This window comes from Falsiroseomonas frigidaquae (genome assembly GCF_012163145.1).
Lineage (GTDB): Bacteria > Pseudomonadota > Alphaproteobacteria > Acetobacterales > Acetobacteraceae > Falsiroseomonas > Falsiroseomonas frigidaquae.
Genome location: NZ_JAAVTX010000002.1, coordinates 503,268 through 730,916, shown reverse-complemented (window position 1 = coordinate 730,916; position 227,649 = coordinate 503,268). Strand labels below are relative to the sequence as shown.

The following is a 227,649-nucleotide window of genomic DNA, read 5'->3' as shown; positions in this document are numbered from 1 at the left end:
GACATGCCCGCGGTGCCCTTCGCGGAACGCCAGCGCCTGGCGGAAGCGGAGGACCGGATGCTGGAGACGCTCCGCGCCCGCGTCGGCACGCTGGACCCCGCCAGCGAGATGGGCCGCCAGGGTCGCATCCTGCTCGGCAATGCCGAACGGTCCCGTGGCCGCATGGCAGAGGCCGCGACCGCCTACCGCGCCGCGCTGGCCGCACGCTTCGACCCGGAACTGGCCGGTGACCTGGCGGAGCTGGAGATCGAGCGCGGCGAGACCGAAGCCGCCAGCGCGCTGATCGCCCGCGCGCTCGGGTCCTCCCCGCAGGAACCGCGGCTGCGCTTCCTGTCCGGCCTGGCGGAGGCGCGCGCCGGTCGCGCCGAGAACGCCCGCCGCATCTGGCAATCGTTGCTGGCCGAGGCGCCGCCGGAAGCACCCTGGCGCCCGGTGGTGGAGCGGCAGTTGCAGACCTTGCCCTGAGAGGTCAGCGCAAAAAGTCGCGAAACCCGTCCTGCAGCGCCTGGCTCCGCCCTTCCCGCGTCACCTCCCATAGCGGGTTGTCCACGGCGAGCCTGGCGCCGCCATCGCGCGTCACGCCGCGCACCACCACCGGCGCCACCGCGCGGGTCTCGATGCCGAACAGGTCGAGCGGGATGCGGATGAAGATGCCACGGTCGAAGCTGCCCTCGCCGAACTGGCTGAAGGGCACGTCGGTCAGCGTGGCGAAGCCGCCGATCTCGATGCCGCTGGCGAAGCGGCGCGAGAGCTCGACCGTCGCCCCCCAATCCCCGGCCAGGTATCGCCCGGCCCGGACCACGCCCTGCAGATTGTGCCAGGGCAGGTCGGCATAGGCTGAGACATGCCCGGTGGTCACATGATAGCCGAGCACGCCGAGCTGCTGGTCGTAATCCCGCTGCGCCACCTGCGCGACATCCACGCCGAGCGCCCAGGGCCGGTCATGCGGCCGCCACAGCACCTCCGCGGACACGCCCGCGAACATCGGCTCCAGATAACCCGCGGTGACGCGGCCGAAGAGATCCGGCCCCAGCCCCCAGATGCCTTCGCCATACAGTGCCGGGATCGCCGTCTCCCCCTCCCGCGCATAGCGCGCGGCTTCGCTGCGCACGCGCGGCAGCAGGCTGTCCGAGGGCGGCGCGCCCGCCAGGTTACCGGCCAGGGCGCGGGAGAGGCTGCCGGCCACGGCGAATCCCTGCCCGATCTCCCAGCGCGCCCCCAGCACGGCCGCGGCCTGCCAGCGCAGCGTGCGGGACGGATCGCCGAGCAGCACCGAAAGCCGCGGCTCCGCGCCCCAGGCGAAGCCGGACCCGCCGCCCATCAGCCCGAAGCGATCGGCGCCGGCCGGCTCCAGCGTGCTGGCGAAGAACAGCTCCTCCGCACTGCCATCGCCACGGCTCGCCGCCTCCATCGCGCGGCGCGGCAGGGTCAGGCGGGCCACCTCCACCCCCGCCTGGCGCCAGGACAGGCGCAGCCTCTCGAACCCCCGTGGCAGATGCGGCTGCACCGCGCGCAGAACCCGTCCCGCAGCCCCCGCCAGCCGGCGTTGGCGGCCGCCCGCCACAGCAATCCGCGCCTCGGCGCCCGCGATCTCCACCGCCACCGGGCGAAAGCCGGCCCGGCGCAAGGCCTCCCGCATCGCAGCCTCGGGTGCCGGGGGCGAAACAGGGCGCGCGCCGAGCGCCGGCAGCGCCGCCCGCTCCGGCACCCGGTCGGGGTCGAAGCGGGCGGACAGCCGAAACAGCAAATCCGTGCCATGCACCCAGTCCAGCCCGGCATCCAGCCAGCCATTCGACCAGTGCAGCCCGTAATTCAGCCGGCTCCGCGCCTCGCCGCGCAACCCCGTGGTCCGCGCCGGCCAGCCGCCACGCTCATCGCGCAGCGCATCGCCCGAATACTCGACCTTGGCGCGCAGGCCCTCGATGCCGCCGAACGGGGTCCAAAGCTCCGGCAGCGAATACTCCAGCCCGCCGAACACCGCCGCCTGCTCGCCCCGGAAGAAGGGGAAGGTGTTGATCGAGCCACCCTCTCCCACATCCCGCGGCCGATCCTCGAAACGCGGCGACAGGCTGGTCAGCGGATTGCCGAGATCATCCCCGGTGCCCAGCCGTCCCCAGCCGATGCCCAGCGTCGCATCCCAATTCCCGAAGCGCTTGGACGCCACGACATACTCGCCGGAATACAGCCCGGTGCCGATGAAATCCTGCAGCCCCACAGCCACCGCCGGCACCCAATCCGACTCCGTCAATAGCCGCAGCTTCACATCGAAGGACCGGTCCGTGGTCATCCCCGCGCCACTCGTCCCATCAAGCCGCTCCGCCAGCCGGAAACTCGTCTCCAGCCACGGCAGGGCCTGCCAGTTCAGGAAGTGAAAGCGCCGCTGATGCCGCAGGGACGACCCGGCCTCCACCACCCCATCCGGCCGGAACCGCGCATTCCGCATCTCGATCAGTCCAACGCCGCCATAGCTGGACCCCGTCCCCGGCACCTCCTGCGCCACGGCGGTAGCGGGCAGGAACAGCGTGAGGGCGAGGGCGGCGCGGCGTGATTTGCAGGAGGGACGCTGTCCCCCCTGCACCCCCCTGCCAAGGGTCAATGGACCCTTGGAACCCCTTGATTCATGAGCAGGACGGGAGAGGGGGCTCGCGGTCGCGCTGGACCGGCGGGCGCTCCGGCCCCCTCTCCCGTCCTGCTCAAAGGTCCTGTGGTCCAGGAGGCCACTGCCTCCTGGTGGGGGGTGCAGGGGGGCAAAGCCCCTCCTGCGAAGCCACCCGCGCAGACCCTTCTTCCTCAACGCAGCTCCCGCGCGATCACGGCCAAGGCGGCGGAGGAGATGGTGACCTGGCTCAGCACCTGGGTCAGGTCGCGGATGAAGCCCCAGGTTTCGTAGGGGGAGGGGTCCTGGGGCACGACGACCAGGCTGCCGGGGGGGATGGGTGGGCCGCCGGCCTGCCAGCCCGAAAGTCCCGCCGGGGCGGCCTGGCCGTTCGGCAGCACGACGAAGGCGCGGGCGCTGTCGGCGAAGCGCTGGGCGCCGCCGGCGGCGCGGGCGTAGTCGCTGGCGCGCCAGCCGGATCGGAATTGCAGGCTGCCCGGGTTCAGCACGGCGCCGACAACCGTCACCTCGTTGGGGCGTTTCGGAATGACGATCAGGTCGCCCGGTTCCAGCAGCACGTCGCGTTCCGGGTGGGCGGCGAGTTGCACCGGGTCGGCCTCCACCACCATGCGTCCGGCGGCCTGCGCCTGGCGCAGCGAGGCGGCGAGTTCGCGCCCGGCGGTGATGGCGCTGCCGACATCCACCCCCTGCGCGCGCCCGCCGGCCACCGCCTGCCCGGCGGCCACCTGGACCAGGGAGGTTTCCAGGTCGCGCGCCGTCCGCGCAAAACCTTCCTGCTGGCGGCGGCGTACGCTGTCCCGGGTGAAGACGGCGCCGTAGGGGTAGGCCTGGGGTGTCAGCCCGCCGGCGCGGGCCAGCAATTCGGACAGGCGCTCGCCACGGCGGATGTCGTAGCTGCCGGGGCGGAGTGCCTCGCCGGCCAGCACCACGGGGCCGCTTTCGCGGTCCGAGAAGCCGCGCGGCACGCGCAGCACGTCGCGCGGTGAAAGCCGCACGGCGCGGAAATTGCGGGATCGCAGGTCCAGCAGCAGGCGGGACAGCGGCTGCGCGCCGGATTGGTCGGTGGGCTCGCGGGCCAACTCCACGGCGGACAGGTCGGCGCCATCGGTGGCGCCGCCGGCGGCGGCCAGCAGCAGGTCCAGCCCGGTGTCGTCCAGCAGCGGGAACAGGCCGGGCTGGCGTACCTCGCCGCTCAGCAGCACCGCGGAATCCAGCAGGAAGCCCAGCAGCTGCGGATAGTCGAGGAATACCTGCGGGCAGCCCGGCGCGCCGATATCCGGGAAGCCGGCGCCGCGGGCGTGGGCGAAGCGGGCGGGGGCGCTGCGGGTGGCGATGGCGAGCTGGGTCAGCGCCGGGCAGGCGTCCTCGCCCGGCGCCTCCCCACGCAGCGCCCGCTGCACCGGCGGGCTTGCGAGCCAGGCGATGTCGCTGTTGCCGAGCACGATCACCTCGTCGCCCTCGGCCAGCGCAAGGTCGCTGGTGCCTTGCAGGGTGCGGGACAGGTCGAAGGGGATGAAGCTGCGGCTGCGCGTGACCGGGTCCAGCCGCAGGATGACGGACAGCCGCGGATAGGGGTCCGGCCGCACCAGCCTGGCGTCGCTCAGCAGTGATCGCAGCGTGGCGCCGCCGCGGCCGACGGCGCGGGTGACGGGGGCGGAGACGTGGCCGGCGAGGCGAAGCTGGTTCGCCACCACATCGGCGCCGGGTTGCACCAGCACGCTGTCGCCGCGGCGCACGGCATCGCGCGGCCCGATCTCTGCGAAGCTGCGGCCGCCACCGGCCTGGGTGCCCTGCACCAGGAAGCGGTTGCCGGCCGGGCGCAGCGGGTCGCCGGCCAGGCGCAGCAGGGTGGCGAGCGGCGCGCTGGTGGCGCGGGCGGGCAGTTCGTAGATGCCCGGGCGCGTCACCTCCCCGGCCACGGCGACGACGCTGCCGAGCGGCGGCACGATGATGCGCTCGCCTTCGCGCAGCGCCAGATCCACCTCCGCCCCTTCGCCGGTGATCACGGCGTAGAGGTCGATGATGCGGCGGCCGCGGGGGCCTTCGACGCGGATGGCGCGCAGGCTGCCGGTGCGGCGCGGCCCGCCGGCCTGCATCAGAGCATCGAGCACGGAGGACAGCGCGGTGACCGTCTGCATGCCCGGCCGCTGCACCTCGCCGGCCACGAAGATGGCGATCTGCCGCACCTGGCCGATCGAGAGGAATATCTCGGTGCCCGGCATGTCCCGCGCCACGCGGGCCTCGAGGTCGGCGCGCAGCGCGCCCAGGGTGCGGCCGGCGGCCGGGATCGGTGGCAGGTCCGGGGTCAGGATGGTGCCGTCGCGCTGCACCCGCAGGTTCAGCGTGGCGCGGGTGCGGCCGCGCAGCGCCAGCACCAGCTCATCCTCCCGGCCGATGAGGTAGTCCTCCGGCAGGGCGCCGGATTGGCTCGGGGCGCGGCTGGTGCTGGTGAAGCTGTCATAGCCGAATTGCCGCAGGGCCAGGCCGAGGCGTTCGGCGAAGAAGGCCTCGGTGTGGGACGGCGCCTCGCTGGCCGGTGGTGCGGCGGCGGCCGGGGCGGTGGGGAAGGCGGGCGCGCTGGGTGCGGGCAGCGGGCCGGGTGAGACCGGACCGCCCGAAACCGGGCTGCGCCCGGTGGCGGCGTCGCGCATGCGCTGCAGGATTTCCTGCTGCGCCGCCAGCGGCAGGGTCGGCACCGGGAGCCCGCCGGGCAGCAGGGAGGGCAGGGCAGGCGGCGCCAGCGTCGCGCCTTCCGAACCCTGGCCGGAGAACTGCGCATGCGCCGGGGCGCCGGCCGCCAGCAGGGCCCCCAGCAGGCCCCCAGCCAAGCCGTGCCGGCAGCGAAATATCAACTCCAGGATGAATTGCATTTTCATTGTTCAGCCTGTGTGTAGCATAAGCATGTGATTCATGTCTGACCAACTCCCATTCACTCCTGAACAGGACGCCTGGGTTGCAACCGCGGCGGATCGTCTCCGTCGTGCCGCGGGCAGGCTCGGCTGGTTGTGGTTCAAGGCGGATGTCGCCTGGCGGCTGGGCGCCCGGCCGGTCGGGCTGATGCTGCTGCACCGCGCCAGCCTTGCCGCTGGCCTGCCGCAGCGCCGCCTGGCGGTCGGCGCGGTTCCGGCCGGCCATTTCCTGCCCCGCACCGCCGCCCCGGCGCCGGCCCTTCCGGCCGGGATGGCAGGCCGTCTGCGGGCCGCCGTCGCCACCCTGCCGGCGAGGCCCGACTGGCATGGCGGGTACGACCCTGCCGCCCCCGCGCTCGGGCTGGACCTGTTCGCCGGCGGCGACATCCGCCCGGTGTGGGAGGCGAGCCGCCTCGGCGGGCTGCTGCTGCTGGCCCAGGCGGCGCGGATCGACCCCCGCGGCGGCCATCTGGCGCAGGCGGAGGCGATGCTGGCGTCCTGGTGTGCCGCCAATCCCGCCTTCCGTGGCCCGGCCTGGGCCTGTGGCCAGGAAGCCGCGCTGCGGGCGCTGTCGCTGGCCCTGGCACTCGCATTGCTGGATGCGGACCGGGATCCGCCGCCGGCCGCGCGCGGCCTGCTGGCGCTCTGCGAGCAGCGCATCGCTGCGACGCCGGCCTATGCCGCGGCGCAGGACAACAACCACGCCATCTCCGAGCCTGCCGGCGCCTTCGCCTGCGCCCTGCTGCGGCGCGATGCCGCCGCCGCCGGTCGGGCCGCACGGCATCTCTCGGCAGCCGTGGCGCGGCTGGTGGCGCCGGATGGCGGCTTCGCCCAGGTCTCGGCCGGCTATGCGCGGCTGGCGCTGGATGTGCTGTCGATCGCCGAATGGCTGCGCCGGCGGCATGGCGCGCCGGATTTTCCCGCGCCTCTCGCCGACCGCGCCGCGGCGCTGGCAGGCTGGCTGCACCGGGTGGTGGCGGCGGCGGATGGCAGCGGCCCGGCGCTGGGGGTGGAGGATGACTCCGCCTTCGCCGATCTCGGCCTGCACGGGCCGGCCGATGCGCGCGGCAGCGTCGAACGGGCGGCGCGGATCTTCGCAGGGGCCGGCGCCGATCTGCCGGAGGAGGCGGGCTGCGTTTGGCTTGGCCTGCCCACACCCGCGTCGCGGCTGCCGCGCCCGGCCCGCTGGCGGGCATCCGGCAGCCAGGGCTGGGCGGCGGCCGGCGCCACCGGCCTGCTGCGGACCGGGCCTTTGAGGACGGGGACTCTGAAACCGGGGCCGCTGCGTTTCCGCCCCTCGCAGCCGGATCTGCTGCATTTCACCCTGCGCGACGGGCCCCGCGCGGTGCTGCGCGATGGCGGCACCGGCGCCTACAACCCGGCCGCGCCCTGGTGGTGGCAGGCGCTGGCCAGCGGCGCCGCACATAACGCCGTGCTGTTCGACGGGGCCGAGCCGATGCCGCGCCTCGGCCGCTTCCTGTTCGCCCGCTGGCCGAGGCTGCGTGACCTGCCGGATGGCGCGGCGCGGCGGGATGCGGCGGGGCATCGCCATGCGCGCCGCGTGCAGGTGCGGGGGCGCGTCTGGAGCGTGACGGATGAACTGGCCGGCCGCTTCCACATTGCCACCCTGCGCTGGCGCCTGCCTGCGGGGGATTGGCGGCTGTGCGGCCCGGTTGCCGAGGCCGGCCGCCTGCAGCTCCGGGTCGAGAGCGACGCCGCCCCCGCGGCGCTGTCCCTGGCGCTGGAGCGTGGCTGGCACAGCCCCGCCTATGGCGTCATCGCGCCCTGCCCGGTGCTGCGCGTCACCGCGCGCGCCCCGGTCACCCGGCTGGTGACGTGGATCCGGCTGCCGGAAAGGGAGGAGGCGTGATGCCGCTGGAGGTGCTGATCCTCCGGCTCTGGCGGCTGCGGCTGCGGGTGGCGCTGGTGGCCCTGCTGCTGTCCGGCGCCGGCGCCGGCACGCTGTTCGCCCTGCCGCGCAGCTTCGTGGCGGAGGCCGTGGTGGCGCCGTCGGAGACGACGGGCATCGCCACCTCCTCCCTTCTCTCGGCCTCGCCTGCCTTCTCCGGCCTGCTGGACCCGCGGCCGAGCGGCAACTTCGCCATCTACCTGGGCGCGCTGCGCTCCGCCGAGGCGGCGATGCGGCTGGTGGAGGCGACGCCGCTGCTGGCGCTGCTGAACGAACGGCGCGCCGCCGGGCCGGCCGGGGCGCTGCGCCGGGCGCTGGGCCTGCGGATGGAAATGGACCTGGACGATGCGCGCAACTGGCTGGCCCGCAACCTGGCGGTGACGCAGACGCTGGGCTCGGTGACCTGGACGCTGTCGCTGGCGCATCCGGATCGGGACCAGGCGCTGGACGCGCTGCGCCATCTGCATGCCTTCGCCGAGGCCAAGGTCCGCGCCGACCTGGAGGACATGGCCCGCCGCCGGGTGGTGGCGCTGGAGGCGCGGCTGGTGCGGGAACAGGACCTGTATATCCGCCAGTCGCTGTACGAGATGCTGGCGCAGCAGCAGCGCGTCGGCCTGGTGGTGGCGGCGGATGAGGCGGTGGCGGCGCGGCTGGTTTCCGCACCGCTAGTGGAACAGCGCGCCTCCCTGCCCAACCGGCCATTGCTGCTGCTGCTGTTGCTGGTGACGGCGCCGCTGGCCGCGCTGGCGGTGGTCGCCGCCGGCATCCTGCTGGCCCGGCCGCTGCCGGATGGCCCGGCGATGCCGCACCAAGCCTACCGCATGGAGCCGGCGGAATGAGTGGCTGGCTGCTCGCCTGGCTTGCCGGCGCGCTGGCCGGGGTGCTGCAGATGGCCGGCGCGCTGAAGACCACACCGGCGCTGGCGGCGCTGCCCTTCGATCTCACGCTGTTCAGCCTGGTGCCGCTGCTGCCGTTGCTGGCGCTGCTGCTGGTGACCCGGCGCTGGCAGGTGGCGCCCGCCTTGGCGCTGCCGCTGGCCGCCGCGGCGCTGCTGTGGCTGTGGCTGGTGGTGGCGGGAAGCTGGTCCGCCTCCCGCCTCATCCTGACGCAGAAGCTGCCGGAGCTGGCCCTGGCGGCGCCCGCCATGCTGGCCGCCGGGCTGCTGGTGGGGGCGGAGCCGGTGGCGCGCGCCGCGCTGTGCCGGGTGACGCTGGGCATCGGCCTGCTGCTCGGCGGGCTGGTCGGCTGGTCCGCCCTGGCCGGCTGGCAGGCGCTGGACCTGGAGCAGACGCGGCTGCATCACCAATTGGCCGGCCTCGCCTTGGCCAGTGCCGCGGCGCTGGCGGCGCTGGCGGCGGTGGAGGCGCGGGGCCTGCTGCGGTTGGCCTGGCTGGCGGCGGTCGCGGGCCTCGGCGCCGCCGCGCTGCTGCCGGGCGGGCGCACGGCGCTGGCGGCGCTGGTGCTCGGCGTGGCGTTGGCGCCGGCGCTGCGGCTCGGGCGGCGCGGCGGGCTTGCCTGGCTGCTGGCGGTGCTGGCGGCGCTGGCGCTGGCGAGCGTCTGGCTGCTGCGCCACCCCGACCTGGCCGAGGGGCTTCGCACGCTGGAACGGCTGACCGCGGAACCCGCGGGGCTGGAGGCTCGGCAGGGCCTGTGGCAGGCGGCTTTGGGCTGGGCCGGGCTGGCGGCGCCCTGGGGCCTCGGCACCGGCGGCTTCACCATCGCGGCCGGCCATGGCGAATGGCGCGGCCTGTACCCGCACAACCATGCGCTGGAGGCGCTGGCGGAGGGCGGGCTGCCCGGGCTGGTGCTGTGGCTCGGCGCCTTCGGCGGCGCGGCGCTGGCCATGGCGGCGCTGGCCCCGGGCGTGGCGCCGGCGCGGCTGGCGCGGATCGCGGCGCTGGTGCTGCCGGTGGCGATGACCATCATGGTGTCCACCGACCTCGGCAACCGCATGGCGTGGTTCGCCCTTGGCCTCGCGCTCAGCCTCGGCCTGACGCTGCGCGCCCCGCCAGAAGCGGGGTTGCAGGATGTATGAGCGGTTCGGCAAGCGCTTGCTGGACGTGGTGGGCGCGCTGCTGCTGCTGGGACTGCTGGCGCCGGTCTTCCTGGCCGTGGCAGTGGCGGTCCGGCTGCGGCTCGGCTGGCCGGTGCTGTTCGTGCAGCCGCGTGCCGGGCGGGGCGGGCAGCCCTTCACCCTGCTGAAGTTCCGATCGATGGCGCCCGGTCCGGCCCCGGACGCCGAAAGGCTGACCCGCTTCGGCCAGGTCCTGCGGGCGAGCGGGCTGGATGAGCTGCCGCAGCTGGTGAACGTGCTGCGCGGGGAGATGAGCCTGGTCGGGCCGCGGCCACTGCCGCTGTCCTACCTGGCGCATTATTCCGCCCGCCAGGCGCTGGGGTTGCGGGTGCGGCCGGGGCTGGTCGGGCCGGGCGTGGCGGCCGGGCGCAACGCCGTCGCCTGGCCGCAAAGGCTGGAGCTGGGGGCCGAATATGCCGCCGCCCCGCTGCGGCTGCACCGTGACCTGTGGCTGGCGCTGCGCAGCCTGCTGGTGCTGCTGCGTGGCCAGGGGGCGACGGCGCCGGGGCATGCGACGATGCCTGCCTTTGCCGCACTGCCGGACGGCCCGCGCCGGCAGGGCGAGTAGGTCCCCGGCACGGTTGCATTCTTCGGGCAGCTTTCAGGGAATGCTTGATCTTACGTTAACGAATCAACCATGATGACATCCGTCGTGCATCAAATTCTATTTACTGGTTCATCATGGCATTCCCCCAGGCCTTTCCCGCCGCCGCCGCCGTGCTGCCCTTCCCGGGCCGCCAGGCGGCGCTGCGGCTGGCGCTGTCCCCGCCGCATCTGGCAGGCACCGAGATCGAGGCTCTGCGCGCCACGCTGGAATCCGGCTGGCTCGCCCCCGCCGGTCCCGCGCCGGTGGCCTTCGAGGCGGCGCTCGGCCGCACCACCGGCTTCGCCGCCAGCCTTGCCACCACCTCCGGCACCGCGGCGCTGCACCTGGGCTACCGCGTCCTGGGCGTGCAGCCAGAGGATGAGGTCTGGGCGCCGGCGCTGACCTTCGTCGCCACCGTGGCGCCGGCGGTGCAGATGGGCGCGGTGCCACGCTTCCTGGACGTGACGCCGGATGGCTGGGGCATGGACCCGGCCCTGCTGGCGGAGGAACTGGCCGCGGCGGCGCGGCGCGGCAGGCTGCCGCGGGTGGTGGTGCCGGTGGACCTGTACGGCCAGTGCTGCGACCTCGACGCCATCATCGCCGCCTGCGACCGCTGGGGCGTGCCGGTGATGTGCGACAGTGCCGCCGCGATGGGCGCGCAGCAGCGCGGCGGCCGGCATGCCGGGCGGGGCGCGCGGCTGGCGGTGTTCTCCTTCAACGGCAACAAGATCATAACCGCCGGCGGCGGCGGCGCCCTGGCCAGCGACGACCCGGCCCTGATCGCCCGCGCCCGGCACCTGGCCGGCCAGGCCCGCGAAGCCTGGCCGCATTACGAGCATGAGACCACCGGCTACGCCTACGGCATCTCCTCCGTCCTCGCCGCCATCGGCCTGGCGCAGTTGCCGGCGCTGGAAGCGCGGGTGCTGCGCCGCCGGGCGATCTTCGCCACCTATGCCGAGGCGCTGGCCGACCTGCCCGGCCTCGGCTTCATCGCCGAGCCGGCCTGGGGCCGCGCCAATCGCTGGCTGACCGTGCTGCGGGTGGACCCCGCCGGCTTCGGCGCGGACCGGGAGCATCTGCGCCGGGCGCTGGATGCGGCGGGCGTCGAAAGCCGCCCGGCCTGGAAGCCGCTGCACCTGCAGCCGGCCTTCCGGGACGCGCCGCAGACCGGCGGCGGCGTCGCCGCGGCGCTGTTCGAGACCGGGCTCTGCCTGCCCTCCGGCAGTGGCATGGCGCCAGCGGACCAGGACCGGGTGATCCAAGTGGTGCGCCACCATGCGCGACGCTGAAGATCGCCACCTGTCCGGCGACGGCCGCGGGGCCGGGCCGGGAACGGGTGCGGAGCCTGGGACGCGGCGAGCATTGGGCGGCGGGCCGGCCGGGCTTCGGATCCTGTACCTGCACCAGCATTTCTCCACCCCCAACGGCACCACCGCCACCCGCGCCTGGCACCATGCCGGCGCGCTGGCCGCCGCCGGGCATGCCGTGACGCTCGCCTGCGGCCGCTACGACGGCGCCGCCACCGGCCTCGACGGCCCCTTCCGCCGCGGCCGGCGCCAGGGCCGGATCGCTGGCTTCGAGGTGGTGGAATTCGACATACGCTGCGGCAACAGCCAGGGGCTTCTGGCCCGCACCGGCGCCTTCCTGCGCTTCGCTGCCGGCGCCAGCCGGCTGGCGCTGGGTACGGCCTGGGACATGATCATCGCCTCCTCCACCCCGCTGACGGTGGTGATCCCGGCGCTGCTGGCGCATCGGCTGCGCGGCACGCCCTTCATCTTCGAGATCCGCGACCCCTGGCCCGAACTGCCGGAGGCGCTGTCCCGCCGCAGCGGGCAACTGCCACTTCCTGGCCGGGAGGCACCGCCGCGCGGCGGGGTGGTGCCGCGGCCCGTGCTGCGGCTGATGGGCCTGCTGGCCGATGCCGCCTGCCGCCACGCCGCTGCCGTGGTGGCGCTGACCGAGGGCATGGCGCGCGTCGCGCTGGAGCGCGGCACGGAGCCGGACCGGCTGCGGGTGCTGCCGCAGGGCGCCGACCTGGTGCTGTTCCACCCGGGCATCGCGCCCTGGCGCCCGCCCGGCATCTCGGTGCAGGAATCGATGGCGGTCTATGCCGGCGCGCATGGCAGGGCGAATGGCCTGCACCAGCTGCTCGACGCCGCCGCGCGGCTGCGGCGCACCGGCCTGCACCTGGTGCTGGTGGGGGAGGGTGCCGAAAAGCCGGCGCTGATGGCCCGCGCCGCGGCGGAACAGCTTCCCGTCACCTTCCTGGAGCCAATGCCGAAGGCGCATCTCGCCCGGCTGCTGGCGGCGGCCGAGATCGGCCTGCTGTGCCTGGCCCCGGTGCCGGAATTCGCCGAATGGACGGCGCCGAACAAGCTGGCGGAGGGGCTGGCTTCCGGCCTGCCGATGGTCACCAACGTGCCCGGCCGCGCGGCGCGGCTGCTGGCCGAGGGGGGCTGCGGCCTGGCCGTGCCGGCGGGCGATGCGGATGCGCTGGCGGCGGCGCTGCTGGCTCTGGCGACCGACCCGCCGCGGCGCCAGGCCATGGCCCGCGCCGCGCGCATCGTGGCGGAGCGGCAGTTCGACCAGCGGCGGATCGCCGCGCGGCTGGTGGCGGTGGTGGAGGCGGTGGCCGGCCACGCGCCGCGCCGGGCGACGCCACGGCGCGACCGCGCGCAGGCGGGATGAGCCAGTTGTGATGACCGGGCCCGGGCCGCCCCTGCTGCTGATGCTGTCGGCGGCGCATCCCGCCACGGATGTGCGGATCGTGGCCAAGGAAGGCGCGGCGCTGGCCGCCGCCGGCTTCCGGCTGCGCCACCTGGCGCCAAGCTCGGCACCCGCTTTGGCCGGCGCCGTGCCCGAGAGCCTGCACGGGGTGGCGCTGGAGACCTTCGCCGGGCCGCGCCGCTGGGCCGGCCGGCTGTGCGGCATCCCCGCCCTGGCGCGCCGGGCGGCCGCGCTGCGGCCGGCCGTGATCCACGCGCATGAGCCGGATAGCTGGCTCGCCGCGCTGCTGGCGGCACGGCGCTGCGGCGCGCGGGTGGTGCTGGATGTGCACGAGCACTACCCCTCCCGCCTCGACCCCGCGCTGCCGGCGGCGCTGCGGCCGCTGCTGGCGCCGCTGGCCCGCGCGGCGATGCGGCTGGCCTGCCGGGCGATGGCGGCGCGGGCGGATGCGGTGGTGCTGGCGAAGGATGGGCTGGCGGCGGATTTCGCCGGCGCGCGGCGCTGCATCGCGGTGCGGAACTACGCCAACCCGGTGCAGGTCACGCCGCGCCGTCACGCCGCCGGGCCGCCGATCCTGCTGCATCTGGGCGCGCTGGGCGCCAGCCGCGGCGCGCTGCTGCTGCCGGCGCTGCTGGCGCGGCTGCCCGGTGCGCGGCTGCGGCTGGTCGGCCGCTTCACCGATGGCAGCGAGACCGAATTCTGGTCCCGTGCCCGGGCGCTCGGCGTCGCCGGGCGGATCGAGGCGCTGGGCTGGATGGAGCGGGAGGCGGCGCTGCGGGTGGCGGCGGCATGCGACATCGGCCTGGTGCTGTTCCAGCCCGGGCTGGAAAACCACCGCCTGGCGCTGCCGCACAAGCTGTTCGACTGCATGCTGGCGGGCCTGCCGGTGATCGTGCCTGATTTCGCCGAGGAGGTCCGCGCGGTGGTGCGGGAGGCCGATTGCGGCCTGGTGGTGGATGTGGCGGAGGTGCCGCGCCTTGCCGAGGCCGTGCGCGCGCTGGCCGATCCGGCGCTGCGGGCCAGGCTCGGCGCGCGTGGCCGGCGGGCGGCGCTAGGGCGCTTCGGCTGGGCGGCGGAGGCGGCGCGGCTGGTACGACTGTATCACGGGCTGCTGGCGGCGCCGGCGGCCGGGGCTTCACCGGCCGGCCCGGCGCGGCCGGCAGCGGGCGCCTTCCGGACCAGCCAGCGATAGACGCCGGCGGCGTTCAGCACCAGCAGCACCAGGTTGGTCAGACCGAGCTGGCTTTCCTGTTCCAGTTGCGCGGCGCCCAGCCAGCAGGCGGACCCAGTGGCCAGCACGGCGAAGCCCCAGCCGGTGGCGCGGCGGCCGAGATCGGCCGCGGTCATGCCGGCACCGCAGATGGTGCAGCCCGTCGCCATCCATTTGAGGATTTCCGCCAACCCCATCTTCACGCGCCCGCCTGCCGGTTGAGCGGGCCCAACGCGGGGCGGGGCGGGGCGTTGCGCCCGAGGCGCGGTCAGCCCTTTCGCCGAAGGCGCGCTCAGCCCCCCTGGGCCGGAGGCAGTCAACCCGTCCGCTGGAGGCGCGCTCAGCCCTTGCGCTGGAGGCGCGCTCAGCCCTTGCGCTGGAGGCGCGCTCAGCCCTTGCGCTGGAGGCGCGCTCAGCCCCTGCGCCGGAGGCGGCTCAGCCGGTGACGGCGTAGCCCTCTGCCGTCACCAGCGCGGCCAGTTCGGCGCGGTCCAGGCTGGTCTCGGCGCGGACCAGCCCGCCGGGCAGGTCCACCTGCACCCGCGCCTGCGGGTCGCGCGCCTGGATCGCCTGGGTCACTGCGCGCACGCAGTGACCGCAGGTCATCCCGGCAACCTTCAATTCCTCGGTCACTCCCGTATGCCCTCCAGCTCCGCGATGATCGGGCAATCCGGCCGGTCGTCGCCGTTGCAATGCTGCGCCAGGTGGCGAAGGCTGTCAGCCACCGCCTGCAGCGAGGCCGCCTTGCTCTCCAGCGCCGCCACATGGTCCAGCGCCATCTGCTTCACATCGGCGCTGGCCCGCGACCGGTCGCGCCACAGCGCCAGCAGCCGGCGGATATCCTCCAGCGGGAAGGCGAGGTCCCGCGCATGGCGGATGAAGCGCAGCACCGCCACGTCCTGCGGGCCGTAGCTGCGATAGCCGTTCGGCCGGCGCGTCGCCTCGATGAGACCGATCGCCTCATAGTGGCGGATCATCTTTGCCGAGACGCCGGAGCCGGCGGCGGCCTCGCCGATATTCATCCCCTGGTTCACGCGCGGGAGGCCTGTGCCCCTGGCTTTGCCGGCCGCCAGCGGGACAGCAGCAGCGCGTTGGTCAGGACCGAGACCGAGGACAGCGCCATCGCCGCCCCCGCCAAGGGCGGCGACAGCAGCCCGGCCGCCGCCAATGGGATGCCGAGCAGGTTGTATGCGAAGGCCCATGCCAAATTCTCCTGCAGCTTGCGGTAGGTTCGACGGGTGATGTCGAGGGCCGCCGGCACCAGCGCCGGGTCCCCCCGCATCAGGGTGATTCCGGCCGCCGCCATGGCGACATCGGTGCCGGTGCCCATGGCGATGCCGAGATCGGCGGCGGCCAGGGCCGGTGCGTCGTTCACGCCATCGCCGACCATGGCGACGCGGGCGCCGTCGCGGCGCCAGGCCTCGATGGCCTCCAGCTTGTGCTGCGGCAGCACCTCGGATTCGACCCGGGTGATGCCGAGCGCACGGGCGGCGGCCTGCGCGGCGGCGGGGCTGTCGCCGGACAGCATGGCGACCTCCACCTTCAGGTCGCGCAACGCCTGCACGGCGCCGGCGGCCTGCGGCTTCAGCGCATCCTCGAAGGCCAGCAGGCCGAGCACCTGGCCAGCCTGGGGCGCCAGCAGCCAGGCGAGGCTGCGCCCGGCGGTGGCCTCGGCACGGCCCCATTCGGCCAGCTCCCGCGCCTCCAGCCCGGATTCGGCCAGCATGCGGGGCGAGCCGAGCACCAGGCGCTGGCCCTCAACCATCGCCTCCACGCCGCGCCCGGGCAGGGCGCGGAAGCCGGTGACGGCGGGGATGACGCCTGCCTCCTGGCGTTGCGCGGCCAGCACGGCACGGGCGAGAGGATGTTCGGAGCCGGCCTGCAAGGCGGCGGCCAGGTTCAGCAGCTTGTGCCTCTCCATGCCCTTCGCGGGGTGCAGGGCGGCCAGGCGCGGCTGGCCCTCGGTCAGCGTGCCCGTCTTGTCGAAGGCGACCAGCGTGATGCTCTGGCCGCGCTCGATCGCCTCCGCATCGCGAACCAGGATGCCGGCGCGGGCGGCTGCCCCGGTGCCGGCCATGATGGCGGCCGGCGTGGCCAGGCCGAGCGCGCAGGGGCAGGCGATGACCAGCACCGCCACCGCATGCAGCAGCGCCGCCTCCACCCCCGCGCCCGCCAGCAGCCAGTAGCCCAGCGTGCCGGCGGCGATCAGGATGACGACGGGCACGAAGACCGCCGCCACCCGGTCCACCAGCTTCTGCACCGGGGCGCGGCTGGCCTGGGCGGCGGAGACGAGCGCGGCGACGCGGGCCAGCGTGGTATCGCCGCCCACCGCCGTGGCGCGCAGCACCAGGCGGCCATCCAGCACCAGTGTACCGGTGGACAGCTTCGCACCGGGCGCCTTTTCCACCGGGCGGCTTTCGCCGGTCAGCGCGCTTTCATCGACGCCGGCCTCGCCCTGTTCCACCGTGCCGTCCACCGGCACGCTTTCCCCCGGGCGCAGCACCACCACGTCGCCTACCACCAGGGATGCCGCCGGTACCTCGCGCTCCGTGCCATCCTCGGCCAGCAGGCGGGCGGTGCGGGGGCGCAGGTCGAGCAGGGCGCGCAGCGCGGCGCCGGTGCCGCGGCGGGCGCGGGCTTCCAGGTGCTTGCCGAGCATCACGAACAGGATGACGACGACCGCCGCCTCGAAGTACAGCATGTCCCCTTGGGCGTGACTGTGCCCGCCGCCATGCTGCAGCAGCAGCACCAGGGACAGGCCGAAGGCGGCGGAGGTGCCGATGGCGACCAGCAGGTCCATGTTGCCGGTGCCGGCGCGCAGTGCCGCCCAGCCGGCGCGGTAGAAGCGGGCGCCGAACCAGAACTGCATGGGCAGGGCCAGCGCGAGCTGGACCCAGCCATTCGGCATCCAGTCCTGGCCCAGCCCCATGCCCACCATGCCGGCCAGGAAGGGCGCCGCCAGCAGCGCCGCCACCAGCAGGTCGCGCCGCTGGGCGGAGAGCTTCGCGGTCGCCGCCGCTTCCTCCGCCGCGCCATCCTCCGGCGTCGCGGCAAGGCGGTAGCCGGCGCGGGCCAGCGCGGCGGCCAGCACGCTGTCCTCCACCGGCAGCAGCAGCCGCAGCGTCGCCTGTTCCGAGGCGAGGTTGACCGAGGCGGAGGCCACCCCCGGCACCGCGGCCAGCGCCCGCTCGACGCGGCCGGCACAGCTGGCGCAGGTCATGCCCTCCACCCCGATGCGGCGCTGCGTCTCCGGCACCACATAGCCGGCGCGCTGCACCGCGGCGGCCAGCGCCTCCACCGGCGCGCTGCCCTGCACCTGCGCCCGTTCGGAGGCCAGGTTCACGCGGGCCTCCACCGTGCCGGGCACGGCGAGCAGCGCACGTTCCACACGCCCGGCGCAGCTCGCGCAGGTCATCCCCTCGATCGGCAGGGACAGGCGGGGAAGGGTCTGAGGCGAGGCCTCGGGCATCTGGGGCTGGTGTTCCATTCAGCGAAGATGGTGTTTCCCAGTATGGGAAGGTCAAGACCCGGCGGGATGATCGCCGGAGCACGCCGCAAGGATGCCGGCCCGCGGTGGCGGCTTCATTGATCCAGCGCAGGTTTGTGACATCGGTTGACGACGCGCGGTGCCGGGGCGACACCGTTGCGCCATGCCCCAAAGACTGCGCGTCGCCCTTCTCCTGGCCTGGCTGCTGCCGGTGCTCGGCCCCACCCCGGCCCCGGCCCAGAGCCCGGCCGCAGCTCCGGCGCAGGATTGGCCGGTGCGCATCGTCAACCGCACCGGCCAGCCAGCCACCGCCCTGCACGCGGTGCGCAGCGGCCGGACGGATTGGGGCGGCAACCTGCTGAACCGCGGCCCGCTGCCGAACAACGCCGCCTTCGCCATGCGCCCGAACGCCGCCGCCGGCTGCCGGTTCGATGTGCGCCTGGTGCTGGCCGATGGGCGGGAGGCCCTGGCACGCAACCAGGACATCTGCGCCACGCCGCGGGTCGAGCTGTACACCGCCGTGGCCGCCGCGCCGCCGGGCATCATCACCACGCCCACGCCAGTCCCCGGCGTGGCGCAGGCGCGGCCGAATGCCCAGGCGCGGCGGGTTTCCACCGGGACCGGCTTCGTCGTGGCGCCGGACCGGGTGCTGACCAACCAGCATGTGGTCGATGGCTGCGACCGCATCCTGGCGCGCACGCCGGATGGCCGCTGGCTGGCCGCCGTGCCGCCGGCGCAGGTGGACCGGGCGCTGGACCTATCCATCCTCCACATTCCGGGCAATCCCGGCCCGGCGCTGTCCTTCCGCGCCGGCCCGGCCGTGCGGCGTGGGGAGGGCGTGGTCGCCTACGGCTTCCCGCTCAGCGGCCTGCTCTCCGCCGACCCGAAGCTGACCCGCGGCGAGATCAACGCGCTGGGCGGGCTGCGCAACGACCAGAACACCTATCAGATCAGCGCGGAGGTGCAGCCCGGCAATTCCGGCGGTCCGCTGCTGGACATGCAGGGCCATGTGGTCGGCGTGGTGGTGGCGAAGCTGGACAGCCGCCGCGTGCAGAACGTGGACAATGTGAACTTCGCCGTGAAGGGGGAGGCAGCCCAGGCCTTCCTGCGCCGCGCCGGCCACGCCTTCCAGGCCGCGCAGAGCAGCGGCGCCGATCGCAGCGCGGCGGATGTCGGCGACATCGCCAACCGCTCGACGGTGCTGCTGCGGTGTGAAAGGTAGCGCGCAACCCACGGCCCGCCCGGCGGTTACACCGGGGCAGCCAGCAGAAGAGGGAACCCCTGGGATGCGCGCTTCCCGCACCACGCCCATCCTGTTCGTCGCGGCGGCCCTGCTGCTGCCGGCCGCCGCCCGGGCGCAGGAAGGCACCACGCCCGGCGCCGGCGCGCCCTTCTCGGTGGGCGATGCCTATACCTCCGGCGCCGGTGAATTCACCGTCGAGGGCGTCTTCGGCTATGAGCGCGCGCGGGGCGGACGGGAGGATTTCCGGCCGGCACCGACGCTGAAATACGGGCTGAATGACCGGCTCGAACTCAGCCTCGGCACCGATTACGGCTTCGGCAATGGTTCCGGCGTGAACCAGGGCAGCATCGGCCCGGCGCTGACGGCGCGGCTGGCGGACCAGGAGGGCCTGCTGCCGACGGTGTCGCTCAGCCTCGGCGCCACCGTGCCCTACGGGCCGGGCCATGGCGGCACCGGCACCAGCCTGGTCGCGGCGACCACCTGGGTCACCGGCGAGGGTCCCGGCAGCTGGGGGCTGCACCTGAACGCCGGCTTCCTGGCCACGCTGGACCCGGAGCCGGGTGAGCGCCGCACGGGCTGGCTGGCCGGCGCCGCCGTCAGCCATGTGGTGAACCCGGAGACTGTGCTGGTCGCCGCCTATTCGCAGCAGACGCAGGACGAGGGCGATCGCGACTTCAGCCTGGTGGAAGCCGGCTTCATCCGCAGCATCAGCGATTCCACCAGCGTCGGCCTGACGGCCGGCGCCGGGCTGAACCGCGATTCACCCCGCCTGCGCCTGGCCGCCTATCTCAGCTACAGCTTCGCCACCGGCCGATAGTCAGCCGAAGGTCGCCGCGCGGATCGAAGGGTCGATATAGCGCGCGATGTCGGTCAGTTCCTTCTGCGGCTGCGCGTATTTGCTGCGCAGGCGCAGCACCGTGCGCAGCCCGGCCTCGTCGATCCGCAGGTCGCGGAAGATGCCGCGTTCCGGATCCAGCAGCGCCGTGGCGGCGCGGGCGGCGACCGGCGGCGGCATATTGGCCCGCGCGGTGAGGATGCCCGCCGCCTCGGCGCGGTTGGCATCGAGCCACACCAGGCTTTCGCGGAAACCACGCGTGAAGCCGATGAGCTGGTCCCGCTTCGCCGCCAGCGTGCCGCGCCGCGCGGCGGCGACGATGCCCTGGTAGGCGCCGACCGCATCCCGCCCACGGGCCAGGCGCCGGAAGCCGCGGGCCTCCGCCGCGAGATCCAGCGGCGTGTTCAGCAGGGTGGCCGCCTGCTTGCCCTCCAGCAGCGCCGCCAGCCGTTGCGCGCCGCCGCCGACGGCGACCCATTCCACCTGGTCGGCGATGCCGGCCTGGCCCAGCACTTCGCGCAGCACGAAGGCGAAGCCGGTCGTCATGGCGTCCACCGACACCACCTTGCCCCGCAGCGCCGCGAGATCCGGCACATCCGCCGCCGCCATGACGGAGAGCATGCCGTCATCGACGCCGAAGAAGGCGGTGAAGTCGGATGGACCCGGCAGCCGCGCCTCGCCCTGGCCCTCGTTGTAGGCGACGATGTTGTCGACCGAAGTCAGCGCCAGGTCGTACTTCCCCGAATAGAGGTCGGACGCCATGGCGCGCGAATTCGGCGTCAGCTCCAGCGCCACCTCCAGCCCATGCCGGGCGAAGATGCCCTGCTGCTGGCCGGCCCAGATCGCCAGGTTGGAGGCGCCGGCGAAGGCCACCACGTTCAGCTTCGCCAGCGCTTGCGCCTGTGCTTGCGTCTGCGTCTGGGCGGCGCCGGCCGCCAGGGCTGCGGCCAGGGTCATCGCGCTTCTCCGTGTGATGCGGGGCATGGCGCGTTCAGTCCGCGAACTGGCCGGCGGCCTGCAGGATCGGGCGCCAGCGCTCGATCTCGGCGGCCAGGTGGGCGCGATGCACCTCGCCATTCTGGCGCGAGACGGGCTCCGGCGGGCTGCCGAGGCCGGTCATGCGCTCGACCACCCGCGGATCGGCGAGCGCGAAGCGCAGCGCGGCGTTCAGCCGGTCCTGCACCGGCTTCGGCGTGCCGGCCGGCGCGTAGAGGCCGTGCCAGATCGCGACCTCGAAGCCCGGCAGGCCGCCCTGGACGGCGGTGGGCACGCCGGGAACGGCGGGCAGCGGCGCGGGCGTGGTGACGGCCAGCGCCTTGATCTGGCCAGCCTGGATGAAGGGAATCGCGCTGGTGGTCTGGTCGCAATAGATGTCGAGGCGATTGGCCATCAGCTCCGGATAGATCGGGCCCGATCCGGCGAAGGACACGGTGGTGAAGCGCGTGCCGAGGCTGGCCTGCAGCAGCGTGCCGCAGAGCTGGCTGGCGGAGCCGAGGCCGGCATTGCCGAGGTTGATGCGCTCCCCGCCCTCGCGGATCAGGCGGATCATCTCGCCGAAATTGGCGGCGGGGAAATCGGGGCGGGTCAGCCAGACCATCGGGGTGGCGGTGACCAGGCCCAGCATCTCGAAGGCGGTCAGCGGGTTGTAGGGCAGGCGGCGATACAGCGTCGGCGCGGTGGACATGCCGATATTGTGCAGCAGGATGGTGTGGCCATCCGGCCGCGCCTGGGCCACGCGGTTCACGCCGATGGTGCCGCCGGCGCCGCCGACATTCTGCGCCACGACATTGACGCCGAGGTCGCGCGACATCGCTTCCGCCAGCATGCGGCCGACCGCATCGGTGGGGCCGCCAGGGGCGAAGGGGATGACGAGGGTGATGGGCTGGCCGCCGGGCCAGGCGGATTGCGCGCGGGCGGTGCCGGCGAGCAGCGCGGGGGTGGCGAGGGCTGCGCCGAGCAGGCTTCGGCGGGTGGTCTGGATGGTCATCTTCCTGGATTCTCCCTTGGACGTCATGGGGTGGCCGGTTTTCCGGCCTGGTTTGTCTTGATCCTCCGCCGCCCCCTCACCCGGACCCTCTCCCCCTGTCGGCGGAGAGGGCTGCGCAGGCTTGGCGCGATGCGCCAGGCCGACGCGGGTGAGGCGGGCTGCGCCGTCTCTCGCGGCCTCAGCGACCGCCGCCGATATCCACCAGCGTGCCGGTCATGTAGGCGGCGCCGGGCGAGAGCAGGAAAGCGACCAGGCTCGCCACCTCCTCCGGCTCGCCGGGCCGTCCGAGTGCGATGGCCGAGGTCATCGCCTTCAGCCGGTCGGCGCCGGCGCGCGCCTCGTGGCTTTCGGTGCGGATCACGCCCGGCCGCACGCAGCAGACCCGGATGCCGAGTTTCCCCACCTCATTGGCGAGGCCCGCGGTGAACCCATCCACCGCGCCCTTCGCCGCCGCGTACATCACGCGCCCCGGCTGCCCGCCGAGCACGGAGGCGCGCGAGCCGATATTGACGATGACGCCGCCCTGGCCGCCGCGATCCGTCGCCATGCGCCGCACCGCCGCGGAGGAACAGAAGACGGTGGTGCGCAGGTTGCCGTCCATCATGCGGTCGTAGTCGGCGGCGGTGATCTCGGCGATCCTCGCCTCCGCGCTGCCGCCGGCATTGTTCACCAGGCCCTTGATGGGACCGATGGCATCGGCGGCGGCGAACAGCGCCTCGATGCCCGCCTCGGACTGCACATCCGCCTGCACCGCCTGCGCGCGGCCGCCGGCGCCGGTGATGGCCGCGACGGTGGCCTCGGCCGAGGCCGCATCGCGGGTAAAATTCACCACCACGTTCCAGCCATCCGCTGCCGCGGCGCGGGCAATGGCCGCGCCGATGCCGCGACCGGCGCCCGTGACGACCAGGACCCCGTGGTCCAGACGCGGCCGGTGCAGCCCTTCGCGCCCTTCGGCGCTGCGGTCATCGGACGCGGTGTCCGCCTGCGGCCGATTCAGCCCTTCGCGCCCTTCGGCGCTGCGGTCATCGGACGCGGTCACCGCGACCAGCCGCCGACCTGCGATAGTTCCGCGCGGGCTTCCGCCGCGGTCATCGGCTCCGCGCCGAACTCGCGCAGGATGCGGACGGCGCGCTCGACGAGGACGGTGTTGCTGACCGCCAGCTCCCCCTTGTTCAGGTAGATGTTGTCCTCCAGCCCGACGCGCACATGGCCGCCCAGCAGCCAGGCCTGCGCCAGCATGGGGAATTCCATGCGGCCGATGGCGAAGGCCGCCCAGGGGCTGCCGGGGGGGATGATGGACTTCGCGTAGTTCAGCGTCGCCGGATCCCAGTCGAAGCCGTAGCGGATGCCCATGCAGACCTGGAACAGGCAGGGGCCCTTCAGCACGCCATCCGCCATCAGCTTCTTCGCCAGGCCGATATCGCCGCTATCGAAGACCTCGAGCTCCGGGATGGTGCCGACGGAATAGATCAGCTCCGCCATCCGCGTGATCGACCAGGGCGCGTTGATCACCACGGCGCTACCGGACCACATGGTGTTCAGGTCGAGCGTCGCGATCTCCGGCTTCAGCGCGACGATATGCGCAACGCGCTCATCCGGCGGCAGCAGGGTGGAGCCGGCGGCGGCCTCGCGCGGATTGTCCAGCGAAGGCACGTAGCGGCCGCCCGGGCCGGTGGTCAGGTTGATCACCACATCGGTGCCCGATGCGCGGATGCGGTCCATCACCTCCCGGTACAGGTCGATGGACATTGAGGGCTTGCCGGTCGCCGGGTCGCGCACATGGATGTGGGCGACGGCGGCACCGGCCTTGGCGGCCTCGATCGCGGCGTTGGCGATCTGCTCCGGCGTGATCGGCAGGTGCGGCGTCTGTTCCGGCGTGGTGATGTTGCCGGTGACGGCGCAGGTCAGGATGTATTTGCGGCGCATCTTGCTATTCCTTCGCCGGGCCGAAGGCGGGCTTGCCGCGGGTGATGTCGAGGAAACGGGTGACGCTGACCGTCTCGAACAGCCCGTTCTGCGCGAAGGGGTCGCCGGCGGCGAAGGCTTCCGCCGCCGCACGGTCCGGCACGTCGACGATGAACACGGACCCGATCCGCGCCTCCCCGTCATCGGCCACCATCGGGCCGGCCAACTTGATGTCGACCGGGCTGGCCTTCAGGTAGGCGCGGTGCGCGTCGTAATGCGCCTCGCGGATCGCGGCGCCATCGGCGACCTGGGTGCAATGGATCAGGAACAACATTTCAGGCGGCATCCTCTCTTGGAATGCGGAATTCGTAGCTGAGTTTGGCCGGCTTGCCTGCCGCCTTCGGCGCATCCCAGTCCGTCACCAGGCTCGCCTTCACGCCGAACACCGCATCGTCATGCAGGTACGGGTCGCCATCCTTGAAGATGTGGGTGATCAGGTCCCGGTAGCCGGGCTTCTTGATCCAGAAATGCACATGCGTCGGCCGCATCGGGCTGCGGCCCATCGAGGCCAGCACACGCCCCACCGGCCCGTCATGCGGCACCGGGTAGCTGGCAGGCATCACGGTGGGGAAGGCGAGCAGACCGTCCGGGCCGGTGACGAAGCGGCCACGCATGTTGTGTTCGTCGCCGAGCTGGCTGTCGTAGAAGCCATCCGGCGAGGTGTGCCACACATCCACCTGCGCGCCTTCCAGCGGCTGGCCGGCCTCGTCCAGGATGCGCACCTCGACCTCCAGCGGTTCGCCAGCCACGCCGGGCGACATGTTCTGCCCGTTCTGCAGCACCGGCGGATTCTCGCGGTGGAAGGGGCCGAGCACGGTGGTCTCGCTGACGCTGGCATGGGTGCGATGCGCGATCGCGTCCACCAGCATGGAGACGCCGAGGATGTCGGACAGCAGGATCACCTCCTGCCGCTTGTCGTCGCACCAGCGGCCGAGCTCGGTGACGAAGCCGACCCCCTGTTCCCATTCCTCCGGCGTCAGCTCCACCTCCCGCACGAAGTCATGCAGGTGGGTGACGAGGGCGGTCATGATCTGGCGCATGCGCGGGCTGGCTTCGGGCGAGATGCGCCCCAGCACCGCCTCGGTGAGATTCTCGCTGGTATAGGTGACGTGGCCTTCGGGCATGGTGCGTTTCCCTCTTAATCGCCCATGGTCAGCACGACGCGACCGCGGGTGCCGCGGGCGACGGCAGCATAGGCCTCGGCGCCACGCGCCAACGGGTAGGATTCGACGATGGCGGGGGGCGGATAGGCGCCGGATTCGAAGCCCGTGCGCAGCGCTTCCATCATCGGCGCGCAGGCGGCGGCGGAGCGCTTCAGACTGTCCACGCCCAGCAGGCGGCATTCGCGGCGATAGAACGGGATCAGCTCGAACTTCACCTGCTCACCCGGCGTGCCGGCGATGACGATCATGCGCCCGCCGAAGGCGAGTGCCGCCAGCGCCGCCTCGGTCAGCGCGGGCTTGCCGACGCAGTCATACACCACATCCACGCCGCGCCCGCCGGTGGCGGCGGCGATCTGGGCGGCCACGTCATCCCGGTTCACATCGATGAAGCTCTGGGTTGCATGCCGGGCCGGGCTGTCCGCCGGCGCCTCGCCGCGCACTGCCGCGATCACGCTGCAGCCGCGCGCCGCGCCGATGCCACAGGCCGCACCGCCGACGCCGCCGGTGGCGCCCAGCACCAGCAGCGTCTCGCCGGGCTGCAGCTGCGCGTAGTCCAGGCCGATCCAGGCGGTGACGTAGTTCACGCCGACCGCGCCGGCCTGTGCGAAGCTGAGATTGGCCGGCTTGCGCGCCAGCGCCGCCACCGGCAGGTGCAGGAAGCGCGCATGGCTGCCGTCCCGCGTGAAGCCGATATCGCCGCCGGTGCCCCAGACTTCCGCGCCGCACCATTCGGCCGGCCCCTCCACCACCACCCCGGCGAAATCCCGGCCGGGGGTGCGCGGCGGCACGGTCTGGCGCATGCGGCCGGCGACGTTCTTCACATCCGAAGGGTTCACGGAGGCCGCATGCACCCGCACCAGGGCCTCCGCCGTGCCGGGGCTGGCCACCGCCACATCCTGGCACGCCAGCACCTCCGGCCCACCGAAGGCGGCGAAGCGCAAGGCGGGGGCGTGCTTCAGCTTCTGCGCGGCCGGCGCCTGACCCGCATTCGGGGGGGCATCGTTCATGGCGGGTCGAATCCTCCGTTGACGGATCGGTAGGCTTCGCCGCGGAAAGGGTCAAGAAAAATCTGCAATCGATTGCAGCGCCCGCTAAGCGACCGGTTGCGCTATAGCGGCGCCGATGCAGCCACCCGCCCCATCGCCCCTGCGGGGCGTCCCATCGCCCCTGCGGGCCACCATTGCCGATGTCGCCCGCGAAGCCGGCGTGCATGCCTCCACCGTCTCCCGCGCCCTGAACCCGGCCACCCGCGGCATGGTGACGGAGGCGGTGGCCCAGCGCGTGACGGAGGTGGCGGACCGCCTGGGCTGGCGGCCCTCCGCGGTCGCCGCCGGGCTGCGCACGCGCAAGTCGCGCACCATCGGCATCCTGGTGCCGGACCTGATCAACCCGATCTTCCCGCCCATCCTGCATGCGGTGGAAACCGTGCTGGCGACGCAGGGCTACGTCACGCTGGTGGCGAACACGGATAACGACGCGGCGCGCGAATCGCTGCTGATCGAGCGCATGGCGACGCATCTGGTGGATGGGCTGATCCTGGCCTCCGCCGCCGCGGGGACCGATGCGCTGTCGCTCTGTGCCCGCTTCGGCATCCCGGCGGTGCTGATCAACCGGCGCATGCCGGAAGGCGCGGGCTGCGCCGCCGTCTCCGCCGTCACCAATGACGACATCCACGGCATCGGCCTGGCGGTGGACCACCTGGTGGCGCTCGGGCACCGGCGGATCGCGCATCTGGCCGGGCCGCAGGGCGTCTCCACCGCGCGGGACCGCCGCACCGGATTCCTCGACCGGATGCGCCATCACGGGCTGGAGCCGGCGGAAATCACCACCGCGGCGGCCTATACGCGGGAGGCAGGGCGCGCGGCGATGGCGGCGCTGCTGCAGGGGCCAGCGGGTACCGGGCCATCTGGTAACGAGCCGGGCTGCACCGCGGTGGCGGTGGCGAACGACATGCTCTGCCTCGGCGTCTATGATGCGATGGAGGCGGCGGGGCGGCGCGTGGCGGCGGACATCTCCGTCACCGGCTTCAACGACATGCCCTTCGTCGATCGCATCCACCCGGCGCTGACCACCATCCGCATCCAGCACGACGCCATGGGCCGCCAGGCCGCCTGCATCCTGCTGGCGGAAATGGCCGAGCCGGGCCTGGCGCGGCAAAGCATTCGGCTGGTGCCGGAACTGGTCGTCCGCGCCTCCACCGCACCACCCGCAAAGGCCCCCTGATGCCGCTGATCGTCGCCCAGGTTTCGGATGCCCATCTCGGGCCCCGCACCACCGTGTTCCAGGCCAATATGGCGCGCATCGAGCAGGTGCTGCACGCAGCCCCGCCGCAGGCGCTGGTGGCCAGCGGCGACCTGTCGCTGGATGGCGCGGACCGCGATGCGGATCTGTCCTTCGCCGCGAGTGCCTTCCGCCGCATGGCCGGTGCCGCTCCGTTGCTGGCGATTCCGGGCAACCACGATGTCGGCAGCGACCCGCGCACTATGCCGACCCAGCCGGTGGATGCCGGCCGCCTGGCGCGCTGGCAGGCGCAGTTCGGCGCCGATCGCTTCCTGCAGGACCTGGACGGGCCGGGCGGCGAGGCCTGGCGGCTGATCGGCCTCAACACGGAAATCATGGGCACCGGCCTGGCGCAGGAGGCCGAGCAGGCCGCTTGGCTGGGGCAGGCGCTGTCCGGCCTCGGCCGCCGCCGCATCGCCGCCTTCCTGCACAAGCCGGTCTTCGTGAACGGGCCGGACGACGCCTTCGACTACTGGTCCGTACCGCCGGAGGCGCGTCCGGCGCTGGCGCCGCTGCTGCACCACCCCGCGCTGCGGCTCGTCGCCTCCGGCCATCTGCATCTGCACCGCATGGAGCGGCGGGGGGAGGTGGCCTATGCCTGGGCGCCCCCGGCCTCCTTCATCTGCGAGCCGGAGATCCAGCCGGGCCTGCCCGGCGACCGCGTCGGCGGCTTCCTGCGCCATACGCTGCATGCCGACCATGTCGAGACCGAACTGGTAGGCCCCGCAGGGCTGCGCGCGCCATTCCTGGAGGAGGTGCGGGCGGAGACCTACCCTCGCCTCGGTTGACTTCGGTTGTGTTTCGCGCTCCGGTTGCACAACCCAGAGTTGGTTTTCCGTTAATTCGGTGATCGTTAGGATCAAGGAACTTTCACCCGACGGGGCGCCATGTCGCAGGCTCAAAGGCCGCGGTCCGAATTCCTGGGTCTGCACGACCCCTATGCCGACACCCCGGCCGGGCCACCGGCGCCGCGCCCGCCGCCGGGCCCGCTGGTGACGCGGGAGAAGGCGGGGGAGCTGGTGCGGGCCGGGGGCGCGCTGGCCGCCCTGTTCGTGCTGATCGCGGTGGTCATCACCGCGCTGGGCTGATCAGCCCTTCGGCTTCTCGCGCTTCTGGTTCTCGCCGGGCAGGGCGATGCCGGTAAGCGCCTGCCACACCCGGATGACGAAGCCATCATCGGCGCGTCCATGGCCCATGGCGCTGGCGGCGGTGAACAATTGCTGCGCCTGGCTGGCCAGCGGCACCGGATGGTCCAGCCCGCGCGCCATCTGCGCCACCAGGCCGAGATCCTTCACGAAGATGTCCACGGCGCTGCGCGGGGCGTCGTCGCCCTCCAGCACGCGGGCCATGCGGTTCTCGAACATCCAGCTGTTGCCGGCGGCGCTGGTCACCACGTCGTAGAGCTTCTGCGGGTCCGCCCCGGCGCGGATGCCGAGCGACATCGCCTCCGCCGCCACGGCGATATGCACGCCGGCCAGAAGCTGGTGCACCACCTTCACCGTCGCGCCGATGCCGGGCGCCTCGCCCAGCTCCCACACCTTGGTCGCCACCGCATCCAGCACCGGCTTCGCCTTTGCGAAGGCGGCGGGGCTGCCGGAGGCCATGACCGTCATCTCTCCGGTCGCGGCCTTGGCCGCACCACCAGAGACGGGGGCATCGAGGTAGAGGAAGCCCGCCGCCTCGGCTCGCGCCGCCAGCCGGCGGGCGTCATCCGGGCCCATGGTGGCGGAGGCGATGATGACGGCGCCGGGCGCCAGGCGCTTCGTGCAGCCGGCGGGGCCGAACAGCGCGGCTTCGGTCTGCGCGGCGTTCACCACCAGCAGCAGCACGGCCTGTGTCCCGGGTGCGATTGCATCCGCGCTGGCGGCGACCTGCCCGCCGGCACCGGCAAAACTGTCGCGCGCGGTTTCCGAGAAATCGCAGCCCGTCACGGCCAGACCTGCCCGCAGGCAGGACAGCGCCGCCCCCATGCCCATGGCCCCGAGGCCGATCACCGCCACCTGCATCGTCATCTCTCCCTGATCGCGCAAGGCTGGCGGGCGGCGGCGTTCAGCGCAAGACGAGGACCAGGATCTGCACCAGGGCGGAGACCACCAGCAGGACCAGGACGATTTTCGACAGGGTGGAGATGGGCGGCATCAGCCGGAGATGATCGCGCGCAGCAGGGCCTTCAAGGCGGGGGCGGCTTCCGCGTGGCGGGCCAGCAGCGCGGCCTCATGCGCGCGAGCCTCGGCCACCAGGGAATCGGCGAGTGCGGCGCCGGTAGAAGTCAGGGCGATGCGGGTCTGGCGGCCCTGGCGGGTGCGGGCGAGCAAGCCATCGGCAGCCATCCGGTCCAGCAGCTTGGACATGGTCGGCTGCTGCATCAGGCAGGTCTTGCCCAACTGCCCGACCGTCGCGCCCGCCGCCGCGCCATGCAGCGTTGCCAGCACCCGCCAGACCGGCACGGCAACCCCGCGCGCCTTCAGCCGCGCATGGAAATCGGCCGAGGCGGCGTGCGAGGCCTGGGCCAGCAGGGCGAGGAGATAATCCTCGACGAAGCGGGGCGGGGTGGTCACGCGGTGAACATATGACTTTTCATGTGTCGGCGCCACCGCTAGCGTGAGCCCCAGCCAGGGAGGGCAGCGGATTGCGCGATGACCGGATCGAGCCGCAATGGATCGAGGCCTTCGAGGCGGTGCTGCGGCTCTGCGCGGCGCAGCCGGGGGAGACGGTGTGCCTGCTGTCCGAGAGCCAGTCGCGGCGGCTGAACATCGACCTGGCGGAGCTTGCGGCGCATCGCCTGGGCTGCCGGCCCTTCCGGCTGGAGGTGCCGACGCCGCGGCAGACGGCGCCGGTGCCGGTGCGGTCCACCGGCGCGTCGCGCGCCTTGGCGGGGCATCCCTCCGTGCTGGCGGCGCTCGGCGCTTCCTCCCTCATCCTGGATCTGACGCGGGAGGGGCTGCTGCATGCGCCGGAGCTGAAGGGAATCCTCGCCAGTGGCGCGCGGGTGCTGATGGTCAGCGACGAGCATCCGGATGTGCTGGAACGCCTGGTGCCGCGCGCGGAGGATGCGGCGCCGGTGAAGGCCGCCGTGAAGCGGCTGCGCGCGGCGCGGGAGATGCGCGTGACCAGCGCGGCGGGCACCGACCTGACCGTGGCGATGGCGGGGGCCACCACCGCCGGCGTCTGGGGTTTCACGGACCGGCCGGGCACCATCGCGCATTGGCCGGGCGGCGTGGTGGTGTCCTTCCCTGCCGCCGGCAGCGTCGCCGGCACGCTGGTGCTGGCGCCGGGCGACGCCAACCTGACCTTCAAGCGCTACATCGAGCAGCCCGTGCGGCTGACCTTGCGCGACGACCATGTGGTGGCGGTGGAAGGCGAGGGCGTCGATGCGCGCCTGATGCGCGACTACCTGGCCGCCTGGGGCGACCCCGGCGCCTATGCCGTCAGCCATGTCGGCTGGGGCATGAACCGCCGCGCGCGGCGCGAGGGCCTGCTGTTCCACGACAGGGGCGACCTGAACGGCACGGAGCTGCGTGCCTCGGCGGGGAATTTCCTGTTCTCGACGGGCGCGAATGAATTCGCCGGCCGCTTCACCGAGGGCCATTTCGACATCCCCGTTTTCGGCTGCACCATCGCCCTGGATGGCGAGGTGGTGGTCCGCGAAGGAGACTTGCTGGCATGACCACCATCCTGCTGCACGGTATCGGCGGCCCGTCCTGGGACGGCATGATCCCGGGCGCGATCGACTGGCCGATGCCCGGCTTCTGCGGCACCGCGCCGCTGCCCGAGATGACCTTCCCGGCGCTGGCGGATTCGCTGCGCGATGCGCTGGATGCGCGCGGGCTGGACCGCGTGACGCTGGTCGGCCATTCGATGGGCGGCATGCTGGCGCAGGAATTCGTCGCGCGCTGTCCGGAGCGGGTGGCGAAGCTGGTGCTCTACGGCACCACGCCCGCCTTCGGCGGCCGCGACCCGTCCTTCGCCGAGCAGTTCCTGGCCGCGCGCCTTGGCCCGCTGGAGGGACGCTCGATGCAGGATGCGGCGCCGGATCTGATGGCCGGGATGCTCGCCGACAGCGCGCCGCCGGATGCGCTTCCGCGGGCCCTGGCCGCGATGCGCGCCATCCCGGAGGAGGTGTATCGCGCTACCTTGCGCTGCCTCACCACCTTCGACCGCCGCGCCGACATGGCGCGCATCGCCGTGCCCACGCTCCTGATCGCCGGCGAGCGCGACCAGGCGGCGCCGCTGAAGACCATGCAGCGCATGGCGGAGGCGATTCCGGGCGCGCGGATCGTCGTGGTGCCGGGCGCCGGGCACCTGATCCATCTGGAAGCGCCCGAGCCTTTCCGGGCCGCGCTGCTGCCCTTCCTGAAGGCGTGACACCCATGGATGCGCCGATCTTCGACCCCAAGGCCTTCCGGCTGACGTCCTTCGAGGCCGAATTGACCGCCCGCGCCCGCGATTTCGGCGCCCGCGTGCTGGCGCCGCGCGCCGCGCGATGGGATCGCGACGCGACCTTCCCGATCGACAACTACCGCGACATGCATCGCGAAGGCCTTTTGGGCATCTGCATCCCGGCGGAGGAAGGCGGGCTCGGCGCCGATTTCCGCGCCTATTGCATGACCGCGGCGGAGCTTGGGCGGTACTGCGGTGCCACGGCGCTGACCTGGAACATGCATGTCTGTTCCACGCTCTGGACCGGCGCGCTGACCGAAGACCTGGAGATGGACGAGGCCACGCGCGCGGAACACCGCCGCCGCCGCCGCCTGCACTACGACACCATCCTGCGCGACGGAAAGATCTTCTCGCAGCCCTTCTCGGAGGGCGGCGCGGCGGCGGCGGGGGCTGCGGCCTTCGGCACCACGGCGGTGCGCGTGCCTGGCGGGTTTCGGATCAACGGCAAGAAGATTTTCGCGAGTCTCGCCGGCCATGCGGATACCTACGGCATCCTCTGCACGGAAATGCTGCCGGGCGAGAAGGCGTCGCGAAAGAACACGCTGTATCTCGGCGTGCCGGCGGATGCGCCGGGCGTCACCGTGACGGGGGAATGGGACCCGCTGGGCATGCGCGGCACCGTCTCCCGCACCCTGATCTTCGAGGATGTCTTCGTGGCGGAGGATGCGGCGCTGATGCCGCCGGGCCTTTATTTCCAGGCGGCGATGCGCTGGCCGCACATGTTCCTGACGCTCTCGCCCACCTATATGGGGCTGGCGCAGGCGGGTTATGATTTCTGCGTGCGCTACCTGCGCGGCGAACAGCCCGGCACGCCGCCGGTGAAGCGCCGCATGTACCCCACCAAGCAGATCGCCGTGGCGCAGATGCGCGTGATGCTGGAACAGACCAAGGCGCTGTGGTTCCAGGCCATCACGGAGGCCGGGCCCGATCCCTCCAAGGAGCAGATGCTGCGGGCGCTGGCCGCGCAGCATACGGTGATGGAGAACGCCCAGGCCATCGCCAGCCTCGCCATCCGCACCTGCGGCGGCCAGGCGATGCTGAAATCCCTGCCGCTGGAACGCATCTTTCGCGACAGCCGCTGCGGTGCGCTGATGCTGCCCTGGACGGCGGAACTCTGCATCGACCGCATCGGCCGCGACGCGCTGTATGAGAAGGGCGAGACGGACCAGTGAAAGACTGGCTCGCCGCGCATCCGCCCGGCCGCATCGCGCTGCGCTTCGGCGATGCGGCGCTGACCTATGGTGAACTGCACGCGCAGGCGCGCGCCATGGCGGCGGCGCTGGCGGCGCGCGGCGTGCGGCATGGGGATCGCGTGGGCTTCCTCGGCCAGAACCATCCGTCGCAGATCGTCGCGCTCTTCGCCTGCGCCCGGCTCGGCGCGCTGCTGCTGCCGCTGAACTGGCGCCTGGCTGCGCCGGAATGGCGCTTCATCCTGGACGATGCCGGCGTGCGGCTGCTGTTGGCGACGCCCGAAATGCTCCCGGCCGTGCCGGACCAGGCGGTGGATGTCACCACCCTCACCGCTTCCGGCGACGCGCCGGATGAGGGCGCGGAGCATGACCCGGTGCTGCTGGTCTATACCAGCGGCACCACCGGCCGGCCGAAGGGCGCGGTGCTGGACCAGTGCGCGCTGCGCCACAATGCCCTGAGCGCGCAGCACGCCTTCGAGCTGACGCAGGCCGACCGCGTGCTGACCGTGCTGCCGCTGTTCCATGTCGGCGGCCTCAATATCCAGACCACGCCGGCGCTGATGGCGGGTGCGGAGGTGCTGCTGCATCCGCGCTTCGATGCGGAGGCCTTCTTCGACGACGTCGCGCGCCACCGCCCGACCCTCACCTTGCTGGTGCCCGCGGTGATGCAGGCCCTGGTCAGCCATCCGCGCTGGGCCTCGGCCGATCTTTCGAGCCTGCGCGCCATCGGCGCCGGCTCCTCCGACGTGCCGCTTCCGCTGATCGAGGCGTTTCATACTCGGAAAATTCCCGTGCAGCAGGTCTATGGCGCGACCGAAACCTGCCCCATCGCCATCCTCCAGGACCGCGCGGAGGCGCTGGCCGCCCCCGGCTCGCTCGGCCGTCCCGCTTTGCATGCGGAAGCCCGCATCGCCGGCGGCGCGGCCGAGGGCGAGATCCAGATCCGCGGCCCGGCCACGCTGCGCCGCTACTGGCCGGATGTACCGGCGCTGGATGCGGAAGGCTGGTTCGCCACCGGCGATGTCGGGCGCCTCGACCCGCAGGGGCGCTGGTGGTTCACCGACCGGCTGAAGCACGTGATCATCTCGGGCGGGGAGAACATCTACCCGGCGGAGGTCGAGCGCCTGTTGCGCAGCGCGCCCGGCATCGCGGAAGGCGCCATCATCGGCCGCCCCGATCCGCGCTGGGGGGAGGTGCCGGTCGCCGTCGTCGTCCCGGCCGAGGGCTTCGACGCGGCCCGCGTGCTGGCGCATTTCGAGGGCCAGATCGCCCGCTTCAAGATTCCCCGCGCCGTGGTCACCGTGCCCGCCCTGCCGCGCACCGCGCTCGGCAAGGTCGAGGTCGCAAAGCTGCGCAGCCTGCTGGCCTGAACCGCGAAACCGGGCATGATCGGGATAGCCGGCCCGAGGAAACGCCCCGCATGATGCGCCTGAACGCCTTCGACATGGCGACCCCCGGCCATATCCAGCAGGGAATGTGGCGCCATCCGCGCGACACCGCCGCGAACTACCGAAACCTGGAGCACTGGACCGGCCTCGCCCGGCTGCTGGAGCGCGGGCTGTTCGACGGGTTGTTCCTGGCCGATGTGCTCGGCATCTATGATGTCCATGGCGGCAGCCCGGATGCGGCCTTGCGCGGCGGCGTGCAGGTGCCGCTGCTGGACCCGGTGCTGTTGGTGCCGGCCATGGCGGCGGTCACGCAGCACCTCGGCTTTGGCGTCACCTGCAACCTGGCCTATGAACCGCCCTACCTGTTTGCCCGGCGGATGAGCACGCTGGACCACCTGACCGGCGGCCGCATCGGCTGGAACATCGTGACCGGCTACCTCGACAGCGCCGCCCGCGCGCTGGGCCATGCCGAGCAGATGCGGCACGATGACCGCTATGACCTGGCCGATGAATACATGCAGGCGGTCTATGCGCTGTGGGAGGGAAGCTGGGCCGAGGATGCCGTGAAGCGCGACCGCCAGGGCGGCATCTTCACCGACGCATCCCGCGTGCGCCGCATCCACCATGCCGGCCCGCAATACCACATCGATGCGATCCACCTGGCCGAACCCTCGCCGCAGCGCACCCCCGTGCTGTACCAGGCCGGCGCCAGCGAGCGCGGCCGCCGCTTCGCCGGCACCCATGCCGAATGCGTTTTCGTGAACGGCACCAACCCTGCCGTGGTCGCGCGGCTGGTCGCGCAGCTGCGCGCCGCCGCCGCGCCGCGCCCCATCCAGGTCTTCGCCGGCGCCACCGTAGTGGTCGGCCGGACCGAGGCCGAGGCGCGCGACCTGCTCGCGGATTACGCGTCCTGGGCGAGTGCGGAGGGCTGCCTCGCCCATGCCTCCGCCTCGCTCGGCATCGATTTGAAGAAGTTCGGCATGGATGAGCCGGTGCGGGCCGGCGAAAGCCAGGCGATCCGCTCCAATGTCGAGGCGATGGCCAAGGTCGCCGGGCCGGACTGGACGCCGCGCATGCTGCTGGCGCAATCGGTGCTCGGCAGCCGCCAGCCGCCGATCGTGGGCGATCCCGTGCAGGTGGCGGATGCGCTGGCCGGCTGGATGCAGGCGGCGGATGTGGATGGCTTCAACCTGTCCCGCACCGTGATGCCGGAATGCCTGGAAAGCTTCGTCGCGCTGGTGGTGCCGGTGCTGCAGGAACGCGGGTTGTACAAGACCGCCTACACCCCCGGCACCTACCGCGAGAAACTGTTCGGCGCCGGCAGGCTGCTGCCGGAGGGCCACCCGGCCGCGCGCCACCGCTGGGCATGAAACGCCGGAACATCGCGCTGATCACCCTGGCGCAGGTGCTGGCGCTGTCACTGTGGTTCTCCTCCACCGCCGCAGGCCCGGCCATGCTGCTGGAGGCACCGGCGCGCGGGCATGTCTACCAGGCGCTGCTGACCAGCGCGGTGCAGGCCGGCTTCGTGCTCGGCACGCTGGTCAGCGCCGCGCTGGCGCTGCCGGATCGCTTCGACCCACGCCGCGTCTTCGCCCTCGCGGCACTGCTGGGCGCCACGGCGAATGGCGCCATCCTGCTGCTGCCGCCGGGGGCGGAGGCGGTGATCGCGGCGCGCTTCGCGACCGGCATGGCGCTCGCCGGGGTCTATCCGGTGGGGATGAAGCTGGCGGCCGGCTGGGCGGACCGGGGCGATATGGGGCTGGTGGTGGGGCTGCTGGTGGGCGGGCTGACGCTCGGTTCCGCCGCGCCGCATCTGGTCTCGGCCTTGGGCGGCGTGGCCTGGCGGCCGGTGCTGGCGGTGGCGTCGGGCACGGCGGTTGCGGCGGCGCTGCTGGTGGGGCTGGTGCGGCTCGGTCCGCGCCATGCGCCGGCACCGCCCTTCCGACCGGAAGCGGCGCTCGGGCTGTTCCGCAACCGGGGCACGCGGCTCGCGACGCTCGGCTATCTCGGGCACATGTGGGAGCTCTATGCGATGTGGGCCTGGGTCGGCCTGTATTTCGCCGCCAGCTTCGCCGCCTGGCGCGGCGATGCGCCAAGGCCGACGGAGGCCGCGCTGGCCACCTTCGCCGTCATCGCCGTTGGGGCGCTGGGCTCGGTTGCCGCCGGGCTGGCGGCGGACCGCATCGGGCGGGTGCGGGTGACGGTCGCGGCCATGGCGGTCTCGGGCGCCTGCTGCCTGCTGGCGGGGCCGTTCTTCGGGCTGCATCCGGCGCTGGTGATGCTGCTCGGCCTGGTCTGGGGCGTGGCGGTGGTGGCGGATTCGGCACAGTTCTCCGCCAGCGTGGCGGAGCTGTCGGAGCCGGGGCTGACCGGCACCATGCTGACGGTGCAGACCAGCCTGGGCTTCGCGCTGACCCTGGTGACGATCCACCTGATGCCGCCCATGGTGCAGGCGCTGGGCTGGGGTGGCGCCTTCGCCGTGCTGGCGCTGGGGCCGGCGCTGGGGTGTCTCGCCATGCTGCGCCTCGGTCGCAGCGCCGATGCGGCGCGGCTGGCGGGTGGACGGGGATAAAGGGGGACACAGGTCATGACGCTGCTGATCCGCAACACCACCATCGTCACCGGCGATGCGGCCGGCACCATCCATTACGGCGCGGCGCTCGCCGTCCAGGGCAACCGCATCGCCGCCATCGGCCCGGATGCGGAGATCGCGGCGCGCTTCCCCGAGGCGGAGGAGGTCGATGGCAGCGGCCGCGTGGTCTTCCCGGGCTTCGCCAATATCCACACCCATCTCGGTATGACGCTGGCGCGCGGCGTCTTCGAGGATCTGTCGCCGCCACATAACCCGCCCTTCTGCGGCGGCCTCTCGCCGATTCCGCTGCCCGTGCTGTCCCCGTCCGAACAGGCGGTGATGTGCCAATTGGGTGCGCTGGAGGCGATCCGCTCCGGCACCACCGCGCTGCTCGAGGATGCCTCCGGCATCGAGGATTATGCGCCGCAGATGGTGGAGACCGGCCTGCGCATGGTGTTGGCGGAGCGCTGCTGGGACCGTGCGGGTGCCGGCATCGGCGACCCTGCCGAGTTCCGCCAGGACCCGGCGCTGGGTGAGGCCGGGCTGGCGCGGATGGAGGCATTGCACCGCCGCTGGCACGGCGCCGGTGCGGGCCGCATCCAGGTCGGCATCGCCGCCTGGGCGCCGGACATGTGCTCGCCGGAGCTGCTTCGGGCGGTGGAAGCCCTGCGCCAGAGACTGGATGTGGTCTGCACCATCCACCTCAACCAGATCTGGGGGGAGGTCGCGGCGGTGCAGGCGCATCGCGGCATGCTGCCGAGCGAATACCTCGACAGCATCGGCTTCCTGAACGACCGGCTGGTCGCCGCGCATTGCCGCTGCATGGCGCCGCTGGAGGAGAAGATCCTCGGCCGGCACAAGGTGCATGTCGCCTTCAACGCCGCCATCGCCGCCCGGCGCGGCCTCAGCCCGCGGGTGTGCGAGCTGGAGCAGGCCGGCTGCAATATCGGCATGGGTACCGACAACATGGCGGAGGACATGGTGGAGGTGATGCGCACCGGCCTGTTCATGGAACGCATCCGCCGCCAGGACGGCCGCAGCCCGACGCCGGAGGAGGCGCTGCGCTGGGCGACCCGCAACGGCTACCGCGCCATGGGCGTGGCGGATGGCGGCTGGCTGGCGGAGGGCAACCTGGCGGACCTGGTCATGCTGCGGACCGGCCGCGCTCATCTGGCGCCCTTCCTGCGCGCGGTCGCGGTCTTCGTGCATCAGGGCCAGGCTGCGGATATCGACGATGTCATGGTCGATGGCGCCTGGGTGATGCGCGACCGTGTGGTGCTGACGATGGATGAGGCGCGCGTGGTGCGGGAGGCGGAGGAAATCGCCGGGCGGGCCTGGGCGCGGCTCTTCGCGGAGAATCCCGGGATCGCGGTGCCGCCGGGTTTCCGGCCGCTTTAGCGGGGCGCGGCCAGCTCCTCGGGTGTCGCCGCGATGCCGCGCGCGCGCAGCCAGGCGGAGGCGCGCGGGTCGGCGGTCAGCACACACAGCGGCACGGCCAGGATCATGCCCGCGGTGAAGGGCAGCGCCAGCGCCAAGGCGGGCCAGGACAGGCCGGCGAAGGCGGCGGTCAGCAGCAGGCCAACGACGGTGTGCGGCCAGAGCAGCCGCGTGGCGTCGCGCCAGGACACGCCACGATCGGCGCGGTTCTGCGGCAGCCAGCCGGGCTTCGCGCCGAAGGGTAGCAGGGCCAGGAAGATCGCCTTGTTGAGGTTCGACAGCGGCTCGAACAGCTGCATGAAGACCAGCTCCGCCAGCGCGCCGCGGGCGAAGGCGGCGCGGCCGCCATAGGTGGCGGCGGCACGGCGCTGGATCAGCACCTGCGCATAGCCGGCCAGCTTCGGCGCGAAGTAGCACAGCCAATGCGCCAGCACGGCGAGCGCCAGCGCCCCCATCGGCGTGCCCGCGCCGCCGCCGCCCAGCCCGTTCGCCGCGGCGAGGATCAGCGCCAGCACATAAAGCGGCGCGCCGAGGAACAGCAGGATCGCCTGCGCCAGCTGCAGCCGGCCGAGCCAGGTCATCCCCGGCAGGCGGAACAGATGAAAGTACTGCATGTTGCCCGCGCCCCAGCGTTCATCGCGGCCCAAAAATTCGGGCAAAGCGGGCGGGTTGGACTCCAGGCTGCCATCCTCCGCCGGCAGGCAGCGCACGGCCCAGCCGGCGGATTGCAGCCGCACGGATTCCACCATGTCGTGGCTCAGGATCCGGCTGCCATCGGGCAGCGCCTCCAGCTTCGCATGGTCGCGGAAGGGGGCGACACGGAGGATCGCGTTGTGGCCCCAATAGGGGCCGGCATCCATCTGCCACCAGGCCTGTCCGGTGGCCCAGGCGCGCATGCCGGCGCGCATGCCGAACTGGAACAGGCGCGGGAAGGCGGCCGTCGCCGGGCGGCCGACGATGAGCTGCTGCACGATGGCGAGCCGCGGATCTGCCTCCATCACCGCGACCAGGCGCAGCACGGCGGCGGGGGTCATCACGCTGTCGGCGTCCAGCGTCAGGAAGAAGGCCTCGTCGGTCAGATGATGGTCCAGCGCGTCCATCACATTGCCGGCCTTGTAGCCGGTGTTTTGGGCGCGGCGGCGGTAGCGGGCGGTGGGGTGGGCGGCGAGGAATGCCTGCACCGCAGTTTCCTCGTCAGCGACGGCCTGCGGGTCCTGCGTGTCAGACAGCAGCCAGAGGCGAAAACGGTCCCTGGCACCCGCCTGGTCCAGCCCCTGCAGCAGCACGGCGAGTGGCGGCAGGACCTGGGACAGGTCCTCGTTCCGCAGGCAGACGAACAGGGCGGTGAGGGCGCCGGGCGGGCCGGGCTTGGCGCGGGCCAGGGCGGGCAGCACGGCGGCGGGCGGGTTCGGCGCGCGCAGCAGTATCACCAGCCCCGCCAGCGCATTGGCCGCCGACAGCGCCGCCCAGGGTGTGGTCAGCCCGATGCAGGCCAGGATCGCCCATTCCAGCGGGGCCATACCGCCAGGCAGCAGGGCCCGCAGCAGCAAGACCAGCAGCAAAACGGCGATCGCCGCGACCAGCAGGGCGAACAGGGATCGGCGGAGCAGGGGCGATTCGGGCGGCATCGTCGGAGCCATGCCGCCGGATGATGGCGCCGTTACGGCGACAGCGGCATGCCCGCCTGCGCCAGCCGCAAGGCTGCCACGGCAAATGCCGCCCAGGCTGCCGTCACGGCCGCAACCGGCCAGCTCGTCGCGCGGGTCAGCAGCCAGAAGCCCGGCACCGCCTGCATGGCGTGGACGGCAAGGAAATGCGCCACGCGCAGATCGCCGCCATCGCGCGACCAGTAGAAGGGCGGGAAGCCGGGCGTACCGCTGCCGCCGACCAGCGGGCTGCCGGTGCCGGCAATGGCATAGCCGGTAACGCCGCCCAGCACCCCGGCCACCACCAGCCCGAGGCCCACGGCCAGGCGCCAGCCGCGCGGCTGAACCGTATCGCCGCGAACCAGCACCAGCAGCCCGAGCAGCGCCGCCAGCGCCACCAGCACCGTCGCCCCCAGCCCCATCAGCGCGAACATCACCTGCCCGAAGGGGTCGCTCGCAAAATGGCTCGGCAGGCCGGCGGCGGCGCGCCAGGTGATCCAGCCCTGCTCGAAGGCCGCCGCGCCCAGCGTGCCCCACAGTACCAGCCCGGCCAGCGCCCCGCGCCGCGCCGCCGGCGCCAGCACGCCCCAGGCCCAGGCGAGGGTCCAGAACCAGGGGATGAAGGAGGCGGCGAATTTCGCCGGCTTGGTCCAGACGGAGACGCCATAAATCTGCCGCCCATCCACCGCCATCGCCGCCAGGCTGAAGGCCAGGCAGCCGACCGCCACCCATCCGGCCCAGGCGAGCAGGTTCTGGCGCCGGTGCAGCTCCGCGATCAGCGCCCTCATCGCCGCACCAGGCGCAGGCCGAGGAACAGCAGCAGGCCCGCCGGCCCGGCCAGGAAGGTGGGCGGCAGGCAGAGGCGGATCAGCCAGGGGTTCACCCCCTCCGCCGTGCCGCGCCGGCAGATCCAGGCGCCGATGAACAGGTCGAAGGCCAGGTAATGCACCCAGCCCGCCAGCAGGTGGCCCGGGTCGCGGAACAGCGCCGCGACCTCCGCCAGCGACCCGAAGCCGCCCTCCGCGCTGCCCCAATGCCAGGCCAGCAGCAGGGTGTAGAGCGCGGCCAGCAGCGCCGGGATTGCCAACCCGGCCAGCAGCCAGTTCGCCCAGCGCCGCCCCGGCGCCGCAAGAAGGGCGAGCCAGCCGGCCATGGCCAGGATGCCGGCGGCGGAAAAGATGGTCTCGAGCGTCATGTGTCACGCCTCAACTTGCCAATGGTCAGTTTTTCGCAACCCAATCTGACCATTGTCAAGTTCGATTCGCGGGGGCAGAGTCGGGCCATGTCGGTCACCCCGAAAACCCGCGGCCGCCACCATCACGGCGACCTCCGCCGCGCCCTGCTGGATGCGGTGGCGGAGATCGTGCGGGAGGTGGGGCCGGAAGCGGTGTCGCTCCGCGAATGCGCCCGCCGGGCCGGCGTCTCCCACTCCGCCGCCACGCCGCATTTCGGCGACAAGCGCGGCCTGATGACCGCCTTCGCCACGGAGAAGGCGCTGCGCCTGCGCGCCGCGATGGAGGCCGCGCTGGCTGCCCTGCCGGCCGATGCCAGCCCGGCCGAGCGCCTGGCCGCCACCGGGCGCGGCTACATGGCCTTCGCCCGGGACAACCCGGCGCATTTCCGCCTGATGTTCCGCACCGACCTCATCGACCCGACGGACCCGACCTGGGCCGAGGCCTCCCGCCGGTCGCGTGAGCCGCTGGACGCAGCCATGCACGCCGTTGCGCCGGACGCCGGGGATCGCGCGCTGCGGGCCCGGCTGGCGCTGGCCTGGGCCGGCGTGCATGGCTTCTGCATCCTACGGGCGGAGGCGCCGCGCAGCGACCTGTGGCACCCGGAGCCGCGCGGGACGGAGGTGGCGGAGGACCTGCTCGCGCTGATCGTCACCGCCTGTGAACCGCAGCCGGGGTGAGAGCCTGACCGATAAGGTCGACGGCTGACGGCCAGCGCGGGCAAGCCGCACTCGACCGACCCGCCGATCTCATGGGTCAGGCTCCGGGCCGGGGAAACCTGCGCCGCCTGTGACGTTGGCATCGCAACCGGTTCGGAGCCGCCGCGATGCCCCAATCCCGCCCCATGCTGCTGCCGCGCCTGATGGCAGCCTTCCTTCTGCTGTCCGGCCTGGGCCTGGCCGGGGGCGGCGCCTGGCTGGTGCTGCTCGGTGGGTCCTGGTTCTACCTGCTGGCAGGGCTGGCGATGCTGGCTTCCGGCATCCTGCTGTGGCGCGGGCGCGACGCGGCGCTGCTGGTCTTTGGGCTGCTGCTGGCGGTCACGCTCGCCTGGGCGATCTGGGAGACGGGGCTGGACTGGTGGGCGCTGGCGCCACGCGGCGGCCTGCTGGTGGTGCTGGCGCTGCTGCTGCTGACGCCCTGGATCACCCGCCCGCTCGGCACCAGCCCGCTGCGCGGCGGCGGCGCGGTGCTGAGCCTGGCGGTGCTGGCCAGCATCGTCACCGCGCCCATCGCCATGCTGCGCGACCCCCATGCCATCGAGGGTGCGCTGCCGACCCGCCGCCTCGCAGTGGCGGATCAGGGCATCCCGGATGGGGAATGGCACGCCTATGGCCGCACCGGCCTGGCCCAGCGCTTCTCGCCACTGGACCAGATCACGCCCGCCAATGTGGCGCGGCTGGAGGTGGCCTGGCAGTACCGCACCGGCGACATGCGCGGCCAGCCGGGGGAACCGCAGGAGACCACCTTCCAGGTCACGCCGCTGAAGATCGAAAACCGCCTGTTCCTCTGCACGCCGCACCAGGCGGTGATCGCGCTGGATGCGACGACGGGCGGCGAGATCTGGCGCTACGAACCCACCATCCTGAACGACCTGGCCCTGCAGCACCTGACCTGCCGCGGCCTCGGCTGGCTGCCGGCGCCAGAGTCCGGTGCCGCGCCGCCCGCGCCGCTGGACCCGGCCCGCGTGGCGGCGGCCCGCGAAGCCGTGCCCGGCCTGCCCGTCGCGGCCGAGGGCGCGACGACGGTGGAATGCGGGGCGCGGCTGTACATGCCGACGGCCGATGGCCGCGTCATCGCGCTCGATCCCGAGACTGGCGCCGTGTGCAGCAACTTCGGCGACGGCACAGGGCAGATCAACCTCTGGGCCAACATGCCCAACGTCCGGCCGGGCGGCTACTACTCCACCTCCCCGCCCGTGGTCGCCAATGGCGTGCTGGTGGTGGGCGGCACGGTACTCGACAACGTCTCCACCAGCGAACAATCGGGCGTCATCCGCGGCTATGATGCGCGCAGCGGCGCGCTGCTGTGGAACTGGGATTCGGGCGCGCCGGACAACACCGCGCCGATCGCGCCGGATGCCACCTACACGCCCAACTCCCCCAATGCCTGGTCGATCCTCAGCGTCGATGCCGCGCTCGGCCTGGTCTATGTGCCGCTGGGCAACCAGCCGCCGGACCAGTTCGGCGGCAACCGCAGCCCGGCGGTGGAGCGCTTCTCCTCCGCCGTGGTGGCGCTGGACCTAGCGGATGGCAGCCTGCGCTGGGCCTTCCAGACCGTGCACCACGACCTGTGGGACTACGACGTCCCCTCCCAGCCCACGCTGATCGACCTGACGGTGGAGGGCCAGACCGTGCCCGCCTTGGTGCAGCCGACCAAGCAGGGCGAGCTGTACGTGCTGGACCGCCGCACCGGCGAAGCCATCCTGCCGATCCGCGAGGTGCCCGCCCCGCAGGGCGCCGCGCCGGGCGACACCACCGCACCCACCCAGCCCGTCTCCGCCCTGTCCTTCGACCCGCCGATGCTGCGCGGGCGGGACATGTGGGGGGCCACGCTGTTCGACCAGCTCGCCTGCCGCATCCAGCTGCGCCGGCTGCGATATGAGGGCCGCTACACGCCGCCCTCGCTGCAGGGCTCCATCGTCTATCCGGGCAATTTCGGCGTCTTCAACTGGGGCGGCATTGCCGTGGACCCGGAACGGCAGATCGCCTTCACCACGCCAGCCTACCTCGCCTTCGTCTCCCGCCTCGTCCCGCGCGAGGATGCCACCACGCTGTATGTCCAGGGCGAGAACCGCCCCCCAGGCAGCCTGCCCGCGCTGAACGAGAATTTCGGCGCGCCCTACGCCGTCCAGCTCTACCCCTTCCTGTCGCCCATCGGCCTGCCCTGCCAGCGCCCGCCCTGGGGCTATGTGGCCGGCGCGGACCTCACCACCGGCCAGATCGCCTGGCAGCACCGCAACGGCACCGTGCGCGACCTGTCCCCCGTGCCGCTGCCCTTCCGCATGGGCGTGCCCGACCTCGGCGGGCCGATCCTGACCCGCGGCGGCGTCGCCTTCATGTCCGGCACGCTCGACAACTACGTGCGCGGCTACGACGCCACCACCGGCGCACAACTCTGGGAACACCGCCTGCCCGCCGGCGGCCAAGCCACCCCCATGACCTACACCGGCACCGACAACCGCCAATACCTGCTGGTCATCGCCGGCGGCCACGGCTCCCTCGGCACCACCGCCGGCGACCACGTCATCGCCTACGCCCTGCCAGGGGGGTGAGAGGCGAGGGTCTGTGCGGGTTGTTCGCAGGGAGGGCGCTGCCCTCCCTGCACCCTCCCGCAAAGGGCTTTGGCCCTTTGAACCCATGAATCATAAGCGGAGAAGCGGAGGGGGCCGAAGCGACCGCTTGTGCAGCGGTACCGCCGGCCCCCTCCGCTTCTCCGCTTAAAGTCCTCGCGGTCCAGGGGCCCGAGGCCCCTGGCAGGGGGTGCAGGGGGACAGCGTCCCCCTGCCATCACCAGCGCAACCCGTCCGCCTCACGCCCCCCGGCGGCGCCAGGCTGTGTACAGGTGGGGGCCGAGCAGGGCGGTCAGGGCGAGCAGCAGCAGGATCAGGCTGACGGGGCGGGTGAAGAACACGGTCCAGTCGCCTTGGCTGATGGTCATGGCCTGGCGCATGGCCTGTTCGGCCATCGGGCCGAGGATCATGCCGATGACGACGGGTGCGACCGGGAAGTCGAAGCGGCGCATGAACATGGCGATGATGCCGATGCCGTAGAGCAGCATCAGGTCGATGATGGAGTTGCTGATGCCGTAGGTGCCGATGGTCGCGAAGACCAGGATGCCGGCGTAGAGTTGCGGCGGCGGGATCTTCAGGATGCGCGCCCACAGCCCGACCAGGGGCAGGTTCAGCACCACCAGCATGACGTTGGCGATGAACAGGCTGGCGATCAGGGTCCAGACCAGGTCCGGCTGGCTGGTGAACAGCAGCGGCCCGGGCTGGATGCCGTAGGACTGGAAGGCGGAGAGCATGATGGCGGCGGTGGCGCTGGTCGGCAGGCCGAGTGTCAGCATCGGCACCAGCACGCCGGCGGCTGCGGCGTTGTTCGCGGCTTCGGGGCCGGCCACGCCTTCGATGGCGCCGGTCGTGCCGAATTCCGCGGCGTGTTCAGGCTTCACCAGCTTCCGTTCCAGGAAGTAGCTCAGCATGGTCGGCATCTCGGACCCGCCGGCCGGCATCACGCCGAAGGGAAAGCCGAGCCCGGCGCCGCGCACCCAGGGCCAGAAGGACCGCTTCCAGTCGCTGCGCGTCATCATGATGCGCCCGACATCGCGCACCTCGACCGGGCCTTCGACATGGCGCCAGGCCAGGTACAGCGTCTCCCCCACCGCGAATAGCGCGACGGCGACCAGCACCACGTTCACGCCGTCCAGCAATTCCGGCACGCCGAAGGTCAGGCGCGGCTGGCCGGTCTGCAGATCCACGCCGACCAGCCCCAGCAGCAGCCCGAAGCCGAGGCTGGCCAGCCCGCGCAGGGCTGATCCGCCGAGCACGGCGGAGACGGTGACGAAGCACAGCACCATCAGCATGAAGTACTCGGCCGGGCCGAGCATCAGCGCGTATTCGACGACGATCGGCCCGATGAAGGCGATGCCCAGCGTGCCCACCGTGCCGGCAATGAAGCTGCCGATGGCGGAGGTGGCGAGTGCCGGCCCGGCGCGGCCGTTCTTCGCCATCTTCGCCCCTTCGAGGGCGGTGATGATGGACCCCGATTCGCCCGGCGTGTTCAGCAGGATGGAGGTGGTCGATCCGCCATACATCGCGCCGTAGAAGATGCCGCAGAACAGGATGAAGGCGCCGGTAGCGGAGACGCTGAAGGTGATCGGCAGCAGCAGCGCGATGGTCAGCGCCGGGCCGATGCCGGGCAGCACGCCGATGGCGGTGCCGAGGAAGCAGCCGAGCAGCGCCCAGCCCAGGTTGGACAGCGTCAGCGCATGGCCGAAGCCAAGGATCAGCCCGTCGATCGCCCCCATCAGAAGGGGGCTCCGAAGACCAGGGATTCCACCATGCCCGCGCCGATGTTCACGCCGAGCCCCTTCACGAAAAGCCCGTAGGCGGACAGCGACACGATGAAGGCGATGACCAGGTTGCGCAGCAGGGCGCGCGACCCGAAGGCGGCCGCCACCAGCACGAATTGCGCGGTGGCGGCGATGGTGAAGCCGAAAGGCTCGATCAGCACGAGGTTGGCCAGCAGTGCCGCCAGCAGCAGGCCGAGCGCGCGCGGGTTGATCGGCGGGGCGTCGCGCAGTTCCTCGATGTTCGCGGACCAGCCGCCGCGCAGCGCCGTCGCCACCAGCCCGGCGCCGATCAGCACCAGGAAGCCGGAGACGAGGTAGGGCACGAGCTGCGGCCCGACCTGCGCGTAGATCGGCGAGGCCGGGATGACGGCGGTCTGCCAGAGCGCCAGCAGGCCGAGTGCAAGCACGAACAGCGCCGCGGCCAGGTCGGGACCGGTGCCGGAGCGTCCGGTCCCGGCTTGGCGTCGGTTCATGCTCAGCTGGCCAGGCCGATGTCGCGCAGCACCTGCTCGGTCTCGTTGTGGTCGCGCAGCAGGAACTGCGCGAAGGCATCCCCGACCAGGAAGGCATCGTCCCAGCCGCGGGTGGTCACGATCTCGCGCCAGGCCGGCGTGGCGTGCACCGCGGAGACATAATCGACCAGCGCCTGGCGCTGCGTGGCATTGATGCCGGGGGCGCCGAACAGGCCGCGCCAATTGCCCATCACGATGTCGATGCCGCTTTCCTTCAGCGTCGGCACGCCATCCAGGCTGCGCGTCTCGCCGGTGGTGGCCAGCGCCCGCATGCGGCCGGCCTTCACCTGCTCGGCGAATTCCGAGACGCCGGAAATCCCGGCCTTGACCTGCGCGCCGAGGATCGCCGCCTGGGCGGGGCCGCCGCCGGCGAAGGCCACGTAGCTGGCTTCCCGCGCATTGCGGCCGAGTGACTTCAGCATCAGGCCCAGGATGATGTGGTCGATGCCGCCGGCGCTGCCGCCCGCCACCGCGACGCCGCCCGGATTGGCCTTCAGCGCATCCGTCAGGTCCGACAGCTTCTGGAACTCGCTGCTGGCCGGCACCACGATGATGCCGGGCTCCGAGGTCATGCGCGCGATCGGCACCACGTCGCGGATGCTGACCGGGGTGCGGTTGGTGATGCCGGCGCCGACCATGACGGCGCCGCCCACCATCAGGGCATTGGGGCGGCCGCGGCGCTGGCTGATGAAGCGCGGCAGGCCGACCATGCCGCCGGCACCGCCGACATTCTCGAACTGGAAGCTGCCGACCAGGCCGGCGGCGCGGGAGGCCTGCTCCAGCGCCCGGCCCAGCCCATCCCAGCCGCCACCAGGGCCGGCGGGGACGAAGACGAACATGCTGTCGAAGCGCTGCTGCGCCACGGCGGAGCGGCTGGAGAGCCCGGCCGCGGCAAGGCCGGCGGTCGCGGCGATCAGGGTGCGGCGGCTTGTCATGTTTCCTCCGGTGGACACGGTTCCCGCATACCTTAATCAGCCGTTGACGGCTCCGGAAGGGCGGCGTGGCCGGCCGGGGCCGGAGGTCATGAAACCTTTCCCATTCGTCACGCGTCCTGCCTGAGCAGGGAGGCCCGCCAGATGCCCGAACCGAACACCGCCCCATCCACGCAGGACCAGCCGACGCTGGCGCGGGCGATCGGGCCGTTCCAGCTTTTCGCCTATACGCTGGGCGGCATGCTGGGGGCCGGGATCTATGGCCTGGTGGGGCGGGCGGCGGGCAATCTGGGCAATGCCGTCTGGCTCGGCTTCCTGGTGGCGATGGTCGCCGCCCTGCTGACCGGCCTGTCCTATGCCTCACTCGGCAGCCGCTACCCGCAGGCGGGCGGGGCGGCCAATATCACCCAGCGCGCCTTCGCCCGGCCGCTGCTGACCTGGGTGGTGGGGCTGGCGGTGATGGCCTCCGGCCTCACCTCCGTCGCCACGCAATCCCGCGTGGTGGCGGAAAACCTGCTGCGGCTGGCGGGGCTGGAGGGGGTGCCGGCGATCGCGCTGTCGCTCGGCTTCCTGCTGCTGGTCTGCGGCATCGTGCTGCGCGGCATCCGCGAAAGCATGTGGGTCAACATCCTGTGCACGGCGGTGGAGGCGGCGGGGCTGCTGCTGGTGATCGCGGTGGGCATTCCCTACTGGGGCGGCGTCGACCTGTGGGAGACGCCGAGCCCGGATGGCATCGGCATCTCCTTCCTGATGACCGGCGCCATCCTGACCTTCTTCGCCTTCATCGGCTTCGAGGACACGATCAACGTGGCGGAGGAGGCGCGCGACCCGCGCCGGACCCTGCCGATCGGCATCGTCACCGCCATGCTGGCGGCGACGGTGCTGTACATCGCGGTCGCCATCACCGCGGTGTCCGTGGTGCCGTGGCGGGAACTGGCCGAGGCGCCCGGCCCGCTGGCGGAGGTGATGGCCCGCGCCGCGCCCTGGGTGCCAGGCTGGGGCTATGTCGCCATCACCATCTTCGCGGTCGCGAACACCGCGCTGCTGAACTACGTCACCGCCTCCCGCCTGTTGTACGGCATGGCGCGGCAGGGGCTGCTGCCGAAGACGCTGGCCCGCGTGCATGCCAAGCGGCGCACGCCGCATATGGCGATCCTGGCGCTGCTGCCGGTGCTGGTGGCGCTGGTGCTGGCCGGCAATATCGGCGAGCTGGCCTCCGCGACCGTGCTGCTGCTGCTGGCGGTGTTCACCGTGGTGAATGTGGCGCTGCTGGTGCTGCAGCGCCGGAAGGGGGAGGCGAAGGGCGGCTTCGAGGTGCCCTGGCCGGTGCCGGCCGCCGGCGCCCTGGTCTGCGCCGTGCTGCTGGTGAACCGGCTGGTCAGCACGGATTGGCGGGCGCCGGCCCTGGCCGCCGGGCTGATCGTGCTGATCCTGCTCGGCTATGCGCTATTGCGGCCACGGGTGACGGAGGAAGCGACGCGGATCGAAACAGGCTGAAGCGGGCGTCCCTTGCGTGGCGCCGCGCGGCTCCGCATTCTTTGCGTCTCACTCAGGGGTCGGATCTTCATGCGCGGTGTTCGGGCCTGCCGGCCGCTGCTGGCCGGGATCTTGCTTCTCGCGCTCGGCCTGGTGCGGCCGGCCCTCGCGCAGCCATCCGAGTCGCCCGCCAACCCGGCTCAGGGCAACCCGGCTCAGGGCAACCAGGCACCCAACCGGCAGGTGACGGTGCAGAATGAAACCGACCTGGCCCTGAACTTCCTGTACCTGTTTCCGCCCGGCGCCACGGATCGCGGCCCGGACCGGCTGGGGGATGCGGTGGTGGCGCCCGGCAGCAGCTTCCGCGCCCGGCTCGGCCGGCAGGCGCGCTGCACCTTCGATGTGGTGGCGATCTGGCAGGATGGGCGGGAGGAAGCCCGCAGCGCCGTCAACATCTGCCGCAGCCCGCGCCTGGTCTTCGGCGATCCCACCATGCCGACGCTGGAAGCCGCCATCGCCAATCGCAGCCCGGTGCTGCTGCGCGAACTCTATGCCAGCACCAATGGCGCGGAGGGCTGGGGGCCGGACCGGCTCGGCCCCGAGGTGATTGAGCCGGGCGGCGGCTTCCGCCTGCGCATCCGCACGCGCGACTGCGTCTTCGACCTGCGCGCCATCTTCGCCGATGAGCGGGAGGAGGTGCGGAGCCGGCTCGACCTCTGCGCCGAGCGCGGCGTCGCCTTCGACCGCAGCGCCATCCCGCAGCCGGTCCCGCGCAGCCTGGTGCTGGTCAACCGCCACCTGGCGACGGTGCAGGAGGTTTATGTCTCCTCCAGCACGGATGCCGATTGGGGGCCGGAGCGCCTGGGCACCACCACCCTGCTGCCGGTGGGGGAGGAGGCGACGGTGACGCTGGAAGGGACCTGCCAGGCCGATATCCGCATCGTCTTCCCGAATGGCGGCGCGGAGGAGCGGCGGGAGGTCGATCTCTGCGCCACGCAGCGTATCCTGCTGGCGCCGGGCTGGGTGCTGGGGGCGGAGCAGGAGGCGACACCGGCCGTACCGCAGGCGACACCCGCCGTGCCAGCCGATCCGGAACGGCCGGGCGACGAACCGCAGGCGACGGACCCTGTCGCCGTGAAGCTCCGCAATGGCGGTGAGGTGCCGATCATCGAGATCCATGTCGCCCCGCCCGGGGAGCCGCGTGGCGAGGACCGGCTCGGCGCCGATGTGCTCGGGGTGGGAGAGGCGCTGGAGCTGGAAGCGCCCGATGGCGATGCCTGCATCGCCGACCTGGTGGCGCTGTTCCGTGATGGGCGGGAGGTGACCCGCGCCGGGGTGGATCTCTGCCAGGGCGAGGAGATCGAGATCCGATGAGCCGATTCCGCGCCTGGCTGCGGCCCCTGGCCGCCTGCCTGCTGCTGGCCTCGGCCGCCCATTCGCAACCTGCCCCTACGCAACCTGCACCGATGCAACCCGCGGCAGCCGGGTCCGGCGGCACGAGCGTGCCCGAGGCGCTGCGCGGCGCCTGGTTCGCCGGCACCTGCGCCGACCCCGAGGCGATGCTGCTGCTGACCGCCCGTGCCGCCGCGCGGCTGGAGGCGGAGGCCCCGGCCCGGCTGTTCCGCTTCCGCCGGATGCGCGACCAGGATGGCTGGGTGATCGGCACCGCCGGCGGCCCCGAGGCGCCGCGCCTGATGCTGCGCCCCGTGGCGTCGGGACCGCTGCCGCCGGGACCGGTGGCGCCGGGACTTCAGGCGCCGGGGCCGGAGACGCCTGGGCTGGAGAGCGTGGAGCCGGAGGCCAAGCTGCGGGAGGACCGGCTGCCTGGCGACAGCCCGCTGACCAGCTGGCAGCGCTGCCCCGCGCCGCCGGTGGCCCTGGCCGCCCTGCATGGCGAGGGTGCCGCCTTCCTGGCGGCGCTGGAGCATCTGGAGGAGGGCTGCGGCAGCGGCACGCCCGGCGCCTGCGCCGCGGCCATCGTGGCGCAGGCCGATGTCAGTGGCGACCGGCTGCTGTCGGTGGCCGAACTCGCCCGGCTGCTGCGCGGCGCCGCCTGGGTCGCCGCGGTGCAGGAAGGTGCGACGCAGGACATGATCGCGGCGGCGGTGGGGGCAGGCGGGCTGGCCGGCATCCTCTCCGCCCGGCTGCTGATGGAAAGCCTGGACTATGATGGCGATGGCCGGATCGCGGCGGCGGAACTGGCGCAGGACCGTGCTGCCTTCGCCACCGCCCGTGGCACGGCGGCGGGAAGGCCGCTGCGGATGGATGGCGTGGCGGAGGGCGCGGGCATGCTGCGCGGCCTGATGGAGGGGCTGGCCAACTGGCGCTGAGGCGGCCGGCTACTCGGCCTCCTCCTTCTCCTCCCGGCGCGTGATGACGAGCACGGTCGGCGCGCCGTACCGCAGATCCCATTCGGCAAGGCGCGGCGCGGCATCATTCGCCGGCAGCGCGGTCAGCGGCGGCGCGGCGACGGGCGGCAGCACCACCACGGGTGGCTCCACAACCGGCGGCTGGATCACCACCGGCGGCACCACGACCGGCGGAACCACCACCGGCGGCACCACCACCGGCGGATCCACGATGGGCGGCGCGCCACTGCAGGTGCTGGCAGCCATGACGCAATTGTTGAACAGGTAGCCGGACCCGGCGGCCGGCAGGGCGACGAATTGCGCCGCCGCTTCGCCGCCCACGCCGCCCAGCGTGCCGAGGATGAAGGCCGATCCGCCCTGGCCCAGCACGCCGAGCCGTCCGGCATCCAGCACGCCGAGCACCGCGGCACCGTCCAGCAGCAGGAAGACCGGCGCATCCCCTGCCGCCAGGTCGAACACCGCGGCCCCGGCCGGCGCCGCCTGCACCGGGCCGAAGCTGGCGAGCTGCGTCGCCTGCTGCACCGGCGCCAGCCCGGGCCGGTCCGCCACCAGCCCCGCCGGCAGCGCGGCCAGCCCGGCGGCGCGGCTGTCCAGGATCAGCACCGGCCGCAGCGCGGCGTCACGGGCCAGCAGGCGGCTGCCGGCGCCGGCGGCGAAACCCTGCGGGCTGGCCAGCAGGACGCCGCGATCCGCCTCCAGCACCGCGCCATCCAGCCGGATCGGCCCGGCGGCGCGCAGCACCACGTCGGCGCCGCTCGCGGTGCCGGCGAGCGCCAGGCCGCCCCCGGCCAGCAGGCCGAGCGTGCCTTGGGCGCGGGCGCCCAGCAGCAGCGGCACCGCATTGCCCGCACCCTCCAGCGCGATGGTCCCGCTGGCCGAGAGGCTCAGGCCTAGGCTGCCGATGCCAAGCCCGGCGCCATTCGCCGCCTGGGTGATATCCCCGGCCAGCGCCGCCAGCCTGGCCCCGCCCGCCTGGACGGGGGCGGCGAAATGCAGCGCGGCGGCGGACAGCGACAGGACGCCGGTCACGTCCAGCGCCTCCTCCGCCGCCAGGGCGGTGCTGCTGGCCAGCGTCAGCGCGCCGAGCTGGCCGCCGATGCGGCTGATGGCATGAATCTGGCCGAACTGCGCGGCGCCCGGCGTGTCCAGCCGCAGCAGGCCTGCCGACAGCAGCGCGCCGGGGCTGTCCTGGATGCCGGTCTCGGCCCGCAGGTAGATGGTGCCGGCGGCAATCGGCGCGGTCAGCCGCAGCGGCGCGGCGCCTTCCTGCGCCAGGGCAAAGCCACCCGCCGCGCCCCCGGCGCCGAGTGCCGCCACGCGGTTGCCCTGCCCATCAAGCAGTACCTGCCCGGCCATCGCGCGGGCGGACAGGATGGTGGCGGAAACCCCGGCGCCGCGCAGCGTCTGGGTGATGTCGCCCGCCGTCGCCTCCAGCTGCGCGGTGTCGGCGGCGACCGGGGCCAGGATGCCGAGCGAGGCGGCGGACAGGCTCAGCGCGCCCGGCGCCTCCAGCGCATCCGTCACCTGCAAGGCGCCGTCCACCGCCAGGGCCAGGCTGCCGGCACGGCCGCCCACCGCCTGCACCGCATGGCCGGGGCCATCCAGCCGCACCGGGCCATTCGTCTCCAGCCGCAGCGCCGCGCCGCGCAGCGTGCCGCCGGCCACGTCCGTCAGCCCGCTTTCGGTGCGGAAGGACAGGTTCGGCGCGGCGACCGGGCCGGCCAGGCGCAGCGCCAGCGTGCCTTCCTGCGCCACGGCGAAATCCCCCGCAGCGCCGCTGGCGCCGAGGGCTGCGAAGCTGTTGCCGGCGCCCTGCAGGGCAACGCTGCCGAAGAGGGACCGCACCAGCAGCACGGGCGCCGCCAGCCCCGCACCCGTGGCGGCCTGCCCGATATTGTCGAAGGCGAGCAGCGACAGCGTGCCCCCGGCCGAGACCTGCCCCTCCAGCGACAGAACCCCACTGGTCGCCAGTGAGAAATCGCCCGAGGCGCGGCTGGTGCCGAGGGCGGCGAAGGCATTGCCCGGCTCCGTCAGCGCCACCGTGCCGGCGCTGGCGCGCAGTTGCGCGGCGGAAAGCCGGGCGCCGAGGGTCTGTGTCACGCGGCCGCCAGCGGTGAGGTCGAGCACCCCGCCGGTCGCCAGCGACTCCGCCAGCAGCAGGTCGCCCGTGGTCCGCAGCGCGAAGCCGCCCGGGGCGGTGATGGCGCCGAGCTCCTCGATGCGGTTGGTCGCGGCGGCCAGCGCGACGCTGCCACCCGCGGTGATCTCCAGCCGCGGCGCGACCACCCCGCTGGCTGCCGCCGCATCCTGCCCGAAGCTGCCGCCGAATTGCAGCATGACCCGTCCGGCTCGAAGGCCCGCCGCCGGGTCCGCCGCCGCATCGCCAGTGCCGCGGAAGGTGAAGTCCCCGAGCGCGGCGCCGCCAAGCAGCGTCGTGGTGTTCTCGGCATCGGCCAGCCGCACCTGCCCGGCCGGCGCCTCCGCCAGCAGCCTGGTCGCGGTGAGGCGGGCTGCGGCGATCTGGCCGATGTCGCCGGACAGTGCCCGCAGCGTGGCGCTGCCGGCGGAGACCGGCGCCTCCAGCGACAGGCCGGCCGCCTGCAGCGCCAGCGCACCCCCCACGGCCAGCGCCCCCCGCAGCGCCAGCGCATCCGTCACGGCCAGTCGGAAATCCCCGGTGGCGCCGCCGGCGCCGAGCACGCCGAAGCGATGCCCGCCGCCTTCCACCACCACGCTGGCGCCCTGCACCGACAGCCGGTCCGTGATCAGCGCCGACCCCGCCCCGGCCAACAGCGCGCCGCCCGCCGCCAGCGTCACCTCCGGCGCCACCACGCTGCTTTGCACCGTGAGCGCGCCGGAGGTGGTCAGGCGGAAGGCGCCGTCGCTGCGGACCGGGCCGAGCGTGGCGACGGCATTCGCTGGATCGTCCAGCGTGACCGCCCCGGCCGCATCCAGCGCCAGGCGCAGCGTGGTCAGCCTGCCGCCCTGGTCCTGCGCCAGCCCGCCGCCGAGGCGCAGTTCCACATCGGGCGCGCTCAGCGGCGCGGCCAGCAGCAGGGCGCCGGTGGTGGCAAGGCGCAGCCCGCCACCGGCCTCGCCCCCGGCCTCGCCATAGATCTCGGCGATCTGGTTCTGCGTCCCGTCCAGCCGCACGGCGCCGTCCGGCACCAGCAGATGCAGGGTATCCGCGACGATGCGGGAGGTGCCGGACTGGACCAGCCCGCCCTGTTCCAGGGTCAGCGACAGCAGCCCGGCGCTGGCATTGCCCACCACTTCCAGCGCCATGTCGTTCACCAGGGACAGGCCGCGCGGGGTGAAGGCGTCGCCGAGCCGCGCGATGCGGTTGCCCTCGCCCTGCAGTCGCACCTCGCCAAGCGCCGAATCGAGCCGCAGCAGCCCGGCGGTGACGGCGGCGCCAGCGGGCTGCTGGGTGGTGCCGCGCAGGGCGAACAGGTCCAGCCCGCCACGGGCCGAGACCGGCGCGAACAGGCCGAGGCTCTGCGGCGTGGACAGGGCGATGTCGGCCGCGGCCAAGGGACCGTCGATCGACATGTCCAGCAGGCTATGCAGGTCGAACCGCGTGGCCGCGCTGCCGCCGGCAATGGCGCGGATCTTGTTGGCCGCGGCCAGCATCTGCACCGCGCCGCCGCTGCTGCGGGCTTCCAGCGTGCCGACATCCAGCGCCGCGCCGGTTGCCGCCTGGGTGATGTCGCCGGCCGAAAGCAGGATCAGATCCCCGGTCACGGTGACGGGGCGCAGGATCTGGATGCCCTGGCCGGGGCTGGCGGTGGGATTGGTCGTCTCCAGCGTCAGCGGCCCGATATCCTTGAAGACCGCGGCCTCGACCCGAATGCTCTGCTCTGCCTGAAGCGTCAGCGCACCGGTGACGGCGGCGATGGTGGCGGCGGTGATCTCGGCGGGTTCGGTGGCGCCCGACAGCGCCTCCACCACGCGGAGCGTCAGCGGGTCCACCAGCACCCGGCCGGTGGCGCCGGCCTCCAGCAGCCCATCCAGGGCCAATGCGTTGCGGGAGGAAACCTCGATGGCGCCGCCTTCCGCCCGGATCGCGCCGCGCATCTCGGTGCGCTCCGCCGCATGGACGATCACAGTGCCGCCGGGCGCGTCGATGCGGGCGCCGGGGTCCATCACGGTGCGGGCGGCGAGGCGGGCGGGCGCACCGATGCGGCTTTCCGCCCCGGCGCCGAGCGTGACCCGCCCGCCGGGCGCGGTGATGCGCGAGGTGGCGGTGGCGTGGACCGTGCCGCTGGCGGTGGCCTCGATCAAATGGCCGGCCAGCGCGCCGTCGATCCGCAGGCCGCCTCCCTCGGCCCGCAGCGCCACCTGGGCCGCGCGGGTGCTGCCGCCGGCGCGCACCAGGGTCTCCAGCACGCCGGAGGCGGCGCGGGCGGTCAGCAGCACGCTGCCGCCCTCGGCCTCGATCGTGCCGGCCTGCGTCACCAGCGCGATCGCGCCGGAGGGGGCGCCGGAGGGCGCACCGGAGGGGGCGCCGGAGGGGGACGTTACGACCTGGCGCGTCACATCCAGCGCCAGCAGGCCATCGCCGGCCAGGTCCAGCGTGAAGGCCTCCCCGCCCGCCAGGGCGACGCGGCCGAGGCGCGCGCGGATGCTGCCGGAATTCGCCACCTGCGGCCCGACCAGCGCGGCCAGGCCCTGCTGCGCCACCGTGATGCTGCCGCGATTCTCGACACGGGCGCCGGGGCGGGGGGCGCCGTCGAACAGCATCCGCCCCTGCTGGAAATTCTGGTTGGTGATGTCGGAGGTGGTGGCGATCAGCGCCGCCACATCGACCTGCGCGCCCTGGTGGAACAGCACGCCGGCCGGATTGACCAGCGCCACCCCGCCATTGGAGGTGACGCGCCCGGCAATGGCGGAGGGGTCGCCGCCCACCACGCGGTTCAAGGACCAGGAGGTCGCGGCTGGCTGGCGGATATCGACCTGATGGTTCGCGCCGACATCGAAGCGCTGCCATTCGATCACCGAGCGGTCGCTGCCCTGCTGCACCTGGGTGCGGCTCGCGGTCTGGCTGATGCTGGCCTGGCCGGCGACCACCGCGCCGCCGATAGGGCGCGCATCCTGCGCTGCGGCCAGCGTCGGCGCGGCCAGGGCGGCGAGAAGGAGGGTGGGGCGGCGCATGGCGGCCGCATCCTGCGTCCGGCTCATGCAATCGGAAAGCGAATATTTCGCCCACGATACACGCGGCCTGCCCACCGCCGGCGAATTGCCTGCGACGCCTGCGCGGGACAGGATGCGGCGCAACGGAGGAAGCCCACAGACCATGGATGTGTTCGAGGCCCTGGCCACGCGCCGCAGCCTGCGCGGCTTCCGGCCGGACCCGGTTCCGCGCGAGACCCTGGAGCATATCCTGGCCGCCGCCGCCCGCGCCCCCTCCGGCTCCAACATCCAGCCCTGGCGGGTGCGGGTGACGCAGGGCGCGGAGAAGGCGCGCCTGACGGCGGAGGTGCATGCCGCCAATGCCGCCGGCATCCAGGTGGCGCGGGAGTATCACTACTATCCCCGCAGCTGGCGCGAGCCCTACCTGGCGCGGCGCCGCAAGGTGGGCTTCGGCCTTTATGAGATGGCCGGGGTGGCGCGCGGCGATGCGGCGGCGGCCGAGGCGCAGCGCGCCCGCAACTTCGATTTCTTCGGCGCCCCGGTCGGCCTGTTCTTCACCATCGACCGCGACCTGGAGCAGGGGTCCTGGCTGGATTTCGGCATGTTCCTGCAATCCATCATGCTCGCCGCGCGCGGCCTGGGCCTGGATACCTGCCCCCAGGCCGCCTGGTGCGACCGGCATGACGTGGTGCGCCGGGTGCTGGGGCTGCCGGATGACCAGGTGCTGGTCTGCGGCATGTCGCTCGGCTTCGAGGACCCGGGCGAACCCGCCAACCGGCTGGTGACCGAACGTGCGCCGCTTGCCGATTTCGTCACCTTCGGGCCCGAGGCGTGACACCCGATCCGGCGGAGGCGGTACTCGACAGCCGGCAGAGCTGGATCCGGCTGGCGGCGATCGTCGGCCTGGCGACGCTCGGCGGCGCCGGCATGTGGTCCGTGGTGGTGGTGCTGCCCTATGTGCAGGCGGAATTCGGCGCGACCCGGGCCGAGGCGTCGCTGCCCTACACGCTGACCATGATCGGCTTCGCCACCGGCGGCATCCTGATGGGCAGGCTGGCGGATCGCTTCGGCATCATGGTGCCGGTGCTGTTCGGCACGGTGATGCTGGCCGCCGGCTATGTGCTGGCCGCCATGGCGCCCACGCTGCTGGCCTTCGCGCTGGCCCAGGGCGTGTTGATCGGGGCGCTGGGGTCATCGGCTGCCTTCGGGCCGCTGATGGCGGATGCGTCGCTGTGGTTCCGCAGGCGACGCGGCATCGCGGTGGCGCTGGCGGCGTCGGGCAACTATCTGGCCGGCACCGTCTGGCCGCCGATCCTGCAGGGGCTGATCGTGGCGCAGGGCTGGCGCACGGCGCATCTGCTGGTGGGAATCGGCCTGCTGGCCACCATGCTGCCGCTGGCCCTGCTTTTGCGCGCGCGGGCTCCGGTCCTGCGTGTCGCGCCGGTGGTTGCGGGCGCGCCGCCGCCGGCGACGGCACGGCCGCTGGGGATGAGCCCCAACAGCCTGACGGCGCTGCTCTGCATCGCGGGCGTGGGCTGCTGCGTCGCCATGGCGATGCCGCAGGTGCATATCGTCGCCTATTGCGGCGACCTCGGCTACGGCGTGGCGCGGGGGACGGAGATGCTGTCCCTGATGCTGGCCTGCGGCATCGTCTCCCGCATCGTGTCGGGCCTCATCGCGGACCGGATCGGCGGGCTGGCGACGCTGCTGCTGGGCTCCGTGCTGCAGGCGGTGGCCCTGGCCTTCTACCTGTTCTTCGACAGCCTGGTGTCGCTGTACCTGATCTCCGCCCTGTTCGGCCTGTTCCAGGGCGGCATCGTGCCGAGCTACGCGGTGATCGTGCGGGAGTATTTCCCGGCGCGGCAGGCCGGCACGCGGGTCGGCATCGTGCTGATGGCGACCCTGCTCGGCATGGCGCTCGGTGGCTGGCTGTCCGGCGTGGTGTTCGACTGGACCGGCACCTACGCCATGGCCTTCCTGAACGGCATGGCCTGGAACGCGATGAACGTGGCGATCGTCGCCTGGCTGCTGTGGCGGTCGCGCTACCTGCGCCGCGCCGCATCCACGCTCCACGGTCCCGCGCCGGCCGCGGCGAGGTAGAGGAAGACGAAGCAGAACAGGATGGCCGCGTCGCCGCCATTGTTCACCGGGTAGGTGTCGCGCGGCGCATGGCCGATGAAATAGGCGAAGGCCATGGTGCCGGAGGCGAGGAAGGCGGCCGGGCGGGTGAACAGGCCGAGGGCGATCAGCGTGCCGGTGATCAGCTCGATCACGCCGGCGAACCAGCCGAGCGACATCGCGGCCGGTGCGCCGCCTCCCATCGGGAAGCCCAGCAGCTTCTGCGTGCCATGGGCGAGGAACAGCAGCCCGGCCATGATCCGCAGGACGGAGAGCAGTTGCGGCGCGTAGGGAGCAAAGCGCGTCGTCGGCATTGTTTACGATCCCGGTGTGAGTTCGTGCTGCAACGCACACCCCACCGGAACGGTGGCGCGCGCACACGCAGCCGTGATGTGGGAATTCAGGCGGTGGGCAGGCGGGTTCCGACCAGCACGTCCCGCGTCACCAGGCCGGCAAGCCGCGCGGCGTCCCAGCCCTCGGTGCCGGCGGGGCGGGTGGGCAGCACCATCCAGCGGTAGTCGGCCGTGCTGTCGACCACGCGGATCTGCGTCCCCTCCGGCAGGGTGGTGCCCCATTCGGCCAGCACGCCGCGCGGGTCCCGCACCGCCCGCGCCCGGTAGGCGGCGGATTTGTACCAGTGCGGCGGGTAGCCGAGCACGGCGCGCGGGTAGCAGGAGCACAGGGTGCAGACCACCAGGTGGTGCAGCCCCGGCGCATCGGCCAGCACGCCGAGCGGCGGTGCGCCGGCCATGGACACGCCCATCTCCTCCGCCGCCTGGCTGCCATCCCGCAGCATCAGCGCGTGGTAGTCGGCGTCGGTCCAGGCGCGGGCCACCATGGCGGCGCCGATGCGCGGGTCGGCGCGGTCGGTGCGGGCGATCTGCTCCGCGATCTGGTCTTCGGTGACCAGGCCTGACGCGGCGAGCGCGGCCGTGAAGCGTTCCAGCAGCGCGACGCTTTCGGGGCTCGGGGCGTGTGCCATCAGGCGGCGGGCTCCAGCCAGTGCTCGTACAGCTCGACCAGCACCGTGTCGCCGGGCTGGCCCTCGTTCCACAATCCCTGCTGGTCGAAGCGCACATGATACAGCGGGATGGTGGCGGCCGGGCGGGCGAAGGCCAGGTCCTCCGGATTGCGGAAGGCGCCGAGCGGCCGTTCCACCACGCCTTCCTGGCCGCGCAGGTAATGCGGCGTGCGGATGTGGCAGGGGCCGCGGGTTTCCGGGTAGTCCGCCTTCACGCGGATGCGGGTGCCCGAGGGGAATTGGGGGGCGAAGCTGGTCATGGCTGCAAATCCTTGCCCAGAAGATCGTCCCGCTGCACCACGCCCTTCTCGACCATCAGGCCGGAGATCGAGCGCAGCCAGCGTTCGTAGTAGCCGAGCGAATGGTATTCGGCCTCCGGGATGGCCTCCACCCCGCGGCGCAGCTCATCCACGCTCATCAGCCCGCGCTGGGCGAGCAGCTGGCGCAGCGCATCGACGCGCTTGCCGAAGGCGTCCGGCGGCGCCTCGTCATCCGGCTCCACCGGGGTGCAGCGGAAGCGGGGCGCGCCGCCGATATCGTGCGTGGCGGGATCAGGGGAAGGGGCGTCTTCGGGCATCGGGGAAGCCTATTTGATCTCCTCCTCGAGTCCCACTCCCCAAAGCTCCGTCCTGCGCAGGAATCCGCGATGGCCGGCGACCTGCAGCTCGCACCAGGGCGCGCCGGTCTCGCATTCGCGGATGCGGGCGATGACGCCGGGGCGGATGCGGGCAACGGCCGTCGCGGCATCCTCCGGCCGGCGGCGCAGCGTCGCCTCCTGCGCGGTGGCAGGGCGCACCAGCACGGTGCGGCGGCCGGCGAGGGTGGAGGAATGCACCCAGCCTTCCGCCCCATCCGCATCGCGGATGCGGCGCCAGAGCTGGAACTCGCCGATGATCTGCACCGGCAGGTCGCGGCGCTGGAAGGTCCATTCGATCGGGTAGCTGGTGGAGGGACCGACCCGCATGTTGACCTCATCCGAGCGCAGCGCGGCGTAGCGCGGCAAGGCGAGGCCGGTGACGGAGCCGGTGCTGGGAACCGAAGGTGGTGGCGTCGGACGGCCCGGTTCCGCCGCGCGGCTGGCGGCGGCGGCCGCGACGGCAGCGGCCCCAGCTCCGGCTCCGGCCCCGGCGGCTGCCGCGGCGGGGCGGCGGCTGGGCGGTGGTGTCGGCCGGCCGACCGTCGGCGGCGCGGCCGTGGCGCGGCTGGGGGAGGGCGAAGCAGCCCGAGGTGGCGCGGCGCGGGAAGGTTGCGCCGGCGCCTGGGCGCGTGCCGGCGCCTGTGTCCGCGACGGGGTCGGGCGCGGCGCCGCCTGCCGCTGCGCCGGCGTGGCCGGGCGGCTGGGCGGCAGGGTCAGCGAACGGGGTTGCTCCGACGGCACCAGCCGGGGCGCCGCCTGGTTGGCGGGCCGTGGCGGCGGCAGGCTGCCCTGGGTGGGCGCCAGGCTGGACTGCGCCGCCGCGCCCTGGCCGAGGGCCAACAGCGCAAGCAGAGCGGGACCGAAAAGAGCGAGGCGGAAAGGAACCATGCCCGATCCCTCCCCCATTCCGCCGTGTCGGGTCAAGCGCCTACAAGGTAGCGATCTGCCCGCTGCCAACGGCGCCAAGGAAGGTCACCACCCCCGCCACCTCCACCCCTGGCGCCAGCGCCGCGGCGTGCAGCCCTTCAGCCTTCAGCCCGGCCTCGCAGGCGATGCGGCGGATGCCCAGTTCGGCGGCGGCCTCCAGCAGCTCGGCCAGGGTGGCGACGCCGCGTTCGGCCAGCAGCGCCTCCCGCGCATCCGCCAGCAGGGGGCAGGGGTCGAGGAACAGGCGGCAGCCGGCATTGCTGGCGAAGACCACCACATCCCGCCCCACCGCCGCGGCGCCGGTGGCCAGCACCAGGGCGTAGTGCGCGCGGTCATGCGCACCGGACAGCAGCAGGATGCCGAGCGGCTGGCTCACACCGCGCAGGCCGGCGCGGCGGGGGCGGCGTGCGCGGACAGGTCGTGGATGCTGGGATGGTCGCCGCAGAGCGGGCAGCCGGGGTCCCGCCGCAGCTTCACGGTCCGGAACCGCATATCCAGCGCATCCCACAGCAACAGGCGGCCGGACAGGCTCTCGCCGATGCCGAGGATGTGTTTCAGCACCTCCGTCGCCTGCAGCGTGCCCATCACGCCGGTCACGGCGCCCAGCACCCCGGCCTCGGAACAGGTCGGCACCAGCCCCTCGGGCGGCGGTTCCGGGTGCAGGCAGCGATGGCAGGGGTGCGGCGCGCCCTCATGCCCGCGGAAGACCGAAAGCTGGCCCTCGAAGCGCAGCACGGCGGCGGAGACCAGCGGGCGGCCGAGCAGGTGGCAGGCATCGCCGAGCAGGAAGCGCGTGGCGAAGTTATCCGTGCCGTCGCAGACCAGGTCGTAATTGCCGATATTCGCCCAGGCCCAGCCGGCATCGAGCCGCCGGGCATGCACCTCCACCCGGGTTTCCGGGTTGAGCGCCGCGATGGTCTCGGCGGCGCTCTCGGCTTTGTTGCGACCGATGCGGGCGGTGTCATGCGCCACCTGGCGCTGCAGGTTGGACAATTCCAGCCGGTCGTCGTCGATCAGCCCGAGGGTTCCCACGCCGGCGGCGGCAAGGTACAGCGCCAGCGGCGAGCCAAGGCCGCCGGCGCCGACCAGCAAAACCCGCGCCGCGCGCAGCTTCGCCTGGCCGATCGCGCCCACCTCCTCCAGCAGGATGTGGCGCGAGTAGCGGCGGATTTCCGCCTCGGAAAAATCGAGGTCCATTTCAGGGTCCATCCGCCGGATATGGGCGTGCCGCGCATCGTGATGCAAGGCGCGCCCGGCACCCTGGTTCACTGCGGGTTCATGCCTGTGGTGGCATGCGGCCCAGGGCAGCCGGGATGGGAGTGTGCAGGAGCGTGAAGCGTCTGATGCGGTGGCTGGCCTGCCTGGTGTTCGGAATGCTGATGGCCGGTCGGGCCTGGGCCTGCCCGGACCTGCTGCTGGGCGACAGCCTGGCGCTCGGCATGGCCCCGCATGCCCGCGCCGCCGGCTTCCAGGTGATCGCGCAGAATGGTGCCGGCCTGCCCTGGCTGCGCCAGCAGGCGCCACGCTGCGCCAGCCGCCTGGTGCTGGTCTTCGGCACCAATGACCTGCGCGGCCTCGCCCCCGAAGCGGCGGAGGATTATCCGCGCCAGATCGCCGCGATCATGGAACGCTGGCCGGCCGAGCGCATCATCTGGGCCACCCCCGGCTGCTTCGCCCGCGACCAGGCGCTGGAGGCCGCCAGCCGGCTGCTGGACCGGGCGCTGCTGAACAGCCAGGATCGCGCCGATGCGGCGCTGGCGCATCTGCCGGCGCTGCATCGCGGCCGCGTCTCCCGCTGCGACTACCCGACGGCGGATGGCGTCCACCCCACCGCGGCGGGCTATCGCGCCTGGTGGCAGGGGCTGCAGGGCGTGATGGCTCAGCGCCCGGTGCCGAGCGCGGCGGTGACCGTCTCCACCCAGTCCGGGATGCCGAGCGCGGCCATGGCGCTGTCCCAGGATTCCGCCACCGCGATCAGGGTCTCGGTCCCCGGCGCCAGCGGCAGCCCATAGGCCGCATCGACGATGGCGCCGGATCGCCCGGCGGCAAGGACCAGCAAAGCGAGGCCCACCACCCAGGCCGTGGCGCCGGCCGTGCGCGTGGCGCTGCGCGGGGAGAAATCATCCGCTGCGGCGTCGGGCTGGGCTTCGAGCCAGGGTTGGCGCATCGCGAATCCGCCTCAGAACTGGAAGTAGATGAAGGGCGCCACGCCCTCCGGCGCCGCCAGGATGATGGCGAGCATCGCCAGGCCGAAGACCAGGCCAAGCAGCGGCGCCGGCAACGGTCGCAGAGCATCCTCCAGCCGCTGGCGCAGGTCCGGCGGGGCGAAATGCAGGCCGAGGCCGAGCGCGATGATCGCCAGTAGCCGAGGCGTCCAGGCGGTATCCTGCACCAGCTCGGGCGCCCCGCCCCAGACCCCCTGCGCCAGCGCCGCGACCGTCGCCAGGTCCGGCGCGCGGAACAGCACGAAGGCGGCGACCACGATGTGGAAGGTGATGGCCCAGCGCAGCACCCGCCCGGCCGGCGAGGCCGGCACCGCGCGCCCGCCGAGTGCGCGTTCCACCACCAGCGCCAGCCCGTGCAGCAGCCCCCACAGCACGAAGGTCCAGGCGGCGCCGTGCCAGATGCCGCCCAGCAGCATGGTCAGCAGCAGGTTGCGCCGGGTGCGGCCTTCGCTGCCCCGGCTGCCGCCGAGCGGCTTGAACAGATAGTCCCGCAGCCAGGTGGAGAGCGAGATGTGCCAGCGCCGCCAGAACTCCGACAGCGTCAGGGCGCGGAAGGGCTGGTCGAAATTCTTGGTGAAATGATAGCCGAGCAGCGCCGCCAGCCCGATCGCCATGTCCGAATAGCCGGAGAAATCCAGCCAGATCTGGATGGTATAGCCATAACAGGCCAGCAGGATGTCGGCCGCGCCCCAGGCGCCGGGGTCGCGGAACACCGGGTCCACCAACCCGGTCGCCAGCTCATTCGCCAGCAGCATCTTCTTGGCCAGCCCGCCCAGGATCAGCAGCCCGCCCATCACCACCGGCACCCGCATGCGATCCGGCGCGGCCTGGAGCTGCGGCAGGAAGCGCCCGGCGCGGACGATGGGGCCGGCCGCCAGATGCGGGAAGAAGGTCAGGTACACCAGCACCTTCAGCGGCGAGCCTTCGGCCCGCGCATCGCCGCGATGCACATCCACCATGTAGGAGATGGCCTGGAACACGTAGAAGGAGATGCCGACCGGCAGCAGGATCTCCGGCACCGGCAGCGGCGGCAGGCCGAGCGCGACGGCGATGGGCGAAGCCTCCCGCAGCAGGAAGCCGGTGTATTTGAACCAGCCGAGCCACAGCAGCACCACGGCCACGCCCAGCCACAGCAGGCCGCGCCCGCGTCCTTGGCCGACGCCGCGCCCGATCGCCCAGGTCCATAGCCCGACCCCCAGCAGGGCGGCGCAGAAGGGCAGGCTGAAGGCGGCGTAGAACACCAGATTGGCGGCCAGCAGGAAGGGCAGCACCAGGGCCGGCAGGTGCCGCACCAGCAGCCAATGGCCGGCGAAGACCATGGCGAAGAAGATCGCGAACAGGCCAGTCGGAAACAGCATCGCCCGGCTTCAGGCGCCGGCAGGGCCGAGGCCTGCGCCGCGCAGCAGATGCGCGTGCAGCCGATCCGCCGTCAGGCGATAGCCATCCACGGTGAAATGCACCAGGTCCGGCCGCATCAGCGGCGGGTTGGCGTGGAGCAGGCGCGGCAGGCGGCAGGGGTCCTGGGTGACCTCCGCCGACCAGTCGAAGAAGCCCACCCTCTCACTGGCCGCGACCCGGCGCTGCGCGGCGCGCACCGCCTGCAGGGCCGGCAGCGGCGTCACCGGGCAGGCGCCACGGCCACGCCGGATCGGGCGGCCCGCATCCGGCACGCCCATCAGCATAATGCCGCTGCGCGGGCTGGCGGCGCGCAGCGTGGCGATCCGGCGCGACAGGGCCAGGCCGTAGGCGGCGGCGTCGAAATCCCGGTCCGTGGATTCATTGGTGCCGTATTCCAGGATGATCAGCGCCGGCGGCGCCACCGCCAGCTCCCGCGCCAGGATCGCGGGGCTGCGGTTGTCCAGCGTGGCAAGGGTGGCGCCGTTGATGCCGAAGGCCTCCACCAGCACGCCATTGCCGCGCCGGTCGATGCCCCAGCCCAGCAGATCCACCTGGCCATCGCCGACCAGCTCCACCGCCACCTCCCGGCTGCCGGGGGCGAGGTCCAGGCGGATCAGCCGCGTGGTCGGGCTGGCGGTGCGGGTGGCGCGCGGCAGGCCGGCGATGCCGGGTGCGAGCACGCGGAAGCTGCCGCTGTCCGGACCGCAATGCAGCACCAGGTGCAGCCTGTCGAAGCCGCGCGGATCGCTCGCGCGAAGGTTGATCCGGTCGCCGGCGCGGTAGCCGGACAGGCGGTAGCCGGACAGGCCGAAGGGGCCGGGCGTGGCGGCGCGCAGCGCATGGGCGACGGACCATTCGCCCTCCTGCTCCAGCGTGATGCCGGCGGGCAGGAAGCCGCGCTGCGCCCGGCCGGGCGGCATGCGGCCCGGGCCGATGGCGCCGAAGCGGCCCTGCAGATGGTCCCGCAGCCGCTCCGCCAGGCGCGGGAAGGCGATGTGGCTGTCGCCCATCAGCAGCACCAGCGCGCGGCCCTGGGCACCGCCCTGCAAGGCGCGCAGCGCGCTGCCCAGCGGCGCCAGCGGATCGTCGCCGGGGGTGGCGGGCAGCAATGCCTCGAATTCCGCATCGGGGGCGGGCAGCAGCCCTTCGGCCCGCAGCGCCGCCTCGGCGGCCGGGGTGGTGGTGGTGGCAGGCTCGCTGCGGCAGCCGGCCAGCAGGCCGGAGAATGCCAGGGTGGAAATGAGGCCGCGTCGTTTCAACATGCTGCGGCCACCGTCCTTATCCTGTTCATCGACGACTGCTAGTGTGCCGCAAATCCTCGTGCATGCGGAGCCTCGGATGCGGTCGCGTCGCAGCCTTATTTCCACCGGGCCTTCCACTGGGTTCCGCGACGGGCCTTCGCGCCGCATGGTGCTGGCCGGTCTGGCTGGTGCGCTGGGCTGGCCGGCCGCGACCCACGCCGCGCCGCAGGGCGAAGCGCCGGAGGCCGGGCCGGCCGAGCCGGCGCCGCTGCCCGAGCGGCTGAACCTGCTGTTCCTGGGCGATTCGCTGGCGCAGGGCCTGTTCCTGTCGCTCAACCCCGTGCTGCGCCGCCGGCCGACGCCGCGCGTCATCAACGGCACGCTGCACGCCACCGGCGTGACCCGTACCGATGAACATGACTGGACCGCGGTGACCCGGGACCTGGTGGCGCTGCACCAGCCGCAGCTCGCGGTGTTCTGGGTCGGCGCCAATGATTTCCGCCCGCTGGTGGTGCGGGAGGAGCGGGCCCGATACCGCTTCGGCACCGCCGGCTACGCCGAACACTACACCCGCCGGGTGACGGAGATGGTGCACCACGCCACCCAATCCGGCGCCCGCGCCGTCTGGCTCGGCCTGCCAAACATGCGGGAGGCGCAGTTCGCCGGCGCGGCGCGGCAGCTCAACACCATCCAGCAGGCGGCGGCGGAGGCGGCGGGCGCCATCTGGGTGGATACCTGGGAGGCGACCAGCGATGCCGAGGGCCGCTTCCTGCCCGCCGTGCCAATGCCGGCGACGACGCGGGTGTTCCGTGCCGAGGACGGCGTGCATTTCACCGGCTGGGGCTACCTGCGGATCGGCGCCCTGCTGTTCGACGCGGCGGCGGAGCATTTCCCGGACCTCGCCCCGGGGCTGGGCCGGCTGACCGAGGCCTGATACCAAATCCCACTGATGGAAACCTGCGCCCGCCGAAGGCGGGCGAGCGGCCGCTCACCCGCCCTTGGCGTGCGCAGGTTCCCGTCGAGGGGATTTGGCATGGTCAGGTTTCGGCGCAGCCGAAGCGCAGCAGGTGCCGTGCGGGTCGATCAGGTGGAATTCGTGCATGCCCCAGGGGCGCAGCGCGAAGGGTGACAGGCGGGCACGCCGCGCGCCGCGAATTCCGCATGCAGCGCCGGCACCTGGCCGCCGCGGATGGTGCAGGCGGTATGCTCGGCATCGACGCGGCGCGTCGTGAGCCAGAAATGCAGCTCCATCGCCTGCCGCTTCACGATGGCATAGTCGCCATGGCTTTCCCCTTTGAAGCCGAGCTGGTCGCGGTAGAATTCCAGCGTCTCCGCCAGGTCCAGCGAGGCGAGGATGGGGATGCAGCGGGCCGGGTCGGGCGTCACGCCGGCTGCCAGTCGCGCCAGAAGCCCTGCGGCGCCGGGCGTTCCGGGCGCGGGCGCTCGGCCTCCGGCGTGCCGACATAGATCCAGCCGAGCAGCCGGTCCGTCTCGGCGAAGCCCAGCGCCGCCTTGATCGACAAGTCCTGCAGGGCCGGGGAGGACAGCCAGCAGCAGCCGAAGCCCATCGCATCCAGCGCATTGATGAAGTTCATGATGCCGGCGGCGGCGGTGGCTTCCTGCTCCCAGGCCGGGATCTTCGGATGGGCGCGGATGGCGGCGCCGGCGGCGACCAGCAGCGGGGACCGCAACGGCTTCAGCCGCTCCAGCTCCAGCCGCGCCTCCGGCGTATCCGGCGCGCGGGCCTGCATGGCCTGGGCCAGCAGATCGCCGAACTTCGCGCGGTCCTCGCCCTGGATGCCGACGAAGCGCCAGGGGCGGAGCCAGCCATGGTCCGGTGCGCGGGCGGCCGCGGCAACCGCCAGCGACAGCGCCGCCGCATCCGGCGCCGGGTCGTGCAACTGGCGGGGCGGGACGGAGGCGCGGGCCAGCAGGGCACGCACGGCCTCGTTCACGGGGGCCTCGGCGAGCGGGAAGGGGGCTTCGGGCATGGTCGTCCTGCGACAGGGTACGACCTAGATGATGCGAATCGTTCGCAATTACAAGCTTTGGAATGTGACGCCGCCAAGGGGGAGCGATGCTCCCCTTGGCTGGCCGGTCAGCCGAAGATGTCGGCCGGGCTGTCCTTCCGCAGGCTCTCGCCCAGTTCCCGGCCCATCGCCGCCGCATCGGCCGGCGCGCCCCACAGCTTGCGCTTCAGCAGGAAGGACCCGTCGGCGCGGGCCACCAGGCCGGTCAGGTGCAGCGACCCGTCCGGGCGCAGCTGGCCGTGGCCGCCGATCGGCGTGCGGCAGGACCCGTCCAGCGAGCCGAGCAGCGCGCGTTCGGCGGCGCTGACGCAGGCGGCGTCGCGGTCCTCGATGGCGGAAAGCAGTTCCCGCAGCTCCGCGTCATCGGCGCGGACGGTGACGCCGACGATGCCCTGGCAGGCGGCGGGCACCATGGTTTCCGCATCCAGCACCACCGCGGCCTCGTGCTCCATCTCCATGCGCTTCAGGCCGGCGATGGCGAGCAGCGAGGCCTGCGGCCCGCCTTCCGCCCGCACCTTGGCCAGGCGCATCTGCACATTGCCGCGGATGATCTCCACCTGGAGGTCGGGCCGGGCATGCAGCAGCTGGCTCTGCCGGCGGATCGAGGCGGTGCCGATCAGCGCGCCCTGCGGCAGGCAGCCATAGGGGTCGTCGGAGGCGGCGCCGGGGCAGGTCGGGCCGAGCACGATGGCGTCCCGGCTATCCTCCCGCTTCAGGGCGCAGGCCAGCACGATGCCGGGCGGCAGCTCGGTCTCCAGGTCCTTCATGCTGTGAACGGCGAAGTCGATCCGCCCGTCCAGCAGCGCCTCATGGATTTCCTTGGCGAACAGGCCCTTGCCGCCGATATCGGCCAGCCGCCGGTCCTGCACCTTGTCGCCGGATGTGGCGATGATGCATTCCTCGAAGGCCTTCACCTCCCGCAGCAGGGGGCAGACCTTGGTGATCAGGCCGAGGAAATGCCGCGTCTGCCACAGTGCAAGCGGCGACCCGCGGGTGCCCACCTTCAGCGGCAGGGTGCGCGTGGATTGCCGGTGCTGCGGCGAATGGCCATGGATGGCGCCACGCTGGCGCAGACCCTCGGGGCCGGTGGAGTCGAGGGAGGAAAGCAGCATGGTTCAGGCGTCTCCACGCGAGATCGAGGCAGTCCGGTCCAGGCGTGGCCCCGCGAGGCCCAGAAGATGCGCCATGTCCTTCAAGAATATCTTGATGTGCGTCAAAGGGTCCTGCCGCACGAGTTCCTTGTTCATGTAGGCCTCCCAGGTCAGGCGCTGCACGTCCTTGTCCTGGCAGATCGCAACGAACTTCTCGCGGCGCTTGTCCGACGAGTACCAGAAATACTGCATGATCCCGAGGATCAGGAAGACGCGGCCATGCGCCTTCATGAAGCGCTTTCTTGCCGTCGCCAGCGCAGTTGCGCGGCCGGTGGCGCAGAACTCCGCGGCGGCATCGGCGGCGAGCCGGCCGCACAGCATGGCGTAGTAGATGCCCTCGCCGGAGGAAGGTGCAACCACGCCGGCGGCATCGCCGGCCAGCACCACGTCACGGCCATTGTCCCAGCGCTTCAGCGGCTTCAGCGGAATCGGCGCGCCTTCGCGGCGGATGGTCGCCACCTTGTCCAGCCCGGTCGCCGCGCGCAGCTCGCCGACCGAGCCGCGCAGCGAGAAGCCCTTATGGGCGGAGCCGGTGCCGATGGAGACCTTGTCGCCATGCGGGAAGATCCAGGCGTAGAAATCCGGCGAGAGCTTGCCCTGGTAGAACACGTCGCAGCGCTTGGCGTCGTATTTCGGGGCCTCTGTCGTCGGCGCCTCCACGATCTCGTGGTAGGCGAAGACGCAGGGAATCTTCTCCGCGCCCTTCACCGACTGCTTCGCGACGGCGCTGCGCGCGCCATCGGCGCCGATGATGCAGCGGGCGCGGATGCGGGACTCCTCCGCGGCACCCTTCGGCGTGTAGGCGACGATGGCGACGCCATCCGTGTCATGCTCGATCCGCTCGAAGCTGCCGGTCAGTCGCAGGGCGCCGGATTCGGCCGCGCGAACCCGCAGGAATTCGTCGAAGGATTCGCGTTCGACCATGCCGACATAGCCGCCATCGATCGGCATATCGACCTCCCGGTCCGAGGGCGAGATCATCCGCGCGGCATTGACCTTGGCGACCAGCATGTGGTCCGGAATCTCGAAATCTCGGATCAGCCGGGGCGGGATGGCGCCGCCGCAGGGCTTGATGCGCCCGGCCTTGTCCAGCAGCGCCACGCTGCGGCCCAGGCGGGCCAGGTCATGCGCCGCGGTGGCGCCGGCGGGACCGCCGCCGACCACGACGACGTCGAATTCCTCCATCCCCTGGCTCATGCCTGTTGCCTCCCCATCAGCGGCGGGACGTTGCCCGCGCCGGCCCGTTGCCCTGGCGCGCGCCCGATGCGCAGCGCCAGCATCGCCGCGGCGAGGAACAGCCCCGCATCGGCCAGGAATACCGTGACGTAGCCACCCTCCGCGCTGCCGGTCAGCAGCCGGCCGAGATCCAGCACCACCGTGCCGGCCAGCCCGCCGGCGCCGAAGGCGATGGCCTGGGCCGCGCCGAACATCCCCATCCGCACGCCCTGCCGCCCCTCCGCCCCCTGGGAGACGAGTTGCATCATCGCGGCGATGGCGGCGGCGGCGAAGGCGCCATTGGCCAGGCCGAGGACGAAGAAGCTTTCGCGCAGCGGGAAGGTCGCCCCCGCCATGCCGGCCCCGGCCAGCGCCACCAGCAGCGCGCAGGCCGCAAGGCAGCCGCCCAGGATCCAGCCCCGCAGCACCGCGACCCGCCCGCCCGAGAGGCTGCCGACGATGGCGATCAGGATCATCCCCGCCAGCACCCCGCCATGCTGGACGGAGGAGAGCTGCGTGGTCTCGCCGAGCGACATGCCGAAGACGGTGCCGGCGAAGGGCTCCAGGATCAGGTCCTGGGCGCTGTAGGCCAGCATGGAGACGAAGACGAAGATGCTGAAATGCCGCGCCACCGGCTCCGCCCAGACTTCGCGCAGCGCGGGGCCGAAGGCGGTGCGGGCGGCGGCGGGCGGCGCGGCGCGGGACGGCCCCTCGATCCCCGCCACCGCGACCAGCGCCAGCAGGAAGGCGAGGAGGGAGACGCCGGCCGAGACCGCCACCAGCCGCGGCGCCGAATAGGGGTCCAGCAGCCGGCCGGAGATGGCCGTGGTCAGCACGAAGCCCGCGATCATCATGATCCAGACGAGGGAGGCCGCCGCCGGCCGCCGCGCCGGCGCGACCCGCGCCGCCAGCAGCACGAGAAGCGAGGTGCCGGCCGCGCCGACGCCGATGCCGACCAGCAGGAAGGCCAGCACCGCCAGCGCGATGCCGGGCACCAGCGCCGTGCCCATCCAGGCCACGGCCACCGCCCCCAGCACGCCGCCCAGGCCGAGCACCGCCATGCCGCCGATGATCCAGGGCGTGCGCCGCCCACCCTGGTCCGAGCCATGGCCGAGGCGCGGCCGCAGCATCTGCACCGCGTAATGCAGCGCCACCAGCAGGCCGGGCAGGGTGGCGGGCAGCGCGTGTTCCACCACCATCACCCGGTTCAGCGCCGCCGTCGTCAGCACCACCACCGCGCCGAGGGCCGTCTGCACCAGGCCGAGCCGCACGATGCCAAGCCAGCCGAGGGGGGGCAGGGTTGCGTTCATGGGGCGAGCGCCACCGCCGCGGCCATCATGCCCGCGACATACAGGGTGATGCCGGTGCCATTGTACCAGGGCGCCAGCCCGCGCGGGTCGCGCAGCAGTTTCCGCATCAGCCCGATCTGCGCCAGCAGCGACGCGGCAACCAGCAGGGCCGCCACCGGCAGCCCCCACAGCGCCAGCAGCCCCACCACCACCGCCTGCGGCGCCGCCATGAACAGGCAGGCCACGCGCGCGGCGCGCGGCGCGCCGAGGATGACGGGCAGGGACCGCAGGCCGAAGCGCGTATCGCCCTCGATCGACTTGAAGTCGTTCAGCGTCATGATGCCATGCGCGCCGAGGCCATAGAGCAGGGCGACGGCCACCACCCGCGCATCCGGCGCGCCGGCGGACAGCACGGCGACCGCGGTGACCCAGGGCAGCGTCTCATAGGACAGGCCGCAGGCGAGATTCCCCCACCAGCCATTCTGCTTCAGCCGCAGCGGCGGGGCCGAATAGATCCAGGCCATGACCACCGCCAGCACCGTGGCGGCGAACCCCCAGGGCCCGAGCGCCGCGCCGATGGCCAGCGAGGCCAGGGTCCAGAGGATGGCGACGTAAAGCCCCCACATCCCCGGAATGCGGCCCGAGGGGATCGGCCGCCCCGGCTCGTTGATCGCATCCACATGGCGGTCGAACCAGTCATTCACCGCCTGGCTCATGCCGCAGACCATGGGGCCCGTGAGCAGCACGCCGAGCGCGATCCGCGGTGCGTTGTCCAGCAGATCGGCGCCGGAGGCGGCGACGCCGCAGCCGAAGGCCCACATCGGCGGGAACCAAGTGACCGGCTTCAACAGCTCCAGCACCGCCGCCGGCTGCAGCCGAGGGGTGGGAAGGCCGATGCTGGTCGCCGGGTTCGCCATGCCGCTACCCCTGCTGCTCATCGAGATCGCCGAGGCCGTAGCGCCGCAGCTTCACGTAGAGGCTCTGCCGCGACAGCCCCAGCATCTCCGCCGCCGAGGCGCGGTTGTCGCCGGTCAGCTCCAGCGCCGCCTCGATGCACAGCCGCTCGATCGCGTCCGTCGCCTCCCGCACCAGATCCTTCAGCGGCACGCGGCCGATCAGCTCCGTCAGCTGTTCCACCGACCGTGTCGCGCCATCCGCCGCCCGCGCGGCGGGGCGGGACCGCGCGCCGATGTCACGGATCTGGAAGCCGAAGCAGGCCTGCCCGCCATTCATGACGGAGACGGCGGAGATCTCCACCTCCACCTGCCCGCCCAGCGCGCCATGCAGCGTGGTGGCATAAAGCCGCACGGCGCCGCGGTTGCGGAGGTTGGTCAGCAGCACCTCCAGCTCCACGCCCTGGCGGCCGATCCAGCGGTCCAGCGGCTCGCCGCGCGCCTGGTCCTCCTGCGTCAGCTGCGCCATGTCGAGGAAGGCGGCGTTGGCGGTCAGCACCTGGGCGCTGGCATCGGTCACCACGAAGCCATCGGGCGCCACCTGCACCACCTTCAGCATCTTGGCCTGGGAGTCGGGCAGCGCCGCGCCGCCCTGGGCCGGCGCGGAAAGCCGGACCAGGAACAGCAGCCCCGCCTCCTGCCGGAAGGTGGAGGCGGAGACCACCACCGCCTCGCCGCTTTCGGCCAGATGCGCGGTCACGTCATCCGCCCGGCCGGCGCTGCGGACGTTGGCGAGCAGGGTCTGCACCGCGAGGCGGTCGCCCGGCTCGAACACCTCGGCCAATGTGCGGCTCGGGGTGCGCCTTGCGTTGCGGCCGAACAGGCGCTGCGCCGCCGGATTGGCCTCCATGATGCGCTGCTGGTCGGCGTCCAGGATCAGCACCGGGTCCATCGCCATCTGGAACAGCAGGCGGTAGCGGGTTTCCGCCTGGCGCAGGCGGGAATAGTCCCGCTCCATGGATTGCTGCACCTCGACCATGCGCTGTTGCAATTGCGACAGCGGCCGCAGATCCCGGCCGAACACCACATGCCGCCCGGCCTGGCCGAGCGGCGCCACGGAACACAGCAGCGGGATCGAGGCGCCGCGCGTGGTCAACTGATTGATATGGCGCCAGCGCGCCGTGTCCCTCGCGGGGTCCTTCAGCGGGTCCCGGGCCAGCATAGCCTCCACCTTGGCGCGGCTGTCCTTCGCCACGGTCTCGCTCCAGGCGCGGCCGAGCCAGCTGTCCGGACCGTCGAATTCCCGGGCCAGATCCTCATGGCTGAAGGCGAGGTCACGGATGATGCCGGCCTGGTCAAGCACGAGCGAGACATCCGCGGCAGCGGCGATCAGCCCGGCGGCTGCATCCGCATCGAGTGGGCCGAGCGAGATCCTGGGGGTAGCGAACGATTTCACGAACCACTGCGTCCTTCATCCCGAGGGTCCCCTCCCCAGCCGAGCCTCCTGAGCGTTCACACTTCGTCATTCGTATGCAGCCGGGGGGGTGCCCCGGCTTAAGCCTCCCGCATCAGCAGCGCCAGAAGGGTCTCCGCCTTCAGCGCCGCCTGTTGTCCATCCGCCGCCGTCGCATCCGCGCCCACCAGGGCGGCCAGTTCCGGCCGATCGTTGAACACCCGTCCGCCGACGAGCACCCCGATCTGCGGGTTGCGGGAGGCGCGTCGCACCGCCCGGATGGTGGTGGCCAGGATCTCCAGGCGATCCTCGCAGGCCAGTGAGAAGCCGATGGCGGCGAACCATTGCCGCCGCACCACCGCAGCCAGTTCCTTCGACGTGGTGCCGGTGCCGGAGGACACTTCCCACCCCTGGCGGCGGAAGAACTCGCCGACCATGAGAAGGCCGAAGCTGTGCTGTTCCCCCGGCACCGGCGCCAGCAGCACCCGGCGTTCGACATCGCCGCGGCCGAGGCGCGGCTGGAAGGCCGGGCTGTTCTCCAGCACCACCTGCTGCAGGCAGCACAGGCCGATGGTCACTGCGGTGAAGTCGCAGCGGTCCTGTTCCCACATCTCGCCGAGACGTCGGGCCACCGGGGCCAGCAGGTACAGGTAGATCCGTTCCAGCGGCATGCCGCGCGCTGTGAGGCCGCCGACATAGGCAAGCGCCCCGCCGAGATCGCCCTGCAGGGCGAGGCCGGCGACGACGGAGACATCCTCCGGCTGCGGCATGCTGGCGCCGGGGCTGTCGATATAGGCGGGCGTATTGGCTTCGCGCCGGGACAGCACGAGACGGGGGATCACCTCCGTCTCCAGCGTGCGGGCCAGAAGGGCGACGCGCCGGCGCTCGGCGTTCGCGGGCCTGATCCGGGCTGGGGGCGCGCGGGGGCTGGCCGGGGGCGCCCACCTGTCGCTGCCGATCAGTTCACGGCCGGCGGCGTCCCGGCTCGGGCCGGAATGCGGGGCGGACCCTGCTTCCTGCGATTGGCCGGCGGTTTCCGCCCTGTGCTGTGCTGCCATCATTGGCTTCGCGGACATCGCCCCCTCCGGTTGTTCTACTTGAATGCCGCCGCTCCGTCATGTCAACCGCGATTTACGTCAATCGTCCTTGACACTGCGAAGGCGGGGCCTCTAGCCTCCCTGAACAAGCACGGTGCGGGGAGAGAAAACGATGCGCGGGAAGGCGGCCCAACTGGCCAACATACGCGGTTTTCTCGCCTTTTCCCCCCATCGCGGGCTGCCGGCCAGGGGCCACGGCAGCCGTCTGCGGACAGCGGACCGCCTTTGACGGAGGGTTGTCAAGCCATGCTTACAATGAACGGGTTGTCCGGACTGCTTGACGCCTTGGACGCGTCGCCTTGGGGCGCCACGTCAGGCCGCGCCGTCCGCCACAACCGGGAGGCGATTGCCGCCCGGCGGCCGCTCTATACGCCCGAGGAACGGCGGCGGCGCGATGCCTCGCCCTGGACCCTGGTGCAGGGGGTTCTGGCGCCGATCCAGTTCGCGGTGTTCCTGGTCAGCCTCGGCCTGGTGCTGAACTTCCTGGCCACCGGGAATGGCCTGGCGGTGGCCACCGCATCGGTCGTGGTGAAGACGGCGCTGCTCTACACCATCATGCTGACCGGCTGCGTGTGGGAGAAGGTGGTCTTCGGCCGCTGGCTGTTCGCCCCGGCCTTCTTCTGGGAAGACGTCTTCAGCATGCTGGTGCTGGCGCTGCACAGCGCCTACCTGGTCGCGGTCTTCACCGGCTTCGGCGACGGCCAGGGGCAGATGCTGCTGGCACTCGCCGCCTATGCCGCCTACCTCGTCAACGCCGCGCAGTTCCTGATGAAGCTGCGCGCGGCGCGGCTGGACGAAGCCCGCACCAATTCCCGCGGCGTGGCAGCATGACCGCCGCGGCCGCCCTGCCCCAGCCTGGCTGCGCCGATGCGCCCGTGCTGCGGGAGCGCGGCCAGCGCGAGGTGTTCTGCGGGCTGACCGGCATCGTCTGGCTGCACCGCAAGATCCAGGACGCGTTCTTCCTGGTGGTCGGCAGCCGCACCTGCGCGCATCTGCTGCAATCCGCCGCCGGCGTGATGATCTTCGCGGAACCGCGCTTCGCCACCGCCATCATCGATGAGCGGGATCTCGCGGGCCTCGCCGATTGCAATGCGGAGCTGGATCGCGTGGTGACGCGGCTGCTGGAGCGGCGGCCGGATATCCGCATGCTGTTCCTCGTCGGCTCCTGCCCCAGCGAGGTCATCAAGCTCGATCTCTCCCGCGCCGCGCAGCGCCTGTCGCAGCGCTTCCTGCCGCAGGTGCGCGTGCTGAACTACTCGGGCAGCGGCATCGAGACCACCTTCACCCAGGGCGAGGATGCCTGCCTCGCCTCCCTCGTGCCGGAAATGCCGGCGGAGCCCGGCGCGGCGCGATCGCTGCTGGTGGTGGGCGCGCTGGCCGAGGTGGTGGAGGACCAGTTTCTCCGGCTTTTTGCGGCGCTGGGCGTGGGGCCGGTGCGCTTCCTGCCATCGCGCCGTGCGACGGAGCTGCCGCCGGTGGGGCCCGGAACGCGCTTCCTGCTGGCGCAGCCCTTCCTGGGCGACACGGCCCGCGCATTGGAAGCACGCGGTGCGACGCGCATCGCGGCGCCCTTTCCGCTGGGCGTGGAAGGCACCACTGCCTGGCTGACCGCAGCCGCCGAAGTGTGGGGCACCGCGCCGGTACGCATCGCGGAAGCCACCGGCAGTGCCGCCGCGCGCGCCACCGCGGCGCTGGCGCGCATTCGCCAAAGGCTCGATGGCCGCAGCATCTTCTTCTTTCCGGACAGCCAGCTGGAAATCCCGCTGGCGCGCTTCCTGTCGCGCGAACTCGGCATGCGCCTGACCGAAGTCGGCACGCCCTATCTGCACCGCCAGCACTTGGCGGAGGAGCTGGCGCTGCTGCCGGAAACGGCGACGCTGTCCGAGGGCCAGCATGTGGACCGGCAGCTGGATCGCTGCCGCGCGCTTCGGCCGGACCTCACCGTCTGCGGCCTGGGTCTCGCCAATCCGCTGGAGGCGGAGGGGCTGACGACGAAGTGGTCCATCGAGCTCGTCTTCACGCCGATCCAGGGCTACGACCAGGCGGCGGACCTGGCCGAGCTCTTCGCGCGGCCGCTGCTGCGCCACGCGAAGCTGACGGTGTAGCACGATGCAGCTCGCACTCTGGACCTATGAAGGCCCACCCCATATCGGCGCGATGCGCGTCGCCACCGCGATGGAAGGCGTGCACTACGTGCTGCACGCGCCGCAGGGCGATACCTACGCCGATCTGCTGTTCACCATGATCGAGCGCCGCGCCAAGCGCCCGCCCGTCACCTACACCACCTTCCAGGCGCGCGACCTGGGCGGTGACACGGCGAACCTGTTTCGCGAGGCGGTGCTGGATGTCTATGAGCGCTTCAGGCCGCAGGCGATGCTGGTGGGTGCGAGCTGCACGGCGGAACTGATCCAGGACGATCCGGGCGGGTTGGCGAAGACGCTGGGCCTGCCGATCCCGGTGGTGCCGCTGGAACTGCCCGCCTATCAGCGCAAGGAGAACTGGGGCGCGTCCGAGACTTTTTATCAACTGGTCCGCGCCTGCGCCGGGCCGCATGTGCCGAAGCCCGGCACGCTGCGCACGAAGAACGCCGTTCCCCGCTGCAACATCCTCGGTCCTACTGCGCTCGGCTTCCGGCATCGCGATGACGTGCCGGAGGTGGAGCGGCTGCTGGCGGCGCTCGGTATCGAGACGCATGTGATCGCACCGATGGGCGCGACGCCGGCCGATCTCGCCACGCTGGGCGAGGCCGACTTCAACGTGGTGCTCTACCCGGAAGTCGCCGGCCAGGCCGCGGCCTGGCTGCGCCGCAGCTTCGGCCAGCCCTGCACCACGGTGGTGCCGATCGGTGTCGGCGCGACGCGGGACTTCGTGCAGGAAGTCGCGAAGCTGGCCGGCGTGCCGGCGACGACGGCGGAGGGCACGCTGCGCCTGCCGTGGTATTCGCGCTCCGTCGACAGCACCTACCTGACCGGCAAGCGCGTCTTCATCTTCGGTGATGCGACGCATGCCATCGCCGCGGCGCGGGTGGCGGAGAAGGAGCTGGGCTTCACCGTGGTGGGCCTCGGCAGCTATTCGCGCGAATTCGGCCGCGAGGTGCGCGCCGCCGCCGCGCTGCATGGCGTGGAAGCGCTGATCACCGACGACTACCTGGAGGTCGAGGCGCAGATCGCGGCGCTGCAGCCGGAACTGGTGCTGGGCACGCAGATGGAACGCCACGTGGCCAAGCGCCTCGGCGTGCCCTGTGCGGTAATCTCGGCACCGGTGCATGTTCAGGACTTCCCGGCGCGGCATTCGCCGCAGATGGGTCTCGAAGGCGCGAATGTGCTGTTCGATACCTGGGTTCACCCCCTGATGATGGGGCTGGAGGAACATCTGCTCGGCATGTTCCGCGAGGATTTCGAGTTCAACGACGGCGTGCAGCCCAGCCACCTTGGCCACGGCACGCCGTCACAGTCGGGCAGAGAGGCAGCGCCCGCCGCGCAGCCCATGCCCGTGCCCGCGGCGGAGACTCCCCACTCCGCCGCGGGCGCCCCTTTGCTCGCCTGGGGTTCCGATGCGGAGAAGGAGCTGAAGAAGATCCCCTTCTTCGTCCGCGGCAAGGCCCGGCGCAACACCGAGCGATTCGCGCAGGAGCGTGGCATCGGGACCATCACCATCGAGACGCTCTACGACGCGAAGGCGCATTTTTCGCGGTGAGATATCTCTCTCGCCGCCGCACCGGAGGGCCGGATGCCTGAGGGTATGAATTGGCGTGCTGCCACCACGATGCGGGTTGTCGTGGTCACCATGGACAGCCACCTGGCCGGCGCGATGATGCAGGCGCGCGACGTGCTGCGCCGCGATGTTCCCGACCTCGAACTCTCGGTGCATGCGGCCGATGAATGGGGCACGGATGCGGAGGCGCTGGCCGCCTGCCACACGGATATCGCGCGCGGCGACATCGTCATCGCGACCATGCTGTTCCTGGAAGACCACATCAACCTGGTGCTGCCGGCACTGCGCGCACGGCGCGATGCCTGCGATGCCATGGTGTGCTGCCTGTCCGCCGGCGAGGTGATGAAGCTGACCCGGCTCGGCCGCTTCGACATGGGCGCCGAGGCGAAGGGCGTGATGGGCTTGCTGAAGCGCCTGCGCGGCAGCAAGAAAGGCGCGGCCTCATCCGGCAAGGGCCAGATGAAGATGCTGCGGGAACTGCCGAAGCTGCTGCGCTTCATCCCCGGCACCGCGCAGGATGTGCGGGTGTATTTCCTGGCCCTGCAATACTGGCTGGCCGGCAGCCAGGCCAATCTGGCGAACCTGGTGCGGCTGCTGGTGAACCGCTACGCCGCCGGGCCGCGCCAGGTGCTGGTGGGCACGCTGAAGGTGGCGCCGCCGGTGGAATACCCGGAGGTCGGTCTGTACCACCCGTGCATCCCCGGCCAGGTGACGGACCGCGTGTCCCAGCTTCCGGCGCGCGGCGGCAAGGGCACCGTCGGGCTGCTGATCATGCGGTCCTATGTGCTGGCCGCCAATGCCGCGCATTATGACGGCGTGATCGCGGCGCTGGAGGCGCATGGGCTGAACGTGGTGCCCGCCTTCGCCAGCGGCCTGGACAATCGCCCGGCCATCGAGGCCTTCTTCAAGCGCGATGGCGTGGCCACGGTGGATGCGGTGGTCTCGCTCACCGGCTTCTCGCTGGTCGGTGGCCCCGCCTACAATGATGCCCGCGCGGCGGAGGAAACGCTGGCGGCGCTGGATGTGCCCTACATCTCCGCGCATCCGCTGGAATTCCAGACGATGCGGCAGTGGGAGGCGGATCCGCGCGGTCTTCTGCCGGTGGAAGCCACCATGATGGTCGCGATCCCGGAACTGGATGGCGGCATCCTGCCGATGACCTTCGGTGGCCGCAGCGGCGATGCAGCGGATGGCTCGCCAGGCGGCCGCGACATGGTCTCCTACACCGAGCGGGCCAGGACGCTTGCGGATCGGGTCGCGCGCCTGGTTGCGCTGCGGCGCTCGGCGCGGGCGGAACGGCGTGTGGCGGCCGTGGTGTTCAACTTCCCGCCCAATGCCGGCAATACCGGCACCGCCGCCTACCTCTCCGTCTTCCAGTCGCTGTTCAACACGCTGCGGGCGATGCAGCAGGCGGGCTACACGGTGGAGATGCCGGCCAGCGTGGATGCGCTGCGCGACGCCATCATCAACGGCAATGCCCAGCGCTACGGTGCGGTGGCGAATGTCGCGGCGCGCATCCCGGCGGATGACCATGTGCGGCGCGAGCGGCATCTGGCGGAGATCGAGCGCACATGGGGCCCCGCACCGGGCCGCGCACAATCGGATGGCGCGAGCATCTTCGTGCTGGGCGCGCAGTTCGGCAATGTCTTCATCGGCGTGCAGCCCGGCTTCGGCTATGAGGGTGACCCGATGCGGCTGCTGTTCGAGCGCGGCTTCGCGCCGACGCATGCCTTCAGCGCCTTCTATCGCTGGATCCGCGAGGATTTCGGCGCCCATGCCGTGCTGCATTTCGGCACGCATGGCGCGCTGGAATTCATGCCCGGCAAGCAGGCGGGGCTTTCCGCCGAGTGCTGGCCGGACCGGCTGATCGGCGATTTGCCGAACCTGTATCTCTATGCCTCCAACAACCCGTCGGAAGGCATGCTGGCGAAGCGGCGCGCGGGGGCCACGCTGATCAGCTACCTGACGCCGCCGGTGACCAGCGCCGGGCTGTATCGCGGGCTGCTCGATTTGAAGGCGACGCTGGATCGCTGGCGCGCGCTGGAGCCGGATGCCGATGCCGGCGTGCGCGCCGCGCTGGCCGAGCTGGTGCAGGCGCAGGCGGCGGCGGTGGACCTCGCCCCGGCAACGCCGGCCTGGAGCGCGGTGGAGGCGCCAGGCGTCATCCAGCGCCTCGGCAACCAGCTTCTGGAGCTGGAATACACGCTGATCCCGCACGGGCTGCATGTGGTGGGCGAGGTGCCGGATGCGGCGCAGCGGAAGGAGATGCTGGAGGCGGCCGGCGTCACCGATGCCGCCGAACTCGCCCGGCTGGATGCGCTGCTGGCGACGGAGCATGAGCTGCCCGCGATCCTGCACGCGCTGGATGGCGGCTATACCCGCCCCGCCCCGGGTGGCGACCTGCTGCGCACCACGGATGTGCTGCCGACGGGGCGCAACCTGCACGGCTTCGACCCCTTCAAGATCCCCTCCGCCTTCGCGGTGAAGGATGGCGCGCGGCAGGCGGAAAGGCTGCTGGCGCGACATGCCGCCGATGCAAAGGGGCTGCCGGAGACGGTCGCGATCGTGCTGTGGGGGACGGACAATCTGAAGACCGAGGGCGGCCCGATCGCCCAGGCGTTGTGGTTGATGGGTGCCGAGCCGCGGCATGATAGCTACGGCCGCCTGACCGGCGCGAAGCTGGTGCCGCTGGAGGTGCTGGGCCGCCCGCGCATCGACGTGATGGTCACCCTCTCCGGCATTTTTCGTGACCTGCTGCCGCTGCAGACGAAGCTGCTGGCGGAGGCCGCGCTGCTGGCGGCAAATGCCGAGGAGCCGATTGAGCAGAACTTCATCCGCAAGCACGCCCTGGCGCATATCGCGCAGCATGGCGGGGAGATGGCGCAGGCTGCCCTGCGCGTCTTCGGCAATGCGGATGGCGCCTATGGCACCAACGTCAACCAGATCCTCGATGCCGGGCTGTGGACGGATGAGGACGAGCTGGCCGAGGCCTATGTGAAGCGCAAGGGTTTTGCCTATGGCGTGGATGGCAAGGCGGCGCGCCAGGACAAGGTGCTGACGCAGCTTCTGGGCTCGGTAGATGTCACCTACCAGAACCTCGACAGCGTCGAGGTGGGGCTCACCACCATCGACCAGTATTTCGACACGCTCGGCGGCATGAGCCGCGCGGTACGGCGCGCGCGCGGAGGCCGGGAAGCCGCCGTCTATATCGGCGACCAGACCCGCGGCGAGGGCACCATCCGCAGCGTCGCGGAACAGGTGGCGCTGGAGACGCGGACCCGGGCGCTGAATCCCAAATGGTTCGAGCCGCTGCTGGCGCATGGCTATGAGGGCGTGCGTCAGATCGAGGCGCAGGTCACCAACACCATGGGCTGGTCCGCCACCACCGGCCAGGTGGCGCCCTGGATCTACCAGAACCTGGCCGAGACCTACATGCTCGACCCCGCCATGCGCGCGCGGCTCGCCGCGCTGAATCCCACCGCTTCCGCGAAGATCGCCAACCGGCTGATCGAAGCGCAGGAGCGCAGCTACTGGCAGCCGGATGCCGAAACCCTCGCCGCATTGCGGCGCGCGGGTGAGGAACTGGAAGACCGGCTCGAAGGCATTACCGAGGAGATGGCGGCATGACCGTGATCGTGCGACCGCGGCCGGATGAGCGCCTGATCGGCGATGGCGATGGCAGCGTGCAGGTGCATATGCACGACCCGCTGAAGATCGACGGTGCCAAGGTGTTTGCGATTTACGGCAAGGGGGGCATCGGCAAGAGCACGACGTCGTCCAACCTGTCCGTGGCCTTCGCAAAATTAGGAAAGCGCGTGCTGCAGATCGGCTGCGATCCGAAGCACGACAGCACCTTCACCCTGACCGGCCGGATGATCCCGACGGTGATCGACGTGCTGGACGGCGTGGGCTTCCATTCTGAGGAACTCCGCGCCGAGGATTTCGTGGTGGAAGGCCGCCATGGCGTGATGTGCGTGGAGGCCGGCGGCCCGCCTGCCGGCACGGGCTGCGGCGGCTATGTGGTGGGCCAGACGGTGAAGCTGCTGAAGGAGCATCACCTGCTGGAGGATACCGACATCGTCATCTTCGACGTGCTCGGCGACGTGGTGTGTGGCGGTTTCGCGGCGCCGCTGCTGCATGCGGATCGCGGCGTGATCGTCGCGGCGAATGATTTCGACAGCATCTTCGCGATGAACCGCATCGTCGCCGCCATCAAGGCGAAGTCGGCGAATTACGGCGTGCGACTGGGTGGCGTCATCGTCAACCGGTCCAAGGACACGGACCAGATCCAGAAATACAACGACGCGACGGGCATGAAGATGCTGGCGCATCTGCCGGACCTCGACGTGATCCGCCGCTCCCGCCTCAAGAAGGCGACGCTGTTCGACATGGAGCAATCGCCGGAGGTGGAGGGCGTCTGCAACGAATATCTGCGCCTGGCCGCCGGCCTGCTGGCCGGCGTCACGCCGCTGGATGCGACGCCGCTGAAGGACCGCGAGATCTTCGACCTGCTGGGGTATGACTGAGATGCCCACCGCCAGCTACGCCACCCGCCGCGGCGAATTGGAGACCTATTTTGACCGCACCGCGGCCAAGGCCTGGGAACGCCTGACCTCCGACGCGCCGGTCAGCGGCATCCGCGCCACGGTGCGGGCCGGGCGCGATGCGATGCGTGCGAAGCTGCTGTCCTGGTTGCCGCCGGATCTGCGCGGCAAGCGGGTACTGGATGCCGGCTGCGGCACCGGCGCGCTGGCCGTGGAAGCCGCGCGACGCGGGGCGGAGGTGGTGGCCGTCGACATCTCCCCCACGCTGGTCGCGCTGGGGCAGGAACGGGCCGCCGGGCAGCACGGCGCTGGCTCCGTCAGCTTCCATGTCGGTGACATGCTGGACCCCGCCTTCGGGCGCTTCGATCACGTGGTCGGCATGGATTGCCTGATCCATTACAAGCCCGCCGATGTATTGCGCGCGCTGGCCGGGCTTTCGGCGCGCACCGACCGCAGCATCCTGTTCACCTTCGCCCCGCGCAGCGCCTTCCTGATGGCCTTCCTCACCGTCGGCCGCCTGGTGCCGCGCGGCGATCGCTCGCCGGCCATCGTGCCGGTGGCGGAGGCCAGGCTGCGGCGGCTGGTTTCCGGCGATCCGGCGATGGCGGGCTGGCATCCGGTGCGGACGCATCGCGTGGCGAGCGGCTTCTACACCTCTCAGGCGCTGGAGCTCGTGCGGCGATGAAGCGCCCCGGCAGGATCATCCGGATGTGGCAGGGCGTGGGGCCGCATCTGCTGCCCTTCGCCAGCGCCACGTCGGAACGCCTGCCGATGGCGCGGCTGCTGCGGCTGTCATTGTTCCAGATCTCCTGCGGGATGGCGGCGGTGCTGCTGGTCGGCACGCTGAACCGCGTGATGATCGTGGAGTTGCACGTGCCGGCCTGGCTGGTCGCCACCATGGTGGCGCTGCCGCTGGTCTTCGCGCCGCTGCGCGCGCTGATCGGCTTCAAATCGGACACCTACAAATCGGTGCTCGGCTGGCGCCGCGTGCCCTATCTGTGGCTCGGCACCATCATCCAGTTCGGCGGCCTGGCGATGATGCCCTTCGCACTGCTGGTGCTGTCCGGCGACACCTGGGCGGAGCCCTGGGCCGGGCAGCTGGCCGCGGCCATCGCCTTCCTGATGACCGGGTTCGGCATGCACATGGTGCAGACGGTGGGCCTCGCCTTGGCCACGGACCTGACGCCGCGCGACCAGCAGCCGAATGTGGTGGCGATGCTGTCCGCGATGCAGCTGGTGGGCATGGTGCTCTCGGCCCTGGTCTTCGGCGCGCTGCTGGCGGATTTCTCGCAGTTGCGGCTGATCCAGGTGGTGCAGGGCGCGGCGGCGTTGACGCTGGTGCTGAACCTGGTGGCCGCCTGGCAGCAGGAAGCGCGCGACCCGACCCGCACCGCACGGACCGGCGAACGTGAGCCGACCTTCTTCGAGGCCTTTCGCGCGCTGCGCCGCTCCGGCCCGTGGAACCGGCGCCTGCTGGGCGCGGGGCTGGGCACGGCGGGCTTCGCCATGCAGGACGTGCTGCTGGAGCCCTATGGCGGGCAGATCCTCGGCCTGCCGGTGGGCGCGACCACGGCGCTGTCGGCGCTGCTCGCCGGCGGGTCGGTGCTTGGCTTCCTGCGGGCCGCGCGGCGGCTGGGGCAGGGAGCGGACCCGCACCAGGTGGCGGCGCTGGGTGGGTTGTTCGGCATCGGCGGCTTCACGCTGATCATCTTCTCCGGCGCCGTCGGCAGTGGGGCCCTGTTCGCCGGCGGCGTGGCGCTGATCGGCTTCGGCGCGGGGCTGTTCGGGCACGCAACGCTGACCGCCTGCATGCGCGCGGCGCCGCCGGAACAGGCGGGGCTGGCGCTCGGCGTCTGGGGCGCGGTGCAGGCCACGGCGGCGGGCAGCGCGATCGCACTGGGCGGCGTGCTGCGGGATGTGGTCTCCGCCATGGCGCAGGCCGGTGCGCTGGGCGAGGGCCTGGCGCAGGCGGCCACCGGCTATGTCAGCATCTACCTGATCGAGATCGCGCTGCTGTTCATCACCCTCGCCGTTGTCGGGCCGCTGGTCCGCAAGGGCGGCGTTCCTCAAACACGCCCCGCGGCCAGCCTGGCCGGCGCGGCGCAGATCTGACCACCAGGAAAGCGGAGGCCAACAATGCCCGGCGCACACCAATTCGTTCAGATGGATCTGGCGGCGGGGCTGCTCTATGCCTTCTTCGCCTTCTTCTTCGTGCTGTGCCTGTGGCTGCATCGCGAGGGCAAGCGGGAGGGCTATCCGCTGATCTCGGACCGGCCGAGCCATCCGCTGCGCGTGCCGATCGAAGGCTTTCCCGGCGTGCCGCGGCCGAAGGTGTTCAAGCTGAAGCATGTCGATCCGCATCTGCTGAACCGGCGTGAACGGGACCTCACGGGCCTGGTGGTGCCGGCCGATGGCTATCCCGGCGCGCCGCTGATTCCGACGGGCGACGCGATGCAGGACGGCATCGGTCCGGCCGCCTATGCGGAACGCGCCGATGTGCCCGACCTTACCTTCGACGACGAACTGCCGAAGATCGTGCCGCTGCGCGCCGCGCCCGGCTTCACCATCGGCGAGACGGACCCGGACCCGCGCGGCAAGCCGGTGGTGACGCTGGACGGCAGGATCGCCGGCGTGGTGGTGGATCTCTGGGTCGACCGGTCCGAGATGATCCTGCGCTACCTGGAAGTGGAGGCCGCCGGCGCCGCGCGGCGCGTGCTGGTGCCGATGTTCCTCGCCACCATCAATTCCGCCGGCACCGTGCGCGTTATCTCGGTCACCGCCGCGCAGCTCGCCATGGCGCCGGGAATCGCGCAGCCGGAGCAGGTCACGCTGCTGGAGGAGGACAAGGTCGCGGCGTATTTCGGCGGCGGGCACTTCTACGCGACGCCCGAACGCAGCGAGGCGCTGGTATGAGCCGGCACCCCGACATCGCGGAGCATGACGGGGAACCGATCCCCGGCCTGCCCGGCCCGCTGCCGCAGGGCGAGAGCATCCTGTGGCAGGGGGCGCCCGAATGGCGCGGCATTGCGCGGCGGGCGCTGTTCGTGCGCGGCATCGCCATCTACTTCGTCCTGCTCGCCGTGCTGCGTGGCGCCGACCTGACCGCGAATGGCGCGGGCGCGATGGAGGCACTGGCGGAGTCGCTGCTGCTGGTGGTGATCGGCGCCGTTCCTGTTTCGCTGCTGCTGCTGTTCGCCGGGTTGTCGGCGCGCACCAGCCTGTACACCATCACCACGCGACGCATCGTCATGCGCGTCGGCGTGGCGCTGCCGATGACCATCAACATCCCCTTCGTGCTGATCGATCGGGCCGGCGTGGCGAAGCATGCGGATGGCACCGGCGACCTGGTGGTGAGCCTGGCGAAGCCGCACCGTGTCTCCTGGCTGGCGCTTTGGCCGCATATCCGGCCCTTCCGCATTTCCCAACCCGAACCCATGTTGCGGGCGCTGAAGGATGCGGATGTGGCGGCGCAGGTGCTGGCCCGCGCCCTGGCAGCCGCGGCCTCGGTGCCCGTGCCGGCGATGGCTTCCGCCAGCGAGGCACGCAAGCCGGGTCACGCCGAAGCGATGGCCTGAACAGGGGAGGAATGGCGATGTCGCAGACCATCGAGACCAACCCGATCCTGCGGCGCCCGGCGCTGATCTGCGGCACGATGATCGCGGGCACGCTGGCGCTGGTACTGGCCTCGCCCTTCCTGCCGAGCGCGCGGGACGGCGTGGTGCCGGTGGCGCTCGCGCAGCGGGATCTGTTCTTCGCCGATCGCGCCGACGGCGGCGTGGTCATCACCGATTCCCGTGACGGCCGGCAGGTGGCCGTGCTGCAGCCGGGCGAGGGCGGTTTCGTCCGCGGCACGGTGCGTGGCCTGGTGCGCGAAAGGCGGCGCGAGGACATCGGTTCCGCGATACCGTTTCGCCTTACGGCATGGCAGACTGGCCAGATCACGCTGGAAGACCAGGCCACCGGGCGAAGACTGGATCTGACCGGGTTCGGCCAGACCAATGCAGGGGCGTTCGTGCGTTTGCTGTCAACCAAGGAGTAACCAGGATGAACGGCCGCTGGGGAGTGGGCCGGGCGATCTTCGGTGGTGAAACCCTCGAAGTGCCCTGCATGGTGGATATCGAGCGAACGGCGGATAGCTTCCATGCCTACGCCGTGCCGGAAGGCGTGTTCCTGCGCCCCGGCGACCAGGTCATCGTGCATGGCACGCCGGACCATGTGGCGTTCGGCGAGCGGATGACCTTCGAGACGCGGGCAACGGTGCTGCGCGCCGGGCCGCTGACGCGCTTCTGGACCCAATGGGTCGCGATCTTCGAACTGACCGAATTGTACCACTGCGGTTTCGAGCCGAAGGAGGCCGTCGCATGGAACGCCTGATTCTCGATGGGCCGGCCGTGGGCGAAGCCGCGGCGCCTGGATTGACGCCGGGTGGGCGCCCGGATGCCGATGGCATCGCCACCAAGATGGCATTGACGGAAACGGTGCTCTCACCGCGCTTCTACACCACGGACTTCGATGCGATGGACCGCATCAGCATCGAGCCCGTGCGAGCGCAGTGGGATGCGATGATGGCGGAATTCCACGCCGACCCGAACAAGGGGCATTTCACGCGAACCGCCGAATTCGACGCCTTCGACATCAAGGCGTTGCCGGAGCCGCTGCAGAAGGAATTGCTGGAATTCCTGGTGAGCTCCGTCACCGCCGAATTCTCCGGCTGCGTGCTGTATGCGGAAATCCGCAAGCGCGTGACCAACCCGGACATGAAGGACATCTTCGGTGTGATGGCGCGCGATGAAAGCCGGCATGCGGGATTCATCAACGATGCGCTGAAGGATGTCGGCGTCGGCGTCGACCTCGGCTTCCTGACCAAGGCAAAGAAGTACCACTACTTCCAGCCGAAGTTCATCTTCTACGCCACCTATCTGAGCGAGAAGATCGGCTACGCCCGCTACATCACCATCTTCCGGCAATTCGAGCGGCATCCGGAGTTGCGCTTCCACCCGATCTTCAAGTGGTTCGAGAACTGGTGCAATGACGAGTTCCGGCATGGCGAGGCCTTCGCCCTGCTGATGCGCGCCAATCCGCATCTTCTGTCGGGCGCCAATGTCTACTGGGTGCGGTTCTTCCAGCTCGCGGTCTTCGCCACCATGTATGTGCGCGACCATGCGCGGCCGGAATTCCACAAGGCGCTCGGCATGACGCCGACGGATTACGACATGAAGGTCTTCCGCATCACGGAGGAGATCTGCCGCCAGGTCTTCCCGGCGACGCTGGATGTGGACAATCCGAGCTTCCTGCGTGGGCTGGAGCGGCTGCGGAAGATCGGCGATGGCATCGCGGCGGCCAAGGCGCAGGGCGGCGTGGTCGGCGGGGTGAAGCGCGCCGGACTGTCCATTGCCGCGGCGGCCAATTTCGCGCGGCTGTACTTCCTGCCGCCGCGGCGCCAGGCATTGCCGGCCGATCCGCGCCTCTCGCCGGCCTGGTAGCATCATGGCCGAGCATGGGCTGCCCGCGCTGTTCACCCTGTTCATCTGGTGGTTCAGCACGGGCGTCATCCTGTACCTGGACGGGCTGCGGCGGGAGACGTTCCGGTGGACTATGCTCGGCGCCACCACCCTGCTGCTGGCCGCTCTCGCAGGGCTGCATGCGACGGCCTGGGACACGACGACCGGCGGCGCCTATCTCGGCTTCTTCTGCGGCCTGCTGGTCTGGGCCTGGATCGAGACCGCCTTCCTCACCGGCCTGGTCACCGGACCCCGGCGCACCGCCTGTCCTCCGGGCGCCACCGGCTGGGTGCGCCTGCGGGCGGCGCTGGCGACGGTGCTGTGGCATGAACTGGCGATCATCGGAGGCGCCGCCTGCATCGCGCTGGCGACCTGGGGCGCACCGAACCGCATCGGGCTGTGGACCTTCCTCGCCTTCTGGATCATGCGGCAATCCGCCAAGCTGAACGTGTATCTCGGCGTGCGGAACCTGGCGGAGGCCTTCCTGCCGGAGCATCTGCGCTACCTGGAGAGCTTCTTCCGGCGCCGCCGGATGAATGCGCTGTTCCCGGCTTCCGTTGCCGCCGGGATTCTGGCCTGCGTCCTGCTGGTGCAGCAGGCGATCGCGGTGGATGCAACGCCGCATCAGGTGGCGGGGTTCTCCCTGCTCGCCACGCTGGTCGCACTCGGCCTGGTCGAGCATATCTTCATGGTGATGCCGGTGCCGGCCGATGCGCTCTGGCGCTGGGGCCTCGCCTCGCGCAAGGAAAGGCCGGTGCCTGCGCCGGCCTCGGTGACATGATAGGGTGCGAGCCAACGCACCATGCAACACGTCCGGCCATGCTCACGGCCACTGGGGGTCCGCGATGAACTACGAATCCTTCTTCCGTGCCCAGCTCGACGGCCTCCGGCGCGAGGGCCGCTATCGCGTCTTCGCCGATATCGAGCGTCATGCCGGGCAATTTCCGAAGGCGACACGGCATCGCAACGGCAAGACCTCGGAGGTCACCGTCTGGTGCTCCAACGACTACCTCGGCATGGGGCAGCACCCGAAGGTGCTGGCGGCGATGCACAAGGCGCTGGACCAGCATGGTGCGGGGGCGGGCGGCACGCGCAATATTTCGGGGACGAACCACGAGCATGTGCTGCTGGAACGTGCCCTGGCGCGGCTGCATGGCACGGAAGACGCGCTGCTGTTCAATTCGGGCTACATGTCCAACTGGGCGTCGCTGTCCACACTGGCGGCGCGGATGCCGGGCTGCGTCATCGTCTCGGATGAGATGAACCACGCCTCGATGATCGAGGGCATGCGCCATTCCCGCGCCCAGCGCCGCATGTTCCGCCACAACGACCTGGTGGATCTGGAGCGCGTGCTGTCCGAGATCGATCCCTCCGCACCAAAGCTGGTGGCCTTCGAAAGCGTGTATTCGATGGATGGCGACATCGCCCCCATCGCCGCCATCTGTGACCTGGCCGACAAATACGGCGCGATGACCTATTGCGACGAGGTGCATGGCGTCGGCCTGTATGGTCCGAACGGCGGCGGCATCACGGACCGTGATGGCGTCTCCCACCGGCTGACCGTCATCGAGGGGACGCTGGCAAAAGCCTTTGGCGTGATCGGTGGCTACATCGCCGGCTCCGCCGCCATGTGCGATTTCGTCCGCAGCTATGCCAGCGGCTTCATCTTCTCCACGGCCCTGCCGCCGGCCATCGCCGCCGGCGCGCGGGCTTCCATCGAACATCTGATGGCGAGCGACGTGGAGCGCGACCGGCTGCATGAGCGTGCGGCGACGCTGCGCAAGCGGCTGGATGCGATCGGCGTGCCGCATCTGGACAATCCCAGCCACATCGTGCCGGTGATGGTGGGCGACCCGGTGGTCTGCAAGGCGATCAGCGACATCCTGCTGGATGATCACGGCGTCTATGTGCAGCCGATCAACTACCCCACCGTGCCGCGCGGCACGGAGCGGCTGCGGATCACGCCGAGCCCGGTGCATAGCGACGCGGATATGGACCATCTGGTGCAGGCGCTATCCGCCGTGTGGTCGCAGTTCAGCCTGCAGCGGGCCGCCTGATGGATATCGGGGCGAGCGCCTTGGCCAGCCGGAAGACCGTCGCGGCACGGCCGGTCTTCCCGTTCGACGCCATCGTCGGCCAGGATGAGATGAAGCTCGCCTTGCTGATCGCGGCGGTCGATGCCTCCATCGGCGGCGTGCTGGTATTCGGCGATCGCGGCACCGGCAAATCCACCGCGGTGCGCGCCCTGGCGGCGCTGCTGCCGCCGATGCAGGCGGTCGCCGGCTGCCGGTTTTCCTGCGATCCGGCGCGGCCGGAGGCGCTGTGCGATGTCTGCCGCGACGCCACCGATCTCGTCGTTGCGACGGTGCCGGTGCCGGTCGTGGACCTGCCGCTTGGCGCCACGGAGGACCGCGTGGCCGGCGCGCTGGATATCGAACGCGCCCTGGCGCAGGGCGAGAAGGCCTTCGAGCCCGGGCTGCTGGCCCGCGCGCATCGCGGCTTCCTCTACATCGATGAGGTGAATCTCCTCGAGGACCATCTGGTCGACCTGCTGCTGGATGTGGCCGCCTCCGGCGAGAATGTGGTGGAGCGGGAGGGCATCAGCATCCGCCACCCGGCGCGCTTCGTGCTGGTCGGCAGCGGCAATCCCGAGGAAGGTGAGCTGCGACCGCAATTGCTGGACCGCTTCGGCCTGTCCGTCGATGTCCGCACGCCGACGGACCTTGCGACGCGCGTCGAGGTGATCAAGCGGCGCGATGCCTTCGAGCGCGATGGCGCCGGCTTCCTGGCGAAATGGGCGGAGGCGGCGGCGGCGACGCGGGATCGCATCCTGGCGGCGCGCGCCCTGCTACCGGCCATCACCGTGCCGGATGTGACGCTGGAAAATGCGGCGCGGCTCTGCATGGCTCTCGGCACGGATGGGCTGCGCGGCGAACTCACGCTGATCCGCACGGCGCGCGCCCTGGCGGCGCTGGAGGGTGACGAGGTTGTGGGCGTGCCGCATCTGCGCCGCATCGCCGCACCCGCCCTGCGCCACCGCCTGCGCCGCAACCCGCTGGATGAGGCGGTGGCCACCACGCGCGTCGATCGCGCCGTGACCGAGCTGTTCGGCGCGTGACCAACCTCGCGGCACCCGCTTCGGATGCCGTGCAGGCCGCGCTGCTGCTGGCGGTCGATCCCGTGGGTCTCGGTGGCGCCGTACTGCGCGCCGCCCCGGGGCCGGAGCGGGAGGGGTGGCTGGCCGGGCTGCGCGCGGCGCTGCCCGCCGGCACGCCCTGGCGGCGCCTGCCGCTCGGCATTCCGGATTCGCGGCTGCTCGGGGGGCTGGATCTCGCCGGCACGCTGGCGGCCGGACGGCCGGTGCTGGAACGCGGCGTGCTGGCGGAGGCCGATGGCGGCATCGTGGTCGCCAGCATGGCGGAACGGCTGGAGGCGAATACCGCGGCGAAGCTGGCGGCTGTGCTGGATGCCGGGCAGGTGGCGCTGCAGCGGGACGGGCTGGACCTGATCCTGCCCGCGCGCCTCGCCCTGGTTGCGCTGGATGAGGGGCTGGCGGCGGAGGAGACGCTGCCGCCCGCCTTGGCCGAACGCCTGGCCTTCCGGCTGGAGCCGGAGGCGGTGCCGCTGGACGCTGCCTCGCAGGTCGCCGCCGCACGCGCACGGCTGGGGCAGGTAGCGGTGCCGGATGCGCTGCTGCCGGCGCTGTGCGGCGCTGCCATGCAGTTCGGCATCGCCAGCCTGCGCGCCCCGCTTTTCGCCCTGCGCGCGGCGCGTGCGGCGGCGGCGCTGGCCGGGCATGCGGCGGTGGAGGAGGCGGATGCGGCACTGGCCGTGCGGCTGGTTTTCGGCCCGCGCGCCACCTGCCTGCCCGAAGCGGAGCCGCCCGCCGCGCCCGAGGATCAGCCGCAGGACAGCGCCCAGCCGGAGCCGCAGCCAGGGCCCCAGGAATTGCAGGAGATGTTGCTGGAGGCGACGCGCGCCTCGCTGCCCGCCGGGCTGCTGGCCGCGCTGGGCGCTGGCGCGCGGGATGCGGCGCGCCGCGCCGGCGCACAAGGGCGCGAGGGCCAGCGCCGGCAATCCGCGCTGCGCGGCCGGCCGATCGGCACCCGCGCGGGCGCGCTGCGGGCCGGCGCCCGGCTTTCCCTGGTGGAGACGCTGCGCGCCGCGGCGCCCTGGCAGGGCATCCGCCGGCGGGAACGGGCCGGCCGGCCCGGCCCGCTGGTGCTGGTGAAGCGCGACGACATCCGCCTGCTGCGCTTCCAGCAGCACACCGAGACCACCGCCATCTTCGCCGTCGATGCCTCCGGCTCCGCCGCCCTGGCGCGGCTGGCGGAGGCCAAGGGCGCGGTGGAACTGCTGCTGGCCGATTGCTATGTGCGGCGCGATCGCGTCGCCGTGGTCGCCTTTCGCGGCCGCGCGGCGGAGCTGCTGCTGCCGCCGACCAATTCGCTACTGCGCGCCAAGCGCAGCCTCGCCGGCCTGCCTGGTGGTGGCGCCACGCCGCTGGCCGCCGGTATCGATGCGGCGATGGCGCTGGCCGAGGAAGCCCGCCGCCGCGGCCGCACGCCGCTGCTGGTGCTGCTGACCGATGGCCGCGCCAATATCGCCCGCGATGGCACGGCCGGCCGGCCCCGGGCGGAGGCCGATGCGCTGGCCGCCGCCGCGCCCTGCCGCGCCGCCGGGATCGCCACGCTGCTGGTCGATACCGCGCCGCGCCCGCAGCCCTTCGCGAAGCAGCTCGCGGAGGCGATGGGCGCCCGCTACCTCGCGCTGCCCAGCGTGGATTCGCAGAAGCTCTCCGCCGCGGTGGCCACGACGCGGGAGGTGGCGTGATGGCCGAACGCCCGAACTGGGCCATCGAGGGCCGCGACTGGCCGAACCGGGAAGCCAGCCGCTTCGTCACCGCCGCCGGCCTGCGCTGGCATGTGCAGGTGATGGGCCAGGGACCAGTCCTGCTGCTGCTGCACGGCACCGCCGCGGCCACCCATTCCTGGCGCGACATGCTGCCGCTGCTGGCGAGCGACTTCACCGTGGTGGCGCCGGATCTGCCTGGCCATGGATTCTCGGATGGCGTGCCGGCGGCGCGGCTTTCGCTGCCCGGCATGGCGGCTTCCGTCGCCGCGCTGCTCGGCGTGCTCGGGCTGCGGCCGGTGCTGGCGGCGGGGCACTCCGCGGGCGCTGCCATCCTGCTGCGCATGGCGCTGGATGGGCGCATCGCGCCGGATTGCATCCTCAGCCTGAACGGCGCGCTGCAGCCGCTGGGCGACCGCCACGCCGCCTTCTTCACGCGCACCGCGCGCATGCTGGTGGGCCTGCCCTTCGTGCCGAGCCTGTTTGCCTGGCGCGCCGCGGACCGCGCCGTGGCGGAACGCCTGCTGCGCGACACCGGCAGCAAGATTGATAGCCGCGGCGTCGATTTCTACGCGCGGCTGTTCCGCCATTCCGGCCATCTGGCGGCGGCGCTCGGCATGATGGCGCATTGGGACCTGGTGCCGCTGCTGCGCGACCTGCCGAGGCTGGCGCCGCGGCTGGTTCTGGTGGTGGGCGCCAATGACCGCGCCGTGCCGCCGGCGCAGGCGGAGGCGGTGCGCCGGCGGCTGCCCGCGGCGCGCATCATCACCTTGCCCGGCCTCGGCCATCTGGCGCATGAGGAACAGCCGGCGCGGGTCGTGGCGCTGATCCAGCAGGAATGCGCGGGGGCGCTGGCGGCATGAAGGATCTTTCCGCCGAGGATCGCGCCGCCTGCCGCGCCATGCTGGCGGGCGGGTCGAAATCCTTTCGCGCCGCGGCGCTGCTGCTGCCGTCGCGCATCGCGGAGCCGGCGGCGGCGCTCTATGCCTTCTGCCGCGTTGCCGATGACGCGATCGACGAGGCGCCCGATGCCGCCGCTGCGCTGCCGCCGCTGCAGCGCCGGCTGGATGCGATCTATGCCGGCCGGCCGCAGCCGCATCCGGCGGATCGCGCCTTCGCCGTGGTGGCCAGGGATTTCGCGATTCCGCAGGTGCTGCCCGCCGCGCTGCTGGAGGGCTTCGCCTGGGACGCCGAGGGCCGCCGCTATGCCGACCTCGCGGCGCTGGAAGCCTATGCCGCGCGCGTTGCCGCGACGGTCGGCGCGATGATGACGCTGCTGATGGGCGTGCGCTGCCCGGCGGCGCTGGCGCGGGCCTGCGACCTCGGCGTGGCGATGCAGCTGACCAATATCGCCCGCGATGTGGGGGAGGATGCGCGCAACGGCCGGCTTTACCTGCCGCTGGACTGGATGGCGCAGGAAGGCGTTTCGGCGCAGGCGTTTCTCGCCCGACCGGCCTTCACCCCGGCGCTCGGCCGCGTGGTGCAGCGGCTGCTGGATGCGGCGGATCTTCTGTATGCGCGGGCGGAGGATGGTTTCGCGCGGCTGCCCTGGGATTGCCGTGCGGGCATCGGCGCGGCGCGGCATGTCTATGCCGGCATCGGCCGCGCGGTGGAACGCCAGGGGCATGATTCGGTCAGCCGGCGCGCCACGGTGCCGAACCGCCGCAAGGCACTGCTGATGGCGCGCGGTGTCGCGGCGCTGGCCGCCCGTCGCGCCGCCAACCCCGCGCCGCCACTGCCCGCCACGCGCTTCCTGGTGGAAGCGGTGGCCGCGCAGCAGCCGCAGCCCGCTGCCAGTCTTGCGGACCGTATCGCCCGCGCCGTCGCGCTGTTCGACAGGCTGGCGCAGGATGCGGCGCTGGGACCGATGGCGCGCTAAGGCTCAGCGCGCCACCACCAGTCGGTACAGGTGCCAGGTTGCATGTCCGAGCACCGGCAGCACCACCGCCAGGCCGATGAACAGCGGCAGCGATCCCAGCAGCAGCAGCGCCGCGACGATCAAGCCCCAGGCCGCCATCGGCAGCGGATTGGCGGCCACCGCGCGCAGCGAGGTGCCGATCGCCTGGCCCAGCCCCGCCTGCGGCCGGTCCAGCAGCAGGGGGAAGGACACCACCGTCAGCGCCAGCACCAGGGCGGCGAAGCCGAAGCCGACCAGATGGCCGATCAGCAGCATCCGCTGCCCTTCCGCCGTGCCGAAGACCTGCTCCAGCAGCGCCAGCGCGCCACCATTGTAGCGCGGATCGGTCGGCAGCGTGCCGAGCGTGGCGGCGTGGATCGCATCCGCCGTCCACAACCAGGCTGTGAACAGCACCAGCAGCAGCACGGCCAGCCCGGAGATGGCGGGCAAGGCGGGCGAGCGCAGCACCTGGAACACGTCGGTCCAGCTTGTCGGCAGCCCGGCCTCGCGCCGCCGGCTGATCTCATAGAGGCCAAGCGCGGCAAGCGGGCCGACCAGCGCGAAGCCGGCGGCCATCGGGTAGAACAGGTGCATCACCTCCCCGCCTGCCGCCAGCGTCGCGGCGACCAGCCCGATGACGGGATAGAGGATGCAGAGGAACATCAGCTGTGTCGGCGTCGCCAGGAAATCGGCCCAGCCGCGGCGCAGCGCCGTGCCGAGGTCCTCCAGCCCGATGCGCCGCAGTTCCGGCGGCGCGCTTTCGAAGTTGCGCGTGGTGGTCATAGCCTCAGCCATCGTTCGCTTCCCCCTGCTGGGTTCCGCGGACGGCCCGGTGCCGGCGATGCCCGGCAAGGACCCCGCATCTGTCAATTGGGACGTCCGCGCCCGGCTGCGTCTCAAGCCCGCGTGACCGATTGGCGGTTGACTTAACTGTCAAGAAAGACTGACACTCGGCACTGACAAGCCAGGCTTACATCAGGCCGGCGCGGTTGGGAGGTTGCCGATGGATGCCGTCTCGCGGATCGAATCCAGCCTGGCCGATGCCGTGCTCTGCGCCGAGGCGGCGGGCGCGCCGCCGCGCCTCGCGGCCGCCATGCGGCATGCGGTCTTCCCCAAGGGCGGGCGCATCCGGCCGCGCCTGACGCTGGCGGTGGCGGCGGCCTGCGGCGATGACCGGCCGGCGCTGTCCTCCGCCGCCGCGGCCGCGATCGAACTACTGCATTGCGCCAGCCTGGTGCATGACGACCTGCCCTGTTTCGACGACGCGGCGACCCGCCGCGGCAAGCCCAGCGTGCACCGCGCCTATGGCGAGCCGCTGGCGGTGCTGGCAGGCGACGCGCTGATCGTGCTGGCCTTCCAGACCCTGGCGCGGGCCGCCCCTTCGGCGCCGGAACGGCTGGGCCCGCTGTTGCTGGTGGTTGGCGATGGCGTCGGCGTGCCCTTCGGCATCGTCGCCGGCCAGGCCTGGGAATGCGAGCCGCGCGCCGACCTGTCGGAATACCAGCGGCAGAAGACCGGCAGCCTGTTCGCTGCCGCGACCGTCGCCGGCGCCACCGCCGCCGGCCATGTGGAGCCGGAAGCCTGGCGCCTGCTCGGCGACCGGCTGGGCGAGGCCTACCAGGTGGCGGACGATTTACGAGATGCGGTGGAGGATGAGGCGACACTCGGCAAGCCGGTGGGCGTGGACAAGGCGCTTGGCCGGCCGAGCGCGGTTGCGGAATTCGGCCTGGACGGCGCCGTGGCGCGGTTGCGGGCGCTGTCCGAGCAAGCTGTGGCGGCGATACCCGAATGCCGCGGCCAGGCCCTGCTGCGCGGCCTGATCCTGGCCGAGGCGAAGCGACTGGTGCCGGCCAAGCTGGCCGCCCAGGCGGCGTGAGGGCGCCCGCCACCCTGGCCGCGCCCGGATGGATGGACCGCTTCCGCGCGTGGCGGGAGGGGGTGACGGCCAATCCGCGCTTCCGCGCCTGGGCCGCGCGCTTCCCGCTGACCCGGCCGATGGCGCGGCGGCGTGCGCGGCAGTTGTTCGATCTCTGCGCCGGCTTCGTCTATTCCCAGGTGCTGGCCGCCTGCGTGCGGCTGCGGCTGTTCGAGATCCTGCACGAGGCGCCGGCCAGCGAGGCCGCGCTGGCGCTGCGCCTTGCGGTGCCGCCGGAGGCGATGGGCCGCCTGCTGGCCGCCGCCGCCGCGCTGGACCTGACCCGCCGGCGCCAGGACGGGCTGTGGGTGCTGGGCCCGCTGGGGGCGGCCATGATTGGCAACCCGGGCATCGCCGCCATGGTGGAGCACCACGCGCTGCTCTACGCGGATCTGGCGGACCCCGTCGCGCTGCTGCGGCGGGACCGCGGTGGCAATGCGCTGTCCGCCTACTGGGCCTATGCCGGCGCCGTGGCGCCGCAGGCGCTGGGGGCGGAGCGCGTGGCCGACTACTCCGCGCTGATGGCGGCGTCCCAGCCGATGGTCGCGGCGGAGGTGCTGGCCAGCTACGATTTCCGCCGCCACCGCGCGCTGCTCGATGTCGGCGGCGGGGAGGGCGCCTTCCTGGCGGAGGTCGCCCCGGCCGCGCCGGATCTGCGGCTGATGCTGTTCGACCTGCCCCAGGTGGCCTCCCGCGCCACGGCGCGCTTCGCTTCACGCGGCTTGTCCGGGCGTGCGGAAGCCTTTGGCGGCGACTTCACCACGGATCCGCTGCCGCAGGGCGCCGACCTGATCAGCTTCGTCCGCGTGTTGCACGACCACGATGACGCCGTGGTGATGGGCCTGCTGCGCGCCGCCCGTGCCGCGCTGCCCGCCGGCGGCCGCCTGCTGATCGCCGAGCCGATGGCCGGCACCAGCGGCGCGGAGCCGATGGGGGAGGCGTATTTCGGCTTCTACCTGCTGGCCATGGGACGCGGCCGCCCGCGCCGCCCGGAGGAACTGCAGGCGATGCTCGCCGCCGCCGGCTTCGGCCGCAGCCGGGCCCTGCCAACGCCGACGCCGCTGCTGACACGCGTGCTGGTTGCCGATGTCAGCGCGACCTGACGCTCGCATGTCAGTTTGTCTTGACATGCATCACTGTCAGGATAGGCTGACACATAATCAAAGGGAGCGGCCGTCCAGGTGGACACCGTGGCAGTCTTGCTGGAAGCGCCGGAACGCCTCGTTCTGAGCCGCCTCGAACTCTCGCCCCCGGGCGAGGAGGATATCGTGGTGGACGTGGAATGGAGCGGGATCAGCACGGGGACGGAGCGCCTGCTCTGGTCCGGCCGCATGCCGCCCTTCCCGGGCATGGGCTACCCGCTGGTGCCTGGCTACGAATCCGTAGGTCGCGTGGCTGCCGCCGGCCCATCCTCGATGCGTCGCGTCGGTGAACGGGTGTTCGTGCCCGGTGCGAAGTGCTTCGGCACCGTGCGCGGCCTGTTCGGCGGCGCTGCCTCCCGCCTGGTGGTGCCGGGCGCGCGCGCGGTGCCGATCGACGAGGCGCTGGGCGAGGATGGCGTGCTGATGGCGCTGGCCGCCACGGCGCAACATGCCATAGGCGCCGAACTGCCGGAGCTGATCATCGGCCATGGCGTGCTCGGCCGGCTGCTGGCGCGGCTTGTGGTGGCGGCCGGCGGCGCGCCCACGGTGTGGGAGACCAATCCCGCACGGGCCGATGGCGCCAGCGGTTACCAGGTGGTGACGCCGGATGACGATGCGCGGCGCGACTACCGCAGCATCTGCGATGTCAGCGGCGACAGCGGGCTGCTGGACAGCCTGGTGCAGCGCCTGGCGCCGGGCGGGGAGATCGTGCTCGCCGGCTTCTACAGCGCGCCACTCAGCTTCGCCTTCCCGCCCGCCTTCATGCGGGAGGCGCGGTTCCGCGTCGCCGCGGAATGGCGGGAGCCTGATCTGGTCGCGGTGCGCGGCCTGCTCGATGCCGGGCGGTTGTCCTTCGAAGGGCTGATCACGCATCGGCGGGACGCCAGCGCCGCGCCGGATGCCTACCGCACCGCCTTCAACGATCCCGCGTGCCTCAAGATGATCCTCGATTGGAGAGCATGCTCATGAACGCACACACCGCTTCGCCCGCCGCGAACACCGCGCAGCAGAGCATGGCGGATGCGCTGCGCGACGAGGCGGCGCAGGAGCCCGATGCGGTGGCGACGGGTCCGGTGAAGAAGGAAACGCAGATCATCGCCATCTACGGCAAGGGCGGCATCGGCAAATCCTTCACGCTGGCCAACCTCAGCTACATGATGGCGCAGCAGGGCAAGCGCGTGCTGCTGATCGGCTGCGATCCGAAGTCGGATACCACAAGCCTGCTTTTCGGCGGCCGGTCCGTGCCGACCATCATCGAGACGTCCTCGAAGAAGAAGGCGGCCGGCGAGGCGGTGAAGATCGGCGATGTCTGCTTCAAGCGCGACGGCGTCTTCGCCATGGAGCTGGGCGGGCCGGAGGTCGGCCGCGGCTGCGGCGGGCGCGGCATCATCCATGGTTTCGAATTGCTGGAGAAGCTCGGCTTTCATCAGTGGGACTTTGACTACGTTCTGCTGGATTTCCTTGGCGACGTGGTCTGCGGCGGCTTCGGCCTGCCGATTGCGCGGGACATGTGCCAGAAGGTGATCGTCGTTGGCTCCAACGACCTGCAATCGCTGTATGTGGCGAACAACGTCTGTTCCGCGGTCGAGTACTTCAAGAAGCTCGGCGGCAATGTCGGCGTGGCCGGCATGGTCATCAACAAGGATGACGGCACGGGCGAGGCGGCTGCCTTCGCCAAGGAAGTCGGCATCCCGGTGCTGGCCGCGATCCCGGCCGATGACGACATCCGCCGCAAGTCCGCGAACTACGAGATCGTCGGCGTGCCCGGCGGCCAATGGGCCAGCGTGTTCGAGGAGCTCGCTTTGCAGGTGGCCGGCGCGCCGCCCGTCCGCCCCTATCCGCTGACGCACGAAAACCTGCTGAACCTGTTCAAGGGCGATGCGGTTGGCCGTGGCGTGGTGCTGGACCCGGCGACGATGGAGGACATGTGCGGCGCCGAGGTGCTGAACAAGCCGTCCCTCGAAGTGGTCTATGAGGGCGCCTGAGCGATGAGCGAAGCCGCAGGCTGCCACGGAGGCCGCGAGACACTGGAGGCTGCCGCGCGTGCCGCGGGCAAGTCCCTGGTGATGGACGAGCTGACGAAGAACTACCCGCGCGGCCCGCATGACCAGCCGCAGAGCATGTGCCCGGCCTTCGGGTCCTTGCGCGTCGGGCTGCGAATGCGGCGCACGGCGACCATTTTGTCGGGCAGCGCCTGCTGCGTCTATGGCCTGACTTTCACGAGTCACTTCTATGGAGCCCGGCGCACGGTGGGCTACGTGCCCTTCAACAGCGAGACGCTGGTTACGGGAAAACTGTTCGAGGACATCCGCGACGCGGTGACCGAGACGGCCAGGCCGGAAGACTACGACGCCGTCGTCATCATCAATCTCTGCGTACCCACCGCATCCGGCGTGCCGCTGGATCTGCTGCCGAAGCAGATCAACGGCGTGCGCATCATCGGCATCGACGTGCCGGGCTTCGGCGTGCCGACGCATGCGGAGGCCAAGGATGTGCTGGCCGGCGCCATGCTGCGCTATGCCCGCGGCGAGGCCGAGGCCGGCCCGGTGGCACGGCCGCGGCAGATGATCGATGGCGAGCGCAGCGTCGCGCTGATCGGCGAGCTGTTCCCGGCGGACCCGATGGGCGTCGGCGCCATGTTGCAGCCGATGGGCCTGACCGTCGCGCCGCAGACGCCGGCGCGCGAATGGCGCGACCTCTATGCCGCACTGGATTGCGAAGTGGCCGCCGCGGTGCACCCCTTCTACACCGCCAGCATCCGCGAATTCCGCGCAGCCGGGCGGCCTGTGGTGGGTTCCGGCCCCGTGGGGCATGACGGCACGGCGGCCTGGCTGGATGCCATCGCGCGTGCCACCGGCACAACGGCCGTGCAGCTGGACGCGGCGAAGGCGCGGGCGCTGCCGGCCATCAAGGCGGCGCTGGCGGCGGCGCCAATCAGCGCACGCATCACGGTCTCCGGCTACGAAGGCTCCGAATTGCTGGTGGCGCGGCTGCTGTCCGAAGCCGGGGCGGAGGTGCCCTATGTCGGCACTGCCTGCCCGCGCACCGAATGGTCCGATGCCGACCGCGAATGGCTGGAAGCGCGCGGCACGCACGTGCAGTACCGCGCCAGCCTGGAGCAGGACATGGCGGCGATGCGGGAGGTGAAGCCGGACCTGGCGCTCGGCACGACGCCGCTGGTGCAGAAGGCCAAGGAGCTCGGCATCCCCGCGCTGTATTTCACCAACATGGTCTCGGCGCGGCCGCTGTTCGGTGCGGCCGGAGCGGGCTCCATGGCCGGCATCGTCGCGGCGCAGACGCGCGGGCGGGAACGCTTCAGCCGCATGGTCAGCTTCTTCGAAGGCGTCGGCACGCCGGATGGCGCGGGCTACGGTTTTCGCGACAAGCCGGTGGACCCGCCGGGCTTCCGCGAGCGTCAGCGCAAGATCCAGGCCGCCAAGGCGAAAGCCGAAGAATCGGTGGGTACGTAGTATGCTTGTCCTCGATCACGACAGGGCTGGTGGCTATTGGGGCGCGATCTACGCCTTCTCCGCCGTGCGCGGATTGCGCGTGGTGATTGATGGCCCGGTGGGCTGCGAGAACCTGCCGGTGACGGCCGTGCTGCACTACACGGATGCGCTGCCACCGCATGAGCTGCCGGTGGTCGTCACCGGCCTGGACGAGGACAGCCTGTCCAAGAACGGCACCGAGGATTCCATGCGCCGCGCCGCCGGCACGCAGGATCGCGAATTGCCCGCCGTGGTCGTCACCGGCTCCATCGCCGAGATGATCGGTGGCGGCGTGACCCCGCAGGGCAGCAACCTGCAGCGCTTCATCTGCCGCACGATCGACGAGGACCAGTGGCAGGCGGCCGACCGCGCCATCATGTGGTTGTGGACCGAATTCGGCGCACGCGGCCGCAAGATGCGCGCGCGCAATCCGAAGCTGGGCACCACGCCGCGCGTCAACATCATCGGCCCGATCTACGGCACCTTCAACATGCCGTCCGACCTGGCGGAGATCCGCCGCCTGGTCGAAGGCATCGGCTGCGAGGTGAATTTGGTGTTCCCGCTCGGCAGCCATGTCGAGGATATCGCCAAGCTGCCGGATGCGGATGTGAACATCTGCATGTATCGCGAATTCGGCCAGAAGCTCTGCGAGGAGCTGGAACGCCCCTGGCTGCGCGCGCCGATGGGCCTGTTTGCCACCACCAACTTCCTCCGCAAGCTGGGCGAGATGACGGGCCTCGATCCCGAGCCTTTCATCGAGCGGGAGAAGCACACCACCATCAAGCCGATCTGGGATCTGTGGCGCAGCGTCACGCAGGATTTCTTCGCCTCCGCCAGCTTCGCGGTGGTGGCGACGGATACCTATGCACGCGGCCTGCAGCGCTTCCTGGGCGAGGAAATGGGCGTGCCCTGCGCCTTCGCCTTCAGCCGCAAGGCCGGTGAGAAGCCGGACAATGCGGCGGTGCGGGAGGCGATGAAGAAGACCCCGCCGCTGGTGCTGTTCGGCAGCTACAATGAACGCATGTATGCGGCGGAGCTGAAGTCCCGCGCCATGTACATCCCCGCCAGCTTCCCGGGCGCCATCATCCGCCGCGCCACCGGAACGCCCTTCATGGGCTACGCCGGCGCGACCTACATCGTGCAGGAATACTGCAACGCGCTGTTCGACGCGCTGTTCCACATCCTGCCGCTCGGCACCGACCTCGACCGCGTCGAAGCCACGCCCGCCCGCGCCGCGGAACCGTGGGACGATGACGCCGTCGCATTGCTCGACGCGCATGTGGAGGCCGAGCCCTTCCTGCTGCGCATCTCCGCCGCCAAGCGGCTGCGCGAGGCGGTGGAGCGCGCCGCGCGCGAAGCCGGTGAGCCGCGCATCCTTCGCGAACGCGTCCGGCACACGCTGGGCGAGGTCGTCGCGCAACCCGTTGCGGAGGGCGTCGCATGACGCGACCCCTGCATCCTTCCGTTCCTGCGAGCCGCCACAAGCGGTTTGCGGTCCGGCCCTGGCGGTTTCCCGCCGGTTCCATCCCCGCCGCGCGGGATCAGCGCGGTAGCGGCCGAAAGGCCAGTTGGAGGTCGAATTGATGGCCGAAGGTTCAAAGACCGGCCTGACCGAAGGCGAGGCGCGAGAGATCCATTCCCTGCTGATCCAGGGTTGGGCCTTCTCCGTCTTCGCCTCGATGGGCGCGCATATCCTGGTGTGGCTGTGGCGGCCGCTGGTTTACGGCAACCAGATCGTCCCGCCGGATTGGCGCTTCTTCTGAGGCGCCTGGCCCGACGAGAGAGAGGAGACAGAAGCTATGCATAAGATCTGGATGGTTGTGGATCCGCGGCGATCGCTGTTCCTGGCGATGGTCGGCGTGATCGCGGTGTCGGGGCTGCTGCACGTCGTCGTGCTCGCATCCCCCCGTTACTGCGATCACTGGGGCTGGTGCGCGACGCCGGCGACCTTCACCCCGGGGCAACCGGTCGGGCTCCTGCGCTAGCAGGGCGAAGGCGCCGGTGTCGCTCCGCGAAAGCGGGGCGAGGTCGCTCCGCGAGAGTGAAGCGATGTCGCTCCGCGACAGTGGGCGAGGCCAGTACAGCGGCCCTCGTCCGCTGCCCGGGACGACGACACAGGCAGGCGGGCTTTAGGCCCCGCCCATTTGGGAGCGTCATGCGATGGCGATACTGACTTTCGAGCGGAAATATCGCGTCCGCGGGGGCACCCTGGTGGGCGGCGACCTGTTTGATTTCTGGATAGGCCCGTTCTGGATCGGGTTCTTCGGGGTCACCACGGCCTTCTTCACCTTCATCGGTGTCGGCCTGATCCTGATGGGCGCGGCGATGGGCGGCACCTTCAACCCCTGGCTCATCAACATCGCGCCGCCGGACCTCAGCTATGGCCTGCGCCTGGCGCCGATGTCCCAGGGCGGGCTGTGGCAGGCCATCACGGTCTGCGCCATCGGCGCCTTCGTGTCCTGGGCGCTGCGGCAGGCGGAGATCTCACGCAAGCTTGGCATGGGCTATCACATTCCCATCGCCTACGGCGTCGCGGTCTTCGCCTATATCACGCTGGTGGTGATCCGGCCGGTGCTGATGGGCGCCTGGGGGCACGGCTTCCCCTATGGCATCTTCAGCCATCTCGATTGGGTGTCCAACGTCGGCTACCAGCACCTACATTTCCACTACAACCCGGCGCATATGCTGGCGGTGACGTTCTTCTTCACCACCACCCTCGCGCTGTCGATGCATGGCGGCCTGGTGCTGTCCGCGTTGAACCCCGCCAAGGGCGAGGTGGTGAAGACCGCGGAGCATGAGAATACCTATTTCCGCGACCTGATCGGCTACTCGATCGGCACGCTGGGCATCCACCGCCTCGGCCTGTTCCTGGCGCTGTCGGCGGGATTCTGGAGCGCGGTGTGCATCGTCATCAGCGGGCCGTTCTGGACCCGCGGCTGGCCCGAATGGTGGGGCTGGTGGCTCAACCTGCCGATCTGGAACAAGTGACGGGGAAAGGGGGATAACGCAGATGCCTGAATATCAGAACCTCTTCACCCGCGTGCAGGTCCGGGGTCCGGTGCCCTATCCCGGCACGCCGATGGGTGGTGGAACGATGCTCGCCGGCCATACGCCGCGCGAGGGAACCTCCCGCTTCGTCACGCTGTTCGGCATGATCGGCGATGCGCAGGTGGGGCCGGTCTATCTCGGCACGCTCGGCGTGCTGTCGATCGTCTTCGGCTTCATCGCCTTCGAGATCATCGGCCTGAACATGCTCGCCTCGGTGAACTGGGACGTCGTCCAGTTCATCCGCCAGCTCTTCTGGCTGGCGCTGGAGCCGCCCTCGGCGGAATACGGCCTCCGCATCCCGCCGCTGCGCGAAGGTGGCTGGTGGATCGTCGCCGGCTTCTGCCTGACGGTGTCCATCCTGCTGTGGTGGGCGCGCACCTATCGCCGCGCACGGGCGCTGGGCATGGGCACGCATGTGGCCTGGGCCTTCGCTGCGGCGATCTGGCTGTACCTGGTGCTGGGCTTCATCCGCCCCGTGCTGATGGGGTCGTGGTCGGAGGCGGTGCCCTTCGGCATCTTCCCGCACCTCGACTGGACCGCAGCGTTTTCCATCCGCTACGGCAACCTGTTCTACAACCCGTTCCACGCGCTTTCGATCGTGTTCCTGTATGGCTCGACGCTGCTCTTCGCCATGCATGGCGCGACGATCCTGGCGCTCGGCCGCTATGGCGGTGAGCGGGAGATCGAGCTGGTGCTGGACCGCGGCACGGCGGCGGAACGCGGTGCGCTGTTCTGGCGCTGGTGCATGGGCTTCAACGCCAGCTTCGAGAGCATCCATCGCTGGGCCTGGTGGTTCGCCGTGCTCTGCCCGCTGACGGGTGGCATCGGCATCCTGCTGACCGGCACGGTGGTGGACAATTGGTACCTCTGGGCGGTCGATCGCCACTTCGCCCCCGCCTATCCGCAGATCTGGGAACCGGTGATTGATCCGGCCCTCGCCGCCACGCCCGCCCCGATGCAAGGAGCACCGCGATGAGCCTCACGGCACGCGTCGGCCTGGTCTTCGCCGCAGCCCTTTGCGTCGTGATCGTGCTGATGACTTTCGAACGGCCTCCGGTCAACGCGACCCAGGTGGGTTTCCGCGGCACCGCGATGGAGCAGGTGGTGAACCCGCGCACCCAGGCGGTGCGCCTCGCCGCCAATCGCATTCCGGAGGCGCTGGAAGCCGCCGATACGGAAGGCGAGAAGGCGAACGAGATCTACGAGAACGTCCAGGTTCTGGGCGAGCTCAGCGTGGCGCAGTTCGGTCGCATCATGCAGGCGATGACGGAGTGGATCGCCCCCGAGCAGGGCTGCGCCTATTGCCACAATGTCGAGAACCTCGCCTCCGACGAGGTCTACACCAAGGTGGTCTCGCGCCGCATGCTGCAGATGACGCGGCACATCAATGCGGATTGGACACCGCATGTCGGCACCACCGGCGTCACCTGCTACACCTGCCACCGTGGCCGGCCGGTGCCGGCGGCGGTCTGGGCCGCGACGATCCAGCCGCTGAACGGCCTGCAGGCGCCGAACGGGCAGAACCACCCGGCGCCGGTGGCCAATGACAGCTCGCTGCCGGCCGAACCCTTCACGCCCTTCCTGCTGCAGGACAACGAGATCCGCGTCATCAGCACCACCTCCCACCCGCGGAGCAACACGGCCAATATCATGTCGGCCGAGTGGACCTATGCGCTGATGATGCACATGTCCGAAGGCCTCGGCGTGAACTGCACCTACTGCCACAACAGCCGGTCCTTCGCGAACTGGTCCACCAGCCCGCCGGCGCGGCTGACGGCCTGGCATGGCATCCGCATGGTGCGGGACATCAACAACGCCTATGTCGTGCCGCTGACGCCGCTCTGGGCTGCCAATCCGCGCGGGCCGGCGGAAGGGCCGCACATGGCGCGCGTGGGTCCGGCCGGCGATGCGTTGAAGGTGAACTGCGCCACCTGCCACCAGGGTGCCAACCGGCCCTTCTACGGTGCGCCGATGCTGCAGGATTATCCGGAGCTCGGCCTGGTCTCCCAGGGCCCGCTGCGGGCCGCCTCGGCGGCGCCGCAGTGACCTGCCACGGCGCCAGGTCTGCCGGGCCTGGCTGCCGTGCTTGCTTTCGCGGCGCGATAGGGCATAGCAGCGCCCGTGTCGGGCGCGCTGGAACTTCTCGGGTTGTTCGTGGTGGCGCTGGGCGCCGCCAGCCTGCTGCCGCTGCAATCGGAACCGCTGCTGGTCGGGCTGCTGCTGCTGGGCGAGCAGCCCGCCTGGCTTCTGGTGGCGGTGGCGAGTGCGGGCAATACGCTCGGCTCCGTCATCAACTGGGCGCTCGGGCGGCAATTGGTGCGCTGGCAGGACCGGCGCTGGTTCCCGGTGAAGCCCGCCGCGCTGGACCGTGCCAGCGGCTGGTATCGACGCTGGGGCCACTGGTCGCTGCTGCTGAGCTGGGCGCCGGTTGTCGGCGATCCGCTGACCCTGGCCGCGGGGGTGCTGCGCGAGCCCTTCGGGCGCTTCCTGCTGCTGGTCGCCATCGCCAAGACCGGCCGCTACCTGGTGCTTGCGCTGGCGACGCTCGGCCTCACCTGACCAGGACGGCGGCATGATGGACGGCACCGACCTGCACCACGACACGCGCCCGCATGCCATCGTCATCGGCGCCGGCTTCGGTGGCCTCGCCGCCGCCATCCGCCTCGGTGCGCGCGGCTGGCGGGTGACGGTGGTGGAGAAGCTGGATGCGCCCGGCGGCCGCGCCTATGTCTTCCGGCAGGATGGCTTCACCTTCGACGCCGGCCCCACCATCATCACCGCGCCCTACCTGCTGGAAGAATTGTGGACCCTGGCGGGGCGCCGCATGGCGGATGACCTCGACCTGCGCGCGATGAACCCCTTCTACCGGATCCGCTTCGACGACGGCACGGTGATGAATTGCAGCGCCGACCTGGTGGCGACACGCGCGGAAATCGCGCGCATCGCGCCGGAGGACCTGCCCGGCTTCGACCGCTTCATTGCCGACAGCGAGAAGATCTTCGAGGTCGCCTTCGCCAGGCTCGCCGACCAGCCCTTCCACCAGCTGTCCACGCTACTGCGCGCGGTGCCGGACATGTTGCGCCTGCAGGGCTACCGCACCGTCTACAGCAAGGTCAGCGACTATTTCTCGAACGACAAGCTGCGGATCGCCTTCAGCTTCCATCCGCTGCTGATCGGCGGCAATCCGTTGAACACCACCGCCTATTACTGCCTGATCGCGCATCTCGAACGCCTGCATGGCGTGCACTACGCCATGGGCGGCATGGGCGCCGTCGTGAATGGCCTTGTGGACCTCATCCACCACTTCGGCGGCCGGCTGCGCACCGGCGTGGAGGTCGAGCAGATCACCGTGCAGGATGGCCGCGCCAGCGGCGTGCGGCTGGCGGGGGGCGAGACACTCGCGGCCGATATCGTCGTCTCCAACGCCGATGTCGGCTGGACCTACACAAAACTGCTTTCGGAGCACAAGCGCCGCCGCTGGACGGATGCGAAGGTGGCGCGCGCCAATTACTCGATGAGCCTCTTCGTCTGGTATTTCGGCACCAACCGCCGCTTCGATGACGTGTACCACCACACCATGGTGCTCGGGCCGCGCTACCGCGAATTGCTGACCGACATCTTCAAGCGGAAGGTGCTGTCCGAAGACTTCTCGCTGTACCTGCACCGTCCGACGGCGACGGACCCATCCCTCGCGCCGCCGGGCTGCGACAGCTTCTACGTGCTGTCGCCGGTGCCGCATCTGGGCAGCGGCACGGATTGGGCGCGGCATGCGGAACCCTACCGCGCCGCGATCGAGAAGCGGCTGGAAGAGACGGTGCTGCCCGGCCTCGGCGCCAGCCTCGTCACCTCCCGCATCCTGACGCCGCAGGATTTCCGGGACCGGCTGCTCTCGGTGCAGGGCGCGGCCTTCTCGCTGGAGCCGCAGCTGTTCCAGTCGGCCTGGTTCCGCCCGCATAATGTCAGCGAGGATCTGCCCGGCCTGTTCCTGGTCGGCGCCGGTACCCACCCCGGCGCGGGCGTTCCGGGCGTCGTCTCCTCCGCGCGCATCCTGGACCAGGTGGTGCCACACGGCAGCACGGTGGTGCGGGCGCGATAAGGTCAGGCGGCGGCGGCGAAGGCGCTGGCGAAGCGGGCGATGTCGGCCGGGCGGCGCAGGAACCACAGCACCGGGCGGCGGCCCGGCACCCAGTCCGGCCGCAGCCGCTTCACCTCCTGCAGGGCCGCGCGGGCTTCCTCCGGCCGTCCCGACTCGATCGCGGCGACGACCAGGGTGCGGAAGCAGGGCGCGTAGTCCGGCAGCCGCGCGGCGCACCAGCGCAACTCCGCCAGCGCCGCCTCCGGCTGCCCGGCCAGCAGCAGCGCCCGGCCGAGCACCGCACGGCTGCGTGGCGCGCCATGCTGGTCCAGCGCCAGCGCCTCCCGCACCGCCTCCGCCGCCTCCTCGGGAAAGCCGGAGGCGGAGAGCACCTCGGCGCAGGAGGTGCGGGTGCCGAGATCGGCCGGCCGCCCGGCCCGCAGCGCCAGGCGCGCCATCTCCGCCGCCTCGTCCCAGCGCTTGCACAGCGCCAGGGCGAAGGCGAGCGCCGAGATGCAGAGGGGCGAATCCGGCGCCAGCTCCACCGCCTGCCGCGCCAGCAGCAGCGCCTCCGCCCGCTCCGCCTGATGGTCGCCCGCGCCCCAGCCATGCGTGACGAAGCGCATTACGGTGAAGGCGTGCCAGGCATGGGCCGCGGCGTATTCGGGGTCGGCGGCGATGGCGGCGATGAAATGGGCGCGGGCGGCGAGCGTCTCGGCCTCCGTGCCGCGCTGGTGCAGGTCGCGGCCGAGCAATTCATGGTCGCGGGCGGTTCGCGCGGCCGCGGGGCGGTGGCGTGCGCGGTGCAGGCTGTCGCGCCCGATCTCCATGTCGATCCGGCTGGCCAGCCGGACCAGCAACAGGGCGGGCGGCAGGCCGGATTCCGGCAGGTCGAGCCGGTCCGCCCAGAGGCCGGCGCCGGTCACCGCATCCTCCAGCCGGATCGCCAGGCGGCGGCCCTGGCCGAGGGCGAAGACCTCGCCATGCAGGCGGTAGCCCTGTGGCGCCGGCTCCTTGACGATCCGCAGATCCTCGAAGCGGATCAGCTCGGCGGTCAGCTCCGCTGTCAGGGCGCGGGCGAGGGGCGCCGCCTCCTCCTCCGCCTGGAAGGGCGGCACCAGCAGCGTAACCCGGCTGGCGGACGCCGCCGGCGGCGGGGATGCGGCCGCCTGCGGCGCGGGGGGCGGTGCCACCTGCTGCCGCCGCACCTCCGCCGTCAGCACATAGCCGCGGCGCGGCACGGTGCGCAGCACGGCGGCGGCCCGGTCACCCAGCGCGTGGCGGATATCGCTGACGCATTGCGTCAGGCTGTCATCGGTGACCGCCAGGCCGGGCCACAGCGCCTCCAGCAGCGCTGGCCGCCCCTGCAGCAGGCCGGGATGGTCCAGCAGGTGCCGCAGCAGGGCGAAGGCCTTGGGGCGGAGCGTCAGCTCCGGCCCTTCCTCGCGGCGGAGCGTGCCGCGCCCCAGATCCAGGCAGAAGCGGTCGAAGCGGTAGCTGCCGGTCTCCATGGGCGATCTCGCGCCCTCCTCCGGCGCGCGGGACGAAAGAATTCCGAACGAGTCCCGAAAACATCCTGGCAGAATTTCTGACTTAAATCAGCCCGCCTTCGGGACTTCGGGCCGGCCCCAGGGATACCTCCCGCCGCAGCCGAAGGGGGCGCGCGGCGCACCCCGAGACGACCGGCGCGGAGCTTCCTTTCCATGCGTGTCCCGACCTCGATCGGCGCCCTGCGCGGCGCCGTGCTCGCCTGCATCGTCGCTGTCGCCGCCCTGCCGGCGCAGGCCGGCCAGCCGCCCTCCTCCCGCCGGCCGCATCCGGAGGCGGCGCAGTTCTGCCGGGCGCAATGCATGTCCCTGGCCGGGGAGCGGCTGGCTACGGCGCGGCCCCAGGCGGAGCGGGCCTGTGATATCCGCTGTGCCGCCGGCGCCAGCTTCGCCGCCGAGCAGCGGCGCGGCGGTGCGGCGGCAACGGGGCAGGGCGTGGCAGCGCGCAGCGTGGCCGGGGCGGTGGTGCAGCCGCGCATGGCCGCCATGGCGCGCCCCGCTGCCGCGCCGCGACCCGCTGCCGCGCCACGCCCCGGGGCGGTGAGCGTGGTCTATGCCGCGCCGGCGCCGGCCGCCGCGCATGGGCTGGTGGCCGCGGTGGCGGATCGCGGTTCGGCGCATCGCCAGGCGCAGCAGCGCTGTGGCGGGCCGGCATGCCGGCTGCTGGGCGAAAGCGCCGAGGCCTGCGGCGCGGCGGCGCAGGGCGTGCGGCGCAGCCCCTGGGCGCTGTTCATCACCAATGACCCCAGCAGCTATGTCGTCGCCTCCGTCAGCGCCGGCTTCGGTGCCACCCAGGCGGAGGCGGAGCGGTCCGCCATGGCGGAGTGCAGCGCCCGCGGCCAGGGGCTGCATTGCCGGGTCATCGCCGCGAGCTGCGCCCGCCGGGGGTGAGCGCCCTCAGCACCCGCGCCGCCGCCAGCCGGCCGGACATGGCCGCCATCGGGATGCCAGGCCCCGGGTGAACGGAGCCGCCGGCCAGGAACAGGCCGGGCAGGCGCGAGGCGGCGCCGGGGCGGGCGAAGGTGCCGGTGGCGCCGTGGCTGGCGCGGCCATAAAGCGCGCCGCCGGTGCCGGGGAACAGGCCGTGGAAGCCGGCGGGGGTGGTGCAGGTGGTATTGGCGGGCGAGGTCTCGATGGTGAGGCCGCAGCGCTGCAGCAGGGCCAGGCTGCGGTGTTGCAGTTGTTCCAGCGCATCGGGTGACAGGTCGGCCAGGTCGCCATCCGGCGGGGCGTTGACCAGCAGCAGCAGGCGTTCGGCCGTGCCGTAGGGCACCCCGGCGTGACCACCTTCCTCGCCACGGTCCTGGGCGCAGATATAGACGGTGGGCGCCTCCGTGATCCGGCGGGCGCGGAAGATGGCGGCGAATTCGGCGGCGTAGTCTTCGGCGAAGAAGACGTTGTGGTGGCTCAGCGGGAAGCCATGCGTCACCGCGTTCATGCACCAGGTGACGGCCGAGAGCGAACGTGCTTCGCGCGGCGTGTCCCGCGCCGCGCCGCGGGCGGCGGCGCCGAGCAGCCCCTGGCCGAGCGCCGCCACATCGCCGTTGAACACCACCGCATCGGCGTCGAGCACCTCGCCGCCGGCCAGCCGCACCCCGGCGGCGCGGCCGCCGCGCACCAGGATCTCCCGCGCCTCCGCATTGAAGCGGAAGGTCGCGCCCTGGCTTTCGGCGAGGTCACGGATGGCCTCCGCCACACGCCGCATGCCGCCCTGCACCAGCCAGACGCCATCTTGTTCGACATGCGCGACCAGCATCAGCGTGGCCGGCGCCAGGAAGGGGGAGCAGCCGCAATAGGTGGCGTAGCGGCCGAACAACTGGCGCAGCCGCGGGTCGCGGAAATGCGTGCCGAGCGCCTGCCACATCGTGGCCCAGGGCGCCGTGCGCCACAGCGCATCCAGCCGCCCGACGCGGCGCACCAGGTCGAGCGGAGAAGGGCGCTGCGCCGCGATGAAGCTGTGCTGCAGCGTGCGGAAGATTTCCGCGCTGCGGGCGGCGAAATCGCGGAAGCCTTGCGCGTCATGTGCGCCCGCGAAGTCGCCGATCGCCTCGGCAGAGCGTTCCACATCGGCGAAGAGGTCGAGCCGCCCGCCTTCGCGCCAGGCATGCCGCGCCAGGATCTCCGCCCGGTGCAGCTCCAGCGCATCCTCCAGCCTGCGTCCCGCATCCGCGAAAAGTTGAGAAAAAATCCAGCGCATGGTGAAGACGGTGGGGCCACCATCGATGGCTGCACCGCCGGCCTGGACATGGCGCATCTTGCCGCCGGCCACCGCCGCGCGTTCCAGCACCGTCACGCGCACGCCCTGCCGCGCGAGATCCGCTGCCGCGGCGAGCCCGCCGATGCCGGCGCCGACCACCACCACATGCATGGCGTCAGGCGACCGCGCGCAGCCGCTGCCGGTTGCGCGCCTGCCGCTCCACATCCAGCCGGTGCCAGATGATGATGGCCAGGCCCACGATCAGCGGGATGCTCCACATGGCGGGATGCAGCGCGAGCTCGGGAAAGACGCGCACGGAGCCGAAGGCCATGAAGGCCGTGTAGACGGAGATGCCGGCGCCGACCAAGGCCTTGATGTGCTCCTTCAGCCAATCCTCCCGAGCCACGCGCGGCTTGTGCAGGAACCAGAGGTTGGTCAGCCCGGTGGCCACGCCGACCACGGCGATGCCGATCATCAGCGGTTGGCCGATGATCCAGCCCTGCGCCGCGCAGGCCAGTGCCGCGGCGATCACCGCATATTGCAGGCCGAGGTTCAGTTTCGTGCGGTTCGCCGCATGGCGCTGCTTGTTGGTGATGCAGAGCCAGCCATACCAGGCCAGGTTGATGGTCAGGATGCCGGTATGCAGCATCATCCAGCCGAACATGCCGCGCAGGAAGGCGGGGTCGTAATCCGCGGCGAGATGCGGATGCGTGCCCAGCGGGTCCGCCAGCGTCAGCAGGCTCATCGCCACTGCGAAGCTGCCGGTGGCGAGCATGGCATAGGTGAAGATGCGGCCCCATCGGCGGTGGTTCACACCGCCCTTGCGGCCCAGCACCGGCACCCAGAAGGCGATGGCGCCGGTGGTGCCGGTCAGGATGTGGGCGACGACCAGGCTGTGGAACAGCATCAGCTCCATCGACCTGTTCCCCTTCCCTGACAGAAAGTGACAATGCCACTTGACAGTTTTCGTCGCAAGGCGAGGAAATGGCGCCGATGGAAGGCTTCGCTGCCAGGCCGGGCGGGGCGTTCGTGCCGCCACACCCCACGCCGCGATCCCCCGTGGTGGCGCTGTTCCGTGCGCTGCTGGAGGGGGAGGGGGATCTGCTCGGCCTGCTGCCGGCGGAGGCCTATACCATGCCGATCGGCCCGCTGGGCTATTCGCGGCGGTCCATCGTGGTGGTGAACGAGCCCAGGCTGGTGCGCCAGGTGCTGGTGGATGCGGATGGCATCTTCCCGAAATCGGATCTGATGGTGAATGCGCTGGAGCCGCTGATCGGCGACAGCATCTTCGTCAGCTCCGGCGCCACCTGGAAGCGCCAGCGGCAGATGATGGACCCGGCGCTGACGCTGATGCGGGTGAACCGCGCCTTCCCCTGCATGGAAGCCGGCATCGAAGCCGCGGAAGCCACGCTGGCGGAAGCCGCCGCCTCGGCCGGGAGCTTCTCGCTGGATCTGGCGATGAGCCATCTGACGGCGGACATCATCTGCCGCTCCGTCTTCTCCACCAGCCTGCAATCCCGCGTGGCGCATGAGGTGTTCGACGCCTTCACCTTCTTCGAACGCAGCGTCGCGCAGGTGGAAATCCGCCGCCTGATCATGGACCGCGCCTGGACGCGCATCCCCCAGACCCAGGCGGTGCTGGACAGCTGCGCGCTGATCCGCCGCAGCCTGGGCGAGCTGCTCGACAGCCACCTCGATGCCGGCCAGCGCTTCGACGACATCGCCAGCGCCGTCGTCGCCGCGCATGATGTGGATGGGCGCGCCTTCACGCGGGAGGAGCTGATCGACCAGCTTGGCGTGCTGTTCCTGGCCGGGCACGAGACCAGCGCCAGCGCGCTGACCTGGGTTTTTTATCTGTTGGCCTCGCGGCCGGACTTCGTGGCGCGGCTGCGGGCGGAAGTGGCGGCGGTGTGCGGGGACGGGCCGATCGGCTTCGAGCACACCAAGCGCCTGGTCTTCACCCGCAATGTGTTCCGGGAAACGCTGCGCCTGTATCCGCCTATCACCTTCCTGCCGCGCGTGGCGAACGAAGCCACGCGGATCGGCGATTACCGCGTGAAGCGTGGCGCGCTTATCATGGTGGCGCCCTGGCTGCTGCACCGGCATCGAAGCTACTGGACCAACCCCAACGCCTTCGACCCCGACCGCTTCCTGCCGGAACGCGAGGCGGAGATGACGCCGGGCGCCTACATCCCCTTCGGCATCGGCCCGCGCATCTGCGCCGGCGCCGCCTTCGCGACGGTCGAAGCCGTGCTGCTGATCGCCCGCCTGTTCCGCCGCTTCGACTTCCATCTCGCCGAACCGCAGCAGGTCCGCCCCGCCGCGCGGCTGACCACGCGCCCGGCGCGGCAGATCCGGATGCGGGTGACGGCTGCCTGATGCGGACGGTGCTGCTGACGCTGGGCCGCCTGCCCAAGGCGCTCGACCTCGCGCGCGGATTTTCGGCGATTGGCTGGCGCGTCGTGGTCGCCGAGCCTTTCGCACGCCATCTCTGCGGATCGTCCCGTGCCGTCGCGAAATCCATCCGCGTGCCGGCGCCGGCGGAGAGCAAGGCGGCCTATCTCGCGGCCCTGGCCCAGCTGGTGCGGGATGAGGGCGTGGAGCTGGTGCTGCCGGTGTCGGAGGAGACGATGCATGTCGCCCACCTGCCGCCTCTGCTGCCGGAAGGGGTGCGCGTGCTGACGATGCCGCCGGAGGTGCTGCTGCCGCTGCACCACAAGGGCGGCTTCATCGCCTTCGCGCAGCGCCACGGGCTGGACGTGCCGGACTCCGCCGCGCTCGGCGATCCGCGTGGCGAGGGCTTGGCGGCGGCCGGGCCGGTGGTGGTGAAGCCGGTGCATGGCTGCTCCGGCCGCGGCGTGGTGATGCTGCCGCAGGGGGCCGCGCTGCCGGCGGCGGAGGTGCCCTGCATCGTGCAGCGCCGCGTGACGGGGGCGGAGTTCAGCACCTGTTCGCTGGCGCATCAGGGCCGCGTCCTTGCCACCACCGTCTATCGCGGCATGCTGATGGCCGGCTCCGTCGCCGTGGCCTTCGAACGCGTGGCGCATCCCGCCATCGAGGATTGGGTGCGCCGCTTCGTGGCCGCCGCGAACTGGTCCGGCTTCATCGCCTTCGACCTGATGGTGGACGAGGCAGGCCGCCCCTGGGGCCTGGAGTGCAACCCGCGCACCACCAGCGGCCTGCATTTCTTCGAAGCCGCGGATCTGGCCCGCGCGGTGGTGGACCCCGCCGCGCCCAGGCCGCGCCACCGGCCGGAGACGCGGCTGCAACAATTCTGGTCCTGCCTGACGGAGACACAGCTTTCGCTGTTCCGCGGCGGCCTTTTCGGGCAAAATCTGCGCGCCCTTCTGACCACGCCGGACGTCTGCTGGCGCGCGCGCGACCCGATGCCGCTGCTCGCCATGCCCTGGACCACTTGGCCCATCATCCGCATGGCCGCCCAGCGCCGCGTGCCCTTCGGGGAAGTCGCGACGCTGGATGTTGGTTGGTACGACTGACCATTCTCAAGTCAGGCGGATTCGCCTGGCGGCTCGGAGAATGCGGCAGCCCGCTAGAAGATCAGCGGCGGCGCGACGTTGTCGAAGGCCGGCAGGCGGATCACCTCCGCCCCGCGCCAGTCCAGCGTGGCATCGCTGCCGTTCAGGAAGCGCAGGAAGGGCGCGATGCGGCCGGGACGATCCAGCTGCACCACCCAGTCGCGGTAGCACTCCGCCATGAAGGCGGTGAAGGTATGGTAGCGGAACACCGTCTCGCCATCCGCATCGACGCCGGCATAGACCTCGTTGTCCCGGCCGCTGGCGGAGAAATCCGCGCGCACCAGGTAACGCCCGGCGGGCAGGTCCATCGGCTGCGCCAGGCGGGCACCGCCGGCGGCGTCCCGGGTGAAGGCGCAGGCCTCCAGCTTCGCCACCATCTCCTGCCGCGGGTCGAAATAGGGCGAGGCGCTGGCCTTCTCCTCCGGCACGAACAGCACGTTGTTGACGCCGGTCGGATTCGCGAAATCCTCGCCGCGCGTGATCCGCCTGTAGCTGCCGAGATCCATGGCGAGGTAGCCGGCCGCGACCAGCAATTCGTGGCAGCGCATGTCGTCGGGCGCCTGTTCCAGCGCCATGATCGGACGGCCCTCCGCGATCAGCCGGGCGCTGCCGCGCAGCGCATCCAGCTCCGCCCCTTCGATGTCCATCTTGATGAAGCTGGGCGTCAGGCCGGTGGCGGCGATGAAATCATCCAGCGCCAGGGTGGGCACCGGGGTGCCGCCTGCGCCGGTCTCGACGCGGTCGTTCAGGTGGCTGCCCTCCGCGATATGCACGAAGTCGCCGCTGCGGTTCCAGACGGCGCGATGGTACAGCGTGACATTGTGGCAGGCCGCGTTCAGCAGATTGTGCTGTGTGCGGCCGATGATGCGGGGGCTGGCCTCGAAGGCGCAGACGGTGCCGCGCGGGCCGGCCTGGCGGGACATCTGCATGGCGAAGGCGCCGGCATTGGCGCCGACATCGAAGGCGATGTCACCGGGCCGCACATGGTCGCGCACCGCAAGCTGCACCACCGGCTCCCACAATGAGCGCTCCCACCAGGTCTGCAGCGGGAAATCGGCGTAGCGCGCGATCCGGTCCAGTGCCGGCTGCGGCGGGGCGCCGCGCGGCACCTGGTGCAGCCGAGCCACCTCCTCCTCCAGCAGCGCCATCTGTTGGCAGAGGACGGTGGTTCCGGTGGCGCGGCGCAGGATGTCGAGGGTCGACTGGCGCATGGTTCGTTCCGTCAGGTCAGGGGCGTCGGGCGACGAAGTGGAAGCCCATCTCGGGATTGCTGCGGTAGTTCTCGTCGATCGGGCCGTTGCTGGTGCCGCGGCAGAAATCCTCGAAGGCGAAGGCGTGCCGGTCCAGCATCGGCAGGCCGAGCCCGGGGAAGCCCGCCTGCCACCAGGCATGCGGCTGTACGGTCCGGTGGTGGCGCGCCCAGGTCACCGGGTTGTCCTCCGGCCCAGCGCAATGGAGCCGACAAACGGCCCGTCCGGCTTCAAATGCGTGTGCAGCTTGGCGAACAGGCCTGGCAGGTCGGCATCCGCGATATGCTGCATCACCTCCCACGCCGAGATGATGTCGCAGGCCACCGGCGGCGCGGCAGGGCCGGCCGGGCTGGATGGCCGCAGGGTGAAGGGGCGGGTGATGTCGCCGGTAAACAGATTGTGGTGCAGCAGCCGCCATTCCGCCCGCTGCGCGCGCAGCGGCGCATCGCTGCCTTCCACGCCATAGGCGGCGTGGCCACGCAGGATAATCCAGCACCAGCCCGCCGCCGGAACAGCCGAGATCCAGGAAGGTCAGGGCGCGGCCGGGGAAATGGCGCTTGCAGGCGGCGACGAAGCGCGGCGAAGGCGTGTTGTCCTGCGCCGCGCCCCAGGGAAACAGGTGGTCGTCGGTATCCATCGCCACGGGTCGCGCGGCCTCGAACACCAGGGGCGTGGCCGGCAGGATCCGCGCCAGCCGGTCTGTGGCCAGGAAAAGGTCTCGGTTGGCCAGCTCGCGCAGCCGCATCGCTTCCTTCAGGTGCAGGCACAGATTGTGATTGGTGTCGTTGACCTGGTGCAGGATCGCGTCCCGGTCCGCCGCGGTGAGGCCTGCGGGCGGGGCGGCGGGCGGTGCCGGATGGGCCAGCGTCGCGCCCAGAGCGGCGAGCCGGATCTCCAGCGCCTCGATCTGGCGGGTCAGGGCCGTGGTGCCCGTGGCCCGCCGGATAAGGTCGATTATCCAGGCTCGCATTTCAACCTCTGGTCGGGTTCCACATGGTCTAGCCTTCGCACCCGTCTGCGTCCAGGCTCGACCGCACGACGCGGGCGGGATATGCCCGGCGCCCCAAACGCCCTGTCGAAAGGTGCGCCCACAGATGATCACGCTCGATGCCTGGCTGGCGGAGGCCGAGACGCTTCTGGCCGCCACGCGCGCCCAGGGGCTGGATTCCGTGATGCAGGCGGCGGTCGATGCCACCGTCACCGCGCTGGCCGCGAACAGGCCGCTGCTGGTCTGCGGCAATGGCGGTTCCGCCGCCGATGCGCAGCATATCGTCGGGGAGATGGTCGGCCGCTTCCTGCGCGAACGGCGCGCGCTGAAGGCGATCTGCCTGTCCTCCAACCCGGCGGTGCTGACCGCCTGGTCGAACGACTACAGCTTCGCCACCGTCTTCTCCCGCCAGGTCGAAGCCTATGGCGAGGCCGGCGGCGTCATCCTCGGCCTGTCCACTTCCGGCAATTCCGAGAATGTGGTGCTGGCCTTCGAGGCGGCACGAAAGCTCGGCATGGCGACCATCGGCCTGACCGGCGAGGGCGGTGGGCGGATGGCGGCGCTGTCGGACCATCTGCTGGCGGTGCCGTCGCGCTCCACCCCCGCCATCCAGCAGGTCCACCTGGTCTTCTATCATTGCTACTGCGCCGCGGTCGAAGCGCGCCTGGCCGATGCCTGAGGGGGTGCGCCAGGCGGCCATCCTGGTCGGTGGCCGCGGCACGCGGCTGGGGTCGCTGACCGATTCCATCCCGAAGCCGATGGTCGATGTCGGCGGCCGGCCCTTCCTCGACTGGCTGGTCGAGGAAGTGGCGCGCTTCGGCATTCCGCGCATCACCCTTCTGGCCGGCTATCTCGGCCAGACCATCGCCGACCGCTACGACGGCCGGACCATCCGCGGCAGCCGGGTGGAGGTGGTGATCGAGCCGCAGCCGCTGGGCACCGGCGGCGGGCTGCTGCTGTTCGCCGACCGGCTGGAGGATGAATTCCTGCTGCTGAACGGCGACACGCGCTTCGACGTGAACCTGCTGGACCTGCCACTGCAGGCGGGCGATGCGCTGGCGACGCTGGCGCTGCGCCGCACCGCGCCCGGCGCCCGCTACGGCACGGTGGCGGTGGATGAGGCCGGGCGCATCAACGGCTTCGCCGCCCGCAGCCCGGATGCCTCCAGTCCTGGTGCCGGTGGCCCGATCAATGGCGGCATCTACTGGCTGCGCAAGCCGATCCTGGACCATATCGGGCCCGGCGCCGTGTCGCTGGAATCGGATGTCTTCCCAAAGCTGGCGCAGGCCGGGCTGCTGCGCGGCGGCCTGTATGACGGCGCCTTCCTCGATATCGGCATCCCGGAGGACCTGGCGGCGGCGCAGACCGTGATTCCCGCCATGGCCCGCCGCCGCGCCGTGTTTCTGGACCGCGATGGCGTGTTGATCGAGGATACCGGCTGGCCGCACGACCCGGCCCAGGTGCGCTGGATGCCGGGCGCGGCTGCGGCGGTGAAGCGGCTGAACGATGCCGGGCTGTTCGTCTTCGTGGTCACCAACCAGGCCGGCGTCGCCCGCGGCAAATTCCCGGAATCGCAGGTCGGCGTCATGCATGGCTGGATGGCCGGCGTGCTCGCGGATGCCGGGGCGCATGTCGATGCCTTCGAATACAGCCCGAACCACCCGGAGGCGCCGCTCGCCGCCTATCGCCTGGATTGCCGGCGGCGCAAGCCCAACCCGGGGATGATCGAGGACCTGCTGGGAACCTGGCCGATCGAGGCCGATGGCTCCTTCCTCGTCGGCGACAAGGACAGCGACGTCGCCGCCGCCGCCGCCTGCGGCATTCCGGGCCACCTGTTCCCCGGTGGCGACCTGGACGCCTTCGTGGCGGGGTTGCTGCGGGCGTGACGCAGGCGGGAAGGCGGTTCGTCATCGCCGATCCCGGCCTGAACGGGCCGCTGGGCCACCATCTGTCCTACAGCGTGGCGGTGGCGCAAGCCGCGCAGGCGGCCGGGCTGCTGCCCCTTGTGTTGGCCGGCCGCGGCTTCACCGGCGCGCTGGAAGCCGGCCGCATCCCGGCCCAGCCGGTGCTCGGCGCCAGCTACCAGAGCGCCGGCGGTGGTGGCCTGGCGCGGCGGCTGGCCTTCGGGCTGGCGGCTTGGCTGCCGGTGCCGCTCGCCGGCCTGGTCGCGCCGCCGCTGCGGGCGCTGCGGCGGCGGCTGCGCCAGGCAGGGGCGGCGGACCCGCTGGGGTTGGAACTCGCCACCGCGCTGGCGGCGCTGGGGGTGGGGGAGGGCGACCTGCTGCTGCTGCACAGCGTGTCCGGCGCCAACCTGCATTCCGTCGCCACCGCGCCGGGCTTCCCGCCGGTACAGCTGCTGGTGGTGCTGCGCCGCATGCCGGCGGAGATGGAGGCGGATGACCCGGCGCCGGAACGGCTGCCCCAGCTTCTCCGCCGCCTGCACGCCCGCTTCGGCCCGGCGCTGCACCTGTTCGCGGATACCGAGGCGCTGGCCGCGCAATTCGCCGCCTTGTCCGGCCTGCCGGTGCGACCGGTGCCGCTGCCCGTGGTGGTGCCGCCGCCGGCACCGCGCCAGCAGGAGGCGCTGCCGCATGTGGTCTTCGCCGGGGGTGCCCGGGCGGAAAAGGGTTTCGCACAATTGCCCGAGGCGATCGCCGCCGTGGCCGGCCGCGCCCGCTTCACCGTGCAATCCGGCCGGGTGGGGGCGGAGGCCGATCCGCTGGTGCAGCGCGCGCATCGCGCCTTGCGCGCCCGGCGGGACGTAGCCCTGGTGGAACGGGCGCTGGACCCGGCGGATTACGCGGCGCTGCTGGCGGGGGCCGACCTGCTGCTGCTGCCCTATGACGGCCCGACCTACGGCGCCCGCAGCAGCGGCATCCTGGCGGAGGCGCTGGCGCTTGGCCTGCCCGCGGTGGTGCCGGCCGGCTGCTGGATGGCGGAGGCGGCCGGGCCGGAGCGGGCGGTGGCCATCCCGGCCGGCGCGCCCGCCGGCGCCGCCCTGGCGCTGGCGCTGGACCGCCTGCCGGAACTGACCCGGGCCGCCCGCCAGGCGGCCCCGGCCTGGCGGGAACGGCACAATCCGGATGCGCTGTTGCGCGCCCTGATGGATGCCCCCGAGAGCGCCACCACGGCGCCATGATCGCCTGCCACCCCAGGTTGCCCAGGGGTTCGGCAGACCCTATACGCGGCTAGAATCCGCGATGCCCGAGGGAAAGAATTACATGCGCGTGCTCGTCACCGGCGGCGCCGGCTACATCGGTTCGATGCTGGTTCCGGCACTTCTCGGCCGCGGCTGGCAGGTGACCGTATTGGATACTTTCGCCGCGGGCGAACCTTTCCTGGCCCATTCCTGCGCCGATCCGAACTTCACTCCGGTGCGCGGCGATTGCCGCGACATGCGGGTGGTGGAGCCGCTGTTGCGGGAGGCGGATATCGTGCTGCCGCTGGCCGCGCTGGTCGGCGCGCCGCTCTGCGCGCGGGACGAGATCGGCGCCACCTCGCTGAACCGTGATGCGGTGGTGGAACTGGTGAAGCGCGCCGGCAAGCAGCAGTTGATCGCCTATCCCACCACCAATTCCGGCTATGGCGTGGGCGAGGGCAATGCCTTCTGCACGGAGGAGACTCCGCTGCGCCCCGTCTCGCTCTATGGCCGCACCAAGGTGGATGCGGAGGAGGCGGTGCTGTCGCATCCGAATTCCCTGTCCTTCCGCCTGGCGACCGTGTTCGGCATGGCGCCCCGCATGCGGCTCGACCTGCTGGTGAACGACTTCACCTGGCGCGCGGTGAATGACCGCGCCGTGGTGCTGTTCGAGGCGCATTTCCGGCGCAACTACATCCACATCCGCGACGTGGTGAAGGCCTTCCTGCACGGCATCGACAACGTCGAATCGATGCGCCAGCAGGCCTATAATGTGGGCCTGTCGGAGGCCAACCTGTCCAAGGCGCAGCTCTGCGACCGCATCGCCAAGCACGTGCCCGGCTTCGTCTGGCTGGAGGCGCCAGTGGGGGAGGACCCCGACAAGCGCGACTACATCGTCTCCAACGACAAGCTGGAAGCCACCGGCTGGATGCCCGACCATGGCCTGGACAAGGGTATCCAGGAATTGATCAAGGGCTACCGCATGATCCGCAACGGGCGCTTCGCCAATGTCTGACAGCCGCATGGTGGTTCCCGCCCCCGGCGTGATGCTGGACATGGCCTGCCGCTGCTGCGGGTCCCGCCGGGTCGAGCTGGTGATCGACCTCGGCGACCAGCCGCATTGCAACCGGCTCGTCCGCCCGGACCTGGCCCCGGGGGTGGAGCCGCACTACCCGCTGCGCGTCGGCTTCTGCCGGGACTGCACCATGGTGCAGATCGACCATACGATTCCCAAGGAATCGATGTTCACCGACTATCCCTACGTCTCCGGCACCACGAAGACGCTGCCGGCGCATTTCCTCGAGACCAGCCAGCGCATCGCCGCCGCCTATGACGTGAAGGCGGGCGACCTCGTCGTCGATATCGGCAGCAATGACGGCACTTGGCTGAAGCAATGGGCGTTCAGCGGCGCCCGCGTGCTGGGCGTGGAGGCGGCGGGCAATGTCGCGAAGCTGGCGCAGGATGCCGGCGTGCCGACCTGGCACCGCTTCTTCAACGCGGAATGCTGCGCCGACATTCGCAAGGAATTCGGCCCGGCGAAGATCATCACTGCCGCCGGCGTGTTCTTCCACCTGGAGGAACTGCACAGCGTGGTGGAAGGCATCGCCGCGCTGCTGGATAGCGACGGCGTCTTCGTCGTGCAGGCGATCTACCTCGGCGGCATGGTGGAGAACACCGCCTTCGATCAGGTCTATCACGAGCATCTCTGCTACTACACGCTGAAGTCACTCTCGGCCCTGCTCGGGCAGCATGGGCTGGAGGTGTTCTCCGCCGATCTGGTGGATATCCATGGCGGCAGCATCGAGGCGCATGTCGCCCGCAAGGGCACCCGCCCGGTGCAGGATAGCGTGCGGGCGATGCAGGCCGAGGAAACCCGCAAGGGCTTCGGCGAGATCGAGACCTACCGCACCTTCGCCGGCAATGTGCTGGATCTGCGGACCCGCCTCGTCGCCTTGCTGCAGGGCTACAAGGATGCCGGAAAATCGGTCTGGGCCTATGGCGCGCCGGCCAAGGGCGCCACGCTGCTGAACAGCTTCGGCATCGGGCCGGAGCTGGTGCAGAAGGCGGTCGAGAAGAATCCGATGAAGGTCGGCCTCGCCATTCCCGGCGTGCGCATCCCGATCGAGGCGGAGGAAGGCGCGCGGCCGGACGCCTATCTCGTGCTCGCCTGGAACTTCATCAATGAATTTCTGGTGAAAGAACGCGCCTATATGGCGGGTGGCGGCGAACTTGTGGTGCCGATCCCGAAGGTGCGCGCCTACGGCAAGGCGGACGCATGAGTGCGTCCGATGACCGTAGCGCCGCAGGGCGCGAAGGTCTGAATCGGCCGCCACACGAAGCCATGCCGCCGGCGGTGGTCGTCTGGGGCGCCAGCGGCTTCATCGGTCGCAATGTGGTGGATGCGCTGCAGGGCCTTGTGCCCGTGGTGATCGGCGTCAACGCCTCCGGCACCGCGGTGCCGGGCTGCACGCAGACCGTCGCGGCCGATGCGGTGGATTCGCTGCCGGCGCTGCCGCAGGGCACGGCGATCATCCATGTCGCCTCCTATCGCTACTTCGCTTCCCAGTTTGGCAAGCAGCAGGCGGAAATCCTGTCCGCCAACCTTTCGATGACGGAGCAGGTCTATCGCTTCGCCATGGCGCGCGGCATTTCCGAAGTCCGCGCCGCCTCCTCCTCCGCCGTCTATCCCGCATCCTGGGCGGTACAGGATGATGCCGTTGCGCTCGACCTGAACGACTGGCCGCATGATGGCGAGGCCGCCTATGCCTGGTCGAAGCGCTGGGGCGAGATTACCGCCGAATTGTGGCGTCGGCGGATGGGGATCAGCACCATCAGCTTTCGCCTGACAAATCCCTACGGCCCGCATGACACGCTGGATGAGGACGAGGCGCATGTCGCCACCGCCTTCGTCATCCGCGCCGCCGGCGATGCGCCGGAATTCGAGGTGCGCGGCGATCCGGATGCGGAACGCGACTTCATCTATTCGGGCGATGCCGCCGCGGCCTTCGTCGAATCGCTGAAGCTGACGGGCGTGACGGAGGCGGTGAACCTGGCCTTCGGCGAAACCCGCACGGTGCGCGACCTGGCCGAATGCGCGATGCGCGCGGCGGGCCGCCAGCGCCCGATCAAGCTGACCTCGCCGCCCGCCGCCGGGAACCGTGGCGTGAAGGTACGCCGCGCCGCGGCGGCGAAGCTGCGCCAGCTACTGCCGGGGCTGGCGCCCTTCCGCAGCCTGGATGACGGCATGGCCGCAACTCTTGCCTGGTACCGCGATGCCCTACGCCGATAGCCCGACCATCATCCTCGGCGCCGATGGCTTCCTGGGCCGGAACCTTGTGGAGCGCTGGACCGCCGAGGGCTGGCCGGTGCACGCCATCGGCCGCGCCGCCGGGGATTTCACCGATGCGACCGTCGTGGACCGCGCCCTGCGCGATGCGCCGAAGGCCGGGCGCATCTTTCACGCGATCACAAAGCAGCGGACCGGGCAGATCCAGTACGGCATCCAGGGGGAACTGCTGCGCGACAATGCGCGCATCCACCTGAACGTGCTGGATGCCTGGCGGGCGCATCAGCCGCAGGCCAAGCTGGTCTCGCTCGGCTCCTCCTGCACCTATGCGGAAGCGGACCATGCGACGCCGGAGGCGGAATTCGGCATCGGTCGGCCGCACCCCTCCGTGCAGGGCTACGCGCTGGCCAAGGAACTGCTCGCGACGGGCTGCGAGGTGTTCGGCAAGCAATATGACATGCGCTGGCTGCACTGCGTGCTCGCCACCGTCTATGGCCCGCATGCGCATACCGAGGATACCCGCGCGCATTTCATGGCCGCGATGATCGACCGCGCCATCCGCACCCAGGCCAGTGGCGCGATGGAATTCGAGGTGTGGGGAAACCCGCACACGGTACGCGACCTTCTGCATGTGCATGACCAGATCGACGCCATCCTCGCCGCCGACGCCGCCTTCACCGACTGCGTGCTGAACGTGACCCCCAACGCCCCGGTCGAGATCGGCGACTGCGCCAAGGCGATCCTGGCCGCGCTGCACTGGGATGCGCGCATCGTGCATCCGCCCGGCTCCTTCCAGGGCGCCGGCTACAAGAGCCTGGATTCCACGCGCTTCCTGGAGCGCACCGGCTGGCGCCCGAAGCTGAGTGTGGAGCAGGGCGTTTCGCAGATCCTGGCTGGTCGCCAAGCAGGAAACGCCCACCGATGATGACCGTCTCCCGCACGCCCTTGCGCGTGTCCTTCTTCGGCGGCGGCACGGACTACCCCGAATATTTCGCGCGTGCCCGTGGCGCCGTGCTCGGCATGGCGATCGACCAGTATGTCTATGTCGCGGCGCTGCGGCTGACCAATATCCTGGATTACCGCTACCGCATCTCCTACTCGAAGATGGAGCAGGTGCGGGAGCTGGACGCGATCGAGCATCCGGTGGTGCGGGAGGCGATCCGCCACTACGGCTATGGCAGCCCGCTCGACATCTCCATCATGGCGGATCTGCCGGCGCGCAGCGGCCTTGGTTCCTCCTCCTCCTTCACCGTGGGTTTCGTGAACCTGCTGTTCGAGCTGCTGGGCCGCGGTGCCACCAAGATGGATCTGGCGCGGGAGGCGGTGCATGTGGAGCGCGGCCTGCTCGGCGAGAATTGCGGCGTGCAGGACCAGCACCACGCGGCCTTCGGCGGTCTGAACCGCTTCGACTTCGAGGGCAACCGCACCCGCATCAGCCCGATCCAGATGACGGCGGAATGCCAGGCGGCGCTGACCTCCTCGCTGTTCCTGGTCTATACCGGCATGACGCGCTTCGCATCCGCCACGCTGGACGAGCAGATGGCGAAGACCAAGTCCGGTGCCTCGGACAAGGATCTCACGCATCTGCTGGCCCTGGTGGACCAGGCGCAGACGGTGCTGGAGGGTACAGAGCCAGGCGCCTTGCTGCGCGAATTCGGCGCCATGCTGCATGAGGGGTGGGAGACGAAGAAGCGCCTGTCCTCCAAGGTGTCTTCGCCGCAGATCGACGCGCTTTACGACAAGGCGCGTGCCGCCGGGGCGTTGGGTGGCAAGCTGTGCGGCGCCGGCGCCGGCGGCTTCCTGCTGATGCTGGTGCCGCCGGATCTGCAGGCCGGCTTCCGGCTGCGCATGGCGGAGCATTCCCTCATTCCCGTCGGGCTCGATACGCTCGGCGCCACCATCCTCAGGGGTTGAGCATGTCGTCTGCCGAGACCTCCGGATCGGCAGGCCGCCGGATCCTGGTGCTGGATGCCGACCTGTTCGGCCAGGTCGGCGGCGGCCAGGCGGTGTTCCGCAGGATGATGCTGCACCGGCCGCAGGATAGCTGGTTCTACTTCCGCCGCGAGGAAGCCGCCGACGCGCAGCGCCCGGCCAATGCGCGCGCCATCCCGCTGGTGGACCAGCTGCTGGCTCTGCCGCAGGAGGTGCCGGAGACGCTGCACCATTTCCTGTGGGTCTGGCGCATCGCCCGCAACATGGCGCGCTCCGTCGCCCTGGCCTGCGGCCGCGTGGATTTCGATGTGGTGGACGTGCCGGACTATACCCAGCTCGGCCCCTTCATCCGGCTCGCGCTCGCGGCGGAAGGCTGCACGGTGGACCGGGTCGTCGTCTCCCTGCACGGCACCCTGTCCGACGCCTTCCGCGCCGGCTGGCCGACCGGGCAGGATGAGGGCCGTATCCTGGCCGAGTTGCGGGTGCGCGAACACCTGCAGTTCCGCGCCGCGGATGGGCGCTACGCCATCAGCGAAAGCTACGCCCGCGCCTGGCAGCGCCGCATCCCGGCGCCGGTCACGCTGCTCGACCCGCTGGTGATCACCGGCGTCCCCGCGCCGCGCGCCGCGGACCGCAAGGATGGCGCGCCGGACCTCGCCTTCATCGGGCGGCGAGAGAAGTGGAAAGGCCCGGACCTGTTCCTCGACGCCGCCTGGGGCCTCGACCCGGACAGCTACCGGCGGCTGCTGCTGATCGGCCCGGAAGGCCCGAACCGGCTCGGCCAGGGCTCGGAGGCGCTGTTGCGCGCCGCCGCCCGCCGGCGTGGCCTGGAGGCGCGGCTGGAGATGACCGGCCCGATGGGGCGCGACGCGGTGCAGGCGCTGCTCGGCGGGCGATCCCTGCTGCTGCTGCCCTCCCGCCACGACACCTTCAACCTGACGGCGCTGGAGGCGATCTGCCGCGGCTGCCCGACGCTGGTCTCGGACCGCGCCGGCGTCGCGCAATGGCTGCGCGCCAACGTGCCCGGGCTGGACTGGGCGGTGGTCGACATCGATTGCGCGCGTGGCGCGGCGGCGGCGGCGGCGCAGGTGCTGGGCGATTACGACGCGTATCGGGACCGGCTGGCGCAGGCGCTGCACCAGGCGGCGCTGGTGCCGGATGTGTCGGGGCTCGACCGGCTGCACCAGCGCCAGGGCGCCGCCGATGTGCGGGCGCAGCAGGCAGCGATCGAGATCGTGGCGCAGCTCTCGGCCGCGCTGATGGACCCGCCGCAGGGCCTGCGCCACTCGGCGGAAGCGCGGCTGGAACAGGGCCGCATGGCGCTGCTCGCCGGGGCGCGGCGGGCGCATCGCGTGCTGCCGGTGAAGCGCGCCCTTCGCGGCGCCTGGCGCATGCTGCCGCACCGGGCGCGGTCCGAGATGCTGGATATCGCCGGCCGGCTGCGCGCCATCGCCACCACGCCGGCGGGCCATTCCCGTCGCGGTGCGCTGGTCGGGCAGGTGGATGGCGCCATCCGGCTGCGCGGCGGCTTCGACGAAAAGGCCTATGGCCAGATCCGCAACCTGTCCCACCTGCCGCCGCTGCTGGCCGGGCTGCGCGCCATGCCGGAACGCAGGGCGGAGGAGATCGAGGCCAAGCTGCGCTGCCTGACAGCCGCCGTCGGCACCCATCTGGCCGACCGCGTGGTGCTGTTCCGGGAGATGGCGCGGCTGGAACGCCGCCTCGGCAACCCGCTGACCGCGGCCACCTACCTGCTGCGGACGCTGCGCTGGGTCGGCGGCGACCCGCGCGGCGACCTGCCCTTCATCGCCCATACCCTGCGCCAGAACAATTTCCTGCAGGAGGCCCTGACGGCGGAGGCGATGTTCGATGGCGCGGCGGATGGCCCGGCCCGCTGCCTGGAGCTGATGCGCGGCGCCTATGCCCGCAACCGCAGCAAGCCCGATCTGCCGCTCGCCGTGCTGGACGACCGGCGCGACCTGGCGGCCCAACCGCGGAGCGGCATCAGGGCCCAGCCGCGCGCCTGCGTCATCGCCTCGCTCTACAATGCCGCCGACAAGCTGCCGACGCTGCTGGGGATGCTGGCGCGACAGACGCTCGCGCAACAGGGCGGGCTGGAGGTGGTGCTGGTGGACAGCAATTCCCCGGCCGATGAGCAGGCCGCCTTCGCCGCCTTCGCCGCCGCGCATCCCGGCCTGCCGATCTGCTTCGCCCGCTCGGCGGAGCGGGAGACGATCCAGGCCGCCTGGAACCGCGGCATCAAGCTGGCCCGCGCGCCCTACCTCGCCTTCCTCGGCGCCGATGAGGGGCTGCACCCGGATGCGCTGCGCCAGCTGGCCGATGCGCTGGATGCCGATGGCTCCGCCGACTGGGCCATGGCGGACAGCATCGTCACCAATGTCGACAAGCATGGCGTCTACGACAACGACATCATGGTCTATGACCGGACCGGCTACCGGCAGGACCTGGTCTATCTCGAGACCTGCTACCTGTCCTGGGTCGGCGCGCTGTACCGCCGCTCGATCCATGACCGCTTCGGCTATTACGACGAGGGCTTCCGGGCCGCCGGCGATACCGAGTTCAAGAACCGGGTGATGCCGCATATCCGCAGCATCCACATTCCCGCGCCGCTCGGCATCTTCAACAACTACCCGGAGGAGCGCACCACGCAGCATCCGCGGGCGGAGATCGAGGATCTGCGCGCCTGGTACCTGTGGCGCAGCGCGGCGGGCATGGACTACGCCTTCGGCCAGCGCGCGCCGGAGGATGCGGCGGCGCTGCTGCGGGATTGCTTCGGCTATCGCAAATCCTATTGCGGCCATCTCTCGACCGATTACGACCTGGCCGCCGCGCTGTCGGACCACCTGATGCGGCGGGAGGACCGGCCGGACTGGGCCGCCGCCGCCTGGCAGGAAACCCGCCGCGCCCTTGCGCTGATCCGTGGCTTCGAGGAAGTGCCGGATGATGTGCGCCGCCCCGGCAGCGGCATCCCCCGCCGCATCTGGGGCGTCGGCCAGCTGCGCGCGGCGCAGGCCCAGGCGCGGCGGCAGCGCGAGAGGCTGGGGCTGGAGTCCGACCCGCCCTTCCAGGTCTTCAACGACAACCGCTACGAACAGCATTGGTGGTCGTGGAGCGTGGGGTAGAGCATTTTCACGCCTTGCGGCTTCGCAAGGCGACTCGGAAAATGCGTTGGAACAATAAGCTAGAGAAGCCCCTCGCGCCGAAAGCTGAACACCCGCCCGTTCCCGATGATGATGTGATCGTGCAGCACGATCGAGAGGATCAACCCGGCCTGCTTCACCTCGCGCGTCATCTCAAGATCGGCCTTGGAGGGTGTCGGGTCGCCTGAGGGGTGGTTGTGGACCAGAATCAGCGCGGTCGCATGCAGCTCGAGCGCGCGCTTGACGACCTCCCGCGGATAGACCGGCGTGTGGTTGACCGTCCCACGCGCCTGCGCCTCATCCGCGATAAGGCGGTTGCGGGTGTCCAGGAACAGGACCCGGAACTGCTCGATCTGCTCCCGCGCCATGACAAGCTTCAGGTAGTCGATGAGCAGATCCCATTTGTTCAGGATCGGCGCATCCATCACCTCCGCCCTCGCCATCCGAAGCGCGGAGGCCTGGACAAGCTTCAATGCCGTGACACTGTGCGGCCCGAGGCCTCGCGTGTTCAGGAGATCCTGCTGGGGCGCCGCCAGGACTTTCGCGAAGCTACCGAAGCGGTTGATCAAGGCCTTGGCCAGTGGCTTGGTGTCGCCCTTCGGAATGGCGAAGAACAGCAGCATCTCAAGAAGCTCGTAATCCGCGAGCGCATCCGGGCCTCGGGTCAGCATCTTCTCGCGCATGCGACCGCGATGCCCGTGCGGGCCGGTGCTGGGGAAAGGCACCGCGTCCGAACCCCTGTTGGGCGCGCTGCCGCATGGCGCATCGCCACGCTCCGCCGGAGGCCGATAGAGAGAGCGGCCCGGCTCATCTCTCATCTCCAGGCTCTGCAGGTCTGCTGCCTCCTGAAATCCCGGCGCGCGGTAGGTGGCGGTCGCGTAGCGATCTCCGCTGCGCTCGCCCCGCGATGCGGCCCGGCGCAACGTAAGCGCTGCAGTCAGTAGCTTCCACAACCACACCAGGCCTGACCTCCCGCTGAACGGCGGGACTATGCCATTAACCTTTGAGTCAGGGAGACTTATTCTACTCTGGGTTGATTGTAAGTCGCTGCGCCGCACGCGGTAGCCAGGCCGGCCAGGGGTGAAGCCGGATGACCTCCACCATCCTGTGCCGCGACGCGATGGCGACCGATGCTTCGGATGCGGCGGGCGAACTGACGCGGTGCGGCGTTCTAGCGGCCCGGCAGCGTCCCGCCGCTGAAGGCCGGCAGCCGGGACCGCGCGGTGGCGCGCGGCGGGAAGGGCGGCGTCTCCGCCAGCAGCAGGGGCAGAGCCGGGCCAGGCTCGGCATCTACGGGCAGGCCGAGGAGCGGCAGGTAGGCGGCCATCACGCGGCGATGGTCGTAGCCGGCGGCCAGCGCCCGCCCGCCCGCGGCCAGCCGTGCCAGCCCCGCCGCATCCGCGACCAGCGCCGGCAGCAATGCCGCCCAGCGGTCGAGATCATCCTCCACCACGCCCTGCTCGCCATCCGTCACCGGCAGGCCGCGGAAGGCGACGCTGGTGCCGAGCACGGGCAGCCCCGCGGCCATCGCCTCCAGCGTCTTCAGCGAGCTGCCGGTGCCTTCCGGCAGCGGCACCAGGGCGAGATGCGCCGCCTGGTACAGCGCGGCCAGCACCACGTCATGCACCCGGCCCAGGACTACGAAGCCGGGCGCTTCCTCCGCCGGCGCAGCGCTGCCGGCGACGACGATCAGCGGCGCCGCCTCGCCCAGCCCGGCATGCAGCCGGGCGGCCAGGGCGCGCAGATGCGCCACCGCCGTGATGTTGGGTGGGTGGTTGCTGCCGACGAACAGGCCGAAGGGCCGCTCCGGCAGCTCGATCCCCATGCGCCGCAGCATCAGCCGCGGCGCCACCGGCAGCGACCGGGACATGGCGGCGAGGTCCACCGGGTTCGGCACCACCTGCGCCTGCACGCCGAGCGCCGCGAAATGCGCCGCGTCGCCGGGCGTCACCGCCACCACCTTCGGCGCCCGGCGCAGCGCGCGGGCTTCGAGCCAGGCGGTCAGCCGGCGCAGCAGGGCGGATCCGGGCACCCGGTCCTCGATCACGTCATGCGCCGTCAGCACGCAGGGCACGCCGAGGCGTTCGCAGGTCTGCAGCACCGGCCCGGCCCAGAAGCCGTATTCCAGCAGCACCGCATCGGCACTGGCGACCAGCCGCTCGATGCGGCGGCGAAAGAAGGGGTCCGCCAGGCGTTGCAGGTGCAGCCAGGGGAACAGCACCTCGCCGGCCTGCGCCGCGCCGCTCAGCGGGCGGGCAGCCAGCCGCAGGCCGCGCCAGGCGAGGCCCTTGGCGAGCCGGATCATGCGGCGTTCGTGCAGCGACTCCACCAGGATGTTGCCGCGCCGGGTGGTGGGGGCGGCGCCGTCCTGCAGCACGCGCAGCTCCTCGACATGCGGAGCGATGACCTCCGCCATCAGGTTGCTGCGTAGGCTGGCGCCGGCCTTCCGGTCGAGGAAATCGGGCCAGGGATAGAATACCTGCACCCGCCGCGGCGGCTCCGGCGGCAGCGGCGGCGGCGGCGGCGCCAGCACGGCGCGCATCAGCGCCGCGCCGCCATGCCGGGCGAGGCAGCCGGCGCGTCCGGCCAGCGCGCCGGCGGCCAGCCGCGGCCAGGCGGCATGCGCCTGGCGGATCGCGGCGGCCAGGCCCTTCGGGTCGCGATCCGCCACCAGTATCCCGGCGCCGCACAGCGCCAGTTCATCCGCCATCCAGGTGGCGGCGGTGCAGATCACCGGGCGGCCGCCGCCCAGCGCCTCCGGCAGCACGCCGGAGGTGCGGGCCTCATAGATCTCGCGCCAATAGGGCAGCAGCACCAGGTCCGACTCGGCCAGCAGCGCGGTGTAGGATTCGGGCGTCAGCGCCCGGCGCAGCAGCCGGACCTCCTCCGGCAGGTCGAGCGCGAATTCATCGATCGCGGCGGCGACATCCGGCGCCGCGTCATTGGCCTGCAGGGTGAAGCGCAGCCCGGCCAGCCCGGCGGGTTCCGCGCGCAGCAGCCGGATCGCCGCCAGGATCTCGAGGAAACCCTTCTCGTCGCGCGCATTGCCCAGGCTGACCATGTGCAGCGCGCGGCCTGCGGACTGGTCAGACGGGGGTGGCGCGGGCGGCGGCAGGTCCGGCGGCGTGTGCGGAATCGGCAGCACCTCCACCGGCAGGCCGGCCAGCCGGCCGATGCGCCGCGCCAGCCGGGCGCTGTCCGAGGCCAGCCGCAGCCTTGCGCCATCACCGACCGCGCGGCGCAGCCGGGCGAAGGCGCGGCCGGTCAGGCCGTCATCGTAGAATTCGGTCTGGTAGCGCAGCAGGGCGATGATGGTGACATGCCGCGGCAGCGCCTCCACCACCCGCGCAAGGCCGAGCATCTGCCGCTTGGTCAGCATATGCGCCAGCAGGATCGACCCCGGCGGCAGGTCCCTCGGCAGCGCGCCCAGCAGGTCCTCGGCGAAGCGGCGGTTGCGGAACAGATCGTCCCGCCGCCGCCGGATCGGGCCGCCGCCCGCCCGTTGCGCCCAGATGTCATCGTGGAAGGCCGGCACGGCGCCGGCCTGGCGGGCGACATCCTCCGGCAATGCGCGATGGCCGAGCACCAGGGTGGCGAAGCCGGCGGCGCGCGCCGCTTCGGCAACCGCGTGGTCGTAGGAGAAATGGTGGCCGACGAAATCCCGCAGGCTGGGGTCGGCGATGCAGAAAAGAGCTGGAGTGCCGCTCACGCCGTCGCTTCGAGGCCGCCCAGGACCTCCTCGACCGGCCCGTCGGCCAGGATCATCCCGCCCTCCAGCCGGATGGCGCGGTTGCACCAGCGGCGCACCACGGCGAAGTCATGCGTCGCGACCACCATGATGTCGGCGCCGCCGACCAGCCGGGCCAGGCGTTCCTCCGCCTTGGCCATGAAGGCGGCATCGCCGGCCAGGAACCACTCATCCATCAGCAGCACCTGGGGCTGCATGGCGGTGGCCATGGCGAAGGACAGCCGCACGCCCATGCCGGCCGAATAGGTGCGGATCGGCACGTCGAAGAAATCGCCGAGGCCGGCGAATTCCGCCACCTCCTCCGCCAGCCGGTCGCATTCGGCATCCGTCAGGCCGCGATACAGGCCGCGCAGGCGGACATTCTCCCGGCCCGTCGATTCGTTGTCCATGCCGGCGGCCACGTCGATCAGCGCGCCGATCTGGCCGGTGACGGTCAGGCTGCCGGCGACCGGTTCATAGACGCCGGCCAGCGTCCGCAGCAGCGTGGTCTTGCCGGCGCCGTTCGGGCCGACCAGGGCCACGCGGTCCCCGGTGCCGATGCGGAAATCCAGGTTGCGCAGCGCGGTGACGACGATCCGGTTGGACGGGTCCGTATGCAGCCGGGACTTGCCCATCAGCCGCTTCTTCAGCGACCGCGCGCCGATGTGATAATAGGGAAAGTCCAGGCAGAGCCCGCGGGCTTCGATCACGGCCATGATTCTGCGCCCTACACCCAGAAGGCCACGCGGCCGCGGAAGCGCACGAAGAACACCGCCGCCACCACCACCGTCGCAATCGTGTAGAGGATGGCCGCGACCCAGGCCAAGGGCGGGCCGCCACCCTCCACCAGCGGGCCGCGCACCGTCTCCAGTATCGCGTAGAACGGGTTCAGCGGCATCCAGGCCTCCCAATGCCCGAGCAGCCTTGGCTTCCACAGGATCGGGGTGAGGAAGAAGGCGAGCTGCATGGTGCTGCCGACGATCGGGCCGATGTCGCGGAAGCGGGCGCAGAGCATGCCGAGGAACAGCGCCGCCGCCACCGAATTGATCGCGATCAGGATAAGGCCCGGGATCGCCAGCACCGCTTCCGGCCCCGGCAGGTGGCCGCAGATCAGGAAGACCACCAGGATCAGCGGGAAGTTGTGCGCGGCGATGATGCCGTTCCGCATCACGCAGCGCAGCGCATGCACCGTGTAGGGCAGCGGCAATTGCCGGATGATGCCCTCCGACGCGGTCAGGCTGGTGGTGGCGTCGTTCACCATCTGGCTGATGGCGTTCCAGATCACCAGGCTGACCGCCAGATGCGGCAGGTATTCCCGCAGCGACATGTTGAACAGCGTCGAGTACAGCAGGCCGAGGCCCAGCAGCATCGCGCCGGTCGACAGCGTCAACCAGAACGGCCCGAGGACGGAGCCGCGGTAGCGGTTGCGGATGTCAAGCCAAGCGAGGGTGAAGGCCAGGCGCCAGCGGCTGGCGCCGAGTCGGACATCCTCGATCGCCTTGCGGAGTCGCTGCGGGTCTGCCGCATCGACATGGTAGGCCGGCATCGTCGCGGCGGTTTGGTCGAGCATGCGGCGGCTCATAGCCCGGCGGGTTGCGCCGGGCCATAGCTACGGCCGGGACCGGCTACTTCACCGTCCCACGATAGCCTTGCGGCACGGCGTCATAGGGGCTGGAGACCTGTGCCCCGGTGCCGGCGCCCGGCGGCGCGTAGTAGCCCTGCGGCGGCGGCGCGTAGGCGGCCGGCGGCGGGCCGCCCGCGGCACGGGACAGGCGCACCCGGTCGCCGCGCGTGATCACCACGCGGTCGCCGGCCTGCAGCCCTTCCTCATTCGTCTGCACCACGGCGATGTCGCCGCCGCGATCCTCCCGCACCACGAACTCGATGGCGGTGCCGCGGGTCATGCCGCCTTCCACCGCGCTGCCGGCGAGGCCGCCGAGCAGGGCGCCGCCCAGGCCGGCCAGCAGGTTCGACCGGGTGTCGCCGCCGATGAAGCTGCCGGCGATGCCGCCCGCCACCGCGCCGCCGACCGTACCGATGCCGCTGCCGCCGCCGGCGACCTGCACCGGACGGCTGCCGACGATGGTGCCGTAGGAGACGGAGGCGGCGCTGCCCAGCGTGCCGGCACGCACCGTGCTGCCGGTCTGCTGCGGCGCGCAGGCCGGCAGGGCGGCCACCAGGGCCAGGGCTGCGACGGCAGGGATCAGCCTTTGCGTCAGGCGCGTGGGGGTCAGGCGCATGGTCACGTTACCTCACGGTATAATGGTCGGCAGGTTTGGTGCCGGAATGGTTGCGGTGACGAGAGGCCAGAAATAGGCGCTGCGCACAGTTTGTTCCACCACGATGGCGCGATCGGGGCGCGTTCTGCCATGATCTCGTCCTTGCCTCCGCCGGTCGCATTGGGTTAGGCAATTGCCTCCGATACTTGCGAGCGGACTTGAACGACGGGACGGAAGTCGGGGTTGGCCTGGGCCGGTGCATCGCTAGGGGGCGATGCGCGGGCCGGGGGGGCAGGCCTCGGGATCGACACCCGCAACCGACGGAGATCCTGGCATGAACCGGTTCAGCGCTACGGGCATGGGGCGCCCGTTGGCTGCCTGCCTGCTTCTGGGGATGCTGGCCGCCTGCGGCCAGACCACCCAAAGGGCGGTCACCCAGGGCCCGGCGGCCTCCTCCTCGCAATGGGCGCGGCCGCACAGCTACGACCCGCCCGGCCCCTCGCACGACCCGTGGGGCCCCTACATCACCCAGGCCTCGCAGCGCTTCGACATTCCGGAGCGCTGGATCCGGGAGGTGATGCGCCAGGAATCCGGTGGCCGCGTCTCCGCCACCTCCCGCGTCGGCGCCATGGGGCTGATGCAGGTGATGCCCGGCACCTATCGCGAATTGCAGGGCAAGTACGGCCTCGGCACCGATCCCTATCACCCGTGGGACAGCCTGATGGCCGGCACCGCCTATCTGCGGGAGATGTATGAGCTGTACGGCGCGCCGGGCTTCCTGGCCGCCTACAATGCCGGCCCGCGCCGACTCGAGGACTACCTGTGGGGTGGTCGCGGCCTGCCGGCGGAAACCCGCAACTACGTCGCCCGCATCGGACCGCGCATCCAGGGCGCGCATCCGAACCGCCGCGCGGCGCCGGAGGTCTATGCCGCCGCCGAGATTCCGCTGAGCATCCCGGCCGGCCCGCGCCGCGGCGATACCGCCACCATGCTGGCGCTGCGCGACCAGCGCCGCGCGGTGGACCCGGGCGTCCAGGTGGCCAGCCTGCCGCCCGGCCCGGTGGTGCGGATGGACCCGATTCCGGACGGCTCGACGCAGAGCTACTCGGCGCCGACGCAGCTCGCCTCCGCCGGTGGCTTCATGGTTTCGCAGGCCGCGGCCCAAGGGGCGGTCCAGGGGCCGGTGGTGGCGATGGCGCCGGTGGCGAGCCTGGGCGATTTCCAGACCCGCATGGAACCGATCGCCAGCCCCGGCGACTTCGCCGCCACGCCGCCGCCGTCCAGCAGCCTCGGGGGTGGCTACCAGATGGCCGCTGCGCCGGCGCAGGTGACGCGGATGGAGCCGGTGGTCAGCCCCGGCGATCCTGGCAGCGCCAGCAGCTCGGCCAGCTTCAGCTCGGCCGGCGTCAGCTCGGGCAGTTTCAGCAGCTACAGCAGCGTCGGCAGTGTCGCCGCCGAGCCGCTCGCGGCACCGCCGCCGGTCGCGCCGCGCGTCGCCCTGGCGGCGGCCAGCCGGCCGGAGCCGCGTCAGCCGGAGCCGCGCCAGCTCGCGCCCTCCGTCGCGGCGCTGCAGCCGCAGGCGCTGCCCTTCGTGCGGGTCGATCCGCCGGGCGTGGCGGCGGCGCCGGCCTCGCGCGGCTTTGGCCTGATCCCGCAGGCGCAGGCCAGCACCCTGCCGGCCCGCCCGTTGGTCGCCTCGGTACCCGCGGGCGGTGGCGGCTGGGGCATCCAGGTGGGGGCCTTCGCCTCCGCCAACCTGGCGCGGGACGCGGCCGGCCAGGCGCGCAGCCGCGTCGGTGCCTCCGGCGTCCGGGCGCAGGTGCAGCCGGTGCCGCAGGGGCGGTCCACGCTGTACCGGGCCCGCGTGACCGGGCTGGCCGACCGCGATGCCGCTGAACAGGCCTGCGAGCGCCTGCGCGGCAGCGGCGCCTGCATGGTGGTGGCGCCGGGCGTCTGAGCGCGAAGCCGGTATCCTGAGCGATGCCGGCTTCCGGGCCTGTCCTGGTGATCGGCGCGGGCGGCCATGCGCTGGTGGTGATCGAGGCGCTGCGTGCCAGTGGCCGGGCGATCGCCGGGCTGCTGGATGACGGGCCGGGCGCCGGTGGCCTGGTCCTCGGTTGCGCGCGACTCGGCGGCACCGACTTGCTGCAGGCCCTGCGCGCCCAGGGTCTTGCCGAGGCGGCGGTCGCCATCGGCGACAATGCCACCCGCGCGGCCCTCGGCGCCCGCTGCGAGGCGGCGGGCTTCACGCTGCCGGCGCTGGTCCATCCGGCCGCGCTGGTCTCCCCCTCCGCCACGCTGGGCGCCGGCTGCCAGGTGATGGCGCGCGCGGTGCTCGGGCCGCTGGCACGGCTCGGACGGCTGGTGCTGGTGAATACCGGTGCGATCGTCGAGCACGAATGCCAATTGGGCGAGGCCGCTCATCTCGGCCCTGGCGCGGTGCTGTGTGGCGGCGTGAAACTCGGCGCGCGCACGCTGGTGGCGGCCGGCGCGGTGGTGCGGCCGGCGGTGACGCTGGGCGCCGATGTGCTGGTGGCGCCGGGTGCCGCCGTGACGGGACCGGTGCCGGATGGCGCGCGGCTCGGCGGCGTGCCGGCGCGACCGATGCGCAGCCCGGCGCCCGGCGCGAGCGACGCGCAAAAGTGTCACGGATGACACGGCCCGGTTGTCGGGAACGGACCGGGCGGCCTCTCATGCGTCACAAAAAGGTGAGTTTGTAACCGCTGAGTGCTGGAAGATTCCTTTCGGGGGGAGAATACTGCCGGCCCATGGCCCCCGGAACCCAGAACCCCCACGATCAACGCGGCCTCCTCGGCCTGCGGCCGCCGGCTGCGCTGGCGGATAATGCGTTGGCGCCCCGCGCCATGCCCAACCATCTGGCCAACCCCGCACCTGCCACGCCCCCGCGCCCCGACTACCCCATCATCTCCTCCGGCTGGGATGATGAGGATACGGGACCTGCCAGCAAGACCAGCGACCTGATGACTGCGGTGCGGGCGGGCATCGTGCTGCTGGTCGGCATGGTCGCGCTGGGCCTGCTGATCCGCTGAAGGCGGCTCAGGGCACCACCCTCAGGGCACCATCACGCGCAGCATGTAGGCCTCGGTCGCCTCGATATCGGCGGGCAGGGCGACGAATCGGTGCCGGTCGATGGAGGTCCGGTTCGGCTGCGTCCCGCCGATGTTGAAGGCGAGGGATGAGGTGATGGTGGGCATCCGGTCCGCATTCACGCCCACCAGTTCCACCCGCACGCTGCGCCGTTCCTCCACCTGCTTCAGCGCGGTGGCGGAGAAGCTGTAGTTCACCAGCGCCTGCCCTTCCCGCTGCGGCCCGACCGGCGCCACCACGAAATTGTTCAGCCGGATGCCGCCGCCGGTCAGCTCCAGATTGACCAGGTCGCCCGGCGCGATCCGCCGCCAGCCACTGTCGAATTCCTGCGCCGTCACCGCTTGCGGGGCGACGGCGAGGGCGATGACGGCGGTGATCAGGGTGCGGCGCATGCGGGGCGGTCTCCCAATGTGAGAAAGGCAGATGAGGCCCGGAGCATCCCGATCAACCCGGCGGCGCCCTGGCCTGGCGCCCCACAACCACCGCCCGCCGGCCGCCTTCCGCGGATTGTCGGCGCTTCGGACGCCGTGCAACGGCCCGTCGCACCGCCCGTTGCGGCACGATCACGATGCCGCAAGAGGGGCGGGACTTGCCCCGCCTGCACGCCTCCCGCAATTTGCCGCCGGCTGCATGGGGGAGGCGTCGCTGGCATTCCGGGATCTTGATCGGCTGTTGCGGCCGCGTTCCGTCGCCGTGGTCGGTGCCTCCGACGACGCCACCCGCATCGGCGGGCGGCCACTGGCCTATATGCTCTCCCAGGGTTTCGCGGGCGCCTTGATGCCGGTGAACCCGAATCGCGCGACGGTGCAGGGCGTGCCGGCCTTCGCCAATGTCGCCAGCCTGCCCGAGGCGCCGGACGCCGCGATCGTGGCGATTCCCGGCGAGGCGGCGATCCAGGCGGTGGCCGATCTCGGCGCGCGCGGCTGCGGCGCGGCCATCGTCTTCACCGCCGGCTTCGCCGAGACCGGGGAGGCGGGAGCCGCCATGCAGGCCAGGCTGCTGGAGGCGGCGCGGCCATCCGGCATGCGGCTGCTCGGGCCGAACTGCCTCGGCCTGTTCAACGCCACGCTGGGCTATTTTCCCATTTTCTCCGCCAGCTTCGAGAATGGCTGGCCCCGCCAGGCGCTGCCCGGCATGGGCGGGGTCGGCATCGCCAGCCAGTCCGGTGCCTATGGCAGCCATCTCTTCGCCGCTGCGCGCGACCGCGGCATCGCCACCCCGGTGCTGGTGACCACGGGCAACGAGGCCGATCTCGGCCTGTCCGACATCATCGGCTGGATGGCGGAAAGCGAGGAGGTGCAGGTCATCGCCGCCTATGCCGAGGGCATCCAGAACGGCCCGCGCTTCGTCGCGGCGCTCGAAGCCGCCCGCGCGGCGAAGAAGCCGGTGGTGATGATGAAGGTCGGGCGCAGCAAGCTCGGCCAGGCGGCGGCGCAATCCCACACCGCCTCGATCGCCGGCGATGACCGGGTGATGGATGCGGTGCTGGCCGAGTTCGGCGTGCACCGCGCCCGCACCACGGAAGAATTGCTGGACGTCTGCTACGTCGCCCAGCGCGGCATCTTTCCGGCCCGCAACTCGCTCGGCGTGGTCACCATTTCCGGCGGCGCGGGCGTGCTGATGTCCGATGCGGCGGAGGCGGCCGGCCTGCCGATGCCGCCGATGCCGGAGGCGGCCCAGGCGAAACTGAAGGAACTGGTGCCCTTCTCCTCGCCGCTCAATCCGGTGGACTGCACGGCGCAGGCCTTCAACGACATGAGCGTGATCGGCGCCTTCGCGGAGTCGATGGTCACCGATGGCGGCTATGCCAGCGTCATCGCCTTCTTCACCCAATGGGGGGCCAGCCCCTCCATGGCGCCGCGGCTGCGGGCTGAGCTGAAGAAGGTGCTGGACGCGCACCCCGACCGCATCTTCCTGCTGTCCATCCTCGCCCCGGTGGAACGGGTGCGGGAGTGGGAGGCGGATGGCTTCCTCTGCATGGAGGATCCCTCCCGCGCCGTGGTCGCACTCGCCGCCATGGGCCGCTTCGGCGAGGCTTTCGCCGAAACGCCCTCGCCCGCCGAGATCCTGCCGGAAATCCCGCTGCCCGCCATCGCGCCGAATGAGGCCGATGCCAAGCGCATCCTGGAAGCCGCCGGCATCCCCATGGTGCCGGAAGCAGCCTGCCAGAGCGCGGAAGATGCGGTGAACGCCGCGGATGCCATCGGCTACCCGGTGGTGGCGAAGATCCTGTCGCCCGACATCCTGCACAAATCCGAGATCGGCGGCGTGCTGCTGAACCTCGGCCACGCCGCCGCGGTGCGCGAAGGTTTCGCGCTGCTGAAGCAGCGCGCCCGGGCCCATGCGCCCACCGCGCGGATCGATGGCGTGCTGATCGCGAAGCAGGTGGTGGGCGGCACGGAAATCGCGCTTGGCGTGGTACGCGACCCGGTCTTCGGGCCGATGGCGATGGTGGGCCTCGGCGGCGTCTTCATCGAGATTTTCGCGGATGTCGCCTTCCGGCGCTGCCCCGTCGATGTGGCGCAGGCGGAGGCGATGATCCGGTCGCTGCGCGGCTTCCCGCTGCTGGATGGGGCGCGCGGCAAACCCAAGGCGGATATTCCCGCACTCGCGCAGGCCCTCGTCGCCCTGTCCCGCTTCGGCGCGGCGGCGGGGCCGCGCCTGGCCTCGGCGGAAATCAACCCGCTGCTGGTGCTGCCCGCGGGCCAGGGCGCCTTCGCCGCCGACGCGGTCCTCGAGCTCACGGACTGACCATGCCGATCGATTACCAGACCCTGCTGAGCTTCCCGATCCCGGAAATCCGCCAGGCGCTTCGCTGGCAGGATTCTGCGCTCTACGCGCTCTCGCTCGGCGTCGGGCAGGACCCGATGGACAGCGCGGCGCTGCGCTACGTGACGGAGGGCGCCGACATGCGCGCGCTGCCGACCATGGCGGTGGTGCTCGGCTATCCCGGCTTCTGGCTGGCCGACCCGGCCACCGGCGTGGACGCGGTGAAGCTGGTGGCCGGCGAGCAGGCGGTGGAACTGTTCGCGCCGCTGCCGACCAGCGGCACGATCGTTGGAAGATCCCGCGTCACCGGCCTGGTGGACCGCGGTGCCGGCAAGGGCGCGCTGCTCTACACCGCGCGCGACATCCTGGACGAGGCGACGGGCCAGAAGCTCGCCACGGTGGAGAACACCACCTTCCTGCGTGGCGATGGCGGCTTCGGCGGGCCGGACGGGCCGGTGAAGCGCCTGGCGGCTGAACCCGGCAGTGCGCCGGAGATCACGCTGGACCTGCCGACACGCCCCGAGATGGCGCTGATCTACCGCCTGAACGGCGACCACAACCCGCTGCACAGCGACCCGGCGCTCGCCGCCAAAGCCGGCTTCCCGCGCCCGATCCTGCACGGCCTCGGCACCTTCGGCGTGGTCGGCCGCGCGCTGCTCGCTAGCATCTGCGACCATGACCCGAACCGCTTCGGCCGCATGGAATGCCGCTTCTCCGCCCCGGTCTTCCCGGGCGAGACCATCCGCACCGAAATCTGGCGCACCCCGGAAGGCGCCGCCTTCCGCGCCAGGGTCGTGGAGCGCGACATTACCGTCATCAGCCACGGCGCCTTCCGCACCCGCTGAATCTGGACGCTCCCGCGCCAAGCAGCTACCAGACCCACAGGAATTGAGGGCGGATATGATCAACAAGATCGTCCAGTCGATCGCCGAATCGCTGGAAGGCGTGAAGGACGGCGCCACGGTGCTGATGGGCGGCTTCGGCGCCGTCGGCCAGCCCGATGAGCTCATCGAGGGCCTGCTGGAGCAGGGCGCGCGCGACCTGGTCGTGGTCGCCAACAATGCCGGTGCCGGCAAGGTCGGCCTGGCGCGGCTGATGATGGAAGGCCGCGTGCGGAAGATCATCTGCTCCTTCCCCCGCTCCGCCGGCTCGACGGTGTTCGAGGAGCTGTACCGCGCCGGCAAGCTGGAGCTGGAGATCGTGCCGCAGGGCACGCTGGCAGAGCGCATGCGCGCCGCCGGCGCCGGCATCCCGGCCTTCTTCACCCCGACCGGCGCCGGCACCAAGCTCGCCCAGGGCAAGGAAAGCCGCGTCTTCAACGGCCGCGAGCACATCCTGGAACACGCGCTGCCGGGCGATGTCGCGCTGGTCGAGGCCTGGCAGGCCGATCGCTGGGGCAATCTGACCTACCGGGAATCGGGCCGGAACTTCAACCCGGTGATGGCGATGGCCGCCACCCTGACGGTGGCGCAGACCCATCACATCCTGGACCTGGGGCAGATCGCGCCCGACCATGTCCATACGCCGGGCATCTTCGTCCAGCGCGTTGTCGAGGTTGCCCGCGGCGCGCCCTGGGCCTGAGGCTCAGTTCGCTGCGACGGTCGCCTCGACGTCCTTCATGGAATGCCCGGTGAGGTCCTTGGCGATCTCCCCGAGCAGCTTCGCCGACAGGGTCTTGTGGTAGTGCTTGCGCAGCTCGCCGAGCGTGCGCGGGGCGGCGATGATGACCAGGCTCTCGATATGGCCGGCCATCACCTGCTGGTTCAGCATCGCGGCGACACCGGCCGCGTGGCCATCCTCATCCTGCTGGCTGTCATCGGGGTTGGCGGAGCTGCTGGCATGGCGGCCGCCGGCGCCCTTGTTGTCGGAATCGACCGCAGGCGGCTGCATCTCGGCCAATTGCAGCGAACCGGCGTCGCCATCGTTGCGGAACAGTTGGAGCTTCTCGCCATCGACGACGGCGACATAGGCATTGTTCGGAAGCTGCATGGGAAACTCCTGGGGTCTGGCCGGCGCCGCTCGACGATCCGCCGGCCTGATGCCGGCCGGGAAAGGGGCGCCCCGCGAGGTCAACGCCAGGGCGGCCGATTGGCTCCCTGGCCCCGTCCCAGCAGCGGCGATAAGCTCAGGCCAGGGATGACCGGCGCGAGCCGGGCTGGTCGGGCATGAAGCGGCAGGAGACGACGCGAATGGCGGGTGTGACGCGGCAGGGCATGGCGGCGCGGGTGGCGCAGGACATCCCCGAGGGTTGGTTCGTCAATCTCGGGATCGGCATCCCCACCATGGTGGCGGATCATGTGCCGGTGGAGCGCGAGGTGATCCTGCATTCCGAGAACGGCATTTTGGGGATGGGTCCGGCGCCGGAGGCCGGGAAGGGCAATGCCTGGCTGGTGAATGCGGGCAAGCAGCAGGTGACGCTGCGGCCGGGCGGCAGCTTCTTCCACCACGCCGACAGCTTCGGGATGATCCGCGGCGGGCATATCGACCTGTGCGTGCTGGGCGCCTTTGAGGTCGCGGAGAATGGCGACATCGCCAATTGGGCAACGAGCGAGAATGACAGCGCGCCGGCGGTCGGTGGCGCGATGGACCTGGCCGCCGGCGCCAAGCGGTTGTGGGTGGTGATGGACCACACGACCAAGGATGGCCGGCCGAAGCTGGTGGAGAAGTGCGGCTACCCGCTGACGGCGCCGGGCGCGGTGCAGCGCATCTACACCAACCTCGCGGTGGTGGATGTGGTGCAGGGCCGTGGCTTCGTGCTGCGGGAGATCCTGGCGGAGGGCCTGTCCTTCGCGGAGCTGCAGGCGCAGACCGGCGCCGTGCTGCACACCGACGCATGAGCGACGCCCCGGTGATGCGCGTGGCGCAGGCGCAGGATGGCGGCGTGCTGACGCTGACGCTGGACTACCCGGCGCGGCGCAATGCGCTGTCGGTTCCGTTGCGGGAGCAGCTGTTCGAAGCGCTGGAGGCGGCGCAGGGCGATGCCGGCGTGCGCGCCGTGGTCATCACCGGCGCGGGCGGCACCTTCTGCTCGGGCGGCGACATTTCCGGCATGGATGTGCGGGATGCGGAGCAGGGGCGGGAGAGGATGCGGCGCACGCATCGCATCATCCGCCTGATGGTCGGCGGACGGCTGCCGATCGTCGCCGCGGTGGAGGGTTGGTGCGTCGGTGCCGGGCTTTCCGTCGCCTGTGCCAGCGACACCATCGTGGCCTCGGCGGAGGCGCGCTTCATGGCGGGCTTCAACAAGGTGGGGCTGATGGCCGATCTCGGCCTGCCCTTCACCCTGCCGGCGCGGATCGGCGTGGCGCGGGCGCGGCAGGTGCTGTTCTACGCGGAGCCGATGGGGGCGGAGGCGGCGGAGCGGATCGGGTTGGTCGATCGCGTGGTGCCGAAGGGCACGGCCCTGGCGGCCGCGCAGCTCGTGGCGCAGGGCCTCGCCGCCCAGGCCGCGCTGCCGATCGCGCTGACCAAGCGCATGCTGGCCGAGGGGCTGGATGCGGCGCTGGAGCGGGAGCGGGACTGGCAGACCATGTGCTTCCTCTCGGCCGATCACGCGGAAGGCCGCGCGGCCTTCATGGCGAAGCGGGAGCCGGTGTTCGGCGGCGGTTGACCGTTTTCCCCTTGCGACGCAGCCTCGCGGCGGTGCCGCGGCCTTGAGTCTCGCGGCGGATGCAAGGGGAAGCCGCGACATGACCGAGTATTGGCGCCTGCCAGCCACCGAAATCGCCGCACTCGTGCGAAGCCGCGAGGTGAGTGCGACGGAGGTGGCGCGCGATGCGCTGGCCCGGCTGGATGCGGTGAACCCCGCCATCAACGCGGTGGTGGACCATCGGCCGGAGGATGTGCTGGCGCAGGCCGCCGTGATCGACGCCGCGCTGGGCCGTGGCGAGGATCCGGGCCTGATGGCCGGCGTGCCGGTGACCATCAAGGTCAATGTGGACCAGACCGGCTACGCCACCACCAATGGCCTGCGGCTGCAGAAGGACCTGGTGGCGCAGCAGGACAACCCGGTGGTCGCCAATTTCCGCAAGGCGGGCGCGGTGCTGCTGGGGCGGACCAACACGCCGGCCTTCAGCCTGCGCTGGTTCTGCCGCAACGGGATTCACGGGCACACGAAGAATCCGCGCGATGCGGGCATCACCCCGGGCGGGTCCTCCGGCGGGGCGGCGGCCGGCGTGGCGGCGGGCATCGGCGCGGTCGGGCACGGCACGGATATCGGCGGCTCCATCCGCTACCCGGCCTATGCCTGCGGCGTGCATGGGCTGCGGCCGACGCTCGGGCGGATTCCGGCCTGGAACGCCTCGGGGGCGGAGCGGCATGTGGGCGGGCAGGTGATGGCCGTCTCCGGCCCCATCGCGCGGACCATCGGCGATCTGCGCCTGTCCTTCGCGGCGATGAGCGCGCGGGATGTGCGCGATCCCTGGTGGGTGGATGCCGCCCATGCCGGCCCGCCGGTCGAAAAGCGCGCCGCGCTCTGCATCCGCCCCGAAGGCATGCCGACGGTGCCGGAGGTGGAAGCGGCGCTGCGCGATGCGGCGCGGCGGCTGGAGGCGGATGGCTGGGTGGTGGAGGAGGTGGAATGCCCGCCGCTGCGCGAGCCCGCCGCGATCCAGGCCATGCTGTGGCTGGCCGAGAGCCGCCGCGGCCTGAATGCCAGCCTGCACCAGGAAGCCGACCCCGACGCCAGCTTCGTCTTCGCCCAGATGGAGGCGCTGTGCCCGGAGCCGGACCTCAACGCCTTCATGGATGGCCTGCAGAAGCGCGCCGGCTTCGTCCGCGCCTGGATGGCCTTCTTCGAGCGATACCCGCTGGCCATCACCCCCGTCTCGGCGGAGCTGCCCTTCCCGGACCAGGACGACGTGAAAAGCCCGGAGCGGTTCCGGCAGGTGATGGAGGCGCAGCTCACCCAGGTGGGCCTGCCGCTGATGGGCCTGCCCGGGCTGGTGGTGACCACCGGGCTGGTCGGCCGCGTGCCGGTGGGCGCGCAGCTTCTGGCCGGGCGGTACCGGGAGGATGTGCTGTTCGCCGCCGCCGAGGTGATCGAGGCCGCGGGCGTGCCGGCCAGCCCGGTGGACCCGGGCTGATCCAGGGCGGCCCGGGCCGGGTTGTTCTTCGTCAACCGGCCGCGCCATGATGCGGCCGGAGCAACGTCCGAAGAAAGAACAACCCATGCCGCAACGTCGCACCCTGCTGGCCACGGCGCTGGCCGCGCCATTCGCCGGCCTTGCCGCCGGCACCGCCGGCGCCCAGTCCGGCACCCAGTCCGGCGCCGCAACCTGGCCCAGCCGCCCGGTTCGCATCGTCGAGCCTGGCGCGCCGGGCGGCGGCAACGACACCACCATCCGGCTTTTCGCCCCCTATCTGGACCAGGCGCTCGGCCAGCCCTTCGTGGTGGACAACCGGCCGGGCGCCGGCGGGCGCGTCGGGGTGGAGCATGCCTTCCGCACGGCACCGGACGGCAGCACGCTGCTGCTCGGCAATGCCGGGTCCAACGGCATCAACGCGGCGATCTATCCGGACCTGCCCTATGACCTGGAGAAGGACTTCGTGCCGATCTCCCTGCTGGTGACCGGGCCGAACGCGCTGGTGGTCAATCCGCGCATCTTCCCGGTGGCCGATGTCGCCGGGCTGATCGCCGCGATCAAGGCGCAGCCGGCGGGCCATTACAATTACGGCAGCGGCGGCGTCGGTTCCTCCGCGCATCTCTCCGCCGAGCTGTTCTGCATGATGGCGGGCGTGCGGATGGAGCACATCCCCTATCGCGGCGCCTCGCAGATGGGCCAGGGCGTGATCAGCGGCGACACGCCCTTCCTGATCGCCAACATGGTCAACATCATGCCCTTCGTCCGCCGCGGCGATGTGAAGCTGCTGGCGGTCACCAGCATGGCGCGCTGGGCGGATACGCCGGATGTGCCGACGCTGCATGAATCCGGCCTGGAGGGCTTCGAGACGATCGCCTGGAACGCGCTGTTCGGCCCGCCCGGCCTGCCTTCGCAGGTGGCGGATCGCCTGGTGCCGGCCTTGCAGCGTATCGGCCGCATGCCGGATGTGATCGAACGGGTGAAGCTGATCGGCGGGCAGGTCGTCACCAGCGGGCCGGATGTGCTGGCGGCGCGCGTGCGCAGCGACATCGCCAAGTGGAAGGACCTGGCCGCCCGCGCGAATATCCGCATCACATGAAGATCGAGAGCATCGCCTTCCGGGGCTTCAACGTCACGCCAAAGACCAATTGGTGCTTCGTCGAGGTGCGCACGGAGGATGGGCTGGTGGGGCTCGGCGAATGCACGCTGGGGAACCATGAGCCGCTGATGGCCGCAGAGGTGTCGCGGCTGGAGGCGAATTGGCGCGGCGCCGATGCGCGCGACCGCAACCGCATCGCCCGCCTGCTGCCGCATGCGCCGGGCGGGCTGGTGACGCATACCGCGATCTCCGCGCTGGACCAGGCGCTGTGCGACCTGGCGGCGCAGCGGAACGGGGAACCGCTGCACCGGCTGCTCGGCGGCGCGGTGCAGGAGACGGTGCGGCTCTATGCCAACATCAACCGCGGTGCCAATCCGCGCACGCCGGAAGGTTTTGCTCAGGCCGCCAGGCGCGCAGTGGCGGAGGGATTCACCGGCGTGAAGCTGGCGCCCTTCGAGCCGATGGTCTGGGAGGATGGCCGCACCCCCGCCAACCGCGCTGCCTATGCCGAAGGCCTTTTTCGAATTGCCGCCGTGCGCGCCGCCATCGGCCCGGATGTGGACCTTATGGTGGACGCGCATTGGCGCTTCTCGCCCGGCGGCGCCGCGCAACTGATTCGCGATGTATCCGCCGAAAACCTGTTCTGGCTGGAATGCCCGGTGGCGGAGGCCAATCACCGCGAGATCACCCGCCTGCGCGGCTTGGCCAATGCGCGCGGCATGCGGCTGGCAGGTGCGGAGAGCCTCTCCGGCCTGGCCGCCTATCGCCCGCTGGTGGAGGCCGGCTGCTACGACGTGCTGATGCCGGATGCGAAGCACGCTGGCGGCCTGGAGGAGATCTTGCGAATTGCCGCCCTGGCCCAGACGGCGGGCGTGGAGATCGCGCCGCACAATCCCACAGGCCCGGTCTGCCACGCCCATTCCGTGCATCTCTGCGCCAGCATCCCGAACTTCCTGGTGCTGGAGGTGCAGTACGGGGAGACGGAGGCGTTCTTCGACATCGTGCAGGGCGGGAGCCTGCGCTTCGTCCAGGGCACCGCGCCGCTTTCGCAGGCGGCGGGGCTGGGTATCGCGCTGAACCCGGGCGATTTTCCCGCCTGGAAACGCATGGACCGCCCTTGGCTGGACCCGCGGCTGGGCTGATAACCATCGCATGATGGCACCGGCTGCATGGACTGATCAGCGCCCGCCGCCAGCCGGTGCGACCGCGAAGGCAGTCCGACGGCAGGTCTGCAAGCGGCCGCCGGCATGATACCCGGCTGGATCGGCTTCACCGTCTCCGCGGCGCTGTTCCAGTGCTGGCGCACCGCGCAGCAGCAAAAGCTGCGCGGGCAGCTCTCCGTCAATGCGGCGGGGGTGGTACGCTACCTGTACGGCGTGCCGGTGGGTCTGCTGATCCTCGGGCTCTATGCCGCGATCTTCGGCGGCGCGCTGCCGCCGCTGACCTGGCCGGTGCTGGCGCTGTGTGCCATCGGCGGCTTCGGGCAGATCCTCGGCACCAACCTGCTCATCATGGCCTTCGGGCACCGCAACTTCGCCGTCGGCACCGCCTATTCCAAGACCGAGGCGATGCAGGCGGCCATCGTCGCGACGCTGCTGCTGGATGAACACCTCTCGCTGTTCTCCTGGCTCGGCATCGCGGTCGGCGTTGGCGGCGTGCTGTACCTGTCGCTCGCCGGGCGCGGCACCAGCCCGGCGGAGCTGCTGCGCGGCGTGACGCAGCCGGCGGCGCTGTGCGGCATCGGCGCCGGCTTCTGCTTCGGCGTCACCGGCGTGCTGATCAAGATGGCGAACCAGGCGATGCCCGGCTCCGACCTGATCTTCAAGGCGCTGCTGATCCTGGTGATCACTAATGCGCTGCAGACGCTGATGCAGGGCAGCTACCTGGCGTGGAAGGAGCCGACGCAGTTCCGCGCCGTCTTCGCCACCTGGCGGGACAGTGCGCAGGTCGGCGCGCTCTCGGCGCTCGGCTCCGCCTGCTGGTTCTCCGCCTTCGCGCTGGCCCCCGTCGCGCTGGTGCGCGCGGTGGGGCAGGTGGAGATCCTGTTCACCCTGGTCTTCAGCCGCTTCTATCTGCGGGAGAAGGCCAAGCGCGCGGATGTGGTCGGCGCGCTGGTGGTGGTGTCCGGCGTGGTGCTGGTGCTGTGGGGAAGCCGCTGATGTCCGATCGCCTCGACCAGGTCCTGCGCGACCTGCCGCGCCGCTACCCCGGCCCCGGCGGCGCCATCGCCGTGCTGCGGAAGGGTGCGGTGCTCGCGCGCCACGCCTGGGGCTATGCGAATGCCGAGCGCCGCATTCCCTTCACGCCGCGCACCCTGTTCCGCATGTGCTCGATCACCAAGCAATTCACCTGCGGCGCCATGCTGGAAGCGGTCGGCGCGCCGGAGAGGCTGGATGCCGCCATCCGCGCCCGCCTGCCGCTGCTGGGCGACGCGGCGCCGCAGACGCGGCACCTGGCGCACAACCAGTCCGGCCTGCGCGACTATTGGGCGGTGGCCATGCTGCATGGCGCGCCGGCGGAATCGGCCTTCGGCGATGTGGAATCCGCCCGCGTCATCGCCGGCACCGCCAGCCTGCAATTTGCCCCCGGCACCCGGTATGCCTACTGCAACCAGAATTTCCGGCTGATCTCGGACGCGCTGCAGGACGTCTCGGGCGAGAGCTTCGCCGACCTGCTGCGCACGCGCATCTTCGACCGCACCGGCATGGAAACCGCCTTCCTTGCCGCCGAGACCCGCGCCATGCCAGATGGCACCGAAGGCTATGAGGGCACGCAAGCCGCCGGCTTCCGCGCGGCCGTGAACCGGGTGATCTGGACGGGCGATGCCGGACTCGGCGCCAGCCTGGACGACATGATCGCCTGGGAGCGCCACATCGACGCCACGCGCGACGATCCGCAATCGCTGCACGCCCGCCTCGCCGCGCCGGTGGAATTCGCCGATGGCGCCGCGGCGCCCTATGGCTTCGGCCTCGGCCGGGGCGAGGCTTTCGGCACGCCGGTCCTCGGCCATGGCGGCGCGCTGCGCGGCTGGCGCAGCCACCGGCTTTATGCGCCCGCGCACCGCATCTCCGTGGTGGTGATGTTCAACCATCTGTCCGACGCCAACGCCGCGGCGACGGAGGCACTGGCGGCATTGCTCGGCGCGCAGCCGCCGCAGCCGGATGCCGGGCTGCCGGCGCCGGATTGGCTCGGCGCCTATGTGGAGCCGGAGACCGGCCTGGCGGTGCGGATCGACCAGGCAGCGCCCGGCGCGCTGCGGCTGCGCTTCGGCCATGGGGCGGAGCGGCTGGAACTGGGCGCCGATGGCAGCGCCGGCAATGGCCGCACCCGCCTGCGCCCGACGCCGCAGGGCCTGGTGATGGACCGGCCGCAGGAGAACCAGTCGAGCCTGCTCACGCCCTGCCGCGGCGAGGCGCGCGCCGTTGAAGCGCGTCCCGGCATCGCCGGCCGCTACCGCTGCGCGGAGCTGGACGCCGATCTGCTGGTGACGGAGGCCGGCGGCGTCGCTTACGGCGGCTTCGGCGGCTTCCTCGGCCAGGGGCGGATGGAGCTGCTGGAGCCGATCGGCCCCGACCTCTGGGCGCTGCCCTGCTGGCGCGCCCTGGACCACACGCCGCCGGGCGACTGGACGCTCGCCTTCCGCCGCGACGCCGCCGGGGTGGTGGCGGGCGTCACGGTTGGCTGCTGGCTGGCGCGCGGGCTGGACTACGCGCGGCTTTAGCGCCGCACCTGGCCCCAGCCCGGATTCTCCACCACCATGTGGCGCAGCTTGGCGCGATCCAGCATCGCATCCGTCTCCCGCCACGCCGCCGTCGCGATCTCGGTCGCGTCCAGATGCGGGCACACCCGGTCGCGCATCAGCACCTGGCCATCCACCACCACATCCAGCACGTCCTGCCCATTGGCGAAGTAGACCACGCGCGCCACCGGCATATTGGCCGGCACCATATGCGGCGCGGAGAGATCGACGGTGATCACATCCGCCTTCTTGCCGACCTCCAGGCTGCCGATCTCATGCCCCAGGCCGAGGCCGCGCGCGGCGTCGATGGTCACCATCTCCAGCGCCTTGCCCGGCGGCATCATCGTCTCGTCGCGGAAGTGGCGCTGGTGGTAGCGGATGCACTGGAACATGTGGCGGAACATGTCGCCCGAGCGGTCGGGCGCCGTGGCATCGCTGCCGATCATCACCGTGACGCCCGCCTCGATCATCTTCGGCGCCGGGCAATAGCCACGCACGGCGGCGATGGCGGAGGGGTTGTGCACCACGGAGGTGCCCGTCCGCACCAGCGTGTCGATATCCGCATCCGTCAGCTCGGTGCAGTGGCTGAGCCAGGCATCGGGGCCGAGCAGGCCGAACATGCGGTCCGCCATCTCGATGCTGCCGCCGCGATGGCCGTCCTGGTGGAAGGGCGCGCCGCAGGACCGGCCGGCCTCGCGCACCAGATGCCCCTGGCGCTCGATTTCCTTGACCTTCGCCGGGTCGTGCTTCGCCTCCCGGTACACCGGCATCAGGGTCGCCACCTTCACGCGGCCCTTGTTGTGCCACTTCTCGACGCCGGCGGTGATGACCTCCAGCTGCTGTTCGAAGCTGACCGGACGCTCGACGCCATCCGGCCCGACATAGGGGCGCGGGAAGGGCGGGCGGGTCGGGCCGAGCACCAGCAGGCTGCGGATGCCGACTTCCTCCGTCGCCTCGGCATGCGCATCGGTGAAGGCGGTATCATCCACCCGCCCGATGCTGTCGCCGCCGCCGAGCAGGGAGACGCCGGTGGTGACGCCGAAGCGCAGCCGCTCATGGGCCGCGAGCTTCGCCTCCGCCCGCCAGAAGCTGGGCGGGGAGGCGAGGGTGTAGATCACCCGGCAGGCCTCCATCCAGGCGGCGCTGTCATTGTTGCCCATGGTCTTCACCAGCCCATGGCCGGCATGGGCATGGCCGTCGATCAGCCCCGGCAGGATGGCGCGGCCGCGCGCCTCGATCACCTGCTTCGCATGGGGGTGGGCTGCCTCCACCTCATCGGTCGGGCCGACGGCGAGGATGCGGCCATCCTTGATGGCGACGGCGCCATCCGGCAGCACGCGGCGCGCCGGGTCCATGGTGATGACGACGCCGCCGCGGATGAGAAGATCGGTCATGGTGATTCCTGAGCGCAGATAAAGCTCCTCCCACCGACGGGGGGAGAGGGTTGGGCAAGGGGGGCAGGGGCGGCTGGTGCCGACACCCTCACCCCGGCCCTCTCCCTGGGGGAGGGAGAGGGAGAACCATCAATCCGCCTTCACCAGCCACAGCCGCAGCCGGTTGTCCGGTGCCTGGCGCAGGTCGATCCCGCGCCGGGACGCCCAGGCGATGGGCTGCTGGAACAGCGGGACATGGGCGATCTCGGATCGCTCGATCTGCAGCGCCTGGCGGATCAGCGCGCGGCGGCTGGTCTCATCCGCCGCTTCCGCCGCCTGGGACACCAGCGCGTCGAATGCCGCATTGGACCAGCGGCCATAGTTCAGCCCGCCGGTGGTGCGGGTATTGGTGCGCAGCACCTCGTTCAGCGTGGAATAGGCATCCGCCAGTGGCAGGCCGGCATGGCCCAGCATGTACATGGAGAAGTCGCGCGTCGCCGTGCGGCGGGACCAAATATTGGTGGGTTCCGACTGCAGCTGCAGCCGGATGCCGACGCGGGACAGCATGGCGGCCACCGCCTGGCAGATGCGCTCGTCATTCACGTAGCGGTCGTTCGGGCAGACGATGCCGACGCTGAAGCCGTTCGGGAAGCCGGCCTCCGCCAGCAGGCGCTTCGACGCCTCCGGATCATAGGGCAGGCGGTCGTTCAGGTCGGCCGGCGCGCCGGTCAGGAAGGGGCTGACCATCATGCCGGCGATCCAGGCCTTCTCCCGCATCACCGTCCGCCGCAGCGCGGTCACGTCGATGGCGCGGTAGATCGCCTCCCGCACCCGGCGGTCGCGGAAGGGGTTCTGGCCGCGCACGTCGGAATACAGCAGCTCGTCCCGCTCATGGTCGAAGCCGAGATAGATGGTGCGCAGCTCCGGCCCCTCGATCACCTGCACCCGCTGGTCCTGCAGCAGGCGGGGGATGTCCTGCAGCGGCACCTCCACGCTGGCATCGATGGCGCCCGACAGCAGGCTGGCGGTGCGGGTGGCGGCGCTGCGGATCGGCTGGAAGTTCACTCGAGTTAGGTTGTGCACAGGCGTGTCCCACCAGCGCGCATGGGGCTCCAGCACCGTGCGTTCATCCGGCCGGCGGTCCACGATGCGGAAGGGGCCGGTGCCATTGGCGGTGCGCGTCGCGCCGGATTCCTGCTGCGAGGACAGGTTGGCCGCGTTCTCGGCATTGTTCGCCCGCGACCACCCCTCATCCATCATGAAGAACTGGGTGATGGAGGCGAGCAGGATGGGGAAGGGGCGGTGCGTCTCGATCTCGATCGTGTGGCTGTCGAGCTTGCGCACCTCCTTGATCGCGCCGAGCAGGCCGCGGGCCAGCGACCCGGGGCCGTTCACCCTCCCCCAGGTGAACAGCACGTCGTCGGCGTCGAAGCTCTCGCCATTGTGGAACACCACGCCGCGACGCAGGTTGAAGCGCCAGACGGTGGGGCTGGTGCGTTCCCAGCTTTCGGCCAAGGCGGGCTCGATCTCGATGCGGTCGTTGTGCCGCACCAGCGCCTCATAGACATTGCCCATGAAGGTATTGGTGAAGGTGTTGTTGGAGGAGTGCGGATCCAGCGTCAGCACATCCGCGTTGTAGGACCAGGTGAACGGCTTCGCCGCCGCCGGTCCGGCCAGGGCAAGACCGCCAAGAAGGGCGGCAAGGGCAAGGCGATTCATGGCGGGGAGGCTCCGTTCTGGATACGCCAGCGTCCGTCCGCCCGGCAGGGCCGTCAATGACCTTCCCCTGGTTCTGGTCCCTGATTCGCCGTGATCCCGCCGCAGGAATCAGCAAGGCTTGCGGCGCCTTGAGGAGTGATCCGTATGCTGCATCCCATCCGTGCCCTGGCCCTGACCGCCGTGCTGCTGGCGCCTCCCGCGCTGGCGCAGCCCGCCGGCCTGGCGGAAACCGTGCTGCACATCGCCGAGACGGCGGAAGTGACCCGCGCACCAGATGAGGTGGTGGCCGTGCTGCGTGCCGAATCCCGCGCCGGCACCGCCGCCGCGGCGCAGGAGGCGGTGAATCGCAGCATCACCGCCGCCGTCGAGCGCGCCCGTGCGGTGGAAGGCGTGCAGGTCTCGACCGGCGGCTACTGGACCGCGCGGGTGGAGGAGGCCCGCAGCTGGCAGGCCAGCCAGACCGTGACGCTGCGCGGCCAGGCCGCGCCCGCCTTGCTGGAGCTGGCCGGCGCGCTGCAGGGCCAGGGCCTCGCCATGGCCTCGCTCGACTGGCAGCTGACGCGGGAGACGGCGCGGCTGGCGCGGGAGGAAGCCTCCCGCCTCGCCCTTGAATCGCTGCGCCGCCGCGCCGCCACCGTGGCCGGCCAGCTCGGCATGGAACTGGTGGGGCTGCGGGAGGTGCGGATCGATGTGCCGGAGCGCGGCCCACGGCCGATGATGATGGCGGCGCGCACCTCCGGCCCCGCGCCGGTCGCGGTGGCGGAGGATGCCGTGGTTTCGGCGACGGTGGAGGCGGTGGCGGTGCTGCGGCCGCGCTGACCCTCCGCGCCGCTTCTGCCCCCCCCGCGTAGCCGCGTCTGGAAGGAAGTGGCGCAAAAATCGATCCGGCCGCAACGAGTATACGCCGAAGCGGCGCGGATCGACCAAAAACGCAGGGCGGCCCTGCCGATTGAATGGCTGCGCCCCGGCGACTTATGCGCTAGACCCCTCGAATGGTGGCAACTCCATGACGGAAACTATTCGAATGGGTGTCGTAATCGGGGAGGTAGCGCGCAAGCTTGGCTATCGCCCGGGCATGGCCTGCGCTGTTATGGGCAACCCTCCGGGGATGACCTTCGGCCTGCCGAACGGGGCGACCGCTGCGGCCGACCTGATCCTCGCCTTCGCCGCGGACAAGGTGGCGCTGCGCGCCATCGCGCCGCGCGCGCTCAATCTCTATGGCATCGGCGCCCGCCTGTGGTTCGCCTATCCGAAGAAGTCGGGCCCGGTTCGGTCCGACCTCGATCGCGATCATGGCTGGGACCCGCTGACCACCGAGGGCCTGCTGCCGGTGACGCAGGTGGCGCTGGACGATACCTGGTCCGCGCTGCGCTTCCGGTTCCGCGAGGAAATTCCGAAGGTGATGCGGGCAGGCGCCTGAACCGGCGCCGCTGCGAGATGCCGCGGCTGACATTTCCCTCCGCGGGGCGGCTGCTGTAGAATCCGCTGCGTGCGCCCAGGCCGGCGCATCCGACCGGATATCGCATGACCCACAGCAGCAGCCAGACCGGCCAGGCAATGACGCTGCCTTCCGGGCCTTCCGTCCGGCCGGCCGGTGTTGCGCCGGACGCCAACAAGCCCGACGCCAACAAGCCCGACGCCAACCGGCCCGACCTCAACCGAAGCGCCGTCGCCCGCTACCTGCAACTCGCCACGCTGTTCCGGCACCGGGTGGAGAAGGGCGTCTGGCTGCCGGGTACGCAGATCCCGACCGTCGATGAACTCGCCGCCGAATGCGGCGTGGCGCGGGCCACCATCCGCCAGGCGCTGGACCAGCTGGCCGAGCAGGGGCTGATCGAGCGCTTCCGCGCCAAGGGCACCTTCGTCAGCGCCACGCCGCCGCAGCGCCTGTGGTGCGACGTGGAGACGGACTGGACCGGCCTGCTGCGGTCGCGGGAAGGCGCGCGAATCGAGATCCTCGCCGATACGCCGGGCCAGGATGGCGCCAGCCTGCCGCCCTGCATCGGCGAACCCGCGCCGCTGTACCGCCGCCTGAAGCGCCGGCATTGGCGGGACAGCCAGCCTTTCCTGCTGGCCGATGTCTGGCTGGATGAGAGCCTGTCGCCGAAGGTCACGCCGGAAGACCTGGTGACCAAGACGGCGTTGCGCCTGGTGGCCAGCATCCCCGGCGTGAAGATCGCGGGCGCCCGCCAGACCCTGACCATCGGCAGCGCCGATGTGGAAACCGCCGCCGCCCTGCACCTGCCGCTGAACGCGCCGATCGCGCATGTCCACCGGGTGGCGCTGGACGCGAAGGGCCGGCTGCTGCTGGTGGCGAACGGCCTCTATCGAGGCGATACGGTCCGCATCGACGTCAAGCTGCGATAGGCTCGAAGAAGCCCGCCACATCCGCCACCGGCGCCCAACGCGGCGCATTGTCCTTGTCCACCAGCACGGCGCGGACGCCCTCGGCGAAATCGGGGTGGCTGGTGACATGCGCGGTCAGTGCGAGCTCCATCGCCAGGCAGCCGGCCAGGTCGCGCGTGGCGCCGCGGTGCAGCAATTCCAGCGTGACCGCCAGGCTGGTGGGCGACATCCGGGCGAGGATCGCGGATTGGGCGCGGGCCCAGTCGGTGCCCTCGGCCGCCAGCGCCGCCTGGATTTCCGCCAGCGTGGCGTGTCCGAAGCAGCGGTCGATGGCCGGGCGCTGCGCGGCGATGGCCCCGGGCGGCACGGCGCCGGCGAATCGCTCCACCGCGGCGGCGTCGCCCTCCAGCAGCGCCGCGCGCAGCGCCGGCAGCCGGTCCCGGGTCACGAAATGCGTGGCGAGGCCGGCTTCCACCGCCTCCGCCCCGCGCAGCCTGGCGCCGGTCAGGGCCAGCCACTTGCCCAATGCGCCGGGCAGCCGCGGCAGGACGTAGGAGGTGCCGACATCCGGGAACAGCGCGATCGCCGTCTCCGGCATGGCGATCAGCGCGTGTTCCGTCACCACGCGGTGGCTGCCATGCACGGACAGGCCGATGCCGCCGCCCATGCAGACGCCGTCGATCAGGCTGATCCAGGGCTTGCTGAACGTCGCGATGGCGGCGTTGACGGCGTATTCGCTGGCGAAGAAGGCGCGCACCCCGGCGGCATCGCCGGCGAGCGCCTGCTCCCGCACCCGCCGCACGTCGCCGCCGGCGCAGAAGGCCTTGCCGCCGGCACCTTCCAGCAGCACCAGCCGCACTGCCGGGTCATCCCGCAGCCGGCCGATGGCGGCGTCGAGCTGCACGATCATCGGCAGGTCGAGGGCGTTCAAGGCCCGTGGGCGGTTGAGCAGGAGGGTGCCGGCCGCCCCCTCCTGCCGGAGGAGGACGGTCGGCTCGGCGTCTGTCATCGTCGGTCAGGTGCCTTCGCGGGCGGCGAGTTGGGTGATCTGGCGGCGCATGGCGGTCAGCAGGGCCTGCACGTCATTGCCGCTGCGGGTGATGACGCTGCTGTATTCGCTGCGCGTGGTCAGCCGCAGGCTGGTGCCCTCGGCGATCACGTCCACCACCTTGGGCTGGCCGCCCACTTCCGCCACCCGCCAGTCCAGCCCGAAGGCCGGGCTGCCGGCGCGCTCGACGATGGTGGAGACCAGCACGTCCTCCTCGGTCCGCGCCTGGCTGCGGCCCAGGGTGAAGGTCAGGCCCTGGTACTCGCCGAAGCGGGAGGACAGGTTGCGGATCAGCACCTCCTCGAACAGCCGCAGGTATTCCTGCTGCTGCTGCGGGCTGGCGGTGCGCCACCAGCGGCCGAGGATGAAGCGGCCGACGCCCTCCACATCCACGGCGCGGCGCAGGATGGCGCCGACGCGGTCCCGCCGCTGCGGCACCGGCCCATCGGCGTTGATGGCGGCGACCAGATCACGGCCGGTGCCCTCGATGAAGGCGGAGGCGCGGCCGATATCCATCTGCTGCGCCCGGGCGGCGCCGCTGAGGCCGAGCAGGCCGAGTGCACCAACCAGCAGGGGGCGGCGGGCGAGATTGCTTGCTGTCATGGGGAATGCTGTCCTTCTCGGGCCGCCGCGCTCAGCGCCGCATGCCCTGAATGCCGGAGCCGAGGCCGGAGTCGGAGGTCGCTGCGGCCCCTGTCACCTGATTGCGGATTTCCACGACCCGGCGCTGGCGATAGGCGCTGCGGATGGTGGCGTAGGGGTCGAGCGAAGTAGCGCGCACCTGGTCGATCGGTTCAATCAGGCTTTCGCGCGTGGAGACGGCGGTGGTGCCGGTGCGGGTGATGTTGATCGCGTCCCAGGTCTCGCCGCCGCCGGTATAGGTGAAGGGGCTCAGCGCCACGTCGCCGGCGAAGCCCACCACGTCCCGCGGGCTGGACGGGCCGAGCACCGGAATGAACAGGTAGGGCCCCTCGGGGGCGCCCCAGACCGCCAGGGTCTGGCCGAAATCCTCGGTGTGGCCGATCAGGCCGAAATCGGTCGCGCGGTCGAAGATGCCGCCGATGCCGACCGTGGTGTTCACCAGGAAGCGGCCGGTGGTGGTGGCGGCGCGCTGGGTCTCGCCCTGCATCAGGTCATTGGCCAGGATCACCGGCGTGCGGAGATTGGCCAGGATGTTGCGGATGGCGGTGCGGACCTCGGGCGGCAGGAAGACGCGATAGATCTCCGCTGCCGGGCGCAGCACCAGCGTGTCGATCCCGTCATGCACGAAGTAGGCGCCGCGGTTCAGCGGCTCCAGCGGGTCGTTGTTGGCGCGGAACTCGGCCACCGCCTCTGGGTTCGCCGGATCGGGCCGGGTGGCGCAGGCGCCCAGCCCCAGGGCGGCGGCAAGCGCCAGGAATGGCAGGATGCGGCTGGTCCGGTTGCGGCGCTGATGGATGCTGGCCTGGGGGATGCCAGATGCGACGGCATTGCAGATGCGGATCAACGGGTGACCTCCGGAAGCGGGCAGCCGGGCGCAGCCCAGCCATCGCGACCCGGGACTTCCTGGGGCGCGATACCACCCTTATATGCTTGGCAAGGCACCAGCGAAACGGTGGTGCCGATGAAGTTACGCTCAGAGACATCCAGGGCCCGGAAGGTGTGATCCACCCGGTGACGCCTGCCCCCCCGAGAATCCGCGAGAGAACCCGCCCGATGGACATGGCCCTTCCCGGCACCCTGCAGCGTTGGTTGACCGGCCCGCGCGTTGCCAGCCTGCCGGTGCCCACCGAGATGCCGCCACCGAAGCTGTCCTTCGAGTTCTTCCCGCCGAAGAACGAGGCGCTGGAGACCGCGCTCTGGGCCGCGATCCGGCGGCTGGAGCCGCTGGGGCCGCGTTTCGTCTCCGTCACCTATGGCGCCGGCGGCACCACGCGGACCCGCACGCATGAGACGGTGGCGCGGCTGGCGAAGGAAACCTCCCTCACCCCCGCCGCGCACCTGACCTGCGTCGGCGCGACGCAGGAGGAGGTGGATGAGGTGGCGCGCGACTACATGGCGGCCGGCGTCCGCCACATCGTGGCGCTGCGCGGCGACCCGCCGGCCGGCGCCAGCCAGTACACCCCGCATCCGGGCGGCTACGCCCAGGCGGAGGACCTGGTGCGCGGGCTGCGCCGGATCGGCGATTTTGACATCTCGGTCGGCGCCTATCCCGAGATGCATCCCGCCGCCGCCTCCGCCGACATGGATCTGGATTTCCTGAAGCGGAAGATCGATGCCGGGGCGACCCGGGCGATCACCCAGTATTTCTTCGACACCGATGTCTATCTCCGCTTCATCGACCGTTGCGCCGCCGCCGGCATCACCGTGCCGATCGTGCCGGGCATTCTGCCGGTATCGAATTTCACGCAGGTGAAGAAATTCTCGGCGATGTGCGGCGCCTCGGTCCCCGCCTGGATGGGCAAGCTGTTCGAGGGGCTGGAGGAGGACGCGGATACGCGCCGCATGGTCGCCGCCGTGGTCGCCGCCGAACAGGTGCGGCTGCTGCAGGCCAATGGCGTGGACGAGTTCCACTTCTACACGCTGAACCGCGCCGACCTGACCTACGCCATCGCCCATCTGCTGGGCGCGCGGCCGCAAAAGGCAGCCTGATGGCCGCCCGGGGCGCTACCTGACGCCGATGATCCATTCGGCGAGGAACAGCGTGCCGAACAGCGTGCCGGCGAAGATCAGCAGGTGGTTCCGCACCGCGTCGCGACGATAGACCATGGCGGGCGGCGGCGGCGGGGTCGCGGAAGCCGCCAGCGCCGCCAGGCCGCGCGGTTCCTCCGGCGCCCGTGGTTCGGCGGGCAGCGCGGTGGCCAGGGCCTGTTCCGTCTCCGCCGGCGTCAGGCAGGGGCCGAGATAGGCGAAGCGGCGCGCCGCCTCCTCCGCCGTCACGGCGCTGCCGTCCCACACCATCCATTGCCGCAGCGCGCCGTTCCAGCCGATGGGCAGCGGCGCCCGGCCACGATCCTCCACCCGCGCCACCCAGTGCCAGGGGCGGGACGGGTCTGCGGGTTCTCCAGGGCGTTGCGGGTCGGGCCAGGCCATGCAGCCGCTTCCTTATTGGGACGTCGCGCCATAGCAGGGCGCGAATCGCCGCGCGGCAAGGGGTTTCGTCAGCTGATGAGCCGCGCCCGCAGCCGGTCATAGACCGGGCGCAGCAGCACGGGGGACAGGAACAGCGGGAACTGGCACAGCGCGAAGAACATCAGGATGCGCGCATCCGTCGCCGCCGGCAGCACCGCCAGGTACAGTGCCATGTTGCGGTTGCCGGAAAGCAGCCCCGCGGACAGCGCGATGCGCGGCCCGGCCGGCTTCAGGAAGGCCAGCGCCGTCAGCAGGTTGAGCCCGAAATTGCCCAGGAAGGCCAGCGCCACCCCGCCCGCGACCCAGAGCGGATCGGCCAGGATCGCCGCCTGCAGCCCATCCATCACGCCGAAGCCGTACAGCACCACCAGCAGCACCACGGCGCCGTCGACGCTGCGGCCATAGGTCGTCAGCCGCGCCGGCCCTGCCAGCCGCCGGATTACCAGGGAGATCACCAGCGGCAGCCCCACCACCAGCGCCAGCCGCCCCATCAGCCCGGTGAGGGAAATCGCCAGGTCGATCCCCATCAACCCCAGCGCCAGGGGCGGCGCGGTGAAGGGGATCAGCAGCGTGGACAGCACCGCGACGACCAGGGAAATCTCCCCATCCAGCCCCACCATCCGCGCGAAGGCCGGGGAGGATGTGGCGGCGCAGCCGGTGGCCATGATGACCACAGCACCGCCGAGCGGCCCCTCCAGCCCCAGCAGCCGGACCAGGGCGAAGACGATCAGCGGGCAGGCCAGCAGCACCCAGGCCAGCAGCGCCGCGACCAGCAGCGGCCGGCGCAGGTAACCCAGCACCTGGCCGAAATCGACCCGCAGCAACACCAATGTCATCAGGCAGGCAACGACGGGCGTCACCACATCCCGCGTGGCGGCCGCCAGCGGCGGCAGCAGCACGCCGAGGAATACGCCATAGCCCAGCAGGGCACCGCCATGGCGGGCGGACCATTCGAGAAAACGGACCAAGGGGAACCCAATGGCTCAGGGACGGGAAGCGGGCGAGGTTGGCGTTGTTCGACCTGTGTTCTATATCCAAGGCGTGCGCGGACGTCATCACACCACCCATCGCCCCTGGCGCCTGCCCCTGATGGTGCTGCTGGCGCTGATTCTGGGCGCCGTGCCGGCGCTCGCCGCCTGCACGGATCCGCCCGGCCCAGGGGTGAGCTGGCGGCGCTGCAGCCTGGATGGGCGGGACCTGAACGAGGCGGACCTTTCCGGCATGCAGCTGCGCGATGCCTCCCTGCAACGCACCCAGCTCGCCGGCGCCAGGCTGGTCGGGGTGGAGGGGTCCTATGTGCGCTTCGTCTCCTCCGACCTGAACGGCGCCGACCTGACCGGCGCAACGCTGCGGGAGGCCGATTTCACCCGCGCCACGTTGCGCGGTGCCAGGCTGGTGCGCGCCGACCTGCGCCGCGCCCGGATGTACCGCGCCGACCTGACGGAGGCCGACCTGACCGGCGCGATGCTCGGCGGCACGGATTTCACCGGGGTGATCCTCAGCGGCGCGACCTGGACCGATGGCGCGCGGATCTGCGCCGCGGGGTCCGTAGGGTCCTGCCAATGAGCCTGCCGGCGCCGCAGCCCGACTACCTCGCCCGGCTCAACCCGGAACAGCGCCAGGCGGTGGAAACGCTGGATGGCCCGCTGCTGGTGCTGGCCGGCGCCGGCACCGGCAAGACCAGCGTGCTGACCACCCGCTTCGCCCATCTGCTGATGACCGGCCGCGCCCGCCCCTGGCAGGTGCTGGCGGTGACCTTCACCAACAAGGCGGCGAAGGAGATGCGGGAGCGTGTCGCCGCCATCCTCGGCCAGCCGGCGGAGGGGCTGTGGCTCGGCACCTTCCACGCGCTCTGCGCGCGCATGCTGCGCCGGCACGCCGAGATCGTTGGCCTGAAGTCCAACTTCACCATCCTCGACACCGACGACCAGATGCGCCTGCTGAAGCAGATCATGGAGGCCGCCGGCGGCATCGACAGCAAGCGCTGGCCGGCCCAGGGGCTGATGGGGGTGATCCAGCGCTGGAAGGACCGCGGCCTGACCCCCGCGCGGATCACGCCGGCGGAGGATTCCGACTACGCCAACAACCGCGCCCGCGCGCTGTACGAGGCCTATCAGCGCCGCCTGGTGGAACTCAACGCCGCCGATTTCGGCGACCTGCTGCTGCACGTCACCGAAATCCTGCGCACCCGCCCCGATATCCTGGCGGAGTACCACCGCACCTTCCGCTACATCCTGGTGGACGAGTACCAGGACACCAACCTGGTCCAGTACCTGTGGCTGCGCCTGCTGGCCCAGAACGAGGACCCGGCCCAGCGCAACATCTGCTGCGTCGGCGACGACGACCAGTCGATCTATTCCTGGCGCGGCGCCGAGATCGAGAACATCTTGCGATTTGAGAAGGACTTTCCGGGCGCCCGCACGGTGCGGCTGGAGTCCAACTACCGCTCCACCAAACCGATTCTCGCCGCCGCGGCGGGGCTGATCGCCCGCAATGCCGGCCGCCTCGGCAAGACGCTGCGCGCCGGCCGCAAGGATGCCGAGGGCGAGAAGGTCCGCGTCGTGTCCCTGTGGGACAGCGAGGAGGAAGCTCGCATGGTGGGCGAGCGGATCGAGCAGGCGCAGCGCAAGGGCCACCCGCTTTCCGAATTCGCCATCCTGGTCCGCGCCGGCTTCCAGACCCGCAGCTTCGAGGAACGCCTGATCACCCTCGGCCTGCCCTATCGGGTGGTCGGCGGGCTGAAATTCTACGAGCGCGCGGAAATCCGCGACGCCATGGCCTATCTCCGCATCCTGCACCAACCCGCGGATGACCTGGCCTTCGAACGCATCGTCAACACGCCGAAGCGCGGCCTGGGCGACAGCGGCATGCGCGCGCTGCACCAGGCAGCCCGCGCGGAGAACATCCCCCTGGCGCTGGCCGCCGAACGCATCGCCGAAACCGACGCGCTGAAGCCGAAGCCGCGCAACGCACTCCGCGAACTGATGCGCGGCTTCGTCCGCTGGCGCCAGGTGAACGAGAAGGAAGGCCACGTCGTCGCCGCCGCGACCCTGCTGGACGAATCCGGCTACACCGAGATGTGGAAGCTGGACCGCAGCCCCGAAGCCCCCGGCCGGCTGGAAAACCTCAAGGAACTGCTGCGCGCCCTGGGTGACTACCAGACCCTCGCCGGCTTCCTCGACCACGTCGCCCTGGTGATGGAAACCGACGAGAACGCGGAAGCCGAGCGCGTCCAGCTGATGACGCTGCACGCCGCCAAGGGCCTGGAATTCGACACCGTCTTCCTGCCCGGCTGGGAAGAAGGCCTGTTTCCCTCCCAACGCTCGCTCGACGAAGGCGGCGACAAATCGCTCGAGGAGGAACGGCGGCTGGCCTATGTGGGCATCACCCGCGCCCGTCGCACCGCCATCATCAGCCACGCGGCCAACCGCCGCATCTACGGCAACTGGACCTCCTCCCTGCCGTCACGCTTCCTGGACGAACTGCCGGAAGACGCCATCACCCGCGAAGGCCAATCCACCACCCGCGCCAACCGCATGGCAGACACCCCGAGCGTCTTTCTCGGCCAATCCGGCCTGCTCGCCCGCCGCCCGCGCATCACCGACGTGAATCCCTGGGACACCCGCGAACGCCCGGCCCGTGAATCCACCCTGGCCAAGGGCGAACGCGTCTTCCACCAGAAATTCGGCTACGGCACGATCACCGACATCGACGAAGACCGCCTGGACATCACCTTCGACCACACCGGCCCGAAACGCGTGCTGGACCGCTTCGTCCAGAAGGCGAGCGAGGTCTAGGCAAGTTGGCGGTGCGCGGGTGATTGCAGGGGGACGCTGTCCCCCTGCACCCCCTGCCAAGGGCCTCGGGCCCCTGGACCGCGAGAACCTTGAGCAAGAAGGGAGAGGGGCCGGCGCGACCGCTTCCCGCACGCTCCCCCTGGCCCCTCTCCCTTCTTGCTCATATTCATGGGTTCAAAGGGCCAAAGCCCTTTGCGGGAGGGTGCAGGGAGGGCAGCGCCCTTCCTGCAAGCAGCCAGCGCCACCTCAACCCGCCTATAACCCTCCGCTTCGACCGTCTGGATGAAAAGGTTCGGCCTGCATGTCGCGTGATGTTTATGCCCAGCGCCAGGCACGGCGGGCGGATCCGTTGGAGACGGTCTGGTTTGATGCCTTGCCGGAGGCGGCGGTGCCGATGTTCGAGGCGGCGTTGTTGCGGGTGTGTCCCTCCGTCGCGATTTTCCGCGATGAGGCGACGGACACTTGGCGGGTCGAGGGGGTGAGGGCGCGTGGCGCGGGGGATGAGGAGTTGGCCGGGGCTTTGGCCCTGGCGGCCCTGGTCACCGGTGTGACGGTGGAGTTGCAGGCGGAGCCGGTGGAGGCCGAGGGGTGGCTGGCCCGGACGGTGGCCAGTTTCGGCGAGCAGGAGATCGGTGCCGGGTATCTGGTGCGGCCGACGCATGTGCCGGACCGGCGGATGTATGGCCGCATGGTGTTGAAGCTGGATGCCGGGATTGCGTTCGGTTCCGGCGAGCATGGGTCCACGCGCGGTTGCCTCGTGGCGTTCGACCGGGTGGCGCGGGATGCCCGGGCGCGGCGGTTGCGGCGGCTGCTGGATCTGGGCACCGGGTCCGGGATCCTGGCGATGGCGGCGGCGAAGCGGTTGCGGCGGCCGGTGCTGGCCACGGATATCGAGCCGTGGAGTGTTCGCGTGGCGCAGGACAACGCGAAGATGAACGGGGTCGGGAAGCTGGTCCGGTCGCGGCTGGCGGATGGCTGGAAGGACCGGCATGTGCGGGCCGGGCGGCCTTATGACCTGGTTTTCGCCAATATCCTGGCGCGGCCGCTGTGCTCGATGGCGAAGGATCTGAGCATCGGCCTGGCACCTGGCGGCACGGCCATTCTCGCGGGTCTGCTCGGGACGCAGGTGCGGATGGTGCTGGCGGCGCATCGGCGGCGCGGCATGGTGCTGGAGCGGCGTCTGCCGCAGGGCGCCTGGGCGACCTTGGTATTGCGGCGGAAGTAGGCTGGACATGCGACGGGGCCGGTGCCGCTGGCACCGGCCCCGCGCTTCCGCCGCGGCTTTCAGCCCCTGCCGGGTGCGGGGGTTGGGCTGCGGCGGGTAAGGGGCGCGCGCTCCTTACTCATGGGGGGAAGGGGAGCGCGCGGTTCGCACCGTCACCGAGGGGGGAAGTGGGTGACGGCACGGTTGGCATAACGTCAGGCCGCGGCGGCGGTTCCCACCTTCGGGCTGTTCGCGTTCGCCGGGGTGTGGACCCGGGTCACGGTCGCGGCGCGGGCGGGGCTGGCGGCCTTCGGCGCCGGCAGGCGGAAGTCCGGCTCGAACACGCGGGAGATCTCGCCGCGGGTCAGGCCGATATCCGCCAGTTCGCGGTCGGTCAGGCTGCGGAGGTTCTCGTAGGTACGGCGGCGCTCGGGCCAGCTCCGTGCTGCGCGGGCGACGAAGGCCAGGCTGCGGCCGATGCTGGAGAAGAAGCTGATCACGCTCTCGGCGATCGCCTGGTCGCGGGCGCGGATCGCTGCGTGGCGCAGCACTTCGATCTCGCGGGCCGTGCGGTCCGGGGTGGCGATGGCGAACAGGCTGGCCTGTTCCGTGCTGTGGCGGGCGTTCATGATGACCTCTGTTGAGCGGCGCGGCGGGCTGGTCGGTTCTGGCCTCGGCCCCCGCGCTTCGCAGGTGCAACATAGGGGCAGAAGGGTCACAGGTGATGCGTCGAAGCCACAGCCAAGATATGCGTCTGACGCATGAAACGCAGCGGACATATGTTTCAGCGTTAGGGCTTCGGTAACCGACCCATGAAACCTCAGCCCTCGAAGCCCGTGCCTGCCCATCGCCTGGCCATGCTGCGCGCGGAACTCGCGCGCCGCGGCCTCGATGGCCTGCTGGTGCCCCGCTCGGACGCCTTCCTTGGCGAATACGTGCCGCCTTCGGGCGAGCGCCTGGCCTGGCTCACCGGCTTCACCGGCAGTGCGGGGCTGGCCCTGGTGCTGCGCGATCGCGCGGTGCTGTTCGTCGATGGCCGCTACACCACCCAAGCGGCGGCGGAGACCGACCCGGCTCTGTGGGAAGCCCGCCATCTGCTGGAGCAGCCGCCAGCCACCTTCCTCAAGGCGGAAGCCGCCGGCGCGCGGATCGGCTACGACCCCTGGCTGCATCCGGCCGCGACGCTGGAGCGGCTGGCGGAATCCGGCGCCACGCTGGTGCCGCTGGAATCGAACCCCGTCGATGCGGTCTGGGACGATCGCCCGGCGCCGCCGGCGGGCCGTGCCGTGCCGCATCCGCTGGCCTTCGCCGGACAGGACGCCGCAACCAAGCGGGAGGCGGCGGCGGCCACCCTGCGGGCGGAGGGGCAGGATGCGGCGGTGCTCGCCGACCCGCATGCGGTGGCCTGGCTGCTGAACATCCGGGGGGATGACCTGCCGCACACGCCCCTGGCCCTGGCCATGGCGCTACTGCACGCGGATGCGCGGGTCGATCTGTTCCTGCACCCGGCCCGCGCCGATGCGGCGCTGCGGGCGCATCTCGGCAATGCCGTGGCGCTGCATGAGCCGGAGGCGCTGGCCGGCGTGCTGGAGGGCCTCGCCGGGCGGCAGGTGAGGCTGGATGCGGAGGTGACGCCCGCCTGGTTCGGCCAGCGCCTGCGCGAGGCGGGGGCGGAGGTGGTGCCGGGCGAAGACCCCTGCCGGCTGCCGCGCGCCTGCAAGAATGCGGTGGAACAGCAGGGCGCCCGCGCCGCGCATCAGCGGGACGCGGTGGCGCTGTGCCGCTTCCTGGCCTGGTTCGCAGAGGCCGCGCCGAAGGGCGGGGAGACGGAGCTGTCCGCCGCCGCCAGGCTGCTGGAATTGCGGGCGGAGGGGGCGCATTTCGTGGCCGAGAGCTTCCCCGCCATCAGCGGCGCCGGGGAGAATGGCGCCATCATCCATTACCGCGCCACGGCCGCGACCAACCGGCCGATCCGCCCGGATGAATGCTACCTGGTCGATAGCGGCGCGCAGTACCGGGACGGCACCACGGATGTCACCCGCACGATGTGGACCGGCCCGGGCCCGGTGCCGGCGGAACTGGCGGCACGCTACACGATGGTGCTGCAGGGCCATCTGGCACTCTCCGCCCTCCGGTTTCCGGAGGGGGTGGCCGGGCTGCACCTCGATTCACTGGCGCGCCAGCGGCTCTGGGCGGCGGGGCTGGACTACGACCATGGCACCGGCCACGGCGTCGGCAGCTTCCTGTCGGTGCATGAGGGGCCGGCCGGGATCAGCCGCGCGGCGCGACCGGTGCCGCTGAAGCCGGGCATGATTCTCTCGAACGAGCCGGGATTCTACCTGCCCGGGGCCTATGGCATCCGCATCGAGAACCTGCTGCTGGTGCAGCCCGCCGCGCCGCTGCCCGGCCAGGTGAAGCCCTTCCTGGCGTTCGAGACGCTGACCTGGGCGCCGTATGACCGCCGCCTGATCCAGGTGGCGCTGCTGTCCGAGGCGGAGCGCAGGCAGATCGATGCCTATCACCGGGCGGTGGCGGACCGGATCGGCCCGCTGCTGCCGGAGGATGCGGCTGCCTGGCTGCGGCAGGTTTGCGCACCCCTGCCGGAGCGCTGAGGGGGCGATTCCTTCGCGCGGCGGGCCGGCTGCCGCCGGTTGTCGCATGGGATTGGGGTACCGCGGGTGGAGCGATGATGAACGCAACCTATGCGGGTAAGTCGCTGGACTCACGCATGGGAAGGTTGTTTACTACGAACATCAATCATCGCTTCACCTGCTGCTGCGACCCTAGGTCCGCATGTCCCATCCGCTTCGTCGCCGCACGCTGCTCGCCCTCGCCGCACCGGTCCTGCCGGCTCCGGCGCTTGCCAATGCCGCCGCCGGTGCGGAGGGCGACATGGCTGCCGGGCCAGCCAGCCCGCGCGGGCCGGAGCTGGACCCGGTGGCATGGCGGTCCTTCCGCGCGCGCTTCGTGCGGGCGGATGGCCGGGTGGTGGACACCTTCAACAACGGCATCTCCCACAGCGAGGGCCAGGGCTGGGCGCTGATCTGTGCCGAGCGGGCGCTGGATCGCGAAACCTTCGACCAGATCCTGGCCTGGACCACCCGCACCCTGGCGCGACCGCAGGATGCGCTGCTGTCCTGGCGTTTCCGGCCGGACCCGACCGGCGGGCTGGGCCAGGTGGACGACCCCAACAACGCCACCGACGGCGACCTGATGTTCGCCTGGGCGCTGCTGCGCGCCGGGCGGCGCTGGCGATCCGAGGCCTATATCGAACAGGGCGTGGCCGTGGCGCGGGACGTGCTGCGCCTGCTGGTCCGCCAGGTGGGTGACGAGACGGTGCTGCTGCCGGGTGCCGCCGGCTTCGAGCAGCGCGAGCATGTCGTGCTCAATCCCTCCTACTACGCCTTCCCCGCGCTGCGGGCGCTGGCCCAGGCGGTGCCGGACCCGATCTGGCTGCGACTGGCCTCGGATGGGCTGTCGCTGATGCGCCGCGCACGCTTCGGCCGCTGGGGGCTGCCGGCGGATTGGATCGCGCTGCCACGCAGCGGCGGGCGGCCCTTGCCGGCGCCGGGGTGGCCGGCACGTTTCTCCTATGATGCGGTGCGCGTCCCGCTGTATCTGGCCTGGGCCGGGCTGGGGCGTGAGCCGGCGGCGGTGGGCGCCGCGCGCTTCTGGACGGACCCCGCCCACGCCCGCCTGCCGGCCTGGACGGATTTCGGCGCCGATACGATCTCGCCCTATGCGGCATCACCCGGAATACGTGCAGTGGCGGAATTGACGATCGCCAGACAGGCAGAAGTGGCGCATCCTCGCATACAGGCATCGCCTGATGAGGCGCAGGACTACTATTCGGCGATCCTGACACTGCTCGCCCGTCTCGCTTGGCGAGACTCGCTGACAGCTTCGATCTAGAAGTGCCTGTGCGGTAGAGATTAGGTATTCCCTAACCGTCGCCGCCACGGCATGTTGCGCCGCGATTGGGGGTTAATCTCTTATGCGCCAAGATACGGATGTAGCCCGCGTGGCCGCTGCTTTGCGGGCACCAGCTATCCGTTACCGTAGTTTCGGCAATGAACCGGTCCGCACGCCCGTGCCGGCCCCGGATGCCGATCCATACGCGTTGCTCGGCGCAGCCATGAACGCGGCGGCCGAGATCGGCCAGCAGCAAGGGATGCCGCCCGCCGAAGCCTGGCAGCCCCCGCCGGCGTCGGCCTATTCCGCACCTGCCTACTCCGCGCCGGCCTACTCCGCGCCGGAACACCCGGCGCCTGTCTACTCCGCGCCGGAACCCCCCGCACCGGCCGCCGCACCTGCACCCAGCTGGTCCGAGCCTCCCCCGCCGCAGGCTGCCCCGGCCCGCAGCTGGGCGGAGCCGGCACAGCCATGGCCGGCACCCGAGCAGGCCCCGCACCAGGCACAACCCGCGCCCCAGGCTTGGCCGGAGCCGGCCCCCGAGCCCAGCTGGCCGGCACCACAACCGCCGACCCAGCACTGGGTCGAGCCGGAGCAGCCTGCGCCGCCCCCGCCCGTGGCTGCGGAACCCGAGCCGACCCCGCCGCCCGCGCCGCCGCCTCCGCCGCCGCCTGCACCCCGGCCTCCGCCGGTCGCGGCGCCGCGGGCGCAAGCCGAGTCGGTCGCGGCAGCCCAGCCGCCGGTCGCGGCACCGCAGGCCGAGCCGGCCGCTTCCGGCTGGACGCCCGCAACGCCGGCCGCCGCCGCACCGGCCAAGCCGGAGGTGCCGGCCGCCGCGCCGGCGCCGCAACCGGTCGCGACCCGCGCCGCCCCTCCGGCGACTTTCGGCCTGAGCGACATGACGCTGCTGCAGGCCACCGACCTGCCGCCGGCGCCGGCGCCGCGCCCGTCGCTGTCCACCCTCGCGGAACTGTCCGTCGCGCCGCCACAGGCGCGGCAGGACCAGCACGCCGCCGAGCCGCGCGTCCTGTTCCCGCTGATCGACGCGCTGGACATGCCAGGGGGGCTGCTCGGCCGCCGTGCCGCCCTGGGCGATCCCCGGGATGGCGCGAGCCTGGCACGGCCAGCGGCGCCCGCGCCGGAGCCCGCCGCGCCGCCGCTGCCCACGCTGCTCGCGGCGGCCGAGATCGACCTGCCGCTGCCGGAATTGCTGCAGCTGCTGGCCGCAGACCCGGCCGAATCGGCCGATGCCTTCCTCGCACTGCGCCGCCCCCCGCGCGCAGAGCACCTCGACACCTGATGTTCCATTTGCCGGGAGGCTACCCCCGCCCATGCCGCTGATCTGTTTCGCATCCCCCAAGGGCGGCGTCGGCAAGACGACCCTGACTGCAAACCTGGCCGATGCGCTGCAGCGCGAAGGTCGCCGCGTCATGGTCATGGATTTCGACCCGCAGAATACGTTGCGCCTGCATTTCGGTGTGCCCCTGACGGATATGGGCGGCTTCACCGCGGATCTGCCGCGCCGGCCGGACTGGCGCACCTGCGTGCGGGAGACCGCCTCCGGCGTGAAGGTCCTGCCGCATGGCGCGATGGAACTGCGCGGCGCGCTCGGCCTGGCCGCGGCGCTGGAGCGGGACCCGGAGCTGCTGGCGGCGCCGATGCGCTCCATCCTGTCCGACCCGGGCCTGACCGTCATCGCCGATACCTCCCCCGGCCCGTCGCATGCGCTGGCGGTGCTGGTGCCGATGGCGTCCATGGTGATCGCGGTGCTGCAGGCGGAAGCCATCAGCGCGGCGCTGATCCCGGATATCGACAGCGGCCGCTTCCTCGGCTCGGGCACCATGGCGGCGCTGTTCGCCGGCCGGCTGCGCGTGGTGCTGAACGAGGTGGACCTGAATTCCCGCCTGTCCCGCGCCGCGGCGGATGCGGTGGCCCGCCATCTCGGCCCGCGCCTGCTCGGCGCAGTCAGCCGTGACGAGTCGATGGCCGAGGCGCTGGCGATGCAGAAGCTGGTGCAGGAAATCGCGCCCGACAGCCGCGCCGCCGAAGACATCCGCGGCATCGCGCGCGCCGTCGAAGCGGCGCTGCCGGCGGCGCCCGAGGGCTTCTCCATGGGCTGGGGCGCGCGATGAGCTTTGCCCAGTCGCTGCGCCAGGGCCGTGCGTTCCGGGGCGGGCCCTGGGCGCGGCGCTGGGTTTCCTGGCCGTTGATGGCGCTGAGCCTCGTCATCGGCCTGATCTTCATGGTGGCGCCGCTGCAGGCGGAACAGCAGGCCTGGCTCGCCGTGGCCGGCTTCCTGCTGTTCCTGGTGGCCAACCGGATTCCGGGCCGGGCGATGACGATCTTCATCGTCTTCATGTCCTGCCTGGTGTCACTGCGCTACATCTACTGGCGCCTGGTCGATACGCTGGAATTCACCAGCTTCATGCAGACCTTCCTCGGCACCGGCCTGCTGCTGGCCGAGGTCTATGCCGTGACCACCATGCTGCTGGCCTATTTCCAGGCGATCTGGCCGCTGGACCGCAAGCCGGTGCCGCTGCCGGAAGACCCGGATGAATGGCCCACCATCGACGTCTTCATTCCGAGCTACAACGAGCCGCTGGAGATCGTGAAGCCGTCCATCTACGGCGCGCTGGCGATCGACTGGCCGCGCGAAAAGATGAACGTCTACCTGCTGGATGACGGCCGCCGCGACGAGTTCCGGCGGTTCTGCGAGCAGGTCGGCTGCAACTACCTGATCCGCGCCGACAACAAGGGCGCCAAGGCCGGCAACATCAACGCCGCGCTCAAGGTCACCAACGGCGAATACATCTGCATCTTCGACTGCGACCACGTGGCGACGCGCGCCTTCCTGCAGCTTACCGTGGGCTGGCTGCTGCGCGACCGCGACCTCGCCATGGTGCAGACGCCGCACCATTTCTATTCGCCCGACCCGTTCGAGCGGAACCTGGCCTCCGGCCAGCGCGTGCCGAATGAGGGCCTGCTGTTCTATGGCATGGTGCAGCAGGGCAACGACCTGTGGAACGCGGCCTTCTTCTGCGGCTCCTGCGCCGTGATCCGGCGGGAGGCGCTGCTGGAAGTGGGCGGCGTGCCGACGGAGACGGTGACGGAAGACTGCCACTGCTCGCTGAAGATGCAGCGGCGCGGCTGGCGTACCGCCTATCTCCGCGTGCCGCTGGCGGCCGGCCTGGCGACGGAACGCCTCATGCTGCACATCGGCCAGCGCATGCGCTGGGGCCGCGGCATGATCCAGATCCTGCGGATCGACAACCCGATGATGGGCGGCGGGCTGAAATTCTACCAGCGTTGCTGCTACTTCATGTCGCAGTTCCACTTCCTGTTCCCGCTGCCGCGCTTCGTCTTCCTGACCGCGCCGCTGGCTTTTCTTCTGTTTGGCGAAAGCATCATCGCGGCGTCCCCGCTGGCGATCATCGCCTATGCCGGTCCGCACATCCTGCATTCGGTGGGCGCCACCAGCCGGCTGTCGGGCCATGTGCGGCACAGCTTCTGGTCGGAAATCTATGAGACGGTGCTGGCGCTGTATTTGATCCCTGTGATGCTGGCGACCTTGCTCGATCCCAAAAAGGGAAAATTCAACGTCACGGACAAGGGCGGCACGCTGCAGGAAGGCTTCTTCGACCTGCGCGCCGTGGGCCCCAACATGGTGCTGGCGCTCGCGCTGATCGCAGGACTGCTCTCGGGCATCTATGGGCTGACGACGAACGCGGTCGACAGTTTGGATTTCCAGGCCTTCGCGCTGAACTTCCTGTGGGCGACGCTGTCCTTCGTGGTGGTGCTGGCGGGGCTGGCCGTGGGCCGCGAACGCCGGCAGGTGCGCGAACGCGCCCGCGTCGGCGCCGTGATCGCGGCGAATGTGGTGCTGGCCGATGGCCGCGTGATTGAAGGCGAGACCATGGACCTTTCGCTCGGCGGCGCGGCCGTCGCGATCCAGCGGCCGGCCGATGTGCCGGAGGATGCCGCCATCACGCTCGAACTGGATGTCGGTCCTGAATGGGTGGCGATCCCGGCCGAGGTGCTGCGCTGGCAGGACGACCGGATGCAGGTGCGCTTCGCGGCGCAGACGCTGCACGACGAGGGTAACATCGTGCGCGCCGTGCTCGGCCGCGCGGATGCATGGGTGGATTGGGACGACGTGCGAGAGGACAAGCCACTGCGTAGCCTGGGCGAGGTGGCACGCTCGATCGGCGGCCTGTTCCGCGGAGACAGCCAGTTCTCCTTCTTCACCCGCCGCCAGCGGCACAACAAGGTGGTGGTCCGCGTGGCCGCGCCAGCCGCCATCGAGGCCGGCGCTGCGGATGCCGAGACGGCGGACGCCCCGGCGATGCCGGCACGCCGCGCCCGCGGCGAAAGCACCGTGCGCCGGGCCGCCGCCGTGGCACTCGCCCTGGCATTGTCGGCGCCGGGCCTCGCCATGGCGCAGGTGAACCTGCGTGGCGCGCCGCCGCCGCCGACGCCGTTGCAGCCCGGCCCGCAGGGCCTGCCGCTGACGCTGACCCCGCAATCCCCGGGCATCGGCACCTTCGGCGCGCCTTCGACCCAGGCCGGCGCGGTGCCGCTCGGCGCCGCGGGGCCTTCACCCGGTGGCGCCGCCCTGCAGGTGCAGGGTTCGCCCTTCGGACAGCCGACCTCGCAGGGCCAGCCCTCGCAGTTTGGCCAGCCTACGCAGTTTGGCCAGCCGGGCCAGGCGCCGGGTACCTTCGGCGCGCAGCAAGGCCCGATCGGCCCGGCCAACCCGGCGCCGACCGGCCTGCCGCCGCTGCCCCTGGCGCAGCCCGCCTTCACCGGCGTGCCGCAGGTCGGCAGCTTCGGCTCGCCGACCGGCGATTTCGGCTCCACCCGCACGGAATCCCGCACGCTGCGCCAGCTTGGCCTGCGCGCACCGATGCAGATGCGCGGCACCTCGGACCTGCAGGGCGTGCTGTTCGGCGTGCGCGGCGATGAGGTGGTGACCGGCGCCCGGCTGGTGCTGCAGGGCGCGACCAGCCCGGCGCTGATCCCGGAATACAGCCAGATCTCGATGGCGCTGAACGAGCAGTTCGTCGGCGTGATCAACCCGGACCGCAACCGCCCCGCCTTCGGTCCGCTGGAATTCCCGATCAACCCGGTGTTCTTCGCCGACCTGAACCGGCTGAACTTCCGCTTCACCGGCCGCTACACGCTGGAGTGCAACGACCCGCTCTCCGGCCTGCTCTGGGCCAATATCTCCGACCTCTCGACCCTGCAGCTGACGCTGGAGCGCCTGCCGCTGCAACGCGACCTGGCGCGCCTGCCGGAGCCCTTCTTCGACCCGCGCCTGCTGCGCGAGCCGCTGTCGCTGCCCGTGGTGGTGCCGGAGGCGGCGAGCAATGAAAGCCTGCAGGCGGCGGCGACCGTCGCCTCCTGGTTCGCGGTGCAGGCGGATTACCGCGGCGCCAGCTTCCCGGTTTCCTTCACCGTGCCGCAGCGCGGCAATGCGGTTGTGGTTGTCGGCGGGCAGGAGAACATCCCCGGCCTCGCACTGCCGCGCTTCGATGGCCCGACCCTGGCGCTGGTGCAGAACCCGACCGACCGGCTTGGCCTGATCCTGGTGATCGGCGGCCGCACCGGCGCGGAAGCGGCGCAGGCCGCCGTGGTGCTGGCCGGCAGCAAGGAAGCGCTGGCCGGCGAGATTGCCGTGGTGCAGCCCGTCAGCATCCCGCCGCGGCAGCCCTATGATGCGCCGCGCTGGGTCCGCAGCGACCGGCCGGTGCGGCTGGGCGAGCTGGTGGACCCCTCCGAGCTGCAGGCCTTCGGCTACGCGCCGGGCCCGATCGCGGTGCCGTTCCGCACGGCGCCAGACCTCTACACCTGGCGCGGCCGGCCGCTGCCGGTGGAACTGCACTACCGGTCCCCGCCCGGGCCGATCATGGATGTCGCGGTTTCCCGCGTCGACATCGCGCTGAACGACATCTACCTGCGCAGCCTGCCGCTGCGCGAGGCGGATGCGCCCTGGCCGCTGTCGATCCTGAGCCGGCAGTTCGGCCAGTCCGAGCGCATGACCAGCCGCTTCGGCCTGCCGCCCTACCTGATCTTCGGCATGAACGAGCTGCAGATGCGGTTCGACATGCGCCCGCTGCATCGCGGCGACTGCATCGCGGTGCCGGCCGATGTGCGCGCCGGGATCGACCCGGACAGCACCATCGACCTGTCCGACGCCTACCGCTTCACCACGCTGCCGAACCTCGCCTTCTTCGCCGGCTCCGGCTTCCCCTTCACCCGGATGGCGGATTTCAGCGACACGGCGGCGGTGCTGCCGGACCGGCCGAATGAGGTGGAGCTGTCCGGCTTCCTGACCCTGATGGGCCGGCTGGCCAGCCATGTCGGCCATGCCACCACCGGCATCCAGGTGGTACGCTCCGGCGCGCTGGACAGCGTTGCCGGGCGCGACCTGCTGGTGATCGGCACGCTCGGCCGCCAGCCGGCGCTGGAGCGGCTGCTGGGCGAGAACGGTCCGGTGACGCTGCAGGGCAATCGCCTGTCCGTCGCGCTGCCCGATGCGCTGGAGGGCTTCCGCAACCTGTTCCTGGGCGACGAGCCGCGCGTGGCCCGCGAACAGGCGCAGGCGATGCTGGCTTCCACCGGCGACGGCCTCGGCATCCTGATGGGCTTCGAAAGCCCGCTGCGCTCCGGCAAATCCGTCGTGGCGTTGACCGGCACCACGTCGCAGGGGCTGGAGCAGATGCTGGCCGCCCTGCGCGACCCGGAACAGTCGCCGCGCGTGCAGGGTGACCTCGCCCTGCTCTCGGCAGGGCGCATCACCGGCTTCACGCTGGGCAATCACTACACCGTCGGCACGCTGCCGCCCTACATCTGGCCGCAATACTTCCTGCAGACCCGGCCGGACCTGCTGCTTCTTCTGCTGGCGATCGCCTGTGCCATCATTGCCGTTCCCGCCTATTGGGCGCTGCGCCGTCGCGCGGCCATCCGTCTCCGGACGAGGACCACATGACGAATTTTACGATCCGGATGTTTGGTGCGCGTGGTTTTCGCGCCGGCCTGTTGTGCACGGCGCTGATCGCTTCCCCGGCCTTGGCGCAGGACCGTGGCGTGGCCGCGCTGCTGGACCAGGCGAATTACTGGAAGCTGCAGAACCGCCCCGACCAGGTGGTGCGGACACTGGAGCGCGTGCTGCAGGTGGACCCGCGCAACACGGACGCACTGTCCGGCATGGCGGAAGCGCAGGCGCAGCTTGGCAATGTCGCGCAGGCGCAGCAGGCGCTCAGCACGCTGCGGCAGGCCGCGCCGGCGGACCCGCGCACGGTGCAGGCGGATGTGGCGGTGCGGACCTCCACCGTCGATGCCGGCGCCCTGGCGCAGGCGCGTCAGCTCGCCCAGGCCGGCCGCAACGCCGAGGCGGTGGAGCGGTATCGCTCCCTGTTCGGCGGCGCCCCGGTGCCGGACAGCTTCGCCCTGGAATATTACCAGGCCCTCGCCGGGACCGAGAACGGCTGGTCGGAGGCGCGTGAAGGCCTCGGCCGGCTGGCCCGGCGCAGCCCCAGCAATACCGCCGTGCAGCTGGCCAACGCCCAGGTGCTGACCTACCGCGAGGAAACCCGCGCGCAGGGGATTGAGGCGCTGCGCCGCCTGTCCGGCCAGCCGGAAAGCCAGCAGAGCGCGACGGCGGCCTGGCGCCAGGCGCTGACCTGGATCGGCCCGGGACCGGATGCGGTGCAGCCGCTGGAAGGCTACCTCCGGCAATTCCCCAACGACGCCGAGATCCAGCAGCGGCTTGAACAGGCGCGCAACCCGCCGGAAGGCGCGGTGGATGAGGCCGGCAACGCCCGCGTGCAGGCCTGGAGCAGCTTCAACGCCGGCCGGCTGCGGGAGGCGGAGGAACGCTTCTCCGCCCTGCTGGCAGCCGAGCCGAACGATGCGGACGGGCTGGGCGGCATGGGCCTGATCCGGCTGCGCCAGGGCCGCCAGGCCGATGCGCGGCGGCTGCTGCAGGCGGCGATCGAGGCCGATCCGTCGCGCCGATCCTCCTGGGAACAGGCGCTGCGCGGCGCCAGCCAGCGCCCGGCGGCCCCGGGTGGTGGTGGCGGCGGTGGCGCGCCGGGGCCGGACATCCAGGCGGCACGCAACCTGGTGGCGGCGGGCAACGTCTCCTCCGCCGAGCCGCTGCTGGCGCGCATCGTCGCCCGCAATGGCGGCGACCGGCCGGATGCCGAGGCGCTGCTGGGCGATATCGCGCTGCGCCAGGGCAATGCCGGGCTGGCGGAACAGCGCTACCGCGCCGCGCTCGCCCGTCGCGCCAATTTCGGCGCGGCCCTGTCGGGCCTGGCCAATTCGCTGCAGGAACAGGGCAAGTTCGCCGAGGCCGAGGAGGTGTTCCGCCGTATCGGCGGCACCAACGCGCCGCAGGTGCGCGCCGATGCGCTGCGGGCCGAGGCGCAGCGCACGGATGACCCGCAGGCCGCCAGCGCCCTGCTGCGCGCCGCGATCCAGAACGACCCGAACAATCCCTGGCCGCGGCTCGACCTCGCCCGTCTGCTGGCCCGCTCCGGCCAGGGCGCCGAGGCGAACCAGCTGATTGGCGCCACGGTGGCGAACCGCGCGACGCCGGATACCATCCATGCCGCGGCGATCTTCGCGCAGGAACAGGGCCGCGCCGCGCAGGCCGTGCAGCTGCTGGAGCGGATTCCGGCCCGCGCCCGCAACGCCGACCAGAACCGGCTGCTGGCCTCCGCCCGCGTGCAGGGCGAAGTGCAGGCCGCGGCGGCGCTGGCCCGCAGCGGGCAGCGTGCGCAGGCTCGCGCCCGGCTGATCGCCATCGCCTCCCGCCGCGACCCGACCGGGGAAGCCGGTCCGGCGGCGGTGCGGGCGCTGAACGCCATCAATGATCCGCGCGGCGCGCAGGAAGCGGCGCGTATGTATGCGATCGCGGCGCGCGGACAGTCGCCTTCCGCCCAGCTTGCCGCGGCCAGCGCGTTGCTGGAGGCGGGGCTGAACCAGGACGCGGCGCAGGCCGCGGTGGCGATCGATGCACGGCGGCTGACGGCGGAACAGCGCCGGCAGGCCAACGACATCTCGGCCGGGCTGTCGATCCGCGCCGCGGACCAGCTCAACCAGCGCGGCAACCAAGCGGCGGCCTTCGACGTGCTACTGCCGACGCTGCAGCAGAACCCGGAGAACCCGGCCGCCAACCTGGCGCTTGCCCGCCTGTACCAGGGCGCGCAGGAACCCGAGCAGGCCGGTCGCATCGCCGAGGCGGTGCTGTCGCGCAACCCGCGTGACACGGATGCGCGCCAGGCGGCGATGGACGCCGCCATCTCCAACCGCGACTGGGGGCGGGCGGAAGCGCTGCTGTCCGAGGGTCGCGCGTTGATGCCGAACGATCCGCGCATCCCGCTGCTCGAAGCCCGCCTCGCCCGCGCCTGGGGCGACCAGCGGCGCGCCCGCAACGCGCTGGAGGCGGCGGCGCAGATGCGGCGCCAGCAGATCGGCGTCAGCCGGACGCCGGGGATGCTCGGCGGCTCCATGGTGCCGCAGGCGACCCTGCCACAGGGCCAGCCGGCGCAGCCGGGCTATGAGAACCCGTTCCGCCGCGTGCCGCTCTCCGGCCAGGATTACGGGCAGGTGCCGACCCAGGGCCAGATGCAGGGCCAGCAATTCGCCCAGGTGCAGGGGTTCGGCGTGGTGCCTGCGCAGCCGGCGGATCCGCTGCTGAGCGAGATCAACCGGCAACTTGGCGAGGTTCGCCAGGAATCCGCGCCGCGCATCACCCCGGCGCTCGGCATGCGGGTGCGCTCCGGCGATGACGGCATCGATGCGCTGACCGAGACGCATGTCGGCGCCGAGGGCAGCGTGGCGGTGCCGGGCATCGGCGGCCGGCTGACGGCGCGGGCCAGCGCGGTGAGCCTGGATAATGGCGAGCTGGCCGGCACGCTGGCCTCGATGCGCCGCTTCGGCAGCTTCCCGCTGAGCCTGCCGGGGCTGCAGGGTACGCTGACCCAGCAGCAGGCGAACCAGGCGCGCACCATCGAATCCAGCCAGTCCGGCGTGGCGCTCGGTGCCGCCTATGCGCGCAACGGCTTCACGGTGGATATCGGCACCACGCCGCTGGGCTTCCTGCAGGACAATGTCGTCGGCGGCATCGAGATTGCGCCCGAGATCGGCGACGGCGTGCGGCTGCGGCTGACCGCGGAACGCCGCGCGATGACGGACAGCCTGCTGTCCTGGGGCGGCTTGCGCGATCCGGGCCAGGGCACGGTCTGGGGCGGCGTGGTCCGCACCGGCGGCCGGGCGCAGATCGAGTTCACCAGCGGCGACACGAATTTCTATATCGCCGGCGGCTACTTCACCATGTCCGGCGACGGCGTGGCGGAGAACAGCCGGATGGAGGCGGGTGCCGGCTTCCAGACGCCGATCTGGCGTTCCGGCGGCGAGGAACTGGTTACCGGCCTGGACCTCGTCTACTTCGCCTATGACAAGAACCTGCGCTTCTTCACGCTGGGCCACGGCGGCTATTTCAGCCCGCAGAGCTTCATCGCGGCGAATGTGCCGATCGACTGGCGCGGCCGGTCGAACAACCTGTTCTACCGCGTCGGCGCCACCATCGGCCTGTCCACCTTCACCGAGGATCGCACCGCGATCTTCCCGAACGATGCCGGGCTGCAGGCGGCCTTGCAGGGGCGCGCCAATGGCGAGAGCGACGTCTCCGCCTTCTATGCCGGGCAGACCAAGACCGGCCTGACCGGCGGGCTGCGCGGCGATATCGAGTACATGATCACGCCGCAGCTTCGCATCGGCGGCGCACTGCGCTTCGATCAGGCGGCGGATTGGAGCGAGACGCGGGGCCTGGTCTATGCCCGCTATCGCTTCGATCGCTGAGGGGGCAGGCATGATGGAAGCTCAAGCGGCGGAACCGGTGACGGCCGCCTACCTCGCCCGGCGCGGCGTCGCCGCCCAGTGGCGCGTCTTCGTGCGCGGGCTGGTGGAGACGCTGGACGAGCATCTGGACCAGGAAGGCCGCGCGGCGCTGATGCGCGCCATCGGCAGGCGCATGGCGGATGCCATGCCACTGCCGCATTGCGACACGCTGAAGGGGCTGGAAGGTCACATCAACGACGCGCTCGGCGCGGCCGAATGGGGCTATTGCCAGCTCGCGGTCGATGTCGTGCAGCGCCGCTTGGTGGTGACCCACGCCGCGGCACCGGCCATCGGCGCCGGGCAGGATGCCGATGGCGGCTGGATCGGCGCCGTGCTGGAAGGCCTCTATGCCGGCTGGCTGTCCGAGCAGCCGGGTGCGGAGGCCGCGCTGGCGCCTTCCGTGGTCCACTACGTCGCTGGCGAGGCGAAGCTGGAATACGGCAGGGCGGCCTGAACCCTCAGGCCGGGCCGACCGCCACTTCCAGCCAGCCCCGCGCATCCAGCCAGGCGATGTCGCCCGGCAGCAGCAGCACCGTTGTCGTGTCGCTTTCCACGATCGCCGGTCCCGGCAGCCTTTGGTCGGGCGCCAGGGCGGTGAAGGCATAGACGGGCAGGTCCTGCAGCGCGCCGGCCACGAAGGCGCGGCGCTGCGCCACCGGCGCGGCCACAGGCTGTTCCGGCAGGGGCTGCACCGGCAAGGCGGGCAGGCGGCCGATGGCGGCGACGCGCGCCGTCACCAGCACCACTTCCTCCCCCCGCAGGGCGTAGGTGAACAGCGCCTCATGCCGCGCGTGGAAGCTTTCCGAAATGCGCGCCGGCAGGCCGGCGGCGTCCCAATCCACGGCGTCCAGCGGCACGCCGATCTCGAAGACCTGCTCGCCATAGCGCATGTCGGCGCTGCGGCGGATCGCGGGCGGGGCGTCCATCCATTCGGCCATGCGGGCACGTGCGGCGGCTTCCAATTCCGCGAACAGGGCGCGGATGGTGGCCTCCTCCGGCAGGCCGGTGGCGCCGATCAGGCTGCGGGAGACTTCGTAGCGCAGATCGGTCTGCAGCATGCCCCAGGCGGACAGGCCCGCGGCCAATAGCGGCACCGCGACACGCGCCATGCCGAGGTCCCGCGCCACCGCGCTGGCATGCAGCCCCGCCGCGCCGCCGAAGGCCAGCAGGCAGAAGCCGCGCGGATCCACGCCGCGGCGCACGGTGGCGACGCGGATGCCGTCGGCCATGGCGATATTGGCCAGCGCATGGATGCCGGCGGCGCATTCCATCGTCCCGAGGCCGAGCTTCGCGCCGAGCCGCTCCACCGCCCCCTGCGCTGCCGCCAGGTCCAGCGACCGGCGGCCGCCAAGAAAGCGCGAGCCGTCCAGGTAGCCGAGCACCAGATTCGCATCCGTCACCGCCGGCTCCGTCCCGCCGGCGCCGTAGCAGGCGGGGCCAGGCACCGCGCCGGCGCTGCGCGGGCCGACCCGCATCATGCCGCCGGCCCCGACATGGGCGATGGAGCCGCCGCCGGCGCCGAGCGTCACGATATCCAGGCTTTCGAGCGCGATACGCTCCCCGCCCACCTGGCGGCCACGGCCGAGCGCGGCTTCCCCGCTTTCGATCAGCGCCACATCGGTGGAGGTGCCGCCGACATCGAAGGTGACGAGGTCCTGCCCCAGCCCGGCGCGGGCCAGCGCCAGCCCGGCGGCGACGCCGCCCGCGGGGCCGGACAATGCGGTGCCGGCGGCGATGCGGGCGGCTTCCGCAACCGGCGCGACGCCGCCATGGGACAGGATGACGAACAGGGATTGCCGGAACCCGGCCTCCGCCAGCCGCGTCTCCAGCCGGCCGAGATAGCGCGCGACGATGGGGCCGACCGCCGCATTCACCACGGTGGTGGAGAAGCGCTCGAATTCCTTGATCTGCGGCAGCACGTCCGAGGACAGGGTCACGTAGACGCCCGGCAGGGCGGCGGCGACGGCGGCGCCTGCGGCCTGCTCATGCGCGGGGTCACGCCAGGAATGGAACAGGCAGATGGCCACGGCCTCGACCTGCTCGGCGCGCAGCGTCTCGATGGCGGCGGCCACCGAGGCTTCGTCCAGCGCCTGCGCCACCTGCCCATCGGCGCGGATGCGCTCGCGCAGCGGCAGGCGCAGGCGGCGCGGCACCAGGGGCGCGGGGGGGGAGAGGCGCAGGTCGTAGCGTTCCGGCTTCAGGCCTTCGCGCATCTCGACGACGTCGCGATGCCCTTCCGTGGTCAGCAGGCCGATGCGGGCGGTGCGGCGTTCCAGCAGGGCATTGGTGGCGACGGTGGTGCCATGCACCAGGCGTTCGGTCTGGGCGAGCAGCTCGGGCAGGGGCAGGCCGAGCATGCCGGCCAGCACGCCGAGGCCATCCAGCACGCCGCGGGACTGGTCATCCGGCGTGGTCGCCGCCTTGGCGAGCAGCGTCGCGCCATCGGCGCCGATGCAGACCACATCGGTAAAGGTGCCGCCGACGTCGCAGCCGATCCGGTAGGGGGGGCGCATGGAAGTCACTCCAGTTCATGGCTGGTCCAGGCCCCCCTCATCCAACCTTTGACGCATGCGTCAAACCCCCCGTCGGGGAGAGAGGGCTGCGCAGGCTCGGCGCGCAGCGCCTAGCCGCAGCGGGTGTGGGGGGCCTTGCAGGTCGAAAAGCGCTACACCAACCCCTCGGCGACATCAGCCGCCCGTGCCGCCGGGTCGCGCCGCGCCGGGTCGCCCCAGCCGCCGCCGCCGCCGGAACGCACATGCAGCACATCGCCCGGGGCAAGCTGCACGCCGGTTTCCTTGGTGCGCAGGTCGCGGGGCGTGCCGTGGCCCGGGATCAGCGTGTAGCGATGCGGCGCGCCATCGGCCCCGCCCAGCATCCCCGCCGCGCCGTGCCGCGCGCCATCGCCGGCGGTATTGGCCCGCGCAGGTCCGGCGGTTTCCACCACCAGCTCCAGCTCGCCGCCCAGCCCGCCGCGATGCTGGCCATCCCCCGCGGAGCCGGCCAGGAATTCATGGCGGCGGAAGAACAGCGGGAAGCGCGCCTCCGCCATCTCGACGCTGCCGAATTTCAACCCGCCGGCGGAATGCCATTCCCCGGCGCCGGACCAGCCATCGCCGGTTGCATGGCCGCCGCCGCCGGGCCGCGCATGGAACAGGTGCCAGACGAATTTGCGACCCGCCCGGCGCGGGTCCTGCCCCTGGATGGCGATGCGGAAACGGCGGCCCCAGCCGCCCATGGCGCGGGCGGGGCAGGCGTTGGACAGCGCCTTGACCACCGCCTCCACGATCTCGTTCGAGCAATGGCTGGTGCAGAGCGTCACCGCCGCGCCTTCCGCCGCGCGCACCACGGTGCCCTCGCGCGCCAGCACGGTCAGCGGCCGGAAGGCGCCGTCATTCTTCGCGACCTCGGGGTCCAGCAGATAGGCCAGCGCCATCCGCACGGCGGAGACGGTGTTGGGCCAGGAGGAATTGACGAAGCCCAGCGTCTGCGGATCGCTCGCCGTCAGATCCACGACCAGCGCCCCGCCCTGCTTGGTGACGGTGGCGCGGATGGTGATGTCCTCCGCGCCATGCCCGTCATCATCCAGCACCGCCTCGCCCTGCCAGGTGCCATCCGCCCAGGTGCCGATGATGCGGCGGGCATGCGCCTCCGCCAGGTCGAGAATGGCATCCGTCGCGGCATTCAGCTTCGCCGCGCCATGGCTGGCCAGCAGCGCCTGCAGCCGCTTCGCGCCGAGTCGGGCGGAGCCCCACATCGCCATCAGGTCGCCGCGGAAATCGCGCGCGATGCGGGTGTTCAGCGCCAGCATCTGCACGAGGTCCTCGCGCAGCGTGTCGCCTTCCCCGAGTCGGATCGGCGGGATGCGGATGCCCTCCTGCCAGATCTCGGTGGCCGAGGGGTTGTAGCCGCCATGGGTGGCGCCGCCGATGTCGGATTGGTGGGCGCGGACGACGCAGAGGAAGACCAGATCGTGCCCGTCCCGATGATCCGAGGCCTCGGGCCGAGGGTCTGAATCGGGCCGGGGTACATCAAAGACGGGCAGGACGATCGTCAGATCCGGCAGGTGGCTGCCGCCATGCCAGGGGTCGTTGAGAAGAAAGCAGTCGCCCGGCCGCATCTGGCCCCGAAAAGCCTCCAGCACCGCCTCCGCCGCGAAGGGCATGGCGCCGACATGCACCGGGATGTGATCCGCCTGTGCCACCAGCCGTCCGCGCGCATCACACAGCGCGATGGAGAAGTCGCGCGAGGAGTTGAGGATCTGGGAGGTGGCGGTCCGCAGCAGCGCCTCTCCCATCTCCTCCACCACGGCGCGGAAGCGGTTCTCGAGGACGGCGAGGGTCACGGGATCGGGTGTCGGCATGGCGTGACGGTCACGCCCTGCGTGCGGCGCGTCAAGCCGGGGCCAGACCTGCGCGGAATGAGAGGCCGTGGTCTGGCGGGCGCGGCAAAGCGGTCGCATCATGCGGGACAATGGAACGCCCTTCGACACTCACCGAGCTTCTCGCGCGCACGGCCGCCGCGCATCCCGATGCCCTGGCTTTTCCGGGCCTGAACTGGGCGCAGGCCGAGGCGCGGGTGCGGCGCATGGCCGGCGGGCTGGAAGCGGCGGGAATCGGCCCGGGCGACCGGGTGGCGCTGTTCCTGCCGAACCGGCCGGATTTTCTGCTGCTGCTCTTCGCCCTGGCCCGGCGCGGCGCCTGCGCCGTGCTGCTGAACACGCGGTTCCGGGCGCTGGAGGTCGGCAATCTGCTGGCCCGCGCCCAGCCCAAGGCGATTGCCGTGGCGCGCGATTTCGCCGCGGCGGATGCCGAGGCCGTGTTGCCCGACCCGCCCGGCTCGCTGCGCCTGGTGCTGGGCATGGATGGGCTGGGGGAGGGGCGCCTCGCCGGCCTGCCGGTGCTGCCGCGCGCGGCGCTGCTGGAGGGTGCGGAGGCGCCGGACTTGGCGACGCCGCAGGCCGAATGCCTGACCTTCACCACCAGCGGCACCACCGCCGGGCCGAAGCTGGTGCTGCACCGCCAGGCCTCCATCGCCGGCCATGCGGCGGATGTGGCGGCGGCGATCGGCACGGGGGCGCCGGGCGCGGCCATGCTGGCCGCCGTGCCGCTGTGCGGCACCTTCGGGCTGAGCGCGGCGCTGGCCGCGGTGGCGGGCGGCGCGCGCATCGCCTGCATGGAGAAGCTGGACGCGCAGGCCGCCGATGCGCTGATCCGCGCCGAGCACATCACCCACATGGTCGGCGGCGATGAATGGCTGCTGCTGCTGGCGGAGGCCGCTGCCGGCCGCCCCTACGCACCCTTCCAGTTCACCGGCTATGCCAGCTTCCACGGCCAGGCGGATCGCGTCATGGCGGCCTCCGATGCGCTCGGCCTGGCGGTGCGCGGCGTCTATGGCAGTTCCGAGGTGCAGGCGCTGTTCGCCGGCCAGAACCCCACCGGCCCGCATCGCGCCGTCGGTGGCGGCCAGCCGGTCAGCCCCGAAGCCGGATGGCGCATCGCCGAGGATGGCGAATTGCTGCTACGCGGGCCGTCCCTGTTCGACAGCTACCTCGGCAATCCGGAGGCCACCGCACAGGCCCGCACGGCGGAGGGCTGGTTCCGCAGCGGCGACCTGGCGGCGGCGCAGCCGGATGGCGGCTTCGGCTTCCTGACGCGCCGCGGCGACGCGCTGCGGATCGGCGGTTTTCTCGTATCGCCCGAGGAGATCGAGGGTTTTCTCCAGTCCCAGCCTGGCGTGGCGGCGGCGCAGGTGGTGGAGGCCGGCGGCAAGCCCATCGCCTTCGTCATCCCCGGCCCGGGCTATGACGAGGCCGCGCTGATGGCGGCGTCTCGGAACAGTCTGGCCCGCTTCAAGGTTCCGGCGCGGATCGTGGCGCTCGAAACTTTCCCGGTGGTGCATGGCCCGAACGGCCCGAAGATCCAGCGCGCCCGGCTGCGGGAGATGGCGGCCGAGTGAGCGGCGTGGCCCCCAAGCCCCGCGACCCGCGCATCGTCGCGGCGATCGTCGCCAGCGCCCTGTTCATGCAGAACCTGGACAGCAGCGTGGTGGCCACCGCCTTGCCGTCGATGGCGCGCGACCTGGGCCGCGACCCGGTGCATCTGTCCGTCGCCATCACCTCCTACCTCGTCGCGCTGTGTGTCTTCATCCCGGTTTCCGGCTGGGTGGCGGACCGCTTCGGGCCGCGGCGGGTCTTCATGTGGGCGATCCTGGTCTTCACCGGCGCCTCCGCTTTGGTCGGCCTGTCCCAGGGCCTCGGCACGCTGGTGGCGGCGCGGGTGCTGCAGGGGCTGGGCGGCGCCATGATGGTGCCGGTCGGCCGCCTGCTGCTGCTGCGCCGCGTCAGCAAGGAGGAATTGCTGACGGCGATGACCTGGCTGACCATGCCGGCCCTGCTCGGCCCGGTCTTCGGCCCGCCGATCGGCGGGCTGCTGACCGATGCGGTGTCCTGGCGCGCGGTGTTCTGGATCAACATCCCGGTCGGCGCGCTCGGCCTGGTGCTGGTCTGGCGCTTCATTCCGGAGATGGACCCGCAGGACCCCGGGCCGCTGGATAAGCGCGGGCTGACGCTGTGGGGCGTGGCGCTGGCCCTGCTGGTCTCGGGGCTGGAGACAATCGGGCGCGACCTGCTGCCGATCTGGGTGACAGTGGTGACGCTCGGCCTTGGCGCGGCGGCGTCTGTGGCGGCGGTGCTGCATTCGAAGCAGGCGGTGCGGCCGGCGGTGGATCTTTCACTGCTGTCGATCCCGACCTTCGGCATGCCGATGCTGAGCGGCACGCTGTTCCGCATCGGCGCCGGGGCGCTGCCCTTCCTGCTGCCGCTGACGCTGCAGCTGGTGTTCGGCCTGTCCGCCTCCGGCAGCGGGCTGCTGACCTTCGCCACGGCGCTGGGCGCGCTGGTGATGAAGCCGCTGATCCGCCCGGTGCTGCGGCGCTTCGGCTTCCGCCGCGTGCTGGTGGTGAATTCGGTCCTGGCGGCGGCCGGGGTGGCGGTGTGTGCGCTGTTCAACGCGGATTGGCCGCCGGTCGCGATCTTCCTGGTGCTGGCGGCGGGCGGGCTTTCGCGGTCGCTGCAATTCACCTCCATGGCCACGATGGCGTTTGCGGATGTGCCGCAGAACAAGCTGGCGGCGGCCACCGCGATGACCGGGACGATCCAGCAATTTTCCGTCGCGCTCGGCGTGGTGCTGGGGTCGCTGACGCTGTCGGCGGGGATGGCCTGGCATGGCACCTCGGCGCCCGGGCTGGCCGAGTTCCAGGCGGGGTTCCTGGTCGCCGGGCTGGTGATGCTGGCGATGCTGCCGGGTGCGCTGCGGCTGAAGGCGGATGCCGCGGCGCGGGTTTCGGGGAATAGGCCGGGCGTCTGACAGGCGGCGCGCTTGGCGCGTAGCCATGAGCGCGCTGCTGGCTGGTCACGCCCCCCCCCTCGCCCCCCTGCGGGTGGATAGGGCTTTTTGCAATCCTACCCGCCCTGGTTCGGGTCCAGCCGGGCGAAGGTCAGCTCGTGCTTGTTGTGCGCGCCGTGGAAGACAACGGCGCCGGGGATGGCGGCGAAGGCCTCGGCCGTCGCGTGGTCCGTCTCGCCCTGGAATTTCAGCGTGCAGACGAAGTTGTGTGCCGCATCGGCGGCGATCCAGCGCTGCACCAGGCCGAGCAGGCGGGACGGGTAGCAGATGACGTCGCTGAACAGCCAATCCACCTTCGGCTCCGTGCGGGGGTCCAGCCCGAAGGCGCTCTCGGCGCGCATGGTCACGCCCGGCATCGCCGCCACGGCGGCATCCAGCGGCGCCTTGTCCACCGCCACCACCTGCGCGCCCAGCTTCGCCAGCACCCAGGTCCAGCCACCCGGCGCGGCGCCGAGGTCGAGGCAGGTCTCGCCCGGGCCAGGATACCGCCCGAGCCGGGTCAGCGCCTCCCACAGCTTGAGATAGGCGCGGGAAGGGGGGCCCTCACGGTCCTCGATGAAGGCGACCTCGCCATTGACGAAGGGGCTGGTCTTGGCCGGGCTGGCCAGCAGCCGGTCCGGCGCGAGCAGGGTCCAGCCACCGAGATGGCCGGTCGGTGCCGGTTCGGGAAAGGCCAGCGGCCGCGCCTTCACCGGCGGCAGCTTCTCCGTGATCAGGGCGCTGCGGCGGTGATGCGCGGCGGCATAGCCCGCCCAGTTGCGCTGGATGGCGCGCAGCGCATCGGCAGCCTGCTTGACGGAGGCGACGGGGATTTCCTGCGGCGCGGTCCAGACCTCCAGCGCCCAGGCGGCCTGGACGGGCGGGTCCGGCGACAGCGCCAGCCGGCCATGCCAGGCGGAGACGCGGCGCCCGGCGCGGGACAGTTCCTCGGCGAGGTCGTGCTCGAATCCCTCGGCGGCGAGATAGGCGCTGGCGATCATGTCTGGCGATTACTTCTCTGGCGCGAGCGCCGCGGCGGCCGCCAGGATGCCCCAGCCGACCAGCAGCAGCATGCCGCCCGCCGGCGTGACCGGGCCGAGCGAGGTTTCGGTCAGCACCCGCACATAGACGCCGCCGGCAAAGCCCAGCGTGCCGAGCACGAAGCAGCCGGCCGCCAGATGCACCAGCGGCCCGCGCCGGCGTTCCGCCAGCATGCCGCAGCCGAGCAGCGCCAGCGCGTGCCAGGCCTGCAGCGACGCCCCGGTATTCGCCAGCCCGGCGGTTTCCGCCGGCAGCCCATGGCTTGCATAGGCGGCCATGCCGACCGCGATCAGCCCCGACAGGGCGCCCAGGACCATCCACAAACGTGCCATGCCCCGCATCTACGCCGAGGCGGCGCGCGCCGCCAGTCGGACGCGCGTGGCCGCTTCATGCGCCAGCCGCGTCGGCTCCGGCAGTCGCCGGCCGCGGCCGAGGGCGATCACCCAGGCCAGCGCGGTGGGCAGCGAGACGCGGTGGCCGGTGGAGACATAGACCGGGTTGGCGCCGCGCCGGGTCCGCAACGCCATGCCGATGACCCGGTCCTGCCAGACCAGCGGCGCCTGCGCCCCCGCCACATCGGGCAATGCGCCCTGGATGCTGCCGACGAGGATGGATTTCGCCACGCCGATCGTCGGCACATCCAGCGTCACGCCGAGCAGGCAGGCGACGCCCAGGCCGCGGGGATGCGCCAGGCCGTGCCCATCCACCAGGATCAGGTCCGGGCGGATGGGCAATCCGGAAAAAGCCTCGGCGAGGGGCGGGACCTCGCGGAAGCCGAGCAGGCCGGGGATGTAGGGCAGGCCGCCGGAATGGGTGGCGCCGGCCTCGCCGAGCGGGGTCAGGCTTTCGGCATCCAGCGCCACCATGGCGGCGTGGACGGTGCGCGTGGGGTCGAAGCGCAAGGTGCTGGCATCGGCACCGGCGACGGTGCGGATGGGGCCGAGCGCATCCTCGGCGATGACGCGGGCGGCGAGTTCGGGCTGCAGCAGGCGGGCGGCGGCGGCGGTGGTGGGGAAGTCCATGCGCGGCATGCTGGCAGGGGGTGGGGCGGGGGGACAGAGCGCGCATACCCCCACCCCGACCCTCCCCCGCTTTGCAGGGGAGGGAGGGGCCCGCGGAGCGGGAGGGTGGGGGCTCTGCTACCCCCTCACAACCCCCGCCACCCCACCCGCAGCAGCAGCGCATGCGACGTGCCGAGCCCCGCCGCATCCTCCCGCGCATAGCGCCCATACTGGTAGCCGGCATCGAGGGTGAAGTTGTACGGCAGGTCCGTGCCCACCGATGCCTCGAGATAATTCTCGGTCGGCAGCGTCTCCACGCTGCGCTTGCGCTGGTCGCGCTGCCAGGCGAGCGTGCCGCGCCAGTCGCCGATGCGGTGCTGGACGCCGAGCGTGGTGAAGGTGCGGCGTTCACGCAGGCCGGTTTCCAGCAGGTCCTCGATCTCGTCGCCGGTATCGGGGTCCAGGCTCAGCAGCGTGATCTCGGTGCGCGGGCGGGCGGCGGCGTTGCGGAACTGCACGCCCTCGGCAAAGAACAAGGTGCGCTGCGTCGGCGACCAGCGCTGCTCGTAGCGCAGCGCGGCGGTGTAGCCCCATTCGCGCGCCGTCCCATCATCCCCGGCGCCGCGGGTCAGCACGCCCAGATGGTAGGACAGGCCCGGTGCCCAGGCGAAGCCATCGCCATCCAGCGCCAGCGCGGCATTGTCGAGCTGGCCGGTATTGCCCGGCCCGCCCTGCGCGCGGGTGTTGCGGTTGAACCGCTCATAGGCCTCGTCGCAGCAGCTTCGCCGCGTGGCGAGGGTGGAGGACAGGAAGCTGCGGTCCAGCGTGAAGACCGCGGCCGAGATGTCGTGCTCGCCCCAGACCAGGTCCGAGTAGAAGGTGTGGCTGGCGCCGAAGCCGAGGCTGTCGGTGATGGCGTTGACCTCATGCGCGCGGATGCGCGTCAGGATGCCCGGGAAATCGTGGTGGCCTCGGCCGAAGGGCGCCACGAAGCGGCCGGCCTGCAGCGTGGTATCGGCATCCGGCTTCCATTCCAGGAACAGCGCCTCCAGGAAGGCGGATTGCCGGCGGAAGAAGGTGGTGCCGCCGCCGGGAGAGCCACCCAACGCATCACCCTCGCCGATCGGTTCGAAGGCCAGCACGCCCTGGATGGAGAAGTTGGGAGCCAAGTGCAGCCCGGCGGCCAATTCGCCATAGAGGTAGGTGGTGGTGCCGCGCCGCGCGGGGTCCGTCGCCCGCGTGGTGCCGACGGTGTAGAGGCCGATATCGACCTCCTGCGCCAGATGCGGGCGGAAGCCGGTGGCGCTGTCCTGCGCCTGGGCCGCGGCGCCGAAGGGCAGCAGGGCGGCCAGGGCGATCAGGGCGCGCTTCACGCCTGCCCCCGCATCGCCGGCACCAGGATCCCGACATTGTGCCGGAACATCGCCTCGTAGCTCGGCGCCGGGCCATCGGGCGCGGACAGCGCATCGGCGTAGAGCCGGCCCTGCATCGTCACCCCCGCCTCCCGCGCCAGGCGCTCCAGCGTGGCGGGGTTGCCCATGTTCTCCAGGAACACGGCGGTGATGCCTTCGGCGCGGATCTGGCGGATCAGCCGGGCGACATCGGCGGCGCTGGGCTCGGCCTCGGTCGAGATGCCCTGCGGCGCCAGGAAGGTGATGCCATAGGCGGCACCGAAATAGCCGAAGGCGTCGTGGCTGGTCACCACCTTGCGGCGGGCTTCCGGCACTGCGGCGATCTCGGCACGCACCCAGGCATCCAGCGACTCCAGCCGCGCGATATAGGCGCTAGCGCGGGCCTCGATCTGCGGCGCCTGGGCGGTCAGCGCCGCGGTCAGCGCGGCGGCGATGTTGCGCGCATAGCGGATGCCGAAGCGGAGGTCCTGCCAGGCATGCGGATCCGGCACCTGGCGCGGACCGACCGAATGATTGTGGCGGCGGCCGGCGCCGCCATGGTCGTGGCCATGGGCGTGGCCCTCCATCTGCCGCGGGGCGATGCCATCGGTGGCGGTGGCGATCGGGCCGCGATAGCCGGCGGCGCGGATCATTCGGTCCATCCAGCCGTCGAAGCCGAGCCCGTTGCGCACCACCAGCGCCGCGCCGCGCAGCGCCTGCGCGTCAGAGGGGCGGGGCGCGAAGCTGTGCGCATCCACATTCGGGCCGGCGAGCGTCCGCAGCCGCACCGCGTCACCGGCGATGCGCGCGACCATGTCGCCGAGGATGGAGAAGGAGGCAACGACCAGCGGCGGCGTGGCCTGCGCCTGTGCCCGCGTCGGGGCCGGGACGGCCAGCAGCAGGGCCGGCAGGGAAAGAATGGTGCGCCGAAGCATGGCGACGCTAATCCTTGGAATGTTATAATATAGCTTTATGGGGCCAGGCGCGCAGTAGCAAGTCCCAACCGCGTGCGCGGGGTTCAGCCCGGCGTCCCTATTTCGACAGGCTCCAGCCGGTGGGGGTGGCTCAGCCCCACCCGAGCCAGCGGCGCAGCCGCGTCCAGAGACCCTCGCCCCGCGCCTCGATTCGCTGATGCGTCACATGCGGGCGGCGCGATGGCGGCGGCAGGGCGGAGGCCACGGTGTGCCGCCCGGCATCCTGCGACTGGATCAGTCGCCGCTCCAGCGCCACCACCTGCGCCACCGCCTCCGGCGGCTCGGTCAGCGCCAGGGCCTCGGCGGTGGCGCCGGCATCGCCCCAGGCCTCCGCCCGACGCAGCGCGTCGATCACCCGTACCGTCTGTTCCGAATCCAGCGGCGGGCCGCTGCGCCACAGCGCCACGGCATCCAGCCGCCAGGCGCGGGCGAATTCCCCCCGGCCGAGATCATCCGCCACCCAGGCGGCATGCAGCGTCGCTTCCGCCGAGGCGTGCAGCGCGCCGGTTTCCTCCAGTACCAGGGCCCAGGCGAGGAAGCGGCGCGCCAGGGGCGGCGTGCCGGATTCCGCCAGCAGGGCGCGGAACGGCGCGGCGCGCACCGCTTCCGCCGCCGCCGGATGGGCGCGGGTTATGTCGGGCGCCGCATAGCCGCAGCCGGGGCATTGCTGCAGCCAGCGCGCCATGGTGGAGCGCACCGGCTCGCCTGGCCGAAGATCGAGGTCCGGTGCCTGTTCGGGCGGTGCCGGGCGGAAAGCGGGGTGCCGGCTCTCGGTTCCACAGACCCCGCAGCGCAAGGCGCCGGCGGTGGCGGAACGGGAGCCGGCCGAGGGGGTCTCGGCCATGTCTTCAAACTAGGCACGATCCGGCCCCGGGCGAAGGGTGACTTTGTCGGATTCCGCATGAGGGTGCGTAACAAGCCTTCTGGACTCGGGGCGCCCCCGCCCCTTAAAGGGGCTGGCATGCCCCGTGGCGACCTCTATCCCGATATCGCCCCCTTCGAGACCGGCCTGCTGCCGCTTTCGGCAGGGCACGTCATGTATTGGGAACAGGTCGGCAATCCGCGCGGCCAGCCGGCGCTGTTCCTGCATGGCGGGCCGGGCGCAGGCGCCGGGGCCATCCATCGCCGGTTCTTCGACCCGCATCACTGGCGCGTGGTGATCTTCGACCAGCGCGGCGCCGGACGGTCCCGCCCGCTGGGTGACCTGCGGGACAACACGACGCCGCATCTGGTGGCGGATATCGAGGCGCTGCGCCGTTTCCTCGGCATCGAGAAATGGCTGCTGTTCGGCGGGTCCTGGGGCAGCACGCTGGCGCTGGCCTATGCCCAGGCGCATCCGGAGCGCGTCACGGGCTGCGTGCTGCGCGGCGTCTTCCTCGGCCGGGCGGCGGAGGTGGAGTGGTTCCTCTATGGCCTGCGCCGGGTCTTCCCGGATGCCTGGGCCGCCTTCGCCGAGCACGTCCCGCCGGCCGAGCGTGGCGACCTGCTGACCGCCTACCTCAAGCGCCTATGCGACCCGGACCCGCTGGTGCACGGCCCGGCGGCGCGCGCCTGGAGCCTGTACGAAGGCTCCTGCTCCACCCTGCTGCCGAGCCCGGAGACGGTGGCGAGCTTCGCCCAGGACCGCACCGCGCTGGGGCTGGCACGGATCGAGGCGCATTACTTCCGGCACGACCTGTTCCTGCCGCCGGAGGGGCTGCTGGGCAACATGGACCGCATCGCCCACATCCCGGCCGAGATCGTGCAGGGCCGCTATGACATGGTCTGCCCCTGCGACACCGCCTTCGACCTGGCCGCCGCCTGGGCGCGGGCGCGGCTGACGGTGATTCCGGATGCCGGCCATTCGGCGCTGGAGCCGGGGGTGCGGACGGCGCTGGTGGCGGCGGTGGAGCGGTTCCGGCGGCGGGGCTGACCCGCCGCGGCGCTACTCCTCCAGCCGCAGCACATCCACCTTCACCAGCCAGGCCAGCGCGCGAAAGCAGCGCGCGGCGGCGGAAGGGGGCAGGGCGGCCACCAGCGTGCCGGCGCTGGCCGGCCCGGCCTCCAGCCCCGCGAGCATCTGCGCGAAGGCCGTTGCCCCCGGCATCAGGTCCGGCCGCGCGGCGCCGCCGGGAATCGCGGCGATCGCCTTCAGCCGCGCCACGGCGGCGGCGGCATCCGGCAGGCCGGGCGCCAGGCGGAGCCGGGTCTCGGGCGCCAGGCGGCGGGTCGGGTAGTCCGCGAACAGGCCGCTCGGGTCCGGCCGGCGCGGCACCGGGTCCTCGCCGCGCAACCGGGCGCCGCGCTCGCCGCGGCCGGATGCGCGCAGCTTCGCCAGTTCCGCCCATAGCGTCCGGTACTGGCCGATCACCGCCGCCCAGTCATAGACCGCGACCGCCCGCGCCCGCGCGGCGGCGGACATGCGCGCGCGCAGCCCGGCATCGCCGATCAGCGCCGCGAAGGCGGCCTCCGCCGCGCCCACATCCACCGCGGTGAACTGCGCCACGCCGGCGATGTAGTGATCATAGGGGTCCTGCCCGCCATCATGCCGCGCCGCCAGATCGTCCATCGGGCCGGCCAGCAGCGTGGGCACGCGGAAGCCGGTGACGCCGTGCTCCACCGTATCCTTCAGCCCGTCCCAATCCGTGCCGACCACCGGCAGGCCCGCGGCCAGCGCCTCCACCGGCGCCAGGCCGAAGCTTTCCTGGATGTTGTCGGACAGCAGCGTGAAGACATCCGCCGCGGCGCGCAGCGTGGTGTTGGTTTCCGGCCGCTCCACCAGGCGGATGGTGAGGTCGGGCGCCAGCGCCTTGGCCATCTCGGTGAAGGCGCGGCGCTGCGTGGCATCGGCGAACCAGCCGGACAGGATCAGCACCACCCGGGCGCCGGCCGGCGCCGCCGCGGCGGCGCGGGCGAGGCCCAGGAACATCGGCAGCGGATGCGCCTTGGCGTGGAAGGACAGGCGGCCATGATGCAGCACCGCGATATCCAGCGGCTCCAGCCCCAGTCGCTGCCGCCATTCCGCCCGCGCCGCCGGATCGGGCGCCAGCGCCTCCGCATCGACGCCGAGCGGGATCACCGGCAGGGCCGGACCCTCGATGCGCGTGGCGCCCAGGCGGCGGGCCAGCCAGGCGCCCTCGCCTTGCCACAGCCGCTGCACCGCCGCCCGCACGGCGGAGGAGGTGCAGACCAGCGCATCCCAGGGCTGCACCGGGGATTGCAGCAGCTCGGCGATGGAATCCATGGCGCTGGCGGAGGCGATGGTGTGGGTGATGCCGACCAGCGAGAAGCCATGTGCCGGTGCCATCCGCCGGCGCTGCCAGGCGAAGCTGGACAGGTCCGGTCCCGGCAGCATCAGGCAGCCGGTCTCGGCCAGGCGGGGGAATTCCGCATCGGCCAGCGTCTGCACCGGCACCTGCGCGCCGAGCTCCGCCACCTGGGCCCGGAACGCGGTGGCATCGGCGGGCTTGCGGGTCAGCGCCACCAGCCGGTCGAAGCCGGCATGGCGGATCAGGCCACCGAGAAACCCGGCACCCGCCGCATGGCGGCCCATGAGGCGGGGGCGGGAGGTATCGTACCCATCGGGGGCATAGAGCAGCGCGGCTGCGGCGGGAATTGACATGGTGGCGGAAGCTGCGGGGCGGGCGGCGCGACGTCAATCACCCCCCGGGCACCCCCGGGCGGCGCCATGCCATGTCGCCGGGCGCGGCAAGTTGCCGATCGGGGTGTATCGCGGTATCGCGCGGCGATGAACGATCGGCCGCATCTCGCCAGCGGAGGTTCGGGTGGCGGTCCGCTGCCGACCTACCGCGCCCGCCTTGCCGAAGGGGCGCTCACCGCCGACCCCGCCCAGGCCCGGGCGGTGGAGGTGCTGCAGGACCTCTGGCGCCGCACCCGGGGCTACGACCCGCATCCCGAGGAGCCGGAGAAGGGCGGCTTCTTCGCCCGCTTCACCCGCCGCAAGGCGGTGGCCGCCGAGGAAGCGCCCGCCGGCACGCCGATGGGCCTGTACCTGGTTGGGGAGGTAGGCCGCGGCAAATCCATGCTGATGGACCTGTTCTTCGAGACAGCGGAGGTGACGCGCAAGCGGCGCATCCACTTCCACCAGTTCATGCAGGACGTGCACCGGCGCATCCATGCCTGGAAGAAGCAGCATGGCGACACGGCGGACCCGATTCCGCCGCTGGCGGATGCCATCACGGCCGAGGCCGCGCTGCTGTGCTTCGACGAGTTCCAGGTGCATGACATCGCCGATGCGATGATCCTCGGCCGGTTGTTCCAGGCGCTGTTCGCCCGCGGCACGGTGGTGGTCGCCACCTCCAACACCGCGCCGGCCGACCTGTTCAAGGGCCGCCCCGGCCGCGATGCCTTCCTGCCCTTCATCGGCCTGATCTCCCGCCGGCTGGAGGTGCTGACGCTGGAGGCGGCGCGGGACTACCGCCGCGACCGGATCCGCGCGCTGCCCACCTGGCATGTGCCGGCGGATGAGCGGGCGACGCGGGCGCTGGATGCCGCCTTCGAGGAACTGACCGGGGAGAAGCACGGCAAGCCGACCCGGCTGACCCTGCTCGGGCGCAGCCTTGCGGTGCCGCAGGCGGCGCGCGGCGTGGCGCGCTTCGACTTCGAGTCGCTGTGCGGCCAGCCGCTGGGCCCGGCCGACTACCTGGCGATCGCCACCCATTTCCACACGCTGGTGCTGGATGGGGTGCCGCGCCTCAACCCCGAGAATTTCGACCGCGCCCGGCGCTTCATCACGCTGGTCGATGCGCTGTACGAGCACCGCGTGAAGCTGCTGGCCAGTGCGCAGGCGGTGCCGGACCGGCTGCATGAAGAAGGCCATAATGCTGCCATGTTCGCCAGGACCGCGAGCCGGCTGAATGAGATGCAAAGCCAGGATTGGCTTGGGCTCGCGCACCTCACGTAACATCCTGAAATGCGCGTTGACAGGCTACGGGCGCCTCAGTCTAGTAACGCCTATTGGGCCATTTCTTGGTTCGGGGGGGTGCCACCGGTCGTTACGCCGGGGTGCTGTTAATTGGGGGACTATTCTCGCATGCGGACGATCCTGCTCGCCCTGCTGACTGTGCTTGTCTTGGCTCCGCAGGCGGCTGATGCCGCCAGGCGGGACGAACGGGGCGGAACGACGGCGAGCAGAACCAACGCCGCCGCCAGCCCCGCCAGCCGTGCCTCCACCCGCGCCACGCCGCGCAGCACCAGCCGCGCCGCCGCAACCCGCAGCCCGGCCGCGGCACGCAGCACGCCCCGCGCCACCACCCGCGCGGCCGCGCGCACCACCACCACCCGCGCCGCCGCGCGCACCACCACCCGCGCCGCCGCACGCACCACCACCCGCGCGGCAGCCCGCGGCAGCCGCAGCGCCGCCCGGCCGACCAGCCGTGCCGCCCGCAGCCAGGCCAATGCCCGCCAGGCAACGGTGCGCCGGGGCGATGTGCGGACGCAGCGTGGCGGTGTCGTGGTGCGCGGCGCGGCCGCTGCCACCATCTCCCGCCGCAGCGGCATCGCCGGCTGGCAGGCCGGGCTGCCGGCGGTCACCATGGCGCAGCGGGATTGCCCGGTGGGCACCTTCGCCACCCTCGCGCGCGGGCATGACGACATCGTCCGCTGCATGCCGCTCTGATTTGATCGGCTGAGGGAAGCGCGGGGCGCCGGACCCCCGCGAAAGGCAGGCCGGAACAGGCCCGGTCCGCACGCATGACATGCAGCGCCGCCTTGCCCGCCTTGCAGGGCGGGAGTAGGAAGCCCCGCAGGGCGCGCCCCCGAGCTTTCAGTGGGCGCTGCCTTGAAATCCCTGCGAAGCACCACAAGGCAAGGACCGCTGCATGGCCCGCAAGAAGATCGCGCTCATTGGCGCCGGCAACATCGGCGGCACGCTCGCCCACCTGATCGGCCTGAAGGAGCTCGGTGACGTCGTCATGTTCGACGTCTTCCCGGGCGTCGCCGCCGGCAAGGCGCTGGATATCATGCAGTCCGGCCCGGTCGATGGCTTCGACAGCCACATGGTCGGCACCGGCGACTATTCCGCCATCGAGGGCGCGGACGTCGTCATCGTCACCGCCGGCTTCCCGCGCATGCCGGGCATGAGCCGCGACGACCTGCTGACCAAGAATGCGGGCGTGATCGGCCAGGTGGCCGAGGGCATCAAGCAGTATGCCCCGAACGCCTTCGTGATCTGCATCACCAACCCGCTCGACGTCATGGTGTGGGTGCTGCAGCAGCGCTCCGGCCTGCCGGCGGAGAAGGTGGTCGGCATGGCCGGCGTGCTGGATTCCAGCCGCTTCCGCCTGTTCCTGGCGCAGGAATTCGGCGTGTCCGTCGAGGATGTGACGGCCTTCGTGCTGGGCGGTCACGGCGACACCATGGTGCCGCTGACCCGCTACTCCACCGTCGCCGGCGTCCCGGTCCCCGACCTGATCAAGATGGGCTGGACCACGCAGGAGAAGATCGACGCCATCGTCGCCCGCACGGCGAATGGCGGCGGCGAGATCGTGAAGCTGCTGGAGCGCGGCTCCGCCTTCTACGCCCCGGCCGCTTCCGCCATCGCCATGGCCGAGAGCTACCTGCTGGACAAGAAGCGCGTGCTGCCCTGCGCCGTGATGCTGAACGGCGAATACGGCCAGGATCAGTTCTACGTCGGCGTGCCCGTGGTGATCGGCGCCGGTGGCGTCGAGAAGATCATGGAGGTCGAGTTCACGGCGGAGGAAAAGGCCGCCTTCGACAAGTCCTGCGACGCGGTGAAGAAGCTGATCGCGGATTTCAAGGCGCTCGGCGTCTGATACGGCCCGCCGGCGGCCCCCATGCCTTCAGGGCGTGAGGCCGCCGGCTTTTTTGGCGCCCTGCTTGCCGGAGACATCGGATGAACATCCACGAATACCAGGCCAAGGAATTGCTGCGCCGCTACGGCGTGGCGGTGCTCGAGGGCCATGTGGCCTGGACGGCGGATGAGGCCGTGGAAGCTGCGAAGAAGCTGCCCGGCCCGGTCTATGTCGTGAAGTCCCAGATCCATGCCGGTGGCCGCGGCGCCGGCCGCTTCACCAATGACCCGGACGGCAAGGGCGGCGTCCGCGTCGTCAAGTCGATCGAGGCCGTGAAGGAAGCGGCCGAGGCGATGATCGGCAAGGTGCTGGTCACCAAGCAGACCGGCGAGCAGGGCAAGCTGGTGTCCCGCGTCTTCGTGGAAGATGGCTGCGATATCAAGCGGGAGCTGTATCTCGGCCTGCTGATCGACCGCGAGACCAGCCGCGTGACGGTGATGGCCTCCACCGAGGGCGGCATGGAGATCGAGGAGGTGGCGCATAACCACCCCGAGAAGATCCTCAAGGTCGCCATCGACCCGGCTTCCGGCATCTTCCCCTATCACGCCCGCAAGCTGGCCTTCGGCCTCGGCCTGGAAGGCAAGCAGGTCGCGGCGTTCCAGAAGTTCGTGCTGGCGCTGTACGGCGCCTTCCTGGAGCTCGACTGCGCGATCGTCGAGATCAACCCGCTGGTCGTCACCGGCAAGGGCGACATCGTGGCGCTGGACGCCAAGGTGTCCTTCGACGAAAGCGCGCTGTTCCGCCACAAGGACCTCGAGGCCCTGCGCGATGACAGCGAGATGGACCCGAAGGAACTCGACGCGGTCAACAACGACCTGAACTACGTCGCGCTCGACGGCGAGATCGGCTGCATGGTGAACGGCGCCGGCCTGGCGATGGCCACCATGGACATCATCAAGCTGTACGGCTCCTCCCCGGCCAACTTCCTCGACGTCGGCGGCACCGCCAATGCGGCCCGCGTGACCGAGGCCTTCCGGATCATCACCTCCGACGTCAACGTCAAGGCGATCCTGGTCAATATCTTCGGCGGCATCGCCAAGTGCGACATGATCGCCAACGGCATCGTCGAGGCGTCGAAGAACCTGAAGCTGTCGGTGCCGCTGGTGGTGCGGCTCGAGGGCACGAATGTGGACCTCGGCAAGAAGATCCTCGCGGAGTCCGGGCTGGCGATCATCGCGGCCGACAACCTGGCGGATGCGGCCCAGAAGGTCGTGGCCGCGGTTAAGGGAGCCTGATCTCATGGCCGTTCTGATCGACGCCAACACCCGCGTCATGACCCAGGGTTTTACGGGTGCCCAGGGCACTTTCCATGCGAGCCAGGGCATTGCCTATGGGTCGACCTATGTCGGCGGCACCACGCCGGGCAAGGGCGGCACGATGCATCCGGAGCTGAACCTGCCGGTGTTCAACACCGTGGTGGAATGCCGGGACGCGACCGGGGCGAATGCCACCGTCATCTATGTGCCCGCCCCCTTCGCCGCGGACGCCATCCTGGAGGCGATCGACGCCGAGATCCCGCTGGTGATCTGCATCACGGAGGGCATTCCGGTGCTCGACATGGTGAAGGTGAAGCGGGCGCTGGATGGTTCGAAGTCCCGCCTGGTCGGGCCGAACTGCCCGGGCGTCATCACGCCGGATGCCTGCAAGATCGGCATCATGCCGGGGCATATCCACCGTCGCGGCTCGGTCGGCATCGTCAGCCGGTCCGGCACCCTGACCTATGAGGCGGTGGCGCAGACCACGGCGGCCGGCCTCGGCCAGTCCACCTGCGTCGGCATCGGCGGTGACCCGGTGAAGGGCATGGACTTCATCGATGTCCTGAAGCTGTTCCTGGCCGATGACGAGACCCAGTCGATCATCATGATCGGCGAGATCGGCGGCCAGTCCGAGGTGATCGGTGCCGAATACCTGGCCGAGCATAATTTCGGACCGGGCAAGCCGAACAAGCCGGTGGTCGGCTTCATCGCCGGCGCCACGGCCCCTCCGGGCCGCCGCATGGGCCATGCCGGCGCGGTGATCTCGGGCGGCAACGACACGGCGGCGGCGAAGATGGAAGCCATGGCGAAGGCCGGTATCCATGTGGCCGACAGCCCCTCCGCCCTGGGGTCGACCATGGTGAAGGCGCTCAAGAAGTAACGTAACGGTCACCTGGGTCGCGTCAGGCTCCTGGCTCGGGGCCTGACGCTGGCAAGCCCGGTGTCCTATCTATGGCTGCGGCGCGCCGCCGGAACCGAGGCGGGCGCAACGGAGACGGAAATGGCCGGAGTGGATGTCCTCGCGAGTGCGATGTCGGGCGCGAATGCCGCCTACCTCGCCGACCTCTATGCCCGATGGGCGGAGAAGCCGGACAGCGTCGATCCCTCCTTCGCCGAGCTGTTCGGGGCGCTGAACGACGAGGCGCGCGCGGTCCTGACCGATGCGGTCGGCGCAAGCTGGGCGCCCCGCCTCCGCGGCGCCTTCGGCCCGGACCCGGAGCCGCCGGCCCTGGGGCCGAAGGGCAAGGGTGCGCCTGCCGGTACCGCGCCGGGCAATACGGTGGACAAGGCCGCGGCGCAGCGGGCGGTGCTGGATTCCATCCGCGCCCTGATGCTGATCCGCAGCTACCGCGTGCGTGGCCACCTGGAGGCGCAGCTGGACCCGCTCGGCCTGCAGGTGATGAAGCCGCATCCGGAGCTGGACCCGAAGACCTACGGCTTCACCGACGCCGACATGGACCGGCCGATCTTCCTGGATTTCGTGCTGGGCAAGGAAAACGCGACGCTCCGCGAAATCCTGCAGATCTGCCGTGCGAGCTATTGCGGCTCCATCGCCACCGAGTTCATGCACATCCAGGACCCGGACCAGAAGTCCTGGATCCAGCGCCGGATCGAGGGTGCGCCCTGGGTCAAGGCCTTCGACGGCCAGGCCAAGCGCCAGATCCTGCAGCAGCTGACCGAGGCCGAGGGCTTCGAGGCGTTCTGCGCCAAGAAATACGCCACCACCAAGCGCTTCGGCCTGGAGGGCGGTGAATCCACCATCCCGGCGATCCAGTCCGTCATCGAAGTCGGCGCCAGCCAGGGCGTCAACGAGATCTCGATCGGCATGGCCCATCGCGGCCGGCTGAACGTGCTGGTGAATGTGGTGAAGAAGCCCTTCTCCGCCGTGTTCAGCGAGTTCAAGGGCAATGCCGCGACGCCCGAGGATGTGCAGGGCTCCGGCGACGTGAAGTACCACCTCGGCACCTCGACCGACATCGAGGTGGCCGGGCGCATGGTGCACCTTTCCCTGCAGCCGAACCCGAGCCATCTGGAAGCCGTCGACCCCGTCGTGGTCGGCAAGGTGCGCGCCCGCCAGGACATGGCCGGCGACACCAAGGGCCGGAAGTCGGTCATGGGCATCCTGCTGCATGGCGACGCGGCCTTCGCCGGCCAGGGCCTGGTCTATGAGACGTTGGCGATGAGCCAGCTGATTGGCTACCGCACCGGCGGCACCATCCACATCGTCACCAACAACCAGATCGGCTTCACCACCGTCCCGGCGCATGCCTATTCGGGCCTGTACTGCACGGACGTGGCGAAGAGCATCCAGGTGCCGATCCTGCATGTGAACGGCGACGATGCGGAGGCCGTGGTGTTCTGCGCCCGCATGGCGGCCGAGTTCCGCATGCAGTTCGGCGCCGACTTCGTGCTCGACATCGTCTGCTACCGCCGCCACGGCCATAATGAGACGGACGAGCCGGCCTTCACGCAGCCGATCATGTATGGCCGCATCCGCGAGATGAAGACCACGCGCACCCTCTACGCCGAGAAGCTGGCGAAGGAGGGCAGCGTGCCGGCCGAGGAATCCAAGGCGGTGCTGGACGCCTTCAACGCGCAGCTCGAGGAAGCCTTCCAGGCCGCCTCCTCCTTCAAGCCGAACAAGGCGGATTGGCTGGAAGGCCATTGGTCCGGCCTCAAGGCCGTGACGGTGGGCGAGGAAGTCGAGAAGCTGCACGAGACGGCGGTCGGCCTCGACACGCTGCGCGAAGTGGGCGCGGCTCTTGCCCGCGTGCCCTCCGATTTCGGCGCGAACCCGAAGATCCTGCGTCAGCTCGAGGCGAAGAAGAACGCCATCGAGACCGGCGAAGGCATCGACTGGTCGACCGGCGAGGCGCTGGCCTTCGGCACCCTGCTGCTGGAAGGCCACCGGGTTCGCCTGTCCGGCGAGGACGTGCAGCGCGGCACCTTCAGCCAGCGCCATGCGCATCTGGTGGACCAGAAGACCCAGGCTGAATACGTCCCGCTGAACAACATCCGCGGCGGCCAGCCGAAATTCGAGGCCTTCAACAGCCTGCTCTCCGAGATGGGCGTGCTCGGCTTCGAATACGGCTACACCCTGGCGGACCCGCGCACGCTGGTGCTGTGGGAAGCGCAGTTCGGTGACTTCGCCAATGGTGCGCAGGTCATCATCGACCAGTTCATCGCCAGCGCCGAGACCAAGTGGCTGCGCATGTCCGGCCTGGTGATGCTGCTGCCGCACGGCTACGAGGGCCAGGGGCCGGAGCATTCCTCCGCCCGGCTGGAGCGCTACCTGCAATTGTGCGCCGAGCGCAACATGCGGGTGGGCAACCTGACCACGCCCGCCAATTACTACCATGCGCTGCGCCGCCAGCTGAAGGCGAACTACCGCAAGCCGCTGGTGCTGATGACGCCGAAGTCGTTGCTGCGCCACAAGATGGCGGTCTCGGCCCTGGCCGATTTCGGCCCGGGCAGCGCCTTCCAGTACATCATCCCGGAAACCGACGCCCTGGTGGCGGAGGAACAGGTGAAGCGCGTCGTGCTCTGCACCGGCAAGGTCTATTACGACCTGCTGGCGGAGCGGCGGGAGAAGGGCGTGAAGGACGTGGCGATCATCCGCGTCGAGCAGCTCTATCCCTTCGCCAAGACGACGCTGGCCAAGGTGCTCGCGCCCTACCGCAATGCGGATGTGGTGTGGTGCCAGGAGGAGCCCGAGAACATGGGCGCCTGGACCTACATCGACCGCAAGATCGAGGGCGTGCTGCGCGACATCGAGATCAAGGCGAAGCGCCCGACCTATGTGGGCCGCGCCGAGGCGGCGAGCCCTGCGACGGGCCTCGCCAAGGTTCACCAGCAGCAGCAGGAAACCCTGGTGCGCGAGGCGCTCGGCCTTTCGTGAGCGTCCCCCCAGGCAGAAGGCAGGACAGATGACCGATATCGTGGTGCCCCCGCTCGGGGAAAGCGTCTCCTCCGCCACCATTGCGCGGTGGCTGAAGAAGCCAGGCGAGGCCGTGGCGCTTGATGAGCCGCTGGTGGAACTGGAGACCGACAAGGTCACGGTCGAGGTCAATGCCGCGGTCGCCGGCGTGCTCGAGAGTGTTGTCGCCGAGGAAGGCGCCGAGGTCGGCCCCGGCGCCGTGCTCGGCGTAATCGCGGAAGGCGCGGCGGCCAAGCCATCCGCCTCCGGCACCCCCTCCGCGCCGAAGCCCGCCCCCGCCGCCCCGGCGCAGCCGAAGGTCGAGGCGCCGGCTCCGGCCCCCGGCCCGGTGTCGCGTCCGGCTGAAGGCGCCTCGCACGGCCCGGCCGCGAACAAGGCGATGGCCGATGCGGGCGTGACGGCGGACCAGGTCGGCGCCGGCTCCGGCAAGGATGGCCGCGTCACCAAGGGCGATGTGCTCGCATTCCTCGCCAAGCCCGCTGCCGCCCCGGCCGCGGCGCCCGCCGCCAAGGCGCCGCGCGCCCTGGAATCGGGTGAGGAACGGGTGAAGATGACCCGGCTGCGCCTGACCATCGCGCGCCGTCTGAAGGAAGCCCAGAACACCGCCGCCATGCTGACCACCTTCAACGAGGTGGACATGGGCGCGGCGATGGCGCTGCGGTCCGAATACAAGGACGCCTTCGAGAAGAAGCACGGCGTGAAGCTCGGCTTCATGTCCTTCTTCGTGAAGGCCTGCGTCGCGGCGCTGAAGGAATTCCCGGCGGTGAATGCCGAGATCGACGGCGACGAGATCGTCTACAAGCACGCCGTCCACATGGGCATCGCCGTCGGCGGTCCCTCCGGCCTGGTGGTGCCCGTGGTCCGCAATGCCGATGCGATGTCCTTCGCCGAGATCGAGAAGGCCATCGGCGGCCTCGGCCGCAAGGCGCGGGACGGTGCGCTGAAGCTGGAAGACCTCACCGGCGGCAGCTTCACCATCACCAATGGCGGCATCTACGGGTCGCTGATGTCGACGCCGATCCTGAACCCGCCGCAGTCCGGCATCCTGGGCATGCACAAGATCCAGGACCGTCCGATGGCGGTGGGCGGGAAGGTCGAGATCCGGCCGATGATGTACACCGCATTGAGCTACGACCACCGCATTGTGGACGGCAAGGAAGCGGTAAGCTTCCTGGTGCGCGTGAAGGAAAGCATCGAGGATCCGCGCCGGCTGATGCTGGACCTGTAAGGGTCGCGTAACCCCCACCCCGACCCTCCCCCGCTCCGCAGGGGAGGGAGAAGTCAGTCCTCCCCCGATCTTGCGGGGGAGGGTTGGGTGGGGGCAGCAACCTGCCCCACCCGCCGAGGGCTCCCCCATGCTGATCCTCGCCTTCGGCTTCCTCGCCCTCTGCGCCGCCCTCGAATACCGCGCCCGCGGTGAGCCGCTGCTGCGGCCGGACCGGCGGACGGACCGCATCTGGCGCGGCCTCGGCACCCTGTCCGGGCTGCTCGCCACCATCGGGCCGCTGGTGGTGATGGCCCGCGTCGATGTGGCGCAGGGGGCGGGCGCCTATCTGCTCGGCGCCGCCTTCGCCTTCGCCGGCGGCTTCACGCCCGAACGCTGGTGGGGCATGACCTCCATGGCGGCCGGCGTCTTCGGCCTCGGGCTGCTGGGCGGCGCCCTGCTGCGGTAGCGCTATTCGATGGCGCGGAAGCCGGTGGCGCGCACCACCTCCGCCCAGCGCTGCGTTTCCGCCTGCATCATCCGCGCGAAATCCACCCGGCCATTGCCGGCGGGCCGGAAGCCGGTCTCCGCCAGGCGGGCGCGCAGCGGCGGCGCGGACAGCACCCGCAGCACGCCCTCCTCCAGCGCCGCCAGCACCGGCGCCGGCGTCGCCGCCGGGGCCACCAGGCCGAACCAGGCGTGGAAGCCGAGGCTCGGTCGGCCGAGCTCCGCCATGGTCGGCACCTGCGGCAGCAGCGGCGCGCGGGCCGGGCCGGTGACCGCCAGCGCCTTCAGCCGGCCCGCCTGCACATGCGGCGCAACCAGCGCGATGGTGCCGAACATGCCCTGCACGTCGCCGCCCAGGATCGCCGTCATCGCCTCGCCGGTGGCGCGGAAATGCACCGCCTCCGCCCGCAGCCCGGCCTCCGCGGCCAGCATGGCGGCGCCGAAATGGCCGGGCGTGCCGGCGCCGAAGGTGCCCATGAAGACCTGCGGCCGCGCCTTCCCCCAGGTGACGTAGCTGTCGAGGTCCGTCACCGGCAGGCTGGCCGGCACGACGAAGGCGAAGTCGATCGCCGCCACCTCCGCCACGGCGGCAAAGTCCCGGGCCGGGTCGTAGGGCAGGCGGGCATAGGTGCTGGGCGCCATGGCAAGCTGGCCCACTTCGCCGAACAGCAGCGTGGTGCCATCCGGTGCCGCGCGCGCCACCTCCTGCGCTGCGATGGCGCCGGCGGCACCGGGCTTGTTGTCCACCACCACGCCGGCCGGCCAGGCCTCCCGCAGCGCTTCCGCCAGCAGGCGGCCGACCACATCCGGGCCGCTGCCGGGCGGGAAGCCGAGCACCAGGCGCACCGGCCGGTCGGGCAGGGCGGCACGCGCGGCGAAGGGCAGCAGGGTTGCGCCGGCCAGCAGGGCGCGGCGCGGCAGGATCGAATGGCGCATGGACGGAACCCCCTTGATTGTTATGCTGCATAATAACCAGGGGCAGGGTCGGACCGGTAATGGAAAGCGCAGCGCTGGCTTCGGAATTCGTGGCGCTGGTGGAGGTGGCGGTCGGCCCGCCGGTTTCGCTCGGCCCGGGGCCGCTCGGCGAACGCCGCATCGTGCCGATCCTCGGCGGCCGCATCGCGGGCCCGCGCCTGATGGGGGAGGTGCTGCCCGGCGGCGCGGATTTCCAGCTGATCCGCCCGGACGGCGTGGCGGAGATCGAGGCGCGCTACACGCTCCGCCTGGCCGATGGCGCGCTGGTGCAGGTCACCAATCGCGGCCTGCGCCACGCGGCGCCGGAGGATATGGCCCGCCTGCTGCGCGGGGAGGCGGTGCCGCCCGACCGCGTCTATTTCCGCACCGCCCCGGCCTTCGAGACGCCCGCCCCGGCGCATGCCTGGCTGACCCGCAGCCTTTTCCTCGGCCTGGGCGAAAGGCGGCCGGAGGCGGTGTTGATACGCATCTACGCCGTCTGAGGCCGCGCCTATGGCCGCAGGTTGGGCAGCACGATCTCCCGCCACACCCGCGTCGGGCTGATCCAGCCATCCGGCGCATTATAGCGGCCGGCGAAGATCGCCAGCGTCAGCCCGGCGGCCGGCATCACCCAGAGCCGCTGCCCGCCATTGCCGAAGCCGCCGATCCAGGGCTGCGGCGGGCCTGCGCCCGGGGCGTCGCGGCCGAGGAACCAGTGCCGGCCATACTGCAACCCGTCGCCGGTGGCAATGACCGGCCGGGTGGAGGCCGCGATCCACTCGGCCGGCACGAGTTGCCGGCCCTCCGCCACGCCGCCCTGGCGCACCAGCTCCCCGATCCGAGCCAGGTCCCGCAGGGTCAGCCGCAGGCCGGAGGCGGCGGATTCCTCGCCCGGGTCCCGGCCCTGCCATGCGAAGCGGGTGATGCCGAGCGGGCCGAACAGCACCTCCCGCGCATAATCCGGCAGGGTCTGGCCACTGCCACGGGTGATCAGCCTGCCGAGCAGCGCCGTGGCGCCGCCGCTATAGGTCCAGCGCGCCCCGGGCGGCGTCACCATCGGCTGTTCCAGCACGTAGCGCCGGCGGTCCGGCGCCTGCTCCATGGCGATCTCGCTGTTGCGGGCATCGAGGTAGGGCACGCTCTCATCCCAGCGCAGCCCCATCGTCATGGACAGCGCATGTTCCACGCGCATCCCGGCCCGCGCCGGATCGGCGGCCAGGTCGGGATATTCGGGGAACTGGGCGTAAAGCGGCGCCTCCGGCGGCGGCACCTGGCCGCGGGCCAGCGCGATGCCATAGAGCAGGCCGACCACGCTTTTCGTCACGGATCGCAGGTCGTGCAGCGTCTCCGGCCCCATCGCCACCTGGCCCAGCGGCCGGCCCCATTCCTCGTCCGGCCCGTCATCGTAGCGCTCCAGCAGGATGCGGCCCTCGCGTGCCAGCAGCACGCCATGCAGCCCGCGCAGCAGGCCGGAGCGGATGCCATGGTCCAGCCGCTCCGCCAGGTCCGGCGCGAAGCCGGCCTGGTCGGGCGCCACGCGCGGCCAGGGCTGCGCGGCCACGGCCGGTGTCGCCAGCGCGGCGGTGAGCAGGCCGCGGCGCATCATGGCGCCGGCCGCAGCGGCAGCATCACCGCGGTCAGCCAGTCCGACGGCGGCAGGCCGCGGCAGTCGTTCAGGTATTCCTCCCGCGCCGGCTGGTCCGCCGGCTCCTCGCCGCTCGATGGCAGCCAGTCCCGGTACAGCCAGCGATAGGCGCGCTCCAGCTCCGCATAGGGGCCGCGAAAGGTCAGCACGGCCAGCCGCGTCGCCGGCAGCATCTGCAGGGTGACGCCCTCCGAGGCCTCCACCCCCTCCGGCACCGTGATGCCGGCCTCGGCGCGCAGGTCACGCTCCGCCACGCTGCTGGGGTCGTCGTGATAGAGGGCAATCCAGCGGGTCTCCGGCCCTTCCAGCCCGCGCGCCCGGGCCCAGGCCTTCAGCCGGTCGAAGGCGGTGCCGATGCCGGTATAGGCGCCGCGATGCGCGACGCTGGCCAGGCGCAGCGGCGGCTCGGTGCGGATGGTGATGTCGAACATCTCGGTCTCCTCCGGCCGGGGCAGGGCAAGGCGCTGGCCGATGCCGCCGGAATCGCGATAGGCCGCCGGCGGCACGCCATAGGCGGCGCGGAAGGCGCGGGTGAAGGCGGCCGCCGAGCCATAGCCGCAGCGGCGCGCCACGGTGGCGATCGGCAGGCTCTCCCGCGCCAGCAGCGCCGCGGCGCGGGACAGGCGTTCCCGCGCCACCGTCTCGGCCGGGGTCTCTCCGGTGATCTCGCGGTAGATGCGGTGGAAATGGAAGGGGCTGAAGGCGGCGGCGGCGGCCAGTTCATCCAGCCCCGGCGCGCGGGCCGGGTCGGCCGCGATCAGCGCGATGGCGCGGGCAATCCGCCGTCCGTAATCCTGCCGGGTGAGAAGCTTTGCGGCCATGCGGGTCCCCTGCGCGTCGCCATCCTGCCGCGGCGCCGCTTGATCGCGCTTGCTCGGTTCGGTGAACTTGCACCCCGCGCGGCGCGGGCTATGGTCCGCGCAGCATTCGCAGGATCATCCTTCATGTCCGAGAGCTTCGACCTCATCGTCATCGGTGCCGGCCCCGGCGGCTATGTCTGCGCCATTCGCGCCGCGCAGCTCGGCATAAAGGTCGCCTGCGTCGAGAAGCGGGCGACGCTGGGCGGCACCTGCCTGAATGTCGGCTGCATCCCTTCCAAGGCGCTGTTGCACTCCTCCGAGCATTACGAGGAAACCAAGCACAAGCTGGCCGACCATGGCGTGCTGGTGGAAGGCGTGAAGATCGACCTGGCGCGCATGCTGGCGCGGAAGGGGGAGGTCGTCTCCGCCAACGTGAAGGGCGTGGAGTTCCTGTTCAAGAAGAACAAGGTGACCTGGCTGAAGGGCGAGGCGACCATCCCCGCGCCGGGCCAGGTGGCCGTGGAAGGCACCACCTACGCCGCGAAGAACATCGTCATCGCCACGGGCAGCGAGAGCATCCCGCTGCCGGGCGTCGAGGTGGATGAGAAGCAGATCGTCACCTCCACCGGCGGGCTGGAGCTGGAGAAGGTGCCGGGCCACCTGGTGGTCATCGGCGGCGGCTATATCGGGCTGGAGCTGGGCAGCGTCTGGCGCCGGCTCGGCGCCGAGGTGACGGTGGTGGAGTTCCTCGACCGCCTGGTGCCGACCATGGACACGGAAGTCGGCAAGCAGTTCGAGCGGGTGCTGGGCAAGCAGGGCATCAAGACGAAGCTGAAGACCAAGGTCACCGGCGCCAAGAAGGGCAAGGATGGCGTGACGCTGACGCTGGAGCCGGCCGCCGGCGGCGCGGCGGAGACGCTGAAGGCCGATGTGGTGCTGGTCGCCATCGGCCGCCGTGCCTACACCGCGGGCCTCGGCCTGAAGGAAATCGGCGTGGCGTTGGATGACCGTGGCCGCGTGGTGACGGATGGCCACTACGCCACCAACATCCCCGGCCTCTACGCCATCGGCGATGCCATCGTCGGCCCGATGCTGGCCCACAAGGCGGAGGAGGAGGGCGTCGCCGTCGCCGAGATCCTCGCCGGCCAGCATGGCCATGTGAACTACAATGCGATTCCCGGCGTGGTCTACACTTGGCCGGAGGTTGCCAGCATTGGTGAGACCGAGGAGCAGCTGAAGGCCCGCGGCGCCAGCTACAACGTCGGAAAATTCCCCTTCACGGCGAATGCCCGGGCGCGGGCGATGGGCGACACGGACGGCTTCGTGAAGATCCTGGCCGACAAAACCACGGATCGCGTCTTGGGCGCCCATATCATCGGCGCCGATGCCGGCACGCTGATCGCCGAGATCGCCATCGCCATGGAATTCGGCGCGAGTGCGGAGGATGTGGCCCGCACCTGCCACGCGCACCCCTCGCTGAACGAGTCGGTGAAGGAAGCGGCGCTGGCCGTGGCGGGGCGCGCCCTGCACATCTGAGATCGTGAAAGCCCTCTCCCCCCGACGGGGGCGAGGGCTGGGTGAGGGGGCTGCGGGCATCACGCGCATTCATGTCCATGCATGGCCCCCGCGCCCGCCGCCGTGCGCAGGCGTCCAACCCCCCATGAGCGTGTCGCGCCCGTACGGCTCTCGGAAAATCGCCGGCCCGCCATGCCGCCGCTCCGCGGCAGCATGATAAAATACCTGGGATCGAAGCGGGGGCTGCTGCCGCAGATCCTGCGGGCGGTGGGGGCTGCGGCCGGCGACCGGGCGGTGGTGGCGGATCTGTTCTCCGGCTCCGCCCGCGTCTCCCACGCGCTGAAGGCGGCCGGCTGGCGGGTGCTGGCGAATGACGAGCTGCCCTTCGCCCAGACCCTCGCCTGCGGCCTGGTGCAGGCTGATGCGGAGCGCTGGGGCGCGCGCGCCGACCGGCTGCTGGCGGAATTGTCGCACCTGCCGCCCGCCTCCGGCTGGTTCACCGCCACCTATGCGGAGACGGCGCGCTACCTGCACCCGGTCAACGCCGCCCGGCTGGAGGCGATGCGCGAGGCGATCGAGCGGCTGGACCCGGAGCCGGAGCTGCGCGCCATCCTGCTGACCGCGCTGATCCAGGCCGCCGACCGGGTGGATAGCTGCGCCGGCCACCAGATGTCCTTCATGCGCGAACTCGCGCCGCGCGCCATGAAGCCGCTGCTGCTGCGCCGGCCTGAATTGCTGCCCCGCCCCGCCGCCGGCCCCTGCCTGGCGCTGGCGGAGGATGCGGTCTCGTTGGCCGGCGCCATCGAGTGCGACGTCGCCTATCTCGACCCGCCCTATGACCAGCATGTCTACCTGTCCAACTACCATATGTGGGAGACGCTGGTGCGGTGGGACCGGCCGGATACCTATGGAAGGGCGCAGAAGCGCACCGATTGCCGCACCCGCCGCAGTGCCTTCAACACGCGCGCCGGCATCGGCCCGGCATTCGCCCGCCTGGTCACCGGCCTGCGCGCCCGCACCCTGGTGGTGTCCTACGGCGCGGAGGGCTTCCTGGCGCGGGCGGAGCTGGAGCGCATGCTGGCCGGACGCGGCTTCCTGCATGTGCTGGAAGTGCCGCACCGCCGCTACGCCGGCACCCGGCTCGGCATTCACAATGCGCGGGGCGAGAAGGTGGGCACGCCGGGGCCGGATGGCACGATGGAGCGGCTGTATGTCGCCAGCGACCGCCGGCTCGACCTGCCGCGCAACCAGGATTACCGCATGGTGCATGAGGCGGCCGAGGCGGCTGGCGCCCTGGACACGCAGCAGGCGGCTGACGCCCTGGCGGTGCAGCAGGTGGCTGACGCCGGGCGTTGCACCGCCATCGCAGCAGGACCATCTGCCACGGCATGATGGAATACCGCCCCTCCCTCCGGCGAAAATGCGCGGGATGGTCGCTTATCGTGGTCAGCCCGATCGGCGGCGTGCTGCCGATACTGCCAGGCCTGGTGTTCTTCGCGCTCGGATTGTTCCTGCTGCGCCACCAGTATCTCTGGGCGCATCGCGGTCTGGCCTGGGCCGATTCCCGCTGGCCCGCCACGGTCGCGAAGGTGGAGGTGCTGGAAACCCGGATGATCCTGCGCGCGGAGCGCAGCTGGCAGGGATTGCGCGACCGGTCCCGCCGCCTGTTCCGCCGCGCCGGGTAAAGGCCCGTTGCGTGGCCGACCCGGCACCAATCCGGAACCAATCCGACTCCGGCGGGCAACCCGCCCGCCCCTGACACGTTTCCTGGGACACGAACGACACGAATCCAGGAGACCGCACGATGAACCGACGCAGCCTTTTCCTTGCCGGCGCCATGCTGCTGCCCGCCATGCCGCTGATGGCACAGGACCGTCCGACCACGGTGCTGGACCTGCTGAGCGGCACGGGCGTCGGCGCCAACGTCTTCGTCGAGCGCGCCACCATCGGCAACAACTTCGAGATCCAGTCCAGCCAGATCCTGCTGGAGAAGAGCACCCACCCGCAGATCCGCCAGTTCGCGGAGGACATGATCGCCGCGCATACCGCGATGGGCACCGAACTGCGCGCGATGCCGGAGGCCTCCACCCGCCAGCCCTCCACCGGCGACGACCGGATGCAGTCGAAGCTGGCCAGCCTGCGCAACCATGAGGGCGACGAGCTGAATCGCTGGTATGTGCAGATGCAGGTCGAGGCGCATGAGGAAGCCGCGACGCTGTACGAATCCTTCGCCCAGAACGGCGAGGTACCAGCGCTGAAGGCCTTCGCGCAGAAGCATCTGCCGGCCATCCGCATGCATCTGCAGCGGGCCCAGGCATTGCAGGCGCCGCGCGCGGAGTAGTCTGCAACCCAGGCGGGCGAGCGTCCGAACGGTCGACGCGGCTCATGCCGCGCCGCCGGGCGCGGTATCAATCCGCGCGGGGATGCGCCGCGCGCCAGGTCTGCAGCAGCGCGGCCGCGTCCACGCTGGTGTAGCGCTGTGTGGTGGACAGGCTGGCATGGCCCAGCAGTTCCTGGATCGCCCGCAAATCCGCCCCGCCACTCAACAGATGGGTGGCGAAGGAATGCCGCAGCGCATGCGGCGTCGCATGTTCCGGCAGGCCGGCGAGGCGGCGCCAGTGGCGCAGGGATCGCTGCGCCACCGCCGGGTCCAGCCGCCCGCCCCGCGCGCCGACGAACAGCGGTGCAGCGGGCGTCGGGTCGGGGTGTTCCGCCAGCCAGGCGCCCATCGCGGCGCGTACCACCGGCAGCACCGGAACCAGGCGCTGCTTGTTGCCCTTGCCGGTGACGCGCAACGCGGCCGTGGCGCCGGGGCGCGGTGCATCCGCCACATCCAGCGCCAGCGCCTCGGCAATCCGCAGGCCGCAGCCATACAGCAGGGTGAACAGCGCCACGTCGCGCGCCGCCTGCATGCGCGGCTGCTCGGCGCGGTCGGGGGCGTGCACGGCGCCGATGCCGGTCACGGCTTCCCGCGCATCGGCCGGCGTCAAGGCGCGCGGCACCGGCCGGGCGGCACGTGGCCCGCGCAGGCCGGCCAGCGCCGTGGTGGGCTGGCCATGCCGGCGGGCGAGGTGGCGCAGGAAGCTGCGCAGCGCCGCCAGGCGACGCGCGCGGGTGGAGTTGCCATCGCCGCGCGCGGCACGGTCAGCGAGGAAGGCCCGCAGATCCGTCGGCCGCAGCGCACCCAGCGCGGCGACGTCCGGCTCCTCCCCCAGATGCCGGGTCAGGAAGCCGAGGAACAGGGCCAGGTCGGCGCCATAGGCCTCCACCGTGTGTCCGCTGGCCCGGCGCTCCTCGGCCAGCGTCGCCAGCCAGCCCGCCAGGGCCTCGGCGCCGGTCATCTCAGCGGAAGCCCATCTCAGCGGAAGCCCATCTCAGCGCGACAGCGCCGCCGCGACGATGCGGCCGAGGAAGGCCAGCGTCGTCGCCGTCTGCCGGGTCGGCAGGGATGCGGCATCGCGCGCGCCGAGGGCCAGCATGCAGGGCGTGCCGCAGGCCAGCGGCACGCGTACCAGCGCATCCCGCGTCACCAGCTCCGCCGCCTCGGCGTGCAGCATCGCGGTATCGGTGACTTCGGTCCGTACCCGGGCATCCCGGCCACGGCCGATCAGCCGGGTCAGGCTGCCATGTGGCATCGGCAGGAAGCCGGCGCGGCGGAAGCCGAAGGCCGCATCGCTCGCGCGCGGCGAGGCCGGCTCGGTCAGCAGGGTGCAGCTTTCCACCCGCAGCAGGGCGGGCAGTTCCTGGGTGACGGTTTCCACCACGTCGCGGGACCGCATCAGTGCCAGCACGGCCAGGCGCACGCACATCACCAGCGTGGCGCCGGCGCGGCCATCGGCCACGGCGGCCTGCACCTCCGCCTCCAGCCCGCGGGTGCGTTCGCGTTCGGCGGCGACCATGGCGGCCATGTGGTCCGCCAGGTTTTCCCCATGCACGCGGCGGGGCGGCGCCAGGGTGCGGTACAGGTCCGGGCGCTTGGCCAGGAAGTCGGGGTGGTCGAGCAGATACGCCGCGACCTCCTCGGCCATCGGATCGTCTCCTGGGTCGAGGATGGTCGCGGCGTTTCGGTTCACAGGATGCTTTGCCCCGTCTTGGCCCAATCGGCGAGGAAGGCGGATAGCCCGCTATCGGTCAGCGGGTGCTTCAGCAATTGCCGGATCACGGCCGGCGGCAGGGTCGCCACATGGGCGCCGAGCTTGGCCGACTGGACCAGGTGGATCGGGTGGCGGACGGAGGCGACGAGCACTTCCGTCTTGATCCCGGGGTAGTTGCGGTAGATCTGGACGATGTCGCCGATCAGCGTCATGCCGTCATGGGCGATGTCGTCCAGCCGGCCGACGAAGGGCGAGATGAAGGCAGCCCCTGCCTTCGCCGCCAGCAACGCCTGGGCGGCGGAGAAGCAGAGGGTGACATTGACCGGCGTGCCTTCCTGCGACAGCGCCCGGCAGGTCCGCAGCCCGGCCTCCGTCAACGGCACCTTGACCGCGACATTGGCGGCGATGTCGCGCAGGTACTTGCCCTCCGCCAGCATCCCGGCGAAATCGGTCGCGGTGACCTCCGCGCTGACCGGCCCATCCGTGATGGCGCAGATCTCGGCGATCACCTCGGCCATCTTGCGCCCGGATTTGGCGATCAGGCTGGGGTTGGTGGTCACGCCATCAACCAGGCCGGATTCCGCCAGCGCCCGGATCTCGGCAACGTCGGCAGTATCCACGAAAAACTTCATGAAGATTGATTCCTTTGATTCGGACGTGCCGGAGCGGCCCGAGGAACATGCGGCGAAGGTGACTGTGTTTCGCTTTCGTTCGTCTCGGAGTTTATAGCATGCAGCCGCCCCGGTGGAAGTCGTCGGAGCCGAACCAACCGGCAGGCGTGTCTTCCGTGCCACGAATCCGTGTTTTGCTGCCTCTTCCTTTGGCAGCCGGCGCCTATGACTACCGGATTCCGGCGGGGATGGCGGTGCAGCCCGGGGATTTCGTGGTGGTGCCGCTGGGCGGCCGGCAGGTGGTGGGCGTGGCCTGGGATGGCCCGTCCGACCCCGACCTGCCGGCGTCCAAGCTGCGCGACGTGGCCGGGCTGCTCGATGTGCCGCCGATGACGGAGACGCTGCGCCGCTTCGTCACCTGGGTGGCCGCCTATACGCTGAGTGCCCCCGGCGCCGTGCTGCGGATGGCAATGAGCGCGCCGGCGGCGCTGGAGCCGCCACCCGCCCGCGCCGGCTGGCAATTGGCCAATGCCGAACCGCCCAGCCGCATGACGCCGGGCCGCGCCCGCGTGCTGGCCGCGCTGCGACCGGGCCAGGTGATGGCGGGGGCGGAACTGGCCGCCGCTGCCGGGGTCTCGTCCGCCGTGGTGCGCGGGCTGGCCGATGCCGGGATGCTGGTGCCGGCGCTGCTGCCGCCCGGCCGGGCCTTCGCGCCGCCGGACCTGGCCTTGCCCGGCCCGGTGCTGGGCCCGGAACAGGACAGCGCGGCGGCGGCGCTGCGGGCGCAGGTGGCGGCGCGGGATTTCGGCGTGACGCTGCTGACCGGCGTCACCGGCTCCGGCAAGACCGAGGTCTATCTGGACGCGGTGGCCGAATGCCTGCGGGAGGGAAGGCAGGCGCTGGTGCTGCTGCCGGAAATCGCGCTGTCCGCGCAATGGCTGGAACGTTTTCGGCGCCGCTTCGGCGTGGACCCCGCGCTGTGGCATTCCGAACTCGGCTCGAAGACGCGGGCGAAGACCTGGCGTGCGGTGGCGGAGGGCGAGGTGGGCGTGCTGGTCGGCGCGCGCTCCGCTTTGTTCCTGCCCTTCCCGGATCTCGGCCTGATCGTGGTGGACGAGGAGCACGAGACCGCCTTCAAGCAGGAGGAGGGCGTGGTCTATCACGCCCGCGACATGGCGGTGGTGCGCGCCCGGCTGGCGCAGGCCACCTGCGTGCTGGTCTCCGCCACGCCGTCGCTGGAGACGCTGAACAACGTCGAATCCGGCCGCTACCGGCACCTCGATCTGCCCGAGCGCCATGGCGCGGCGGGGATGGCGGTGGTGCAGGCGCTGGACCTCCGCAAGACGCCGCCCGAACGCGGCCGCTTCCTGGCGCCACCGCTGGTGGAGGCCATTCGCGAAACGCTGGCGCGCGGCGAACAGGCGATGCTGTTCCTCAACCGCCGTGGCTATGCACCACTCACGCTGTGCCGCGCCTGCGGCCACCGCATGCGCTGCCCGAACTGCACCGCCTGGCTGGTCGAACACCGCGCCCAGAAGCGCCTGCAATGCCACCATTGCGGCCATGCGGAGCCAATCCCGCCCACCTGCCCCGAATGCAGTGCCCCCGGCACGCTGACCCCGGTGGGGCCGGGGGTGGAGCGGGTGGTGGAGGAAGCGACCGCGCTGTTCCCCGATGCCCGCCGCATCGTCATGGCCAGCGACACCATCCCCGGCCCGGCGGCGGCCGCGGCGGCGGCGGCGGCGATTTCCGACCGGCAGGTGGACCTCATCATCGGCACGCAGATCGTCGCCAAGGGCTGGCACTTTCCGGGGCTGACGCTGGTCGGCGTGGTCGATGCGGATCTGGGTCTCGCCGGCGGCGACCTGCGGGCGGCGGAACGCACGCTGCAATTGCTGCACCAGGTGGCCGGCCGCGCCGGGCGGGCGGAGGCGCCGGGGCGGGTGCTGATGCAGACCTTCAATCCGGACCACCCGGTGATGCAGGCGCTCGTCTCGCATGATTTCGAGGCGTTCATGCACGCCGAAGCCGCCGGCCGCCGGCCCGGCCACTGGCCGCCCTTCGGCCGGCTGGCGGCGCTGATCGTCAGTTCGGAGGATGAGAGGGAGGCGGACCGCGCCGCCCGCGACCTGGGCCTGGCGGCACCGAGGGGGGATGGGGTGGAGATACTCGGCCCGGCCCCCGCCCCGCTGGCCCTGCTGCGCGGTCGGCACCGGCGCCGGCTGCTACTGAAGGCCCGCAAGGATGTGCAGGTGCAGCCGCTGCTGCGGGAATGGCTGGAACGGGTGAAGCTTCCCAATTCCGTGCGGGTCCAGGTGGATGTGGACCCGGTGGGGTTCCTGTAGCGGCCTGAACAATGGCTTCTGGAGCACGAGATCCGGCCAATCGGACGGATCATGGTCTGGACCATGATCCGCAAACACGGATCATGCTCTGGCCTTAGCCTTTGCTGGGAGGGTGGTTCACCGCTACGGCGATTCCGCCTTCGCGGATCACGCTCTAGCCGCGCAGCCAAGCGGTGAACCGCCGGCTCAGCGGGTCCAGGTGGCGCAGCCAGAATTGCTCGTCCAGCCGCAGCGCCGCCGCGACATGGGCGGGCGCGGTCGGCAGTTGCGCCAGCAGCGGCGCCGGCAGCAGCGCATGGGCGCCGGCCGCGGTGACGCCATAGGGGATCAGCCGCGGCAGCCGGGCCTGCACATCCGCCTGCCCGGCGAAGCGCAGCAGGTCCAGCGCGCGTTCCTTGTTGGGGCTGCCGCGCATGATGACCCAGCTGCCCAGCCCGGCCAGGTTCTGCCGCCAGACGATGCCGAAATCCCGCCCGTCCCGCAGATTGGCCGCGCTGATCCGGCCGTTATAGGCGCAGGCCAGCGCCACCTCGCCATTCGCCAGCCACAGCGGCGGCTGCGAGCCGCGGTCCCACCAGGCGATCTCGGCGCGGATGCTGTCCAGCTTGCGGAAGGCGCGGTCCTGGCCGCGCGGGGTGGCGAGCAGGTCATAGACCTGCGCCACCGGCACGCCATCGGCCATCAGGGCGATCTCCAGCGTGGTCTTCGGGCCGCGCCGCAGCGCCCGGCGGCCGGGGAAGCGCGCCAGGTCGAAGATGTCCGCCCAGCCCGATGGCGCCGCTGTCTGGCGCGCGCGGTCCCAGGCCAGGATGAAGGCATACTGCACCGCGCCGACGCCGCAGGGGTGCACCGCCTCCGGCAGGTAGGCGTCCCGCCCCCCGATGGCGTCCCAGTCCATCGGCTCGAACAGCTCCTCGCGGCAGCCGATCAGCAGGTGGTCGCCTTCCACCTGAACCAGGTCCCAGTTGGTGCCGCCGGCGCGCATGCGGGCGCGCAGCACGTCGATGCCGCCGTCCCAGTTCTCCTCCAGCATGCGGGCGCCGCGCGCGGTCATCCAGGGGCGGAAATAGACGTCCCGCTGCGCGTCCTGGTAGGCGCCGCCCCAGGACACCACCGTCAGGTCGCGCGGACCCTGGGCGTGCAAAGGGGCCGATCCGGCAGCCGCGGCCAGGGGCGAAAGGCCTATTGCCGCCAGCCAATCCCGCCGCCCGCGCATCGCTCGTCCCCATCCCGCCCGGCGCCATTTAGACCTGCCCCGGAGCACGAAGGAAGTATCATACCGCATTGCGGCGAAGACAGGACGGCCGGTTGGAACCATACTGGATTCCCGGCGTTCGTCAGACACCACGATCCCGAAAGGAAAACGATCATGTCCCAGATGGGCAACGACATGAAGAACATCCGCGACGACGCCACGGCCGCCGGCGGCCGCCTGGCCGATGACGCGCGCGCCGAGCTTGCCCGCCTGCGGAGCCAGGTCGAGCGGCTGATGGAAGAGCGCGTGACCCCGGCGCTCGGCCATGCCGCGGAGACGGTGGAGGACTACACCCGCCGCGCCCGCCACAGCATCGAGGACAACGCGACCGCGCTGTCCGACACCGTGCGCGCCCAGCCGCTGCTGTTCGTCGCCGCCGCCGCCTTCGGCGGCTATGTGGTCGGCCGGCTGATGGGCAACCGCACCTACGTCTACCCGGACCGCAAGTAAGCGGCGGGCGGCATCATGCGCCTGCTGAGCCTGGCTCGCGCCGCCTGGCAGGCGGAAGGGCTGTACCTGCGCCGCAGTGGCCGGGGCTACGCCATCCAGGCGGGCCTCGCTGCCGCGGCGGCGATCTTCGCGGTGCTGATGCTGGTGATGCTGCACATCGCGGCCTTCGCAGCCCTGGTGCCTGGGATGGGGCCGGTCTGGTCGGCGCTGATCGTCGCCTCCGCGGATCTGGTGCTGGCGGCGATCCTGGCCCTGGTGGCCCGCAAGCCGCCGCGGGACGTGGTGGCGGAGGAAGCCCTGGCGCTGCGCCAGGCGGCGCTGCGCCAGATGGGCGATACCGCCACGCAGGCGATGATCCTGGCGCCGCTGCTGCGGAGCCAGACATTGAAGAAGGGTGCCATCGGCGCGGCGCTGACCGCGGCGGTGGTGGGCTTCATGAACCGCCGCTGAGCAACCGCGACACGAGTGCTTGGCAAGCGGGGTAATGCGTTGCCATGCTGCGGAATCCACGGATCGGGGACCGCACCATGCGCCGCACCTTGCTTGCCGCCATCGCCACGATAGGCCTCGGCGTTCCGGCCTATGCCCAGGGTGGCGGGCAGATCACGCTGCAGGCCTATGCCGGCATCTTCCGTGACAACTACACCCAGACGGTGATTGCGCCCTTCACCGCCGCCCGCGGCACCGCCGTGCAGTACCATGATGGCGGCACCAGCGCGGCCATGCTGGGCACTCTGCGCGCGCAACGTGCGGATCCGCAGATCGACGTGGTGATCATGGACGTAACCACCGCCGCCATCGCCTGCGCCGAGGGGCTGGTCGAGAAGATCGACGCCAGCACGCTTCCCGTGATCGGCGATGTCGACCAGCAGGGCCGCGAGGCCGGTGGCGAATGTGGCCCGGCCGTCACCTACGACCATCTGGTGATGGTCTATGACAGCCGCGCGGTGACGCCGGCACCGACCAGCCTCGCCGCGATGTGGGCGCCGGAACATCGCGGGCGGGTCGCGCTGTCCGCGCCGCCGAACATCCAGGGCCTGGCGCTGACCGCCATCCTCGCGCATGCCGAGAGCGGCAATTGGCGCAACATCGGCGCCGCCATGCCGAAGCTGCGCGAACTGGCACCCGCGGTGCAGACCTTCGACCCGAATCCGGATGGCTACACGCTGATCCTGAACAACCAGGTGCGCTTCGCCACCGGCTGGAACGCCCGCGCGCAGCTGTACAGCGACCAGTCGCAGGGCCGCATCGGCGTGACGCTGCCGCAGGAAGGCACGGTGTTCCAGATCAACACCATCAACCTGGTGGCCAATTCCAAGAACCGCGCCCAGGCGCTGGCCTTCATGGCGCATGCCCTTTCGCCGGAAGCCCAGGCCGCCTTCACCGAGCGGATGTTCTACGGCCCGACCAATTCCCGCGCCCAGGTTTCCGCCGCCGCGCTCGGCCGCACCGCGCTGGCGCCGGAAAACCGCAGCCGCGTGATCGGGCTGAACTGGTCCGAGATGGTGCGCCTGCGCGACAGCTGGAACCAGCGCTGGCGGCGCGAGGTGATCGCAGCCAGCAGCCGGTGACGCATCTTCGGCTGGAGCGCCTGACACGGCGCTTTCCCGGTACCGCCGCGCCGGCGGTGGACGGTATCTCGCTCGACCTGCCGCAGGGCGCCCTGCTCGCTTTGCTCGGCCCCTCCGGCTGCGGCAAGACCACGACGCTGCGGATGATCGCGGGGTTGGAGGTGCCGGATGAGGGGCGCATCCAGGTGGCGGGGCGCGACGTGACCTCGCTGCCGCCGCACCGGCGCAACATGGGCGTGGTGTTCCAATCCTACGCGCTGTTCCCGCATCTCTCGGCGGCCGGCAACGTGGCCTTCGGGCTGGAGATGCGCGGCGTCGCACGGGCCGACCGGGCGAAGCGCGTGGCGGATGCGCTGGCGCTGGTCGGCCTGGAAGGCTTCGCCGCCCGCAAGCCACGCCAGCTTTCCGGCGGCCAGCAGCAGCGCGTGGCGCTGGCCCGCGCGCTGGCGCCGCAGCCGGACCTGCTGCTGCTGGACGAACCGCTCTCGGCGCTGGACGCCAAGCTGCGGGAGGAGGTGCGGGACGAAATCCGCGCCGTGCAGCAACGCCTCGGCACCACCACCGTCTTCGTCACGCATGACCAGACGGAGGCGCTGGCGATGGCCGACCTGGTCGCCGTGATGCACCAGGGCCGCATCGAACAACTGGCGACGCCGGAGGAGGTGTTCGAGCGACCGGCCACCCGCTTCGTCGCCACCTTCGTCGGCCGCGCCGCCATTCTGGCGGCGGAGGTGGTGAGCCCGGGCCTGCTGCGGGCCGGGGAGGCCACGCTGCAGGCGGCGGAAACCCCGCCATCCGGCCGCGCCGAGATATTCATCCGGCCGCATCATCTGCGGCCGCTGGCGGATGGCGTGGAGGCGGCCAATGCGCTGCCGGCGCGCGTCACCCGCCGCACCTATACGGGCGACATCATCACGCTGGAATGCGACAGCCCGGCCGGAAGGCTACTGGCGGAAGTGCCCGGAGGCACACAGGCGGCGCTGCTGCGCCCCGGCGATGCGCTGCGGCTCGGTGTCGAGCCGGGCGACCTGCGGGTGTTCCCGGCGTGATCGGGCTTCTGCTGTGCCTGCCCGCGGCGCTGATCCTGGCGGCGGGCTTCGTCTGGCCGGTGCTGCTGCTGGGCCGCATCAGCTTCAACCGCACCACTGATATGGGCGCCATGGAGGAAGCCTGGACGCTGGAGACCTATGCGAAGATCGTCACCGACGACTTCACCTGGGACCTGGCGTGGAACACCATCACGCTGTCGGCCGGGGCGGCCGCGGCGGCGGTGGCGCTCGCCCTGCCGGTGACCCTGCTGATCCGCAGCGCGCCGCCGCGCTGGCGGGGCGTGCTGGCGCTGATGGCGGTGGCGCCGCTGCTGGTCTCCGGCACCGCGCGCGTGGTGGGGTGGATGGCGATCCTCGGCGACCAGGGCATGATCAATGCGCTGCTGACGGGGCTTGGCCTCACCAGCCAGCCGCTGCGGCTGATCAACAACCTGACCGGCGTGCGGATCGGCCTGACCGAGAGCCTGATGCCCTATTGCTGCCTGGTGCTGATCGCCGGCCTGTCGCGCCTCGATTCGCGGCTGGAGGAAGCGGCGGCGACGCTCGGCGCCACGCGCAGCCGCACCTTCTTCCGCGTGACGCTGCCCTTGGCCGCGCCGGCGCTGGCTGCGGCCTTCGCACTGGCCTTCGTGCTCGGTGTCTCCGCCTTCATCACGCCGCGTCTGATGGGCGGCGGGCGCGTCTTCGTGGTGGCGACCGAGATCTTCGACCTGGCGCTGGAGACGGTGGATTGGCCGGCCGCCGCCGCGCTGGCGATGCTGCTGCTGGGCACGCTGGTGGTGGCGATGGTGCTGCGCGGCGTGCTGGCCGGGCGGGAGGCGCCACGATGAGGCCGGGCTGGCTCTTTCCCGAGCTGCCGCGTGCCGCGTTCCGCGCCCTTCCGAGGTTCGCATGAGGCCGGGCTGGTTCCTGCGCCTGGCCGCGATCTGCGGCTATGCGCTGCTGCTGGCGCCGGCGCTGCTGGTGTTCATCATCTCCTTCTCGGCCGGCGATTTCCTGAACTTCCCGCCGCCGGGCTTCTCGCTGCGCTGGTACGCGGCGCTGATCGACAATGGGCAGTTGATGGCGGCGCTGCGGAATTCGGCGCTGCTGGCGGCCGGCGTCGCCTGCATCGCGCTGGCGGCGGGAATGCCGGCGGCCTATGCGATCGCGCGGCTGGAATTTCCCGGCCGAGGCGTGCTGGCGGGCTTCCTGGCGGCGCCGCTGCTGCTGCCGACGCTGGTGCTGGGCCTCGCCTTGTTGCTGGCGATGCAGCCGATGCGGCTGGCGGCGACCTGGCCGGGGCTGATGCTGGCGCATGCCATGGTCGCCGTGCCGTTTGCCGTGCGTATCATGACCACCGCCTTCGGCGGCGTGCCGAAGGATTTGGAGGAAGCCGCCTGGACGCTGGGCGCCACCCGCTTCCGGGCCGCGCTGCGCGTGACCCTGCCGCTGGCCGCGCCCGGCGCCATCGCGGCCGGGGCGCTGTGCTTCCTGGTGTCCTTCGACGAGACCGTGATCAGCCTGTTCCTGGTGGGGCCGCGCCTGTCCACCCTGCCGGTCGAGATGTTCCGCTATGCCGAAAACCGCACCGATCCGCTGGTCGCCGCGCTGGCGATGACGCTGATCGGCGTCGCCCTTGCCGTTGTCCTGCTGGTGGAGCGACTTGTCGGCTTCACCCGCGCCGTTGGAAGGAACTGAACCATGCCCCCGCGCTACGTTGTCGAACCCATGCCCGGCCAGATCAGCGCGGAGGTGGTGGCGCTGCTGGAGCAGACCGAGACCGCGACGGTGGGCCATTGGCGGCACTGGGGCTTCGTGGACCGCAGCATCCAGGGCCTGCTGCGCCGCCGCGTCGCCGGCACCGCGGTGACGGTGCAATGCCCGGGGCCGGATTCCACCATCCTGCACCATGCCTTGGGCCTGTTGCGGCCGGGCGACATTTTGGTGGTGGACCGGTTGGGTGATGATCGCCATGCATGCTGGGGTGGCGGCGTGACCGTGGCGGCCAAGGCGGCCGGGGCCAAGGCGGGCATCGTCGATGGCGCCTGCACCGATGTGGAGGAGGTGGAGGCGTCCGACTTTCCACTGTGGTGTCGCGGCCTCGCCCCCATCACCACGCGCATCTACGACCTCGGCGGGCGGATGAATGTGCCCGTTTCCATCGGCGGCGTGGTGGTGATGCCGGGCGACGCGGTGCTGGCCGATGAATCCGGCGTGCTGATCCTGCCGCCCGGCGAGGCCGAGGAAGAAGCCCGCGCCGCCATCGCCCGCCAGGAACGCGGCCTTGCGACGCAGGGGCGGGTCGCCGGCGGCGTCAAGCTCGGCGATGTCAGCGGCGCGACGGCCAAGGTGCTCGCCGGGCTTGCATGAAGCCGCGGCGCTTGCCATGCAGGCGTGGGCTACGGGCCTGTAGCTCAATGGTTAGAGCGGGCCGCTCATAACGGCTTGGTTGGGGGTTCGAGTCCCTCCGGGCCCATTTCGCCCGCCCGCGAAGCGGCGCGCGGCACTGCCGCGCGAGGGCGAAATCCGCCGGAGGCATGAGGCACCGCGCGCAGCGCGGATCAATATTCCTTTCCGCCCGCGAAGCGGCGCGCGGCACTGCCGCGCGAGGGCGTTGCGGCAGTGCCGCAACCCGCCGGAGTCATGAGGCACTGCGCGCAGCGCGGATCTGTCTTGGTTGCGCGTCCTCGGCCCGGCCATAGGCAGCGACAGTGGCAGCCATAGAAGACAATGCGTAGTCAAAACGAATTCTGCGATGCATGCTCTTCCTGTCGCCCAGCAGGGCGTTGCAGGAGGCAGAAATGACCGACAAGCGAGAATTGAACGACCAGGATCTCAGCCATGTCACCGGGGGAACGGCGGGGCAGAACCTGAGGGGCGGCTCGAACGACGACACGCTCACGGGCGGTGGCGGTGACGACTTCATCGATGCCGGCAATGCCCAGGACCGGCTGGACGGGCAGGGCGGCAACGACGTGATCCTGGCCGGTGACGGCGATGACCGGGCGCGCGGTGGCGCCGGCCACGACGTGGTCTATGGCGGCTCGGGCCAGGACAGGCTGTTCGGCAATGCCGGGTCGGATGAGTTGAACGGCGATGGCGGCGACGACACGCTGGTGGGCGGCACCGGCGCGGACATCATCTCCGGCGGCCAGGGCGGCGACCTGGTGCTGTGGCGGCCGGGTGACGGCAACGACATTATCGATGGCGGCCGGGACAACGACACGCTGCGCCTGGAACTGACGCCCGCGGAACTCGACCGCTTCTTCGGCGTGGCCTTCCCCGATGGCGGCCCATCCACCGACATGCTGGACGCGGTTCTGGGCCGTGCCTTCGAGGCCGATCCTGGCAGTGCCACGCCACAGGTCTCGAACGGCTATATCGACCTGCGGGGCTTTTCCGGCACGATCACGATCGGCGGTGAGACGCTGCGGATCGCCAATATGGAGCGGCTGCAGATCGCCCCGCTGCCGGCGACCGACGATCCGATGCGCTCCGAAGCCAGCTGATCGGCGCGCGGCGGTTGGCATAGGGGGTGGCGGCGCGGTAGAACCCGCCGCCTAATCCTCTGCGCCGGAATTCGAGCACATGCCCGCCTGGCAATACGTCTACGTCATGAAAGACCTCACCAAGTCCTATCCGGGCGGGCGAGAGGTCTTCAAGGGCATCACCCTGTCCTTCCTGCCCGATGTGAAGATCGGCGTGCTCGGCCCGAACGGCGCCGGCAAATCCACGCTGATGAAGATCATGGCCGGCCAGGACAAGGAATTCGGCGGCGAGGCCTGGGCCGCAGAGGGCGCCAAGGTCGGCTACCTGCCGCAGGAGCCGCATCTGGATGAGACCAAGACGGTTGGCGAGAACGTCATGGAGGCGTTCGCCGACCTGACCGGCCAGCTCCGCCGCTTCAACGAGATCTCCGACAAATTCGCCGAGGAGATGACGGAGGAGCAGATGAACGACCTGCTCGCCGAGCAGGCCGAGCTGCAGGAGAAGATCGAGGCCGCGGAGGGCTGGGAGCTCGACCGCCGCATCGAGATCGCGCTGGACGCGCTGCGCTGCCCGCCCTTCGACAGCCCGGTGGCGCACTTGTCCGGCGGTGAGCGCCGCCGCGTGGCGCTGTGCAAGCTGCTGCTGGAGAAGCCGGACCTGCTGCTGCTGGACGAGCCGACCAACCACCTGGACGCGGAATCCGTGGCCTGGCTGGAGCAGACGCTGAAGGACTACAAGGGCGCCGTCCTGGTCGTCACCCACGACCGCTACTTCCTGGACAACGTCACCAACTGGATCCTGGAGGTCGATCGCGGCCGGGGCTTCCCCTACCAGGGCAACTACTCGGCCTATCTCGACCAGAAGCGCAAGCGCCTGCAGCAGGAGGAGCGCGAGGAGAGCGCCCGGCAGCGGCAGCTCGCCAAGGAACA

General features: G+C 71.4%; 201 protein-coding genes, 1 tRNA gene and 1 pseudogene (2 of these 203 running past the window's edge). 126 read left to right on the top strand and 77 right to left on the bottom strand.

Annotation, left to right across the window (positions count from 1 at the left end; genetic code table 11):
* A protein-coding gene (gene ccmI / locus HB662_RS07855; protein ID WP_168048909.1) for a c-type cytochrome biogenesis protein CcmI crosses the window boundary here: on the top strand, positions 1-465 show its 3' portion. Its footprint begins 333 nt before the window's first position; the window shows 465 of its 798 coding nt (coding positions 334-798); the start codon falls outside the window, past its left edge; its stop codon occupies positions 463-465.
* A 4-nt stretch (positions 466-469) separates the two neighbouring features.
* Here ccmI and HB662_RS07850 read toward each other — a convergent pair whose 3' ends face one another.
* Positions 470-2,578, bottom strand: coding sequence for a YjbH domain-containing protein (locus HB662_RS07850; RefSeq protein WP_168048907.1), 2,109 nt, complete (start codon positions 2,576-2,578; stop codon positions 470-472).
* Positions 2,579-2,790: 212 nt separating this feature from the next.
* Complete coding sequence (locus HB662_RS07845) at positions 2,791-5,487, bottom strand: SLBB domain-containing protein (RefSeq protein ID WP_168048905.1); 2,697 nt, start codon at positions 5,485-5,487, stop codon at positions 2,791-2,793.
* A 40-nt stretch (positions 5,488-5,527) separates the two neighbouring features.
* Here HB662_RS07845 and HB662_RS07840 point away from each other — a divergent pair, with 40 nt between their 5' ends.
* From HB662_RS07840 to HB662_RS07810, 7 genes are all read left to right on the top strand, one after another.
* Entirely contained in the window at positions 5,528-7,396 is a 1,869-nt protein-coding gene (locus HB662_RS07840; protein WP_168048902.1) for a heparinase II/III domain-containing protein, read from the top strand.
* Complete coding sequence (locus HB662_RS07835; RefSeq protein WP_168048899.1) at positions 7,396-8,274, top strand: hypothetical protein; 879 nt, start codon at positions 7,396-7,398, stop codon at positions 8,272-8,274. Before HB662_RS07840 ends, HB662_RS07835 begins: the two co-directional genes overlap by 1 nt.
* A complete protein-coding gene (locus HB662_RS07830; RefSeq protein WP_168048896.1) occupies positions 8,271-9,470 on the top strand; it encodes an O-antigen ligase family protein in 1,200 nt (399 codons plus the stop codon). The genes HB662_RS07835 and HB662_RS07830 overlap by 4 nt, the downstream gene beginning before the upstream one ends.
* Positions 9,463-10,077: a sugar transferase gene (locus HB662_RS07825; protein WP_168048893.1), complete on the top strand. Its 615-nt coding sequence runs from the start codon at positions 9,463-9,465 to the stop codon at positions 10,075-10,077. Before HB662_RS07830 ends, HB662_RS07825 begins: the two co-directional genes overlap by 8 nt.
* Positions 10,078-10,190: 113 nt before the next feature.
* Positions 10,191-11,384: a DegT/DnrJ/EryC1/StrS family aminotransferase gene (locus HB662_RS07820; protein WP_168048890.1), complete on the top strand. Its 1,194-nt coding sequence runs from the start codon at positions 10,191-10,193 to the stop codon at positions 11,382-11,384.
* Positions 11,371-12,783 (top strand): glycosyltransferase family 4 protein, encoded by a 1,413-nt coding sequence (locus tag HB662_RS07815; RefSeq protein WP_168048886.1) that lies wholly within the window; start codon positions 11,371-11,373, stop codon positions 12,781-12,783. The genes HB662_RS07820 and HB662_RS07815 overlap by 14 nt, the downstream gene beginning before the upstream one ends.
* Before the next feature lie 10 nt (positions 12,784-12,793).
* Positions 12,794-14,014 carry a glycosyltransferase gene (locus tag HB662_RS07810; protein ID WP_168048883.1) on the top strand — a complete coding sequence of 407 codons (1,221 nt, stop codon included), beginning with the start codon at positions 12,794-12,796 and terminating at the stop codon, positions 14,012-14,014.
* Here HB662_RS07810 and HB662_RS07805 read toward each other — a convergent pair.
* The 4 genes from HB662_RS07805 to HB662_RS07790 all read right to left on the bottom strand — a co-directional run bounded on the left by HB662_RS07805 (position 13,924) and on the right by HB662_RS07790 (position 17,501).
* On the bottom strand, positions 13,924-14,235 hold the full coding sequence (locus HB662_RS07805) for a hypothetical protein (protein ID WP_168048880.1): 312 nt from the start codon (positions 14,233-14,235) through the stop codon (positions 13,924-13,926). The two genes, HB662_RS07810 and HB662_RS07805, sit on opposite strands and share 91 nt — an antisense overlap.
* 232 nt (positions 14,236-14,467) lie before the next feature.
* Positions 14,468-14,665, bottom strand: coding sequence for a heavy-metal-associated domain-containing protein (locus tag HB662_RS29660; RefSeq protein ID WP_342449465.1), 198 nt, complete (start codon positions 14,663-14,665; stop codon positions 14,468-14,470).
* Entirely contained in the window at positions 14,662-15,066 is a 405-nt protein-coding gene (gene cueR / locus HB662_RS07795) for a Cu(I)-responsive transcriptional regulator (RefSeq protein WP_456305467.1), read from the bottom strand. The genes HB662_RS29660 and cueR overlap by 4 nt, the downstream gene beginning before the upstream one ends.
* The gene (locus HB662_RS07790) at positions 15,063-17,501 is read right to left on the bottom strand and encodes a heavy metal translocating P-type ATPase (protein WP_168048876.1); all 2,439 of its coding nucleotides are present in this window, start codon (positions 17,499-17,501) and stop codon (positions 15,063-15,065) included. Before HB662_RS07790 ends, cueR begins: the two co-directional genes overlap by 4 nt.
* Positions 17,502-17,682: 181 nt before the next feature.
* Here HB662_RS07790 and HB662_RS07785 point away from each other — a divergent pair, with 181 nt between their 5' ends.
* Positions 17,683-18,741, top strand: a complete 1,059-nt coding sequence (locus HB662_RS07785) for a trypsin-like peptidase domain-containing protein (RefSeq protein ID WP_168048871.1) — start codon at positions 17,683-17,685, stop codon at positions 18,739-18,741.
* 64 nt (positions 18,742-18,805) lie between these two features.
* Entirely contained in the window at positions 18,806-19,579 is a 774-nt protein-coding gene (locus tag HB662_RS07780) for a transporter (RefSeq protein ID WP_168048869.1), read from the top strand.
* On the opposite strand, the gene HB662_RS07775 is transcribed toward HB662_RS07780, so the two are convergent.
* The 7 genes from HB662_RS07775 to HB662_RS07745 form a co-directional block, all read right to left on the bottom strand.
* Positions 19,580-20,554 carry an ABC transporter substrate-binding protein gene (locus HB662_RS07775; RefSeq protein ID WP_168048867.1) on the bottom strand — a complete coding sequence of 325 codons (975 nt, stop codon included), beginning with the start codon at positions 20,552-20,554 and terminating at the stop codon, positions 19,580-19,582.
* Between the two features lie 34 nt (positions 20,555-20,588).
* Positions 20,589-21,584, bottom strand: coding sequence for a tripartite tricarboxylate transporter substrate-binding protein (locus HB662_RS07770; RefSeq protein WP_168048865.1), 996 nt, complete (start codon positions 21,582-21,584; stop codon positions 20,589-20,591).
* Between the two features lie 178 nt (positions 21,585-21,762).
* On the bottom strand, positions 21,763-22,623 hold the full coding sequence (locus tag HB662_RS07765; protein WP_342449464.1) for an SDR family NAD(P)-dependent oxidoreductase: 861 nt from the start codon (positions 22,621-22,623) through the stop codon (positions 21,763-21,765).
* Entirely contained in the window at positions 22,620-23,510 is an 891-nt protein-coding gene (locus HB662_RS07760; RefSeq protein WP_168048863.1) for a BKACE family enzyme, read from the bottom strand. Before HB662_RS07760 ends, HB662_RS07765 begins: the two co-directional genes overlap by 4 nt.
* A 4-nt stretch (positions 23,511-23,514) precedes the next feature.
* On the bottom strand, positions 23,515-23,823 hold the full coding sequence (locus HB662_RS07755; RefSeq protein ID WP_168048861.1) for a YciI family protein: 309 nt from the start codon (positions 23,821-23,823) through the stop codon (positions 23,515-23,517).
* 1 nt (position 23,824) lies between these two features.
* Entirely contained in the window at positions 23,825-24,673 is an 849-nt protein-coding gene (locus HB662_RS07750; protein ID WP_209443151.1) for a dioxygenase family protein, read from the bottom strand.
* A 14-nt stretch (positions 24,674-24,687) separates the two neighbouring features.
* Positions 24,688-25,719 carry a quinone oxidoreductase family protein gene (locus HB662_RS07745; protein ID WP_168048859.1) on the bottom strand — a complete coding sequence of 344 codons (1,032 nt, stop codon included), beginning with the start codon at positions 25,717-25,719 and terminating at the stop codon, positions 24,688-24,690.
* Positions 25,720-25,834: 115 nt separating this feature from the next.
* Here HB662_RS07745 and HB662_RS07740 point away from each other — a divergent pair, with 115 nt between their 5' ends.
* The 3 genes from HB662_RS07740 (at position 25,835) to HB662_RS07730 (ending at position 28,080) form a co-directional block, all read left to right on the top strand.
* Positions 25,835-26,935 (top strand): LacI family DNA-binding transcriptional regulator, encoded by a 1,101-nt coding sequence (locus tag HB662_RS07740; protein ID WP_168048857.1) that lies wholly within the window; start codon positions 25,835-25,837, stop codon positions 26,933-26,935.
* Positions 26,935-27,780 (top strand): metallophosphoesterase family protein, encoded by an 846-nt coding sequence (locus tag HB662_RS07735; protein ID WP_168048855.1) that lies wholly within the window; start codon positions 26,935-26,937, stop codon positions 27,778-27,780. The genes HB662_RS07740 and HB662_RS07735 overlap by 1 nt, the downstream gene beginning before the upstream one ends.
* 99 nt (positions 27,781-27,879) lie before the next feature.
* Positions 27,880-28,080, top strand: a complete 201-nt coding sequence (locus HB662_RS07730; RefSeq protein WP_168048853.1) for a hypothetical protein — start codon at positions 27,880-27,882, stop codon at positions 28,078-28,080.
* On the opposite strand, the gene ltnD is transcribed toward HB662_RS07730, so the two are convergent.
* A complete protein-coding gene (ltnD, locus tag HB662_RS07725; protein WP_342449463.1) occupies positions 28,081-29,004 on the bottom strand; it encodes an L-threonate dehydrogenase in 924 nt (307 codons plus the stop codon). It abuts the gene before it with no gap.
* A gap of 126 nt (positions 29,005-29,130) precedes the next feature.
* Positions 29,131-29,550: a MarR family transcriptional regulator gene (locus HB662_RS07720; protein WP_168048851.1), complete on the bottom strand. Its 420-nt coding sequence runs from the start codon at positions 29,548-29,550 to the stop codon at positions 29,131-29,133.
* Between the two features lie 71 nt (positions 29,551-29,621).
* Between HB662_RS07720 and HB662_RS07715 the strand changes: the two genes are divergently transcribed.
* The 7 genes from HB662_RS07715 to HB662_RS07685 are packed head-to-tail and all read left to right on the top strand — an operon-like array spanning position 29,622 to position 37,980.
* Positions 29,622-30,659 (top strand): M29 family metallopeptidase, encoded by a 1,038-nt coding sequence (locus HB662_RS07715; RefSeq protein WP_168048849.1) that lies wholly within the window; start codon positions 29,622-29,624, stop codon positions 30,657-30,659.
* The gene (locus tag HB662_RS07710) at positions 30,656-31,357 is read left to right on the top strand and encodes an alpha/beta fold hydrolase (RefSeq protein ID WP_168048847.1); all 702 of its coding nucleotides are present in this window, start codon (positions 30,656-30,658) and stop codon (positions 31,355-31,357) included. Before HB662_RS07715 ends, HB662_RS07710 begins: the two co-directional genes overlap by 4 nt.
* 5 nt (positions 31,358-31,362) lie before the next feature.
* Positions 31,363-32,604 (top strand): acyl-CoA dehydrogenase family protein, encoded by a 1,242-nt coding sequence (locus tag HB662_RS07705; RefSeq protein WP_168048845.1) that lies wholly within the window; start codon positions 31,363-31,365, stop codon positions 32,602-32,604.
* A complete protein-coding gene (locus HB662_RS07700) occupies positions 32,601-33,992 on the top strand; it encodes an AMP-binding protein (RefSeq protein WP_209443150.1) in 1,392 nt (463 codons plus the stop codon). The genes HB662_RS07705 and HB662_RS07700 overlap by 4 nt, the downstream gene beginning before the upstream one ends.
* A 50-nt stretch (positions 33,993-34,042) precedes the next feature.
* Positions 34,043-35,380: an LLM class flavin-dependent oxidoreductase gene (locus HB662_RS07695; protein WP_168048843.1), complete on the top strand. Its 1,338-nt coding sequence runs from the start codon at positions 34,043-34,045 to the stop codon at positions 35,378-35,380.
* On the top strand, positions 35,377-36,582 hold the full coding sequence (locus tag HB662_RS07690; protein WP_168048841.1) for an MFS transporter: 1,206 nt from the start codon (positions 35,377-35,379) through the stop codon (positions 36,580-36,582). The genes HB662_RS07695 and HB662_RS07690 overlap by 4 nt, the downstream gene beginning before the upstream one ends.
* A gap of 15 nt (positions 36,583-36,597) precedes the next feature.
* Positions 36,598-37,980: an amidohydrolase family protein gene (locus HB662_RS07685; protein WP_168048839.1), complete on the top strand. Its 1,383-nt coding sequence runs from the start codon at positions 36,598-36,600 to the stop codon at positions 37,978-37,980.
* On the opposite strand, the gene mdoH is transcribed toward HB662_RS07685, so the two are convergent.
* The 3 genes from mdoH to HB662_RS07670 are packed head-to-tail and all read right to left on the bottom strand — an operon-like array spanning position 37,977 to position 40,860.
* Positions 37,977-39,659, bottom strand: coding sequence for a glucans biosynthesis glucosyltransferase MdoH (gene mdoH, locus HB662_RS07680; protein ID WP_168048837.1), 1,683 nt, complete (start codon positions 39,657-39,659; stop codon positions 37,977-37,979). The two genes, HB662_RS07685 and mdoH, sit on opposite strands and share 4 nt — an antisense overlap.
* 20 nt (positions 39,660-39,679) lie before the next feature.
* Positions 39,680-40,453, bottom strand: a complete 774-nt coding sequence (locus HB662_RS07675; protein ID WP_168048835.1) for a hypothetical protein — start codon at positions 40,451-40,453, stop codon at positions 39,680-39,682.
* The gene (locus tag HB662_RS07670) at positions 40,450-40,860 is read right to left on the bottom strand and encodes an ABA4-like family protein (RefSeq protein ID WP_168048833.1); all 411 of its coding nucleotides are present in this window, start codon (positions 40,858-40,860) and stop codon (positions 40,450-40,452) included. The genes HB662_RS07675 and HB662_RS07670 overlap by 4 nt, the downstream gene beginning before the upstream one ends.
* An 87-nt stretch (positions 40,861-40,947) precedes the next feature.
* On the opposite strand from HB662_RS07670, the gene HB662_RS07665 reads away from it, so the two are divergent.
* On the top strand, positions 40,948-41,577 hold the full coding sequence (locus HB662_RS07665) for a TetR/AcrR family transcriptional regulator (protein WP_168048831.1): 630 nt from the start codon (positions 40,948-40,950) through the stop codon (positions 41,575-41,577).
* Positions 41,578-41,723: 146 nt separating this feature from the next.
* On the top strand, positions 41,724-44,168 hold the full coding sequence (locus tag HB662_RS07660; RefSeq protein ID WP_168048829.1) for a membrane-bound PQQ-dependent dehydrogenase, glucose/quinate/shikimate family: 2,445 nt from the start codon (positions 41,724-41,726) through the stop codon (positions 44,166-44,168).
* 257 nt (positions 44,169-44,425) lie between these two features.
* On the opposite strand, the gene HB662_RS07655 is transcribed toward HB662_RS07660, so the two are convergent.
* Genes HB662_RS07655 through HB662_RS07645 form a run of 3 tightly spaced genes read right to left on the bottom strand, consistent with a single transcriptional unit; the run spans position 44,426 to position 47,414 of the window.
* Positions 44,426-45,922 (bottom strand): tripartite tricarboxylate transporter permease, encoded by a 1,497-nt coding sequence (locus tag HB662_RS07655; RefSeq protein WP_168048827.1) that lies wholly within the window; start codon positions 45,920-45,922, stop codon positions 44,426-44,428.
* On the bottom strand, positions 45,922-46,440 hold the full coding sequence (locus tag HB662_RS07650) for a tripartite tricarboxylate transporter TctB family protein (protein WP_168048825.1): 519 nt from the start codon (positions 46,438-46,440) through the stop codon (positions 45,922-45,924). Before HB662_RS07650 ends, HB662_RS07655 begins: the two co-directional genes overlap by 1 nt.
* A 2-nt stretch (positions 46,441-46,442) precedes the next feature.
* Positions 46,443-47,414 carry a Bug family tripartite tricarboxylate transporter substrate binding protein gene (locus HB662_RS07645; protein ID WP_168048823.1) on the bottom strand — a complete coding sequence of 324 codons (972 nt, stop codon included), beginning with the start codon at positions 47,412-47,414 and terminating at the stop codon, positions 46,443-46,445.
* Positions 47,415-47,555: 141 nt separating this feature from the next.
* On the opposite strand from HB662_RS07645, the gene HB662_RS07640 reads away from it, so the two are divergent.
* The 3 genes from HB662_RS07640 to HB662_RS07630 all read left to right on the top strand — a co-directional run bounded on the left by HB662_RS07640 (position 47,556) and on the right by HB662_RS07630 (position 51,217).
* Positions 47,556-48,908 carry an APC family permease gene (locus HB662_RS07640; protein ID WP_168048821.1) on the top strand — a complete coding sequence of 451 codons (1,353 nt, stop codon included), beginning with the start codon at positions 47,556-47,558 and terminating at the stop codon, positions 48,906-48,908.
* 69 nt (positions 48,909-48,977) lie between these two features.
* Positions 48,978-50,261, top strand: coding sequence for a hypothetical protein (locus HB662_RS07635; RefSeq protein WP_168048819.1), 1,284 nt, complete (start codon positions 48,978-48,980; stop codon positions 50,259-50,261).
* Positions 50,258-51,217, top strand: coding sequence for a hypothetical protein (locus tag HB662_RS07630; RefSeq protein ID WP_168048817.1), 960 nt, complete (start codon positions 50,258-50,260; stop codon positions 51,215-51,217). The genes HB662_RS07635 and HB662_RS07630 overlap by 4 nt, the downstream gene beginning before the upstream one ends.
* A 9-nt stretch (positions 51,218-51,226) precedes the next feature.
* Here HB662_RS07630 and HB662_RS07625 read toward each other — a convergent pair whose 3' ends face one another.
* The gene (locus tag HB662_RS07625) at positions 51,227-56,410 is read right to left on the bottom strand and encodes a two-partner secretion domain-containing protein (protein WP_168048815.1); all 5,184 of its coding nucleotides are present in this window, start codon (positions 56,408-56,410) and stop codon (positions 51,227-51,229) included.
* A 142-nt stretch (positions 56,411-56,552) separates the two neighbouring features.
* On the opposite strand from HB662_RS07625, the gene HB662_RS07620 reads away from it, so the two are divergent.
* Both HB662_RS07620 and HB662_RS07615 read left to right on the top strand, forming a co-directional pair.
* The gene (locus HB662_RS07620) at positions 56,553-57,224 is read left to right on the top strand and encodes a nitroreductase (protein WP_245185488.1); all 672 of its coding nucleotides are present in this window, start codon (positions 56,553-56,555) and stop codon (positions 57,222-57,224) included.
* Positions 57,221-58,489, top strand: coding sequence for an MFS transporter (locus HB662_RS07615; RefSeq protein ID WP_168048811.1), 1,269 nt, complete (start codon positions 57,221-57,223; stop codon positions 58,487-58,489). Before HB662_RS07620 ends, HB662_RS07615 begins: the two co-directional genes overlap by 4 nt.
* On the opposite strand, the gene HB662_RS07610 is transcribed toward HB662_RS07615, so the two are convergent.
* The 7 genes from HB662_RS07610 to HB662_RS07580 form a co-directional block, all read right to left on the bottom strand.
* Positions 58,432-58,821 carry a DoxX family protein gene (locus tag HB662_RS07610; protein WP_168048809.1) on the bottom strand — a complete coding sequence of 130 codons (390 nt, stop codon included), beginning with the start codon at positions 58,819-58,821 and terminating at the stop codon, positions 58,432-58,434. The genes HB662_RS07615 and HB662_RS07610 overlap by 58 nt on opposite strands.
* A gap of 86 nt (positions 58,822-58,907) precedes the next feature.
* On the bottom strand, positions 58,908-59,489 hold the full coding sequence (locus tag HB662_RS07605) for a nitrile hydratase subunit alpha (RefSeq protein ID WP_168048807.1): 582 nt from the start codon (positions 59,487-59,489) through the stop codon (positions 58,908-58,910).
* A complete protein-coding gene (locus HB662_RS29650) occupies positions 59,489-59,788 on the bottom strand; it encodes an SH3-like domain-containing protein (protein ID WP_168048805.1) in 300 nt (99 codons plus the stop codon). Before HB662_RS29650 ends, HB662_RS07605 begins: the two co-directional genes overlap by 1 nt.
* Positions 59,785-60,105, bottom strand: a complete 321-nt coding sequence (locus tag HB662_RS29645; RefSeq protein ID WP_168048803.1) for an SH3-like domain-containing protein — start codon at positions 60,103-60,105, stop codon at positions 59,785-59,787. The genes HB662_RS29650 and HB662_RS29645 overlap by 4 nt, the downstream gene beginning before the upstream one ends.
* Before the next feature lie 9 nt (positions 60,106-60,114).
* Positions 60,115-61,053: an SH3 domain-containing protein gene (locus tag HB662_RS07590; RefSeq protein ID WP_168048801.1), complete on the bottom strand. Its 939-nt coding sequence runs from the start codon at positions 61,051-61,053 to the stop codon at positions 60,115-60,117.
* A 40-nt stretch (positions 61,054-61,093) separates the two neighbouring features.
* On the bottom strand, positions 61,094-61,468 hold the full coding sequence (locus HB662_RS07585) for a DsrE/DsrF/DrsH-like family protein (RefSeq protein WP_168048799.1): 375 nt from the start codon (positions 61,466-61,468) through the stop codon (positions 61,094-61,096).
* On the bottom strand, positions 61,465-62,289 hold the full coding sequence (locus HB662_RS07580) for a HesA/MoeB/ThiF family protein (RefSeq protein WP_168048797.1): 825 nt from the start codon (positions 62,287-62,289) through the stop codon (positions 61,465-61,467). Before HB662_RS07580 ends, HB662_RS07585 begins: the two co-directional genes overlap by 4 nt.
* Positions 62,290-62,423: 134 nt before the next feature.
* Here HB662_RS07580 and HB662_RS07575 point away from each other — a divergent pair, with 134 nt between their 5' ends.
* Positions 62,424-63,104 carry a GDSL-type esterase/lipase family protein gene (locus HB662_RS07575; RefSeq protein WP_168048795.1) on the top strand — a complete coding sequence of 227 codons (681 nt, stop codon included), beginning with the start codon at positions 62,424-62,426 and terminating at the stop codon, positions 63,102-63,104.
* A 167-nt stretch (positions 63,105-63,271) separates the two neighbouring features.
* Here HB662_RS07575 and HB662_RS07570 read toward each other — a convergent pair whose 3' ends face one another.
* Complete coding sequence (locus tag HB662_RS07570) at positions 63,272-64,675, bottom strand: MBOAT family O-acyltransferase (RefSeq protein WP_168048793.1); 1,404 nt, start codon at positions 64,673-64,675, stop codon at positions 63,272-63,274.
* Positions 64,676-64,684: 9 nt separating this feature from the next.
* Positions 64,685-65,977, bottom strand: coding sequence for a GDSL-type esterase/lipase family protein (locus tag HB662_RS07565; protein WP_168048791.1), 1,293 nt, complete (start codon positions 65,975-65,977; stop codon positions 64,685-64,687).
* Between the two features lie 145 nt (positions 65,978-66,122).
* Here HB662_RS07565 and HB662_RS07560 point away from each other — a divergent pair, with 145 nt between their 5' ends.
* Complete coding sequence (locus tag HB662_RS07560; protein ID WP_168048789.1) at positions 66,123-66,890, top strand: DUF459 domain-containing protein; 768 nt, start codon at positions 66,123-66,125, stop codon at positions 66,888-66,890.
* Between the two features lie 149 nt (positions 66,891-67,039).
* On the opposite strand, the gene HB662_RS07555 is transcribed toward HB662_RS07560, so the two are convergent.
* The 8 genes from HB662_RS07555 to HB662_RS29075 form a co-directional block, all read right to left on the bottom strand.
* Positions 67,040-67,342, bottom strand: a complete 303-nt coding sequence (locus HB662_RS07555; protein ID WP_209443149.1) for a VOC family protein — start codon at positions 67,340-67,342, stop codon at positions 67,040-67,042.
* Positions 67,339-67,947 (bottom strand): nitroreductase family protein, encoded by a 609-nt coding sequence (locus tag HB662_RS07550; protein WP_168048787.1) that lies wholly within the window; start codon positions 67,945-67,947, stop codon positions 67,339-67,341. Before HB662_RS07550 ends, HB662_RS07555 begins: the two co-directional genes overlap by 4 nt.
* A gap of 107 nt (positions 67,948-68,054) precedes the next feature.
* On the bottom strand, positions 68,055-69,098 hold the full coding sequence (gene hemC / locus HB662_RS07545; protein ID WP_168048785.1) for a hydroxymethylbilane synthase: 1,044 nt from the start codon (positions 69,096-69,098) through the stop codon (positions 68,055-68,057).
* 3 nt (positions 69,099-69,101) lie between these two features.
* Positions 69,102-70,334 carry a geranylgeranyl diphosphate reductase gene (locus HB662_RS07540; protein WP_168048783.1) on the bottom strand — a complete coding sequence of 411 codons (1,233 nt, stop codon included), beginning with the start codon at positions 70,332-70,334 and terminating at the stop codon, positions 69,102-69,104.
* Positions 70,331-71,662 carry a BCD family MFS transporter gene (locus HB662_RS07535; RefSeq protein ID WP_168048781.1) on the bottom strand — a complete coding sequence of 444 codons (1,332 nt, stop codon included), beginning with the start codon at positions 71,660-71,662 and terminating at the stop codon, positions 70,331-70,333. The genes HB662_RS07540 and HB662_RS07535 overlap by 4 nt, the downstream gene beginning before the upstream one ends.
* Entirely contained in the window at positions 71,659-72,579 is a 921-nt protein-coding gene (gene chlG, locus HB662_RS07530) for a chlorophyll synthase ChlG (RefSeq protein WP_342449462.1), read from the bottom strand. The genes HB662_RS07535 and chlG overlap by 4 nt, the downstream gene beginning before the upstream one ends.
* Positions 72,563-73,990 (bottom strand): transcriptional regulator PpsR, encoded by a 1,428-nt coding sequence (ppsR, locus tag HB662_RS07525; RefSeq protein WP_168048779.1) that lies wholly within the window; start codon positions 73,988-73,990, stop codon positions 72,563-72,565. The genes chlG and ppsR overlap by 17 nt, the downstream gene beginning before the upstream one ends.
* A gap of 98 nt (positions 73,991-74,088) precedes the next feature.
* Entirely contained in the window at positions 74,089-74,829 is a 741-nt protein-coding gene (locus HB662_RS29075; protein WP_168048777.1) for a cobalamin-dependent protein, read from the bottom strand.
* Between the two features lie 540 nt (positions 74,830-75,369).
* Here HB662_RS29075 and bchF point away from each other — a divergent pair.
* The 18 genes from bchF to HB662_RS07430 all read left to right on the top strand — a co-directional run bounded on the left by bchF (position 75,370) and on the right by HB662_RS07430 (position 95,573).
* Positions 75,370-75,915: a 2-vinyl bacteriochlorophyllide hydratase gene (gene bchF / locus HB662_RS07515; protein ID WP_342449461.1), complete on the top strand. Its 546-nt coding sequence runs from the start codon at positions 75,370-75,372 to the stop codon at positions 75,913-75,915.
* Positions 75,912-77,189: a ferredoxin:protochlorophyllide reductase (ATP-dependent) subunit N gene (locus tag HB662_RS07510; RefSeq protein ID WP_168048773.1), complete on the top strand. Its 1,278-nt coding sequence runs from the start codon at positions 75,912-75,914 to the stop codon at positions 77,187-77,189. Before bchF ends, HB662_RS07510 begins: the two co-directional genes overlap by 4 nt.
* Before the next feature lie 4 nt (positions 77,190-77,193).
* Positions 77,194-78,780 carry a ferredoxin:protochlorophyllide reductase (ATP-dependent) subunit B gene (gene bchB, locus HB662_RS07505; RefSeq protein WP_168048771.1) on the top strand — a complete coding sequence of 529 codons (1,587 nt, stop codon included), beginning with the start codon at positions 77,194-77,196 and terminating at the stop codon, positions 78,778-78,780.
* Between the two features lie 45 nt (positions 78,781-78,825).
* A complete protein-coding gene (locus tag HB662_RS07500; protein ID WP_245185487.1) occupies positions 78,826-82,425 on the top strand; it encodes a magnesium chelatase subunit H in 3,600 nt (1,199 codons plus the stop codon).
* The gene (gene bchL, locus HB662_RS07495; protein ID WP_168048767.1) at positions 82,422-83,324 is read left to right on the top strand and encodes a ferredoxin:protochlorophyllide reductase (ATP-dependent) iron-sulfur ATP-binding protein; all 903 of its coding nucleotides are present in this window, start codon (positions 82,422-82,424) and stop codon (positions 83,322-83,324) included. Before HB662_RS07500 ends, bchL begins: the two co-directional genes overlap by 4 nt.
* Position 83,325: 1 nt before the next feature.
* Positions 83,326-84,027 carry a magnesium protoporphyrin IX methyltransferase gene (gene bchM / locus HB662_RS07490; RefSeq protein ID WP_168048765.1) on the top strand — a complete coding sequence of 234 codons (702 nt, stop codon included), beginning with the start codon at positions 83,326-83,328 and terminating at the stop codon, positions 84,025-84,027.
* Positions 84,024-85,454 carry a PucC family protein gene (locus HB662_RS07485; RefSeq protein WP_168048763.1) on the top strand — a complete coding sequence of 477 codons (1,431 nt, stop codon included), beginning with the start codon at positions 84,024-84,026 and terminating at the stop codon, positions 85,452-85,454. Before bchM ends, HB662_RS07485 begins: the two co-directional genes overlap by 4 nt.
* 24 nt (positions 85,455-85,478) lie before the next feature.
* Positions 85,479-86,255: a photosynthetic reaction center subunit H gene (puhA, locus tag HB662_RS07480; protein WP_168048761.1), complete on the top strand. Its 777-nt coding sequence runs from the start codon at positions 85,479-85,481 to the stop codon at positions 86,253-86,255.
* Positions 86,252-86,917 (top strand): photosynthetic complex putative assembly protein PuhB, encoded by a 666-nt coding sequence (gene puhB / locus HB662_RS07475; protein WP_168048759.1) that lies wholly within the window; start codon positions 86,252-86,254, stop codon positions 86,915-86,917. Before puhA ends, puhB begins: the two co-directional genes overlap by 4 nt.
* A gap of 17 nt (positions 86,918-86,934) precedes the next feature.
* Positions 86,935-87,381 carry a photosynthetic complex assembly protein PuhC gene (gene puhC, locus HB662_RS07470; RefSeq protein WP_168048757.1) on the top strand — a complete coding sequence of 149 codons (447 nt, stop codon included), beginning with the start codon at positions 86,935-86,937 and terminating at the stop codon, positions 87,379-87,381.
* Between the two features lie 5 nt (positions 87,382-87,386).
* The gene (locus HB662_RS07465) at positions 87,387-87,716 is read left to right on the top strand and encodes a hypothetical protein (protein ID WP_168048755.1); all 330 of its coding nucleotides are present in this window, start codon (positions 87,387-87,389) and stop codon (positions 87,714-87,716) included.
* Positions 87,704-88,825, top strand: coding sequence for a magnesium-protoporphyrin IX monomethyl ester (oxidative) cyclase (gene acsF / locus HB662_RS07460; RefSeq protein WP_168048753.1), 1,122 nt, complete (start codon positions 87,704-87,706; stop codon positions 88,823-88,825). Before HB662_RS07465 ends, acsF begins: the two co-directional genes overlap by 13 nt.
* 4 nt (positions 88,826-88,829) lie before the next feature.
* Positions 88,830-89,624, top strand: a complete 795-nt coding sequence (gene puhE / locus HB662_RS07455; protein WP_168048751.1) for a putative photosynthetic complex assembly protein PuhE — start codon at positions 88,830-88,832, stop codon at positions 89,622-89,624.
* Positions 89,625-89,688: 64 nt separating this feature from the next.
* The gene (hemA, locus tag HB662_RS07450) at positions 89,689-90,900 is read left to right on the top strand and encodes a 5-aminolevulinate synthase (RefSeq protein ID WP_168048749.1); all 1,212 of its coding nucleotides are present in this window, start codon (positions 89,689-89,691) and stop codon (positions 90,898-90,900) included.
* Positions 90,900-91,961, top strand: coding sequence for a magnesium chelatase ATPase subunit I (bchI, locus tag HB662_RS07445; RefSeq protein ID WP_168048747.1), 1,062 nt, complete (start codon positions 90,900-90,902; stop codon positions 91,959-91,961). Before hemA ends, bchI begins: the two co-directional genes overlap by 1 nt.
* Complete coding sequence (locus HB662_RS07440) at positions 91,958-93,676, top strand: magnesium chelatase subunit D (protein WP_168048744.1); 1,719 nt, start codon at positions 91,958-91,960, stop codon at positions 93,674-93,676. The genes bchI and HB662_RS07440 overlap by 4 nt, the downstream gene beginning before the upstream one ends.
* On the top strand, positions 93,676-94,557 hold the full coding sequence (gene bchO, locus HB662_RS07435; RefSeq protein ID WP_168048742.1) for an alpha/beta fold hydrolase BchO: 882 nt from the start codon (positions 93,676-93,678) through the stop codon (positions 94,555-94,557). Before HB662_RS07440 ends, bchO begins: the two co-directional genes overlap by 1 nt.
* Positions 94,554-95,573 (top strand): phytoene/squalene synthase family protein, encoded by a 1,020-nt coding sequence (locus tag HB662_RS07430; protein ID WP_209443148.1) that lies wholly within the window; start codon positions 94,554-94,556, stop codon positions 95,571-95,573. Before bchO ends, HB662_RS07430 begins: the two co-directional genes overlap by 4 nt.
* Positions 95,574-95,576: 3 nt before the next feature.
* Here the strand turns inward: HB662_RS07430 and HB662_RS07425 are convergent, their stop codons facing one another.
* A complete protein-coding gene (locus HB662_RS07425) occupies positions 95,577-96,386 on the bottom strand; it encodes a DUF2189 domain-containing protein (protein WP_168048738.1) in 810 nt (269 codons plus the stop codon).
* A 208-nt stretch (positions 96,387-96,594) separates the two neighbouring features.
* Between HB662_RS07425 and HB662_RS07420 the strand changes: the two genes are divergently transcribed.
* The 13 genes from HB662_RS07420 to HB662_RS07360 all read left to right on the top strand — a co-directional run bounded on the left by HB662_RS07420 (position 96,595) and on the right by HB662_RS07360 (position 109,280).
* Positions 96,595-97,467, top strand: a complete 873-nt coding sequence (locus HB662_RS07420; protein WP_168048736.1) for a polyprenyl synthetase family protein — start codon at positions 96,595-96,597, stop codon at positions 97,465-97,467.
* 32 nt (positions 97,468-97,499) lie between these two features.
* A complete protein-coding gene (locus HB662_RS07415; RefSeq protein ID WP_171970225.1) occupies positions 97,500-98,609 on the top strand; it encodes a methyltransferase in 1,110 nt (369 codons plus the stop codon).
* Positions 98,610-98,696: 87 nt separating this feature from the next.
* Positions 98,697-99,617 carry a chlorophyll synthesis pathway protein BchC gene (gene bchC / locus HB662_RS07410; protein WP_456305466.1) on the top strand — a complete coding sequence of 307 codons (921 nt, stop codon included), beginning with the start codon at positions 98,697-98,699 and terminating at the stop codon, positions 99,615-99,617.
* The gene (locus tag HB662_RS07405; protein WP_168048730.1) at positions 99,614-100,633 is read left to right on the top strand and encodes a chlorophyllide a reductase iron protein subunit X; all 1,020 of its coding nucleotides are present in this window, start codon (positions 99,614-99,616) and stop codon (positions 100,631-100,633) included. Before bchC ends, HB662_RS07405 begins: the two co-directional genes overlap by 4 nt.
* 3 nt (positions 100,634-100,636) lie before the next feature.
* The gene (bchY, locus tag HB662_RS07400; RefSeq protein WP_168048728.1) at positions 100,637-102,118 is read left to right on the top strand and encodes a chlorophyllide a reductase subunit Y; all 1,482 of its coding nucleotides are present in this window, start codon (positions 100,637-100,639) and stop codon (positions 102,116-102,118) included.
* A gap of 1 nt (position 102,119) precedes the next feature.
* A complete protein-coding gene (bchZ, locus tag HB662_RS07395) occupies positions 102,120-103,580 on the top strand; it encodes a chlorophyllide a reductase subunit Z (protein ID WP_168048726.1) in 1,461 nt (486 codons plus the stop codon).
* A 139-nt stretch (positions 103,581-103,719) separates the two neighbouring features.
* Positions 103,720-103,899, top strand: coding sequence for a hypothetical protein (locus HB662_RS07390; protein WP_168034689.1), 180 nt, complete (start codon positions 103,720-103,722; stop codon positions 103,897-103,899).
* Positions 103,900-103,935: 36 nt separating this feature from the next.
* Positions 103,936-104,121, top strand: a complete 186-nt coding sequence (gene pufA / locus HB662_RS07385; protein WP_168048724.1) for a light-harvesting antenna LH1, alpha subunit — start codon at positions 103,936-103,938, stop codon at positions 104,119-104,121.
* A 175-nt stretch (positions 104,122-104,296) separates the two neighbouring features.
* Positions 104,297-105,124 (top strand): photosynthetic reaction center subunit L, encoded by an 828-nt coding sequence (pufL, locus tag HB662_RS07380; RefSeq protein ID WP_168048722.1) that lies wholly within the window; start codon positions 104,297-104,299, stop codon positions 105,122-105,124.
* 22 nt (positions 105,125-105,146) lie between these two features.
* The gene (gene pufM / locus HB662_RS07375) at positions 105,147-106,160 is read left to right on the top strand and encodes a photosynthetic reaction center subunit M (protein ID WP_168048720.1); all 1,014 of its coding nucleotides are present in this window, start codon (positions 105,147-105,149) and stop codon (positions 106,158-106,160) included.
* Positions 106,157-107,230, top strand: a complete 1,074-nt coding sequence (gene pufC / locus HB662_RS07370) for a photosynthetic reaction center cytochrome PufC (RefSeq protein ID WP_168048718.1) — start codon at positions 106,157-106,159, stop codon at positions 107,228-107,230. The genes pufM and pufC overlap by 4 nt, the downstream gene beginning before the upstream one ends.
* A gap of 75 nt (positions 107,231-107,305) precedes the next feature.
* Positions 107,306-107,743 (top strand): YqaA family protein, encoded by a 438-nt coding sequence (locus tag HB662_RS07365; RefSeq protein ID WP_168048716.1) that lies wholly within the window; start codon positions 107,306-107,308, stop codon positions 107,741-107,743.
* Positions 107,744-107,756: 13 nt separating this feature from the next.
* Positions 107,757-109,280 carry a phytoene desaturase gene (locus tag HB662_RS07360; protein ID WP_168048714.1) on the top strand — a complete coding sequence of 508 codons (1,524 nt, stop codon included), beginning with the start codon at positions 107,757-107,759 and terminating at the stop codon, positions 109,278-109,280.
* A 2-nt stretch (positions 109,281-109,282) separates the two neighbouring features.
* Here the strand turns inward: HB662_RS07360 and HB662_RS07355 are convergent, their stop codons facing one another.
* Complete coding sequence (locus HB662_RS07355) at positions 109,283-110,770, bottom strand: winged helix-turn-helix domain-containing protein (RefSeq protein WP_168048712.1); 1,488 nt, start codon at positions 110,768-110,770, stop codon at positions 109,283-109,285.
* Between the two features lie 192 nt (positions 110,771-110,962).
* On the opposite strand from HB662_RS07355, the gene HB662_RS07350 reads away from it, so the two are divergent.
* Positions 110,963-111,697, top strand: coding sequence for a hypothetical protein (locus HB662_RS07350; RefSeq protein ID WP_168048710.1), 735 nt, complete (start codon positions 110,963-110,965; stop codon positions 111,695-111,697).
* Here the strand turns inward: HB662_RS07350 and crtD are convergent.
* Positions 111,666-113,174, bottom strand: coding sequence for a 1-hydroxycarotenoid 3,4-desaturase CrtD (gene crtD / locus HB662_RS07345; protein WP_168048708.1), 1,509 nt, complete (start codon positions 113,172-113,174; stop codon positions 111,666-111,668). The two genes, HB662_RS07350 and crtD, sit on opposite strands and share 32 nt — an antisense overlap.
* A gap of 4 nt (positions 113,175-113,178) precedes the next feature.
* On the bottom strand, positions 113,179-113,919 hold the full coding sequence (locus HB662_RS07340) for a hypothetical protein (protein ID WP_168048706.1): 741 nt from the start codon (positions 113,917-113,919) through the stop codon (positions 113,179-113,181).
* Positions 113,920-113,996: 77 nt separating this feature from the next.
* Here HB662_RS07340 and HB662_RS07335 point away from each other — a divergent pair, with 77 nt between their 5' ends.
* Together HB662_RS07335 and HB662_RS07330 are read left to right on the top strand one after the other, a co-directional pair.
* The gene (locus HB662_RS07335) at positions 113,997-115,382 is read left to right on the top strand and encodes a cytochrome P450 (RefSeq protein ID WP_168048704.1); all 1,386 of its coding nucleotides are present in this window, start codon (positions 113,997-113,999) and stop codon (positions 115,380-115,382) included.
* On the top strand, positions 115,382-116,500 hold the full coding sequence (locus tag HB662_RS07330; RefSeq protein ID WP_168048702.1) for an ATP-grasp domain-containing protein: 1,119 nt from the start codon (positions 115,382-115,384) through the stop codon (positions 116,498-116,500). The genes HB662_RS07335 and HB662_RS07330 overlap by 1 nt, the downstream gene beginning before the upstream one ends.
* 53 nt (positions 116,501-116,553) lie before the next feature.
* Here the strand turns inward: HB662_RS07330 and HB662_RS07325 are convergent, their stop codons facing one another.
* The 3 genes from HB662_RS07325 to HB662_RS07315 are packed head-to-tail and all read right to left on the bottom strand — an operon-like array spanning position 116,554 to position 118,272.
* Complete coding sequence (locus HB662_RS07325; protein ID WP_168048700.1) at positions 116,554-117,750, bottom strand: FkbM family methyltransferase; 1,197 nt, start codon at positions 117,748-117,750, stop codon at positions 116,554-116,556.
* 16 nt (positions 117,751-117,766) lie between these two features.
* Positions 117,767-117,967 carry a hypothetical protein gene (locus tag HB662_RS07320; protein ID WP_168048698.1) on the bottom strand — a complete coding sequence of 67 codons (201 nt, stop codon included), beginning with the start codon at positions 117,965-117,967 and terminating at the stop codon, positions 117,767-117,769.
* Positions 117,964-118,272, bottom strand: a complete 309-nt coding sequence (locus HB662_RS07315) for a class I SAM-dependent methyltransferase (protein WP_342449474.1) — start codon at positions 118,270-118,272, stop codon at positions 117,964-117,966. Before HB662_RS07315 ends, HB662_RS07320 begins: the two co-directional genes overlap by 4 nt.
* Positions 118,273-118,883: 611 nt before the next feature.
* Here HB662_RS07315 and HB662_RS07310 point away from each other — a divergent pair.
* From HB662_RS07310 to HB662_RS29640, 9 genes are all read left to right on the top strand, one after another.
* The gene (locus HB662_RS07310; protein ID WP_168048694.1) at positions 118,884-119,456 is read left to right on the top strand and encodes a D-sedoheptulose-7-phosphate isomerase; all 573 of its coding nucleotides are present in this window, start codon (positions 118,884-118,886) and stop codon (positions 119,454-119,456) included.
* The gene (locus tag HB662_RS07305; protein WP_168048692.1) at positions 119,449-120,663 is read left to right on the top strand and encodes an HAD-IIIA family hydrolase; all 1,215 of its coding nucleotides are present in this window, start codon (positions 119,449-119,451) and stop codon (positions 120,661-120,663) included. The genes HB662_RS07310 and HB662_RS07305 overlap by 8 nt, the downstream gene beginning before the upstream one ends.
* On the top strand, positions 120,660-121,916 hold the full coding sequence (locus HB662_RS07300; protein ID WP_168048690.1) for a glycosyltransferase: 1,257 nt from the start codon (positions 120,660-120,662) through the stop codon (positions 121,914-121,916). The genes HB662_RS07305 and HB662_RS07300 overlap by 4 nt, the downstream gene beginning before the upstream one ends.
* 82 nt (positions 121,917-121,998) lie before the next feature.
* Positions 121,999-122,931, top strand: coding sequence for an NAD-dependent epimerase/dehydratase family protein (locus HB662_RS07295; protein WP_168048688.1), 933 nt, complete (start codon positions 121,999-122,001; stop codon positions 122,929-122,931).
* Complete coding sequence (locus HB662_RS07290; protein ID WP_209443146.1) at positions 122,924-124,195, top strand: class I SAM-dependent methyltransferase; 1,272 nt, start codon at positions 122,924-122,926, stop codon at positions 124,193-124,195. Before HB662_RS07295 ends, HB662_RS07290 begins: the two co-directional genes overlap by 8 nt.
* Before the next feature lie 62 nt (positions 124,196-124,257).
* Positions 124,258-125,205, top strand: coding sequence for an NAD-dependent epimerase/dehydratase family protein (locus HB662_RS07285; RefSeq protein ID WP_168048686.1), 948 nt, complete (start codon positions 124,258-124,260; stop codon positions 125,203-125,205).
* Positions 125,189-126,127, top strand: coding sequence for an NAD-dependent epimerase/dehydratase family protein (locus HB662_RS07280; RefSeq protein ID WP_168048684.1), 939 nt, complete (start codon positions 125,189-125,191; stop codon positions 126,125-126,127). The genes HB662_RS07285 and HB662_RS07280 overlap by 17 nt, the downstream gene beginning before the upstream one ends.
* Positions 126,124-127,116: a GHMP family kinase ATP-binding protein gene (locus HB662_RS07275; protein WP_168048682.1), complete on the top strand. Its 993-nt coding sequence runs from the start codon at positions 126,124-126,126 to the stop codon at positions 127,114-127,116. Before HB662_RS07280 ends, HB662_RS07275 begins: the two co-directional genes overlap by 4 nt.
* A gap of 2 nt (positions 127,117-127,118) precedes the next feature.
* Entirely contained in the window at positions 127,119-130,277 is a 3,159-nt protein-coding gene (locus HB662_RS29640) for a glycosyltransferase (protein WP_168048680.1), read from the top strand.
* A 59-nt stretch (positions 130,278-130,336) separates the two neighbouring features.
* On the opposite strand, the gene radC is transcribed toward HB662_RS29640, so the two are convergent.
* From radC to HB662_RS07245, 5 genes are all read right to left on the bottom strand, one after another.
* Entirely contained in the window at positions 130,337-131,113 is a 777-nt protein-coding gene (gene radC / locus HB662_RS07265; RefSeq protein WP_168049395.1) for a RadC family protein, read from the bottom strand.
* Positions 131,114-131,466: 353 nt separating this feature from the next.
* On the bottom strand, positions 131,467-134,004 hold the full coding sequence (locus tag HB662_RS07260) for a glycosyltransferase (RefSeq protein ID WP_168048678.1): 2,538 nt from the start codon (positions 134,002-134,004) through the stop codon (positions 131,467-131,469).
* Positions 134,001-134,738 carry an ABC transporter ATP-binding protein gene (locus HB662_RS07255; protein ID WP_168048676.1) on the bottom strand — a complete coding sequence of 246 codons (738 nt, stop codon included), beginning with the start codon at positions 134,736-134,738 and terminating at the stop codon, positions 134,001-134,003. Before HB662_RS07255 ends, HB662_RS07260 begins: the two co-directional genes overlap by 4 nt.
* Before the next feature lie 11 nt (positions 134,739-134,749).
* Positions 134,750-135,592: an ABC transporter permease gene (locus HB662_RS07250; protein ID WP_168048674.1), complete on the bottom strand. Its 843-nt coding sequence runs from the start codon at positions 135,590-135,592 to the stop codon at positions 134,750-134,752.
* A gap of 55 nt (positions 135,593-135,647) precedes the next feature.
* The gene (locus tag HB662_RS07245; RefSeq protein WP_245185486.1) at positions 135,648-136,262 is read right to left on the bottom strand and encodes a glycine zipper 2TM domain-containing protein; all 615 of its coding nucleotides are present in this window, start codon (positions 136,260-136,262) and stop codon (positions 135,648-135,650) included.
* Between the two features lie 313 nt (positions 136,263-136,575).
* Here HB662_RS07245 and HB662_RS30045 point away from each other — a divergent pair, with 313 nt between their 5' ends.
* The 3 genes from HB662_RS30045 to HB662_RS07230 all read left to right on the top strand — a co-directional run bounded on the left by HB662_RS30045 (position 136,576) and on the right by HB662_RS07230 (position 139,291).
* Positions 136,576-138,198 carry a transglycosylase SLT domain-containing protein gene (locus HB662_RS30045; RefSeq protein ID WP_168048672.1) on the top strand — a complete coding sequence of 541 codons (1,623 nt, stop codon included), beginning with the start codon at positions 136,576-136,578 and terminating at the stop codon, positions 138,196-138,198.
* Between the two features lie 23 nt (positions 138,199-138,221).
* A complete protein-coding gene (locus HB662_RS07235) occupies positions 138,222-138,896 on the top strand; it encodes an acetyltransferase (RefSeq protein ID WP_168048670.1) in 675 nt (224 codons plus the stop codon).
* Positions 138,897-139,105: 209 nt separating this feature from the next.
* Positions 139,106-139,291 (top strand): hypothetical protein, encoded by a 186-nt coding sequence (locus HB662_RS07230; protein ID WP_168048668.1) that lies wholly within the window; start codon positions 139,106-139,108, stop codon positions 139,289-139,291.
* Positions 139,292-139,312: 21 nt separating this feature from the next.
* Here HB662_RS07230 and HB662_RS07225 read toward each other — a convergent pair whose 3' ends face one another.
* Positions 139,313-139,741 (bottom strand): hypothetical protein, encoded by a 429-nt coding sequence (locus tag HB662_RS07225; protein WP_168048666.1) that lies wholly within the window; start codon positions 139,739-139,741, stop codon positions 139,313-139,315.
* Between the two features lie 280 nt (positions 139,742-140,021).
* Here HB662_RS07225 and HB662_RS07220 point away from each other — a divergent pair, with 280 nt between their 5' ends.
* From HB662_RS07220 to HB662_RS07210, 3 genes are read left to right on the top strand one after another with little or no spacing between them, the layout of a single operon-like run.
* Positions 140,022-142,100 carry an acetate--CoA ligase family protein gene (locus HB662_RS07220; protein ID WP_245185485.1) on the top strand — a complete coding sequence of 693 codons (2,079 nt, stop codon included), beginning with the start codon at positions 140,022-140,024 and terminating at the stop codon, positions 142,098-142,100.
* 2 nt (positions 142,101-142,102) lie between these two features.
* A complete protein-coding gene (locus HB662_RS07215) occupies positions 142,103-142,963 on the top strand; it encodes a MaoC/PaaZ C-terminal domain-containing protein (RefSeq protein ID WP_168048662.1) in 861 nt (286 codons plus the stop codon).
* Positions 142,964-143,018: 55 nt separating this feature from the next.
* Positions 143,019-143,699, top strand: coding sequence for a 3-oxoacid CoA-transferase subunit A (locus tag HB662_RS07210; RefSeq protein ID WP_168048660.1), 681 nt, complete (start codon positions 143,019-143,021; stop codon positions 143,697-143,699).
* A gap of 3 nt (positions 143,700-143,702) precedes the next feature.
* Here HB662_RS07210 and HB662_RS07205 read toward each other — a convergent pair whose 3' ends face one another.
* Positions 143,703-144,107 carry a host attachment family protein gene (locus HB662_RS07205; RefSeq protein ID WP_168048658.1) on the bottom strand — a complete coding sequence of 135 codons (405 nt, stop codon included), beginning with the start codon at positions 144,105-144,107 and terminating at the stop codon, positions 143,703-143,705.
* Positions 144,108-144,307: 200 nt separating this feature from the next.
* On the opposite strand from HB662_RS07205, the gene HB662_RS07200 reads away from it, so the two are divergent.
* The 7 genes from HB662_RS07200 to HB662_RS07170 all read left to right on the top strand — a co-directional run bounded on the left by HB662_RS07200 (position 144,308) and on the right by HB662_RS07170 (position 152,019).
* Complete coding sequence (locus tag HB662_RS07200) at positions 144,308-144,955, top strand: 3-oxoacid CoA-transferase subunit B (RefSeq protein ID WP_168048656.1); 648 nt, start codon at positions 144,308-144,310, stop codon at positions 144,953-144,955.
* Complete coding sequence (locus tag HB662_RS07195; protein WP_168048654.1) at positions 144,952-145,728, top strand: enoyl-CoA hydratase/isomerase family protein; 777 nt, start codon at positions 144,952-144,954, stop codon at positions 145,726-145,728. Before HB662_RS07200 ends, HB662_RS07195 begins: the two co-directional genes overlap by 4 nt.
* Before the next feature lie 79 nt (positions 145,729-145,807).
* Positions 145,808-147,202 (top strand): amidase family protein, encoded by a 1,395-nt coding sequence (locus HB662_RS07190; protein WP_168048652.1) that lies wholly within the window; start codon positions 145,808-145,810, stop codon positions 147,200-147,202.
* Positions 147,203-147,287: 85 nt separating this feature from the next.
* Positions 147,288-148,298 (top strand): Bug family tripartite tricarboxylate transporter substrate binding protein, encoded by a 1,011-nt coding sequence (locus HB662_RS07185; RefSeq protein WP_168048649.1) that lies wholly within the window; start codon positions 147,288-147,290, stop codon positions 148,296-148,298.
* Positions 148,295-149,440 carry a mandelate racemase/muconate lactonizing enzyme family protein gene (locus tag HB662_RS07180; protein WP_168048647.1) on the top strand — a complete coding sequence of 382 codons (1,146 nt, stop codon included), beginning with the start codon at positions 148,295-148,297 and terminating at the stop codon, positions 149,438-149,440. The genes HB662_RS07185 and HB662_RS07180 overlap by 4 nt, the downstream gene beginning before the upstream one ends.
* A gap of 105 nt (positions 149,441-149,545) precedes the next feature.
* Positions 149,546-150,457, top strand: coding sequence for a DMT family transporter (locus HB662_RS07175; RefSeq protein WP_168048645.1), 912 nt, complete (start codon positions 149,546-149,548; stop codon positions 150,455-150,457).
* Positions 150,457-152,019: a D-aminopeptidase gene (locus HB662_RS07170; protein ID WP_168048643.1), complete on the top strand. Its 1,563-nt coding sequence runs from the start codon at positions 150,457-150,459 to the stop codon at positions 152,017-152,019. The genes HB662_RS07175 and HB662_RS07170 overlap by 1 nt, the downstream gene beginning before the upstream one ends.
* Here the strand turns inward: HB662_RS07170 and HB662_RS07165 are convergent.
* The gene (locus HB662_RS07165) at positions 152,016-153,431 is read right to left on the bottom strand and encodes an amidohydrolase family protein (RefSeq protein ID WP_168048641.1); all 1,416 of its coding nucleotides are present in this window, start codon (positions 153,429-153,431) and stop codon (positions 152,016-152,018) included. The genes HB662_RS07170 and HB662_RS07165 overlap by 4 nt on opposite strands.
* 129 nt (positions 153,432-153,560) lie before the next feature.
* Positions 153,561-155,129 carry an ABC transporter substrate-binding protein gene (locus HB662_RS07160; protein WP_168048639.1) on the bottom strand — a complete coding sequence of 523 codons (1,569 nt, stop codon included), beginning with the start codon at positions 155,127-155,129 and terminating at the stop codon, positions 153,561-153,563.
* Positions 155,130-155,273: 144 nt separating this feature from the next.
* On the opposite strand from HB662_RS07160, the gene HB662_RS07155 reads away from it, so the two are divergent.
* The 3 genes from HB662_RS07155 (at position 155,274) to HB662_RS07145 (ending at position 157,496) form a co-directional block, all read left to right on the top strand.
* Positions 155,274-155,948: an SIMPL domain-containing protein gene (locus HB662_RS07155; RefSeq protein WP_168048637.1), complete on the top strand. Its 675-nt coding sequence runs from the start codon at positions 155,274-155,276 to the stop codon at positions 155,946-155,948.
* A 205-nt stretch (positions 155,949-156,153) separates the two neighbouring features.
* A complete protein-coding gene (locus tag HB662_RS07150; protein ID WP_168048635.1) occupies positions 156,154-156,549 on the top strand; it encodes a hypothetical protein in 396 nt (131 codons plus the stop codon).
* 104 nt (positions 156,550-156,653) lie between these two features.
* A complete protein-coding gene (locus HB662_RS07145; RefSeq protein ID WP_245185484.1) occupies positions 156,654-157,496 on the top strand; it encodes a GntR family transcriptional regulator in 843 nt (280 codons plus the stop codon).
* Here the strand turns inward: HB662_RS07145 and HB662_RS07140 are convergent.
* The 3 genes from HB662_RS07140 to HB662_RS07130 are packed head-to-tail and all read right to left on the bottom strand — an operon-like array spanning position 157,483 to position 160,009.
* On the bottom strand, positions 157,483-158,484 hold the full coding sequence (locus HB662_RS07140; protein WP_168048633.1) for an enoyl-CoA hydratase/isomerase family protein: 1,002 nt from the start codon (positions 158,482-158,484) through the stop codon (positions 157,483-157,485). The genes HB662_RS07145 and HB662_RS07140 overlap by 14 nt on opposite strands.
* A gap of 6 nt (positions 158,485-158,490) precedes the next feature.
* Positions 158,491-159,126 carry an MlaC/ttg2D family ABC transporter substrate-binding protein gene (locus HB662_RS07135; protein ID WP_168048631.1) on the bottom strand — a complete coding sequence of 212 codons (636 nt, stop codon included), beginning with the start codon at positions 159,124-159,126 and terminating at the stop codon, positions 158,491-158,493.
* 31 nt (positions 159,127-159,157) lie between these two features.
* The gene (locus tag HB662_RS07130; protein WP_245185483.1) at positions 159,158-160,009 is read right to left on the bottom strand and encodes an MlaA family lipoprotein; all 852 of its coding nucleotides are present in this window, start codon (positions 160,007-160,009) and stop codon (positions 159,158-159,160) included.
* Between the two features lie 209 nt (positions 160,010-160,218).
* Between HB662_RS07130 and metF the strand changes: the two genes are divergently transcribed.
* On the top strand, positions 160,219-161,154 hold the full coding sequence (gene metF, locus HB662_RS07125; protein ID WP_168048629.1) for a methylenetetrahydrofolate reductase [NAD(P)H]: 936 nt from the start codon (positions 160,219-160,221) through the stop codon (positions 161,152-161,154).
* A gap of 15 nt (positions 161,155-161,169) precedes the next feature.
* Here the strand turns inward: metF and HB662_RS07120 are convergent, their stop codons facing one another.
* Both HB662_RS07120 and HB662_RS07115 read right to left on the bottom strand, forming a co-directional pair.
* Positions 161,170-161,595 carry a hypothetical protein gene (locus tag HB662_RS07120; RefSeq protein ID WP_168048627.1) on the bottom strand — a complete coding sequence of 142 codons (426 nt, stop codon included), beginning with the start codon at positions 161,593-161,595 and terminating at the stop codon, positions 161,170-161,172.
* Between the two features lie 68 nt (positions 161,596-161,663).
* Positions 161,664-162,602, bottom strand: coding sequence for a bile acid:sodium symporter family protein (locus HB662_RS07115; protein ID WP_209443145.1), 939 nt, complete (start codon positions 162,600-162,602; stop codon positions 161,664-161,666).
* Between the two features lie 55 nt (positions 162,603-162,657).
* Here HB662_RS07115 and HB662_RS07110 point away from each other — a divergent pair, with 55 nt between their 5' ends.
* From HB662_RS07110 to HB662_RS07100, 3 genes are all read left to right on the top strand, one after another.
* Entirely contained in the window at positions 162,658-163,200 is a 543-nt protein-coding gene (locus HB662_RS07110) for a pentapeptide repeat-containing protein (RefSeq protein ID WP_342449460.1), read from the top strand.
* Positions 163,197-165,431 (top strand): ATP-dependent helicase, encoded by a 2,235-nt coding sequence (locus tag HB662_RS07105; protein WP_168048623.1) that lies wholly within the window; start codon positions 163,197-163,199, stop codon positions 165,429-165,431. Before HB662_RS07110 ends, HB662_RS07105 begins: the two co-directional genes overlap by 4 nt.
* 301 nt (positions 165,432-165,732) lie before the next feature.
* A complete protein-coding gene (locus tag HB662_RS07100; protein ID WP_168048621.1) occupies positions 165,733-166,656 on the top strand; it encodes a 50S ribosomal protein L11 methyltransferase in 924 nt (307 codons plus the stop codon).
* A 194-nt stretch (positions 166,657-166,850) separates the two neighbouring features.
* Here the strand turns inward: HB662_RS07100 and HB662_RS07095 are convergent, their stop codons facing one another.
* Complete coding sequence (locus HB662_RS07095) at positions 166,851-167,264, bottom strand: DUF1127 domain-containing protein (RefSeq protein ID WP_168048619.1); 414 nt, start codon at positions 167,262-167,264, stop codon at positions 166,851-166,853.
* Positions 167,265-167,447: 183 nt separating this feature from the next.
* Here HB662_RS07095 and HB662_RS07090 point away from each other — a divergent pair, with 183 nt between their 5' ends.
* From HB662_RS07090 to bcsD, 7 genes are all read left to right on the top strand, one after another.
* Positions 167,448-169,247 carry an aminopeptidase P family protein gene (locus HB662_RS07090; RefSeq protein ID WP_171970224.1) on the top strand — a complete coding sequence of 600 codons (1,800 nt, stop codon included), beginning with the start codon at positions 167,448-167,450 and terminating at the stop codon, positions 169,245-169,247.
* Positions 169,248-169,428: 181 nt separating this feature from the next.
* Positions 169,429-170,547, top strand: a complete 1,119-nt coding sequence (locus HB662_RS07085) for a glycosyl hydrolase family 8 (protein WP_168048618.1) — start codon at positions 169,429-169,431, stop codon at positions 170,545-170,547.
* 616 nt (positions 170,548-171,163) lie between these two features.
* Complete coding sequence (locus HB662_RS07080; protein ID WP_168048616.1) at positions 171,164-171,847, top strand: hypothetical protein; 684 nt, start codon at positions 171,164-171,166, stop codon at positions 171,845-171,847.
* Positions 171,848-171,878: 31 nt separating this feature from the next.
* Positions 171,879-172,679 (top strand): cellulose synthase operon protein YhjQ/BcsQ, encoded by an 801-nt coding sequence (locus HB662_RS07075; protein WP_168048614.1) that lies wholly within the window; start codon positions 171,879-171,881, stop codon positions 172,677-172,679.
* Positions 172,676-177,535: a UDP-forming cellulose synthase catalytic subunit gene (gene bcsA / locus HB662_RS07070; RefSeq protein WP_168048612.1), complete on the top strand. Its 4,860-nt coding sequence runs from the start codon at positions 172,676-172,678 to the stop codon at positions 177,533-177,535. The genes HB662_RS07075 and bcsA overlap by 4 nt, the downstream gene beginning before the upstream one ends.
* Positions 177,532-181,416: a cellulose biosynthesis protein BcsC gene (locus tag HB662_RS07065; RefSeq protein WP_168048610.1), complete on the top strand. Its 3,885-nt coding sequence runs from the start codon at positions 177,532-177,534 to the stop codon at positions 181,414-181,416. The genes bcsA and HB662_RS07065 overlap by 4 nt, the downstream gene beginning before the upstream one ends.
* A gap of 10 nt (positions 181,417-181,426) precedes the next feature.
* Complete coding sequence (gene bcsD / locus HB662_RS07060) at positions 181,427-181,909, top strand: cellulose biosynthesis protein BcsD (protein ID WP_168048608.1); 483 nt, start codon at positions 181,427-181,429, stop codon at positions 181,907-181,909.
* A gap of 4 nt (positions 181,910-181,913) precedes the next feature.
* Here bcsD and HB662_RS07055 read toward each other — a convergent pair whose 3' ends face one another.
* Both HB662_RS07055 and HB662_RS07050 read right to left on the bottom strand, forming a co-directional pair.
* Entirely contained in the window at positions 181,914-183,968 is a 2,055-nt protein-coding gene (locus tag HB662_RS07055) for a hydantoinase/oxoprolinase family protein (protein WP_168048606.1), read from the bottom strand.
* Positions 183,969-184,120: 152 nt separating this feature from the next.
* Positions 184,121-185,815 carry a hydantoinase B/oxoprolinase family protein gene (locus tag HB662_RS07050; RefSeq protein ID WP_168048604.1) on the bottom strand — a complete coding sequence of 565 codons (1,695 nt, stop codon included), beginning with the start codon at positions 185,813-185,815 and terminating at the stop codon, positions 184,121-184,123.
* 110 nt (positions 185,816-185,925) lie between these two features.
* On the opposite strand from HB662_RS07050, the gene HB662_RS07045 reads away from it, so the two are divergent.
* Together HB662_RS07045 and HB662_RS07040 are read left to right on the top strand one after the other, a co-directional pair.
* Complete coding sequence (locus tag HB662_RS07045) at positions 185,926-187,410, top strand: AMP-binding protein (protein ID WP_168048602.1); 1,485 nt, start codon at positions 185,926-185,928, stop codon at positions 187,408-187,410.
* Positions 187,407-188,819: an MDR family MFS transporter gene (locus HB662_RS07040; RefSeq protein ID WP_342449458.1), complete on the top strand. Its 1,413-nt coding sequence runs from the start codon at positions 187,407-187,409 to the stop codon at positions 188,817-188,819. The genes HB662_RS07045 and HB662_RS07040 overlap by 4 nt, the downstream gene beginning before the upstream one ends.
* A 95-nt stretch (positions 188,820-188,914) precedes the next feature.
* Here the strand turns inward: HB662_RS07040 and HB662_RS07035 are convergent, their stop codons facing one another.
* The 6 genes from HB662_RS07035 to HB662_RS07010 form a co-directional block, all read right to left on the bottom strand.
* Positions 188,915-189,838 carry an SAM-dependent methyltransferase gene (locus HB662_RS07035; RefSeq protein WP_168048600.1) on the bottom strand — a complete coding sequence of 308 codons (924 nt, stop codon included), beginning with the start codon at positions 189,836-189,838 and terminating at the stop codon, positions 188,915-188,917.
* 9 nt (positions 189,839-189,847) lie between these two features.
* Positions 189,848-190,210 (bottom strand): DUF423 domain-containing protein, encoded by a 363-nt coding sequence (locus HB662_RS07030; protein WP_168048598.1) that lies wholly within the window; start codon positions 190,208-190,210, stop codon positions 189,848-189,850.
* Between the two features lie 9 nt (positions 190,211-190,219).
* Positions 190,220-190,900, bottom strand: a complete 681-nt coding sequence (locus HB662_RS07025; protein ID WP_245185482.1) for an endonuclease V — start codon at positions 190,898-190,900, stop codon at positions 190,220-190,222.
* 125 nt (positions 190,901-191,025) lie between these two features.
* Positions 191,026-192,252: a hypothetical protein gene (locus tag HB662_RS07020; protein ID WP_168048594.1), complete on the bottom strand. Its 1,227-nt coding sequence runs from the start codon at positions 192,250-192,252 to the stop codon at positions 191,026-191,028.
* Positions 192,249-193,205, bottom strand: coding sequence for a metal ABC transporter solute-binding protein, Zn/Mn family (locus tag HB662_RS07015; protein ID WP_168048592.1), 957 nt, complete (start codon positions 193,203-193,205; stop codon positions 192,249-192,251). Before HB662_RS07015 ends, HB662_RS07020 begins: the two co-directional genes overlap by 4 nt.
* Before the next feature lie 130 nt (positions 193,206-193,335).
* Positions 193,336-194,088, bottom strand: a complete 753-nt coding sequence (locus HB662_RS07010) for a hypothetical protein (protein ID WP_168048589.1) — start codon at positions 194,086-194,088, stop codon at positions 193,336-193,338.
* Between the two features lie 117 nt (positions 194,089-194,205).
* Between HB662_RS07010 and pip the strand changes: the two genes are divergently transcribed.
* The gene (gene pip / locus HB662_RS07005; RefSeq protein WP_168048587.1) at positions 194,206-195,156 is read left to right on the top strand and encodes a prolyl aminopeptidase; all 951 of its coding nucleotides are present in this window, start codon (positions 194,206-194,208) and stop codon (positions 195,154-195,156) included.
* Between the two features lie 12 nt (positions 195,157-195,168).
* Here the strand turns inward: pip and HB662_RS07000 are convergent, their stop codons facing one another.
* Complete coding sequence (locus HB662_RS07000; RefSeq protein ID WP_168048585.1) at positions 195,169-196,845, bottom strand: glycosyltransferase; 1,677 nt, start codon at positions 196,843-196,845, stop codon at positions 195,169-195,171.
* 126 nt (positions 196,846-196,971) lie between these two features.
* Between HB662_RS07000 and zapE the strand changes: the two genes are divergently transcribed.
* The 8 genes and pseudogenes from zapE to HB662_RS06960 all read left to right on the top strand — a co-directional run bounded on the left by zapE (position 196,972) and on the right by HB662_RS06960 (position 206,922).
* Positions 196,972-198,147, top strand: a complete 1,176-nt coding sequence (gene zapE / locus HB662_RS06995) for a cell division protein ZapE (protein ID WP_168048582.1) — start codon at positions 196,972-196,974, stop codon at positions 198,145-198,147.
* A gap of 129 nt (positions 198,148-198,276) precedes the next feature.
* On the top strand, positions 198,277-198,861 hold the full coding sequence (locus HB662_RS06990) for a hypothetical protein (protein WP_168048579.1): 585 nt from the start codon (positions 198,277-198,279) through the stop codon (positions 198,859-198,861).
* Between the two features lie 202 nt (positions 198,862-199,063).
* Positions 199,064-200,017: a malate dehydrogenase gene (gene mdh / locus HB662_RS06985; protein ID WP_168048577.1), complete on the top strand. Its 954-nt coding sequence runs from the start codon at positions 199,064-199,066 to the stop codon at positions 200,015-200,017.
* Between the two features lie 77 nt (positions 200,018-200,094).
* A pseudogene (gene sucC, locus HB662_RS06980) lies at positions 200,095-201,291 on the top strand (ADP-forming succinate--CoA ligase subunit beta); the annotation flags it as partial.
* A gap of 4 nt (positions 201,292-201,295) precedes the next feature.
* Positions 201,296-202,192 (top strand): succinate--CoA ligase subunit alpha, encoded by an 897-nt coding sequence (sucD, locus tag HB662_RS06975; protein WP_168048572.1) that lies wholly within the window; start codon positions 201,296-201,298, stop codon positions 202,190-202,192.
* A gap of 120 nt (positions 202,193-202,312) precedes the next feature.
* Positions 202,313-205,210: a 2-oxoglutarate dehydrogenase E1 component gene (locus HB662_RS06970; RefSeq protein WP_168049388.1), complete on the top strand. Its 2,898-nt coding sequence runs from the start codon at positions 202,313-202,315 to the stop codon at positions 205,208-205,210.
* 28 nt (positions 205,211-205,238) lie between these two features.
* Positions 205,239-206,477 carry a 2-oxoglutarate dehydrogenase complex dihydrolipoyllysine-residue succinyltransferase gene (gene odhB / locus HB662_RS06965; RefSeq protein ID WP_168048570.1) on the top strand — a complete coding sequence of 413 codons (1,239 nt, stop codon included), beginning with the start codon at positions 205,239-205,241 and terminating at the stop codon, positions 206,475-206,477.
* Between the two features lie 127 nt (positions 206,478-206,604).
* Entirely contained in the window at positions 206,605-206,922 is a 318-nt protein-coding gene (locus HB662_RS06960; protein WP_168048568.1) for a hypothetical protein, read from the top strand.
* A 2-nt stretch (positions 206,923-206,924) separates the two neighbouring features.
* Here the strand turns inward: HB662_RS06960 and HB662_RS06955 are convergent, their stop codons facing one another.
* Positions 206,925-207,896: a Bug family tripartite tricarboxylate transporter substrate binding protein gene (locus HB662_RS06955; RefSeq protein WP_168048566.1), complete on the bottom strand. Its 972-nt coding sequence runs from the start codon at positions 207,894-207,896 to the stop codon at positions 206,925-206,927.
* 59 nt (positions 207,897-207,955) lie between these two features.
* On the opposite strand from HB662_RS06955, the gene HB662_RS06950 reads away from it, so the two are divergent.
* Positions 207,956-208,417 (top strand): DUF3237 domain-containing protein, encoded by a 462-nt coding sequence (locus HB662_RS06950; protein WP_168048564.1) that lies wholly within the window; start codon positions 207,956-207,958, stop codon positions 208,415-208,417.
* Positions 208,418-208,425: 8 nt separating this feature from the next.
* Here HB662_RS06950 and HB662_RS06945 read toward each other — a convergent pair whose 3' ends face one another.
* Both HB662_RS06945 and HB662_RS06940 read right to left on the bottom strand, forming a co-directional pair.
* Positions 208,426-209,520 (bottom strand): serine hydrolase domain-containing protein, encoded by a 1,095-nt coding sequence (locus HB662_RS06945; RefSeq protein ID WP_245185481.1) that lies wholly within the window; start codon positions 209,518-209,520, stop codon positions 208,426-208,428.
* Positions 209,517-210,380 carry an AraC family transcriptional regulator gene (locus HB662_RS06940; RefSeq protein WP_168048562.1) on the bottom strand — a complete coding sequence of 288 codons (864 nt, stop codon included), beginning with the start codon at positions 210,378-210,380 and terminating at the stop codon, positions 209,517-209,519. The genes HB662_RS06945 and HB662_RS06940 overlap by 4 nt, the downstream gene beginning before the upstream one ends.
* A 90-nt stretch (positions 210,381-210,470) precedes the next feature.
* Between HB662_RS06940 and lpdA the strand changes: the two genes are divergently transcribed.
* The 4 genes from lpdA to HB662_RS06920 all read left to right on the top strand — a co-directional run bounded on the left by lpdA (position 210,471) and on the right by HB662_RS06920 (position 214,215).
* Positions 210,471-211,895, top strand: coding sequence for a dihydrolipoyl dehydrogenase (lpdA, locus tag HB662_RS06935; protein ID WP_408871621.1), 1,425 nt, complete (start codon positions 210,471-210,473; stop codon positions 211,893-211,895).
* 171 nt (positions 211,896-212,066) lie between these two features.
* On the top strand, positions 212,067-213,266 hold the full coding sequence (locus tag HB662_RS06930) for a DNA adenine methylase (protein ID WP_209443144.1): 1,200 nt from the start codon (positions 212,067-212,069) through the stop codon (positions 213,264-213,266).
* A gap of 50 nt (positions 213,267-213,316) precedes the next feature.
* The gene (locus tag HB662_RS06925) at positions 213,317-213,559 is read left to right on the top strand and encodes a hypothetical protein (protein WP_168048558.1); all 243 of its coding nucleotides are present in this window, start codon (positions 213,317-213,319) and stop codon (positions 213,557-213,559) included.
* A 119-nt stretch (positions 213,560-213,678) separates the two neighbouring features.
* Entirely contained in the window at positions 213,679-214,215 is a 537-nt protein-coding gene (locus HB662_RS06920; RefSeq protein ID WP_168048556.1) for a DUF4142 domain-containing protein, read from the top strand.
* 67 nt (positions 214,216-214,282) lie between these two features.
* Here HB662_RS06920 and HB662_RS06915 read toward each other — a convergent pair whose 3' ends face one another.
* Genes HB662_RS06915 through fsa form a run of 3 tightly spaced genes read right to left on the bottom strand, consistent with a single transcriptional unit; the run spans position 214,283 to position 216,600 of the window.
* A complete protein-coding gene (locus tag HB662_RS06915; protein ID WP_168048554.1) occupies positions 214,283-215,215 on the bottom strand; it encodes a tyrosine recombinase XerC in 933 nt (310 codons plus the stop codon).
* Between the two features lie 33 nt (positions 215,216-215,248).
* Positions 215,249-215,902: a DUF484 family protein gene (locus HB662_RS06910; RefSeq protein WP_168048552.1), complete on the bottom strand. Its 654-nt coding sequence runs from the start codon at positions 215,900-215,902 to the stop codon at positions 215,249-215,251.
* Between the two features lie 41 nt (positions 215,903-215,943).
* Positions 215,944-216,600 carry a fructose-6-phosphate aldolase gene (gene fsa / locus HB662_RS06905; RefSeq protein ID WP_168048550.1) on the bottom strand — a complete coding sequence of 219 codons (657 nt, stop codon included), beginning with the start codon at positions 216,598-216,600 and terminating at the stop codon, positions 215,944-215,946.
* 98 nt (positions 216,601-216,698) lie between these two features.
* Between fsa and HB662_RS06900 the strand changes: the two genes are divergently transcribed.
* The gene (locus HB662_RS06900; protein WP_168048548.1) at positions 216,699-218,924 is read left to right on the top strand and encodes a primosomal protein N'; all 2,226 of its coding nucleotides are present in this window, start codon (positions 216,699-216,701) and stop codon (positions 218,922-218,924) included.
* Positions 218,925-219,078: 154 nt separating this feature from the next.
* Here the strand turns inward: HB662_RS06900 and HB662_RS06895 are convergent, their stop codons facing one another.
* On the bottom strand, positions 219,079-220,068 hold the full coding sequence (locus HB662_RS06895; protein ID WP_245185480.1) for an extracellular solute-binding protein: 990 nt from the start codon (positions 220,066-220,068) through the stop codon (positions 219,079-219,081).
* A 225-nt stretch (positions 220,069-220,293) separates the two neighbouring features.
* Between HB662_RS06895 and HB662_RS06890 the strand changes: the two genes are divergently transcribed.
* From HB662_RS06890 to ettA, 10 genes are all read left to right on the top strand, one after another.
* The gene (locus HB662_RS06890) at positions 220,294-220,629 is read left to right on the top strand and encodes a hypothetical protein (protein WP_168048544.1); all 336 of its coding nucleotides are present in this window, start codon (positions 220,294-220,296) and stop codon (positions 220,627-220,629) included.
* A gap of 15 nt (positions 220,630-220,644) precedes the next feature.
* A complete protein-coding gene (locus HB662_RS06885; RefSeq protein WP_168048542.1) occupies positions 220,645-221,079 on the top strand; it encodes a phage holin family protein in 435 nt (144 codons plus the stop codon).
* Between the two features lie 77 nt (positions 221,080-221,156).
* Positions 221,157-222,200 (top strand): ABC transporter substrate-binding protein, encoded by a 1,044-nt coding sequence (locus HB662_RS06880; RefSeq protein ID WP_168048540.1) that lies wholly within the window; start codon positions 221,157-221,159, stop codon positions 222,198-222,200.
* The gene (locus tag HB662_RS06875; protein WP_168048538.1) at positions 222,197-223,249 is read left to right on the top strand and encodes an ATP-binding cassette domain-containing protein; all 1,053 of its coding nucleotides are present in this window, start codon (positions 222,197-222,199) and stop codon (positions 223,247-223,249) included. The genes HB662_RS06880 and HB662_RS06875 overlap by 4 nt, the downstream gene beginning before the upstream one ends.
* On the top strand, positions 223,246-224,079 hold the full coding sequence (locus HB662_RS06870; RefSeq protein WP_168048536.1) for an ABC transporter permease subunit: 834 nt from the start codon (positions 223,246-223,248) through the stop codon (positions 224,077-224,079). Before HB662_RS06875 ends, HB662_RS06870 begins: the two co-directional genes overlap by 4 nt.
* A 61-nt stretch (positions 224,080-224,140) precedes the next feature.
* Positions 224,141-224,929 (top strand): ABC transporter permease, encoded by a 789-nt coding sequence (locus HB662_RS06865; RefSeq protein ID WP_168048534.1) that lies wholly within the window; start codon positions 224,141-224,143, stop codon positions 224,927-224,929.
* Positions 224,930-224,932: 3 nt separating this feature from the next.
* Positions 224,933-225,601, top strand: coding sequence for an RraA family protein (locus HB662_RS06860; RefSeq protein ID WP_168048532.1), 669 nt, complete (start codon positions 224,933-224,935; stop codon positions 225,599-225,601).
* Between the two features lie 33 nt (positions 225,602-225,634).
* Positions 225,635-225,707: transfer RNA gene (locus HB662_RS06855), tRNA-Ile, on the top strand.
* Positions 225,708-226,032: 325 nt separating this feature from the next.
* Positions 226,033-226,740 (top strand): calcium-binding protein, encoded by a 708-nt coding sequence (locus tag HB662_RS06850; RefSeq protein WP_168048530.1) that lies wholly within the window; start codon positions 226,033-226,035, stop codon positions 226,738-226,740.
* 79 nt (positions 226,741-226,819) lie between these two features.
* Positions 226,820-227,649 carry the 5' portion of an energy-dependent translational throttle protein EttA gene (gene ettA / locus HB662_RS06845; protein WP_168048528.1) on the top strand. The gene runs 850 nt beyond the window's last position, so the window shows 830 of its 1,680 coding nt (coding positions 1-830); the start codon lies at positions 226,820-226,822; its stop codon lies beyond the right edge, outside the window.

Coding starts and splice junctions, on each gene's coding strand:
- HB662_RS07845 (WP_168048905.1), bottom strand. CDS start 5,487: ATGCAATTCATCCTGGAGTTGATATTTCGCTGCCGGCACGGCTTGGCT.
- HB662_RS07135 (WP_168048631.1), bottom strand. CDS start 159,126: ATGACAGCAAGCAATCTCGCCCGCCGCCCCCTGCTGGTTGGTGCACTC.
- radC (WP_168049395.1), bottom strand. CDS start 131,113: ATGAGAGATGAGCCGGGCCGCTCTCTCTATCGGCCTCCGGCGGAGCGT.
- HB662_RS07590 (WP_168048801.1), bottom strand. CDS start 61,053: ATGGTTCCTTTCCGCCTCGCTCTTTTCGGTCCCGCTCTGCTTGCGCTG.
- HB662_RS06970 (WP_168049388.1), top strand. CDS start 202,313: ATGGCCGGAGTGGATGTCCTCGCGAGTGCGATGTCGGGCGCGAATGCC.
- HB662_RS07325 (WP_168048700.1), bottom strand. CDS start 117,750: ATGCGCCAGTCGACCCTCGACATCCTGCGCCGCGCCACCGGAACCACC.
- HB662_RS07280 (WP_168048684.1), top strand. CDS start 125,189: ATGCCCTACGCCGATAGCCCGACCATCATCCTCGGCGCCGATGGCTTC.
- HB662_RS07030 (WP_168048598.1), bottom strand. CDS start 190,210: ATGGCACGTTTGTGGATGGTCCTGGGCGCCCTGTCGGGGCTGATCGCG.
- HB662_RS07100 (WP_168048621.1), top strand. CDS start 165,733: ATGTCGCGTGATGTTTATGCCCAGCGCCAGGCACGGCGGGCGGATCCG.
- hemA (WP_168048749.1), top strand. CDS start 89,689: ATGAACTACGAATCCTTCTTCCGTGCCCAGCTCGACGGCCTCCGGCGC.
- mdh (WP_168048577.1), top strand. CDS start 199,064: ATGGCCCGCAAGAAGATCGCGCTCATTGGCGCCGGCAACATCGGCGGC.
- bchO (WP_168048742.1), top strand. CDS start 93,676: ATGGCCGAACGCCCGAACTGGGCCATCGAGGGCCGCGACTGGCCGAAC.
- HB662_RS07580 (WP_168048797.1), bottom strand. CDS start 62,289: ATGGACCTCGATTTTTCCGAGGCGGAAATCCGCCGCTACTCGCGCCAC.
- sucD (WP_168048572.1), top strand. CDS start 201,296: ATGGCCGTTCTGATCGACGCCAACACCCGCGTCATGACCCAGGGTTTT.
- HB662_RS07095 (WP_168048619.1), bottom strand. CDS start 167,264: ATGAACGCCCGCCACAGCACGGAACAGGCCAGCCTGTTCGCCATCGCC.
- HB662_RS07570 (WP_168048793.1), bottom strand. CDS start 64,675: ATGCTGTTTCCGACTGGCCTGTTCGCGATCTTCTTCGCCATGGTCTTC.
- HB662_RS07430 (WP_209443148.1), top strand. CDS start 94,554: ATGAAGGATCTTTCCGCCGAGGATCGCGCCGCCTGCCGCGCCATGCTG.
- HB662_RS06960 (WP_168048568.1), top strand. CDS start 206,605: ATGCTGATCCTCGCCTTCGGCTTCCTCGCCCTCTGCGCCGCCCTCGAA.
- HB662_RS07750 (WP_209443151.1), bottom strand. CDS start 24,673: ATGCCCGAAGGCCACGTCACCTATACCAGCGAGAATCTCACCGAGGCG.
- HB662_RS07420 (WP_168048736.1), top strand. CDS start 96,595: ATGGATGCCGTCTCGCGGATCGAATCCAGCCTGGCCGATGCCGTGCTC.
- HB662_RS07630 (WP_168048817.1), top strand. CDS start 50,258: ATGAGCCGATTCCGCGCCTGGCTGCGGCCCCTGGCCGCCTGCCTGCTG.
- pufC (WP_168048718.1), top strand. CDS start 106,157: ATGAGCCTCACGGCACGCGTCGGCCTGGTCTTCGCCGCAGCCCTTTGC.
- HB662_RS07150 (WP_168048635.1), top strand. CDS start 156,154: ATGGGTGTCGTAATCGGGGAGGTAGCGCGCAAGCTTGGCTATCGCCCG.
- HB662_RS07355 (WP_168048712.1), bottom strand. CDS start 110,770: ATGGAGACCGGCAGCTACCGCTTCGACCGCTTCTGCCTGGATCTGGGG.
- HB662_RS07275 (WP_168048682.1), top strand. CDS start 126,124: ATGATGACCGTCTCCCGCACGCCCTTGCGCGTGTCCTTCTTCGGCGGC.
- HB662_RS29645 (WP_168048803.1), bottom strand. CDS start 60,105: ATGCCCGAAGACGCCCCTTCCCCTGATCCCGCCACGCACGATATCGGC.
- HB662_RS07310 (WP_168048694.1), top strand. CDS start 118,884: ATGATCACGCTCGATGCCTGGCTGGCGGAGGCCGAGACGCTTCTGGCC.
- HB662_RS07830 (WP_168048896.1), top strand. CDS start 8,271: ATGAGTGGCTGGCTGCTCGCCTGGCTTGCCGGCGCGCTGGCCGGGGTG.
- HB662_RS29650 (WP_168048805.1), bottom strand. CDS start 59,788: ATGACCAGCTTCGCCCCCCAATTCCCCTCGGGCACCCGCATCCGCGTG.
- HB662_RS06900 (WP_168048548.1), top strand. CDS start 216,699: ATGCAGCCGCCCCGGTGGAAGTCGTCGGAGCCGAACCAACCGGCAGGC.
- HB662_RS07195 (WP_168048654.1), top strand. CDS start 144,952: ATGAGCGACGCCCCGGTGATGCGCGTGGCGCAGGCGCAGGATGGCGGC.
- bcsD (WP_168048608.1), top strand. CDS start 181,427: ATGATGGAAGCTCAAGCGGCGGAACCGGTGACGGCCGCCTACCTCGCC.
- puhA (WP_168048761.1), top strand. CDS start 85,479: ATGCCCGGCGCACACCAATTCGTTCAGATGGATCTGGCGGCGGGGCTG.
- HB662_RS06915 (WP_168048554.1), bottom strand. CDS start 215,215: ATGACCGGCGCCGAGGCCCTGGCGGGCTGGCTGGCGACGCTGGCCGAG.
- HB662_RS06910 (WP_168048552.1), bottom strand. CDS start 215,902: ATGGCCGAGGAGGTCGCGGCGTATCTGCTCGACCACCCCGACTTCCTG.
- HB662_RS07825 (WP_168048893.1), top strand. CDS start 9,463: ATGTATGAGCGGTTCGGCAAGCGCTTGCTGGACGTGGTGGGCGCGCTG.
- HB662_RS07815 (WP_168048886.1), top strand. CDS start 11,371: ATGCGCGACGCTGAAGATCGCCACCTGTCCGGCGACGGCCGCGGGGCC.
- HB662_RS07690 (WP_168048841.1), top strand. CDS start 35,377: ATGAAACGCCGGAACATCGCGCTGATCACCCTGGCGCAGGTGCTGGCG.
- HB662_RS07510 (WP_168048773.1), top strand. CDS start 75,912: ATGACCGCCGCGGCCGCCCTGCCCCAGCCTGGCTGCGCCGATGCGCCC.
- HB662_RS07740 (WP_168048857.1), top strand. CDS start 25,835: ATGCAGCCACCCGCCCCATCGCCCCTGCGGGGCGTCCCATCGCCCCTG.
- HB662_RS07760 (WP_168048863.1), bottom strand. CDS start 23,510: ATGCGCCGCAAATACATCCTGACCTGCGCCGTCACCGGCAACATCACC.
- HB662_RS06890 (WP_168048544.1), top strand. CDS start 220,294: ATGTCCCAGATGGGCAACGACATGAAGAACATCCGCGACGACGCCACG.
- HB662_RS06865 (WP_168048534.1), top strand. CDS start 224,141: ATGAGGCCGGGCTGGTTCCTGCGCCTGGCCGCGATCTGCGGCTATGCG.
- HB662_RS07635 (WP_168048819.1), top strand. CDS start 48,978: ATGCGCGGTGTTCGGGCCTGCCGGCCGCTGCTGGCCGGGATCTTGCTT.
- HB662_RS07245 (WP_245185486.1), bottom strand. CDS start 136,262: ATGCGCCTGACCCCCACGCGCCTGACGCAAAGGCTGATCCCTGCCGTC.
- HB662_RS07025 (WP_245185482.1), bottom strand. CDS start 190,900: ATGGACTTCCCCACCACCGCCGCCGCCGCCCGCCTGCTGCAGCCCGAA.
- HB662_RS06930 (WP_209443144.1), top strand. CDS start 212,067: ATGCCGCCGCTCCGCGGCAGCATGATAAAATACCTGGGATCGAAGCGG.
- HB662_RS07210 (WP_168048660.1), top strand. CDS start 143,019: ATGATCAACAAGATCGTCCAGTCGATCGCCGAATCGCTGGAAGGCGTG.
- HB662_RS07645 (WP_168048823.1), bottom strand. CDS start 47,414: ATGACAAGCCGCCGCACCCTGATCGCCGCGACCGCCGGCCTTGCCGCG.
- fsa (WP_168048550.1), bottom strand. CDS start 216,600: ATGAAGTTTTTCGTGGATACTGCCGACGTTGCCGAGATCCGGGCGCTG.
- HB662_RS07175 (WP_168048645.1), top strand. CDS start 149,546: ATGATACCCGGCTGGATCGGCTTCACCGTCTCCGCGGCGCTGTTCCAG.
- HB662_RS07250 (WP_168048674.1), bottom strand. CDS start 135,592: ATGCTCGACCAAACCGCCGCGACGATGCCGGCCTACCATGTCGATGCG.
- HB662_RS07660 (WP_168048829.1), top strand. CDS start 41,724: ATGCCCCAATCCCGCCCCATGCTGCTGCCGCGCCTGATGGCAGCCTTC.
- HB662_RS07145 (WP_245185484.1), top strand. CDS start 156,654: ATGACCCACAGCAGCAGCCAGACCGGCCAGGCAATGACGCTGCCTTCC.
- HB662_RS07705 (WP_168048845.1), top strand. CDS start 31,363: ATGGATGCGCCGATCTTCGACCCCAAGGCCTTCCGGCTGACGTCCTTC.
- HB662_RS07685 (WP_168048839.1), top strand. CDS start 36,598: ATGACGCTGCTGATCCGCAACACCACCATCGTCACCGGCGATGCGGCC.
- HB662_RS06880 (WP_168048540.1), top strand. CDS start 221,157: ATGCGCCGCACCTTGCTTGCCGCCATCGCCACGATAGGCCTCGGCGTT.
- HB662_RS07230 (WP_168048668.1), top strand. CDS start 139,106: ATGCCCAACCATCTGGCCAACCCCGCACCTGCCACGCCCCCGCGCCCC.
- HB662_RS07335 (WP_168048704.1), top strand. CDS start 113,997: ATGGAAGGCTTCGCTGCCAGGCCGGGCGGGGCGTTCGTGCCGCCACAC.
- HB662_RS07205 (WP_168048658.1), bottom strand. CDS start 144,107: ATGCAGCTTCCGAACAATGCCTATGTCGCCGTCGTCGATGGCGAGAAG.
- HB662_RS07160 (WP_168048639.1), bottom strand. CDS start 155,129: ATGAATCGCCTTGCCCTTGCCGCCCTTCTTGGCGGTCTTGCCCTGGCC.
- puhE (WP_168048751.1), top strand. CDS start 88,830: ATGGCCGAGCATGGGCTGCCCGCGCTGTTCACCCTGTTCATCTGGTGG.
- HB662_RS06885 (WP_168048542.1), top strand. CDS start 220,645: ATGCGCCTGCTGAGCCTGGCTCGCGCCGCCTGGCAGGCGGAAGGGCTG.
- HB662_RS30045 (WP_168048672.1), top strand. CDS start 136,576: ATGAACCGGTTCAGCGCTACGGGCATGGGGCGCCCGTTGGCTGCCTGC.
- HB662_RS06990 (WP_168048579.1), top strand. CDS start 198,277: ATGCGGACGATCCTGCTCGCCCTGCTGACTGTGCTTGTCTTGGCTCCG.
- HB662_RS06945 (WP_245185481.1), bottom strand. CDS start 209,520: ATGATGCGCCGCGGCCTGCTCACCGCCGCGCTGGCGACACCGGCCGTG.
- HB662_RS07330 (WP_168048702.1), top strand. CDS start 115,382: ATGCGGACGGTGCTGCTGACGCTGGGCCGCCTGCCCAAGGCGCTCGAC.
- HB662_RS07350 (WP_168048710.1), top strand. CDS start 110,963: ATGCGTGTCCCGACCTCGATCGGCGCCCTGCGCGGCGCCGTGCTCGCC.
- bchL (WP_168048767.1), top strand. CDS start 82,422: ATGACCGTGATCGTGCGACCGCGGCCGGATGAGCGCCTGATCGGCGAT.
- puhB (WP_168048759.1), top strand. CDS start 86,252: ATGAGCCGGCACCCCGACATCGCGGAGCATGACGGGGAACCGATCCCC.
- HB662_RS06950 (WP_168048564.1), top strand. CDS start 207,956: ATGGAAAGCGCAGCGCTGGCTTCGGAATTCGTGGCGCTGGTGGAGGTG.
- HB662_RS07770 (WP_168048865.1), bottom strand. CDS start 21,584: ATGACCATCCAGACCACCCGCCGAAGCCTGCTCGGCGCAGCCCTCGCC.
- hemC (WP_168048785.1), bottom strand. CDS start 69,098: ATGCTGCTTTCCTCCCTCGACTCCACCGGCCCCGAGGGTCTGCGCCAG.
- HB662_RS07015 (WP_168048592.1), bottom strand. CDS start 193,205: ATGCTTCGGCGCACCATTCTTTCCCTGCCGGCCCTGCTGCTGGCCGTC.
- HB662_RS07305 (WP_168048692.1), top strand. CDS start 119,449: ATGCCTGAGGGGGTGCGCCAGGCGGCCATCCTGGTCGGTGGCCGCGGC.
- HB662_RS07840 (WP_168048902.1), top strand. CDS start 5,528: ATGTCTGACCAACTCCCATTCACTCCTGAACAGGACGCCTGGGTTGCA.
- pufM (WP_168048720.1), top strand. CDS start 105,147: ATGCCTGAATATCAGAACCTCTTCACCCGCGTGCAGGTCCGGGGTCCG.
- HB662_RS07405 (WP_168048730.1), top strand. CDS start 99,614: ATGAACGCACACACCGCTTCGCCCGCCGCGAACACCGCGCAGCAGAGC.
- HB662_RS07735 (WP_168048855.1), top strand. CDS start 26,935: ATGCCGCTGATCGTCGCCCAGGTTTCGGATGCCCATCTCGGGCCCCGC.
- HB662_RS07140 (WP_168048633.1), bottom strand. CDS start 158,484: ATGACAGACGCCGAGCCGACCGTCCTCCTCCGGCAGGAGGGGGCGGCC.
- HB662_RS07560 (WP_168048789.1), top strand. CDS start 66,123: ATGGTGCTGGCCGGTCTGGCTGGTGCGCTGGGCTGGCCGGCCGCGACC.
- HB662_RS07780 (WP_168048869.1), top strand. CDS start 18,806: ATGCGCGCTTCCCGCACCACGCCCATCCTGTTCGTCGCGGCGGCCCTG.
- bchM (WP_168048765.1), top strand. CDS start 83,326: ATGCCCACCGCCAGCTACGCCACCCGCCGCGGCGAATTGGAGACCTAT.
- HB662_RS06920 (WP_168048556.1), top strand. CDS start 213,679: ATGAACCGACGCAGCCTTTTCCTTGCCGGCGCCATGCTGCTGCCCGCC.
- HB662_RS07190 (WP_168048652.1), top strand. CDS start 145,808: ATGACCGAGTATTGGCGCCTGCCAGCCACCGAAATCGCCGCACTCGTG.
- HB662_RS07485 (WP_168048763.1), top strand. CDS start 84,024: ATGAAGCGCCCCGGCAGGATCATCCGGATGTGGCAGGGCGTGGGGCCG.
- pip (WP_168048587.1), top strand. CDS start 194,206: ATGCCCCGTGGCGACCTCTATCCCGATATCGCCCCCTTCGAGACCGGC.
- HB662_RS07285 (WP_168048686.1), top strand. CDS start 124,258: ATGCCGCCGGCGGTGGTCGTCTGGGGCGCCAGCGGCTTCATCGGTCGC.
- bchY (WP_168048728.1), top strand. CDS start 100,637: ATGAGCGAAGCCGCAGGCTGCCACGGAGGCCGCGAGACACTGGAGGCT.
- HB662_RS07610 (WP_168048809.1), bottom strand. CDS start 58,821: ATGCCGACGACGCGCTTTGCTCCCTACGCGCCGCAACTGCTCTCCGTC.
- HB662_RS07730 (WP_168048853.1), top strand. CDS start 27,880: ATGTCGCAGGCTCAAAGGCCGCGGTCCGAATTCCTGGGTCTGCACGAC.
- HB662_RS07200 (WP_168048656.1), top strand. CDS start 144,308: ATGGCGGGTGTGACGCGGCAGGGCATGGCGGCGCGGGTGGCGCAGGAC.
- bchB (WP_168048771.1), top strand. CDS start 77,194: ATGCAGCTCGCACTCTGGACCTATGAAGGCCCACCCCATATCGGCGCG.
- HB662_RS07675 (WP_168048835.1), bottom strand. CDS start 40,453: ATGAGGGCGCTGATCGCGGAGCTGCACCGGCGCCAGAACCTGCTCGCC.
- HB662_RS07185 (WP_168048649.1), top strand. CDS start 147,288: ATGCCGCAACGTCGCACCCTGCTGGCCACGGCGCTGGCCGCGCCATTC.
- HB662_RS07000 (WP_168048585.1), bottom strand. CDS start 196,845: ATGTCAATTCCCGCCGCAGCCGCGCTGCTCTATGCCCCCGATGGGTAC.
- HB662_RS07295 (WP_168048688.1), top strand. CDS start 121,999: ATGCGCGTGCTCGTCACCGGCGGCGCCGGCTACATCGGTTCGATGCTG.
- ltnD (WP_342449463.1), bottom strand. CDS start 29,004: ATGACGATGCAGGTGGCGGTGATCGGCCTCGGGGCCATGGGCATGGGG.
- chlG (WP_342449462.1), bottom strand. CDS start 72,579: ATGAGCAGCAGGGGTAGCGGCATGGCGAACCCGGCGACCAGCATCGGC.
- HB662_RS07625 (WP_168048815.1), bottom strand. CDS start 56,410: ATGCGCCGCCCCACCCTCCTTCTCGCCGCCCTGGCCGCGCCGACGCTG.
- HB662_RS07785 (WP_168048871.1), top strand. CDS start 17,683: ATGCCCCAAAGACTGCGCGTCGCCCTTCTCCTGGCCTGGCTGCTGCCG.
- HB662_RS07640 (WP_168048821.1), top strand. CDS start 47,556: ATGCCCGAACCGAACACCGCCCCATCCACGCAGGACCAGCCGACGCTG.
- HB662_RS07775 (WP_168048867.1), bottom strand. CDS start 20,554: ATGACCCTGGCCGCAGCCCTGGCGGCCGGCGCCGCCCAGACGCAGACG.
- HB662_RS07790 (WP_168048876.1), bottom strand. CDS start 17,501: ATGCCCGAGGCCTCGCCTCAGACCCTTCCCCGCCTGTCCCTGCCGATC.
- HB662_RS07565 (WP_168048791.1), bottom strand. CDS start 65,977: ATGTTGAAACGACGCGGCCTCATTTCCACCCTGGCATTCTCCGGCCTG.
- HB662_RS07695 (WP_168048843.1), top strand. CDS start 34,043: ATGATGCGCCTGAACGCCTTCGACATGGCGACCCCCGGCCATATCCAG.
- HB662_RS07055 (WP_168048606.1), bottom strand. CDS start 183,968: ATGCGCCCCCCCTACCGGATCGGCTGCGACGTCGGCGGCACCTTTACC.
- HB662_RS29640 (WP_168048680.1), top strand. CDS start 127,119: ATGTCGTCTGCCGAGACCTCCGGATCGGCAGGCCGCCGGATCCTGGTG.
- crtD (WP_168048708.1), bottom strand. CDS start 113,174: ATGCATGTGGTGGTGGTCGGCGCCGGCATCGGCGGGCTCGCCGCGGCA.
- HB662_RS07465 (WP_168048755.1), top strand. CDS start 87,387: ATGAACGGCCGCTGGGGAGTGGGCCGGGCGATCTTCGGTGGTGAAACC.
- HB662_RS07085 (WP_168048618.1), top strand. CDS start 169,429: ATGTCCCATCCGCTTCGTCGCCGCACGCTGCTCGCCCTCGCCGCACCG.
- HB662_RS07105 (WP_168048623.1), top strand. CDS start 163,197: ATGAGCCTGCCGGCGCCGCAGCCCGACTACCTCGCCCGGCTCAACCCG.
- HB662_RS07835 (WP_168048899.1), top strand. CDS start 7,396: ATGCCGCTGGAGGTGCTGATCCTCCGGCTCTGGCGGCTGCGGCTGCGG.
- HB662_RS07225 (WP_168048666.1), bottom strand. CDS start 139,741: ATGCGCCGCACCCTGATCACCGCCGTCATCGCCCTCGCCGTCGCCCCG.
- zapE (WP_168048582.1), top strand. CDS start 196,972: ATGAACGATCGGCCGCATCTCGCCAGCGGAGGTTCGGGTGGCGGTCCG.
- HB662_RS07810 (WP_168048883.1), top strand. CDS start 12,794: ATGACCGGGCCCGGGCCGCCCCTGCTGCTGATGCTGTCGGCGGCGCAT.
- HB662_RS07120 (WP_168048627.1), bottom strand. CDS start 161,595: ATGGCCTGGCCCGACCCGCAACGCCCTGGAGAACCCGCAGACCCGTCC.
- HB662_RS07755 (WP_168048861.1), bottom strand. CDS start 23,823: ATGTTGTTCCTGATCCATTGCACCCAGGTCGCCGATGGCGCCGCGATC.
- odhB (WP_168048570.1), top strand. CDS start 205,239: ATGACCGATATCGTGGTGCCCCCGCTCGGGGAAAGCGTCTCCTCCGCC.
- HB662_RS07235 (WP_168048670.1), top strand. CDS start 138,222: ATGCCGGCTTCCGGGCCTGTCCTGGTGATCGGCGCGGGCGGCCATGCG.
- HB662_RS07035 (WP_168048600.1), bottom strand. CDS start 189,838: ATGATCGCCAGCGCCTATCTCGCCGCCGAGGGATTCGAGCACGACCTC.
- HB662_RS07605 (WP_168048807.1), bottom strand. CDS start 59,489: ATGGCACACGCCCCGAGCCCCGAAAGCGTCGCGCTGCTGGAACGCTTC.
- HB662_RS07340 (WP_168048706.1), bottom strand. CDS start 113,919: ATGGAGCTGATGCTGTTCCACAGCCTGGTCGTCGCCCACATCCTGACC.
- HB662_RS07010 (WP_168048589.1), bottom strand. CDS start 194,088: ATGGCCGAGACCCCCTCGGCCGGCTCCCGTTCCGCCACCGCCGGCGCC.
- HB662_RS07425 (WP_168048738.1), bottom strand. CDS start 96,386: ATGGCTGAGGCTATGACCACCACGCGCAACTTCGAAAGCGCGCCGCCG.
- HB662_RS06955 (WP_168048566.1), bottom strand. CDS start 207,896: ATGCGCCATTCGATCCTGCCGCGCCGCGCCCTGCTGGCCGGCGCAACC.
- pufA (WP_168048724.1), top strand. CDS start 103,936: ATGCATAAGATCTGGATGGTTGTGGATCCGCGGCGATCGCTGTTCCTG.
- HB662_RS07255 (WP_168048676.1), bottom strand. CDS start 134,738: ATGGCCGTGATCGAAGCCCGCGGGCTCTGCCTGGACTTTCCCTATTAT.
- bchZ (WP_168048726.1), top strand. CDS start 102,120: ATGCTTGTCCTCGATCACGACAGGGCTGGTGGCTATTGGGGCGCGATC.
- HB662_RS07360 (WP_168048714.1), top strand. CDS start 107,757: ATGATGGACGGCACCGACCTGCACCACGACACGCGCCCGCATGCCATC.
- acsF (WP_168048753.1), top strand. CDS start 87,704: ATGGAACGCCTGATTCTCGATGGGCCGGCCGTGGGCGAAGCCGCGGCG.
- HB662_RS07180 (WP_168048647.1), top strand. CDS start 148,295: ATGAAGATCGAGAGCATCGCCTTCCGGGGCTTCAACGTCACGCCAAAG.
- HB662_RS07500 (WP_245185487.1), top strand. CDS start 78,826: ATGAATTGGCGTGCTGCCACCACGATGCGGGTTGTCGTGGTCACCATG.
- HB662_RS07155 (WP_168048637.1), top strand. CDS start 155,274: ATGCTGCATCCCATCCGTGCCCTGGCCCTGACCGCCGTGCTGCTGGCG.
- HB662_RS06850 (WP_168048530.1), top strand. CDS start 226,033: ATGACCGACAAGCGAGAATTGAACGACCAGGATCTCAGCCATGTCACC.
- HB662_RS07165 (WP_168048641.1), bottom strand. CDS start 153,431: ATGACCGATCTTCTCATCCGCGGCGGCGTCGTCATCACCATGGACCCG.
- HB662_RS07390 (WP_168034689.1), top strand. CDS start 103,720: ATGGCCGAAGGTTCAAAGACCGGCCTGACCGAAGGCGAGGCGCGAGAG.
- HB662_RS07670 (WP_168048833.1), bottom strand. CDS start 40,860: ATGACGCTCGAGACCATCTTTTCCGCCGCCGGCATCCTGGCCATGGCC.
- HB662_RS07170 (WP_168048643.1), top strand. CDS start 150,457: ATGTCCGATCGCCTCGACCAGGTCCTGCGCGACCTGCCGCGCCGCTAC.
- metF (WP_168048629.1), top strand. CDS start 160,219: ATGGACATGGCCCTTCCCGGCACCCTGCAGCGTTGGTTGACCGGCCCG.
- HB662_RS07655 (WP_168048827.1), bottom strand. CDS start 45,922: ATGGGGGCGATCGACGGGCTGATCCTTGGCTTCGGCCATGCGCTGACG.
- bcsA (WP_168048612.1), top strand. CDS start 172,676: ATGAGCTTTGCCCAGTCGCTGCGCCAGGGCCGTGCGTTCCGGGGCGGG.
- mdoH (WP_168048837.1), bottom strand. CDS start 39,659: ATGGCTCCGACGATGCCGCCCGAATCGCCCCTGCTCCGCCGATCCCTG.
- puhC (WP_168048757.1), top strand. CDS start 86,935: ATGTCGCAGACCATCGAGACCAACCCGATCCTGCGGCGCCCGGCGCTG.
- HB662_RS07290 (WP_209443146.1), top strand. CDS start 122,924: ATGTCTGACAGCCGCATGGTGGTTCCCGCCCCCGGCGTGATGCTGGAC.
- HB662_RS07710 (WP_168048847.1), top strand. CDS start 30,656: ATGACCACCATCCTGCTGCACGGTATCGGCGGCCCGTCCTGGGACGGC.
- HB662_RS07535 (WP_168048781.1), bottom strand. CDS start 71,662: ATGAACGCAACCCTGCCCCCCCTCGGCTGGCTTGGCATCGTGCGGCTC.
- HB662_RS07550 (WP_168048787.1), bottom strand. CDS start 67,947: ATGCCCGAAGCCCCCTTCCCGCTCGCCGAGGCCCCCGTGAACGAGGCC.
- HB662_RS07745 (WP_168048859.1), bottom strand. CDS start 25,719: ATGAACGATGCCCCCCCGAATGCGGGTCAGGCGCCGGCCGCGCAGAAG.
- HB662_RS06940 (WP_168048562.1), bottom strand. CDS start 210,380: ATGGCCGCAAAGCTTCTCACCCGGCAGGATTACGGACGGCGGATTGCC.
- HB662_RS07665 (WP_168048831.1), top strand. CDS start 40,948: ATGTCGGTCACCCCGAAAACCCGCGGCCGCCACCATCACGGCGACCTC.
- HB662_RS07065 (WP_168048610.1), top strand. CDS start 177,532: ATGACGAATTTTACGATCCGGATGTTTGGTGCGCGTGGTTTTCGCGCC.
- HB662_RS07650 (WP_168048825.1), bottom strand. CDS start 46,440: ATGAACCGACGCCAAGCCGGGACCGGACGCTCCGGCACCGGTCCCGAC.
- bchI (WP_168048747.1), top strand. CDS start 90,900: ATGGATATCGGGGCGAGCGCCTTGGCCAGCCGGAAGACCGTCGCGGCA.
- HB662_RS07050 (WP_168048604.1), bottom strand. CDS start 185,815: ATGCCGACACCCGATCCCGTGACCCTCGCCGTCCTCGAGAACCGCTTC.
- HB662_RS07075 (WP_168048614.1), top strand. CDS start 171,879: ATGCCGCTGATCTGTTTCGCATCCCCCAAGGGCGGCGTCGGCAAGACG.
- HB662_RS07540 (WP_168048783.1), bottom strand. CDS start 70,334: ATGAGCCAGGGGATGGAGGAATTCGACGTCGTCGTGGTCGGCGGCGGT.
- HB662_RS07820 (WP_168048890.1), top strand. CDS start 10,191: ATGGCATTCCCCCAGGCCTTTCCCGCCGCCGCCGCCGTGCTGCCCTTC.
- HB662_RS07215 (WP_168048662.1), top strand. CDS start 142,103: ATGCCGATCGATTACCAGACCCTGCTGAGCTTCCCGATCCCGGAAATC.
- HB662_RS06860 (WP_168048532.1), top strand. CDS start 224,933: ATGCCCCCGCGCTACGTTGTCGAACCCATGCCCGGCCAGATCAGCGCG.
- lpdA (WP_408871621.1), top strand. CDS start 210,471: ATGGTCCGCGCAGCATTCGCAGGATCATCCTTCATGTCCGAGAGCTTC.
- HB662_RS07090 (WP_171970224.1), top strand. CDS start 167,448: ATGAAACCTCAGCCCTCGAAGCCCGTGCCTGCCCATCGCCTGGCCATG.
- HB662_RS07045 (WP_168048602.1), top strand. CDS start 185,926: ATGGAACGCCCTTCGACACTCACCGAGCTTCTCGCGCGCACGGCCGCC.
- HB662_RS07620 (WP_245185488.1), top strand. CDS start 56,553: ATGGATGTGTTCGAGGCCCTGGCCACGCGCCGCAGCCTGCGCGGCTTC.
- HB662_RS07415 (WP_171970225.1), top strand. CDS start 97,500: ATGGACCGCTTCCGCGCGTGGCGGGAGGGGGTGACGGCCAATCCGCGC.
- pufL (WP_168048722.1), top strand. CDS start 104,297: ATGGCGATACTGACTTTCGAGCGGAAATATCGCGTCCGCGGGGGCACC.